The 204,529-nt window shown below is 68.4% G+C and carries 195 protein-coding genes, 1 other RNA gene and 1 pseudogene; 110 read left to right on the forward strand and 87 right to left on the reverse strand.

The features are described from left to right. Positions 1 to 419, forward strand: a pseudogene (locus BMZ25_RS13665) (dihydroxy-acid dehydratase); the annotation flags it as partial. A 52-nt stretch (positions 420 to 471) separates the two neighbouring features. Here the strand turns inward: BMZ25_RS13665 and BMZ25_RS13670 are convergent. The 4 genes from BMZ25_RS13670 to BMZ25_RS13685 are packed head-to-tail and all read right to left on the reverse strand — an operon-like array spanning position 472 to position 5,030. Further along, the gene (locus BMZ25_RS13670; RefSeq protein ID WP_092694540.1) at positions 472 to 2,067 is read right to left on the reverse strand and encodes a gamma-glutamyltransferase family protein; all 1,596 of its coding nucleotides are present in this window, start codon (positions 2,065 to 2,067) and stop codon (positions 472 to 474) included. Then, complete coding sequence (locus tag BMZ25_RS13675) at positions 2,067 to 3,569, reverse strand: tripartite tricarboxylate transporter permease (RefSeq protein ID WP_092694542.1); 1,503 nt, start codon at positions 3,567 to 3,569, stop codon at positions 2,067 to 2,069. The genes BMZ25_RS13670 and BMZ25_RS13675 overlap by 1 nt, the downstream gene beginning before the upstream one ends. A gap of 1 nt (position 3,570) precedes the next feature. Next, positions 3,571 to 4,080, reverse strand: a complete 510-nt coding sequence (locus tag BMZ25_RS13680) for a tripartite tricarboxylate transporter TctB family protein (RefSeq protein ID WP_092694544.1) — start codon at positions 4,078 to 4,080, stop codon at positions 3,571 to 3,573. Further along, positions 4,077 to 5,030 carry a Bug family tripartite tricarboxylate transporter substrate binding protein gene (locus BMZ25_RS13685; protein ID WP_092694546.1) on the reverse strand — a complete coding sequence of 318 codons (954 nt, stop codon included), beginning with the start codon at positions 5,028 to 5,030 and terminating at the stop codon, positions 4,077 to 4,079. The genes BMZ25_RS13680 and BMZ25_RS13685 overlap by 4 nt, the downstream gene beginning before the upstream one ends. A gap of 113 nt (positions 5,031 to 5,143) precedes the next feature. Between BMZ25_RS13685 and BMZ25_RS13690 the strand changes: the two genes are divergently transcribed. Continuing rightward, positions 5,144 to 6,040, forward strand: coding sequence for a LysR substrate-binding domain-containing protein (locus tag BMZ25_RS13690; protein WP_092694548.1), 897 nt, complete (start codon positions 5,144 to 5,146; stop codon positions 6,038 to 6,040). Here the strand turns inward: BMZ25_RS13690 and nadC are convergent. From nadC to BMZ25_RS13740, 10 genes are all read right to left on the reverse strand, one after another. Then, positions 6,037 to 6,888, reverse strand: a complete 852-nt coding sequence (gene nadC, locus BMZ25_RS13695) for a carboxylating nicotinate-nucleotide diphosphorylase (protein WP_092694550.1) — start codon at positions 6,886 to 6,888, stop codon at positions 6,037 to 6,039. The genes BMZ25_RS13690 and nadC overlap by 4 nt on opposite strands. Then, positions 6,885 to 8,450: an L-aspartate oxidase gene (locus tag BMZ25_RS13700; RefSeq protein WP_092694552.1), complete on the reverse strand. Its 1,566-nt coding sequence runs from the start codon at positions 8,448 to 8,450 to the stop codon at positions 6,885 to 6,887. Before BMZ25_RS13700 ends, nadC begins: the two co-directional genes overlap by 4 nt. Before the next feature lie 5 nt (positions 8,451 to 8,455). Continuing rightward, positions 8,456 to 9,508, reverse strand: a complete 1,053-nt coding sequence (gene nadA, locus BMZ25_RS13705; RefSeq protein WP_092694554.1) for a quinolinate synthase NadA — start codon at positions 9,506 to 9,508, stop codon at positions 8,456 to 8,458. A gap of 136 nt (positions 9,509 to 9,644) precedes the next feature. Then, positions 9,645 to 10,643 carry a Gfo/Idh/MocA family protein gene (locus BMZ25_RS13710; RefSeq protein WP_092694556.1) on the reverse strand — a complete coding sequence of 333 codons (999 nt, stop codon included), beginning with the start codon at positions 10,641 to 10,643 and terminating at the stop codon, positions 9,645 to 9,647. After that, on the reverse strand, positions 10,640 to 11,527 hold the full coding sequence (locus tag BMZ25_RS13715; RefSeq protein ID WP_092694558.1) for a sugar phosphate isomerase/epimerase family protein: 888 nt from the start codon (positions 11,525 to 11,527) through the stop codon (positions 10,640 to 10,642). The genes BMZ25_RS13710 and BMZ25_RS13715 overlap by 4 nt, the downstream gene beginning before the upstream one ends. Positions 11,528 to 11,555: 28 nt before the next feature. Then, positions 11,556 to 12,392, reverse strand: a complete 837-nt coding sequence (locus tag BMZ25_RS13720) for a carbohydrate ABC transporter permease (protein ID WP_235859878.1) — start codon at positions 12,390 to 12,392, stop codon at positions 11,556 to 11,558. Then, positions 12,389 to 13,324, reverse strand: coding sequence for a carbohydrate ABC transporter permease (locus BMZ25_RS13725; RefSeq protein WP_092694560.1), 936 nt, complete (start codon positions 13,322 to 13,324; stop codon positions 12,389 to 12,391). The genes BMZ25_RS13720 and BMZ25_RS13725 overlap by 4 nt, the downstream gene beginning before the upstream one ends. A 97-nt stretch (positions 13,325 to 13,421) precedes the next feature. Next, entirely contained in the window at positions 13,422 to 14,636 is a 1,215-nt protein-coding gene (locus BMZ25_RS13730; RefSeq protein ID WP_092694562.1) for an ABC transporter substrate-binding protein, read from the reverse strand. Between the two features lie 35 nt (positions 14,637 to 14,671). Further along, positions 14,672 to 15,580 carry an alpha/beta hydrolase gene (locus tag BMZ25_RS13735; RefSeq protein WP_235859879.1) on the reverse strand — a complete coding sequence of 303 codons (909 nt, stop codon included), beginning with the start codon at positions 15,578 to 15,580 and terminating at the stop codon, positions 14,672 to 14,674. Continuing rightward, a complete protein-coding gene (locus BMZ25_RS13740; protein WP_092694565.1) occupies positions 15,577 to 16,275 on the reverse strand; it encodes a GntR family transcriptional regulator in 699 nt (232 codons plus the stop codon). The genes BMZ25_RS13735 and BMZ25_RS13740 overlap by 4 nt, the downstream gene beginning before the upstream one ends. Positions 16,276 to 16,391: 116 nt before the next feature. Here BMZ25_RS13740 and BMZ25_RS13745 point away from each other — a divergent pair, with 116 nt between their 5' ends. From BMZ25_RS13745 to BMZ25_RS13775, 7 genes are all read left to right on the forward strand, one after another. Beyond that, complete coding sequence (locus BMZ25_RS13745; RefSeq protein ID WP_092694567.1) at positions 16,392 to 17,465, forward strand: ABC transporter ATP-binding protein; 1,074 nt, start codon at positions 16,392 to 16,394, stop codon at positions 17,463 to 17,465. Between the two features lie 70 nt (positions 17,466 to 17,535). Continuing rightward, positions 17,536 to 18,477 (forward strand): aldo/keto reductase, encoded by a 942-nt coding sequence (locus BMZ25_RS13750; RefSeq protein WP_092694569.1) that lies wholly within the window; start codon positions 17,536 to 17,538, stop codon positions 18,475 to 18,477. Between the two features lie 304 nt (positions 18,478 to 18,781). Beyond that, positions 18,782 to 20,392: a peptide ABC transporter substrate-binding protein gene (locus BMZ25_RS13755; RefSeq protein ID WP_092694571.1), complete on the forward strand. Its 1,611-nt coding sequence runs from the start codon at positions 18,782 to 18,784 to the stop codon at positions 20,390 to 20,392. Between the two features lie 56 nt (positions 20,393 to 20,448). Next, positions 20,449 to 21,372, forward strand: coding sequence for an oligopeptide ABC transporter permease OppB (gene oppB / locus BMZ25_RS13760; RefSeq protein WP_092694573.1), 924 nt, complete (start codon positions 20,449 to 20,451; stop codon positions 21,370 to 21,372). Positions 21,373 to 21,381: 9 nt separating this feature from the next. After that, complete coding sequence (locus BMZ25_RS13765; protein WP_092694575.1) at positions 21,382 to 22,305, forward strand: ABC transporter permease subunit; 924 nt, start codon at positions 21,382 to 21,384, stop codon at positions 22,303 to 22,305. Continuing rightward, positions 22,305 to 23,270, forward strand: coding sequence for an oligopeptide/dipeptide ABC transporter ATP-binding protein (locus tag BMZ25_RS13770; RefSeq protein ID WP_092694577.1), 966 nt, complete (start codon positions 22,305 to 22,307; stop codon positions 23,268 to 23,270). Before BMZ25_RS13765 ends, BMZ25_RS13770 begins: the two co-directional genes overlap by 1 nt. Further along, entirely contained in the window at positions 23,267 to 24,271 is a 1,005-nt protein-coding gene (locus BMZ25_RS13775; protein ID WP_092694579.1) for an oligopeptide/dipeptide ABC transporter ATP-binding protein, read from the forward strand. The genes BMZ25_RS13770 and BMZ25_RS13775 overlap by 4 nt, the downstream gene beginning before the upstream one ends. 7 nt (positions 24,272 to 24,278) lie before the next feature. Here the strand turns inward: BMZ25_RS13775 and rhaI are convergent, their stop codons facing one another. Then, positions 24,279 to 25,553, reverse strand: coding sequence for an L-rhamnose catabolism isomerase (gene rhaI, locus BMZ25_RS13780; RefSeq protein WP_092694581.1), 1,275 nt, complete (start codon positions 25,551 to 25,553; stop codon positions 24,279 to 24,281). Between the two features lie 49 nt (positions 25,554 to 25,602). Beyond that, complete coding sequence (locus tag BMZ25_RS13785; protein ID WP_092694583.1) at positions 25,603 to 27,705, reverse strand: bifunctional rhamnulose-1-phosphate aldolase/short-chain dehydrogenase; 2,103 nt, start codon at positions 27,703 to 27,705, stop codon at positions 25,603 to 25,605. 191 nt (positions 27,706 to 27,896) lie between these two features. Here BMZ25_RS13785 and BMZ25_RS13790 point away from each other — a divergent pair, with 191 nt between their 5' ends. The 10 genes from BMZ25_RS13790 (at position 27,897) to BMZ25_RS13835 (ending at position 36,893) form a co-directional block, all read left to right on the forward strand. Then, positions 27,897 to 28,700 carry a DeoR/GlpR family DNA-binding transcription regulator gene (locus BMZ25_RS13790; RefSeq protein ID WP_092694585.1) on the forward strand — a complete coding sequence of 268 codons (804 nt, stop codon included), beginning with the start codon at positions 27,897 to 27,899 and terminating at the stop codon, positions 28,698 to 28,700. A gap of 41 nt (positions 28,701 to 28,741) precedes the next feature. Continuing rightward, positions 28,742 to 29,743 carry a rhamnose ABC transporter substrate-binding protein gene (rhaS, locus tag BMZ25_RS13795; protein ID WP_092694587.1) on the forward strand — a complete coding sequence of 334 codons (1,002 nt, stop codon included), beginning with the start codon at positions 28,742 to 28,744 and terminating at the stop codon, positions 29,741 to 29,743. Positions 29,744 to 29,820: 77 nt separating this feature from the next. Next, positions 29,821 to 31,356, forward strand: coding sequence for a sugar ABC transporter ATP-binding protein (locus BMZ25_RS13800; RefSeq protein WP_092694589.1), 1,536 nt, complete (start codon positions 29,821 to 29,823; stop codon positions 31,354 to 31,356). Continuing rightward, a complete protein-coding gene (locus BMZ25_RS13805; RefSeq protein ID WP_092694591.1) occupies positions 31,353 to 32,336 on the forward strand; it encodes an ABC transporter permease in 984 nt (327 codons plus the stop codon). The genes BMZ25_RS13800 and BMZ25_RS13805 overlap by 4 nt, the downstream gene beginning before the upstream one ends. Further along, the gene (locus BMZ25_RS13810) at positions 32,333 to 33,337 is read left to right on the forward strand and encodes an ABC transporter permease (RefSeq protein WP_092694593.1); all 1,005 of its coding nucleotides are present in this window, start codon (positions 32,333 to 32,335) and stop codon (positions 33,335 to 33,337) included. The genes BMZ25_RS13805 and BMZ25_RS13810 overlap by 4 nt, the downstream gene beginning before the upstream one ends. Beyond that, positions 33,337 to 33,651, forward strand: a complete 315-nt coding sequence (gene rhaM, locus BMZ25_RS13815) for an L-rhamnose mutarotase (RefSeq protein ID WP_177190467.1) — start codon at positions 33,337 to 33,339, stop codon at positions 33,649 to 33,651. The genes BMZ25_RS13810 and rhaM overlap by 1 nt, the downstream gene beginning before the upstream one ends. Continuing rightward, a complete protein-coding gene (locus tag BMZ25_RS13820) occupies positions 33,648 to 35,036 on the forward strand; it encodes an FGGY-family carbohydrate kinase (protein ID WP_092694595.1) in 1,389 nt (462 codons plus the stop codon). The genes rhaM and BMZ25_RS13820 overlap by 4 nt, the downstream gene beginning before the upstream one ends. A gap of 73 nt (positions 35,037 to 35,109) precedes the next feature. After that, a complete protein-coding gene (gene upp, locus BMZ25_RS13825; RefSeq protein WP_092694596.1) occupies positions 35,110 to 35,751 on the forward strand; it encodes a uracil phosphoribosyltransferase in 642 nt (213 codons plus the stop codon). 79 nt (positions 35,752 to 35,830) lie between these two features. Continuing rightward, a complete protein-coding gene (locus BMZ25_RS13830; protein ID WP_092694598.1) occupies positions 35,831 to 36,130 on the forward strand; it encodes a hypothetical protein in 300 nt (99 codons plus the stop codon). A 142-nt stretch (positions 36,131 to 36,272) separates the two neighbouring features. Next, positions 36,273 to 36,893, forward strand: a complete 621-nt coding sequence (locus BMZ25_RS13835; RefSeq protein ID WP_177190468.1) for an SPOR domain-containing protein — start codon at positions 36,273 to 36,275, stop codon at positions 36,891 to 36,893. Positions 36,894 to 36,896: 3 nt separating this feature from the next. Here the strand turns inward: BMZ25_RS13835 and BMZ25_RS13840 are convergent, their stop codons facing one another. Continuing rightward, positions 36,897 to 37,910, reverse strand: coding sequence for a hypothetical protein (locus tag BMZ25_RS13840; protein WP_092694602.1), 1,014 nt, complete (start codon positions 37,908 to 37,910; stop codon positions 36,897 to 36,899). A gap of 134 nt (positions 37,911 to 38,044) precedes the next feature. On the opposite strand from BMZ25_RS13840, the gene BMZ25_RS13845 reads away from it, so the two are divergent. Further along, a complete protein-coding gene (locus BMZ25_RS13845) occupies positions 38,045 to 38,749 on the forward strand; it encodes a Type II secretory pathway, pullulanase PulA (protein WP_328586863.1) in 705 nt (234 codons plus the stop codon). Positions 38,750 to 38,769: 20 nt separating this feature from the next. On the opposite strand, the gene BMZ25_RS13850 is transcribed toward BMZ25_RS13845, so the two are convergent. From BMZ25_RS13850 to BMZ25_RS13885, 8 genes are all read right to left on the reverse strand, one after another. After that, positions 38,770 to 40,977, reverse strand: coding sequence for a 3-hydroxyacyl-CoA dehydrogenase NAD-binding domain-containing protein (locus BMZ25_RS13850; protein WP_092694604.1), 2,208 nt, complete (start codon positions 40,975 to 40,977; stop codon positions 38,770 to 38,772). Between the two features lie 34 nt (positions 40,978 to 41,011). Next, positions 41,012 to 42,223, reverse strand: coding sequence for an acetyl-CoA C-acetyltransferase (locus tag BMZ25_RS13855; protein ID WP_092694606.1), 1,212 nt, complete (start codon positions 42,221 to 42,223; stop codon positions 41,012 to 41,014). Positions 42,224 to 42,232: 9 nt separating this feature from the next. After that, entirely contained in the window at positions 42,233 to 42,868 is a 636-nt protein-coding gene (locus tag BMZ25_RS13860; protein WP_092694608.1) for a glutathione S-transferase family protein, read from the reverse strand. A gap of 263 nt (positions 42,869 to 43,131) precedes the next feature. Beyond that, positions 43,132 to 43,344, reverse strand: coding sequence for a hypothetical protein (locus BMZ25_RS13865; protein ID WP_092694610.1), 213 nt, complete (start codon positions 43,342 to 43,344; stop codon positions 43,132 to 43,134). Positions 43,345 to 43,398: 54 nt separating this feature from the next. Further along, positions 43,399 to 45,177: an acyl-CoA dehydrogenase gene (locus tag BMZ25_RS13870; RefSeq protein ID WP_092694612.1), complete on the reverse strand. Its 1,779-nt coding sequence runs from the start codon at positions 45,175 to 45,177 to the stop codon at positions 43,399 to 43,401. Positions 45,178 to 45,211: 34 nt separating this feature from the next. Beyond that, positions 45,212 to 45,610 (reverse strand): MerR family transcriptional regulator, encoded by a 399-nt coding sequence (locus BMZ25_RS13875; RefSeq protein ID WP_092694614.1) that lies wholly within the window; start codon positions 45,608 to 45,610, stop codon positions 45,212 to 45,214. Between the two features lie 214 nt (positions 45,611 to 45,824). Further along, positions 45,825 to 46,193, reverse strand: coding sequence for a MerR family transcriptional regulator (locus tag BMZ25_RS13880; RefSeq protein WP_092694616.1), 369 nt, complete (start codon positions 46,191 to 46,193; stop codon positions 45,825 to 45,827). A 54-nt stretch (positions 46,194 to 46,247) separates the two neighbouring features. Next, a complete protein-coding gene (locus BMZ25_RS13885) occupies positions 46,248 to 46,949 on the reverse strand; it encodes an NAD(P)H-binding protein (protein WP_235859880.1) in 702 nt (233 codons plus the stop codon). A gap of 153 nt (positions 46,950 to 47,102) precedes the next feature. On the opposite strand from BMZ25_RS13885, the gene BMZ25_RS13890 reads away from it, so the two are divergent. From BMZ25_RS13890 to BMZ25_RS13900, 3 genes are read left to right on the forward strand one after another with little or no spacing between them, the layout of a single operon-like run. Then, positions 47,103 to 47,537: a PaaI family thioesterase gene (locus BMZ25_RS13890; RefSeq protein WP_092694618.1), complete on the forward strand. Its 435-nt coding sequence runs from the start codon at positions 47,103 to 47,105 to the stop codon at positions 47,535 to 47,537. Continuing rightward, positions 47,534 to 48,043 (forward strand): PaaI family thioesterase, encoded by a 510-nt coding sequence (locus BMZ25_RS13895; protein WP_092694620.1) that lies wholly within the window; start codon positions 47,534 to 47,536, stop codon positions 48,041 to 48,043. Before BMZ25_RS13890 ends, BMZ25_RS13895 begins: the two co-directional genes overlap by 4 nt. After that, on the forward strand, positions 48,036 to 49,367 hold the full coding sequence (locus BMZ25_RS13900; protein WP_092694622.1) for an MATE family efflux transporter: 1,332 nt from the start codon (positions 48,036 to 48,038) through the stop codon (positions 49,365 to 49,367). The genes BMZ25_RS13895 and BMZ25_RS13900 overlap by 8 nt, the downstream gene beginning before the upstream one ends. Positions 49,368 to 49,371: 4 nt before the next feature. Here the strand turns inward: BMZ25_RS13900 and BMZ25_RS13905 are convergent, their stop codons facing one another. Both BMZ25_RS13905 and BMZ25_RS13910 read right to left on the reverse strand, forming a co-directional pair. Next, a complete protein-coding gene (locus tag BMZ25_RS13905; protein WP_092694624.1) occupies positions 49,372 to 50,442 on the reverse strand; it encodes a quinone-dependent dihydroorotate dehydrogenase in 1,071 nt (356 codons plus the stop codon). Beyond that, positions 50,439 to 50,777: a DUF952 domain-containing protein gene (locus BMZ25_RS13910; RefSeq protein ID WP_092694626.1), complete on the reverse strand. Its 339-nt coding sequence runs from the start codon at positions 50,775 to 50,777 to the stop codon at positions 50,439 to 50,441. The genes BMZ25_RS13905 and BMZ25_RS13910 overlap by 4 nt, the downstream gene beginning before the upstream one ends. 126 nt (positions 50,778 to 50,903) lie before the next feature. Here BMZ25_RS13910 and BMZ25_RS13915 point away from each other — a divergent pair, with 126 nt between their 5' ends. Then, positions 50,904 to 52,460, forward strand: a complete 1,557-nt coding sequence (locus BMZ25_RS13915) for a bifunctional metallophosphatase/5'-nucleotidase (RefSeq protein WP_092694628.1) — start codon at positions 50,904 to 50,906, stop codon at positions 52,458 to 52,460. Positions 52,461 to 52,473: 13 nt separating this feature from the next. Here BMZ25_RS13915 and BMZ25_RS13920 read toward each other — a convergent pair whose 3' ends face one another. Then, a complete protein-coding gene (locus BMZ25_RS13920; protein WP_092694630.1) occupies positions 52,474 to 53,793 on the reverse strand; it encodes an MFS transporter in 1,320 nt (439 codons plus the stop codon). A 132-nt stretch (positions 53,794 to 53,925) separates the two neighbouring features. Between BMZ25_RS13920 and BMZ25_RS13925 the strand changes: the two genes are divergently transcribed. From BMZ25_RS13925 to BMZ25_RS13960, 8 genes are all read left to right on the forward strand, one after another. After that, positions 53,926 to 54,612, forward strand: a complete 687-nt coding sequence (locus BMZ25_RS13925; protein ID WP_092694632.1) for an SOS response-associated peptidase — start codon at positions 53,926 to 53,928, stop codon at positions 54,610 to 54,612. An 8-nt stretch (positions 54,613 to 54,620) separates the two neighbouring features. Further along, on the forward strand, positions 54,621 to 54,932 hold the full coding sequence (locus BMZ25_RS13930; protein ID WP_092694634.1) for a hypothetical protein: 312 nt from the start codon (positions 54,621 to 54,623) through the stop codon (positions 54,930 to 54,932). Between the two features lie 324 nt (positions 54,933 to 55,256). Then, entirely contained in the window at positions 55,257 to 56,546 is a 1,290-nt protein-coding gene (urtA, locus tag BMZ25_RS13935; RefSeq protein ID WP_092694636.1) for an urea ABC transporter substrate-binding protein, read from the forward strand. 83 nt (positions 56,547 to 56,629) lie between these two features. Then, complete coding sequence (gene urtB, locus BMZ25_RS13940) at positions 56,630 to 58,582, forward strand: urea ABC transporter permease subunit UrtB (RefSeq protein WP_092694638.1); 1,953 nt, start codon at positions 56,630 to 56,632, stop codon at positions 58,580 to 58,582. A gap of 49 nt (positions 58,583 to 58,631) precedes the next feature. Next, complete coding sequence (gene urtC / locus BMZ25_RS13945; RefSeq protein WP_177190475.1) at positions 58,632 to 59,864, forward strand: urea ABC transporter permease subunit UrtC; 1,233 nt, start codon at positions 58,632 to 58,634, stop codon at positions 59,862 to 59,864. After that, positions 59,861 to 60,598, forward strand: a complete 738-nt coding sequence (urtD, locus tag BMZ25_RS13950) for an urea ABC transporter ATP-binding protein UrtD (RefSeq protein ID WP_092694642.1) — start codon at positions 59,861 to 59,863, stop codon at positions 60,596 to 60,598. The genes urtC and urtD overlap by 4 nt, the downstream gene beginning before the upstream one ends. Before the next feature lie 3 nt (positions 60,599 to 60,601). Continuing rightward, positions 60,602 to 61,297, forward strand: coding sequence for an urea ABC transporter ATP-binding subunit UrtE (gene urtE, locus BMZ25_RS13955; RefSeq protein ID WP_092694644.1), 696 nt, complete (start codon positions 60,602 to 60,604; stop codon positions 61,295 to 61,297). A 116-nt stretch (positions 61,298 to 61,413) separates the two neighbouring features. Then, positions 61,414 to 62,163: a sulfite exporter TauE/SafE family protein gene (locus BMZ25_RS13960; protein ID WP_235859881.1), complete on the forward strand. Its 750-nt coding sequence runs from the start codon at positions 61,414 to 61,416 to the stop codon at positions 62,161 to 62,163. 18 nt (positions 62,164 to 62,181) lie between these two features. On the opposite strand, the gene BMZ25_RS13965 is transcribed toward BMZ25_RS13960, so the two are convergent. From BMZ25_RS13965 to BMZ25_RS13975, 3 genes are read right to left on the reverse strand one after another with little or no spacing between them, the layout of a single operon-like run. Beyond that, complete coding sequence (locus BMZ25_RS13965) at positions 62,182 to 65,262, reverse strand: efflux RND transporter permease subunit (protein ID WP_092694648.1); 3,081 nt, start codon at positions 65,260 to 65,262, stop codon at positions 62,182 to 62,184. 3 nt (positions 65,263 to 65,265) lie between these two features. Beyond that, positions 65,266 to 66,342, reverse strand: coding sequence for an efflux RND transporter periplasmic adaptor subunit (locus BMZ25_RS13970; protein ID WP_092694650.1), 1,077 nt, complete (start codon positions 66,340 to 66,342; stop codon positions 65,266 to 65,268). Continuing rightward, positions 66,339 to 66,938: a TetR/AcrR family transcriptional regulator gene (locus tag BMZ25_RS13975; RefSeq protein WP_092694652.1), complete on the reverse strand. Its 600-nt coding sequence runs from the start codon at positions 66,936 to 66,938 to the stop codon at positions 66,339 to 66,341. The genes BMZ25_RS13970 and BMZ25_RS13975 overlap by 4 nt, the downstream gene beginning before the upstream one ends. 169 nt (positions 66,939 to 67,107) lie before the next feature. On the opposite strand from BMZ25_RS13975, the gene BMZ25_RS13980 reads away from it, so the two are divergent. The 9 genes from BMZ25_RS13980 to BMZ25_RS14020 all read left to right on the forward strand — a co-directional run bounded on the left by BMZ25_RS13980 (position 67,108) and on the right by BMZ25_RS14020 (position 80,350). Next, positions 67,108 to 68,430 carry an aspartate aminotransferase family protein gene (locus tag BMZ25_RS13980; RefSeq protein ID WP_092694654.1) on the forward strand — a complete coding sequence of 441 codons (1,323 nt, stop codon included), beginning with the start codon at positions 67,108 to 67,110 and terminating at the stop codon, positions 68,428 to 68,430. A gap of 152 nt (positions 68,431 to 68,582) precedes the next feature. Continuing rightward, positions 68,583 to 69,542: a TAXI family TRAP transporter solute-binding subunit gene (locus tag BMZ25_RS13985; RefSeq protein WP_092694656.1), complete on the forward strand. Its 960-nt coding sequence runs from the start codon at positions 68,583 to 68,585 to the stop codon at positions 69,540 to 69,542. Positions 69,543 to 69,678: 136 nt separating this feature from the next. Beyond that, a complete protein-coding gene (locus BMZ25_RS13990) occupies positions 69,679 to 72,423 on the forward strand; it encodes a TRAP transporter permease (protein WP_092694658.1) in 2,745 nt (914 codons plus the stop codon). An 11-nt stretch (positions 72,424 to 72,434) separates the two neighbouring features. Further along, positions 72,435 to 72,857, forward strand: coding sequence for a universal stress protein (locus tag BMZ25_RS13995; RefSeq protein WP_092694660.1), 423 nt, complete (start codon positions 72,435 to 72,437; stop codon positions 72,855 to 72,857). Positions 72,858 to 72,944: 87 nt separating this feature from the next. Further along, the gene (locus BMZ25_RS14000) at positions 72,945 to 73,811 is read left to right on the forward strand and encodes a putative selenate ABC transporter substrate-binding protein (RefSeq protein ID WP_092694662.1); all 867 of its coding nucleotides are present in this window, start codon (positions 72,945 to 72,947) and stop codon (positions 73,809 to 73,811) included. Between the two features lie 5 nt (positions 73,812 to 73,816). Then, positions 73,817 to 74,494 (forward strand): ATP-binding cassette domain-containing protein, encoded by a 678-nt coding sequence (locus BMZ25_RS14005; protein ID WP_092694664.1) that lies wholly within the window; start codon positions 73,817 to 73,819, stop codon positions 74,492 to 74,494. After that, positions 74,484 to 76,022 (forward strand): PhnE/PtxC family ABC transporter permease, encoded by a 1,539-nt coding sequence (locus BMZ25_RS14010; RefSeq protein ID WP_092694666.1) that lies wholly within the window; start codon positions 74,484 to 74,486, stop codon positions 76,020 to 76,022. Before BMZ25_RS14005 ends, BMZ25_RS14010 begins: the two co-directional genes overlap by 11 nt. A 111-nt stretch (positions 76,023 to 76,133) precedes the next feature. Then, a complete protein-coding gene (locus BMZ25_RS14015) occupies positions 76,134 to 77,264 on the forward strand; it encodes an efflux RND transporter periplasmic adaptor subunit (protein ID WP_092694668.1) in 1,131 nt (376 codons plus the stop codon). Beyond that, on the forward strand, positions 77,261 to 80,350 hold the full coding sequence (locus BMZ25_RS14020) for an efflux RND transporter permease subunit (RefSeq protein WP_092694670.1): 3,090 nt from the start codon (positions 77,261 to 77,263) through the stop codon (positions 80,348 to 80,350). The genes BMZ25_RS14015 and BMZ25_RS14020 overlap by 4 nt, the downstream gene beginning before the upstream one ends. 7 nt (positions 80,351 to 80,357) lie before the next feature. Here the strand turns inward: BMZ25_RS14020 and BMZ25_RS14025 are convergent, their stop codons facing one another. The 10 genes from BMZ25_RS14025 to BMZ25_RS14070 form a co-directional block, all read right to left on the reverse strand. Further along, on the reverse strand, positions 80,358 to 80,645 hold the full coding sequence (locus BMZ25_RS14025) for a hypothetical protein (RefSeq protein WP_092694672.1): 288 nt from the start codon (positions 80,643 to 80,645) through the stop codon (positions 80,358 to 80,360). 84 nt (positions 80,646 to 80,729) lie between these two features. Then, a complete protein-coding gene (locus BMZ25_RS14030) occupies positions 80,730 to 81,116 on the reverse strand; it encodes a response regulator (RefSeq protein WP_092694674.1) in 387 nt (128 codons plus the stop codon). After that, on the reverse strand, positions 81,116 to 82,018 hold the full coding sequence (locus BMZ25_RS14035) for a protein-glutamate O-methyltransferase (protein WP_092694676.1): 903 nt from the start codon (positions 82,016 to 82,018) through the stop codon (positions 81,116 to 81,118). The genes BMZ25_RS14030 and BMZ25_RS14035 overlap by 1 nt, the downstream gene beginning before the upstream one ends. Then, complete coding sequence (locus BMZ25_RS14040) at positions 82,015 to 82,485, reverse strand: chemotaxis protein CheW (protein ID WP_092694678.1); 471 nt, start codon at positions 82,483 to 82,485, stop codon at positions 82,015 to 82,017. Before BMZ25_RS14040 ends, BMZ25_RS14035 begins: the two co-directional genes overlap by 4 nt. A gap of 2 nt (positions 82,486 to 82,487) precedes the next feature. Beyond that, on the reverse strand, positions 82,488 to 84,554 hold the full coding sequence (locus BMZ25_RS14045; RefSeq protein WP_092694680.1) for a chemotaxis protein CheA: 2,067 nt from the start codon (positions 84,552 to 84,554) through the stop codon (positions 82,488 to 82,490). Positions 84,555 to 84,557: 3 nt separating this feature from the next. After that, positions 84,558 to 84,929 (reverse strand): response regulator, encoded by a 372-nt coding sequence (locus BMZ25_RS14050; protein ID WP_092694682.1) that lies wholly within the window; start codon positions 84,927 to 84,929, stop codon positions 84,558 to 84,560. After that, complete coding sequence (locus BMZ25_RS14055; protein ID WP_092694684.1) at positions 84,926 to 85,201, reverse strand: STAS domain-containing protein; 276 nt, start codon at positions 85,199 to 85,201, stop codon at positions 84,926 to 84,928. The genes BMZ25_RS14050 and BMZ25_RS14055 overlap by 4 nt, the downstream gene beginning before the upstream one ends. 107 nt (positions 85,202 to 85,308) lie before the next feature. Beyond that, a complete protein-coding gene (locus tag BMZ25_RS14060) occupies positions 85,309 to 85,860 on the reverse strand; it encodes a hypothetical protein (protein WP_092694686.1) in 552 nt (183 codons plus the stop codon). Positions 85,861 to 85,911: 51 nt separating this feature from the next. Then, positions 85,912 to 88,470: a methyl-accepting chemotaxis protein gene (locus tag BMZ25_RS14065; protein WP_092694688.1), complete on the reverse strand. Its 2,559-nt coding sequence runs from the start codon at positions 88,468 to 88,470 to the stop codon at positions 85,912 to 85,914. Positions 88,471 to 88,504: 34 nt separating this feature from the next. Next, positions 88,505 to 89,071, reverse strand: a complete 567-nt coding sequence (locus tag BMZ25_RS14070; protein ID WP_092694690.1) for a hypothetical protein — start codon at positions 89,069 to 89,071, stop codon at positions 88,505 to 88,507. Between the two features lie 232 nt (positions 89,072 to 89,303). On the opposite strand from BMZ25_RS14070, the gene BMZ25_RS14075 reads away from it, so the two are divergent. Together BMZ25_RS14075 and BMZ25_RS14080 are read left to right on the forward strand one after the other, a co-directional pair. Continuing rightward, entirely contained in the window at positions 89,304 to 90,593 is a 1,290-nt protein-coding gene (locus BMZ25_RS14075; protein WP_177190469.1) for a YihY family inner membrane protein, read from the forward strand. A gap of 75 nt (positions 90,594 to 90,668) precedes the next feature. Then, the gene (locus BMZ25_RS14080; protein ID WP_092694693.1) at positions 90,669 to 93,038 is read left to right on the forward strand and encodes a mechanosensitive ion channel domain-containing protein; all 2,370 of its coding nucleotides are present in this window, start codon (positions 90,669 to 90,671) and stop codon (positions 93,036 to 93,038) included. Positions 93,039 to 93,101: 63 nt separating this feature from the next. On the opposite strand, the gene BMZ25_RS14085 is transcribed toward BMZ25_RS14080, so the two are convergent. After that, positions 93,102 to 94,649, reverse strand: coding sequence for a bifunctional GNAT family N-acetyltransferase/carbon-nitrogen hydrolase family protein (locus BMZ25_RS14085; RefSeq protein WP_092694695.1), 1,548 nt, complete (start codon positions 94,647 to 94,649; stop codon positions 93,102 to 93,104). Between the two features lie 355 nt (positions 94,650 to 95,004). Here BMZ25_RS14085 and BMZ25_RS14090 point away from each other — a divergent pair, with 355 nt between their 5' ends. Further along, entirely contained in the window at positions 95,005 to 95,487 is a 483-nt protein-coding gene (locus BMZ25_RS14090; protein WP_235859882.1) for a response regulator transcription factor, read from the forward strand. Between the two features lie 2 nt (positions 95,488 to 95,489). Here the strand turns inward: BMZ25_RS14090 and BMZ25_RS14095 are convergent, their stop codons facing one another. Together BMZ25_RS14095 and puuE are read right to left on the reverse strand one after the other, a co-directional pair. Continuing rightward, positions 95,490 to 95,972, reverse strand: a complete 483-nt coding sequence (locus tag BMZ25_RS14095; RefSeq protein WP_092694699.1) for an ureidoglycolate lyase — start codon at positions 95,970 to 95,972, stop codon at positions 95,490 to 95,492. Then, the gene (gene puuE / locus BMZ25_RS14100) at positions 95,969 to 97,396 is read right to left on the reverse strand and encodes an allantoinase PuuE (protein ID WP_092694701.1); all 1,428 of its coding nucleotides are present in this window, start codon (positions 97,394 to 97,396) and stop codon (positions 95,969 to 95,971) included. Before puuE ends, BMZ25_RS14095 begins: the two co-directional genes overlap by 4 nt. Before the next feature lie 336 nt (positions 97,397 to 97,732). Between puuE and uraH the strand changes: the two genes are divergently transcribed. Genes uraH through BMZ25_RS14130 form a run of 6 tightly spaced genes read left to right on the forward strand, consistent with a single transcriptional unit; the run spans position 97,733 to position 103,961 of the window. After that, on the forward strand, positions 97,733 to 98,086 hold the full coding sequence (gene uraH, locus BMZ25_RS14105) for a hydroxyisourate hydrolase (RefSeq protein ID WP_092694703.1): 354 nt from the start codon (positions 97,733 to 97,735) through the stop codon (positions 98,084 to 98,086). Between the two features lies 1 nt (position 98,087). After that, positions 98,088 to 99,302 carry a urate hydroxylase PuuD gene (locus tag BMZ25_RS14110; RefSeq protein WP_092694705.1) on the forward strand — a complete coding sequence of 405 codons (1,215 nt, stop codon included), beginning with the start codon at positions 98,088 to 98,090 and terminating at the stop codon, positions 99,300 to 99,302. 22 nt (positions 99,303 to 99,324) lie between these two features. Further along, complete coding sequence (locus BMZ25_RS14115; RefSeq protein WP_092694707.1) at positions 99,325 to 99,969, forward strand: paraquat-inducible protein A; 645 nt, start codon at positions 99,325 to 99,327, stop codon at positions 99,967 to 99,969. Then, positions 99,966 to 100,571, forward strand: coding sequence for a paraquat-inducible protein A (locus BMZ25_RS14120; protein ID WP_235859883.1), 606 nt, complete (start codon positions 99,966 to 99,968; stop codon positions 100,569 to 100,571). The genes BMZ25_RS14115 and BMZ25_RS14120 overlap by 4 nt, the downstream gene beginning before the upstream one ends. Then, positions 100,568 to 103,402 (forward strand): MlaD family protein, encoded by a 2,835-nt coding sequence (locus BMZ25_RS14125; RefSeq protein WP_092694710.1) that lies wholly within the window; start codon positions 100,568 to 100,570, stop codon positions 103,400 to 103,402. Before BMZ25_RS14120 ends, BMZ25_RS14125 begins: the two co-directional genes overlap by 4 nt. Before the next feature lies 1 nt (position 103,403). After that, positions 103,404 to 103,961 carry a PqiC family protein gene (locus tag BMZ25_RS14130; protein WP_092694712.1) on the forward strand — a complete coding sequence of 186 codons (558 nt, stop codon included), beginning with the start codon at positions 103,404 to 103,406 and terminating at the stop codon, positions 103,959 to 103,961. Between the two features lie 7 nt (positions 103,962 to 103,968). On the opposite strand, the gene dtd is transcribed toward BMZ25_RS14130, so the two are convergent. The 9 genes from dtd to BMZ25_RS14175 all read right to left on the reverse strand — a co-directional run bounded on the left by dtd (position 103,969) and on the right by BMZ25_RS14175 (position 111,824). After that, a complete protein-coding gene (gene dtd, locus BMZ25_RS14135; protein ID WP_092694714.1) occupies positions 103,969 to 104,406 on the reverse strand; it encodes a D-aminoacyl-tRNA deacylase in 438 nt (145 codons plus the stop codon). Next, positions 104,403 to 105,323: a carbohydrate kinase family protein gene (locus BMZ25_RS14140; protein ID WP_092694716.1), complete on the reverse strand. Its 921-nt coding sequence runs from the start codon at positions 105,321 to 105,323 to the stop codon at positions 104,403 to 104,405. Before BMZ25_RS14140 ends, dtd begins: the two co-directional genes overlap by 4 nt. Before the next feature lie 60 nt (positions 105,324 to 105,383). Beyond that, a complete protein-coding gene (locus BMZ25_RS14145; RefSeq protein ID WP_092694718.1) occupies positions 105,384 to 106,487 on the reverse strand; it encodes a TFIIB-type zinc ribbon-containing protein in 1,104 nt (367 codons plus the stop codon). Between the two features lie 3 nt (positions 106,488 to 106,490). Then, positions 106,491 to 107,609, reverse strand: coding sequence for an SPFH domain-containing protein (locus BMZ25_RS14150; RefSeq protein ID WP_092694719.1), 1,119 nt, complete (start codon positions 107,607 to 107,609; stop codon positions 106,491 to 106,493). 54 nt (positions 107,610 to 107,663) lie between these two features. Then, on the reverse strand, positions 107,664 to 108,614 hold the full coding sequence (locus tag BMZ25_RS14155; protein WP_092694721.1) for a DUF2927 domain-containing protein: 951 nt from the start codon (positions 108,612 to 108,614) through the stop codon (positions 107,664 to 107,666). A 13-nt stretch (positions 108,615 to 108,627) separates the two neighbouring features. Beyond that, positions 108,628 to 109,818 (reverse strand): toxic anion resistance protein, encoded by a 1,191-nt coding sequence (locus BMZ25_RS14160; RefSeq protein ID WP_092694723.1) that lies wholly within the window; start codon positions 109,816 to 109,818, stop codon positions 108,628 to 108,630. A gap of 33 nt (positions 109,819 to 109,851) precedes the next feature. Next, the gene (locus tag BMZ25_RS14165; protein ID WP_092694899.1) at positions 109,852 to 110,736 is read right to left on the reverse strand and encodes a 5-bromo-4-chloroindolyl phosphate hydrolysis family protein; all 885 of its coding nucleotides are present in this window, start codon (positions 110,734 to 110,736) and stop codon (positions 109,852 to 109,854) included. 2 nt (positions 110,737 to 110,738) lie between these two features. Then, a complete protein-coding gene (locus BMZ25_RS14170; RefSeq protein ID WP_092694725.1) occupies positions 110,739 to 110,939 on the reverse strand; it encodes a hypothetical protein in 201 nt (66 codons plus the stop codon). A gap of 108 nt (positions 110,940 to 111,047) precedes the next feature. Then, positions 111,048 to 111,824 (reverse strand): pseudouridine synthase, encoded by a 777-nt coding sequence (locus BMZ25_RS14175; RefSeq protein WP_092694727.1) that lies wholly within the window; start codon positions 111,822 to 111,824, stop codon positions 111,048 to 111,050. A gap of 93 nt (positions 111,825 to 111,917) precedes the next feature. Here BMZ25_RS14175 and BMZ25_RS14180 point away from each other — a divergent pair, with 93 nt between their 5' ends. Then, positions 111,918 to 112,367: a nucleoside deaminase gene (locus tag BMZ25_RS14180; RefSeq protein ID WP_092694729.1), complete on the forward strand. Its 450-nt coding sequence runs from the start codon at positions 111,918 to 111,920 to the stop codon at positions 112,365 to 112,367. A 10-nt stretch (positions 112,368 to 112,377) separates the two neighbouring features. Here the strand turns inward: BMZ25_RS14180 and BMZ25_RS14185 are convergent, their stop codons facing one another. Beyond that, a complete protein-coding gene (locus tag BMZ25_RS14185; protein WP_092694731.1) occupies positions 112,378 to 113,070 on the reverse strand; it encodes a metal-dependent hydrolase in 693 nt (230 codons plus the stop codon). Between the two features lie 57 nt (positions 113,071 to 113,127). Between BMZ25_RS14185 and BMZ25_RS14190 the strand changes: the two genes are divergently transcribed. The 8 genes from BMZ25_RS14190 (at position 113,128) to BMZ25_RS14225 (ending at position 118,315) form a co-directional block, all read left to right on the forward strand. Then, positions 113,128 to 113,784 (forward strand): ceramidase domain-containing protein, encoded by a 657-nt coding sequence (locus BMZ25_RS14190; RefSeq protein WP_092694733.1) that lies wholly within the window; start codon positions 113,128 to 113,130, stop codon positions 113,782 to 113,784. Between the two features lie 29 nt (positions 113,785 to 113,813). After that, a complete protein-coding gene (gatC, locus tag BMZ25_RS14195) occupies positions 113,814 to 114,101 on the forward strand; it encodes an Asp-tRNA(Asn)/Glu-tRNA(Gln) amidotransferase subunit GatC (protein WP_092694735.1) in 288 nt (95 codons plus the stop codon). Continuing rightward, the gene (gatA, locus tag BMZ25_RS14200; protein WP_092694737.1) at positions 114,101 to 115,588 is read left to right on the forward strand and encodes an Asp-tRNA(Asn)/Glu-tRNA(Gln) amidotransferase subunit GatA; all 1,488 of its coding nucleotides are present in this window, start codon (positions 114,101 to 114,103) and stop codon (positions 115,586 to 115,588) included. Before gatC ends, gatA begins: the two co-directional genes overlap by 1 nt. Before the next feature lie 34 nt (positions 115,589 to 115,622). Further along, entirely contained in the window at positions 115,623 to 116,312 is a 690-nt protein-coding gene (locus tag BMZ25_RS14205) for a hypothetical protein (RefSeq protein WP_235859884.1), read from the forward strand. 4 nt (positions 116,313 to 116,316) lie between these two features. After that, positions 116,317 to 117,003, forward strand: coding sequence for an N-acetylmuramoyl-L-alanine amidase (locus BMZ25_RS14210; RefSeq protein WP_408033441.1), 687 nt, complete (start codon positions 116,317 to 116,319; stop codon positions 117,001 to 117,003). 11 nt (positions 117,004 to 117,014) lie between these two features. Beyond that, positions 117,015 to 117,413, forward strand: an RNA gene (gene rnpB / locus BMZ25_RS14215) — RNase P RNA component class A. Positions 117,414 to 117,575: 162 nt separating this feature from the next. Further along, entirely contained in the window at positions 117,576 to 117,743 is a 168-nt protein-coding gene (gene rpmG / locus BMZ25_RS14220) for a 50S ribosomal protein L33 (RefSeq protein ID WP_092694740.1), read from the forward strand. Positions 117,744 to 117,817: 74 nt separating this feature from the next. Beyond that, positions 117,818 to 118,315: a GNAT family N-acetyltransferase gene (locus BMZ25_RS14225; RefSeq protein ID WP_092694742.1), complete on the forward strand. Its 498-nt coding sequence runs from the start codon at positions 117,818 to 117,820 to the stop codon at positions 118,313 to 118,315. Positions 118,316 to 118,382: 67 nt separating this feature from the next. Here the strand turns inward: BMZ25_RS14225 and BMZ25_RS14230 are convergent, their stop codons facing one another. Both BMZ25_RS14230 and BMZ25_RS14235 read right to left on the reverse strand, forming a co-directional pair. After that, complete coding sequence (locus tag BMZ25_RS14230; protein ID WP_092694744.1) at positions 118,383 to 119,123, reverse strand: Bax inhibitor-1/YccA family protein; 741 nt, start codon at positions 119,121 to 119,123, stop codon at positions 118,383 to 118,385. A gap of 124 nt (positions 119,124 to 119,247) precedes the next feature. After that, a complete protein-coding gene (locus BMZ25_RS14235; RefSeq protein WP_092694746.1) occupies positions 119,248 to 119,466 on the reverse strand; it encodes a DUF1127 domain-containing protein in 219 nt (72 codons plus the stop codon). Between the two features lie 122 nt (positions 119,467 to 119,588). Between BMZ25_RS14235 and BMZ25_RS14240 the strand changes: the two genes are divergently transcribed. Then, a complete protein-coding gene (locus BMZ25_RS14240) occupies positions 119,589 to 120,443 on the forward strand; it encodes a LysR family transcriptional regulator (RefSeq protein WP_092694748.1) in 855 nt (284 codons plus the stop codon). 3 nt (positions 120,444 to 120,446) lie between these two features. Here the strand turns inward: BMZ25_RS14240 and BMZ25_RS14245 are convergent, their stop codons facing one another. Next, entirely contained in the window at positions 120,447 to 121,406 is a 960-nt protein-coding gene (locus tag BMZ25_RS14245) for an NADPH:quinone oxidoreductase family protein (protein ID WP_092694749.1), read from the reverse strand. Between the two features lie 290 nt (positions 121,407 to 121,696). Between BMZ25_RS14245 and BMZ25_RS14250 the strand changes: the two genes are divergently transcribed. The 3 genes from BMZ25_RS14250 (at position 121,697) to BMZ25_RS14260 (ending at position 124,291) form a co-directional block, all read left to right on the forward strand. Then, on the forward strand, positions 121,697 to 122,068 hold the full coding sequence (locus BMZ25_RS14250) for a helix-turn-helix domain-containing protein (protein WP_092694751.1): 372 nt from the start codon (positions 121,697 to 121,699) through the stop codon (positions 122,066 to 122,068). 79 nt (positions 122,069 to 122,147) lie between these two features. Next, on the forward strand, positions 122,148 to 122,954 hold the full coding sequence (locus tag BMZ25_RS14255) for an inositol monophosphatase family protein (RefSeq protein WP_092694753.1): 807 nt from the start codon (positions 122,148 to 122,150) through the stop codon (positions 122,952 to 122,954). Continuing rightward, the gene (locus BMZ25_RS14260) at positions 122,951 to 124,291 is read left to right on the forward strand and encodes an 8-oxoguanine deaminase (RefSeq protein WP_092694754.1); all 1,341 of its coding nucleotides are present in this window, start codon (positions 122,951 to 122,953) and stop codon (positions 124,289 to 124,291) included. The genes BMZ25_RS14255 and BMZ25_RS14260 overlap by 4 nt, the downstream gene beginning before the upstream one ends. 73 nt (positions 124,292 to 124,364) lie before the next feature. On the opposite strand, the gene guaD is transcribed toward BMZ25_RS14260, so the two are convergent. Next, complete coding sequence (guaD, locus tag BMZ25_RS14265; RefSeq protein WP_092694756.1) at positions 124,365 to 125,654, reverse strand: guanine deaminase; 1,290 nt, start codon at positions 125,652 to 125,654, stop codon at positions 124,365 to 124,367. 133 nt (positions 125,655 to 125,787) lie between these two features. On the opposite strand from guaD, the gene mgtE reads away from it, so the two are divergent. From mgtE to BMZ25_RS14300, 7 genes are all read left to right on the forward strand, one after another. Then, a complete protein-coding gene (gene mgtE / locus BMZ25_RS14270; protein WP_092694758.1) occupies positions 125,788 to 127,176 on the forward strand; it encodes a magnesium transporter in 1,389 nt (462 codons plus the stop codon). Beyond that, entirely contained in the window at positions 127,173 to 127,727 is a 555-nt protein-coding gene (locus tag BMZ25_RS14275) for a 5-formyltetrahydrofolate cyclo-ligase (RefSeq protein ID WP_092694759.1), read from the forward strand. Before mgtE ends, BMZ25_RS14275 begins: the two co-directional genes overlap by 4 nt. Positions 127,728 to 127,818: 91 nt before the next feature. Next, entirely contained in the window at positions 127,819 to 128,631 is an 813-nt protein-coding gene (locus BMZ25_RS14280; protein ID WP_092694761.1) for a TIGR00282 family metallophosphoesterase, read from the forward strand. 79 nt (positions 128,632 to 128,710) lie between these two features. After that, positions 128,711 to 130,489 carry an SLC13 family permease gene (locus BMZ25_RS14285; RefSeq protein WP_092694762.1) on the forward strand — a complete coding sequence of 593 codons (1,779 nt, stop codon included), beginning with the start codon at positions 128,711 to 128,713 and terminating at the stop codon, positions 130,487 to 130,489. Then, entirely contained in the window at positions 130,486 to 130,818 is a 333-nt protein-coding gene (locus BMZ25_RS14290) for a hypothetical protein (protein ID WP_092694764.1), read from the forward strand. The genes BMZ25_RS14285 and BMZ25_RS14290 overlap by 4 nt, the downstream gene beginning before the upstream one ends. 102 nt (positions 130,819 to 130,920) lie before the next feature. Beyond that, a complete protein-coding gene (locus tag BMZ25_RS14295) occupies positions 130,921 to 131,670 on the forward strand; it encodes a YebC/PmpR family DNA-binding transcriptional regulator (protein WP_092694766.1) in 750 nt (249 codons plus the stop codon). Between the two features lie 68 nt (positions 131,671 to 131,738). Next, positions 131,739 to 132,341 carry a LysE/ArgO family amino acid transporter gene (locus tag BMZ25_RS14300; RefSeq protein ID WP_092694768.1) on the forward strand — a complete coding sequence of 201 codons (603 nt, stop codon included), beginning with the start codon at positions 131,739 to 131,741 and terminating at the stop codon, positions 132,339 to 132,341. Between the two features lie 96 nt (positions 132,342 to 132,437). Here the strand turns inward: BMZ25_RS14300 and choV are convergent, their stop codons facing one another. Further along, positions 132,438 to 133,463 (reverse strand): choline ABC transporter ATP-binding protein, encoded by a 1,026-nt coding sequence (choV, locus tag BMZ25_RS14305; protein ID WP_092694769.1) that lies wholly within the window; start codon positions 133,461 to 133,463, stop codon positions 132,438 to 132,440. Continuing rightward, positions 133,460 to 134,293 carry a choline ABC transporter permease subunit gene (gene choW / locus BMZ25_RS14310; protein WP_092694771.1) on the reverse strand — a complete coding sequence of 278 codons (834 nt, stop codon included), beginning with the start codon at positions 134,291 to 134,293 and terminating at the stop codon, positions 133,460 to 133,462. Before choW ends, choV begins: the two co-directional genes overlap by 4 nt. A 143-nt stretch (positions 134,294 to 134,436) precedes the next feature. Here choW and BMZ25_RS14315 point away from each other — a divergent pair, with 143 nt between their 5' ends. The 5 genes from BMZ25_RS14315 (at position 134,437) to BMZ25_RS14335 (ending at position 139,212) form a co-directional block, all read left to right on the forward strand. Beyond that, positions 134,437 to 135,201, forward strand: coding sequence for an MBL fold metallo-hydrolase (locus BMZ25_RS14315; RefSeq protein ID WP_092694773.1), 765 nt, complete (start codon positions 134,437 to 134,439; stop codon positions 135,199 to 135,201). 448 nt (positions 135,202 to 135,649) lie between these two features. Further along, positions 135,650 to 136,144, forward strand: coding sequence for a TRAP transporter small permease subunit (locus BMZ25_RS14320; RefSeq protein WP_218142548.1), 495 nt, complete (start codon positions 135,650 to 135,652; stop codon positions 136,142 to 136,144). Continuing rightward, complete coding sequence (locus BMZ25_RS14325) at positions 136,134 to 137,450, forward strand: TRAP transporter large permease (RefSeq protein WP_177190470.1); 1,317 nt, start codon at positions 136,134 to 136,136, stop codon at positions 137,448 to 137,450. Before BMZ25_RS14320 ends, BMZ25_RS14325 begins: the two co-directional genes overlap by 11 nt. Before the next feature lie 36 nt (positions 137,451 to 137,486). Beyond that, positions 137,487 to 138,581, forward strand: coding sequence for a TRAP transporter substrate-binding protein DctP (gene dctP, locus BMZ25_RS14330; RefSeq protein ID WP_092694777.1), 1,095 nt, complete (start codon positions 137,487 to 137,489; stop codon positions 138,579 to 138,581). A gap of 211 nt (positions 138,582 to 138,792) precedes the next feature. Then, entirely contained in the window at positions 138,793 to 139,212 is a 420-nt protein-coding gene (locus tag BMZ25_RS14335) for a universal stress protein (protein ID WP_092694779.1), read from the forward strand. Position 139,213: 1 nt separating this feature from the next. Here BMZ25_RS14335 and BMZ25_RS14340 read toward each other — a convergent pair whose 3' ends face one another. Next, a complete protein-coding gene (locus BMZ25_RS14340; protein ID WP_092694781.1) occupies positions 139,214 to 140,188 on the reverse strand; it encodes a calcium/sodium antiporter in 975 nt (324 codons plus the stop codon). A 155-nt stretch (positions 140,189 to 140,343) separates the two neighbouring features. Then, entirely contained in the window at positions 140,344 to 141,270 is a 927-nt protein-coding gene (locus tag BMZ25_RS14345) for a choline ABC transporter substrate-binding protein (RefSeq protein ID WP_092694783.1), read from the reverse strand. Positions 141,271 to 141,369: 99 nt separating this feature from the next. On the opposite strand from BMZ25_RS14345, the gene betI reads away from it, so the two are divergent. From betI to BMZ25_RS14375, 6 genes are all read left to right on the forward strand, one after another. Further along, positions 141,370 to 141,936, forward strand: a complete 567-nt coding sequence (gene betI / locus BMZ25_RS14350; RefSeq protein ID WP_092694785.1) for a choline-binding transcriptional repressor BetI — start codon at positions 141,370 to 141,372, stop codon at positions 141,934 to 141,936. Continuing rightward, positions 141,933 to 143,438, forward strand: a complete 1,506-nt coding sequence (gene betC, locus BMZ25_RS14355; protein ID WP_092694787.1) for a choline-sulfatase — start codon at positions 141,933 to 141,935, stop codon at positions 143,436 to 143,438. The genes betI and betC overlap by 4 nt, the downstream gene beginning before the upstream one ends. A 28-nt stretch (positions 143,439 to 143,466) precedes the next feature. Then, positions 143,467 to 144,927, forward strand: a complete 1,461-nt coding sequence (gene betB / locus BMZ25_RS14360) for a betaine-aldehyde dehydrogenase (protein ID WP_092694789.1) — start codon at positions 143,467 to 143,469, stop codon at positions 144,925 to 144,927. Positions 144,928 to 144,994: 67 nt separating this feature from the next. Beyond that, a complete protein-coding gene (gene betA / locus BMZ25_RS14365) occupies positions 144,995 to 146,653 on the forward strand; it encodes a choline dehydrogenase (protein ID WP_092694791.1) in 1,659 nt (552 codons plus the stop codon). 76 nt (positions 146,654 to 146,729) lie between these two features. Further along, the gene (locus tag BMZ25_RS14370; RefSeq protein ID WP_235859885.1) at positions 146,730 to 147,281 is read left to right on the forward strand and encodes a hemerythrin domain-containing protein; all 552 of its coding nucleotides are present in this window, start codon (positions 146,730 to 146,732) and stop codon (positions 147,279 to 147,281) included. A 74-nt stretch (positions 147,282 to 147,355) separates the two neighbouring features. Continuing rightward, positions 147,356 to 147,607, forward strand: coding sequence for an HP1242/YdcH family protein (locus tag BMZ25_RS14375; protein WP_092694794.1), 252 nt, complete (start codon positions 147,356 to 147,358; stop codon positions 147,605 to 147,607). On the opposite strand, the gene BMZ25_RS14380 is transcribed toward BMZ25_RS14375, so the two are convergent. Both BMZ25_RS14380 and BMZ25_RS14385 read right to left on the reverse strand, forming a co-directional pair. Then, complete coding sequence (locus BMZ25_RS14380; RefSeq protein ID WP_092694796.1) at positions 147,592 to 148,974, reverse strand: helix-turn-helix domain-containing protein; 1,383 nt, start codon at positions 148,972 to 148,974, stop codon at positions 147,592 to 147,594. The genes BMZ25_RS14375 and BMZ25_RS14380 overlap by 16 nt on opposite strands. A 65-nt stretch (positions 148,975 to 149,039) precedes the next feature. Then, positions 149,040 to 150,257 (reverse strand): multidrug effflux MFS transporter, encoded by a 1,218-nt coding sequence (locus BMZ25_RS14385; RefSeq protein WP_092694798.1) that lies wholly within the window; start codon positions 150,255 to 150,257, stop codon positions 149,040 to 149,042. 192 nt (positions 150,258 to 150,449) lie between these two features. On the opposite strand from BMZ25_RS14385, the gene BMZ25_RS14390 reads away from it, so the two are divergent. The 7 genes from BMZ25_RS14390 (at position 150,450) to BMZ25_RS14410 (ending at position 156,009) form a co-directional block, all read left to right on the forward strand. Beyond that, on the forward strand, positions 150,450 to 151,982 hold the full coding sequence (locus tag BMZ25_RS14390) for an acyl-CoA carboxylase subunit beta (RefSeq protein WP_092694800.1): 1,533 nt from the start codon (positions 150,450 to 150,452) through the stop codon (positions 151,980 to 151,982). Further along, on the forward strand, positions 151,979 to 152,386 hold the full coding sequence (locus tag BMZ25_RS14395; protein ID WP_092694802.1) for a DUF6497 family protein: 408 nt from the start codon (positions 151,979 to 151,981) through the stop codon (positions 152,384 to 152,386). Before BMZ25_RS14390 ends, BMZ25_RS14395 begins: the two co-directional genes overlap by 4 nt. Positions 152,387 to 152,576: 190 nt before the next feature. Then, positions 152,577 to 152,717 (forward strand): hypothetical protein, encoded by a 141-nt coding sequence (locus BMZ25_RS20905; RefSeq protein ID WP_177190471.1) that lies wholly within the window; start codon positions 152,577 to 152,579, stop codon positions 152,715 to 152,717. Positions 152,718 to 152,774: 57 nt separating this feature from the next. Beyond that, a complete protein-coding gene (locus BMZ25_RS14400) occupies positions 152,775 to 153,125 on the forward strand; it encodes a hypothetical protein (protein WP_092694804.1) in 351 nt (116 codons plus the stop codon). Positions 153,126 to 153,471: 346 nt separating this feature from the next. Next, on the forward strand, positions 153,472 to 153,675 hold the full coding sequence (locus BMZ25_RS14405) for a hypothetical protein (RefSeq protein WP_092694806.1): 204 nt from the start codon (positions 153,472 to 153,474) through the stop codon (positions 153,673 to 153,675). 129 nt (positions 153,676 to 153,804) lie between these two features. Then, positions 153,805 to 153,975: a hypothetical protein gene (locus BMZ25_RS20910; protein WP_177190472.1), complete on the forward strand. Its 171-nt coding sequence runs from the start codon at positions 153,805 to 153,807 to the stop codon at positions 153,973 to 153,975. 33 nt (positions 153,976 to 154,008) lie between these two features. After that, a complete protein-coding gene (locus BMZ25_RS14410) occupies positions 154,009 to 156,009 on the forward strand; it encodes an acetyl-CoA carboxylase biotin carboxylase subunit (RefSeq protein WP_092694808.1) in 2,001 nt (666 codons plus the stop codon). A 54-nt stretch (positions 156,010 to 156,063) separates the two neighbouring features. Here BMZ25_RS14410 and BMZ25_RS14415 read toward each other — a convergent pair whose 3' ends face one another. Continuing rightward, entirely contained in the window at positions 156,064 to 156,552 is a 489-nt protein-coding gene (locus BMZ25_RS14415; RefSeq protein ID WP_092694810.1) for a DUF4174 domain-containing protein, read from the reverse strand. Positions 156,553 to 156,648: 96 nt separating this feature from the next. Between BMZ25_RS14415 and scpA the strand changes: the two genes are divergently transcribed. Genes scpA through BMZ25_RS14435 form a run of 4 tightly spaced genes read left to right on the forward strand, consistent with a single transcriptional unit; the run spans position 156,649 to position 160,360 of the window. Next, positions 156,649 to 158,769 (forward strand): methylmalonyl-CoA mutase, encoded by a 2,121-nt coding sequence (gene scpA / locus BMZ25_RS14420; RefSeq protein ID WP_092694812.1) that lies wholly within the window; start codon positions 156,649 to 156,651, stop codon positions 158,767 to 158,769. 4 nt (positions 158,770 to 158,773) lie between these two features. Beyond that, complete coding sequence (locus tag BMZ25_RS14425; RefSeq protein ID WP_092694814.1) at positions 158,774 to 159,271, forward strand: GNAT family N-acetyltransferase; 498 nt, start codon at positions 158,774 to 158,776, stop codon at positions 159,269 to 159,271. Between the two features lie 55 nt (positions 159,272 to 159,326). Continuing rightward, positions 159,327 to 160,007: a J domain-containing protein gene (locus BMZ25_RS14430; RefSeq protein WP_092694816.1), complete on the forward strand. Its 681-nt coding sequence runs from the start codon at positions 159,327 to 159,329 to the stop codon at positions 160,005 to 160,007. A 53-nt stretch (positions 160,008 to 160,060) separates the two neighbouring features. Then, positions 160,061 to 160,360, forward strand: a complete 300-nt coding sequence (locus BMZ25_RS14435; protein WP_235859886.1) for an AAA+ family ATPase — start codon at positions 160,061 to 160,063, stop codon at positions 160,358 to 160,360. Positions 160,361 to 160,363: 3 nt separating this feature from the next. Here BMZ25_RS14435 and BMZ25_RS14440 read toward each other — a convergent pair whose 3' ends face one another. From BMZ25_RS14440 to BMZ25_RS14455, 4 genes are read right to left on the reverse strand one after another with little or no spacing between them, the layout of a single operon-like run. Beyond that, entirely contained in the window at positions 160,364 to 161,902 is a 1,539-nt protein-coding gene (locus BMZ25_RS14440; RefSeq protein ID WP_092694820.1) for a Ppx/GppA family phosphatase, read from the reverse strand. Between the two features lie 51 nt (positions 161,903 to 161,953). Then, positions 161,954 to 164,119 (reverse strand): RNA degradosome polyphosphate kinase, encoded by a 2,166-nt coding sequence (locus BMZ25_RS14445; RefSeq protein WP_092694822.1) that lies wholly within the window; start codon positions 164,117 to 164,119, stop codon positions 161,954 to 161,956. A gap of 47 nt (positions 164,120 to 164,166) precedes the next feature. Next, positions 164,167 to 164,832 (reverse strand): P-loop NTPase family protein, encoded by a 666-nt coding sequence (locus tag BMZ25_RS14450; protein WP_092694824.1) that lies wholly within the window; start codon positions 164,830 to 164,832, stop codon positions 164,167 to 164,169. Between the two features lies 1 nt (position 164,833). Further along, positions 164,834 to 165,901, reverse strand: a complete 1,068-nt coding sequence (locus BMZ25_RS14455) for an AI-2E family transporter (protein ID WP_092694825.1) — start codon at positions 165,899 to 165,901, stop codon at positions 164,834 to 164,836. Positions 165,902 to 166,095: 194 nt separating this feature from the next. On the opposite strand from BMZ25_RS14455, the gene proS reads away from it, so the two are divergent. The 4 genes from proS to BMZ25_RS14475 all read left to right on the forward strand — a co-directional run bounded on the left by proS (position 166,096) and on the right by BMZ25_RS14475 (position 170,735). After that, positions 166,096 to 167,433 (forward strand): proline--tRNA ligase, encoded by a 1,338-nt coding sequence (gene proS, locus BMZ25_RS14460; protein WP_092694827.1) that lies wholly within the window; start codon positions 166,096 to 166,098, stop codon positions 167,431 to 167,433. Between the two features lie 122 nt (positions 167,434 to 167,555). Next, on the forward strand, positions 167,556 to 168,845 hold the full coding sequence (locus tag BMZ25_RS14465) for a lipoprotein-releasing ABC transporter permease subunit (RefSeq protein ID WP_092694829.1): 1,290 nt from the start codon (positions 167,556 to 167,558) through the stop codon (positions 168,843 to 168,845). A 27-nt stretch (positions 168,846 to 168,872) separates the two neighbouring features. Further along, positions 168,873 to 169,550: an ABC transporter ATP-binding protein gene (locus tag BMZ25_RS14470; protein WP_092694831.1), complete on the forward strand. Its 678-nt coding sequence runs from the start codon at positions 168,873 to 168,875 to the stop codon at positions 169,548 to 169,550. Between the two features lie 132 nt (positions 169,551 to 169,682). Further along, a complete protein-coding gene (locus tag BMZ25_RS14475) occupies positions 169,683 to 170,735 on the forward strand; it encodes a calcium-binding protein (RefSeq protein ID WP_143071541.1) in 1,053 nt (350 codons plus the stop codon). 5 nt (positions 170,736 to 170,740) lie between these two features. Here the strand turns inward: BMZ25_RS14475 and BMZ25_RS14480 are convergent, their stop codons facing one another. The 3 genes from BMZ25_RS14480 to parE all read right to left on the reverse strand — a co-directional run bounded on the left by BMZ25_RS14480 (position 170,741) and on the right by parE (position 174,331). Continuing rightward, a complete protein-coding gene (locus BMZ25_RS14480) occupies positions 170,741 to 171,457 on the reverse strand; it encodes a DUF1194 domain-containing protein (protein WP_092694835.1) in 717 nt (238 codons plus the stop codon). A gap of 15 nt (positions 171,458 to 171,472) precedes the next feature. After that, positions 171,473 to 172,159: a hypothetical protein gene (locus tag BMZ25_RS14485; protein WP_235859887.1), complete on the reverse strand. Its 687-nt coding sequence runs from the start codon at positions 172,157 to 172,159 to the stop codon at positions 171,473 to 171,475. A gap of 213 nt (positions 172,160 to 172,372) precedes the next feature. Then, a complete protein-coding gene (gene parE / locus BMZ25_RS14490) occupies positions 172,373 to 174,331 on the reverse strand; it encodes a DNA topoisomerase IV subunit B (protein WP_092694839.1) in 1,959 nt (652 codons plus the stop codon). A gap of 139 nt (positions 174,332 to 174,470) precedes the next feature. Here parE and BMZ25_RS14495 point away from each other — a divergent pair, with 139 nt between their 5' ends. Further along, positions 174,471 to 175,370 carry an NAD-dependent epimerase/dehydratase family protein gene (locus BMZ25_RS14495; RefSeq protein ID WP_092694840.1) on the forward strand — a complete coding sequence of 300 codons (900 nt, stop codon included), beginning with the start codon at positions 174,471 to 174,473 and terminating at the stop codon, positions 175,368 to 175,370. A 45-nt stretch (positions 175,371 to 175,415) separates the two neighbouring features. After that, entirely contained in the window at positions 175,416 to 176,774 is a 1,359-nt protein-coding gene (locus BMZ25_RS14500) for an MATE family efflux transporter (protein ID WP_092694842.1), read from the forward strand. 102 nt (positions 176,775 to 176,876) lie between these two features. Here BMZ25_RS14500 and truA read toward each other — a convergent pair whose 3' ends face one another. Beyond that, positions 176,877 to 177,644 carry a tRNA pseudouridine(38-40) synthase TruA gene (gene truA / locus BMZ25_RS14505; RefSeq protein WP_092694843.1) on the reverse strand — a complete coding sequence of 256 codons (768 nt, stop codon included), beginning with the start codon at positions 177,642 to 177,644 and terminating at the stop codon, positions 176,877 to 176,879. A 110-nt stretch (positions 177,645 to 177,754) separates the two neighbouring features. On the opposite strand from truA, the gene BMZ25_RS14510 reads away from it, so the two are divergent. The 6 genes from BMZ25_RS14510 to BMZ25_RS14535 all read left to right on the forward strand — a co-directional run bounded on the left by BMZ25_RS14510 (position 177,755) and on the right by BMZ25_RS14535 (position 185,585). Next, a complete protein-coding gene (locus BMZ25_RS14510) occupies positions 177,755 to 179,167 on the forward strand; it encodes a YcjX family GTP-binding protein (RefSeq protein WP_092694845.1) in 1,413 nt (470 codons plus the stop codon). Positions 179,168 to 179,201: 34 nt separating this feature from the next. Then, entirely contained in the window at positions 179,202 to 180,203 is a 1,002-nt protein-coding gene (locus BMZ25_RS14515) for a YcjF family protein (protein WP_092694847.1), read from the forward strand. 59 nt (positions 180,204 to 180,262) lie between these two features. Then, on the forward strand, positions 180,263 to 180,925 hold the full coding sequence (locus BMZ25_RS14520; protein ID WP_092694849.1) for a potassium channel family protein: 663 nt from the start codon (positions 180,263 to 180,265) through the stop codon (positions 180,923 to 180,925). Between the two features lie 41 nt (positions 180,926 to 180,966). Beyond that, positions 180,967 to 182,253, forward strand: a complete 1,287-nt coding sequence (locus BMZ25_RS14525) for a TrkH family potassium uptake protein (RefSeq protein WP_235859888.1) — start codon at positions 180,967 to 180,969, stop codon at positions 182,251 to 182,253. Positions 182,254 to 182,430: 177 nt separating this feature from the next. After that, positions 182,431 to 185,340, forward strand: a complete 2,910-nt coding sequence (gene ileS / locus BMZ25_RS14530; protein ID WP_092694850.1) for an isoleucine--tRNA ligase — start codon at positions 182,431 to 182,433, stop codon at positions 185,338 to 185,340. Between the two features lie 2 nt (positions 185,341 to 185,342). Further along, positions 185,343 to 185,585, forward strand: coding sequence for a DUF3253 domain-containing protein (locus BMZ25_RS14535; protein WP_177190473.1), 243 nt, complete (start codon positions 185,343 to 185,345; stop codon positions 185,583 to 185,585). On the opposite strand, the gene BMZ25_RS14540 is transcribed toward BMZ25_RS14535, so the two are convergent. The 4 genes from BMZ25_RS14540 to fsa all read right to left on the reverse strand — a co-directional run bounded on the left by BMZ25_RS14540 (position 185,582) and on the right by fsa (position 188,677). Further along, on the reverse strand, positions 185,582 to 186,274 hold the full coding sequence (locus BMZ25_RS14540) for a CDP-alcohol phosphatidyltransferase family protein (RefSeq protein WP_092694852.1): 693 nt from the start codon (positions 186,272 to 186,274) through the stop codon (positions 185,582 to 185,584). The two genes, BMZ25_RS14535 and BMZ25_RS14540, sit on opposite strands and share 4 nt — an antisense overlap. Before the next feature lie 76 nt (positions 186,275 to 186,350). Continuing rightward, positions 186,351 to 187,265, reverse strand: a complete 915-nt coding sequence (locus tag BMZ25_RS14545; protein WP_092694854.1) for a tyrosine recombinase XerC — start codon at positions 187,263 to 187,265, stop codon at positions 186,351 to 186,353. After that, complete coding sequence (locus tag BMZ25_RS14550; RefSeq protein ID WP_092694856.1) at positions 187,262 to 187,969, reverse strand: DUF484 family protein; 708 nt, start codon at positions 187,967 to 187,969, stop codon at positions 187,262 to 187,264. Before BMZ25_RS14550 ends, BMZ25_RS14545 begins: the two co-directional genes overlap by 4 nt. A gap of 54 nt (positions 187,970 to 188,023) precedes the next feature. Next, positions 188,024 to 188,677: a fructose-6-phosphate aldolase gene (fsa, locus tag BMZ25_RS14555; protein ID WP_092694858.1), complete on the reverse strand. Its 654-nt coding sequence runs from the start codon at positions 188,675 to 188,677 to the stop codon at positions 188,024 to 188,026. A 92-nt stretch (positions 188,678 to 188,769) separates the two neighbouring features. Here fsa and BMZ25_RS14560 point away from each other — a divergent pair, with 92 nt between their 5' ends. Next, complete coding sequence (locus BMZ25_RS14560; protein WP_092694860.1) at positions 188,770 to 190,959, forward strand: primosomal protein N'; 2,190 nt, start codon at positions 188,770 to 188,772, stop codon at positions 190,957 to 190,959. Positions 190,960 to 190,962: 3 nt separating this feature from the next. Here BMZ25_RS14560 and BMZ25_RS14565 read toward each other — a convergent pair whose 3' ends face one another. The 6 genes from BMZ25_RS14565 to BMZ25_RS14590 form a co-directional block, all read right to left on the reverse strand. Then, entirely contained in the window at positions 190,963 to 191,631 is a 669-nt protein-coding gene (locus tag BMZ25_RS14565; protein WP_092694862.1) for a DUF2270 domain-containing protein, read from the reverse strand. A gap of 70 nt (positions 191,632 to 191,701) precedes the next feature. Then, positions 191,702 to 192,730 carry a Holliday junction branch migration DNA helicase RuvB gene (gene ruvB / locus BMZ25_RS14570; protein ID WP_092694864.1) on the reverse strand — a complete coding sequence of 343 codons (1,029 nt, stop codon included), beginning with the start codon at positions 192,728 to 192,730 and terminating at the stop codon, positions 191,702 to 191,704. 1 nt (position 192,731) lies between these two features. Then, positions 192,732 to 193,397: a Holliday junction branch migration protein RuvA gene (gene ruvA, locus BMZ25_RS14575; RefSeq protein WP_092694866.1), complete on the reverse strand. Its 666-nt coding sequence runs from the start codon at positions 193,395 to 193,397 to the stop codon at positions 192,732 to 192,734. After that, positions 193,394 to 193,885, reverse strand: coding sequence for a crossover junction endodeoxyribonuclease RuvC (gene ruvC, locus BMZ25_RS14580; protein WP_092694868.1), 492 nt, complete (start codon positions 193,883 to 193,885; stop codon positions 193,394 to 193,396). Before ruvC ends, ruvA begins: the two co-directional genes overlap by 4 nt. A 462-nt stretch (positions 193,886 to 194,347) precedes the next feature. Beyond that, positions 194,348 to 194,692, reverse strand: coding sequence for a hypothetical protein (locus tag BMZ25_RS14585; RefSeq protein ID WP_092694870.1), 345 nt, complete (start codon positions 194,690 to 194,692; stop codon positions 194,348 to 194,350). 125 nt (positions 194,693 to 194,817) lie between these two features. After that, complete coding sequence (locus BMZ25_RS14590; protein WP_092694872.1) at positions 194,818 to 195,687, reverse strand: 50S ribosomal protein L11 methyltransferase; 870 nt, start codon at positions 195,685 to 195,687, stop codon at positions 194,818 to 194,820. A gap of 103 nt (positions 195,688 to 195,790) precedes the next feature. Here BMZ25_RS14590 and BMZ25_RS14595 point away from each other — a divergent pair, with 103 nt between their 5' ends. Next, positions 195,791 to 197,389, forward strand: coding sequence for a sodium:solute symporter (locus tag BMZ25_RS14595; RefSeq protein ID WP_092694874.1), 1,599 nt, complete (start codon positions 195,791 to 195,793; stop codon positions 197,387 to 197,389). Positions 197,390 to 197,459: 70 nt separating this feature from the next. Here BMZ25_RS14595 and BMZ25_RS14600 read toward each other — a convergent pair whose 3' ends face one another. The 3 genes from BMZ25_RS14600 to BMZ25_RS14610 form a co-directional block, all read right to left on the reverse strand. After that, positions 197,460 to 198,014, reverse strand: a complete 555-nt coding sequence (locus BMZ25_RS14600; protein ID WP_092694876.1) for a hypothetical protein — start codon at positions 198,012 to 198,014, stop codon at positions 197,460 to 197,462. A gap of 66 nt (positions 198,015 to 198,080) precedes the next feature. After that, positions 198,081 to 199,292, reverse strand: a complete 1,212-nt coding sequence (locus BMZ25_RS14605) for an acetate/propionate family kinase (RefSeq protein WP_092694878.1) — start codon at positions 199,290 to 199,292, stop codon at positions 198,081 to 198,083. Then, positions 199,289 to 200,272 carry a bifunctional enoyl-CoA hydratase/phosphate acetyltransferase gene (locus BMZ25_RS14610; RefSeq protein WP_092694880.1) on the reverse strand — a complete coding sequence of 328 codons (984 nt, stop codon included), beginning with the start codon at positions 200,270 to 200,272 and terminating at the stop codon, positions 199,289 to 199,291. Before BMZ25_RS14610 ends, BMZ25_RS14605 begins: the two co-directional genes overlap by 4 nt. Positions 200,273 to 200,499: 227 nt before the next feature. On the opposite strand from BMZ25_RS14610, the gene BMZ25_RS14615 reads away from it, so the two are divergent. Together BMZ25_RS14615 and BMZ25_RS14620 are read left to right on the forward strand one after the other, a co-directional pair. After that, the gene (locus tag BMZ25_RS14615) at positions 200,500 to 201,255 is read left to right on the forward strand and encodes an SDR family NAD(P)-dependent oxidoreductase (protein ID WP_092694882.1); all 756 of its coding nucleotides are present in this window, start codon (positions 200,500 to 200,502) and stop codon (positions 201,253 to 201,255) included. Positions 201,256 to 201,342: 87 nt separating this feature from the next. Further along, a complete protein-coding gene (locus BMZ25_RS14620) occupies positions 201,343 to 202,167 on the forward strand; it encodes an aldo/keto reductase (RefSeq protein ID WP_092694884.1) in 825 nt (274 codons plus the stop codon). Positions 202,168 to 202,186: 19 nt separating this feature from the next. On the opposite strand, the gene BMZ25_RS14625 is transcribed toward BMZ25_RS14620, so the two are convergent. Continuing rightward, positions 202,187 to 202,894, reverse strand: a complete 708-nt coding sequence (locus BMZ25_RS14625; RefSeq protein ID WP_092694885.1) for a GntR family transcriptional regulator — start codon at positions 202,892 to 202,894, stop codon at positions 202,187 to 202,189. Between the two features lie 108 nt (positions 202,895 to 203,002). Here BMZ25_RS14625 and BMZ25_RS14630 point away from each other — a divergent pair, with 108 nt between their 5' ends. Then, positions 203,003 to 203,734 carry a FadR/GntR family transcriptional regulator gene (locus BMZ25_RS14630; protein ID WP_218142549.1) on the forward strand — a complete coding sequence of 244 codons (732 nt, stop codon included), beginning with the start codon at positions 203,003 to 203,005 and terminating at the stop codon, positions 203,732 to 203,734. Positions 203,735 to 203,804: 70 nt separating this feature from the next. Further along, the coding region (locus BMZ25_RS14635) for a beta/alpha barrel domain-containing protein (RefSeq protein ID WP_092694887.1) at positions 203,805 to 204,529 on the forward strand (725 nt) is incomplete at its 3' end.

Below are 204,529 nucleotides of genomic sequence, written 5' to 3' on the forward strand. Positions count from 1 at the left end.
ATGCCGGGCCGCAGGGCGGGCCGGGCTTTCCCGAATGGGGCATGCTGCCGCTTCCGACGGCGCTGGTGAAGCAGGGCTACCGCGACATGCTGCGGATCTCGGACGCGCGGATGTCGGGCACCTCCTACGGCGCCTGCGTGCTGCATGTCGCGCCCGAAAGCTTCGTCGGCGGGCCGCTGGCGCTGCTGCAGACGGGGGACATCGTGCGGCTGGACCTGGCCAACCGCTCACTCGACATGCTGGTCGACGAGGCCGAGCTGGAGCGCCGCCGCGCCGCCTGGACCCCGCCCGAACCCCGCTTCCAGCGCGGCTATGGCTGGATGTTCCAGCGCCATGTCAGCCAGGCCGACCAGGGCTGCGACTTCGACTACCTCATGTCCGCCCACGGCGAGACCGCCGGAGAGCCCGACATCTTCTGATGGTGGCGATCCGGCGGCGTGAGGGGCGGCGGCATCGCGCCCCTCTCTTCCCTCAGAACCCCGTGGCCTGTCCGTCCTTGCGCGGGTCCGAGCCGGCGGCATAGCCGCCGCCGGGCAGGCGGTGGACCAGTTGCGCGCCGCCGAAGCCGAAGGCGGCGTCCGGCGCCTCGACCTCGATCTCGTGGCCCATGTCGGACAGCGCCTGCAGCGTCGCGGGGTCGACCGCCGTCTCGCAGGCGACCTTCAGCCCCTCGACGAACCGCCAGCGGGGCGCGTCGGCGGCGGTCTGCACGTCCTGGCCCCAGAGCTGCGTGCGCAGCACCATCTGAACATGCCCCTGCGCCTGCATCGGGCCACCCATCACACCAAAGCTCATCACCGGCGCGCCGTCGCGCATCAGGAAGCCGGGGATGATCGTGTGGAACGGCCGCTTGCCGGGCGCGACCCGGTTGGGGTGGCCCTCCTTCAGGGTGAAGCCCGCGCCGCGGTTCTGCAGGCTGATGCCGGTGCCCGGCACCACCACGCCCGAACCGAAACCGGCATAGTTCGACTGGATGAACGACACCATCATGCCGTCGCTGTCCGCGACGCTCAGGTACACGGTGCCGCCGTTCTTCGGCGCACCCGCCGCGTGGTGCTGTGCGCGGGCGGCGTCGATCTCGGCGGCGCGCGCCTTGAGGTAGGAGGGCGACAGCAGGTCCTCGGGGGTGATGCCGGTCATGTAGGCGCGGTCGGCGACATAGGCGTCGAGGTCGCGGAAGGCGAGCTTGATCGCCTCGATCTGCAGATGAACCGCGGCGACGTCGTCGGGGCCGTGATTGCGGATGCCGGTATGTTCGAGAATCCCCAGTGCCATCAGCGCCGCGATGCCCTGGCCGTTCGGCGGGATCTCGTGCAGCGCCGCGCCGTCGAAGGCGGTGTCGATCGTGCCGCACCACTCGGGCGCGTGAGCGGCGAGGTCGTCGGCGCTCAGCGCGGCGCCGTGCCGGTCGGCGAAGGCCGCGATCTTTTCGGCCAGGGCGCCCTCGTAGAACGCCTTGCCCTTGGTCTCGGCGATGGCGCGCAGGCTGTTGGCCTGGGCGGGGTTCGAGAACCGCTCGCCGGGGCGTGGTGCGCGGCCGCCGGGCATGAAAGCCTCGGCGAATCCCGGCTGCTCCGACAGGGCCTCGGCCCCCTTCGCCCAGAGCGAACCGATGACCGGCGACACGATGAAGCCCTCGTCGGCGTAGCGAACGGCCGGTTCCAGCAGCGTGGCGAAGTCCAGCCGGCCGAACCGCTCGGACAGGGCGGCCCAGGCGCTGATCGCGCCGGGCACGGTCACGCTGTCCCAGCCGCGGAAGGGCATCTTGTCGCGACCCGCAAAGCGCTCGGGCGTCCACCCGGCGGGTGCGGCGCCCGAGGCGTTGAGACCGTGCAGCTCTTGGCCGTCCCACAGGATCGCGAAGGCGTCGGAGCCCAGGCCGTTGCCCGTCGGCTCGACCACGGTGAGCGCCGCAGCGGTGGCGATGGCCGCGTCCACGGCGTTGCCGCCGCGCGCGAGGATCGACAGCCCCGCCTGCGAGGCCAGCGGCTGCGAGGTCGAGACCACGTTGTCGGCCAGCACCGGCGACCGGCGCGAAGCATAGATGGGATCGTGACGCAGGTACATCAGGCGCTCGTCTCCGTTGTCTTTCTTGATTTCAGATGGCCGCGGACGGCCCAGCCGATCGACAGCACCGCCGCGATCAGCAGCACCAGGCTGACCGGCCGGGTCAGGAACAGCGTCCAGTCGGCATCGGTCATCAGCGCGCGGCGCATGTTCGTCTCGGCGATGGGGCCCAGGATCACGCCCAGCACCAGCGGCGCGAGGGGATAGTCCAGCGCCCGGAGCGTGTAGCCCGCGACGCCGATGAAGCCCAGCAGATAGAGGTCGGTGACCCGGTTGTTCAGCGCGAACGACCCGACCACGCAGCAGACGAGCACGGCGGGCACGATCAGCCATTTCGGCACCTCGGCCACCCGCAGGAACACCCGCATCGACAGCACGCAGACCACCAGCATCATCAGGCTGGCCACCGACATCGCGATGAACATGCCATAGACGAGATCGGCGTTGTCCATGATCAGCCGGGGCCCGACCTGGATGCCGTGGACCATGAGAGAGGCCATCAGGATCGCGTCGACCGCCGAGCCGGGGATCCCCAGCGCGATCAGCGGGATCAGGCCACCTCCTGCGGTGGCGGAGTTGCCGGCCTCGGACGCGACGACGCCGTCGGGGATGCCGGTGCCGAACTTCTCGGGGGTCTTCGAGGCCCGCCGCGCCTGGTCGTAGGCCAAGAGGTTCGCGATGGAGCCGCCGGCGCCGGGCAGGGCGCCCACGCAGACGCCCACCACGGCCGAGCGTACCAGGTTGACCGGCCGCATCAGCACCTCGCGCATCACCGACCAGGTGTGGAACTCGATCTCGCCCTTCACGAGCTTCTTGCCCGAGCGGATCGCGCCCACGTCCTCGACCTCGGAGGCGAGCTGAGAGATGGCGAAGATGCCGATCAGCACGACGAGGAACGGCAGGCCCGCGGCCAGCACCTCGAGCCCGAAGTCGAAGCGCGGGCGGCCCATGATCGGGTCGTCTCCGATCGTCGACAGTGCAAGGCCGATCAGCGCCGCGATCAGCCCCCGCTGGAGCGAATTGCCCACCAGGCTCGCCACGATGGTCAGCGCGAACACGATGAGCGAAAAGTATTCCCACGGCCCCAGCCGCACCGCGAAGATCGCCAGCGGCGGCGCGGCGACGATCAGCACCAGCGTCGAGATGACGGTGCCGAAGAACGACGCCCACACCCCCAGCGACAGCGCGCGCCCCGGCTCGCCGTTGCGGGCCATGGGGAAGGCGTCGAAGGTGGTGGCAACGGCAGAGGGCGTGCCGGGTATGCCCAGCAGCGCAGCCGAGATGAGACCGCCGGTGTAGCCGCCGACATAGACCGACAGCATCACCGAGATGCCGGTCAGCGGCTCCATCGAGAAGGTCAGCGGCAGCGTCAGGACGATCGCCATCGTCACGGTGAAGCCGGGGATCGCGGCGGCGACGATGCCGGCGATCGACCCGATCAGCATGTAAAGCAGCGTCCAGCCCGAGAGAACCTCGGCGGCGCCGGTCAGAAGGGCGTCCATCTCAGAACCTCCCGCGCGGCAGGAAGACGTTGAAGACCTCGGCGAAGAGCCAGTTCAGCCCGAACGAGAACAACAGCGCGATGACAAGCGTGAGGCCGAGGCTGAAGGGCGTGCGCGGCGACAGGATCACCAGCAGCACGACCAGGAAGGCGAAGGTCGCCCAGCTGAAGCCAATCCACGGCAAGGCGGCGAGGTAGACCCCGAGGCAGGCGAAGACGGCAAGCACCAGACGCCGCCGCACGAACCAGTCCGGCACGCTCGGCGCGAAGCGGGACAGCGCGCCCGAGGGCAGGCGGCGCACGGCACCGAAGATCGCGGCGCCCGACAGCAGGACGAGACCGCCGTAGATCAGCTTGGGGAACGAGCCGGCGCCGAGCACCTCGAACCGCGATGTCGGGATCGTCGTCGCCTCGACGAACAATCCCACCGACGCCAGGAAGATCACGACATAGGACAGAAGGCGGGCGACATCGCCCGCCTCCGCCGACTTGGTGGTGTCGTCTTCGCTCACGGCGCCAGCACCGAGGACAGCCGCGAGACGGTCTCGGAGAGGTTGCCCAGGTAGGAGGCGTAGTCATCCTGCCCGCGGAAATCGACCTGGGCGCCGGCGTTGTTCACCTGCTCGATGAAGGTCTCGTCCTGCGACAGTTCCTGAAGCGCGGATTCCAGCGTGTTGCGGGCCTCTTCCGGGGCGCCCTTCGGCATCACGATGCCGCGCGTGACCGCCAGCTCAAGATCCGCGCCGAGCTCGTTGAAGGTCGGCACGTCCGGCGTCTGCTCCATTGGTTCGGCGCTGCCGACGGCCAGGAACTGCAGGTCGCCGTTCTCGACGAATTGCTGCGACGAGGCGATGTCGCCGATCGCAACGTCGAGGTTGCCGCCGACCAGCGCGCGGATGCGCTCGCCCGTGCCCTCGTAGCCGACATACGAGAACTCCAGGTCGAAGGCCTCTTCGATCATCGCCGCGTGCAGGTGGGGCACGCCGCCCAGCGTGACGCCCATCGTCACCTCGCCCGGATTCTCCTGCGCATAGGTGACGAAGCTCTCGAAATTGTCGTAGGGCGCGTCGGCCTGTGCCACGAGGTATTGCGGCGAGGCGGTCATCAGCGCGATCGGATCGAAATCCTGCCAGGTCAGGTCGGTCAGGCCGGTCTCGGACGCGGTCAGCAGACCCTCGTGCACCTGCGAGATGGTGTAGCCGTCGGCATCGCGTCGCGACGCTTCGGTCAGGCCGACGGTGCCGCCGACGCCGGGCATGTTTATGACCGGCATTTCGACGCCGAGATAGGGCTGGACGTTGTTCGACACGATTCGCATCAGCGTGTCGCTGCCGCCGCCCGGCGACCACGGCACGATGAACTCGACCGGGCGCTCCGGATAGTCCTGCGCGGTCGCCGAAACCGGCGCGGCCAGCGCGACGGCGGCGCCGAGTCCGGCGGCGAACTTTTGCATGGCGTGCATTTGGAATCTCCCGTTGGTCTGGTCTTTGTTTCTCCGGAACAGGCTAACCACATGCATCTCTGTTGGAAGCGAATTGTTTTTGTCTAATTCTTAAGAATTGCTAATGATGGCCCATGGACTCCCGCCAGCTTCAGACCCTTCTCGCCGTTGCCGACACCGGCAGCTTCGCCGCCGCCGCCGAGGTCGTGAACCTCACCGCCTCGGCCGTCAGTCAGCAGATGGTCGCGCTCGAGACCGAGCTTGGCACGCAGATCTTCGACCGCTCTCGCCGCCCGCCGACGCTGAACGCGAAGGGGGCCGAGGTCGTCCAGTCCGCCCGCGCCATCCTGCAGATCCTGAGCGAGACGCGCGCCGCGATCAGCGGCGGGCGGGTCAGCGGCACGCTGAACCTGGGCACCCTGCGCACCGCGTCGATGCATCTCGTGCCGCAGGCCCTGGCCGAGATGCGGCGCTCCTATCCCGAGATGGCGTTCAACCTGCGCGTCGGCATCTCCGAGGACCTGATGAACGACGTGGTCGCGGGCCGGCTCGACGCGGCGGTGGTGGCCGAGCATGTCGGCGTCCCGCCCACGCTGCAATGGACGCCGTTCCTGCACGAACCGCTGCTGCTGGTGGCGCCGCCCGATTGCGCGGGCGTGCCGGCCGAGCAACTGATCGCGGCGCGCAGTTTCATCCGCTACCATACGAACGTACCGCTGGCGAAGCAGATCGAGACGGAGATCGCCCGCCTCGGGATCACGCCGACCGAGGTGGCGGTGGTCAATACCATGCCCTCGGTGATCGGCTGCGTTCATGCCGGCCTCGGCGTCGCGGTGGTGCCGCAGATCGCGCTGCACGATCCCGCGGCGTCGGGCCTGGCCTGGCAGGTATTCGGCACCCCTCCGATCCACCGCAGGCTGGGAATCGTCCGGCGGATCACCTCGTCGCGGTCCGAGGTGCTGTCGGGCCTGCACGGCGCGCTGGCGGCGCGCAGCCGCGCGCTCGGCGTTGGGGTGCCCGACGAGAGCTAGAAGTCGAGGCCAAGGTCCAGCGTCCGCGCCGAATGGGTCAGCGCCCCGGCCGAGATGTAGTCGACGCCGACGGCGGCCACCTCTGCCACGCGCTCCGGCGTCATGGTGCCCGAAGCCTCCAGCACGAGGCGCCCGCCGGCCATCGCCACGGCCTCTGTCAGGGTGGCGGTATCCATGTTGTCCAAGAGGACCACGTCCGCGCCGCCCTCGGCCAGCACCTCGGTCAGCTGTTCCAGCGTATCGACCTCGATCTCGACGCGGACCATGTGCGACGCCTGCGCCTTGACCGCGCGCAGCACCGGCACGATGCCTCCGGCGGCGGCGATGTGGTTGTCCTTGATCAGGATCGCGTCCGACAGCGAGAACCGGTGATTGTAGCCGCCGCCATGCAGCACCGCCTGTTTCTCGACCACGCGCAGGCCCGGCGTGGTCTTGCGGGTGCAGGTGATCCGCGCCGCGGTGCCGTGGGTCCGTTCGACGTACTGCGCGGTCAGCGTGGCGATGCCCGACAGCCGCCCGGCAAAGTTCAGCGCCACCCGTTCCGCCGAGAGCACGCCATGCGCCGGGCCCTGCAACTCCATCAGCACGTCGCTCGGACCGCAGCGGGCGCCGTCGGGGATCTTGACGTCGACCTCGACCGCGGGGTCGACCAGCCGGAACGCCAGTTCGGCCACCTGCATCCCCGAGACGACTCCGGCCCCGCGGGCGCGCAGGCTGGCATTGGCCTTGGCGCCGGGTGGCACCGCGCAGCGCGTGGTGATGTCGCCCGACCCGCCGAGATCCTCGGCCAGCGCGGCCCGCACCAGCGGTTCCAGCACGAGATCGGGAAGGGGGGCGTGGGTGGTCATGTCGGCTCCAGCTCGGCGTCGCGGCGGACGGCCAGCGCCGCCACCAGGGTCAGGCGACTGCGCCGCGCCTCGGCGGCGGTGTCGGGGTGATCGCTGCGGTGATGCGCGCCACGGCTCTCGGTCCGGGACAGGGCGGCGGCGGCGATGAGGGTGGCGGTGGCGGTCATGTTGCGCAGCGTGGCGTCCTCGCCCGCCGCTTCGTCGATCCGGGCGATGTCCCGCAGGGCCTGCCGCAATCCCGCGCCGTCGCGGACCACGCCGACCCGGTCGGTCATCGTGCGGCGCAGCGCGGCCACCGACGCCGCGGCGACCGCCGGCTGCGACGGCCCCTCCGGCGCTAGCGCGACCTCGCGCACGGTCGCGACGCGGTCGAGGTCTCGGGCGATGTCCCGCGCCGCGCGGCGAGAATAGACCAGCGCTTCGAGCAGTCCGTTCGACGCCAGCCGGTTCGCCCCATGCAGCCCGGTCGAGGCCGCCTCGCCGCAGGCCCAGAGACCGGACAGGCTGCTGCGGCCCGCCGCGTCGGTGGCGATCCCGCCCATGTGGTAATGCGCCGCCGCAGCCACGGGAATCGTGCCGGTCACCGGGTCGATCCCGGTCGCCCGGCACGCGCCCGCCACTGTTGGATACTGCGTCACGATCCGGTCCCCGAGCGCCGCGCGGGTGTCGAGCGCCGGCACCATCCCGGCCCGCGTCTGGGCGAAGATGGCGCGCGCCACCACGTCGCGTGGGGCAAGCTCGGCATCGGGGTGGGCGTCCGTCATGAAGCGCGCGCCGGTCCGGTTCACCAGGATCGCTCCGTCGCCGCGCAGGGCCTCGGTCGCCAGCGGCGCCGGGTCGCGGCCCACGTCGATCGCGGTGGGGTGGAACTGCACGAACTCGGCATCGGCGATCTCGGCGCCCGCGCGGGCGGCCATGCCGATCACCTGTCCGCGTACCCGCGGCGGGTTCGTCGTGACGGCATAGAGCCCCGCCGACCCGCCGCCCGCCAGCAGCACCGCCGGCCCGCGCACGGCCTGATCGGGGCCGCCCCCGGTCGCCGGTCCCAGCCGGACGCCGGCGACGCGGCCGGCCTCGTGGATCAGGCCCGTCGCCTGCACCCCTTCCAGCACCTGCACCGAGGGCGTGGCGCGGACCCGGTCGATCAGCGTCGCCATGATCGCCGCGCCGGCCCGGTCGCCGCCCACGCGCACGACCCGCGCGACCGCGTGGGCCGCCTCGCGCGACAGGATGTAATCGCCCCCGGTCGTGCGGTCGAAGGGGGCGCCAAGCGCGGTCAGGCCGAGGATGTGCTCGCGCGCCTCGGCCGCGACCGACAGCGCGACGTCGCGGTCCACGGTGCCCGAGCCCGCGCGCACCGTGTCGTCGGCATGGCGCGCGGCGCTGTCGGACGCGGCCATCGCCGCCGCCACGCCGCCCTGCGCCCAGGCCGAGCTCGCCCCGCCGCCCAGCCGGTCGGGGGAGACCACCAGAACGGGGTGGGGCGCCAGCGCCAGCGCGGCATAGAGCGCCGCGATCCCGGCGCCGACGATGACGACGCGGTCGGTCCGGATACCGTCCATCGCGATCAGGCTGCGGCGCGGCGCGAGATCTCGATCATCCGCTCGACCGCGCGGCGGGCACCGTCGGCGACCGCGGGATCGACCTCGACCGGCTCGGCCATGGCGTGCAGCGACCACAGCACCTTGGCCAGCGTGATCTTCTTCATGTAGGGGCACATGTTGCAGGGGCCGACGAAATCGACCTCGGGCAGCGCGTCGGCGATGTTCGACGCCATCGAGCACTCGGTCACCAGCATCGCCTTCTCTGGACGCTCGCGGTCGACATAGTCGATGATCCCGCTGGTCGAGCCGGAATAATCCGCCTCGCCGATCACGTCCGGCGGACATTCGGGATGCGCGATGATCCGGGTGCCGGGGTTCCAGTCGCGAAAGCCGCGCAGGTCGTCCGCGGTGTATTGCTCGTGCACGATGCAGGCCCCGTCCCACCAGACGATGCGCTTCTGCGGCACCTGCTTGGCCACATTCTGCGCCAGGTACTTGTCGGGCGCCATGATCACGGTCTCGCTGTCCATCGCGGCGACGATCTGTGCGGCGTTGGACGAGGTGCAGCAGACATCCGAGGCGGCCTTCACCTCGGCCGTGGTGTTGACGTAGGTGACGACCGGCGCGCCGGGATAGCGCGCGCGCATCTCCTCGATCCCCGCCGCCGTGACGCTTTCCGCCAGCGAGCAGCCGGCGCTGGAATCCGGGATCAGCACGGTCTTGGAGGGGTTCAGGATCTTCGACGTCTCGGCCATGAAGTGCACGCCGCACTGGACGATCACGTCGGCCTCGATCTCGGCCGCGGCGACGGCCAGCTGCAGGCTGTCGCCCACCACGTCAGCGATGCCGTGATAGATGTCCGGCGTCATGTAGTTGTGCGCCAGCACCACGGCGTTGCGCTCTTTCTTGAGACGCTCGATCGCGGCGACATAGGGCGCGTGGATCGCCCAGTCCGGCGGCGCGACAACCCGCGCCATCCGGGCATAGACGTCCTTCATCTCCTCCGCCAACTCGGGCGAGGGGGCCAGGTCGTACCGCTCATCGAGTTCGGCGCTGCGGGCAGGGTGGTCAAGCAATGGGCCGCTCCTCCGTCAGCCGCCGCGCGGGCGACTTCCATCCTCCTTCGGCGACGCGTCCGGTCGCCCCGTACCGGGCGCGTGATAGTCGCCGCGGCGCCTCATGGCAACTGCCGTTACGTCACCGGCGGCGCGGTCACGTCTCGATCAGGGCGATCATCCGCTCCAGCCGCTCCATCGCGCGCACACCGTCCTCGATGTCGGGCACGTCGCGCGTCTCGCCCCGCAGCACGGCGGCGGCGTCGGCGATCAGCGCGTTGTAGCCCTTGTGATCCTCGTTCGCCGCGGCGGTGAAGTTCGGCCGCCACGACAGCGTGTCGGCGGCCGGATCCAGCGTCGCCGCCGGATCGTCGGCCTTGAACGGCGGATCGCGGTAGAGCGCAACGTCGATGATGTTGTCGACCTCCAGCCGCTGATGGTCGCCCATGATGCGCAGCTCTTCCATCGGTGTGCCGCGCGACTGGGTGGTGCCCATGACGATGGTGCCGATGACCCCGTTGGGCGCGGTGAAGCCGAGATGGAACATCATCTTGCCCGGCGCGGGGCTGACCTTGCGCACGCTCATGTCGTCCAGATCGCCGCCCGCGAACCAAGGGATCAGGTCCATGTAGTGCACGCAGTGATGCAGGTAGAACCCGGTATAGTCCGGCTCGCCCTCGAAATAGGTGGGGGCCGTCATGTAGGTGCCCGAGATGCCCAGCACCGGCCCGAACGTCCCGCCGTCCAGCACGTTGCGGGCGATCCGGTTGCCGGTCGAATAGCGCTTCATGAAGCCCACGACGACGGGCTTGCCCGCTTGCCGAGACGCCTCGGCCACCGCGCGGGCGCCGGCGACGTCGGCGGCGGGCGGCTTTTCCATGAAGACCGGCAGCCCGCGCTCCAGCGCGGCGATCGCGGCGGCGCGGTGCAGCTCTGGCCCGACGGCCATCCCCACCGCGTCGAGGCCGGGATGCGCGACGAGATCGGCGGCGTCGGAATACTGGTCGGCAACGCCGTATTCCCGCGCCACCCGGCCCGCGGCCTCGGCGTCGCGGTCGCAGATCGCGGCGATGCGGATGTCGTTTCGCCCCAGCTGCGGCAGCAGCATCTGGCGCGCGTGCCGGCCGCAGCCGATCCAGCCGATGTTCAGCGTCATTGGTCCACCTCCGCCAGCGCCAGGGCCGAGCGCACGACGCCCAGCCCGGCGCGCAGTTTCGCGCTTTCGTCCTCGTGCGGGGCGCGCCAGTGGGCGATCGGCAGGCCCACGCGGTCGTCGTCGCGCCGGAACGGCTCGAGCGAGATCGGCCCGTCATAGCCCGCGTGGTGCAGCGCCCGCATCACCGACGTCCAGTCGATATGCCCGGTGCCCGGATGGCCGCGGTGGTTCTCGTTCGCCTGGAAATGCACCAGCCGGGCGCCCGCCGCGCGGATCGCGTCGGGGATCGAGCGCTCTTCCATGTTCATGTGGAAGGTGTCGAGCATCACGCCCAGACCCGCATCGCCCACCGCGTCGACCACCTCGATCGCCTGCCGGGTGGTGGAGACCACGTCGGTCTCGAACCGGTTCAGCGGCTCCAGCCCGAAGGTCACGCCCGCCGCGCGGGCCACCGGCGCAACCTGCGCCAGCCCCTCGATCGTGCGCGCGGCGCGGGCCGCGATGTCGTCGTCGCCGCGCGGGACCGGGGGGCGCCCGGCGAACACCATCGGCTCGCCGTAGAGCGGCCCCCCGACGAGCGACACGCCCATCGCCTCGGCCACCTCGACGCAGCGTTCCAGGTAGTCCAGCCCGCCTTGCCGCGCCGCCGGATCCTCCGAGGCGATCGAGCGCTGCGGATTGACCCGCGCCGCCAGCACCAGCGACACACCGGCATCCGCCGCGGCCCGCCGCACCTCGGCGGGGGGCAGGTTGTCCTCGGGCTCGGGCACCAGCAGCTCGACGAAGTCGAAGCCCAGCCGCGCGGCGTGGTCGAAGTAGTGCAGCTCGGCGCCGGTGAAGGGCCGCGCGAACTGCATCGAGATGATACCGATCGGGTTGTCCAAGATCGTCTTCCTTTCTCGGGGTCGGGACTCAGCCCTTCACCGCGCCCTGCGTCAGGCCGGAGATCAGGCGTTTCTGCACCAGCAGGAACAGCACCGTCGCGGGCATCGCGCCGACGATCCCTCCGGCGGTCAGCAGGCCCCATTGGACCTCGTACTCGCCGATCAGGGTCTGGACGGCGACGGTGATCGTGCGCACGTCCTGCCCGCCCAGGGTCAGGGCATAGAGGTACTCGTTCCAGGAGGTGATGAAGATGTAGATGCCGGTGGCGATGATGCCGGGCACGCACAGCGGCAGCACGACCCGCCGCAGCGCCCCCAGGCGCGTGCAGCCGTCGGTCATCGCCGCCTCGTCGAGAGAGCGGGGGATGCCGTTCATGTAGCTGACCATCATCCAGACCGAGAACGGGATCGCGATGGTCGAATTGGCGATGATCAGGGCGAAATGGGTGTCGAGCAGCCCCAGGATGCGCATCACCACGAACAGCGGCAGGATCAGCAGCACCAGAGGGAACATGTTGATCAGCAGGAACTGCAGCATCAGCACCCGCTTGCCCCGGAACGAGAAGCGCGAGAACGAATACGCCGCCGTCACGCTCAGCGACAGGCCGACGACGACCGTGCCGGCCGCGACGATGAAGCTGTCCAGAAGGTTGTCGCCGAAGCCCACGGTGCGGAACAGCCGGGTGTAGTTGTCGATCGTCGCCTGCACCAGCGACGGGCCCTCAGTGAACAGCCGCGATTCCGGCGTGACCGAGGTGACGAACATCCACAGGTAGGGGCCCAGCGTGAAGACCAGCACCAGCGCCATCGGCAGGTCGACGGTCAGCAGCCGCCGGCGGAGGGAGCGTTTTCCAAGAGCCATCATTCCACCGCCTTTCCGGTCCGCCTGAGATAGAGAAGCACGATCACCATCAGCAGCATCGTGAACAGCACCGCCAGCGCCGAGCCGTAGCCGAAGTCGAGGTTCGTGCGCGCCTTGACGAAGGCGTAGAGCGGCAGCGTGTAGGTGGCGTAGCCGGGGCCGCCACCGGTCATCACGAAGATCACGTCGAACGAGTTGGCGACCCAGATCGTGCGCAGCAGCACCGACGTCACCAGCACGCCCGAGATGCCGGGCAGGGTGATGTAGCGGAACTGCTGCCAGGTGCTCGCCCCGTCCAGCGACGCGGCCTCGTAATAGCTCTTGGGGATCGACTGTAGCCCCGCCAGGATCATCACCGCGAAGAACGGGAAGCCCTGCCATGTCAGCGTCAGGATGATCGCTCCAAGCGCGGTGTCGGGGTTGGCCAGCCACGGGACCGCCTGCTCGATCAGGCCCAGCCGCAGCAGGAAGTCGTTCAGCACGCCGTAATTGCTGTCATAGATCCACACCCACATCAGCGCGATCACGACCGAGGGCAGCGCCCAGGGAATGATGATCAGCGCGCGGGCCACGGGGCGCCACGGGAACTCCTGGTTCAGCAGCAGCGCCGTCACCAGCCCCAGCAGGACCTGCGCCGGGATGGTGATCCCGATCCAGATGATCGTGTGCCAGAGCGAGATCCAGAAGACCTCGTCGTTGAAGGCAGTCACGAAGTTCTCGAAGCCGATGAAGGTGAAATCGTCCGGCCGGAACAGGACGTACTCGTGCAGGCTCATCCACGCGGTCTGCAGCATCGGAAAGAACACGATGGCCAGCGTGACAATCACGGCGGGCGACAGCATGGCGTAGGGCAGGACGCGGCGGCCCAGCTTGTGCCGCCCGGTGCCGGCTTCGGCGCGGGCCGGTCCGGTGGCTGAATGGTCTTGCGCGGTCATGGCTCACCTGTTCACGGCGGGCGGCCCGCCATGGCGTTTACGTCGGGTGGGGCGAAGGGGCGCGGGGGCGGCGCGGCGTGCGCCGCCCCCTGTCACGTCACTCCGAGTAGAGTTCCGCGATCTCGGCGTTCATCTCCTCGGCCGTGATCTCGCCGGTCAGCGCGCGCTGCATCGCGACGGGCCAGACGGTGTTCACGAAGTCCGAGGTCTCGGGCCGGTTCGGCAGCAGGTTGGCGAAGGGCAGGGACTCCGCCGTCGCCTCGACGAACCGCTTGGGGTGCAGCGACCACTCGTCCCGGTCGGTCTTGGTCACCGGCAGCTGGCCCGTCGCCTCGTTGAACAGCGCGTTGTTGCCCGCCTCGGACAGGAACGAGATCCACTTCCACGCCGCGTCCTTGTCCTCGGCCGAGGACATCACCGCGGTGCTCTCGTCGCCGTAGGCCGTCCACCGGCCGCCGCCGCACTCCGGCACCGGCGCTGCCGAGACCTTGTCGCCGAGCGCCTCGACCATGCCGTTGGCCGACCCGATATGGTGGATCGTCATCGCGGTCTTGCCGGCCTTGAACGCGCCGATCGTCTCCTGGAACCCGTCATTCGGGGCCGAGGGCGGAAACACGCCATCCTCGCGGAACAGGTCGACCACGAACTGCGTGCCCGCGACCGCCGCCTCGCTTTCGATGTTGTCGGTCAGGTCGGCGCCCTCGCGGCCCAGGGTGAAGCTCGCCCAGTGGTCGTGGCCGCCCTTGCCGCCGCGAAAGCCGAAGCCGTAGACGTCGGTCTGCCCGTCGTCGTCGGTGTCGCGGGTCAGCGCGTTGGCGGCCTCGCGGAACTCCTCGCAGGTCTGCGGCACTTCCAGCCCCAGCTCCTCGAACATGTCGGGGCGGTAGTACATGTAGAGCACGACATACTGCACCGGCAGGTAATAGCTGCTGCCGTCCTCGGCGACGGTCAGCTCCAGCAGGTTGTCCTGCAGGTCGTCCTTGCCCTCCCAGCTGTCGATCCGGTCACCGATCGGCTCCAGCGCGCCCATCTCGATCAGGCGCGGCTGGGCGAACATCTTGACCATCGCCGCATCGGGGGCGTTGCCGCCGATGATCGAGGTGTAGAGGTTGTCGTAGTAGCTGTTCCACGGGATGTTTTCGGCCTCGACCGTGATCTCCGGGTTCTGCTCCTCAAAGGTCGAGACCAGCTCGTCCATCGGGTTGTCGGCGTTGTCGAAATGGTACCAGAACCGCACCGTGCTTTCGGCGCTGGCCATCCCTGCGGTCAGCGCCAGCAGGCTGGCGGCAAGGCCGAGTGTCTTCTGTCTCATCGTCTCTCTCCTCCCAGGTTGCGGACCGTTGCTCCTCAGCCGGCCCTTTCGCGGAACACCTCACCCGCCCGCGCGAACGCCTGTCGCGCCTCGGGCAGGGCGGGTCCCATCTGCATGAAGCCGTGCACCACCCCCTCGACCAGGTCGAACGGGTCGGCGCGGCCCAGCTCGCGCAGCCGCGCGACCAGCGCCTCGGAATCCGAGCGCAGCGGGTCCAGCGCGGCGGCGTTGAGATAGAGCGGCGGCAGCGCGGCCAGCGCGGCATCCTCCGCCGCAAGCGGCGCCACCGTGGGCTCGCCGCGCAGGTCCCACGGCGCGTACCAGTCCCAGTAGCGCTGCATCTTGGCACGGGTCAGGCCCGGGCCCTCGGCCTGCGCGAGATACGAGGGCGTGTCGAAATCCGCGCCGTAGACGCCGTAGAACAGCAGCCCCTGCGCCGGCATCGCCGCGCCCTCGGCCCCCAGCCGCAGCATCGCCGCCAGCGCCAGGTTCGCCCCCGCGCTGTCGCCGGCCACGCTCCAGCGGCGGTCGCCGGGCAGCGCGCGCCACGCGGCAAGGCAATCCTCCAGCCCCGCCGGATAGGGATGCTCGGGCGCCAGCCGGTAGTCGATGGTTACCACCGGCGCCGCGCAGGCCAGCGCCAGCCGCCGCGCCGCACCCTCGTGCGTCGCGGCCGAACAGAACGCCCAGCCGCCGCCATGGATATGCAGGATCGCGTCGGTGCCGGTGTCGTTGCCCGGCACGATCCGCCGCGCGGGCAGCCCGGCGATCAGCGTCGTCTCGGCCCGCGCCACCTCGGGCAGCTCGGCGTTCCAGCGCAGGTTCGTCAGCGCCGACAGCGCGCGCCCGGCCTCTGGCCGCAGGGTCGTGGGATCGGCCAGGTCGCGATCCTCGTGCGCCAGCCGCTCCAGCACGGCGCGCATGCTGTCGCTCGGCCCGCTCACGCCCCGGCCTCCTCGGTCAGGTCCGGCCCGAGGTCCACGATGGTCGAGATGTGGTGCCCCAGCACCCCGCGCAGGGTCTCGACATCCCGCGCGCGGACGGCATCGACGATCGGCACGTGCCGGTCGGCGGTCTCGGGCAGGGCGCGGTTCGGCTGCGAGTTCAGGATCTTGAAGCGGTGGTTGTGGATCAGGCACCGGGTCAGCATCGGCGTGACCACGGGCAGGTCGGCGGCCTCGAACAGGCGGCAGTGGAAGCTGCGGTCGTGCACCGACAGGAGGTATTCGTCACCGTCGCGGGCGGCGTTGCGCATGGCGTTCAGATGCACCGACAGGTCGGCGTCCAGCGCCGCGTCGGCTCGCTCGACCACCCGCTCGAGGTAATCGCACTCGATCCCCCGGCGGATCGCGATCAGCGCGCAGGCATCGTCCGAACGGCAGGCGGCGACATGGGTGCCGCGATGGGGCAGGCGGCGGACCAGCCCCTCCTCGTTCAGCTGCATCAGCGCTTCGCGCACGGTGCCCTGGCTGCATTGAAAGCGCTGGGCAAGGTTCAGCTCCAGCACCGTCGCCTCGGGGGCAAGCTGACCCAGCACGATCTCCTTCTGCAGGGCGACGTACACCGCGTGGCTGCGCCGGCTGGACTGGCGCGGCACAAGGTCGGTCACGGACGAGTGCGAAAAGCTTTCGACGGCCATGTCCAGCGGTGTCTCCGATCGGGCTTGCTCCAAATTATCAATATCGATAACATGCAGATTATCGATAATGCAAGTCCCAATCGCCCGACGGCGACACCGACATCCGGGAGGAACAGATGGCGGATATCCAGCTGGAAAAGATCGTTAAGGATTTCGGCGCGGTGCGCGCGATCCACGGCGTCGACCTCGATGTCGAGGATGGCGAATTCGTCGCCTTCGTCGGCCCATCGGGTTGCGGCAAGTCCACGATGCTGCGGATGATCGCCGGGCTCGAGGAAATCTCGGACGGCACCTTGCGGATCGGCGGCCGGGTGGTGAACGACGTCGAGCCGCGCGGTCGCGATGTGGCGATGGTGTTCCAGGATTACGCGCTCTACCCGCACATGACGATCGCCGAGAATATCGGCTTCGGGCTCAAGATGCGCGGCTTCCGCCCCGACGACATCCGCACCAAGGTCGCCGAGGCCGCCCGCATCCTGCAGATCGACGCGCTGCTCGAACGCCGGCCCGGCCAGCTGTCGGGCGGCCAGCGCCAGCGGGTCGCGATGGGGCGGGCGATCACCCGGCAGCCGTCGGTGTTCCTGTTCGACGAGCCGCTGTCGAATCTCGACGCCAAGCTGCGGGTCGAGATGCGCACACAGATCAAGCGGCTGCACGCCATGCTGGGCACCACCACGGTCTACGTCACCCACGACCAGACCGAAGCGATGACCCTGGCCGACCGGGTCGTCGTCCTGCGCGACGGCCACATCGTCCAGGAGGGGCACCCGATCGAGCTGTACGAGCGGCCCAATTCCCGGTTCGTGGGCGAATTCATCGGCTCGCCGCAGATGAACGTGTTCGAGGCGGTGGTCGACCGCGCCGGCGGCGCGCCGCGCCTGCGGATCGGCGATGCCAGCATCGAGGTGGGCGAGGTGCCTCTGGCCGACGGCGCCAACGTCGATGTCGGCATCCGCCCCGAACACCTGCGCTGGTCGCAGGGCAGCGGCATGCTGTCCCCGCGCGTCGAGGTCTACGAACCCCTCGGCTCGGACACGATGGCGATCTGCGATCTCGACGGGCGCGAGCTGACCGCGCGTCTCGACCCCTCGGTGCGGCTCAAGGCGGACCAGAGGATTCCCCTCGATTTCGAGCCCGCCAACCTGCACTTCTTCGACCGCGACAGCGGCGCGCGCATCGCCGCGGCCTGACCGGCGAACCCGCGCCCGCAATGCCGCGTTGGTGGGGCAACACCATCATCGCAAGCCAGGAGACAGCGGCATGGAAAAACGCAGGCTCGGACGCAGCGACATCTCGATCGCGCCCATCGTCTTCGGCGGCAACGTCTTCGGCTGGACGGCCGACAGCCGCACCTCGTGCAACCTGATCGACAGGTTCCTCGACCAGGGCTTCAACGCGATCGACACCGCCGACGTCTATTCCGCCTGGGCGCCCGGCAATGGCGGCGGCGAATCCGAGGAGGTGCTGGGCGATTGGATTGCCTCGCGCAAGCGGCGCGAGGACATCGTGCTGATGTCCAAGGTCGGCATGTGGGAGCAGCGCAAGGGCTTGTCCGAGGCCAACATCATGGCGGCGGTCGACGACTCGCTGCGCCGGCTCGGCACGGATTACCTTGACGTCTACTTCGCCCATGTCGACGACAAGGACACGCCGCTGGACGAGACGCTCGGTGCCTTCGCCAAGCTGGTCGAGGCCGGCAAGGTCCGCACGCTGGGCGCGTCGAACTACGACGCCGCCCGGCTCGACGCCGCGCTCGACGTGGCCCAGCAGAACAACCTGCCGCGCTACGAGGTGCTGCAGCCGAACTACAACCTGCACACCCGCGACGGGTTCGAAGGTGAACTCGAGTCCGTCGCGACGGAACGCGAACTGGGCGTCGTCACATATTTCTCGCTCGCCTCCGGCTTCCTGACGGGCAAGTACACCTCGAAGGACGACATCGCCGGCACCGACCGCGAGGCGATGCTCGAAGGCTATTTCGACGATCGCGGCCAGCGCGTCCTCGACAACCTGCTCGAGGTGGCGAACGACGTGGGCGCGAAACCGGCACAGGTGGCGCTCGCCTGGCTGGTGCAGCGCGACGGCGTCACCGCCCCCATCGCCAGCGCCCGCAGCCTCGATCAGCTGGACGAGACCCTCGGCGCGGCGACGCTGAACCTCTCGGACGAGCACATGCTCAAGCTCGACGCCGCCGGCGGCTGAGCGGGCAGGGCGGCTCAACTGCCGCGTGCACCGGGCCGCCCGCGCCGACGGCGCGGCGGCCCGGAATCGTATGCCGGCTTGTGCACGCACTGTGCACGTCCGGTGCACGCTTTGCAGACGTCCGAAATCCCGCTTTCACAGCACTTTGAACGCTCAACCGGCGGGCTCTTGCCGCTTCGCGCGACGTAACGCCCATGCACGCCTTGCATGTGTGTCCAACAGCCAGAACACTGACGCACACGATACGCCAATAACGAGAACGGGCGCACCCGATCGCGCCTCGGACACGAAATGGGAGTACCCGATGAAACGCCGGACGCTGCTGTCTCTCACCACCGCCACAGCCCTCGCCGCCACCCCGCTCCTCGCCGCCGATCCGCCCGAAGACGCCGATCTGGCCGACACCCAGACCTTCTCGTACCGGATGCTCGACCAGTTCCCCACGCTGGACCCGGCGCTGAACGAAGAGACTGCGGGCTTCCACGCGATTCGTCAGCTTTTTGAAGGGCTTGTGACGCAGGATTCATCCGGAAATCTGCGTCCCGGCGTCGCGACGGACTGGTCCAGCGAGGACAACACGACCTGGACCTTCACCCTGCGCGACGACGCCACGTGGTCCAACGGTGACCCCGTCACAGCCGAGGATTTCGTCTGGGCGTGGAAGCGCGCCGCCGACCCGGCGACGGCCTCTCCCTATGCTTGGTACATCGAACTGAGCTCGATCGAGAACGCCGCCGACATCGTCGCCGGGGACGCCGATCCCGACACGCTGGGCGTCGAGGCGGTCGACGAGCAGACCCTGCGCGTCACCCTCGACCAGCCGCTTCCCTATTTCCCGGCGATGACCAGCTACGCCACCTTCATGCCGGTCCACCAGGAGACCGTTGAAGAGCACGGCAGCGACTGGACGGACCCCAGAAATATGGTCTCGAACGGCGCTTACACACTAGATGAAGTGTCGCTCAATGAGTTCTGGCGCGCCTCGAAGAACCCCGAATACTGGGGCGCCGAGGACGTGGTGATCGAAGAGGTGACGGGCTACGTCATCAACGACGTGAACCAGGCGCTGACCCGTTGGGAATCGGACGAGTACGACATGCTCGAACCGCTCCCCGCCGGCAGCTTCCCCCGCCTGAAGGAGCAATATCCCGAGGCGGCACATTCGGTTCCGCGTCTATGTTCTTATTATTACGCGCTGAATCAGCGCGAGGACGCGATCCCCGAACTCAAGGATCCGCGTGTCCGCAAGGCGCTCAGCTATGCCATCGACCGCGACGTGATCGTCGAGCAGCTGCTCCAGGGCGGCCAGTCCCCGGCCTATTTCTTCACCCACGAGGCGACGGCCGACTTCCAGGAGCCGCAGGTCGAATACGCCGAATGGTCCCAGCAGGAGCGCGACGCGCGTGCCAAGGAGCTGATGGACGAGGCTGGCGTCGACAGCCTGAACCTCAAGCTGATCTACAACACCTCGGAATCGCACAAGCAGATCGCCACGGTGGTCAGCCAGATGTGGAAGCAGAAACTCGGCGTCGAGACCACGCTCGAGAACATGGAATGGTCGACCTATCTCGACGTGCGAAAGGCCGGCAACTTCGACGTCGCGCGCTCGGCCTGGTGCGGCGACTACAACGAGGCGTCGACCTTCCTGCAGATCCTGACCACCGAGAACGAGCAGAACGACGGGCGCTACTCGAACACCGAGGTTGACGAGCTGATGGCCGAGTCCCGCACCTCGGACAACCCGCAGGAGCTCTATACCCAGATCGAGGAGCTTCTGGCCGAGGACATGGCGATCATCCCCGTCTACCACTACGCCAACACGTTCCTGCTGGACACTGCGGTCAAGGGCTTCCCGATGCAGAACGTGGAAAACAATTGGTACGTCAAGGACTTCTACCGCGTCGCGGACGAGTGATCCTGCCCGGCGGGGGCCGTGCGGCCCCCGCCTTTCCGGCCTGACGAGGCACCCCAATGATACCCTTCATCCTGCGCCGCCTGCTGGTGGCGATCCCGACGATCCTGGCGCTGATCGTCTTTTCGTTCCTGTTGATGGACTTCGCCCCCGGCAGCCCCTTCGCGACCGAGCGCGGCGTGCCGCCCGAAGTGCTGGCGAACCTCGAGGCCAAGTACGGGCTCGACAAGTCCCTGATCGAGCGCATGGGCATCTACATCTGGAACGTCGTCACGCAGTTCGACTTCGGGCCCAGCTTCAAGTTCACCGACCGCACCGTGAACGAGCTGATCGCGCAGGGCTTTCCGGTGACGCTGACCTACGGCTTCTGGTCGTTCGTCGTGGCGGTGGCCGTGGGCGTGACGCTCGGCGTGATGGCCGCGGTGTTCCAGAACTCGTGGCTCGACTACTTGGCCGTCGGCGTGACCGTGGGCGCGCAGGTGCTGCCGAACTTCGTCATGGCGCCGATCCTTGTCATCATCTTCACGCTCTGGCTCGGCTGGTTGCCCGGCGGCGGCTGGCAGGGCGGGCAGATCGAGTACCTCGTGATGCCCGTCATCGCGCTGTCGACAAGCTACATGGCCTCGATCGCGCGTATCACGCGCTCATCCATGCTCGAGGTGCTGAACGCGGGCTTCATCCGCACCGCGCGGGCCAAGGGCCTGCCGATGCGCCGGGTGGTGATGCGCCACGCGCTCAAGCCCGCGATGATGCCGGTGATCAGCTATCTCGGCCCCGCCTTCGTGGGGATGATCACCGGCTCGGTCGTGGTTGACGTTTTCTTCTCGACCGGCGGCATCGGCCAGTTCTTCGTGAACTCGGCGCTGGCCCGCGACTATTCGGTGATCATGGGGATCACCATCCTCGTCGGGATGCTGACGGTCTTCTTCAACCTTCTGGTCGATATCCTCTACGCGTGGATCGACCCGAAGATCCGCTACTGAGGAGCCATCATGGCACAAGGCAGCACCGTCGAAGCCGTGGTCGAGGCGGGCGAGATGCGGGCGGCCAAGGGCCGGTCGCTCTGGGCCGACGCCCGCGCGCGCTTCTTCCGCAACAAGGCCGCCGTCGCCAGCCTGGTCGTGCTGGTGCTGGTCGTCCTCTTCGCGACCTTCGGACAGACCGTGGCGCAATGGTCGAATGAGGAGATCGACTGGTCCCTGCTCGGTAACGTGCCCCAGGCCGGCGGTCCGAGCCTGGCCAACGGCCACTACTTCGGCGTCGACGAGACCGGCCGCGACCTTTACGCGCGCACGGTGCAGGGCACGCGCATCAGCCTGGCGGTGGGCATCGTCGGCGCGCTGATCTCGGTCGTCGTCGGCACCTCCTACGGCGCGGTGGCCGGCTATGTCGGCGGGCGCACGGACGGCGCGATGATGCGGTTCGTCGACCTGATGATGTCGATCCCGTACATGTTCGTGCTGATCCTGCTGCTGGTGGTTTTCAACCGCTCCATCGTGATGCTCTTTCTCGGCATCGGCCTGATCTCGTGGCTGGACATGGCGCGGATCGCGCGGGGGCAGACGCTGAGCATCAAGAACAAGGAGTTCGTCGAGGCGGCGATCGCCACGGGTGTCAGCACCCCGGTCATCATCTTCCGCCACATAGTGCCGAACCTGCTGGGCGTGGTAGTGGTCTACGCGACGCTGCTGGTGCCGCAGATGATCATCTTCGAATCCTTCATCAGCTTCCTCGGCCTCGGCGTACAGGAGCCCAACACCTCTTGGGGGGCGCTGATCAACGCGGGCGCCGACAACCTGCGCAACGGCACGCCGTGGATGCTGGCCTTTCCGCTTTCGTTCTTCATCGTCACGCTCTTCGCCCTGTTTTTCCTGGGCGACGGCCTGCGTGACGCGCTCGACCCCAAGGATCGCTGATGCCGCTTCTGGACGTGGACACACTAGGCGTGACCTTCGACACGCCCGACGGCACGGTGAACGCCGTCAACGACCTGTCGTTCTCGGTCGATCCCGGCGAGACGCTGGCGATCGTCGGCGAAAGCGGCTCGGGCAAGTCGCAGACCGTCTTCGGGGTCATGGGTCTTCTGGCGCGGAACGGCCGCGCGACGGGGCGCGTCAGTTTCGAGGGCAAGGCCCTGTCCGAGATGAGCGACGCCGAGTTCAACCGGGTCCGCGGCGACGCGATCTCGATGATCTTCCAGGACCCGATGACCTCGCTGAACCCGTATATCCGGGTGGGCGACCAGATGATCGAGGTCCTGACCCTGCACAAGGGCCTCGGCCGCCGGGCCGCGCGGGACGAATGTGTGCGCATGCTCGACGCGGTGCGCATCCCCGACGCCCGCGCCCGGCTGGACCAGTATCCGCACGAGTTCTCTGGCGGCATGCGGCAGCGTATCATGATTGCCATGGCCCTGTTGTGCCGGCCCAAGCTCTTGATCGCGGACGAACCGACGACGGCGCTGGACGTCACCGTGCAGGCGCAGATCATGAAGCTGCTGGGCGATATCAGGGAAGAGTTCGGGACCGCGATGATCCTGATCACCCACGATCTGGGCATCGTCGCCGACAGCTGCGACCGCACTCTCGTGATGTATGGCGGCCGCGCGATGGAAGAGGGGCCCACGCAGGCGCTGTTCGAAAGCCCGTCGCACCCCTACACGACGGGCCTTCTGAAGGCGGTGCCACGGCTCGACATCGACCAGCCCGAGCTGCAGACGATCCCCGGCGAGCCGCCGGACATGTCCCGCCTCGGCCCCGGCTGCCCCTTCGCCCCGCGGTGCCTGCTGGTGCGCGAGGTGTGCCGTGAAACCATGCCGCCCCTCGTTTCGCATGGCGCCCTGCGCCGCGCCTGTCACGCCGATCCCGCGGAGGTCACATGAGCCTGCTCAGCGTTCGCAATCTCGACGTCACCTTCGACATCCGCCCACGCGGCGCCTGGCCGTGGACGCCTTCGCAGCAGCTGCAGGCGGTGCGCGACATGTCCTTCGACCTCGAGGCGGGGCAGACGCTGGGGATCGTCGGGGAAAGCGGGTCGGGCAAGTCGACCCTGGCCCGGGCCATCATCGGCACCGTCCCGTCAAGCGATGGCCAGATCCTCTGGGGCGACACCGACCTGCGCCGGATGGACCCGCGGGAGCGGCGGCGGCACCGGCGCGAGGTGCAGATGATCTTCCAGGACCCGCTCGCCGCGCTGAACCCGCGGATGACGGTGGGCGAGATCATCGCCGAGCCGCTGACCACCCACGACCGCGATGTCGGCCGGAAAGAGGCCCGCCGCCGCGCCGGCGAGATGATGGAGAAGGTGGGTCTGCTGCCGAACCTCCTGAACCGGTATCCGCACGAGTTCTCGGGCGGCCAGTGCCAGCGCATCGGGATCGCCCGCGCGCTGATCCTGAACCCGCGTCTGGTGATCTGCGACGAGCCGGTGAGCGCCCTCGACGTCAGCGTGCAGGCGCAGGTGGTGAATCTTCTGAAGTCGCTCCAGCGCGAGATGGGGCTGTCGCTGATCTTCATCGCCCACGACCTGAGCGTGGTTAAGCACATCTCGGACCGGACGCTGGTGATGTATCTGGGCCGCAAGATGGAAGAGGCCGAGGCGCGGACCCTCGTCCGGGCGCCGCGTCACCCCTACACCCAGGCGCTGATCGCGTCGGTGCCGATCCCCGATCCGCAGCGCGAGAAGGCGCGCCACCGACCCGTGCTCGAGGGCGAATTGCCGTCGCCGGCCAATCCGCCCTCGGGATGCGTGTTCCGGACCCGGTGCCCCAAGGCCCGGCCCGACTGTGCCAAGGCCGTGCCCGCGATGCAGGTGCCCGAGGACGGGCACCTCGTCGCTTGCCCCTACCAGGAGGTCGTCAGCCCGCTCGCCCGGAGCGCGTGACCACCGATCAGACGATACCGCCGCCGCCCCCGGCGCTGGCAGGGCGCTCTTCCGCGACGCGGGCGCGATAGCCCGAGGCGCGATAGGCCGCGACGGGATCGATCGCCGCGCCTTTTTCAAGCCGGGCCATCGCGAGGATCGGCTCGACATCCGTGCGGAACGCGCGCTTGAGCGTCGTGGTCGCCATCAGCGCGTCGTTGTCCTGCTGGAAGCCTTCCAGTGCGGTCCGGTCGACGATCAGCGCCTGCGCGTAGGCGCGCTGCACCTCCATCGCCGAGGACATCAGCGACTCGATGGGATCGTTGACGTTGTGGCTCTGGTCCAGCATGTGCGCGGGATCGAAGCCCGGCGTGTCGGCCGCGTCCATCAGCTCGTTGAAGACGAGGAACAGGCGGTAGGGATCAATGGCGGCGGTGTCGAGGTCGTCGTCGCCGTACTTGCTGTCGTTGAAGTGGAAGCCGCCCAGCTTGCCGAACTGGATCAGGCGCGCGACGATCATCTCGATGTTCACGTTCGGCGCATGGTGGCCCAGATCGACTAGGCAATGGGCCCGGTCGCCCAGCTCCTTCGCGATCAGGTAGTTCGTGCCCCAGTCCTGCACCACGGTCGAGTAGAAGGCCGGCTCGAACATCTTGTGCTCGGTGAACAGCCGCCAGTCCTCGGGCAGGCCGGAATAGATCGACCGGGCGCTGTCGAGATACCGCTCGAACTGCCGGGTCATGTTGGTCTGACCGGGAAAGTTCGACCCGTCGCCCACCCAGACGGTCAGCGCCTTCGACCCGATCTTCTGGCCGAGCTCGATCACATACAGGTTGTGCTCGACCGCCTGCTGCCGGACGGCGGCGTCGGTGTGGCTGAGCGATCCGTACTTGTAGGACAGCGGATGCGACTCGTGGTCCTGGAACGTGTTCGAGTTCATCGCGTCGAACCGCAGGCCGGTCTCTTCGGCCTTGGCGGTCAGCGCGGCGGGATCGGCGTCGTCCCAAGGCACATGCAGGGAGACCGAGGGCGTCGCGCCCGTCAGCTGGTGGATGATGCCGCAATCGTCGAGCTTGTCGAACACGTCGCGCGGCTCGCCTGTGCCGGGAAAGCGGGCGAAACGCGTGCCGCCGGTGCCCACGCCCCACGAGGGGACGGCGACGCCGTAGGCGGCCACCTTGTCCTTCACCGCGGCGATGTCGATGCCGCGCCGGTCGAGATGTTCGCCAAGCGCGTCGTAATCGGCGCGCAGGGTGGCTTCGGCGGCGGCGTTCGACCGCTCGACGCTGTCTTTCGAGATCATGTGTGTCCTCCCTTGGTGCGGGGCGGCGCATCGGCGCCGCCCGCGTCGCTCAGCGCGTGAACGCCTGCACGTTGCCGGCGTCGACGTTCAGGATGTTGCCCGTGGACTTGGCGCTGGTTTCGGCCGCGAAGAAATAGCAGGCCTCGGCGATGTCCTCGGGCAGGACCGATCGCTTGAGCAGGGATCGCTGGCGGTAATGCTCTTCGAGCCCGGCCTTGTCGGTGCCGTAGGTGGCGGCGCGCTGTTCCAGCCATTCGCCTTCCCAGATGCGTGAGCCGCGCAGCACGGCGTCGGGGTTCACCACGTTGACGCGGATGCCCTCGGGCGCGCCTTCCAGCGCGAGGCAGCGGGCGAGGTGGATTTCACTGGCCTTGGCGGTGCAATAGGCCGAGGCGCCGGGCGAGGCCGCGAGGCCGTTCTTTGACGCCACGAACACCATGGAGCCGCCGATGCCCTGCGCCTTCAGCAGCTTGAAGGCTTCGCGGGCGACCAGGAAGTAGCCGGTCGAGAGGATCGACATGTTCCGGTCCCACAGCTCCAGCGTGGTGTCCTCGATCTTGGCGGACGAGGCGATGCCAGCGTTCGACACGACGATGTCCACGCCCCCGAACTCGACCGCCATCCGGGCATAGGCGGCGGCGACGGCGTCCTCGGAAGTGACGTTCATCTCGACCGAGCGCACGGCGTCGGCGCCGTATCTCTGGCTCAGCGCGTCGCGCGCCTGTTCCAGCGCGCCGGCGTCGATATCGGCGAGCACCACGCAGGACCCCTCGCCAAGATAGCGTTCGGCCGTGGCCATACCGATGCCGCCCGCGCCGCCGGTGACGATGGCGACCCTCCCGGCGAGCGACTTGGGCTTGGGCATGCGTTGCAGCTTGGCCTCTTCGAGCAGCCAGTACTCGATGTCGAAGGCCTCCTGCTCGGGCAGGCCGCGGTATTCGCTGACGGCATGGGCGCCGCGCATCACGTTGATCGCGTTGACGTAGAACTCGCCCGAGATCCGGGCCGTGGCCTTGTCCTTGGCGAAGGTGATCATGCCGACGCCGGGGACGAGGTAGACCACGGCGTTGGGGTCGCGCATCGCCGGGCTGTCGGAGTGTTTGCAGCGCTCGTAATAGGCCGCGTAGTCGGCGCGATACGCCTCGACCATGCCGCGCAGGTTGTCGAGCGTGGTGTCGATGTCCGGGTTGGCGGGATCGAAGTCCACGACCAGCGGGCGGATCTTGGTGCGCAGGAAGTGGTCCGGGCAGGAGGTGCCGAGCGCGGCGAGGTCCGGCATGTCGGTCGCGCCGACGAATTCCAGCACCGCGTCCTGGTCGTCGAAATGCCCGACCTTGTGGCTGTCCTCGGAGATCATGCCGCGGATCGCGGGCATCAGCGCGGCGGCCACGCGGCGGCGCTCGTCCTCGGGCAGGGTGGGGTGCTTCTCGCCCCCGAAGGCGGACACGCCGTCGGTCTTAGTCTCGAACCACTCGATCGCGCGGTTGATGACGTCCAGCGTGGTCTCGTAGCAGGTCCTGGCGTCGTCCGCCCAGGTGAACAGCCCGTGCGATTCCAGCACCACGCCCTTGGCGTCGGGGTTTTTCTTGCAGAAATCCTCCAGCCACAGGCCCAGCTCGTAGCCCGGCCGCTTCCACGGCAGCCACCCGATCTCGTCGCCGAAGATCTCCTGCGTCAGCTCCTTCGAGTTCGCCGACGCCGCGATGGCGATAATCGCGTCCGGGTGGACGTGATCGACATGGGTCCTGGGAACATAGGCGTGCAGCGGCGTGTCGATCGACGCGGCGCGCGGGTTCAGGTTGAACGTGCAGTGGGGGAGGTAGCCCACCATCTCGTCTTCGTGCTCAGGCCCGCGATAGAGGTCCTTCAGCGCGTGCAGCTTCTCCATGTAGAGCGTCGCGAAGCCGTCCATCTTGATCGTGCCGATGTCGCCGCCCGAGCCCTTGACCCACAGCACCTCGACCTCGTCCGAGGTGAGCGGATCGCGCTCGATCACCTTTGCCGAGGTATTGCCGCCGCCGTAGTTCGTGACCCGCATGTCCGAGCCGAGAAGGTTCGACCGGTAGAGCAGTTTCTCGGATTCGCTCATCCCATCGGCCTTCGCATCGTCCCACAGGGACTCGAGCCGGGTGCCCGCAGCCTTCTTCAACATCGCTTTCCTCCCGTTCGGGCCAGTGGGCCCACTTTTGGCGCTCGCGCCGACAATCGACTGAGCGGTAGCTTGTGTCAATCAAAAACGATCATAAGCGATCACTATGCAGGTGCAGAAAGTCATATTCGATCATTTGTGATTGACACTGAGCGAGGCTGACGGCAGTGTCGGTGGTCAGGGAGGATCGTTGAATGCACGAGAGCGAGCGCCACAGAGTCATTCTTTCGGCCGTGCAGGCGCGGCCGATGGTGACGGTGGCCGAGATGGTCGAGCTGACGGAATCGTCCGAGGCGACGATCCGGCGCGACATCGCCACGCTTCACATGCAGAAGAAGCTGCGCCGCGTCCGGGGTGGGGCGGAATCGATCACGCCACCCCAATTCGTGGGCCTCGCCGGCCGCCCGTTCTCGGTCAACCAGACGATCAACAGCGCGCAGAAGCGCGCGGTCGCCAAGGCGGCGGTCGATCTGTGCGAGGATGGCGATCCGATCATCATCAACGGCGGCACCACGACGTTTCAGATGGTGCACTTCCTGGCCAACCGGCGCTGCCAGGTGTTCACCAACTCGTTCCCGATCGCCGAGCATCTGCTGAAGCAGACGAAGAACACCGTCATGCTGTCGGGCGGGACGATCTACCGCGAGCAGAACATCGTGCTCAGCCCGTTCGAGAACGACGTGACCCGCAATTTCTATGCGCGCCGGATGTTCATGGGGTGCCAGGGGCTCGGCGCACTCGGCGTGATGGAGCAGGACCCGCTGATCATACAGGCCGAGACGAAGCTGATCCACCAGGCCGACGAGCTGGTGATCCTGGCGGATTCCACGAAGTTCTCGAAGCGCTCGAGCCTTGTGCTGTGCCCGCTGGAGCGGCTGACGACGGTGATCACCGACGACGGCATCGAGGACCGCCATGCCGAGTTGCTCGACGCGGCGGGTGTGCAGCTGATCGTGGCGCCCACCGGCGCCACCGAAGAGGAAAGCGCCGCCGGCTGACGGCGGCGGAAAACGATCGACTTTTTCAGGGAGGAGAAACGATGAGACTACTTGGGAAGATCACGGCCGGGCTGACGCTCGGCGCAGCGCTTCTGGGCTCGACCGCGGCGATGGCGCAGGACGATGATGTCCGCATCGCGCTGGTGGTGAAGTCGCTGGGCAACGGCTTCTTCGAGGCGGCAAACCGCGGCGCCGAAGAGGCGGCCGAAGAGCTGGGCAATGTCGAGATCATCTATACCGGCCCCACCGACACCACGGCGGAAGGCCAGATCGAGGTCATCAACTCGCTGATCGCCCAGCGGGTCGACGCGATCGCCGTGTCGGCCAACGATCCCGACGCGCTGGTGCCGTCGCTCAAGAAGGCCATGCAGCGCGGCATCACTGTCGTATCGTGGGATTCGGGCGTTGCCCCCGAAGGCCGCGAGATGCATCTCGCCCCGTCCTCGGACGAGCTGATCGGCAAGACGATCATCAAGCTCGCCGCCGATCACCTGCCCGACGGCGGCAAGGTGGCCGTGCTGTCCGCGACCTCGACCTCGACGAACCAGAACGCCTGGATCGAAGAGATGAACAGCGTCATGGACCAGTATCCCGACATCGAGGTGGTCGAGACCGTCTATGGCGACGACCTGGCCGACAAGTCCTACCGCGAGGCGCAGGGCCTGATGCAGACCTATCCCGACCTCGACGCGATCATCGCGCCCACGAGCGTCGGCATCGTCGCGGCGGCGCAGGCCGTGCAGGACGCCGACAAGGTGGGCGAGGTCAACGTCACCGGTCTGGGCCTGCCCTCCGAGATGGCCGGCGCGATCGAAAGCGGCGCGTCCAAGTCCTTTGCGATCTGGAACCCGGTCGATCTGGGCTACGCGATCACGATGATCTCCTACAACCTCGCCACGGACGAGGCCGAGGCCGCGCCGGGCGCCGAGATCGGCATGGGGCGGATGGGCTCCGCCACGCTCGACGACAACACCGAGGCGGCGATGTCCGAGCCGTTCACCTACGACGAGAGCAACATCGACGAGTTCAAGAGCGTCTTCTGATCTCGTGGCCGGGCGGGCTGCTGTCGGCCCGCCCGGCGCCCGTTGTCACCAAATATTCCATGTCTCCCGGGGATTCCATGCAGTTGCAGTCCAATGCAGTCACGTCCGACGCGCAGGCCGTCCCGGTGCTCGAACTGCGGGGCATCTCGAAGGGCTTTCCCGGTGTGAAGGCGCTCGACGACGTGTCGCTGTCGCTCTACCCCGGCCAGGTTACCGCCCTGATCGGCGAGAACGGCGCCGGGAAGTCGACGCTGGTGAAGGTGCTGACCGGCATCTACCGCCCCGACGGCGGCACGATCATGGTCGACGGCGCCGAGACCCGCTTCCAGACCGCGACCGATGCCTCGGACGCCGGCGTCACGGCGATCCACCAGGAGACGGTGCTGTTCGACGAATTGTCGGTTGCCGAGAATATCTTTCTCGGCCATGCGCCGCGCTCCCGGTTCGGCCTGATGGACTGGCCGCGCATGCGCCGGGACTCCCGCCGGATCCTCGACCGGATCGGCGCCCGGATCGACCCGGACGTGATGCTGCGCGACCTCGGGATCGCCAGCAAGCACCTCGTGGCCATCGCCCGCGCCCTGTCCGTCGACGCGCGCGTCGTGGTGATGGACGAGCCGACCGCCTCTCTCAGCCAGACCGAGATCGAGGAGCTCTACGAGCTGGTCGAGCGGCTGAAGGCCGAGGGCAAGGCGATCCTCTTCATCAGCCATAAGTTCGACGAGGTGTTCCGCATCGCCGACCGCTACACCGTCTTTCGCGACGGGCAGATGGTCGGCGCGGGGCTCTTGGCCGACACGAGCGAGGACAAGCTGGTCGAGCTGATGGTCGGCCGCGCGATGGACCAGATCTTTCCCGACCGCACGCCCGAGCTGGGTGACGAGGTGCTGCGCGTCGACGGCTACTGCCACCCCACCGAGTTCGACGATATCGGCTTCGGCCTGCGCAGGGGCGAGATCCTCGGCTTCTACGGACTGGTCGGTGCAGGGCGGTCGGAGTTCATGCAGGCGCTTTTCGGCGTCACCACGCCATCCGCCGGCACGATCACCCTCGACGGTGAGCGCATCGCCGTGGGCTCGCCCGCGGACGCGATCCGCAAGGGCATCGTCTATGTCCCCGAGGACCGCGGCAAGCAGGGCGCGATCACCGCGCTGCCGATCTTCCAGAACGTGACGCTGCCGTCGCTGGGACGGATCTCGTCACGCGGCTTCCTGCAGATGGCCGAGGAGTTCCGGCTGGCCCGGAAATACACCGAGCGGCTGGATCTGAGGGCCGCGGCGCTGGACCAGAACGTCGGCAACCTGTCGGGCGGCAACCAGCAGAAGGTCGTCATCGCCAAGTGGCTGGCGACCATGCCCAAGGTCATCATCCTGGACGAGCCGACCAAGGGCATCGACGTGGGCAGCAAGGCGGCGGTGCACGAATTCATGGCCGAACTGGCCGCAGAGGGGCTGTCGGTCATCATGGTCAGTTCCGAGATTCCCGAGATCCTCGGCATGTCCGACCGCGTGATCGTCATGCGCGAGGGCCGTATCGCCGCGCGGCTCGACCGCGCGGAGTTGAGCCCCGAACGCCTGGTGCGCGCGGCCGCTGGCATCGAGGAGGCCGCATGATCACCGAGTTCCTGAAATCGCGCGAGGCGATCCTTCTCGCCGCGCTCGTCGCCCTGATCCTGTTGGTCGAGACCCGCTTTGCCGGGTTCGCGGCGCCATCGAACATGGTGGACGTGTTCAACGACACGTCGATCTTGATCATCCTGGCGCTGGGGCAGATGGCGGTCATCCTGACCAAGTGCATCGACCTGTCGCTGGCGTCGAACCTGGCGCTGACCGGGATGGTCGTCGCCACCATCAATGCAGCCGCGCCGGGTGTGCCGGTCGCGGCTCTGATCCTGCTGGCCATCGCGCTCGGCATGGTGCTGGGCGCGTTCAACGGCATCCTTGTGTGGAAGCTCGACATTCCGCCCATCGTCGTGACGCTGGGCACGCTGACGATCTACCGCGGGATCATCTTCCTGATCTCCGAGGGCGCCTGGATCAACGCGCACGAGATGAGCGCCGCGTTCAAGGCGTTCCCCCGCGCCGAGTTCCTGACCCTGCCGGTCCTCAGCTGGATCGCCCTGGCCATCATCGCGCTGTTCGTCGTGCTGATCGGGCGCACCGGGCTGGGCCGCGCGTTCTACGCGGTGGGCGGCAACCCGCATGCCGCGGTCTATACCGGCATCTCCGTCGGCTTCACCCGCTTCGCGGCTTTCGTGATCGCCGGCGGGCTGGCCGGGCTGTGCGGCTATCTCTGGGTCAGCCGCTATGCCGTGGCCTATGTCGATGTCGCCGGCGGGTTCGAGCTGGACGTGGTCGCCGCCTGCGTCATCGGCGGGATCTCGATCGCCGGCGGTATCGGCACGGTGGGCGGCGCGGTCCTGGGCGCGCTGTTCCTGGGCGTGATCAAGAACGCGCTGCCGGTCGCCGGCATCTCGCCGTTCTGGCAGCTCGCCATCTCGGGCGCCGCGATCATCATTGCCGTCGCCTTCAACGCCCGGTCCGAGCGGACCAAGGGCCGCGTCATCCTGAAATCCGCGGAGCACGCCACATGAGCCTTGCCGACGGAACCCGCCCGCGCCACGTCCCCGACCACCTGACCAGTCGCGGCCAGCGCGTGATACGCAGCTGGGAGACGCTGCTGGTAGGTGTCGCGGTGCTGATCTTTCTCGCGAACACGTGGGCGAGCCCCTATTTCCTGGACCCCTGGAACCTCTCGGACGCGACGTTCAACTTCACCGAGAAGGCGATGATCGGCTTCGCCATGGCCCTGCTGATCATCTCGGGCGAAATCGACCTGAGCGTCGCGGGCATCATCGCGCTGGCGTCGACGGCGATGGGCTATGCACTGCAATTCGGTGTCGGCACGCCCGGCCTCGTGCTGATCGGGATCTCGGTCGGCGTCGCCTGCGGCGCGTTCAACGGCGTGCTGGTGACGCGGCTGGGCCTGCCCTCGATCGTCGTCACCATCGGCACGATGAGCCTGTTCCGCGGCATCGCCTACATCGTGCTGGGCGACCAGGCCTACAACGGCTATCCCTCGAGCTTCGCGTTCCTCGGGCAGGGCTACGTGTTCTGGGTGATCACGTTCGAGCTGGTCGTGTTCCTTGTCCTCGCGGTGATCTACGGAATCGTGCTGCACGCCACCAATTTCGGGCGGCAGATCTACGTCATCGGCAACAACCCGACCGCCGCCCTGTTCTCGGGGGTTCGGGTGCAGCGGATCAAGATGATCCTGTTCCTGCTGACCGGGCTGATGTCGGGGATCGCCGCCGTCTGCCTGACCGCGCGGCTGGGCTCGACCCGACCGTCGATCGCCTATGCCTGGGAGCTCGAGATCGTCACGATGGTCGTTCTGGGCGGTGTGTCGATCCTCGGCGGAGCGGGCAGCATCCTGGGCGTCGTGCTCGCCGCGCTTGTGATGGGCATGGTGACCTTCGGGCTTGGCCTCCTGAACGTGCCCGGCATCGTGATGTCGATCTTCATCGGCGGCCTGCTGATCGGGGTGATCGCCCTGCCGCGCCTGATCACGCTGATCCGAAAGGGGCAAATCTGATGCAGAAGCACGCGTTCCGCATGAAGCTCTTTCCCGGCCAGGAGGCGGAGTACAAGCGCCGCCATGACGCGATCTGGCCGGAATTGTCCGACCTGCTGCATGAGGCGGGCGTGGAGGACTACTCGATCCACCTGGACCGCGAGACATCGACGCTGTTTGCCGTCATGTGGCGGCGCGACGATCACGGGATGGACGATCTGCCGGATCACCCCGTGATGCAGCACTGGTGGGCCCATATGGCCGACATCATGGAGACACATCCCTCGAACGAGCCGGTCACCATCCCGCTCGAAACCGTGTTCCACATGCCATGATCGTCGCCGTCCTCGATATCGGAAAGACCAACCTCAAGGTCGCGCTGGTGGACCCTGAGACGGGTCGCGAGATCGAAGTGCGCAAGCAGGCGAACATTGTCCTGCCCGGACCGCCCTATCCGCATTTCGACACCGAGGGGCAGTGGACGTTCCTGACCGGGGCGCTGAAGGAGTTGGCGGCCCAGCATGCCGTCGACGCGGTCTCGATCACGACGCACGGCGCGTCGGCGGCGCTGGTGGACGCGGAGGGCGCGCTGGTCCTGCCGGTGCTGGACTACGAGCATGACGGCCCCGACGCCACCGCCGCGGGCTATGACGCGGTGCGGCCCACCTTCGAGGAGTCCGGCACGCCCCGCCTGGGCGCGGGGCTGAACCTCGGGGCGCAGCTCTACTGGATGTGGGAGGCCTTCCCCGAGACCCGGCGCACCCGGCATATCCTGACCCTTCCGCAATACTGGGCGTGGCGGCTGACCGGCGTGGCGGCCTCGGAAGCCAGTTCGCTGGGGTGCCACACCGACCTCTGGACCCCGCGCGAGGCGCGGCCCTCGACGCTCGTGCGGCGCATGGGGTGGGACGAGCTGCTTCCCGACCTGCGCCGCGCCGACGACGTGCTCGGCCCGGTCTCGCCCGACGTCGCACGCCTGACGGGGCTGCCGCCCGAGACGCCGGTGCTATGCGGCATCCACGACAGCAACGCCTCGCTCTATCCGCATCTCCGGGCCCGGAGCGGGGCGTTCTCGGTCGTGTCCACCGGCACTTGGGTCGTGTCGATGGCCGTGGGCGGCGCGGCCGTGGCGCTGAACCCGGCGCGCGACACGCTGATCAATGTCAGCGCCACGGGCGAGGCCGTCCCCTCGGCGCGGTTCATGGGCGGGCGCGAATACGAACGCATCCGGCCCAACACCGACGCGCCCCCGGACCCGGCCGACGTGCGGGCCGTCCTGCGGGACAGGATCCACCTGCTGCCGGCGGTCGAGCCGGGGTCGGGGCCGTTCCAGGGCCGGGCGCATGGGTGGAGGGCGACGCCGGCGACCGACGGGCAGCGTTCGGTGGCGCTGGCGCATTACCTGGCCATGATGACAGAGACCTGCCTGTCGATGATCGGCGCCGCGGGCCCGATCGTGGTCGAGGGTCCGTTCGCCGCCAACGAGGCCTATCTGCGGATGCTGGCCGCTGCCGCCGGACGGCCGGTCGAGGCGCTTACGGGCAGCGTGACGGGCACCTCGGTCGGCGCGGCCATGTTGGCACTCGGGCCCGACGGGCAGGGCCCCGCGGCGCAGCCCGAGCGAGTCCTGCCGGACGAGACGCTGGCGGCCCATGCCCGCGACTGGTGCGCCGCCGTGGCCTCGAGCACTGCGCGGGCCGTGGCCGGTGAGGCGGGCTGACGCGCACAGCCTTTACGGCGTGGCGGCAAGGCTGTAGCGGTCATGCGATGCCCCAAGCCCACGAGCCCCGCCGATGACAGACCAGACCCAGCACCTCACCGTCGTCACGCACCCTCTCGTGCAGCACAAGCTGACGATCATGCGCGAGAAATCGACCTCGACCGCCGTGTTCCGGCAGTTGCTGCGCGAGATCAGCCAGCTTTTGGCCTACGAGGTGACCCACAAGCTCGCCATGACGACCAAGCGCATCGAGACGCCGATCCAGGAGATGGACGCGCCGGCGTTGGACGGGCGCAAGCTCGCGCTCGTGTCGATCCTGCGGGCGGGCAACGGCCTGCTGGACGGCATGCTCGAACTGATCCCCTCGGCACGGGTCGGGTTCATCGGTCTCTACCGGGACGAGGAGACGCTGAAGCCGGTGCAGTATTACTGCAAGCTGCCGACCGAGCTGGGCGAGCGGCTGGTCATTGCGGTTGACCCAATGCTGGCGACAGGGAACTCGTCGGCCGCGGCCATCGACCTGTTGAAAGAGCAGGGCGCCAAGGACATCCGCTTTCTGTGCCTGCTGGCCGCGCCCGAGGGGGTCGCCCGCATGAAAGAGGCGCATCCCGATGTGCCCATCGTCACCGCGGCGCTTGACGACCGACTGGACGAGCAGGGCTACATCGTGCCTGGCCTTGGCGATGCCGGCGACCGGATGTTCGGCACAAAGTGAGCGCGATTGGGCCTTTACGGGCCGAATCGCATTGGGCACTCTGCTCCGACATCTTGTGTGGGGGCACAGAATGAAACCGATGCGTTCCGCTGCCGGCGCGCTCTTCGCCTTGTGCGCCTGCATCGCGGCGCCCGTTCCGGCGCAGGCGCAGGGCAGTTTCGCCGAACCGGCGGAGTTTCCGCCGCAGAGCTACCGCGGCAGCCAGTATGTCGACAGCGAGGGCTGCGTTTTCGTGCGCGCCGGTTCTGCCGGGGCGACGACGTGGGTTCCGCGCGTGAACCGCTCCCGCGAGCAATTGTGCGGCTTTCGCCCCACTGCGGTGCAGGGCGCGACGACGGCCGATGCCTCGCGCCGCGCCGCAGCCATCGGTTCCGGCTGACGCGGCGTCTCGACCCGCACGCGTGGCGCCACCCGTCCGTCCGTCGTCGCAACCCGCAGCCGCGCCCCAGCCGACGCGGCGCGTCGCGGCCAGCCCCGGCCTCGCGCCGACCCGTCGCCCGACGGACGAAGTGGGCGTCGCCGTGCCGCGAAGCGCGCGCCCCGCGCCCGCACTCACGCCGCCGCCGGGCTACGAGGCCGCGTGGACGGATGGCCGGCTGAACCAAGACCGCGGCAAGCAGCTGCTGAGCGGGGCGCTGCAGACCTCGCTCGTCTGGACCCAGACGGTGCCGCGGCGCCTGATCGACCGGCGCACCGGCGCGGACGTGACGAGCGAATATCACCTGCTGGTCTATCCCTACACCGATTACGACAAGCAGATCCGGGACCTGCGCGGTGGCGAGAAGATCGTCGTCCGCACCCGTGGAGGAGAGCGGCAGATCGTCTCGCGCGACCGGCTCGGCACCAACGCGGCGGGTCAGACCGTCCTGTCGACGAAGGCCGCGCCGCAGCGGTCGCATGACGCCTCGGGCACCGAGGCGCGGGCTTATGTCCAGGTCGGCACATATGGACGGGACGCAAACGCGCGGCGGACCGTGACGCGGCTTCGGGAACTGGGGCTGCCGGTCAGTGTGTCACGGACGCGCCTGGGCGGGCAGTCGGTACAGGTCGTGCTGGCGGGGCCGTTCGCGGACCGGCGCAGCACGGGCGCGGCGCTGTCGACCGTGCGCCGGGCCGGGTATTCCGACGCGTTCACCCGCTGAGGCTCAGGCGCCGCAGATGCCCTGAAGCGCGACCCAGGCACGGTCTTCCAACACCGGGCGGGCGTCTTCGGGCGGCACCGGGTCGGCCTCGATCAGGCTCAGGGTCGTCTCGCCCGTCACGTCCCGCGCAAATGCATAGGGCGCGGCGGGCACGTGGGCCTCGGCGAACCGGTCCAACAGCGGCTTGCGGGACACCTGCAGGGGCGGACGCAGCAGCAGCGCCTCGGCGTGGGCGTTCAGCGTATCGGCCTTGACCTCACCCGTCGTCAGCAGCCGCACCGCGCTGAACGGGCCGGCCCATTTGAGCAGCCGCAGCAGCGGGTCGCGGCGGTCGGCCCGCTCCATCTCGGCCAGCAGGTAGCCGGCGAGGGGATCGGGGCTGTCGAAATCCTCGACCAGCGCGCGGTTCACCAGGTAGATGTCGCCGGGCAGGTGCTCGGTCGTCTGCACGCCGTCGCGCAGCACCACGATCCGGCCGGTGCCGTCCATCAGCCGCTGCGACAGCTGCGACAGCGCCCGCCGGCCGGCCCGGCTCTCGCAGGGGGCGCCCGAGACGCGGCGCATCGCCCGCAGCATGTCGGTCCCGATCTCGGTGCGCATTGCCGGCGGCGCGACCCGCGCGGCATGGCCGATCAGCGCACCGGGCAGCCAGAAGACGCCGAGCGCGACGACGGCGGCGAGCGTCGCCAGCACCAGGCCGAGGCGCAGCCGCCCCTGTCGCGGACGCCGGCGGCTGACGGCGGTGCGAACCCGCTCGATCGCCTCGATCATGGTGTCGTCGTCGATCTCCAGCGTCTCGTCCGCCGCGCTGCCCGGCGCGAACAGGGCCGGGGTCTTGCCGGGATTGAGCCGCTCGATCGCGGCCAGCGACCAGTGGCTCAACGCGCGCTCGCGCAGGTCGAAGATCGTCAGCGTTGCATGGCCCACGGAAATGACCACATCGCGGCGCTGTGCGTCGGGGTCCGAACGCCAGAGGCCCGACGCTTCGAGCCGTTGGTATTCCTTCAGTGCGGTCATGAGCCTGCCGGGCGGTCGCGCCGCCAGTTGATTTCTTTCGTTGGCGCCAGACTACGGGGCGCGCGGTCCGGGGGCAATCACCGTGCGGCCGGGCTTTGCGCGGCTTTCCTCGCGTGGCATCAGAGAGTTATGAGTTGCGCTACGTACCTTCCCGGCTTGCGGGGCTTCGCGTGATCCTGTCGCCGGGCCGCGGCTATGTCTTCGTGCATATCCCAAAGACCGGTGGCACCGCGCTGGCTCTGGCGCTCGAGGCGCGTGCGATGAAGGACGACATCCTGATCGGCGATACGCCCAAGGCGCTGCGGCGAAGGCAGCGTCTGGGCCGCCTCACCCCTGCCGGGCGCCTGTGGAAGCACGCGACGCTGCGCGACATCGACGGCGTTCTGCCACCCGAAGAGCTTGCGGCCCTGCGGGTGTTCACCCTGGTGCGCAATCCGTGGGACCGGATGGTGAGCTATTATCACTGGCTTCGCGTGCAGGGTTTCGACCATCCGGCGGTCACGCTCGCCCAGCATCTCGGGTTCGGTGATTTCCTGCGCCATCCGCATCTGGACGCGTCGATCGGGGCGGAAAGCTACGGCGGCTATGTCACCCGTCCGGACGGGCACGAGGCGCCGTGCGACTTCGTGCGGATCGAGGCGTTCGACCGGGACATCGCGCCGGTAGAGCGGTATCTCGGCTTCCCGCTGCACCCGCTGGCGCGCCACAACGCCTCGGCGCGCGACCGGGACTACCGCCGCTACTACACCGACGTCACGGCGGAGAGGGTGGCACAGCTCTGTGCCGGGGATATCGCGCGGTTCGGCTACCGCTTCGATGGGGATCCGGCGCGGTCCTGAGGGCCGCGCCGGAGGGAGCGTCACGCGGCGGCGGCGTCCTGTCCGGTGCCGAAGCGGCCGTAGAACGTCTCGCCCTTCCGCGCCATCTCGCGCAGAAGGTCGGGCGCGGTGAAGCGCGGACCGTGCGCGGCGGCGAGGCCGTCGCACAGGTCGACCGCCCGCTGCGCGCCCAGGATGTCGAGCCAGCCGAACGGCCCGCCGGACCACGGGGCGAAGCCCCAGCCCAGGATCGCGCCGACATCGCCCTCGCGGATATCCTCGAGCACGCCGTCCTCCAGCGCGCGCACCGCCTCCAGCACCTGAGCGAAGAGCAGGCGGTGCTGCACGTCCGTCACGGCGGGCTGGTCGTCCAGCGGGGCGTACCGCTCGGCCAGGCCGGGCCACAGCTCGACCCGCTTGCCGGCCTCGTCATAGGCATAGAACCCCGCGTTGGACTTGCGCCCCAGCCGGCCCTCGTCGGCCATCCAGAACAGCACCTCGTCCACCGCCTCGTCGGGATAGGCGTCGCCCATCGCCGCGCGGGTCGCCTTGGCGATCTTCACGCCAAGTTCGATCGACGTCTCGTCCACCAGTTGCAGTGGCCCCAGCGGCATGCCGACCTGCTTGGCCGCGTTCTCGATCAGGGCAGGGGTGACGCCCTCCTTCACCATCCGCACACCTTCGTTGATGTAGGGAATGATGCAGCGGTTGGCGTAGAAGAACCGCGCGTCGTTGACGACGATCGGCGTCTTGCGGATCTGCCGCACGAAATCAAGTGCCTTGGCCACCGCCCGATCGCCGGTCTGCCGGCCCTTGATGATCTCGACGAGGTTCATCTTGTCGACGGGCGAGAAGAAGTGGATGCCGATGAACTGGTCCGGCGTGTCCGCGGCCTTGGCGAGCTCGGTGATCGGCAGGGTCGAGGTGTTGGTCGCGAAGATGACGTCCGACGGCGCCTTGGCGAGCGCGGCCTTCGTGACCTCGGCCTTCACGCCGGTGTCCTCGAACACCGCCTCGACGATCAGATCGCAGTCCGACAACGCCTCGTACTCGGTCGTGGCGTTGATCCGGCCCAGCACCTCGGCCTTCTTCTCCTCGGTCACCTTCTTGCGCTTGATGCCCTTGTCGAGGATGCCTTCGGCATGCGCCTTGCCGGTGTCGGCGGCCTCCTGCTTCTGGTCGATCAGCACCACGTCGATCCCGGCATTGGCGCTGACATAGGCGATTCCTGCGCCCATCATGCCGGCACCCAGCACGCCCACCTTGCGCACCGTCTGGTCCGGCGCCTCGGGCCGGTTCGCCCCCTTCTCGAGAGCGGTCTTGTTGAGGAACAGCGACCGGATCATCGCGCTGGAGGACGGGTTCATCAGCACGCCGACGAAATACCTCGCCTCGATCCGCAGCGCCGTGTCGAAGGGCACGAGCGCACCTTCGTACACCGCCGAGAGCAGCGCCTTGGCGGCCGGGTAGACGCCCTGGGTCTTGCCGTTCACCATCGCCGAGGCGCCGACGAACGTCATGAAGCCCTGGGGATGGTAGGGTGCGCCGCCGGGCATCTTCCAGCCCTTTTGGTCCCACGGTTTGACGATGTCGGCATCCTTCGCCGACAGGACCCATTCCTTGGCCTTGGCCATCAGCTCGTCCGGGGCGACGACCTCGTCCACCAGGCTCGCCGACCTGGCGGCCTTCGGATCCATCATCTTGCCTTCCAGCAGCACGGGCGAGGCGGCCATCGCGCCGACCATGCGGGAATATCGGGTCGTGCCGCCGGCGCCGGGGAACAGGCCGACCATGATCTCGGGCAGGCCGATCCGGGCCTTCGGTGCGTCGGCCATGAACCGGCGGTGGCAGGCCAGCGCGATCTCGGTGCCGATGCCGGCGCTGGTGCCGGGAATGGCGCAGGCGACCGGCTTGCCGCCCTTGTTCGTCTTCGGGTCCAGCCCCGCGCGCTCGAGCTTGCGCAGCACCCGGTGGCCGTTCATCGTGAAGTCGAACAGCGCCTGGGCCGGCTGGTCGCCGGATTCCTCGCGGATGCGGGCCAGCACGTTGAGGTCCATGCCCCCGGCAAAGTCCTTCTTGCCCGAGGTGATGACGATGCCCTTCACGGCCTCGTCCGCCAGCGCCTTGTCGAGGAAGCCGTCGACCAGCTCCATCGCCTCGCGCGTCAGCGTGTTCATCGACTTGTCGGGCGCGTCCCACGTGATGACGGCAACGCCGTCGGAATCCACGTCGTAGTGAAAATCGCTCATCTCTCTCTCCCTTCCGGAGCCTGTTCCGCCGGGCTCAGACCCGCTCGATGATCGTCGCGGCACCCATGCCGCTGGCGACGCAGAGCGTGGCAAGACCCGTCTCGCGATCGGTGCGCTCCATCTCGTCGAGCAGCGTGCCCAGGATGATCGCCCCAGAGGCGCCCAGCGGGTGGCCCATGGCGATGGCGCCGCCGTTGACGTTGAGCTTGGAGTGGTCGACGCCGAAGGCCTGCATGAAGCGCAGCACCACGGCCGAGAACGCCTCGTTCACTTCGAACAGGTCGATGTCGCCGATCTCCATCCCCGACTCGCGCAGGATCTTCTCGGTGACGGGGACCGGGCCGGTGAGCATGATCGTGGGGTCGGTGCCGATCTTTGCCGTCGACCGGATGCGGGCCCGCGGCGTCAGGCCGTACTTCTCGCCGAACGCCTTCGAGCCGACGAGCACGCCCGCCGCCCCGTCGACGATTCCCGAGGAATTGCCGGCGTGGTGGATGTGGTTGATCCGCTCGAGATGCGGGTACTTCATCAGGGCGATGGTGTCGAAGCCGGGCATCACCTCGCCCTGCTCCTTGAACGAGGGGTTCAGGGCGCCGAGCGCCTGCATGTCGGTCTGCGGCCGCATGTACTCGTCACGGTCGAGGATCGGCAGGCCGTTGCGGTCCTTGATCTCGATGACGGACTTGGCGAACCGCCCCGCGTCCCAGGCCGCGCCCGCGCGCTTCTGGCTCTCGACGGCGAAGGCATCTGCGTCGTCGCGGCTGATGCCGTATTGCGTGGCGATGATGTCGGCGCTGATGCCCTGGGGCACGAAATACGTCTCCATCGCGACCGACGGGTCCACCGCGATCGCGGCGCCGTCCGACCCCATGGCGACCCGGCTCATCATCTCGACGCCGCCGGCGACATAGGCCTCGCCGGCCCCGGCGCGGACCTGGTTCGCGGCAAGGTTCACCGCCTCCATGCCGCTGGCGCAGAAGCGGTTGATGGACAGGCCGGGGACCTGCTCGTCGAACTCGCTCGCCAAGACCGCGGTCCGCGCCAGGCAGCCGCCCTGTTCCATGACCTGCGTGGCATTGCCCCAGATCACGTCCTCGACCGCCTTCGTGTCGAGATCGCTGCGCGCCTTGAGCGCGTTCAGGACATCCGCCGAGAGCTTGACCGAGGTCACCTCGTGCAGGCTGCCGTCCTTGCGGCCCTTGCCACGCGGTGTGCGCACGGCATCGTAGATATAGGCGTCGGTCATTAATCCTCCTCAGGCCCGGTCCGACGGTCTGCCGGGCATCAGATCGTATGGATGTTTCCAGCCCGGCAACGCCGCGATGCGGTCGAGCCAGGCGTCGACATTGGGGTACTCGTTCCGATCGAAACCGAACGGTTCGGTATAGTAGAGATAACCGCAGCAGCTGAGATCCGCACATGTGACGTCGCGGCCAACCAGCCAGTCGCGGTCGGCCAGGACAGTATCGAGCACGCCGAGCGCCGAGGCGAGCCGCCCCTTCAGGAAACCGATGACTGCCTCGTCGCGCTTGTCCTTTGCCAGGAAGTTCATCTGGAAGCGCAACGGTCCGGCAATGCCCGACACCTTCTGGTTGTCGTAGAGCACCCACCGCCACACCTCGCGACGCGCCTCGGGCGACGCGCCGCCCAGCTTGCCCGTCTTCTCGATGACGTAGTCCTGGATCACGCCCGATTGGGTGAGCACCAGGTCGCCATCCTCCATCACGGGAACCTCGCCCATCGCATTCAACGCCCGGAAGGCGGCCGTGCGCGTGGCCCCGTTGAAGAAGTCGACGAAGACCGGCCCCCAGTCGAGCCCCGCGAGTTCAAGGGCCAGCGCCGCCTTGTAGGCGTTGCCGGATTCCCCGAAGCAGTGGAGCTTGATGGTCATGGCGTACCTCCCGGGTGGCTGCCGTGGATTGAGTATTTGTGCGAAGATGAAGCCGGCATCCGGTAAGAGTCCATCAATGTCTCGGCGCTATCCTGAAGGCGCGGTACAGGCTGGAGAGCCGATGACCGCCGAAGGTGAAGTCGTCCTGTCCGGTGAGCCGACGAGGCTCTGGATTAGTTTGCCGCTCCGGGCAGGACGCATCCCTTCATCTTCGCGTAAATACTCCCGCCGGAGGCGGCCCGACACTGGCAGCCCGCGCGGCCTCACCGCTTTCGCGCCTCGAGTTCGGAATTGAACAGGCGCAGGCGCGCGGTGAGGGTCTCGGAATCCGTCACGCTGTCGAAGTTCTCGAACAGGAAGCTCAGCGCCTCCCCTTCGTCGAGCCCGGCTTCGGACGCGAAACGGCGCAGGCGGCGATAGGCGTCCTCGGTCATCGCGACCGGCATCCGGCGCGTCAGGCGGAAGCGTTTCGGCATCGGCATCCTCCCCGAACGAAAGGCGGCGGCCCGATCGGGCCGCCGCGCGGGTCTTCAGAAGTTCGCGGCGTCGAGAGCCATCACCGGCCCGGCTCCGCTTTCGATCCGCGCCAGGTGCATAGCCGTGGCGGGCAGCTGACGGGCCATGTAGTAGCGCCCGGTGGCGAGCTTGGTCTCGTAGAATACGGTGTCCTCGGCGCCGGCGTCGAGCGCCTCGGCGGCGGCCTTGGCCATCTTCGTCCACATCAGGCCGAGGCAGACGTGCCCGAAGAGGTGCATGAAGTCATACGAGCCCGACAGCGCGTTGTTCGGCGCCTTCATGCCGTTCTGCATGAAGTACATGCCCGCGGCCTGCAGGTCCTTGGACGCCTTCTTGAGAGGGTCGAGGAAATCGGCCTTCAGGGCCTCGTTCTCCTCGTTCTCCTTGATGAAGGCCTTCACCATGTCGAAGAACGCCATCACCGTCTTGCCGCCGTTCAGGCCGAGTTTGCGGCCGACGAGGTCGAGCGACTGGATGCCGTTGGTGCCCTCGTAGATCATGGTGATCCGGGCATCGCGGACGAATTGTTCGAGCCCCCATTCGCGGGTGAAGCCGGAGCCGCCGAGCGTCTGCTGGGCCAGAACGCACGTCTCGAAGCCCTTGTCGGTCAGGAACCCTTTCAGCACCGGGGTCAGCAGCGAGATCATCGCCTCGGCCTCGGAATCCTCGTTGCGGTGGGCGCGGTCGATCATCTGGGCGCCCCAGAAGGTGAAGGCGCGGGCACCCTCGACGAAGCTTTTCTGGTCCATCAGGTTCCGGCGCACGTCCGGGTGGACGATGATGGGGTCGGCGGGGCTGTCGGGGCTCTGCGGCCCGGTGACGTCGCGGCCCTGCAGGCGGTCCTGGGCGAACGCCAAGGCGTTCTGATAGGCGACCGCGCCCTGGGCATAGCCCTGCAGGCCGACGCCGAGACGCGCCTCGTTCATCATCGTGAACATCGCCCGCATGCCCTTGTGCAACTCGCCCACGAGGAAGCCCCTGGCCCCGTCGTAGTGCATCACGCAGGTGGCGTTGCCGTGGATGCCCATCTTTTCCTCGAGGCCGCCACAGACGAGGCTGTTGCGCGCGCCGAGGGAGCCGTCCTCGTTCACCAGGAACTTGGGCACGATGAAGAGCGAGATGCCCTTGGTGCCCTCGCCACCGCCGGGCGCCTTGGCCAGCACGAGGTGGATGATGTTGTCCGAGAGGTCGTGCTCGCCGGCGGAGATCCAGATCTTCTGGCCGGTGATGCTGTAGCTGCCGTCGTCCTGGGGTTCGGCCTTGGTCCGGATCAGCCCGAGATCCGTGCCGCACTGGGGTTCGGTCAGGTTCATCGTCCCCGACCAGCTGCCTTCGATCATCTTCGGCAGATAGGTCGCCTTTTGCGCCTCGGAGCCGTGGGCGTGGATCGCGGAATAGGCTCCGTGGGTCAGGCCCTGGTACATGTTGAAGGCCATGTTCGAGGAGACAAACATCTCGCCCACCGCCGAGTTCAGCAGGTAGGGCATGCCCTGGCCGCCGTATTCCGGATCGGCGTCGAGCCCCATCCAGCCGCCTTCGCGCATCTGGTCGTAGGCGGCCTTGAACCCTTCGGGCGTTCGGACCACCCCGTTCTCGAGCGTGCAGCCCTGCCGGTCGCCCACCGGGTTCAGCGGTGCGAGCACGTTCTCGGACAGCTTTCCGGCCTCTTCGAGGACCGCGCCGGTGAAGTCGCGGTCGAGCTCGTCATAGCCCGGAATGTCGCTTTCCGCGATCTTCAGGACGTCATGCAGGACAAACTGCATGTCCTTCGTCGGCGCGTGGTAGATCGGCATGTATCGGGTCCTCCCCCAGAGTGTCGTGTCGGTGTCAGCCGGCGGCCTGCTTGAGGCTCATGCTGTTGAGTGTGCGACCGACCCAATCGAGCTGTCCGCGCAGTTCGTCGATGGCCTCGTTCAGCGCGTCGCGCTGTGCTACCATTTCGTCCAGGCGGGCATGGCCCAGCTCGTGGGCCTTGGCGAGTTGCGCTTCCTGCTGGTCGTCGGCGTCGTAGAGGTCCAGAAGCTGGCGAATTTCCTCGAGGCTGAAGCCGAAGCGCTTGCCGCGGAGGATCAGGGTGAGACGCGCGCGGTCGCGCTTCGTGAACAGCCGCTTCTGGCCCTGGCGCACCGGCGACAGCAATTCCTTCGCCTCGTAGAACCGAAGCGTGCGCGGGGTCACGTCGTAGGCGTCGCACATCTGTCGGATCGTCATCATCGAGTCGGTCATTCTTATGCCTCTGAGTGCGGGGTCAGACGCCTCAGATGCCTTTCGTGAGGACAGCATACAAGAAGGGGTTACGTGCAGGTAAATGGAACGTGGCGTCACACCGTCCCGGACGCAAAAAAGTTAAAACTGGAGCGCCTGAAAAGAAACTTGCGGAAACCGGATGGTTGCGCCGAGAGGGCGAAAAGTGCGGGTTTTCCGCACCTTGCGCTTCGCGTCAGCCCTCGCCTTTGGCCACGTCGTCGCGCAGGTCACGCAGTTCGGCGATGGTGCGGTCGAGTTGCTCGCGCTCCTTGGTCAGGGCGTCGAGCTGGCGGTCGGCGAGCCGGATCCACTCATCCATCTGGGCCTGGGTGCCCTGGTGGTCGTAGATCAGCAGCCACTGCCGGATTTCCTCGAGGCTGAAGCCGAAGCGGCGGCCGCGGAGGATCAGGGTCATCCGCGCGATCTCGCGCGGGCCGTAGAAGCGCGAGCGGCCGTCACGTTCGGGCTGGAGGAGCTCGATATACTCGTAGTATCGCAGCGTGCGCGGTGTCACGTCGAACTTCGCGCACATCTCCTTGAAGCTCAGGCGGGTCTCGCTCATCGTGCGTCCTCCACGCCGCTGCCTTAGCCGCTCGTGCCGGCTCTCGCAATCACGTCACTCGAAAACGTCGCGCAGCACGGCGCCGGGGCCGCTTGCGCTTGCGGGTTCTTCGCGGGCGATCGCCGGTTTCTGACGGATCCAGTTGCCTTCCTCGACGCAGACCAGCGCGAGGTCGGCGAGGTCGGCGTGGCGGGTGCGGATCAGGGTCTCGGGTATGACGTCCTCGGTCACGACATAGTCGCGCGTCGCCGGACCCTCCATCAGCCAGCCGGGCCGCAGGGCGGTCCAGGCGATGTCCTCGGTCGCGCTCAGGATGCGCTCCATCTCGGCCATCTGGCCGAAGATGCGGTCGAGCGCCACGCCGGTGGTGTTGCGGAACCAGACAGGGCCGCGATTGCGGTCCCCGACAAAGCTTGCCGACACGACGACGAGCCGGATGAGGCCGGCCGCGCGCATGCCGCTGATGATCCTCAGCGTGCCTTCGGTATAGAGCGGCGGCGGCGACAGCAGCGTCTTGGCCGAGACGCCGAGCCCGAGCGCCGAGATCACCGCGTCGGCCCCTTGCATCACAGCGCCGAGGTCGTCGCGCAGCACGTCGGCCGACACCTTTCGGACCCCTGCGGGCGGCTCGGGCAGGTCGGTCCAGTCGCGCTCGACGGCAATCACGGTATGGCCCCGGTCGACGGCCTGGGCGACAGCATGACGACCGGTCGCACCGGCTGCGCCGAGGATCACGAGGGTCTTCGGCTCGGGCATCTTTACTCCTTTTGCGTTCATCCGTGGGAACGGTACGGGCGGTGTCAGGGTTCCGTTGCGGCTGGGCGAAGCGGGCGAGTTATCGCTTGCGGTGCGCCGCACAAGCCGAATACCCGTGAGACGAAGGCCGATGTGACAGCAGGTAGGGATCGCATGACCGACCGACAGATGACGATTGCGCGCCAATTCATCGAGGCGATACCCCATGCGCGTGCGCTCGGCATGGAACTGACCGCGGTGGGCGAGGGGCATGCCGCGATCTCGATGCCCTACGACGAAAAGCTGATCGGCGACCCGGCGACACGGGTGATCCATGGTGGCGCCGTCTCGGCGCTGATGGACACCTGCGCGGGCGCGGCGGTGATGAGCCACCCCGAGAACGCGGGCGACACCGCCACCATCGACCTACGCATCGACTACATGCGGGCCGCCGTGCCGGGGCAGACGATCCGGGCGCGGGCCGATTGCTATCACGTCACCCGCACCGTCGCCTTCGTCCGCGCCGTGGCGATGGACGATGACGACGATAACCCGGTGGCCGCCGCGACCGGCGCCTTCACCTTCAGCCGGACCGAGGCCGCGACATGAAGCGCGAAGGTCCCGAACCCGTGCACCAGATCAAGCATCGCCGCGACGGCGCACTGCGCGCGCTGATCGACGCGGTTCCCTATATCCAGACGCTCGGGATCGGCTTCGACCGGCGGGGGGACGAGCTGACCGCGGTGCTGAGCTATTCCGAGATGCTGGTGGGCAACCCGATGCTGCCGGCGATCCACGGCGGCGCGACGGCGGCCTTCCTCGAGGTGACGGCGATCATCGAGCTGGGCTGGTCGATGATCTGGGAGGACGTCGAATCCGGCCGGCTGGAACCCGAGGCGATGACCCGCGGAGAGCTGCCACGGCTGCCGAAGACGATCGACTTCACCGTCGATTACCTGCGCTCGGGCCTGCCGCGCGACGCCTATGCCCGCGCCCGCGTCAACCGCTCGGGCCGCCGGTATGCCTCGGTCCATGTCGAGGCGTGGCAGGACAACCGCAGCCGCCTTTTCGCCCAGGCGACGGGACATTTCCTGATGCCAACCCGCGATGAGTGAGGCGGACGCGGCCGCAGCTCCGCGGGCCATCACAAACCGCCGGCTGCTGGCCGTCGCTTTGCCGATCGTGGTCTCGAACGCCACGGTGCCGATCCTGGGCGCGGTGGATACCGGCGTCGTCGGGCAGCTGGGCGAGGCGGCCCCGATCGGCGCGGTGGGCGTCGGCGCGGTGATCCTCACGGCGATCTACTGGATCTTCGGCTTCCTGCGCATGGGCACCGTCGGCCTGACGAGCCAGGCCTTCGGGCGCGGCGACCGGCCCGAGGCCGACGCGATGCTGTCGCGCGCGCTGATGGTGGCGCTGACCGCCGGGGCAGGGCTGATCCTGCTGCAGGTGCCGATCTTTGCCGGCGCCTTCCTGATCGCGCCTGCCAGTGAGGAGGTCGAGACGCTGGCGCAGGGATACCTCGGGATCCGTGTGTTCTCGGCCCCGGCGGCGATCTCGATCTACGGGATCACCGGGTGGCTCATCGCGGCCGAGCGCACGCGGGCGGTGCTGGTGATCCAGCTGTGGATGAACGGGCTGAACATCGCGCTAGACCTGATCTTCGTCCTGGGGATGGGCTGGGGCGTGTCCGGCGTTGCGACGGCGACCTTCCTGTCGGAGTGGTCCGGGCTGGCGCTGGGGCTGTGGCTCTGCCGGGACGCGTTCCGCGGCGGCCACTGGCGTGACGTGGCGCGGGTGTTCGACCGCGTGCGGCTCAAGCGGATGGCAAGCGTCAACACCGACATCCTGATCCGCTCGGTGCTGCTGCAGGCGGTGTTCGTGTCCTTTCTCTTTCTCGGCTCGGACCTTGGCGACGTGCCGCTGGCGGCGAACCAGATCCTGCTGCAGTTCCTCTATGTGACGTCCTATGCGCTGGACGGGTTCGCCTTTGCCGCCGAGACGCTGGTGGGGCAGGCCTTCGGGCGGGCGCGGCGCGACCTGGTGCGCCGGGCGTCGGTCCTCAGCGGTGCCTGGTCTGCGGGGGCGGCGGCGGTACTGGCGGCGGCGTTCGCGCTGCTCGGCGGGATGGTGATCGACACGATGACCACGTCCGAGGCGGTGCGGGAGGCGGCGCACACCTACCTGCCGTGGATGGTCCTCGCGCCGCTCGTCGGCGCGGCTTCCTGGGCGCTGGACGGCATCTTCATCGGCGCGACCGCGACGCGGGACATGCGCAACATGATGGTGATCTCGGTGGCCGGTTATTTCGCCGCCGTGGCCGTGCTGCTGCCGACGCTGGGCAATCACGGGCTGTGGCTGGCCCTCATGGTGTCGTTCACGCTGCGCGGGCTGACGCTGGGCGTGCGGTACCCTGCGCTCGAGGAGCGCGCGGGCTGAGCGGTCAGAAGTCGGGGCCCAGCCAGTCGCCGCGCCGCGTGCCGACGATCTCCGAGACGTTTCCGATGCCCAGCCCTGCCAGGCGCGAGTCGAGGTCCCACGCGATCCGGGCGGCGAGCGACAGCCCCTCCCAGGCGAGCGCGGTGTAGAGCTGGACGGCGCTTGCGCCGGCGCCGACCTTCGCCAGGACATCCTCGGCCGAGCGTACCCCGCCGACGCCGATCAGGGGCAGGGCGCCCCCGGTCTCGTGCGACAGCCGCGCCAGCACCCGCGTCGAGCGGGCAAAGAGCGGCGGGCCGGACAGGCCGCCCGTCTCGCGGCGCGCGGGGCTCGTCAGCCCGTCGCGCGACAGGGTGGTGTTCGTCGCCACGATCCCGGCAAGGCGCGTGTCCATCGCCACGGCCGCGATGCCCGCGACCTCTTCGGTCGAGAGGTCCGGTGCGATCTTCAGGAAGACGGGACGCGGCACGGGCAAGGCCTCGTTCGCCTCCTGCACGCCCTCGATCAGGCCGCGCAGCGCGTCCGCGCCCTGAAGCTGCCGCAGCTTTTCGGTGTTGGGGGACGAGACGTTGATCGTGACGAAATCCACCACCGGCCCGGCGCGGCGCAGGACCTCGGCGAAATCGGCGGCGCGGTCGGGGCTGTCCTTGTTGGCGCCGAGGTTCAGCCCCACCGGCACAGCGGGCCGCGCGGCATCGAGCCGCGGCACGATGGCCGCGATGCCCTGGTTGTTGAAGCCGAAGCGATTGATCGCCGCGCGCTCGGCCGGCAGGCGGTAGAGGCGGGGGCGGGGGTTGCCCTGCTGCGGGCGGGGCGTCGCGGCGCCGACCTCGACGAAGCCGAAGCCCGCGCGGCTCAGCTGCTCGACCGCCTCGGCGTTCTTGTCGAACCCCGCCGCCAGGCCCAACGGGTTCGGCAGGCTCATCCCCGCCAGCGTCGTGGTGAGCCGCGACGAGGTGACGGGGCCGGGCAGGGGCACGAGGCCCGCGCGCAGCCCGCGCAGCGCCAGAGCGTGCGCCGTCTCGGGGTCGATCCGGCGCAGCGCCAGAAGGCCGAGCCGTTCGGCAAGGCTCACTTCATGTCTCCGGGCAGGATGTGCTTGCCACCTTCCAGCGCGATCGGCGTGTGCCAGGCGACGTCGGACATCCGCAACTTGCGGTAGAGGTGGGGGAACAGTTGCCCGCCGCGGGACTCCTCCCATTCCAGCGCGTCGCCCAGGTCGTCGGTCTCGACGGCGAGCAGGATCAGCCCGTCCTCGCCGGCGAAGTGCTTTTCCAGCGTCTCGGCGGTCTGGGCCGCGGTCGAGAAATGGACGAAGCCGTCGGTCACGTCGATCGGGGCGCCGGCGGTCTCACCGTCGCTTTGCAGGGTCGCCCATTCGGGGGCGCGGAAGATCTTGTATATCAGCATGGCCCGCCAATGCCGCCTGCCGCGCCGTCGGTCAAGCGGCAGATGCTGCACGCGCGAATGGGTTTTGACAGCCCCTGCCGCGCGGGCCAGAGTTCCCGCAGGTCCAACACCTTGAGGGAGCCCCCCATGAAACGAACTACCCTCGGCGCGGCAAGCGTGCTGGCGCTGACCGCCGGCGTCGCCCATGCCGATTACGCTCTGACGATCCTCCACACCAATGACTTCCACGCCCGGTTCGAGCCGATTTCGGGCTACGATTCAACCTGCGCGGAAGAGGACAACGCGGCGGGCGAGTGCTTCGGTGGCTCGGCCCGGCTCGTCACCGCCATCGAAGAGGCGCGCGCGGACAGCGACAATGCGCTGCTCGTCGACGGCGGCGACCAGTTCCAGGGGACGCTGTTCTATACCTATTACAAGGGTGAACTCGCCGCCGAGATGATGAACAAGATGGGCTACGACGCGATGACCGTGGGCAACCACGAATTCGACGACGGCCCCGAGGTCCTGCGCGGCTTCGTCGACGCGGTCGAGTTCCCGATCCTGATGTCGAACGCCGACATCTCGGGAGAGGAGCTGCTGGCGGACGCCATCCAGAAGTCCACCATCATCGAGAAGAACGGCGAGCGGATCGGCCTGATCGGCCTGACGCCGCAGGACACCGACGAACTGGCCAGCCCCGGACCGAACGTCACCTTCACCGACCCGGTCGCGGCGGTGCAGGGCGAGGTCGACAAGCTGACGGGCGAGGGCGTCAACAAGATCGTCGTGCTCAGCCACTCGGGCTACGGCGTGGATCAGCGCGTGGCCGAAGAGACCACGGGCGTCGACGTGATCGTCGGGGGCCACACGAACACGCTGCTGGGCGACATGGAGGATGCCGTCGGGCCCTATCCGACGATGGTGGGCCAGACGGCCATCGTGTCGGCCTATGCCTACGGCAAGTTCCTGGGTGAGCTGAACGTGACCTTCGACGACGAGGGCAACGTGGTGTCGGCCGAGGGCCAGCCGAACCTGCTGGACGCCGCCGTGACCGAGGACCAGGCGACCAAGGACCGTATCGGCGAGGCGGCCGAGCCGCTGGACGAGATCCGCAACGAGGTCGTCGCCGAGTCCGCCGCCGCGATCGAGGGCGACCGGACCGTCTGCCGCTATGGTGAGTGCGAGATGGGCAATCTCGTCGCCGACGCGATGCTGGATCGCGTCCAGGACCAGGGCATCGACGTCGCCATCGCCAATTCCGGCGGTCTTCGCGCGTCGATCGACGCGGGCGAGGTCACGATGGGCGAGGTCCTGACGGTGCTGCCGTTCCAGAACACCCTGTCGACCTTCCAGGTCACGGGCGACACTCTGGTCGCGGCGCTGGAGAACGGCGTGAGCCAGATCGAGGACGAGGCCGGGCGCTTTCCGCAGGTCGCGGGCATGGCCTTCACGTTCGACCCCGAGGCCGAGCCCGGCAACCGGGTGAGCGACGTGATGATCGGCGGCGCCCCGGTCGAGCCCGACACGACCTACGGCGTGGTCTCGAACAACTACGTCCGCAACGGTGGCGACGGCTACGGGATGTTCGTCGATGCCGAGAACGCCTACGATTACGGCCCCGACCTTGCCGACGTGACGGCCGAGTACCTGGCCGAGAACTCGCCCTACGAGCCCTATACCGACGGCCGCATCACCGAGAAGTGACGCGGCCCCGGTTCTAGCCGGCCAGAAGATCCGCTCCTTCGGGGGCGGATCGTTGCGTTTCGGGGGCGTGATCCTCGTTCGCCGGGGCCTCCGGCGTGTCGTCTTCGCCGGGCAGGCCCAGCTCGGCGGTCTGCGGCGTCGAGGCGCGCAGGACCGGTTGCACCATGAACGCCGTCTTGTCCTCGGCGGCGACCTTGGCGCGCTGGCTCAGGCGGAGAAGCGTGAAGGCGATGATCAGGCCGTGCGCGGCGATGGTCGTCGCGAACAGCGCCCGCGTGCCGATCGCGCTCATGCCCCAGCCGGCCAGCAGCGGCCCCACGATCGAGCCCAGGCCAAAGACCAGCAGCAGCCCGCCCGACACCTGGATATGCGTGTTCGGCGCGGCATGGTCGTTGGCATGGGCCACTATCACCGGGTACATCGCGAAGATCGCGGCGCCGAGCAGGGCCGATAGCGCCAGGTTGGCGGCGCGGCCCTCGGGCTGGAACACGAGGAAGGCCAGATCGGCCGAAACCGCCAGCACCGCGACGCCGAGCAGCACCTTGCGCCGGTCCATCCGGTCCGACAGCAGCCCGACCGGGATCTGCGCCAGCGCCCCGGCGAGGATTGGGACCGAGGCGAAGAGCGCGATCGTCGTCAGCACGAGGCCCACCCGCTCGCCATAGACGGGGGCGAGGGTGCCGAAGGCCGCGTTCGAGAGGCCCACCATGAACACCGCGAACACCGCCACCGGCGAGTTGCGCCAGAGCGCGGGAAGGTCCAGCCGGACGGAGACAAGCGGCTTGGGCGTCACGGTCGTGGTCAGCGCCGTGGGCACCAGAGACAGGCAGTAGAACATCGCCGCCAGCACGAAGAACAGGTAGCCGGTCGGGTCGCCCAGCGTCAGCGTCATCTGTCCCGCGGTCGTCGCGACGAGGTTCACCATCGTGTAGAGGCCGAAAATGCGGCCGCGTGTCGACGGTTCGGCGCGCTCGCCCAGCCAACTCTCGACGATCATCGCGGCGCCTGCAAAGCAGAACCCCGCCAGCCCGCGGAAGATTATCCAGCTTGCCGGCGACACCAGGATCAGCGAGGCGAGGATCGAGATCGCGGCGAAGGTCGCCATCACGCTGAAGGCGCGGATATGGCCGACGCGGGCCACGATGCCGGGCGTCGCAAGGCATCCCGACACGTATCCCAGCGCCCAACCGGTGCCGAGCAGGCCGAGCGCGAAGGCGCTGAACCCCTCGGATGAGCCGCGGACGGGCAGGATGAGCGCGTTGATACCGCCCGCGAACAGCAGGAAGGCAGAGCCCAGGAGAAGGGCGCTGATGGGCAGAATCTGGCGGACCATTTGGCGTGTTCCGGAAAGACGGTCCGCAACGGTCCGCGGAGCCGATATATACCCGCCCCCGTCTTCCACAAGTGGGATTTGCCGCACCTCACGCTCTGGTGCAGCATTGGCGCATCGGGCAGGATGCGTATCATGTGCGGACGCTTTGCCATCACCCTGCCGCCCGAGGCGATGTCGCATCTGTTCCAGGCGCAGCCGGGCAATGACCTGCCCGACGTGCCGAACTACAACGTCTGCCCCACGGATTCCGTGCACGCGGTCCTGGCAGCCGACGGCATCCGGCGGCTGACGGCAATACGGTGGGGGTTCCTGCCGCACTGGTACAAGACGACGTCGGACGGGCCGCTGCTGATCAATGCCCGCGCCGAAAGCGTGGCCGAAAAGCCGGCCTTCCGCGAGGCCGTCCGCACCCGGCGCTGCCTGATCCCGGCGAGCGGCTTCTACGAATGGACCAAGGACGCCGACGGCGCGCGCCTGCCGTGGTTCATTCACCCCACCCAGGCCCAGTGCTTCGCCTTCGCCGGTGTCTGGCAGGAGTGGGAGCGGGGCGATCAGGCGCTCACCACCTGCGCGATCGTCACCACCCAGGCCGAGGGGCCGATGGGCGATATTCATCACCGGATGCCGGTGATCGTGGCGCAGGACGACTGGCCGCTCTGGCTGGGAGAGCAGGGCCACGGCGCCGCGCGGCTCATGCGGGCTGCGCCTGCCGGGCATGTCGCGATGCACCGCGTCGATCCCAGGGTGAACTCCAACCGTGCCAGCGGCCCCGACCTGATCGAGCCGATTTCCGGGGCCGAGACGGCCGGATCCGGCTGACTCCGCCCGTGACGCGCCTGAGCCCGCTTGCCCGCGTCACGCTCGCCCTGTTGCTGGCGGGCGCGGTCGTGCTCGGCCTGTCGTCGGGCCGGCGTCACGCGGTGGACGACGGCGATCTCGTGGCGCGCTACGCCGAGGCATACGTCGCGGCTGCCCGAGACGCCGGGATTCGGGGCGTTCCGGCGGATTGCGTGGCACATGCCGGGCAGGGCGCGGTGCGGCTGGTCATCCGGTGCAGCCCCGCAGGCGCGGGGTTCAGAATCGAGTACCGCGTCGACCGCGCGGGGCGCCTATTGCCGCGGCAGGATGAGGCGATTTGAAGCGTCGGGAAATCGGCCGGTCATCGGGCGCTCAGGAATTGATCATCATGCGGCGAGGCTGAGGAAGTATCGGGCAATTCCCGTCGGCGCCCCGTTGCCGGGGCCGCAGGTATTCGGGTGGCCGGCCCGGTCGGGGTAAAACGTCACGGCGGCGGATGATCCGCCGCGATGACGCCGTGCGGACGGGAAGATCCTGGCAGACCGACCGCCCGCACGACAGCAACACATCGGCTGCGGACAGCCACATAGCTCGGCGCGACAGCGGGTCCAAGACCGGCGCGCGCGCATCCTGTGTCCGCCGCCAACTCTGGGGGACGTATTTCCATGACCAAGCTGACTTCCGCCCTGGTGCTGAGCACAGCCGCCATCGCCCTCGGCGGGGCCGCCGCCGCGCAAGAGGCCGAGTGCCCGATACAAGTGGGTGTCCTGCACTCGCTCTCGGGGACGATGGCGATTTCCGAGACCACGCTGAAGGACACGATGCTGATGCTCATAGAGCAGCAGAACGCCGATGGCGGCCTTCTGGGCTGCGATCTCGAGCCCGTGGTCGTCGACCCGGCCTCGGACTGGCCGCTCTTTGCCGAGAAGGCGCGCGAGCTGCTGACCGTGCACGAGGTCGACGTCATCTTCGGCAGCTGGACCTCCGCCAGCCGCAAGGCGGTTCTGCCGGTGCTGGAAGAGCTGAACGGCCTGATGTTCTATCCCGTGCAGTACGAGGGCGAGGAAAGCTCGAAGAACGTCTTCTACACCGGTGCCGCGCCGAACCAGCAGGCGATCCCGGCGACGGACTACTTCCTGAACGAGCTGGGAATCGAGAAGTTTGCGCTGCTCGGCACCGACTATGTCTATCCGCGCACCACGAACAACATCCTGCAATCCTATCTCGAGGAGCAGGGCATCGACGAGGACGACATCTTCGTCAACTATACCCCCTTCGGCCACTCCGACTGGTCGACGATCGTCTCGGACGTGGTCGAACTGGGCGAGGACGGCAGCCGCGTCGGCGTGATCTCGACGATCAACGGCGACGCCAATATCGGCTTCTACAAGGAGCTCGCCGCCTCCGACATCTCGGCCGCAGACATCCCCGTCGTCGCGTTCTCGGTCGGCGAGGAAGAGCTCTCGGGCCTCGATACCTCGAACCTGGTGGGGCACCTGGCGGCCTGGAACTACTTCATGTCCGCCGACACCGCCGAGAACGAGGAGTTCATCGCGAACTGGCACGAGTATATCGGTGACGACAGCCGCGTGACGAACGACCCGATGGAAGCCCACTACATCGGCTTCAACATGTGGGTGAACGCCGTGGAAGAGGCCGGCACGACCGACGTCGATGCCGTCGAGGACGCGATGATTGGCCAGACCCATCCGAACCTGACCGGCGGAACCGCCGAGATGCTGCCGAACCACCACCTGTCGAAGCCGGTGCTGATCGGCGAGATCCAGGACAACGGCCAGTTCGACATCATCTCGCAGACCGAGGAAGTGCCGGGCGACGCCTGGACCGACTTCCTGCCCGAAAGCGCGCCGCTCAAGTCCGACTGGGCCGAGCTGGAATGCGGCATGTACAACACCGAGACCGGGACCTGCGTGCAGCAGAAATCGAACTACTGATCCCGCTCTCCTCCCCGGGATCAGCCCGGACGGGGCGAACTCTCTCGCGCCCCGTCCACCTTCCACTTGCAAAGGCCCGAACAATGCTGCGCGCCCTCTGCCTGACACTCGCGCTTTGCCTGCTGGCCGCTCCGCCCGCCGCGGACGCCCAGGGTGAGTTGCAGTCGCTTCTCCAGACCCATTCCGAGGAAATCCTCGATCCGTCCTTCCGCACGGTCGGGACCGCGGTCGACGATCTGGTCGCCTCCGGCCTGCCGGCGGTCGCGCCCTTCCTGACCCGGTGGCAGGACAAGGAGGTGTGGCAGCGGACGTCGGACGGGCTGTTCTTCTTTGCCGAAGAGACGGGCGACGATCAGCTGACGCTCTATGACATCGCCTCGGGCGACGAGGTCGGCACCGCGCCCGACGACGATTTCGAGCAATCCAAGCCGAACGGCGGCGTCCGTCGCGTGATCGGGCAGGCGCTGGTGCAGTTCCGCCTGAGCTCTCCCGACATCTCCGACCGCAGGCAGGCCGTGCGCAGCATCGAACGGAACCCGGACGCCGACCAGTTGCCAGTCCTGCGCGACACCATCGAGGGCGAGAGCGACCCCTCGTTGAAGGCCCGCAAGGAGCGGCTCGCGACCCTGCTCACCGCCCGCTTCGGCGAGTCGACGGAGGACCGGATCGCGGCCATCGAGACGCTTTCGGACGACCTGTCGATCGACGCGCGCGCCGTGCTGAACCAGATCCTAGACACCGATGCCGAGGTCGCCCAGACCCTGCCCGACGACGTGAACGTGGCCCGTGTGTTGCAGCCGGGCACGGACATGCCCCTGGCCGAGGCCTACGAGACGCTGGTGGACGAGGACCTTGCCCCGGCGCGCACCTCTCCTTCCGAGATCCGCGCCGCGCTAGAGGCCAATATCGAGGATGGCCGCGTCGCAGGCATCCCGACCGGCCAGCTGGGCGACCCCGCCCGCCGCCACGACGCCTATGCCGCCCTGGCCGAGGCCGGGACCGTGCCGCCGCTGGTGACCGAGGCCGACATGGAAGAGGCCGTCGCGGCGCATGTCTTCTACGCCGAATACGACGAGGACGATCCCGCCATCACCGACGCGGCCGAGGCGGCCATGTCCGGCGTGACGACCCGCGTCGGCGTGAACCAGGCCTTCGACCTCGGCCTCGACGCGCTGTCGCTGGCCTCGATCTATTTCCTCGCGGCCATCGGGCTGGCCATCACCTTCGGCGTGATGGGCGTGATCAACATGGCGCATGGCGAGTTCATCATGATGGGCGCCTATACCGGCTTCGTCGTCCAGCAGATCGTGCCGGACTACACGGTGTCTCTGCTGGTCGCGCTGCCGCTCGCCTTCGCGGTGACGTTCGGCGCCGGCGTGCTGATGGAGCGGCTGGTGATCCGCTGGCTTTATCACCGTCCGCTGGAGACGCTGCTCGCGACCTTCGGCATCTCGATCGCGCTGCAGCAGTTGGCGAAGAACATCTTCGGCACGCAGGCGCGGCCGCTGACCTCTCCGGGCTGGCTCGACGGAGCATGGGTGCTGAACGACGTGGTGTCGATCAGCTATATCCGCATCGCCATCTTCGTACTCGCGCTGGTCTTCCTCGCGCTGCTGCTTTTCGTGCTCAAGCGCACCCGCCTCGGGCTCGAGGTGCGGGCGGTCACGCAGAACCCCGGCATGGCGGCGTCGATGGGCATCAATCCCGACAAGATCAACATGCTGACCTTCGGTCTGGGCTCGGGGATCGCTGGGATCGCGGGCGTGGCCATCGGGCTCTACGCCAAGGTGACCTCCGAGATGGGGCAGGACTACATCGTGCAGTCCTTCATGACGGTTGTGGTCGGCGGTGTCGGCAATGTCTGGGGCACGCTGGCCGGGGCGACCCTGATCGGCGGGCTTCAGAAGCAGATCGAGTGGTTCAACCCGTCGAACACGCTCGCCGCGCAGACCTACATGATCCTCTTCATCATCCTGTTCATCCAGTTCCGCCCCAAGGGCATCGTCGCCCTCAAGGGCCGTGCGGCCGGAGACTGACGCGATGGCTTACACCTCCACCTGGCAGAAGTTCTCGACGCGCCCCGCCATGCCGCGGCGCGGCCTGATCGCCCGGAACCCCTCTGTCCTGTACTTCCTTCTGGCGCTCGCGGCCTTCACTTTGGGGGTGACGCTGCTGTCCGAGGCGACCGGCGTGGGCGTGCTGTCGACCTCCTTCGTCAAGACGCTGGGCAAGACGCTGTGCCTGTGTCTCGTCGCCGTGGCGATGGACGTGGTCTGGGGCTATTGCGGCATCCTCTCGCTGGGGCATTTCGCGTTCTTCGGGCTGGGCGGCTACGCCATCGGGATGTGGCTGATGTATGCCCGGACCGAGATCATCGTGGCCGAGTCGCTGGCCGCCTCGCCGATCCCCCCGACAGGGCAGGAGATATCCGAGGCCATCGCGAGCCAGATCTTCGGCGTCGTCGGCTCGTCCGAGTTGCCCGCGATCTGGACCTTCGCCGACAGCCTTTTCCTGCAACTGCTCGCGGTGGTGCTGGTGCCGGGCCTGCTGGCGCTGGTCTTTGGCTGGCTGGCCTTCCGCAGCCGCGTCACCGGCGTCTACCTGTCGATCCTGACCCAGGCGATGACGCTGGCGCTGTCGCTGTATCTGTTCCAGAACGAAAGCGGCCTGCGTGGCAACAACGGCCTGTCGGGCCTGCAGAACATCCCCGGACTGGAGGATGCGAGCCAGGCGTCGATCTCGATCGCGTTCTTCTGGGCCTCGGCGCTGGCGCTTGGCCTGGGCTACGTGTTCTTCGCCTGGATCGTCTCGGGGAAGATGGGCAGCGTGATCCGCGGCGTACGCGACGACGAGGCGCGGGTGCGGTTCCTGGGCTACCACGTCGAGCACTACAAGCTGTTCGTCTTTACGCTGACGGCAGTGGTCGCCGGGATCGCCGGGGCGCTCTATTACCCGCAGGCGGGCATCATCAACCCGGCCGAGATCGCGCCGATCGCCTCGATCTACCTGGCAGTTTGGGTTGCCATCGGCGGGCGCGGACGGCTCTACGGTGCGGTGATCGGCGCGGCGGTCGTGTCGCTTATGTCGAGCTGGTTCACCGGCGGCGGGGCGCCCGACGTGAACCTCGGCGTCTACGTGATCCAGTGGACCGATTGGTGGCTGGTGCTTCTGGGCGTGACCTTCGTGCTCGTGACGCTGTTCGCGCCCAAGGGGATCGGCGGCCTGTTCGACCTGGTCGCAGACTGGCGCGCGCCGCACCGCCACGAGGATTACGGCCCCGACGCCAGCGCCAAGCGGGCCGAGGAGGGCGAGGAATGACACTGCTCGAAGTATCCGGCGTCTCGGTCTCGTTCGACGGGTTCAAGGCGATCAACAACCTGTCCATGCAGATCGGCGAGCCCGAGCTGCGCGCGGTCATCGGGCCGAACGGTGCGGGCAAGACCACCTTCATGGACATCATCACCGGCAAGACCAGGCCCGACGAGGGCAGGGTGATCTGGGGCGAGAGTTCGGTGTCGCTGCTGGGCATGAACGAAAGCCGCATTGCGCAGGAGGGGCTGGGCCGCAAGTTCCAGAAACCCACCGTGTTCGAGGACCAGACCGTGCGCGAGAACCTCGCGATGGCGCTGAAGAACCCGCGCGGGCCGTTCTCCGTGCTGTTCTACCGCAAGACCGCAGAAGGCGCCGAGCGGATCGAGGAGATCGCCCGCGAGATCGGCCTGACCGACCACCTGACGCGAAAGGCGGGCGAACTGAGCCATGGCCAGAAGCAATGGCTCGAGATCGGGATGCTGCTGGCGCAGGACCCGCGTCTGTTGCTGGTGGACGAACCCGCTGCCGGCATGACGCCGGCCGAGCGCGAGCACACGACCGACCTGCTCAAGCGGATCGCCAAGACCCGTGCGGTCGTGGTGGTCGAGCACGACATGGAGTTCGTGCGCCGGCTTGATTGCAAGGTCACCGTGCTGCACGAGGGCTCGGTGCTGGCCGAGGGTACGCTGGATCACGTGACGAAGAACAAGGACGTCATCGACGTCTACCTGGGGCGCTGAGCCATGCTGAACGTATCGAACCTCACTCTCCGCTATGGGCAGAGCCAGATCCTGCACGGGGTCGACCTGGTGGCCGAGGCCGGTCAGGTCACGGCCGTGATGGGCACCAATGGTGTCGGCAAGACCAGCCTGCTCAAGGCGATCGCCGGCCGCCATCCCTATGACGGGGGCACGATCCGGATGGACGGGTCCGAGCTGCGGCACGTCTCGGCCACGCGCGCGGCCAAGGCCGGGATCGCCTACGTGCCGCAGGGCCGTGAGATCTTCGCGCTGCTCTCGGTGATGGAGAACCTCGAAACCGGCTTTGCCTGCCTTCCTGCTGCCGAGCGCACGATCCCCGACCGCATCTTCGAGCTGTTCCCCGTGCTGTGGGAGATGAAGGACCGCCGCGGCGGCGACCTGTCCGGCGGCCAGCAGCAGCAGCTCGCCATCGCGCGGGCGCTGATCGCGCGGCCGCGGGTCCTGCTGCTCGACGAGCCGACCGAGGGCATCCAGCCTAACATCATCCAGCAGATCGGCGACGTGATCGAGACGCTGCGTGCCGAGGGCGAGATCGCGATCGTCCTGGTCGAGCAGTATTTCGACTTTGCCTGGCGGCTTGCGGACCGCTTCGTCGTGCTGACGCGTGGCGAGGTTCGGCTGAACCGGCCGAAGGAGACGACCGACCGGGCCGAATTGCTGTCCCAGGTTTCGATCTAGCCGCCGGCGCCCCCCCCGGCTGGTGCGCTGGGCCGTGATCCCTATGCTGCCGCTCGTCGTGGAACTGTGCAGCGGGGGCGCATGATCGGGGTTGGATGTCGAACGGAGCCGGCGGCGTGAGCCCGCTGGACCTCTTGCCGCCTGACGTGGGCGGGGCCGCCTTTGCGGTGATGCTGATGGTCAGCTTCGCGGGCTCGTTCATCACCATCGCCTTCGGGATCGGAGGCGGCGGGCTGGTGCTGGCGGTGCTCGCCTCGCTCCTGCCGCCCGCGGCGCTGATCCCGGTGCACGGCGCTGTGCAGTTCGGGTCGAACGTGACGCGGGCCGGACTGCTGCTGGGGCAGGTGTCTTGGCGGACGGTGCCTGGCTTCGCGGTGGGCGCGGTCGTCGGCGCGGCCCTGGGCGGTGTCGTCGTGGTGGACCTGCCGCCGGGGCTCGTCCAGGCCGGGGTGGGGGCGTTCCTGATCTGGACCATTGTCGCCCGGCCCCCCGCCTGGCTGACGCGCTGGCCCTGGCTGGCCGGGGGCGTGTCGACCTTCCTCACCATGTTCTTCGGGGCGACGGGGCTGTTCGTGGCGGGGTTCACCCGGTCGCTCGGGCTGCCGCGGCACGGATACGTCGCCACCCATGCGACGCTGATGACCCTTCAGCACGGGCTGAAGATCGCGATGTTCGGCCTGCTCGGCTTTGCCTTCGGCACCTGGGCGGCGCTGGCGCTGGCGCTGATCGCCGCCGGCTTCGCGGGCACGCTCTGCGGGCGGCTGGTGCTGAACCGGATCACCGACACGGCCTTTCGCCGCGTCCTTGACGTGATCCTGGTGCTGATCTCGCTCCGGCTGATCTGGGCGGGCCTCGTCGCCGGATAGCGCGGCCCGCCCTTTGCGTCACGCGGGCTGGGGCGTGCCCTGCTCGGCTGAGGCCGCCTTGTCCGCTTTCCGCGCCTTGGGGAAGAAGCTGTAGTACAGCACCGGCGCGGCGATCAGCGTGAGGACGGTGGCGAAGGCGAGGCCGCCCATGATCGTGACCGCCATCGACGCGAAGAACGCGTCGCCCAGCAGGGGGATCATGCCCAGGATGGTCGTCGCCGCCGCCAGGACCACGGGCCTGAGACGCGAGGTCGACGCCTCGACCACGGCGCGGGTGAAGGGCACACCGTCGGCGCGGGTCAGGTCGATCTCTTCCACGAGGACGATGCCGTTCTTGATCAGCATCCCCGACAGGCTGAGCAGGCCCAGCAGCGCCGTGAACGAGAAGGGCAGGCCGGTGCCCAGCAGGCCGATCGCGACCCCGTTCACCGACATCGGCACCAGCAGCCAAATGATCAGCGGTTGGCGCAGCCGCCCGAACAGGAAGATCGAGATCAGCACCATCACCAGCAGGCTGATGGGCAACTGGCGGCCGAGGCTTTCCTGCGCCTGGCTCGAATCCTCGTATTCGCCGCCCCATTCCATCGCGTAGCCCTCGGGCAACTCCATCGCCTCGATGGTGCCACGAACCTCGCTGAACACGTCCGCCGCGTTGGCGTCGCCGACCAGCCCCGCCTCGACCGTGATGGTGGGCAGCCGATTGCGCCGGCGCAGAAGGGTGTCCTGCACCTCGGTCTCGAAGCCGTCGACGATCTCTTCGAGGATGATAAAGCGCTGTGCCGGCTCGGAATAGACCACCTGGTCGATCAGGCGGGCCTCGCCGCCCTCTTCGCCCGCGTCGGTGCGCACCACGATCGGGATCAGGCGGTCGTCCTCGCGGTAGGTGCCCGCGCGCTCGCCGTCTGTGGCGATGCTGAGCGCCCGTGCGACGTCCTGGCGCGAGACGCCGGCGGTCTGGGCGCGCTCGTCGGCATAGATGGGCTTGAGCACAATCTCGCGCTCGCGCCAGTTGGTCCGCAGGTCCTGCACCCGGTCCGAGGCCTCGCGCAGACGGTCCTCGGCCTCTTCGGCCAGGCGGCGCAGCACGTCGGGATCGTTGCCCGAGAACCGCGCCGCGATGGGCGAGCCGCCGCCGGGCCCGAAGGCCAGCCTTTCGGTCCTGAACTCGCCGGAGACCAGCTCGGAGCGTCCGAACCGTTCGAGATCCGCCCTGAGGCCGGGGATTTCCTCGAGGTTGTGGGTCCGGATGATGAGGTGGCCGTAGGTCGGCAGGCTTTCCTCGGGCGCGTAGGTCAGCATGAAGCGTGTCGCGCCGCCGCCGACGAAGGTCGAGACCGATACGACCTCCTCTCGCTTGGACAGCCAGTCTTCGACCCGCGCCATCTCCGATGCCGTCTGTTTGATGTCGGTGCCCTGGGGCATCCGGTAATGGGCGTAGAACAGCGGCGTGTTGCTGTCGGGGAAGAACTGCTGCTCGACCTTGCCGAAGCCCCAGTAGCAGGCGACCGTCAGGCCGACGAGCGCCACGAGCACCAGCCAGCGCGCCTTCAGCGCGCCGCGCAGGACGGCGGCGTAGGTGCGGAAGATCGGCCCGCCATAGGTTTGCGCGTCGTCGCCGGTGCCGCGCTTGAACACGTAATGCGCCAAGAGCGGCGTTGCTGTGAGCGCCAGCACCCAGGACAGCAGGAGAGAGATGCCGATCACGGCGAAGAGCGAGAACAGGAACTCGCCGGTGGCGTCCGGCGACAGGCCGATCCCGGCAAAGGCCATGATGCCGATGACCGTCGCCCCCAACAGCGGGATTTGCGTCTTGCCGGCGACCTCCTGGGCCGAGTCCCGGGATGACTTGCCCCGGGACATCTCGATCTGCATGCCCTCGGCGACGACGATGGCGTTGTCGACCAGCATCCCCATAGCGATGATCAGCGCCCCGAGCGAGATGCGCTCCATCTCGATCGAGAAGACCGCCATGAAGAACACGGTGCCGACGACCGTGAGCAGCAGTGTTGTCCCTACCGCCACCGCCGAGCGCCAGCCCATGAAGAGCGCCAGCACCAGCACGACGATAGCCACCGACATCGCGAGGTTCTTGAGGAACGAGTTCGAGGCCTCCTCGACCACGAGGTGCTGCTGGTAGATCGGGTGCAGCTCGACACCGATGGGGATCTCGGACTGCAACTGGGCGAGCTTGTCGTCGACGGCGTGACCGATGTCGACGATGTTCAGGTTCGACAGGCCCGACACGCCCAGCGTGAACGCCTCCTCTCCGTCGAAGCGGATGATCTGCTGGGGATCCTCGGCGCGTCCGCGGGATACGGTGGCCAGGTCGGTCAGCTCGACGATCTCGCCGTTGACGCCGATCGTGAGGCTCGCGATCTCGTCCGTGGTGGTCGATCCGTCGGGCGCGTCGATGCGGATGTCCTGTCCGCGTCGGGTGACGCTGCCGGCCGCGACGACCTCGTTCGAGGTCTGGATGGCGTTGATTATGACCTGGGGCGACAGGCCGAGATTGGCGAGGATCGGCAGGTCGGGTTCGACGTAGATGCGCTCGTCTGGGAGCCCGGCGAGCGAGACGTCGGCCACGCCCTCGACCGCCAGCAGTTCACGTCGTAGGAAGCTGGCGATGCGGTGGGTCTCGGCGTCGGTGAAACCGGGTGTCGTGACGGCGAAGAAGATGCCGTAGACGTCGCCGAAGCTGTCGTTAACGATGGGAGCCCGCGCGCCAGACGGCAGTTCGGCCTGTGCCGTATCGTTGATCTGGTTGCGCAGCTTGTCCCAGATCTGCGGCAGTTCAGAGCCGTCGAACGTGTCCTCGATATGCACGTCGAGCCGCGACACGCCGGGCCGGTTGGACGAGGTGACGAAGTCGATCTCGTCCATCTCCTGCACCGCCGATTCCAGCGGCTCGGACACTTCGCGCGCGACCTGCGCGGCGGAGGCGCCGGGATATTGCGTGACGACGACGGCCTGCTTGATGGTAAACGACGGATCCTCAAGCCGGCCGATCACCGAGAACCCCCAGATGCCGCCCAAGAGGCAGCCGATCATCAGGATCCAGGTCAGCAGCGACTTGTCGATCGAGGCGCGCGCGATCTGCATGGTCTAGCCCTCCACGCCGGCATAGCGCCGGACGGTCTGTCCGTCGCGCAGCTGCGAGGCGCCCGCGACGACGATCGGCGTTCCCGCCTGCAGTCCCGAGACGACGCGGAAGCGGCCGTCATGGGTGGCCTCGACCTCGACCGTCTTGCGGCGGACGGTGCCGGTGTCGCCCTCGGCCGGCTCGAACACCATCACCGCCGGATCGCGGTCGGGGGTGAAGATCAGCGCGGTCTCGGGCACGAAGATCGGGCCGTCCATGCCGCTGTCCACGACCGCCTCGACCCGCGCCGAGGCGCCGGGCAGAAGCCAGTCCTCGGGTTCCTCGGTGAAGGCGAGGGTCAGGGTGTAGGTCTGCCCGACATCCGCCGTCTCGGCCTCGAACTCGCGGATTTCCAGCGGATAGGCGCCGGGCCCGCCGGGGAAGGTCGCGCTGAACTGCACGTTCGGTTCGTCCTGCACCCGCTGGAACAGCACCTCGGGCACCTCGATGTCGACCTGAAGCTCGGACATGTCGTGCAGCCGGACGACCGGCGTGCCGGCGCTGACGGTCGAGAACTTGGCTTCGAGCCGCCGCACGACGAGCGCGTCGAACGGGGCGTGCAGCGTCGCGTCCTCCAGCTGGTCGCGGGCCTCCTGAAGCTGTATCTCGGCCAGTTGCTCGGCCGTCCGGGCGTCTTCGATGTTCACCTCGGTCACCGTCTCGCGGCCCAGGTTCTCGAGCCGTTCCCGGTCGCCCCGCGCGTCGGCGAGTTCGACCTCGGCGCGTTCGACCGCAAGCTCGAAGGACTCGAGGTCGAGCTTGCCGACCAGCTCTCCTTCGTCGAGGAACCTGCCCTCGACCACCGGCAGCTCGACGATCTGGCCGCCGACCTGGAAGGCCAGGTTCACCGTCTCCTGGGCCGAGACACGGCCGAAGAACTGCCGGCGGAGCGTGCCGTCGCCGGGCTGGACGGTCTCGATCTTGGCCGGGCGCAGCGGTGCTTGCCCCGTTTCGTCCTGTCCGTCGCCGCTTTCCTGCGCGGAGAGCGGTGCGGCGAGGACGGCGCAGAACGCCAGGGCAGCAAGCAGGGTCTTGGTCATGGCGATGATCCTTCGTCAGGAAAGGCCGCGGGCAGGTTGGAGAATCCGCGCATGGCGAGCAGCGCGAACGAATTGGCGACGTCCTCGGCGTCGAGATCCTCGGCGTGGAACACCCAGAACCGCATCACGCCGAGCAGGGCGCCGGAGAAGAAGTAGACTTTGGTGCGCATCAGGGGCGTGGGCGGAAGATCCTCGCCGCCGCGCTCGAGCCGCATCAGCGTCTCGAAGAGGGTCGCGAACCGCGCCTGCAGGTCCAACCCCGAGCCCCCCGACAGGATCGTGCGAAGGCGCGGGTCGTCCCGGTCGATCCAGCGCAGGATGCTCGCCACATGGGCGGTGAACTTCGCCTCGACGTCGTCGCCGGTGGTGATGCAGCCCGAGGCCCGGCGCATCTCTTCGAGGTTGGCCAGGAAATCGTCGAGATACGCGCTGAGCATGTCCTGAAGCCCGGCGTAATTGGCGTAGAAGGTCTGCCGCGTCACCCCGGCCTGCCGGGACAGCCCCTCGATCGAGAGCTGGCAGAGGGGCTGCTCGCACAGCGCTTCTCTGAGGGCGTGCTGCAGCTTGTTGCGGGAGGTTTCGCGGCGCTTGTGCATGCGCGGCACCTAGAGAGCTGCTTTACGACTGTCAAGAAAATGACCTGTCGCGCGGTGTGCTTCTGCGAAGGGCGGGTCTGCGTTCTTGCGGCGGTGCCCGGATCCGCGGCAACGCCTCTTTCCCAGCCCGGGCGCGGACCATAGTGTTGTCGGGCCAAGAGAGGGTCCCATGAGCCACGTTTTTGCCCGCAACAGCCGCCGCTCACCGCCTCGCGCCGTGGGGGGCGAGGGCTGCTATCTGATCGACGAGAGCGGCAAGCGGTATCTCGACGGCTCCGGCGGGGCCGCCGTCTCGTGCCTCGGCCACGGCGATGCCGAGGTAATCGCGGCGGTGCAGGACCAGCTGTCGACGCTGGCCTTCGCCCATACCGGGTTCTTCACCTCGGAGCCGGCCGAGGCGCTGGCCGACCTGCTGGTGTCCAAGGCGCCCGAGGGGATCGACAAGGTCTATCTCGTCTCCGGCGGGTCCGAGGCGATGGAGGCCGCGCTGAAGCTTGCCCGGCAATACTGGGTCGAGAAGGGCGAGCCGCAGCGGGGCCGCGTAATCGCACGACGGCAGAGCTATCACGGCAACACGCTGGGCGCCCTGTCCACCGGCGGCAACGCGTGGCGCCGCAGGCAGTTCGCGCCGCTCCTTCTGGACGTGAGCCATATCGACCCCTGCTACGAATACCGCCATCGCGCCGACGGCGAGAGCGCCGAGGCGTACGGCGCGCGGGCGGCGCAGAAGCTGGAGGACGAGCTGCTGCGCGTCGGGCCCGAGACGGTCATGGCCTTCGTCGCCGAACCGGTCGTCGGTGCCACATCGGGCGCGGTCCCGCCGGCCCCCGGCTATTTCCGCCGGATCCGCGAGATCTGCGACCGCTACGGGATCCTGCTGATTCTCGACGAGGTCATGTGCGGCATGGGCCGGACCGGCACGCTGTTCGCCTGCGAGCAGGAGGGAATCGCGCCGGACATCTGCGCCGTGGCCAAGGGGCTTGGCGCCGGATACCAACCGATCGGCGCGATGCTGTGCAGCGCCGAGATCCATCAGGCCATCGCGGACGGGTCGGGCTTTTTCCAGCACGGACACACCTACATGGGGCATCCCACGGCCGCGGCTTGCGGGCTGGCGGTGCTGCGGGCCATCCTCGGCCGCGACCTGTTGCCGCGCGTCGTCCGGCAGGGCGAGACGCTGGATGCCGCGCTGCGGGACCGTTTCGGCCAGCATCCGCATGTCGGCGATATCCGGGGCAGGGGCCTGTTCCGCGGGCTCGAGATCGTGGCCGACCGCGATGACAAGGTGCCGTTCGACCCCTCCCGTGGCACGGCGGCGCGGATCAAGACGGCAGCGTTCGAGGCGGGTCTGATCTGCTATCCGATGAGCGGCACGATCGACGGGCGGCAGGGCGATCACGTCCTTCTGGCGCCACCATTCATCATCTCGGACGAGCAGATCGACGAGCTCGTCGAGAAACTCGCACAGGCGGTCGAGGCCGCTGTCACCTGAGACGCGGCGTTTGCCGGGATTTCAATAACTTGCAGGCAGATGCTGCAAGACGGTTGCGGCACTGCTCTTTGTAGGCAACCATACAATAACAAATCCGCGGTCATTCCGCCGGGACCACTCTGGCGCGGCCGCAATAACTAGGGAGATCGCACATGACTCTGCTCAAGACGACGGCACTTGCAGGCCTCATCGCCGTGACCGGCGGCGTTGCAAGCGCGCAGGAAGAGTTCATCACAATCGGCACCGGGGGCCAGACCGGCGTCTACTATGTCGTCGGCCAGTCGATCTGCCGTCTGGTGAACCGCAACCAGGAAGAACACGGCCTGCGCTGCACGGCGCCGTCGACCGGCGGCTCGGTCGCCAACATCAACGCGATCAAGGCCGGCGATCAGACCATGGGCGTCGCCCAGTCCGACCAGCAGTACTATGCCTATAACGGACAGCAGGCGTTCGATGAACCGTTCGAAGATCTGCGCGCGGTGTTCTCGGTCCACCCCGAGCCGTTCACCGTCGTCGCCCGTGCCGACAGCGGAATCGAGACCTTCGCCGACCTCGAAGGCAAGCGCGTCAACATCGGCAACCCCGGCTCCGGCCAGCGGGCGACGATGGACGTCGTGATGGAAGCCACCGGCATGACGACCGACGACTTCTCGCTCGTCTCCGAGCTGCAGGCGACCGAGCAGGCGCAGGCGATGTGCGACAACAAGATCGACGCCTTCGTTTACCAGGTCGGCCATCCGAACGGCTCGATCCAGGAAGCCTTCTCGTCGTGCGACGCGCAGTTCGTCGACGTCGAGGGCGACGCGATCTCCCAGCTGATCTCCGACAACCCGTTCTATGCCGAAGCTACGATCCCCGCGTCGCTGTACGAGGGCGTCGAGGAGGACACCACCACCTTCGGTGTGCGCGCGACCTTCGTGTCGTCCGCCGAGGTGCCGGAAGATACCGTCTACACCGTCGTCAGCGCGGTGTTCGACAACTTCGACCGGTTCAAGGGGCTGCATCCGGCCTTCGGTAACCTCGACCAGGAAGAGATGACCCAGTCGGGCCTCTCCGCGCCGCTGCATGCCGGTGCCGAGAAGTACTACAAGGAACAAGGCTGGATGGAGTGATCCGGCACGCGACCCTGCGCTCGCCGGGTCGCACCGACGACCGGCGGTTCCGCCACGGCGGGGCCGCCCAACTTCCGCGAGATCGACATAACGGACCGGGCCCCGAGGCCCGCGCGGATCAGCAGGGTGGCCAGCGATGAGTGATACGACCAACGGGTCCGATTCGAAGAAGTCCGGTCTCAACCAAGACGACCTCGACGCCCTCGTCGCTTCCAGCGATACCGGCGGCCGCAATCCCACCGGCCCCGCGGGCATGCTGATCCTGGCTGTCGCGCTGGCCTGGTCACTGTTCCAGCTTTGGATTTCCTCGCCGATCCCCTTCATGGTCGGCTTTGGCGTGTTCAACGACACCGAGGCCCGCTCGTTTCACCTGGCCTTCGCGCTGTTCCTGGCCTTCGCGGCCTATCCTTCGCAGCGCACGCCCGTCCAGCTGGTGCTGGGGCTGGGCGTTCCGATCCTGCTGACATTCCTGTTCTGGACGGCCTCGGGGCCGAATGTGCCCGGCTGGTGGATACCGCTCGTCGGCCTGGCCGTCGTCGCGGCGATCCTCGCCGGGTCGCCGCGGGATCACGTGGCGCCCTGGGAATGGGCTCTGGGGATCGTCGGCGCGGCGACGTCGCTGTATATCTTCTTCGCCTACGAGGGGATCGCCAATCGTGTCGGCGCCCCGATCACGCAGGACCTCGTCGTCGGCGTCGCAGGGCTGTTGATCCTGCTCGAGGCGACGCGCCGCGCGCTTGGCCCCGCGCTGATGATCGTCGCGACCGTGTTCCTCGCCTATACGTTCCTCGGCCCCTACATGCCGGGCATAATCAGCCATTCCGGCAAGTCGCTGTCGGTGGTGATGAACCACCAGTGGATCACCACGCAGGGCGTATTCGGCATCGCGCTGGGTGTCTCGACCTCGTTCGTGTTCCTGTTCGTGTTGTTCGGGTCGCTGCTCGATAAGGCGGGCGCGGGCAACTATTTCATCCAGGTGGCCTTCTCGCTGATGGGCCACATGCGCGGCGGCCCGGCCAAGGCGGCGGTCGTCAGTTCGGCGATGACGGGCCTGATCTCGGGCTCGTCCATCGCCAACGTCGTGACCACGGGCACCTTCACCATCCCGCTGATGAAGAAGGTCGGGTTCAACGCCGAAAAGGCCGGTGCGGTCGAGGTCGCCTCGTCGGTCAACGGGCAGATCATGCCGCCCGTCATGGGCGCCGCGGCCTTCCTGATGGTCGAGTATGTGGGCATCCCCTATTTCGACGTGGTCAAGCACGCCTTCCTGCCGGCGGTGATCTCGTACATCGCGCTGGTCTACATCGTGCATCTCGAGGCGATGAAGGCTGGGATGGAGGGCTTGCCGCGCCCGGTGGAGCCGAAGCCGTGGGTCGCGTGGCTTCTGAGCCTGGCCTTCACCATCGCCTGCATCTGCGCCCTGAGCTTTGCTGTCTACTACGGCATGGGCTGGATCCGCCCGACCTTCGGCGCCGCCTCGCCTTGGATCGTGTTCGCGATGCTCATCCTCGCGTATCTCGCCCTTCTCTGGATCGCGTCCAAGGAAGAGGTGCCGCAGCTGGCGGCGGACGAGCCCGTGACCGAGCTGCCCAAGCCGGGGCCGACGGTCCGCTCGGGGCTGCATTTCATCCTGCCGGTGGTGGTGCTGGTCTGGGCGCTGATGATCGACCGTCTGTCGCCGGGCCTGTCGGCGTTCTGGGCGGCGTCGTTCATGATCTTCATACTCGTCACCCAGCGGCCAATCCTGGCCGTGATGCGCGGGCAGGGGCGGCTCGGCGCGGCGGTGCGTCACGGCTTCGTCGACCTGCTCGAGGGCCTCGTGGCCGGGGCGCGGAACATGATCGGCATCGGCATCGCGACGGCGACCGCCGGCATCATCGTCGGCGCCGTCAGCCAGACCGGCGTGGGGTCGGCGCTGGCCGACGTGGTCGAGGTGCTGTCGGGCGGCAACATCTTGGCCATCCTGTTCCTGACGGCGATCCTGTCGCTGATCCTCGGGATGGGGCTGCCGACGACGGCGAACTACATCGTCGTCTCGGCGCTGCTGGCGCCCGTGATCGTCACACTGGGGCAACAGAACGGGCTGATCGTGCCGCTGATCGCGGTGCACCTGTTCGTGTTCTACTTCGGGATCATGGCCGACGTGACCCCGCCCGTGGGACTGGCGAGCTTCGCCGCCGCGGCGGTCTCGGGCGGCGATCCGATCCGCACCGGGGCGGTGGCGTTCTTCTACTCGCTGCGGACCGCGGCTCTGCCGTTCCTGTTCATCTTCAACACCGATCTGCTGCTGATCAACGTCGACTGGATACACGGCATATTCGTGTTCATCACCTCGACGATCGCGATGCTGCTCTTCGCGGCGGCGACGCAGGGGTGGTTCCTGACGCGCAACCGTATCTACGAGGGCGCCGCGCTGCTGCTCATCGCCTTCACTCTGTTCCGGCCGGGGTTCTGGATGGACATGGTCGCACCGCCCTTCGACACCGTGCCGCCCGCCCAGATTCAGGAGGCCGCGATGGAGCTGGCGCCCGGCGACGACCTGCGCCTGTCGATCGACGGCGTGAACGGCATCGGCGAGCCGATCTCCTTCGTCGCCCTCCTGCCCGTGGGCGAGGGCGAGACCGGCGAGGACCGGCTGTTCAATTCCGGCCTCGAACTGATCGAGAACGGCGACGAGGTCGTGATCGACAACGTGACCTTCGGCAGTCCGGCGGCCGAGGCCGGCTTCGACTGGGACCAGACGATCACCCAGGTCGAGGTGCCGGCCAACCCGCCGTCGAAATACTGGATGTTCATTCCCGCCGTGCTGCTGCTCGCGCTCGTCGTGTTCCTGCAACGGGCGCGGGGCGGCGCGGTCAGACCGCGCCAGGCGGCGGTCTGAGGAGAGTGGCGATGTTCAAGACGATCCTGCTGCCCATCGACGTCAACCACCCCGAGTCCTGGGACAAGGCACTGCCCATGGCGCGCCGGCTGCTGGCGCCCGACGGGACGCTGCACCTTCTGGGTATCGTGCACGACATCGGCTCGGCGATGGTCGCGGCGGCGCTGCCGCCGAACTTCGAGGAGATCTCGCTCAAGCACATGAAATCCGCGCTCGAGGATTTCCGGCTGGAGCATTGCGCCGACCTGAGCTGCGAGACGCATGTGGGCCATGGCCATGTGGCCGACACGATCGTGCGGGCCGCCGACAAGGCCGGCGCCGAGGTGATCGTCATGGCGTCGCATCCGCCCAGCGACCTGCGCACGCTTCTGGTCGGTTCGAACGCGGACCGCGTGGTGCGTCACGCGACCCTGCCCGTGATGGTCGTCCGCTAGGGCAGGGGCGGCGCGAACGCAGGCTGGCACTCCCGGCGCGGCTGTTCTATGGGGCGGGGACGCGGAATTCACGAAGGACCCCTCGCCATGCTCCGTCTTGCCCTTGCGTTCAGTATCGCGCTCGGACTGCCCGTCGCCGCCACCGCTCAGGACGCGCCGACGCTCTATTTCTCGGCGATCCCCGACGATGACGAGACCCGGCTGACCGAGCGCTTCGGCAAGATCGCCGACTACCTGTCGGACGAGCTGGGCATCCCGGTCGAATACATCCCGGTCAAGAGCTACGCCGCCGCCGTGACGGCCTTCCGCAACGACCAGATCCAGCTCGCCTGGTTCGGCGGGCTGTCGGGTGTGCAGGCGCGGCTTGCCGTGCCGGATTCGGTCGCCATCGCGCAGGGCGCCGAGGACGAGGAATTCGTCACCTACTTCATCGCCAACGACGAGACCGGCATTGAGCCGTCCGAGACCTTCCCCGAAGAGGCGTTGGCCGGCCTGCGCTTCACCTTCGGGGCGCAGACCTCGACCTCGGGCCGCCTGATGCCGGAATACTTCATCCGCGAAGAGACCGGGCAGGCACCGGACGAGCTGTTCTCGGATGTCGGGTTCTCGGGCGATCACAGCCAGACGCTGCGCCTCGTCGCCTCTGGCTCGTACCAGGTGGGCGCGCTGAACTACGCGATCTACGACAAGGCCACGGCCAACGAGACGTCCGAGAGCGACGCGACCACCGTGATCTGGCAGACTCCGCCCTATCCGGACTACAACTGGACGATCCGCGGCGACGTCGAAGAGCGCTGGGGCGAGGGCTTCGTCGGCGAGGTCCAGGAAGCGCTTGTCGGCATGGAGAACGAGGAGCTTCTGGCGTCGTTCCCCCGCAGCGCGTTCATCCCGGCGGACAACGCGCTCTACACCCCGATCGAGGAGACCGCGCGGGCCCTCGACCTGATCGAGTAACCGGCATGGACGGCGCCGCGCCGCTCGCGCGTTTCGCCGCCGAAGAGATCGGCTGGCCGGGCAGCCCCGTCCTGCGCGACGTCTCGCTGAGCCTGCGGACGGGCGAGCGCATCGTGATCCTCGGGCGCAGCGGCGCGGGCAAGTCGACGCTGCTTGGCGCCATCCGGCAGCGGTTGGAGGAGGCGGGGCAGACCGTGGCGCTGGTCCCACAGGAGCACGGGCTGGTCCCGCAACTGTCGGTGCACCACAACGTCTACATGGGGCGGCTCGACGCGCACGGCACGCTCTACAACCTCGCGAACCTGCTTTGGCCCTTCGCGCGGGAACGCGCCCGCACGGCACCCTGGATCGACACGGTGGGCCTGTCCGGGCTGGAGCGTCGCGCGGTCGAGACCCTGTCGGGCGGGCAACGGCAGCGCACCGCGCTGGCCCGCGCGCTGTTCCGGGGCGGCGAGGTGCTGCTCGCGGACGAGCCGGTCAGCGCCGTCGATCCCGCCCAGGGCGCCGGGCTGCTGGACGCGCTCGGCGCGCGGTTCCCGACACTGGTGCTGGCGCTGCACGACCGGGACGCCGCCCTGCGCGTGGCGACGCGCATCATCGGATTGCGCGAGGGGCGGGTGATGCTGGACGCAGCGCCCGATGCGCTGGGGCCGGACGATCTCGCGATGCTCTATGCGGCCTGAGACGATCGGTGCGCACGTGACGCGCAAGCACGTCCTCGTGGGCTTTGCCGCCCTGACGCTGCTGGCGCTGGCGCTGGCCGACATCCGCCTGCTGGCCACGCAGCCGTGGGAGACGCTGGCACAGATGGGCCGGGGGCTGATCCGCCCGGACTTTGCCGAGCCCGTCGCCATGGCGCGCGCCGCCGGCATCACGGTGGCCTTCGCGCTCTGCGGTGTGTTCCTCGGCGCCGCGACCGGCCTGTTGCTGGCGCCGTTCTATCACCGGCGGCTGGTGCGCCATCTCTGCATCGCCGTCCGCGCCGTGCACGAGCTGTTCTGGGCGCTGCTGCTGTTACAGGTGACCGGCCTGTCGCCGGCGACCGGCGTGCTGGCCATCGCGCTGCCCTATGCGGGCATCTTCGCCAAGGTGTTCGCCGAGACGATGGACGAGGTCGATCCCACGCCGTTGTCTGCGCTGCCGGCGCGAACGGGGACGGTGTCGGCGCTGCTCTTTGGCCGGCTGCCCCAGGCCCGGCGGGACATGCTGTCATACACGCTCTACCGGATCGAGTGCGGGCTGCGCTCGGCGGCCGTTCTGGGCTTCATCGGGCTGCCGACGCTGGGCTTCCTGCTGGAGGGGTATTTCCTGCAGGGCACCTATGGCGCGGCGGCGGCGGTGTTCTTCGTCTATCTCGCCCTGATCCTGCCGCTGCGGATTTGGATGCGCTGGCCGCTCGCGCCGGTCTACCTCGTGGCGTCGCTGTGGATGCTTGGGCAGATCCGGACCCCGCCGATGGGCGACGGTGTGCTCTGGCGCTTCTTCACGCAGGACATCGTGCCCGCGCCGCTGCGCGACGGGGGCTGGCTGGCGCCGGCCGGCTGGACCGAGTTCGCCGGGTGGTTCGCCAGCTTGGGGTGGGAGCAGATCCTGCCCGGCATCGCGGTGACGCTGGTCCTGTCGCAGCTGGCGCTGGCGCTTGCCGCCGGGTCCGCGCTGATCGGCTTCCCGCTGCTTGTCCGCCGGGTCGCGGGGCGCGGTGGGGCGATGCTGGGGCACCTCGCACTGGTGCTGTCGCGGTCGGTGCCGGACTACATGCTGGCCTTCGTGCTGTTGCAGGTGACCGGGCCGTCGATGCTGCCGGCGATCCTGGCGCTGGGGGTGCATAACGGGGCGATCATCGCGCACCTGATGGGGCGGCGCTCGGAACTGCTGAGCCGCAGCCTGCGGGACGATGCGCCGCGGGGCCTGACCCTGTGGGGCTACGAACTCGTTCCCCGGCAATTCGGCGTCTTTCTCGCCCTGTGCCTGTATCGCTGGGAGATCATCGTGCGGGACAGCGCGATCTTCGGGCTGATCGGCGTCGCGACGCTGGGCTTTCACGTGGACGCGGCGATCCAGCAGTTGCGCATCGACCGGGCGCTGGTGCTGCTTCTGGCGATGGGCGGCCTGACCCTGCTGATCGACACCGTGTCCGAGCGTCTGCGCAAGGCGCTGCGACTGGCCGCCGTGCCCGAGACGACGCCGCGCGGCGCCGTGGCCGCCCGGTGACAGCCGATGATGCGACATGACACCCGCGTGACCGCGCGGTGACTTGAGCCCGGCCATGCTATATTCCGTAGCGGTCGGGTCTGTGCCCGGTCAAGCAGGGAGCCGCCCGAGATGTCATTGCTTCGCCAAGCGCTGTTGGGCTTGCTGATCCTCGCGGGCACGCTTGCGCTGTGGGTCGCCTATGTTCCCTCGGCGTCGGCGGTGCTGGAGCGCGCCGGCATCCTCGACCTGATCGGCATCGACCCGGTCGAGGCGCAGGACCAGGCAGGCCGCGGCTATGGCGGTGGCGTCCCCCAGGTGGTCACGGGCGAGGTCGAGACGCGCGCCCTGGGCGACCGCGTCGTGTCGATCGGGGACGCCCGCGCCCTGCGCTCCGTCACCGTCCGGGCCGAGACCGTGGGCCAGATCACCGAGATACCGGTCGAGGCGGGGCGACACGTCGATGAGGGCGCCGTCCTGGCGCGGCTGGACGACGAGGCCGAGGTGATCGCGGTCGAACGCGCGCGACTTGTGCTGGCCGATGCGCGCGACGACCTGGACCGCCTGCAACAGCTGGAACGCACCGGGGCGGTCACCTCGGTCAGCCTGCGCGAGGCCGAACTGGCCGTGCGCACCGCCGAGCTGGAGGTGCGGCAGGCCGAGTTCGACCTCGACCGCCGCGTGTTCGAGGCGCCGATCTCGGGCTGGCTCGGCCTGATCGACGTGGAGGTCGGGGATCGCATTTCGGCGCAGGACGTCTTTGCAACGATCACCGACCGGACATCCATCCTGATCGATTTCCGCGTGCCCGAACGGGTGGTCGACCGCCTGTCGCCGGGCATGGAAGTGACCGCGCAGCCGCTCGGCATCTCAGGCGGCCCGCGCGAGGGACGCATCCATGCCATCGACACGGTCGTCGACCGCGCCAGCCGCACGCTGCGGGTGCAGGCCGAGCTTCCGAACGACGAGGACCGTCTGCGCTCGGGCATGGCCTTCGAGGTGGTGCTGACCTTCCCCGGAGAGCCGATGCCCGCCATCGACCCGCTCGCGCTGCAATGGTCGGCCGACGGCTCCTATGTCTGGCGCGTGGACGAGGGCGCCGTCCAGCAGGTGCCCGTCGTCGTCCGCCAGCGCAACGCCGACGCGGTGCTGGTCGAGGCCGACCTTGCCCCGGGCGACCGTGTCGTCACCGAGGGCGTGCAGACCCTGCGGCCCGGCGCCGAGGTCGAAATCGTCACGCCCGGCGCCGGGGCCGACGCATGAGCGCTGCCGGCCAAGGGGCAGGGACCGCGCTGTTCGTGCGCCGGCCGATCCTGGCATTCGTCCTGTCATCGCTGATCGTCATCGCCGGCATCGCCGGGCTGTTCGGCGTCGAGATCCGCGAACTGCCTGATGTCGACCGGCCGGTCATCACCATCACGACGCAATATCCCGGCGCCGCGCCCGAGACGGTCGACCAGGAGCTTACCGGCCGGATCGAGGGCGCCGTCGGCCGCGTGGCCGGGGTGCGGTCGATCTCGTCAAATTCGCGCTTCGGACGCAGCCGGGTGACGCTCGACTTCAATGAATCGGTCGACCTCGACGTGGCCGCCACCGACACGCGGGACGCCGTCGCCCGGATCGCGGGCCAACTGCCGGACGAGTCCGAGGAGCCCGAGATCGTCAAGGCCGACGCCGACGCGCAGCCGGTCCTGCGGATCGCCGTCACCTCGCAGGGGCGCTCGCCGCAGGAGCTGACGCAGATCGTGCAGGAAAGCGTCGAGGACCGGCTGATCTCGATCCCCGGCGTGGCCGACCTGCAGATCTACGGCGACCGCGAGCCGATCTTCCGCGTCGACATCGACCAGGCCGAGCTTGCGAGCCGCGGCCTGACCCTTGCCGACATGGCCGGGGCGCTGGGGAACGTGGCCTATGACGCGCCTGCCGGCGATCTCAGCGGGTCGCGCCAGACGCTCAGCGTGCGCACCACCGCCGCCGTGTCGACCCCCGAGGCGTTCGAGGCGCTGCGGCTGGCCGACAACGTGATCGTCGGCGACGTCGCGCGCGTCAGCCTTGGCCCCGCGCCGGACGAGACCATTCTGCGGGCCAATGGCGAGACGGGGCTTGGGCTGGGCGTGATCCGGCAGGCGACGTCGAACACGCTGGAAATCTCCTCTGCCGTCCGCGCCGCGGTGGCGCAGCTGGACCGCGTGCTGCCGGACGACGTGAACATCTTCGTCACCTCGGACGACGCGGTGTTCATCCGCGGCTCGATCGAAGAGGTGCTCAAGACGCTGGCGCTCGCCATCGGCATCGTCGTGGTGGTCATCTACCTGTTCCTGCGCGATCTGCGCGCGACGCTGATCCCGGCGCTGACGATGCCCGTGGCGCTGATCGGGACGCTGGCGGCGATCTATCTCGTCGGCTTCTCGGTCAACATCCTCACGCTTCTGGCGCTGGTGCTGGCGACGGGCATGGTGGTCGATGACGCGATCGTCGTGCTCGAGAACATCGTGCGGCGCCGCGCCGACGGGATGGGACCGCGGGCGGCGGCGGTGCTGGGCACCCAGCAGGTGTTCTTTGCCGTCGTCACCACGACTGCGACCCTGGCGGCGGTGTTCGTGCCCCTGTCGTTCCTGCCGGGGCAGGCGGGCGGCCTGTTCCGCGAGTTCGGCTTCACGCTCGCCATCGCCGTGTCGCTGTCGTCTGTGGTGGCGCTGACGCTCTGCCCCGTGCTCGCTTCGCGCCTGCTGCGCGATGCGGGGGGAGAGGGCGGCGGCGGTGCGCTTGGCTGGCTCGGGGACCGGCTGGCCCGGTTCTATGCGGCGACGCTTCGTGGCGCGCTGGCGATGCCCCTGGTCGTGGTGCTCGTCGCGGCGCTTTTCGCGGCCACGGCGGCGCTCGTCGCGGGCAACATCCGGCAAGAGCTGACGCCGTCCGAGGACCGCGCCGTCGCGCTTCTGTCCGTCAGCGCGCCGCAGGGCGTGTCACTGAGCTACACCACCGCGAAGATGCGCCAGATCGAGGCGCTGATCGAGCCCCTGCGGGAGTCGGGCGAGGTGACCAACGTCTTCTCGATCACCGGCTTCGGCTCGGACAATCGTGGCTTCATGGTGTTTTCCCTCGCCGATTGGGCCGACCGCGCCCGGTCCCAGCAGGAGATCGTGGGCGAGATCAACGGGCGGCTGGGACAGATCGTCGGCGTCCGTGCCTTCGCGATCCAGCCGAACTCGCTGGGGATCCGCGGGGCCGGGCGCGGGCTGACCTTCGCGGTGACGGGCAACAGCTATGAGCAGCTCGCCGGGGTCTCCGAGGACCTCGTCGCCCGCATGCAGCAGAACCCCGCCTTCGGACAGGTGCGGCTGGAATACGAGACGACCCAGCCGCAGCTCTTCATCGAGGTCGACCGCACGCGCGCCTCGGATCTCGGCGTCGACATCACCGGGCTCGGTGACGCGCTGCGGGCGGTGCTGGACGGGCGCAGCGTCGGGTCTGTCTTCATTGACGACCAGAGCTATGACATCCAGATGCTTTCGACCTCCGACCCGGTGAACGACCCCGGCGATCTGGAGAACATCTTCGTGCAGAGCGGCGACGGCACGATGGTACCCCTGTCCAGCTTCGTCACGCTGGAAGAACGGGCGGTTGCCCCTGAGCTGGAACGCGAGGGTCAGAACCGCTCGGTCGAAATCTCGGCCGGGCTGACCCCCGACTTCGCGCTCGGCTCGGCGCTGGCCGAGGTGCAGACGCTGGCGGACGGGCTGCTCGCGGAAGAGAACCGGGTCGTGCCCTTGGCCGAAGCGGCGACGCTGGACCAGACGGCCTCGGGGCTGCTCGTCACCTTCGGCTTCGCGATCGTGGTCGTGTTCCTCGTGCTGTCGGCGCAATTCGAAAGCTTCATTTCCGCTGTCGTCGTGATGGCCACGGTGCCGCTGGGCCTCGCTTGCGCGGCGTTCGCGCTGCTGTTCACTGGTTTGTCGCTGAACGTCTACAGCCAGATCGGTCTGGTCATGCTGATCGGCATCATGGCCAAGAACGGAATTCTCATCGTCGAGTTCGCGAACCAGTTGCGCGATCGCGGGGCAGACGTGCACGAGGCGATCCTGGATGCCTCGACCCTGCGTTTGCGGCCCGTGATGATGACCATGACCTCGACCGTCCTCGGGGGCGTGCCGCTGATCCTGTCTCAGGGGGCGGGGGCCGAGGCGCGCGAGGCGCTCGGATGGGTGATCGTCGGTGGCCTGGGGCTGGCCACCGTCTCGACGCTGTATCTGACACCGGTGGCCTACCTCCTTCTTGCGCGGTTCTCGCAGCCCCGCGCCACCAACGAGAGACGCCTCGCGGCCGAGCTCGAGGCCGCGGCGGGATAGAGCCGGCTCAGAACAAGTCCACGTCGCCGCTGCGGACGCGTTCGGCGGGCGTGTGACCGGCAAGCGCGTTCGACAGGTCGCGCAGCCGGATCGCCGCGACGGCATGGTCGATGTCGACGCGCAGCTGCGGCGGCGCGCCTTCGGCAAGCCGGTCGAGATACCCCGCCACCGCGTCCAGCGATTGGACCATGTGGTCCAGCCCTTGCAGGGCGACATGCAGGTCCTGAATGGTCTGGGTGCCCGCCGTCACATGCGCGCCGACGCGGTCCTCCAGAGCGCGACCCTGCGTTTCCATTCGGCGCAGTTCCGTGGCGGCCCGCGAGAGGGCGTCGGATAGGGCAATGGTGCGGGTGCGGATCAAGGGTTCGGTTCCCATCGGTCAGAGCGGCCCCGTTACGGCTTCGATGCAGCCCTTCAGCTGGGCCGTCGTGAATGGCTTGGCGATGCAGTTGTTCATTCCCAGCGCGCGCCCGCGATCCAGTAGTTCCTGATCCATACGGCCGCTGACGAGGATGAAGCCGATCCGTTGTGTCATCCGGTGCTCGCGCAGCCCCTTCAGCAGCGCGAGGCCATCCATCCCGGGCATGTTGTAGTCCGAGATGACGAGATGGACCGGCGACGCGACGAGATGCTGTAGCGCTTCCGCGCCGTCCTTCCGGAAATCGATCTTCTTCACGCCGATCTCCTCGAGCGCCATGATGATGATCCCACGGCTGGTCGACATGTCGTCGACCACCATGATCGAGAGAGACTCTCTCAGCCCCATTAGGTCTTTCCTCTTGTCTCGGCATTGCGGCCGCCCGATTCCGGGGCGGACCCGTCGATCAGGCGGTAGGTGGTCTTGCCACACAGGTCGAAGCGGGGACGGATCTCGGCAGAGATTCGTTCGGAATGGCCGGTGAACAGATAGCCGCCGGGCCGCAGCAGATCGGCAAAGCCGCGCCAGATCCCCGCCTGGGTCGCATCGTCCATGTAGATCGCGACATTGCGGCACAGGATCGCGTCGAACGGCCCCCGGACCGGCCAGGGCTCGACCAGGTTGAGAAACCGGAAGGTGACGAGGGCCCGCGCCTGCGGCGCGATCCCGACGCTCGCCCCGGTCGCGGGCCCGAACCCGATCGCGCGCAGCGCGTCCGGCACCGCGCCGAGCGCCTCCGCGGGATAGAGCCCTCGCTCGGCCTGTGCGAGCACCCGGCGGTCGATGTCGGTGGCGAGGATGCGGAGGTCGAGATCGGGCGCATCGGGAAGCGCCTGAAGAATCGACATGGCCAGCGAATAGGGCTCTTCGCCGCTCGAACAGCCCGCCGACCACAGCCGCACGCGTTCGCCGCGACGCGCACGCTCGGCGAGTTCCGGCAGCAGGTCTGCCACGATCGTGTCGAAATGGTAGTCCTCGCGGAAGAACCGCGTCGTGTTGGTGGTCAGGGCCGAGATCATGGCCTCGCGCTCTTCCGCACCCGAGGGACTGCGGATGATCGCGAGGTAATCCGCGAACGTCGTCAGCTCGAGCGCCCGCACCCGCTTGGCGAGGCGCGAGAAGACCAGCGGCTCGTTCGCCTCGGTCAGGCGGATGCCCGTCGCGATATGCACGAACGAGGCGATCGCGGCGAAGTCCGCCCGGGTGAAGGCGATGTCGCGCTGCAGGGGGGCGATGGCCGGCGTGTTCATGCCAGCGCCTTCGTCGCCGGAGGCGGCAGCACGGGCCCCAGCGCAATCAGGCGCAGCATCCTGCTGTCCACCGAGATCACACCTTCGACGAATTCCTTGGTCGTCTCGGCCATCACGTCGGGGGTGTCCTGGATGCTGGCATCGTTGACGCTGAGGATATCGGAGACGGCATCGACGAGAAGGCCCACCATCTGCTCGCCGACCACGGCGATCACGATGACATGCCGAGGTGTCGGCACGGCCGGCGGCAGCCCCAGCCGGGCGGCCAGGTCGACGATCGGAACGACCGAGCCGCGCAGGTTGATGACGCCCAGGACATAGCCCGGTGAATGGGGCAGGACGGTCGCCGGGGTCCAACCACGGATCTCCCGGATCGCCATGATATCGACGCAATAGTCCTGCTCCCCGACGCGGAACGTCACCAGTTCTCGGTTGTCGGAAGCGGCTGGATCGGCGGATGCGGACATGGTTACACCTCGTCAAGAACAAAGCTTTGGATGGCGGTCGGGCGGGCGCGGACGGCCGTCTCCTCGGGGTCGATGATCAGGGCGATCTTGCCGTCTCCGAGAATGGTCGCGGCGGCGACGCCGGGCACGTGCCCGTAATTCGCCTCGAGCCCCTTGATGACGACTTGCCGTTGGTCGTGGATACTGTCGACGGCAAGCGCCCAGCGATCGTTCTGGTCCGTCTCCACCAGCAGGAGCACGCGGTCGGAGAAGTCCTTGCTTGGGTGCCTGTGCCCGAAGACGGTGCCCAGATCGACGATCGGAACGAACGTGTCGCGGACGGAGACGACCGATCCGTCGCCCGCCAGAGCGTGGATGTCCTCGAGGCGGGGCCGCATGGTTTCCACGATAGCGGTGATGGGGACCACCATGGTTTGACCGGCCACGTCCACGACCATGCCATCGAGCACGGCAAGCGTCAGCGGAAGGCTGATGGAAAAGGTCGTGCCCTTGCCGGGCGCGGATTGGATCCCGACGCGACCGCCGAGTGCCTGGATCGCGCTTTTCACGACGTCCATGCCGACGCCCCGACCCGAGAGGTCGGTCACCACGGCGTTCGTCGAGAACCCCGGCTGGAACAGGAGCTTGTCGGTCTCGGCTTCGGAAAGGACCGCGTCGGGCGGGATCAGCCCCTTCGTGATCGCGATTTCCCGGACCTTGGGACGATTGATTCCCGCGCCGTCGTCCGCGATCTCGATCAGGACGCGGCCGGACCGGTGCGCGGCGGACAGCGTGATCGTGCCCTGCGGCGGCTTGCCGGCAGCTTCGCGCGTCTCTGGCACCTCGAGCCCGTGGTCGACCGCGTTGCGCAGGATATGCGTCAGCGGATCGACCAGGCGTTCGATCACCGTCTTGTCGACTTCGGTCGTCTCGCCAACCGTGACCAGCCGGACCGATTTGCCAGAGATGTCGGACGCCTCCCGGACGATCCGGCCCATGCGCTGGAACAGGGGTTTGACCGGCTGGGCGCGGATCGACATGACGTATTCCTGTACCTCGCGGGAGAGGTTCTTGAATTCGTCCAGACCGGCGCTGATGTCCGTGTGCGTCGACAGTCCGGCCTCGGCCACGCATTGGGCGAGGACGGCTTGGTTGATCACCAGTTCGCCCACGAGATTGATCAACCGGTCGACCAGGTCGAGATCGACACGGACAGTGGCCTTCGGGCTCTGTCCCGCGGGCTTGGCGGCCTCGCGCGGTGACGCCGCGCCGGGATCGCTTGGCGGTACATGCTCGGCCGGTGCCGGCATGTCCGGCACGGTCGGGGCCGGTTCGGCGTCGAGCCAGACGCGTAGGCTGCACAGTCCCTCTACGAATTCAAACACGTCATGTATCGCGTGTTCGCTTTCGCTCGTGACAAGCCGCAGGCTCCAGGCGAGGTACGAATTGTGTGGGTCCAAGGCATCGAGCGTCGGCATCGATACGGTATCGACCGACACCGACAGGTCGCCCATCTCCCGCAATGTGCGAAACAGGTGGACGGGGTCGTTCCCGTTGGTGAAGAGGGCGGCCGTCGGCGTGAACTCGATCCCGAAGGTCGTGTCCTGCGGATCCGCCGTCGGTCCGATTGGGATTGCCAGGGGAACGAAGCCGAAGGTCTCGGGCGTGGGTGTGCCGGCTGTCTCGGGCACGGTTCCCGGCGGTACGGGACCCTCGACAAGAGCCACGAGCCGCTTTGCCAGGTCCTCGCTCGTGTCATGGGCGGGTTCGGTGCCGTCTCGTTCGGCGGCGACGAGATCCGACAGGTGGTCGCTCGCCCGGTAGCACAGTCCGATCACGTCGTCCGTGATCGTCAGACGCTCGGCCCGCATGGCATCGAGCACGGTCTCGAACTGGTGGGCGAACCGCACCAGGGCGTCGAGGCCGAAGGCCGCGCCCCCGCCCTTGATGGAATGGACGGCCCGGAATACGGCATTGACCGTCTCGAGACAATCGCCCTCGCCCTCGATCTGCTCCAGCCCGTCGCGAAGCTGCTCGAGAAGTTCTTCGCATTCCTGGAAGAACGTTGCACGGATATCTGCCATCGACATCGCTCAGACCACCGCGATGCGCCGGATGGCGGAGATGAGTTTGGAATCCTCGAAGGGCTTTACGATCCAGCCGGTGGCCCCGATGCGGCGCGCGCGATCCTTCAGGTCGGGCGCGCTCTCGGTCGTCAATACGAGGATGGGAAGGGCCTGGTGTGGCGGGGGACCGCTGCGGATGGCCTCGATCACGCCGAACCCGTCGAGGCGGGGCATGTTGATGTCGGTGATGACCACATCGGGACCCACGTCACCGATCTTGTCGATGCCGTCCTGGCCGTCCACCGCAAGATGAACATCGAAATCGGCCCGACCGAGAGAGTCGCGGAGCATCTCGCGAATGGTTCGGGAATCGTCGATGGCAAGTATCCGAAGGCTCATCGCGGCGCCTCCCCATCCAGAAGCTCTTCGCCGAGACCAAGACCGTCGACCTGCGCCGCCATGTCTTCGGAGGGCGTTATGTGGAACGCGAGGCCGTCCTGGGCCCATGTCTTTTTTGCCGACACCAGAAGCTGAGCGGCCAGTGTCCCGAGGAACGTCACCTTACGCCCGTCGACTTCCAGCGCGGTCCCTCGCCGTGCCAGGAGGTCGGCGTGCAGGGCGGCGGTCGCGGCGTGGTCTAGACGGTCGGATAGGAGCAAGGCATCGGGCATCTGTGTCGGGCTGTCCCTGTCAGGCGCGGTTGGCTGAGATGTCGGCAAGCTAGACTGCGGCATGTTAAGAAAGCTTTTCTCTCCTGGAGCCTTGCTGCGGCTCGGTCCTAGAAAAAGACGACGTCGGTCTTCGGGTCAGGCTTCGGTGCGGTGCGCGCGGGCAGTTCTTTCAGTGCGGTCGGGTCTGTGATCTGCATCTGCTGCGCACGTCCGGACACCGGGTGGTAGCGCACCCGTCGCGCGGCGGTGCCGCCCAGGCTGGTCGCGACGCAGCGGATGCCCTCGGCCGCCAGAAAATCCTGTGCGAAGCGGCCGTTGGCCGAGCCGATTGCGCCCAGTCCGTCATGCATCTGCGCCCCGCCGAAGAGCTTTGCCTCGAGCCGGTCCTTCCGGGCTCCCTTCTTGAGCAGCGCATTGATCAGGAGCTCCATCGCGTGACTGCCGTAGCGCAGCTGGTGGGTCTGGCCGATGTCGCCGGCGGGAAGCAGAAAGTGGTTCATGCCTCCTATGCGCGCGACGGGGTCGCAGAGACAGGTGGCCACGCATGACCCGAGCAGCGTGCTCAGGATGTCGTCGGCCCGGCTGGACACGCGATGCTCGCCCTGGATTACGTGGACCACGTTCTGTCCAGCACCTGTCTGGAGCTGCTCCTGGGTCATGACGTGACGATCCTTCCCGGCGGGCGGTGCATTTCAGGGACGCGGGCGATCTCAGAAATCCTCCCACGAGCCCGGCTCGGCGTTGGCGAGCGTGTGGCCGGCCGCGGCGGTCTTGCGAGGCTCGGGGCGCGCAGTGTCCTTGGGAGGCTCTGCCGAGGCCTTCTGGCTCGAACGGAAGGCGACGACAGGCGTCGCGCCGTCGCGGGCGATGTTGAAATGCGAGACGGTCTGGACCAGGGAGACGGCGTCCCGCGTCAGCGACTCGCTCGCCGCGGTCGTCTCTTCCAGGCGAGCGGCGTTCTGCTGCGTCGACTGGTCGAGCTGGGTGACGGCGTTGTTGATCTCGGCCAGCCCGTTGGATTGCTGGGTGGCGGATTGCGCGATCTCCGAGACCTGCACGGCGATCTGCGAGACGGAGTCGACGATCTCGCGGAGGGCGTCGCCGGTGCGGCCGACGAGTTCGACACCGCGTTTCACCTGCGTGCCGCTCTGGGCGATCAGGTCGTTGATTTCGCGCGCCGCATCCGACGAGCGTTGCGCCAGCGCGCGCACTTCGGAGGCGACGACGGCAAAGCCCCGGCCCGCGTCGCCGGCTCGAGCAGCCTCGACCCCGGCGTTCAGCGCGAGGAGATTGGTCTGGAAGGCGATGTCGTCTATGACCTTGATGATCGACGTGATCCGGTCCGAGGATTCGGCGATCTGGTCCATTGCCGAGACCGTCTCCACCACGACTTCGCCGCTCGCCTCGGCATTGCTCTTGGCGCCGGCGACGGCGCTGTCGGCCTTCGTCGCCATGTCCGCGGCCGTGCGGACCGAGCTGGTCATGTCGTCCAGTGCGGCGGCCGTCTCTTCCAGCGTGGCGGCCGTCGTCTCGGTCCGGCGGGACAGGCCGTCGGCGGTGCTGGAGATGTCATTCGCTTCGTTGCGGATGTTCTCGGCGTTCTCGATGATCTCGAGCAGCGCCTCCGACAGGCGTTCGACGGTGATGTTGAAGTCGTTTCGCAGCTCTTCGTACGCACCGGCGAAGGGATCGGAGAGGCGGGTGGTGAGGTCGCCGGCGCTCAGCCCCTTCAGGCCGACGCGGAGCTCTTCGACCACGCGGCTCTGCTCGCGCTCGGTGATTTCCTGGGCCTCGCGCGCCTTGCGCAGCCGGGTCTCGGCCTCGGTCACGTCCTTTCCCATCAGTAGGAAGCGCACCGTCTTGCCCTCGTGATCCTTGATGCAGGTGATCGAACCGTCGAGGATGTGCGCCTCGTCGCCTCGGTTCAGGGTGAACTGGCCGACATGGACGCCGTCGCGCGTCACCGTCGCCATGAGATCGGATCCCGTCCCGTCGTTCGTGCCGTCGTAGCGCGTGACGAGCGACTGGAACGGGGTGCCCTTCGCCTGGTCCTCGGACTGGGCGAGAAGCGCGAGAAAGCGGCGATTGGCGGTCAGAAGCTGGCCGGACTTGTCGAAATCGACCTTCAGGAGGTTGGAATCGATGGCGTCGAGCACCGCACCGTTCAGCCAGTCCTGCGTGATGTCCGACCATTCCAGCACGTAGCCGAGCCGCGCCCCGTCAGACCCGGTCACGGGGCGGACGGTCAGGGAGATGCGGGCGTCGCCGAAACGGAGGATCGTCTCGAAGCGGCCGTCGCTCCGGGAGTCGAGCTTGCGGCGGATGTCCTGGCCGTCGTCATGGAAGAAATCGATGCTCTGGCCGATCATGCGGTCACTGTCGGCGCGGTCGCCGAAAAGCGGCTCGAACCGCTTCATCAATGTTCTGAGCCGCGGGTTCACGTGGCGGACGACCAGGTCGGCGTCCAGTAGCATGAGTGCCGCCGACGACCCCATGAAGGCCGCGCTCTTGAAGGCGGCGTCGCGTTCCTGTTCCTGCGCCTCGGCGAGATGGGTGCGCAGGCCGTCGAGTGCGCGGGCGATGTCGCCGATCTCGTCTCCACGCTCGGTGGAGGGGACCTCGCTGCCGTAGTCGCGGTCCTCCATGGCACGGATGACATCACGGATCCGGTTGAGCGGGCGGACGAGAAGCCAGTTCGACGCGATCAGCGCGGCGATGATCGCGGCCATGAACACCCCGCATGCGGCGAGCGCCGAGCGGATCATGCCGTCACGGGCGATTGCCAGCGCGGGGTCCATCGACCAGTCGCTCGCTACCACGCCCACGAGCTCGTTGGAGGCGCCGTAGCGGACCGGCATGGCGACCAGGAACCGGTCTTCGCTGGTGGCCACCTCGCCCGTCGCGATCACCCGCTCCGTGAGCAGCCGAAGTTCGGGAGCGATTTCCGCGCCGACGCGCGTGGCGACGGAGCCGTCGGAAAAGAGGGCCACGAGGCCGTCGATCGCGCCATCGCTGACCTCGAGCGCTTCCTCGAAAAGATGCTCGACCGGTCCCGTCTTCTGGAACTTGAGAGGGCCGCCGACCTGATCGGCGAGCAGGCGGCTTTCCGAGATCGCCCGATCGCCCGTCTGATCCGTGGCGACCGTTTCCAGCGCGCCGGTGTTCAGCAAGCTGAGCGTGGCCGCGACGGCACCGACGGAGAGGGCGAGGATCGCGGTGATCTTGACGAAGATCGTGCGCATGGAAAGCGCGGGGGAGGCAGCACTCATGGGTGTATCCGTTCTTGAATTGGGTGCGGGGCGCTCAGAAGGCTTCCGCGTTCAGACCGATCGTGGCGGCGCCGATGGGCGTCGATGTCGCCGGATCGATGAGGGTAAGCGAGACCTGCGCCTGATAGAGCTGGGTCGATTCGTCGTAGTCGATCTCGCTCACGTGCCAGGCGTCCGGCCCTTTGCCGTAGGTTTCCGTGTATTTCGCCTCGTCGCCCTGCCAGTAGTCGGAGGTCAGTGTGCTGACCGCCACGTTGAGGCCGCGCGAATCCATCACAAGAATTTCGGTGATGACGCCGCCTGCCGCGTCCACCCGCTCTTTCAGGAAATCGGAGGTCGCGGAATTGGCCACTGGATCGATGGTGGGTGCGGAATCCTGGCCGAGTTCGGCCCGCCATTTCAGGTCGAGCGCCGTGATGTCGTCGGCCGACAGCGCGGCATGGGCGCGGTTCGCCCGGCGCACGGCCGACACGATCTGCGGGTCCGAAAGCCAGGCCTTCACATCCTGCGAGACATAGTCGCGCATCGGGGCCTCATACGTGTCGGCGAATGCGGCGGTCGCCACCAACGCAAGAAGGGCAGAAGGGAAAAGGGGGCGCATGTGCAATCCTCCGAGGCATTAGGGACGCCGCCGTGAGGCGGTTACCCGGGCACACTAGTGAGGGGGCCTTAATTCAGCGTGAACTGCGCCACGGTTGCGAACGAAGTCCGGGGCGCGGGTGTGAGACGCGGCGAAAATGCGGTTTAGTCACGACATGACAGAAGATTCGCCCACGCTTGCCGCGCGCCTCCGCGACAAGCTCCCGCCGATCGTGCTCCAGGTTGGGAGTTTCGTGAAATTCGCTGTCCAGCGCTTCTTCAACGACGGTCTGTCGCAGGCGGCCGGGGCGCTGACCTATTCGACGCTGCTGGCGCTGGTGCCGCTTCTGGTCATCACCTTCGCGGTCCTGTCAGGCTTCGCGGCCTTCGACGACGCACGCACGCAGATCGAGGATGTCTTCTTTCGCGCGCTGGTGCCCGAGGCCGGGGCCGAGGTCGAACGCTATCTCACCGATTTCGCGGGCAACGCCACGAACCTGACGGCGGTGGGCACGGTGGCGCTGGCGGTGACCGCGGTGCTGCTGCTGTCGACGATCGAGACGACGCTGAACCAGGTCTGGCACGTCGAGCGGCCGCGTCCCTTCGCGGTTCGGATGCTGATCTTCTGGACGATCCTGACGCTGGGGCCGCTGCTGCTGGGGGCGAGCTTCGCGCAGACATCCACGACGCTGACCACGATCCAGACCTGGGGCGCGGGGGACAAGTCGCTCTACGGGCTGGAGGAATCCTTCGGCTTCCTGTCCTGGCTGTTCGGTCTGCTCCTGCAGATCCTGGCGTTCACGTTGCTCTACATGCTGGTGCCTGCGCGTCCGGTGCGCCTGCGCGAGGCGGCGATCGGCGGCGTCATCAGCGGGCTGTCGTTCGAGGTCCTGTCCTGGGGATTCAACAGCTTCCTCACCTCGGGCTCGACCTACGAGACGATCTACGGGGCGGTCGCGGTCATCCCAATCTTCCTCGTCTGGGTCTACGCCTCGTGGACCGTCATCATCATCGGCGCGGTGTTTGCCGCCTCGTTCCCCGACTGGTGGAAATCGCGGGATTCGGTGCCCGGCTTCGACCTGCGCCCCGCCGAGCGTCTCGAGGTCGCGGTGGCGGTCCTGTCCGTGCTGGCCGAGCGCGCCCGTATCGGCGGCACGATCTCGATGGGCCGCCTGCAGGAGGTGGTGCCGCTGGAGGCGCGCGAAGAGATCATGGAGACGCTGATCCGCAAGGATTGGATCGTGGCCACCGAAACCGAGGGGATCGTGCTGGCCCGCGACCTGCACACCGCCACGCTGACCGATCTGGCGGTGGATCTGGGCCTGTCGCTCGGCAGCCAAGGTCCGCACCGCGAGGCGCAGGAGCGGCTGAACCTGATCGAGGCCTGCACCGGTGCGTTGCCCGACATGCTGACCGAGCTCGACCGCGCCGAGGCGTCCGTGCTGGACCGCGACATCGCGAGCGTCCTGGCGGGAACACGTGGCGCCGGAGAGACCGGGGCGGAGGCCCCCACAGGCGGGCGCCCCCCGGGGACCGCCTCTTGATCGCAACCGCTTGCGATTGGCACTCTGCCTCTGATGGGCTAAGCCGCGAAAAAGCCCTCTAGTCTGGATTGTGTCATGGGTGAGATGTTTTTCCGTCGTGTTCTGGCGGCCCTGGTCCTCGTTACCGCACTGGCGCTCGCGCCGTTCGGAGCCGCCACCGCGCAGACCGCGGAGGGCACGCCGTCCGAGTCCGAGGCCCCTGAGGCCTCACCTGCGCAGGCGCTGATCGACATCCTGCAGGACGACTCCGCCCGGACCGAGCTGATCGACGAACTGCAGCGAATCGCCGAGGACGGCGCGGAAGAGCAACTGGGCTCGGACACGCCGCTGACCGTGCCCACGGAAGAGACCTCCATCGGCCGGCAACTGGCCGAGCTGACGCAGGAGGTGGCCCAGACGGCGGCGGGGCAGGCGGCATCGCTCTGGCAGACGCTGACGCAGGCGCCCGACGCCTTCGACGGGCTTGACGGCAGCGAGCTGGGGGTCCTGCTCGAGGCGTTCGGCGACCTGCTTCTGGCGATCGTCATCACGGTCGTCCTGTTCATCGTGCTGCGGCGGCTGGCGATCCCGTTCTACCGGCGGATGGGCGCGTCGGCGGACCGCTCGGGGCTGGTGCGGACGGTGCTGATCTTCATCGCCTCGGCGGTGATCGAGGTCGTCGTCGTGGTCCTGGCCTGGGCGATCGGCTATGCCGCGATCCTCGCCGTGCTCGGAGAGTTCGGGCAGATCGGCATCCGTCAGTCGCTCTATCTCAACGCCTTCCTCGCGGTCGAGCTGGTGAAGGTCGCGATCCGGCTGGTGCTGTCGCCGGCGACCGGCGGGCTGCGGCTGGTCCCGCTGGGGGACGCGGCGGCGCAGTACCTGTCGCGGCGCGCGAACCTCGTCGTCGGGGTGCTGGGTTATGGCTTCCTGCTGATCGTGCCGATCCTGAACCAGAGCGTCTCCTATTCCGCGGGACGCAGTTTCAGCGCGCTTCTGTCCGTGATCGTCATCCTGTTCGTCGCCGGTCTCGTGATCGCGCGCCGCAAGGCGGTGTCGGGCTGGCTCATGGCCGAGATCGCCTCCGAGCCAGAGCCGGGCGAGGCCGATCCCGAGGCGGACGCCGAAGAGACGCTGAAACCGCCGCGCCGCCGCACCGGCCCCGCCGCAACGTTGGCGCAGGCGTGGCACTGGCTGGCGCTGGGGTATCTGGCAGTGATGATGGTCATCGTGCTGTCGCGGCCGACGCGGGTGGTGTTCGATGCGCTCTGGGGCTCGGCCAAGGTGGTCCTCGTCCTGTTCGTCGGTGTCGCCCTGTCGGGGATGCTGGCGCGGGCGATCGCGCGGGGCATCACATTGCCTGAGGACGTGAACGCCAAGCTGCCGCTGCTGGAGAAGCGCCTGAACCAGTTCGTCCCCAAGACCCTGACGGTGGTGCGGGTGCTGATCCTGATCGTCGGGCTCGCGGTGATCTGCGATGTCGTGGGGCTTCTGGACTTCTCGGCCTGGCTCGACGGCGATGTCGGCGCGCGGGTGCTGCAGGCGCTGTTCAGTGTGGCGGGCATCCTGATCGTGGCCTTCGCGCTGTGGCTCGCGCTGACGAGCTGGGTCGATTACCGGCTGAACGCCGAATACGGGCGCGTGCCGACCCCGCGCGAGCAGACGCTGCTCACGCTGCTGAAGAACGCCGCCACGATCGCGCTGATCATCCTGACGCTGATGTTCGTCCTCGCCGAGATCGGGTTGAACATCGGGCCGCTCCTCGCCTCGGCCGGTGTCTTGGGCCTCGCCATCGGTTTCGGCGCGCAGAAGATGGTGCAGGACATCATCACCGGCGTGTTCATCCAGTTCGAGAACGCGATGAACGTGGGCGATGTCGTCACCGTCGGCGGCGTCACCGGCGCGGTCGAGAAGCTGACGGTGCGGTCGGTGTCGCTGCGGGACCTGCAGGGCGTGTTCCACATCATCCCGTTCTCGTCGGTGGACATGGTGTCGAACTACATGCGGGACTTCTCGTATCACGTCGCGGACATGGGCATCGCCTATCGCGAGGATTACGAAGAGGCGAAGCAGGCGATGTTCGACGCCTTCGACGAGTTGCGGCAGGATCCCGAGCAGTCGGTCAACATCCTGGGCGACCTGGAGTGGTTCGGCCTCAACAGCTTCGGCGACAGCGCTATCGTGCTGCGCGGCCGGATCAAGACGGTGCCGGGGACTCAATGGGGCGTGGGCCGGGCCTACAACGCCGTGCTCAAGCGTGTGTTCGACGAACGCGGCATCGAGATCCCGTTCCCGCACCAGACGATCTACTTCGGCGAGGCCAAGGACGGCACCTCGACCAAGCTGCGCATCGCCGAGACCCACGACGACACGGCCGACCCGGTGGGCCATGCCCCCGCGGGAGAGACACTCGAGGGCGAGATCGACAGCCGCGTCACCGACGCACCGCAGGACGGTGAAGACTGATCCGAAACGACGAACGGCCGCCCCTCGGGGCGGCCGTTTTTCTTGGCGGCGGAAAGGCTGGCGTCAGCCGCCGTCGGACCACCGCGTGCGGTAGAGATCGAAGCGCCGGTCGCGCAGGTTCCGGACGGAGCCCTGCGCGCGGGCCCAGCCCACCGTAGCCAGGTTGAGGTCAGCGACGATGATCATCTCGACATTTTCACTCGCCTCTGCGGCGATGCCGTCGCGGGCGAAGGGAAAGTCGCAGGGCGTCAGGATGGCCGACTGGGCATACTGGATGTCGATGTTGGACACGTTGTCCAGATTGCCGACCATGCCGCTGGTGACGACGTAGCACTGGTTCTCGACCGCCCGCGCGGCGCAGCAATAGCGGACCCGCAGATGCCCGTGCCGGGTGTCGGTGTTGTAGGGCACGAACATGATCCGGGCACCCTGATCGGCGAGGCTGCGCGCGGCCTCGGGGAACTCGGAATCATAGCAGACCAGCACACCGACGGGGCCGCAATCGGTCGGGATCACCTCGATTCCGTCGCCGCCCTTGATGTTCCAGGACGACCGCTCGTCCGGAGTCGGGTGCAGCTTTTCCTGACGGAACACCGCGCCGTCGCGCAGGAAGACATGGGCGACATTCTGGATGTCGCCGTCCTCGGTCACGGTGGCATGGCTGCCGCCTATGATGTTGATCGCCCGGCTCAGCGCCATCTGCTGCATCCGCTCGACGAAGTCCTCGGTATGCTCGCTGGCGCGCTGGATGGCGCGTTCGGGCGGCAGCTCCTCGTCCTCGCAGGACAGCAATTGCAGCGTGAAATGCTCGGGGAACACGACGAAGTCGGCGCCGTATTCGCTGGCGATGTTCACGAAGTAGTCGACGTTCTGATAGAACTCCTCGGGCGTCTTCAGCGTCCGCGCAAGGAGCTGGACCGAGGCGACGCGCACCACCTCGGTGTTGCGCCGGGTGACCGGCTGGGCGTCGGCGTATTCGTCGAGCTGGTGGTTGCGCCACACCATCAGCACCGCATGCCCGCCCGACGCCTTGTCCTCGGGGGCGTAGTTGCGCAGCACGCGGATCGGCTCGAAGCCGGACTTCATCTGGAAATTGATGACCGGGTCGCGGACCTCGCCCTCGGTCACCGCCTCGAGATAGCGCTCGGGCGAGGGCCACGGATTGCGCACCCTGCGATAGCCGGGCATCCGGCCGCCGAAGGCGATGCCCTTCAGCTCGTGGTCGGTGCACAGCCGCTCCCGCGCCTGGTAGAGCCGCTTGCCGATCCGCAGACGCCGGCGCGACGGCTCGACCATGACCTCCATGCCGTAAAGCCAGTCGCCGTCTCCGGTGTACTGGCTGCCATAGCCGCCGCCCGTCACCTCGGACCAGGTGTGCTGGTTCATCACCCGGTGCTCCTTGAGCACGGTCGACGCCGCATAGCCCACGACCTCGCCATCGTAGAGCGCGACGAAGACCCCTTCGGGAAAGGTATTGATGTGTCCCGAGATCTGGCCCCGCGTATAGGGCGGCTCTTCGGGATACACCCGGCGCGACAGGGCGATGATCCCGTCGATGTGTTTCAGCTCGGCCAGCTGAACCGTCAGGTTCGGGCGCTTGGAGTCGGTCATGGCGGTTCCTTCGTCTCGCACGGCGGCGGCGCAGCGGTGAAACCAGACATGGCCGGAACCGCGATTGGGTGCAACCACGCGGGTCCTCGCCGACGTGGATGTCATTTCATTGGGGGAATGTGGCGAATTGCGCTACCGTTCGGGGGATGGCGAGTCCCGTTGGCGGCTTCTTCGGCCAGCCGGGATCGCCGCGAGGAGACGAAAGGCAGATGCGCGAAAGATGACCACAACGCCCACGCGAATGCTCATCGCGCGTGCCGCGAGCTCCGCCGCCGGAACGTCCAAAGGCGCCGTCGTACTGGGCGGGCCGGAGGTGGCGTGCGTCGCGAAAGCCTCGGAAGTCAAGGACTTGGCGGTGGCGGGCGGCTTCGACGTGGCCCTCGTCTACAGCGACCTGCCGGGGCTCGATCCCGAGCATCCGGTCGAGGCCGCGCTGGCGGTCTCCGGGGGGCGGCCAGTGGTGCTGGTCCACGTGCCGATGACCCGCGCCTTCGCGGTTTTCGCGCTGTCCGCGGGGATCGCCGCGGTGATGTCGCCTGACATGCCGGAAGAGGCGATGTTCCACGTTTTGCAGCTTGTCGCGGCGGGACAGCGCTTTGCACCGGCCGAACTTCTTCTGCCCGACATGGCGGTACCGCAGGCGGTGCCGGTCCTGTCGCTGCGCGAGACCCAGGTGCTCGAGGGGTTGATGGCGGGCAGCACGAACAAGACGATCGCTCGGGCGATGGGTCTCAGCGAGCCCACGGTCAAGCTGCACCTAAAGACGCTCTGCGACAAGCTCGGGGCGGCGAACCGCACGCAGGCGGCGCTGCTGGCGCGCGACCTCGGGCTGACCTGAGATCAGGCGACCTCGTAGGGGGTCTCGAACCAGTGCTCCTCGAGATTGTCGCCCGCGCCGATCCGGTCGACCACGGCGAAGAGCCCCGGCGCGTGCAGCGGCGTCAGGACCCCGTGCCACGTCCCGCGGTGAAGGTTGATCGCCTGGCCCGGCTCGGTGACATAGGCGCGCGGCGTTCCCGGCCGACCGCCCACATCGGGCGCGACGATCACCAGGAACGGAACCAGGCTCATCGGGATGAAGGCCTGGCTGCCCAGCGGGTGCCGCTCGACCATCTCCAGCCGGTAGGGCAGGGTGCGCGGCTCCGCCCGGAACAGGCTGATCCCGGCGCGGCCGTCGCCGAAATCCAGCGCCGCGCGGTCGTGCCAGCGGCCGCAGAAGCCCTGGTTGATGATCTTGTCCGGGGCGCCCTCGGTCTCGATCACGTCGCCGAAGCCGGCAAAGGCGTCACGGTCGATCGGCGTTGCCGCGAGGGTCCGGGTCACGCCAGCTTTTCCCTCAGCCGCAGTTCTGCGATCCTCTCGACCTGGCGGCAGGCCTCGGCGATCTCGGTGTCGCGGTCGTTTTCGAGCCGCCGCTCGAAGGCCGCGAGGATGCCCGGCTTGTCGTGGTCGCGCACCGCGATGATGAAGGGGATGCCGAACCGCTCGGTATAGGCGGTGTTAAGCCGCTCGAACCGCGCCCGCTCGTCGTCGGTCAGCGCGTCGAGCCCGGCCGAGGCCTGCTCGGCGGCACTGTCGTCGGTCAGCCGCGCCGCGGCGGCGAGCTTGCCGGCGAGGTCGGGATGCGCGGTCAGCACGCCGATGCGTTCTTGCTCGGACGCCGAACGGAACACCCGCGCCAACGCGTTGTGAAGGCCCGTCGCCGTGTCGTGGGCGGGCCCGAGCTCGAGCGCATGGGCGCGCTCGGCGATCCAGGGGGAGTGCTCGAAGACGCCGCCATAGGCCGCGACGAAGGCGTCGCGGTCCATCTCGCTGGGGCGCGGACCGTCGACGGCAGGCGGGTGCGTCTCGGCCCAGTGGCGGGCGATGTCGATCCGGCGGGCGAACCAGACACCGTCATGGGAAGCGGCGTGGTCGAGAAAGCGCTTCAGTCCCATGATCCGGCCCGGCCGCCCGGTCAGGCGGCAATGCAGGCCGATCGACAGCATCTTGGGCGTCCCGGCCTCGCCCTCGGCATAGAGCGCGTCGAAGCTGTCCTTGAGATAGGTCGCGAACTGCTCGCCCGAGTTGAAGCCCTGGGGGGTGGCGAACCGCATGTCGTTGGCGTCGAGCGTGTAGGGCACCATCAGCTGATCGCGCCCGCCCACCCGCAGCCAGTAGGGCAGGTCGTCGGCATAGCTGTCGGCGAGATACGCGAACCCGCCCTCGGCCGCCGCCATCGGGACCGTGTTCATCGAGGTCCGGCCCAGGTAGTAGCCGTGCGGCCGCTCGCCCGTCACCTCGGTGTGCAGGCGGATCGCCTCGTGCATCTGTGCCCGCTCCTCGGCTTCGGGCATGTCCTTGAACTCGATCCACTTCAGGCCGTGGCTGGCGATCTCCCAGCCCGCATCCTGCATCGCGGCCACCTGCTCGGGGCCGCGCGCGAGCGCACTGGCGACGCCGTAGACGGTGACCGGTATGCCGTAGCCGGCGAACAACCGGTGCAGGCGCCAGAAGCCCGCCCGCGTGCCGTATTCGTAGATCGATTCCATGTTCCAGTGCCGCTGGCCCGGCCAGGCGGCGGCGCCGACGATCTCGGAGAGGAAGGCCTCGGAGCCGGCATCGCCGTGCAGCAGGTTGTTCTCACCGCCCTCCTCGTAATTGATGACGATCTGCACGGCGATCTTTGCGCCGCCCGGCCAGGCGGCGTCGGGCGGAGTGGCCCCGTAACCTTGCATGTCGCGGGGATAGCGCGGCGCGTCCGTCATCTGGGTCTCCTGTGCGGTTGCGGGGAGAGTTAGACCCAAGCGGGGCCGGCGGGCAAGCCGCCGCCGGGGGGGGGCTGGGCGGAGCGCCTGCGGCGCGTGCGATGTCTGCGCCGCCTTTGGCGGCGCGGTCGGGGGCTCTGCCCCCGTCGCCTGCGGCGACTCCCCCGGGATATTTGGGAGAACCGAAGAGGTGGGAGGTGCTTGGGATTTGGGCGCTTGTGGCGGTGAATTGGGCGTGTGGGGCGCGGGCACGCGGCGTTCGCGGCGGGGGGAGGTTGCGCAGACCGGGCGGGGCGGTGCACACAATGCGGGCACGATGACCGCAGGGAGGGCGCCTTGCCCGGATTTCTCACCACACATGTTCTCGACACCTCGCGCGGCGCACCCGCCGCGGGCCTGGCCCTCGAGCTGTTCCGCCTGGAGGGCGGGACGCGCGCGCGGATCGCGACCGCGGTGACCAATGCCGACGGCCGGACCGACGGGCCGATCCTGCCCGAGGCGGAGTTCGCCACCGGGACCTACGAGCTGGTGTTTCATGCCGGCGACTGGCTGCGCGCCGCGGGCCTCGCGGGGGCTGAACCGCTGTTCCTCGACATCGTGCCGATCCGGTTCGGCATGGCGGAGGCGGATCACTATCACGTGCCGCTGCTGCTGTCGCCCTTCGGCTATTCGACCTACCGGGGCAGCTGAGATGCACGACGCCGCAATCCTGTGGGAGTGGATCGGTTTCGCCGTCCGCTGGACCCATGTCATCACCGCGATCGCCTGGATCGGATCGTCGTTCTACTTCATCGCCCTGGATCTCGGCCTGAACCGGTCGGTTCCCGGGCCGGCGGACGGCGAGGAATGGCAGGTCCACGGCGGCGGCTTCTACCACATCCAGAAGTACCTCGTCGCGCCAGAGCGGCTGCCCGAGCACCTGACCTGGTTCAAGTGGGAGAGCTACGCGACCTGGCTGTCCGGGGCGGCGCTTCTGATGGTGGTCTACTGGGTCGGGGCGGAATTGTACCTGATCGACCCGTCGAAGGCGGACCTGGCCGTGTGGCAGGGGGTGGCGATCTCGGCCGCGTCCCTGGCCGTGGGGTGGCTGGTCTACGACCGGCTCTGCAAGTCGCCCCTGGGAGACCGGCCGACGGCGCTGATGGTGCTGCTGTTCGGCGTGCTCGTGGCGATGTCCTGGGGCTATCACCAGGTCTTCACCGGGCGGGCGGCGATGCTGCATCTCGGCGCCTTCACCGCCACGATCATGACGGCGAACGTGTTCCTGATCATCATCCCGAACCAGAAGGTCGTGGTGGCCGACCTGAAGGCCGGGCGCACGCCCGATCCGAAATACGGCAAGATCGCCAAGCTGCGCTCGACGCACAACAACTACCTCACCCTGCCGGTGCTGTTCCTGATGCTGTCGAACCATTACCCGCTGGCCTTCGCGACGCCGAACGCATGGATCATCGGGGCGCTGGTGTTCCTGATGGGGGTGACGATCCGGCATTATTTCAACAGCCTGCACGCCCGCACCGGCAATCCGACCTGGACCTGGGCGGTGACCGCGCTGTTGTTCATCGTGATCGCGTGGCTGTCCACCGCGCCGCCGCCGGGTGAGGCGCAGGCGGCGCCCGAGGGCGCCTACGAGAGCCGTTTCGCCGAGGCCGAGGGGTTCGACATGGCGGCGCAGGTGGTGCGCGGGCGCTGTTCGATGTGCCACGCGGCCGAGCCGAACTGGCCGGGCGTGCGCTGGGCGCCGAAAGGTGTCATGCTGGAGACCGACGCGCAGATCGCGCGGCACGCACGGGCAATTTACCTGCAGGCCGGGGTCAGCCATGCCATGCCGCCGGCGAATCTGACATACATCGCCGAGGACGAACGCGCGGCCCTGGTCGACTGGTACCGGGCCGCTTCACGCTGATTGCTGCGGAGCGCATCGCGAGATGACGATCGCCGAAGACCTGCCGCCGGGCGAGACGGGCGAGCTCATCGCCTGTCCGCAGTGCGACGCGTTGTACCACGCCGAGATGCCGGCCGCGGGCGAGCGCGCGGTGTGCCATCGCTGCCACACGGTGCTGATCTCGCCCAGGCGCGGCGCCTATGCCCGCGTGATCGCCATGGCGGTGGCGGTGGTGATCCTGATGGTCGGGGCGACGTTCTTTCCGTTCCTGCAGATCCGGGTGGCGGGATTGACCAATGCCAGCTCGGTCTTCGATGCCGCGCTGGCCTTCGTCGACGGGCCGATGGTGGCGCTGTCGGCGGCGGTGGCGGCGCTGATCGTGCTGATCCCCGTGGCCCGCGCGGTGATGGTGATCTACGTGCTGGGCCCGCTCGCGCTGGACCGCCGGCCATTCCCGCGGGCGGTGGACGTGTTCCGCTGGTCCGAGGAGCTGCGGCCCTGGTCGATGGCGGAAATCTTCGTCATCGGGGTTGCGGTCGCCCTGGTAAAGGTGTCCGATCTGGCGCGTGTCGAGTACGGGCCGGCCTTCTGGATGTTCGCGGCGCTGGTGCTGGTGACCGTCTTCCAGGACGGCTTCATGTGTAGGTGGACGATATGGAAAGCGCTGGAGCGCAAGACGGAGTCATGACCGCCCGCGAGGCGGGGCTGATCGCCTGTACACGCTGCACCCGCGTCTGGCCCGAGGGGCAGGCGCGCTGTGCGCGTTGCGGCACGCCGCTGGTGTCGCGCGATCCGCGCAGCCTGCAGCGGGTCTGGGCGTGGCTGGCCGTCGGCGTGATCTGCTACATTCCGGCCAACCTCTACCCGATGCTCAAGACGCGGACGCTGTTCCAGAGCTCGGACGACACGATCATCGAGGGCGCGATCGAGCTGGCCAGTCACGGTGCCGTGGGCATCGCCCTGGTCATCCTCATCGCAAGCGTCCTGATCCCGATCGGCAAGTTCCTGGCGATCGGCTTCCTGGCGGTCAGCCTGGGCTCCGACAGCCGGATGTCGCCCGGCGCGCGGCACAAGCTGTATGAACTGGTCGAGTTCATCGGCCGCTGGTCGATGATCGACGTGTTCGTCGTGGCGATCCTGTCGTCGCTGGTGCAGCTCAGCGTGGTGGCCAACATCAATCCCGGCCCGGCGGCGATCACCTTCGCCATGTCGGTGATCTTCACCATGCTCGCGGCGCAGAGCTTCGATCCCCGCATGATCTGGGACGCCGAAAAGAGATCGGCCCTGTGAGCCAAGTTCAGCGCCCCGAGATCAAGCCCGCCCGTCGAAGCCTGCGCGAACGCGCGTCGATCGTCTGGATCGTGCCGCTGGCCGCGCTGCTGATCTCTCTCGGCGTGGTCTGGCAGCAATACCAGGACCGCGGTCCGCTGATCGAGATCGCCTTCCAGGACGCCAGCGGCATCTCGGCCGACGAGACCGAGCTGCGCTATCGCGACGTGACCGTGGGGCTGGTCGAGACGGTGAGCTTCTCGGAGGGGCTCGGTTCGGTGGTGGTCGAGGTGCGGCTCGACAAGGAGGTCGCGCCCTATGTCGACGAGGCGGCGCAGTTCTGGGTGGTGGAGCCCGAGGTCTCGGCCCGCGGCGTGCGCGGCCTGAACACCGTGCTGTCGGGCAACTACATCGAGGGCAACTGGGACACCGAGATCGGGACCGAGGCCGACAGCTTCGACGGGCTGCCCAGCCGGCCGGTGGCGCTGGCCAGCCAGGACGGCCTGCGGATCACCCTGCGCGCGGCGGATGTCGAGGGGCTGTCCGAGGACACGCCGATCCTCTACCGCGGGATCGAGGTCGGCAGCATCGCCAACCTGCGGCTGTCGGATGACGGCGTGTCGGTCATCGCCGACGGGTTCATCCGCGCGCCCGAGGACCGGCTGGTGACCTCGGCGACGCGGTTCTGGGACACGTCGGGCTTCTCGTTCTCGTTCGGGGCCCAGGGGGCGCAGCTCAACGTGTCCTCCATCGCCTCGCTGCTGGGCGGCGGCGTCAGCTTCGATACCGTCGTCTCGGGCGGGCAGGAGGTGCAGGACGGCGCCATCTACGAGCTTTATCCCGGCGAGGAGGCCGCGCGGTCCAGCGCGTTCTCGGCCAGCGACATCGGTCCGACGGTGAACGTCGCCGCGGTCTTCGACGAGGCCGTCAGCGGGTTGTCGGCCGGAGCGCCGGTGGAGTACCGCGGCATCCGTGTGGGCGAGGTGGCCGCGATCACCGGCATCGTCGACCAGGAACGCTTCGGGGACGAGCGCACGCGCCTGCTGGCAACGCTGGCGCTGCGGCCGGGCAAGCTGGGCCTGGGCGACGACGCCGACCCCGAGGAGGTCGTCGATTTCATCGGCGACACGGTCGAGCGGGGCATGCGGGCGCAGCTCCAGAACAATTCGCTGCTGTCGAACGAGCTGAAGGTCGTGCTGGTGACGATCCCCGACGCGCCGCGGGAATCGCTGGACGAGGGGCCGAACGGCAACCCGATCGTGCCGACGCTCCCGTCGGACCTGTCCGACATCACCGATACCGCCGAGGGCGTGTTCCAGCGCATCAACGACCTGCCGGTCGAGGAACTGCTCGCCTCGGCCATCGGCGTGCTCGACAGCGTGAACCGGATCCTCAACGACGAGGACCTGACGCGCACCCCGGCCGAGGTCGTGGGCCTGATCTCGGACGTGCGCGGCATCGTCGGCTCGGACGAGGTACAGCAATTGCCCGACGACGCGGCGCAGCTGATGGGCTCTCTCCGCCTCGCCGCCGAGGACATCGAGTCGCTGCTCGAGACGGCCGAGGCCGCCGGCGCCGCCGAGGCGCTGGTCTCGGCGCTGAACTCGGCCGAGGAGGCCGCCGACGCCGTGACCGTCGCGGTCGAGGACCTGCCGTCCGCCATCGAAGAGATCGAACAGGTCGCCGCGGACGCGGATGCGCTGCTGCTGTCGGTGCAGGAACTGCCGCTCGACCAGGTGGTCGCCCGCGCGCAGGGTATCCTGACCGAGACCGAGACGTTGTTGCAGAGCGAGGGCGTGCAGGCGCTGCCGGGGCAGGTGAACGCCGCCGTGGCCGAGGCCGAAGGGCTGCTGGCCGACGTGCGCAGCTCGGGCGTGCTGCAGACGGCGAACGAGACGATGGTGTCGGTGCAGACGGCGGTGAACGACCTGTCCGCCGCGATCGATCCGGTCGTCGCCTCTGCCGAAGAGACGCTGAACAGCATCGACACCGCCGTGGACGACGTGCAGCCGGTGCTCGAGGAATTCGCCGCGGTCGCCCGCAGCGCCGACCAGCTGGTGCAGAATGCCAACGAGGTGCCGCTGGACACGCTGGCCGCCCGTGCCGACGCGTTGCTCGCGACGGTGGAGCGTCTGCTGGCCTCGGACGGGGTGCAGGCGTTGCCCGACCGGCTGAACGGCGCGATCTCCGAGGCGTCGGCGGTGCTGGCGCAGATCCGTGAGGGCGGCGTGATCGAGAACGCCAACCAGACGATCCTGGCCGCCGAGGGCGCCGTGCGCGACGTCTCCGAGGCGCTGATGCCGGTGCTCGACTCGGCCCGCTCGGCCGCCGCCAGCGTCGACCGTGCCGCGCAGGGGGTGCCCGACATCGTGGACCAGGCCGACGCCATCGCCGCCGATCTGCGCGCGCTGACCGCCCGGGCCAACGAACTGCCGCTGGAACAGCTCGTGACCGAGGCGACCTCCCTCGTGGAACAGGCCCGCACCCTTGTCGCGCAGGACGAGACGCAGGCGTTGCCCGGCACGCTGAACGCCGCGCTGTCCGAGGCCGAGGGCGTGCTGTCCGACCTGCGCGAGGGCGGGGTGGTCGAGAACACCAACGCCACGCTCGCCTCGGCCGAACGCGCCGCCGATGCCATCGCACAGGCCAGCAACGAGCTGCCCGCGCTGGTGACCCGGATGAATACGCTCCTGTCGCAGGCCGAGACGACGCTCTCGGGCTACAACGCCGAGGGGCGACTGGGGTCCGAGGCGCAGGCCACCCTGCGCGACATCCGCGAGGCGGCGCAGGCCGTGGACTCGCTGGCCCGCACGATCGAGCGCAAGCCGAACTCACTGCTTCTGGGACGCTGACATGAAATACCTGATCCTCGCCCTCGCAGCCGTGGCTCCCGCCGCCTGCACCGACAGCACGCTGCGCTACGACGTGCCCGCCCCCGCGCCGATGGAGCGGCAGGCGGTCAATGTCCGCTCGGTCGAGGTGCGCGAGGTCAGCCTGCCGCTCTATGCCGGGCTCGAGGCGATCACCGTGGCGGACGAGACCGGCGCGCTGGTCAGCAACCCCGACGTGCTCTGGGCCGACGATCCGGTGCGGACCTTCACGCAAGGGCTCGCCAGCGCGCTCGACCAGCAGACGACGGCCACCGTCGCGGCCGAGCCCTGGCCGCTGTCCGAGGATCCCGACCTGCGGCTCGACGTGCGCGTCGCCTCGGCGCTGGCGGGGGCCGACGGCCAGTACCGCCTGGCCGGGCAGTACTTCGCCGCCGCGCCGTTCGGCGACGGGGCGCCCGACCGCTCGGGGCGGTTCGACATCTCGGTGCCGTTCACGCCGGGCGACACCGGCTCGATCGCCCGCGCTCAGGGGCAGGCGATCGAAGAACTGGCGCGCACCGTCGCGCGGCAGTCGTTCTAGCGCCCGCTCACTGGTCCAGCCAGATCGTCACCGGCCCGTCGTTCACCAGGTGCACCGCCATGTCGGCGCCGAACCGTCCCGTGGCGATCGGCACGCCCTCGGCCTGCAACGCAGCGGCAAAGCGGGTGTAGGCGGCCTCGCCCTCCTCGGGCGGGGCGGCCTCGGAAAAGCCGGGACGGTTCCCGCGCGAGGTGTCGGCGGCCAGGGTGAACTGGCTCACCACCAACGCCGCGCCGCCCGCGTCCAGGACCGAGCGGTTCATCCGGTCGCGGTCGTCGCGGAACACCCGCAGCTTGGCGATCTTCGCGGCCATCTTCTCGGGCGCGTCGGCGGAATCGCCCTTCATCGCGCAGACCAGCACAAGCAGCCCGGCGCCGATCTCCCCCACCACGGCGCCGCCGATCTCGACGCGGGCGCCGGTGACGCGCTGGACTAGGGCCCTCACAGCTCACCCCGCGTCGGCGGATTGGCCCCGGCGCGCGACACGGTGACCGCGGCCGCCCGGCTGCCCAGCGACAGCGCCGCCTCGATCGTCTCGGGGGGCAGGGCGGCCACGGCATCGCGCCCCAGCGCGCCCGCCTCGGCCAGCGCCGCCAGCACGCCCGCGTTGAACGTGTCGCCCGCGCCGACGGTGTCGACCACCTCGACCCGTGCGGCTTGCACCGACACGGTGTGGTCCGCGGTATAGCCCGTGGCCCCCTTTGCCCCCTCGGTGATGCAGACCAGGCGCGGGCCCCGTTCCAGCAGACCGCGCGCCAGCGGCGCCACGTCGCCGTCGCCCTCAAGCCAGTGCAGGTCGTCGTCCGACAGCTTGACGATGTCCGCCGCCGCGATCATCCGCCCGATCCGGGCGCGATAGGCCGCCTCGTCGCGGATGAAGCCGGGGCGGATGTTGGGGTCCAGCATGATCGTGCGCCGCCCCGCCTCGCGCAGGGCCAGCGCCTCGTAGGCGCCGCCGCAGGGCTCGACCATCAGCGAGATGCCGCCCAGGAACAGCGCCTCGACCTCGTCGCCGGGCTGGGGCAGGTCGTCCGGCGTCAGCATCCGCGCGGCGGTGTTCTCGTCGTAGAAGGCATAGCTCGCCTGGCCGTCCACCAGCTGCACGAAGGCCAGGGTGGTGGGCCGGTCGGAGCGCTTGGCGGGCGAGGCATCGACGTGGCTGCGGGCCAGCGCGCCGGCCAGGATGTCGCCGAAGAAATCCGTCGAGAGGCCGCTGAAGAACGCGGTCGGCATCCCCAGCCGTCCCGCGGCGATCGCGGTGTTGAACACGGCGCCGCCGGCATGGGGGGCAAAGGCGGCCTCGCCCCCGTCGGTCTGCCTCGGCAGCATGTCGATCAGCGCCTCGCCGCAGCACATCAGCATGGTCGGATGTCCCTCTCCCTGTGGTCTTGCAGGCTTAGCGGTGCGCGGGCCGGCAGGCAATCAGCCCTTGGCGACATAGCCGGCGATCCCGGCGACGATCAGCCCCGCGACGACGGCCAGCGCGATCTTCCACGCAGACCACGGCCGCTCGCCCTGGACCCGCGCGGTCTGGCCGTTGACGACGAAGCGATAGGTCTCGCCCCGGAACTTGTAGGCGGCCAGCCATACCGGCAGCAGCACATGCTTGAAGGTCACGTCGCTGACGCTGGTGTCGATGGAATGGATGCGCTGCCGGTCGCCGCCGATGTCGAAGCGCACGTCGCGCTCGATCACCCGGTCCATCTTGCCCCGCGCCTCGGTAAAGCCCTCCTCGAGCCCGACGGCATAGCCCTCGGCCCGGAAGCCGGACAGGAAATCGGGGCGGTAGGGGACCAGCGCCGACAGGTCCCACGGTTCCAGCGCGTCGGTATGGTCCCGCGGCAGCGAGCGCGAGGCGACCACCAGTACGTCGTCGAAGAACCGCGCGACCTGTCCGGCGGCGGGACGCCAGCGGATCTTCTGCACCCGCCGCGTCTCGCGCTTGCCGTCGCGCATGACAGTCCGGTTCTCGTAATAGACCGTGCCGCGCTGCCCGCTATAGCGCGAGCGGGTGTCGGCATCGAAGGTCCAGTAGGGCACGTAGATGCCCTGCATCCGCCGTCCCTTGCGGGCATAGGCCTTGAGTCCGTTGGGCGCGAACCACAGCGATCCCAGCCAGCGCGACATCGCCTCCTGCGCCGCCGCCTCGTCGACCGAGAAGGGCAGGACGCCGCGCGGCTTGATGTGGCGGTGGGTACCCGTGCCGGCGACGACCGGCGTGGCGCAGAACGGGCACTCCTTGGCGTGGGTCTCGGTGTCGAGCGCCACGTCCGCGCCGCAGTTCGGGCATTGCGAGACGCGGGTCTCCTCCATCTCGGCCTCGGGCAGCCGGGCGGCGAGGGCGGTGTCGAAATCCAGCTCGCGCAGCGGCGCGGTGGGCGATGGCGCGTCCTCCATCGGCGCGTCGGCGCCGCAATGGGCGCAATGCATCATCCCGCGTGCCGGGTCGAACCGCATGTCCGCGCCGCACGACTCACAGGGGAACCGGTGTTCGGCCGGGGGCGGCGGCGGCGTGGTGTCGGGCATCGCTCAGGCGCCGGGCGGCGGGGGCGGCATGACGGTGAACAGCTGGGCCAGCTCGGTCACGTCCTCGGCCCGCTTCCAGCCGTCCTGGCCCTGGGTCCAGACATAGCTTTCGCGGGTCAGCGCGCCGTCGGTCACCATCCGCCCCATCCGCGCCTTCGAATAGGGGCCGTGGGTCTGCCCGTTCTCGGCGACGTGCCAGACATGCTCGACCGGCGGCGGCGGTGGCGGCGGCGCGGCGGCCTGCGGACGGGGCCCCCACGGGCCGGCCGGCTGCGCCTCGCCCGTCATCCGGCCAGCCATCGACAGGCCCAGCCCCGCGCCCAGCCCCTGCGCCATCGCGCCGCCCGCGCCGCTCTCGGCGCGGCCCAGGGCCTCGGCGGCCTGGAACTGCGTGTACTTGCCGATATCGCCCACCACGCCCATCGAGGTGCGCCGGTCCATCGCCTTCTCGACCTCGGCGGGCAGCGAGATGTTCTCGATATACAACTCGGGCATGGTCAGCCCGTATTCCGCGATCGTCTCGGAGATGCCCTGCGCCAGCAGCTTGCCCAGCTCGGCGGTGTTGGCCGCCATGTCCAGCACCGGGATCCCCGAGCCCGCGACGATGCGCGAGAACTCCTGCACGATCACGTTGCGGATCTGGAAGGACACCTCGTCGCGGGTGAACTCGCCGTCAGTGCCCACGATCTCGGTCAGGAAGCGGCCGGGATCGGTGACCTTGACGGTGTAGGTGCCGTAGGCGCGCAGACGCGTGGGCCCGAACTCGGGGTCACGCAGCATCACCGGGTTCTTGGTGCCCCACTTGAGATCGGTGAAGCGCGCGGTCGAGACGAAGTAGATCTCGGACTTGAACGGCGAGCGAAAGCCGTGGTCCCAGTGCTGGAGCGAGGTCAGCACCGGCATGTTGTTGGTCTCGAGCATGTAGAGCCCCGGCGTGAACACGTCGGCCAGCTGCCCCTCGTGGACGAAGACGGCGGCCTGTCCCTCGCGCACGGTCAGCTTGGCGCCGTACTTGATCTCGTGGCCCTCGCGCTCGAACCGCCAGACCATCGTGTCGCGGGTGTCGTCCGTCCAGTGGATGACGTCGATCAGCTGGCCGCTGAGGAAATCCAGTATGCCCATTCGTGTATGCCCATTTGTGCATGCTCTGTGCACGCCCGGTGCACGTCCTGTGACTCACGTCTCGGTGCCGAGAATCTCCCGTGCGATCTCGGTCGCGACCTCGCGCGCTTCCTCGACACCCATACCCGGACGCATGCGCGGGTCATACAGCATCTTCAGCAATTGCTCGTCATGCGTCGTCAGAAGACCGAACTCCTCGTCGTCGTTGAACACCGAAGGCCGCGCCGAAGGCGAGTCGTTCGACAGCCCCATCCCCTGCGCCAGCTCCTCGTGGATGCACGACAGCCGCAACAGGTCCGGATGCTCGGCCCGGATGATCGCCACGGCCCGTGTATAGGCACCGGTATTGGCGGGATCCAAAGCGAAAACAAGGCAGTAGTTGGTGCGGGGCAGCTCCGTCACCGTCCTGATGGCGGCGTCCGAGATGCCCGGCAGGATTGTCCGCAGCTGCGGTCCGAGAGCGCGGCGTTCCTCTTCGGTGACGACGAAGACGTGGTAGTTGCCGTCCGCCTCGACCTGCCGGATCGGGTGCCCGCTGACCCGCGACAGCCGGTTGGCGTACGAGATGATCGCGTTGCGGTCGCGCGTCTGCTTCGCCGGCGGCACCGCCTCGCCAATCTCGATCTGCATGTCGATCGGCATCTCCCAGCGATGCAGTTGACTCGCCGTCTGCCGCGCCACGATCTGCCCGCTCACCGTCGCGTATTCCTCGTAGAGCGCGATCCGGACGAAGTTCTCGACCAGCTGCCGCACGTCGTAGGGCGTGTCCGGCCCGCCCCCGTCCGTTCGCAGAAGTCCTTGCGCCACAAGGGATCTTTGCACGCCGTCGTAATACGAGACCAGCTCGGGGTCCTGCGTGCGCGAGCGCTCCGGCTCCGGTGCCGGCGGCTCCGGGGCGGGCGGGCGTTCGGGGCGCGCCGCAGGCCGCGGCACGGGGTCGACCGGCGCCGTCTGGGCGCAGGCCGCCAGCGTCGCGAGCAGCGCGAATCGAGTCGCGAGGGCCATTCTTACGTGCCTTTCAACGCTCCGGCACGGCGCCGCCCGTGGCCGCCCCGGTCTTGTCCTGCCGCGTCCGCGCGGCGGAGAGCGCGGACTTCAGCTCGGTTTCCATCTTGTGCAGCTCGTCCTCCGCCGCCGCGCGCCGCTCCTTGCCTTCGTCGGCGATCTGCAGGCTTTCCTCGATCGTGGCGATCAGATCCGCGTTGGCGGCCTTCACCGCCTCGATATCGAAGACGCCGCGCTCCATCTCCTGCCGCACGGTCTGGTTGGCTTCGCGCAGGTTCTTGGCGTTCGCGGTCAGAAGGTCGTTGGTCAGGTCGTTCGCGCCCTTCACGGCGTCGGCGGCCTGTTTCGAGCGCTGGATCGTCACGGCCTGCGCCAGCTGCGTCTCCCACAGGGGCACGGTGTTGACGAGGGTCGAGTTGATCTTGGTGAGCAGCGACTTGTCGTTCTCCTGCACCAGCCGGATCGAGGGCAGCGACTGCATCGTCACCTGCCGCGTCAGCTTGAGGTCATGCACCCGCCGTTCCAGATCGTCGCGGGCGGCGCGCAGGTCGCGCAGTTCCTGCGCGCGCATCACAGCCTCGCCCTCGGGGGCGCCGTCGGCCTCGGCCTGCTTGGCGGGGATGTCAGTCTGGTCCAGCCGCCGCAGCTTTTCCTCGCCCGCCGCGATGTAGAGCGCGAGCTCGTCGTAGAAGGCCAGCGTCTTGTCGTAGAGGATGTCGAGCGACTTGATGTCCTTCATCAGCCGGTGCTCGTGTTCCAAGAGTTCGCCGGTGATCCGGTCGATCTGCGTCTGGACCTCCTCGTAGCGGGCTACGAACTTGGACATCGGAGCGGCGCGGCCGAGCATCTTTTCCCACCACGAGCGGTCGCGGCGCACGTCCAGCTCGCTGACCGAGAATCCGCGCAGGGTGCTGACCATGTCGCGCAGGGACTGTCCGGCGGGGCCGATGTCCTTGTTCTGCACGTCGGCCAGCATCGACTGGCTGATCTGCTGCAACTCGCTCTGCGAGGCCGAACCGAACGAGACGATGGAATTGGCATCGCCGATATCCAGCTCGGCCAGGCGCCGCTCGATCTCGGCGGTCTGGTTTGGGGCGGCGTCGGCGTAGTTGACCGAGTCGGCGGCCGGCTCGGCGAGCGGCTGAGTCGCATCGCGAAGCGCGGCCTCGTCGGCCTCGGCCCTCTTGCGCACGGTGTCGGACATCTGCGGGTTCCTCGTGGACAAAGCGTTCGGGGTCTATTCCAGCGCCACGCCCTCGCGGGCGAGCCGGTCGCGCAGCACGCCGATCTCGACGTCCAGGTCCGACCGGTCCTCGAGCAGCAGCTTGCGGTTCTTGGCGGCGAAATTCTCTTCCAGGTCGTCGAGCAGGGCGAGGTAATCCTTGCGGGCGCCGGGCGTGCCGCCGCGCTCGGCGAGGTCGGCATACTTCACCGTCGCGTCCCGCGCGCCCAGTAGGTAGACGCCCAGGTAGCGGCGTGCCGCGGTCAGGTCTCGGGGATCCTCCTCGACCGCGCGGCAGGTCTCGCGCGCGGTGGCGGCAAAGCGGTCGACCCGCGCCTCCAAAGCCCGGTCGCCGGCCCGCTCGATCGCCGTGCGCATGGAGGTGAGGTATCCCTCGGCCTCGTCGACGACGCGGGCCACACGGTCGCTCTGGAAGCTGTCGACGCCGTGGGAGCCCTTGTCGCGCAGCGGGTCCGGCCCGAACGAGAACAGATGCAGCCCGCCGCCCAGCACCGCGAAGATCGCCGGCGCCACGGCGCTGCCGCCGTCGAGCGCGGCGACGGCAAGGCCCAGACCGGTCAGCACGCTGCCGAAGATCTTGCGCGGGATGGCGGGCCGTTTGGCGACCTTGCGCGCCTCATAGGCCTCCTGCGCGAGGATGCCCTCGCGCGTCATCCACGCTCCGCCGAACAGCAGACCGGCCCCGCCCAGGTTCAGGGCAAGGCCTGTCGGGTCCTGCCCGAAGGCGAAGAGGATCAGCGGAATCGGCGCGACGAACAGCAGGTTGACCCGGCCGCCCGCACGGCTGCGGCGCTTGCCGCGATAGGGGCGGGGCGCGTCGGACGGACGCGGCCGGTCGCCGTCGGTGGGGCTGAAGCGTCCGCCAAACCGTTCGGCCAAGATCAGGCGCCTCCCCATACGGAGACGTAGAGAATCAGTGCCATCAGGACTGCAAAGGCCAGTTTCTGCATCGTCTCGCCCCCGAATTCGGCCGAACGCACCCGTCCGGCTGCCTGCACCGCATGGCCAAGAGCGCGTCCCGCCGCGATGACGATAAACGCCACCAGTGCGACCGTCACGATTGCGATTGCAAGCCTGGCCATTCGCGCCCCCAGCCGTCCACTGCGCCGCAGCATAAAGCAAGCGGAATATCGCTTCCAGCCAAGCCGACGGCGTTGTGTTCGAACGTTCCGCGACGGGGGCCTGTTCCCTCAGCGCCGGCGGCGTCGCGGGGGCGCGCGCTTGGGCTTTTCGCCGCCGCCTTCGCCAAGCTGATCGCGCAGCACGCGCGGCTTGACCTCCTCGACGGTGTCCTCGGCCAGGTTGCCCAACTGGAACGGTCCGTAACTGATACGGATGAGACGATTAACGCTCAGCCCCACGGCTTCGGCGGCGCGGCGAATCTCGCGGTTGCGGCCCTCGCGCAGCGCGATGGTCAGCCATGCGTTCGCGCCCTGCTGCCGGTCGAGCGAGGCGGTCATCGGCTGGAACCGCTCGCCCTCGATCACCAGGCCCTTGCGCATCGGCTCGAGGTCCGAGTCGGTTGGCGCGCCCTTCACGCGGACGCGGTACTTGCGCAGCCAGCCGGTCGAGGGCAGCTCCAGCTTCCGCTTCAGGCCGCCGTCGTTGGTCAGCAGCAACAGTCCCTCGGAGTTCAGGTCCAGCCGCCCGATGCTCATCACGCGCGGCAGGTGGTCGGGCAGCGCGTCGAAGATCGTCTTGCGGCCCTTCTCGTCCCGTGCCGTGGTCACCAGACCCGCCGGCTTGTGATAGAGCCACAGCCGCGCGTCATCGGGCGCCTCGACCGGCTTGCCGTCCACCGTGACGCGGTCGGAGGCGGTGACGTTCAGCGCCGGGCTGTCGATGCGCTTGCCGTTCACCGCCACGCGGCCGTCGGCGATCATGCGCTCTGCATCGCGGCGGCTCGCGATGCCGGCGCGGGAGAGGACCTTGGCGATCCGGTCGCCGGGGGGAGGTGTCTGGCTCATGCCTCTCCCATAGCGGGCCGCGGCGGACATGACAAAGCCCCTCTGAGCCTCCGGGCGCTTGCGGCGGCGGGGCCTGGGCTGCATGACGGGGCCATGACCTTCACCAGCCACATGCCCCTGGCCCTGGACGAGGCACGCGCCGCGGCGGCGCGGGGCGAAGTGCCGGTGGGCGCCGTGGTCGTGGCGCCGGACGGGAGGGTGCTGGCCCACGCGGGCAACGAGACCCGCGGGCGCAACGATCCGACCGCGCATGCCGAACTGCTGGCGATCCGCGCGGCCTGCGCCGCGCTGGGGCAGGAGCGGCTGACGGGCTGCGCGCTGTACGTCACGCTCGAGCCTTGCGCGATGTGCGCCGCCGCCATCGCCGCGTCGCGGATCGCGCGGCTGTACTATGGCGCGGCCGATCCGAAATCGGGCGGTGTGGCCCATGGCGCGCGGGTGTTCGCGCATCCGCAGGCTCATCACGCGCCCGAGGTCTATGACGGCATCGCCGCCGAGGCGGCCGCGGCGCTGCTGACGGAGTTCTTCGCCGCGCGCCGCTGATCCGTCCGGATCAGAGCTCGATCGTCTCCATCACCTCGGGCGTCTTCACGTCGACGCCGGGCAGGCCCTCGACCAGCGCGTCGGCGGATTGCTCCAGCGCGTCGAAGGTCGCGTAGTGGCAGGGGATCACCGTCTTGAAGTCGAAGTACTTCTTCGCGGCGAAGGCCGCCCGCTTCATGTCCATGGTGAAGTGGCCGCCGGCGCACAGGATGCCGATCTCGGGCCTGTGGTACTCTGCCATCCACTCCATGTCGGCCATGATGTCGGTGTCGCCCGAGACGTAGATCGTCTTGCCCTCGCCCGAGATCATGAAGCCGGCCTCGGCCCCGGCATACATCGGCCCGTGATCGGTGGAGATCGACGATGAGTGAACCGCGTTCACCATTGTCACCGACACGTTGCCGAGCGCCACGGTGCCGCCCTTGTTGAAGCCCAGCGTCTTGAGGCCGTGCGCGCCTTCGAGGTGGCCCATCAGGTCGAAGATGCCCACAACCGGCACGTCAAGCTCCTTGGCAATGTCGACGACCTCGGAGGCGTGGTCGAAATGCCCGTGCGTCAGGAGGATCTGCGTCGCCCACTCCGTCGCCTCGGACTTGCGGTCGTCGGGGAAGCTCGGGTTTCCGCCGAGCCAGGGGTCGATCAGCAGCACCTGGTCGCCGATCTCGATGCGGAAGCTCGAATGGCCAAGCCATGTGATTTTCATCGCGTCCTCCTATAGCTGTTCACGCTACGAGGTAGAGTCAGCACAGAGAACGGCCAGATGGACTGGACCACCTATATCGACGGATACTGCGAGCGGACCGATCCGGGCTACTGGGCGGAACCGGTGAACGCCGTCACCAACGCCGCCTTCCTGCTGGCCGCCGCGTTCACGTGGCGGCGCAGCAGCGGGCTGATCCTGGCGCGGCTCCTGTGCGTGCTGCTTTTCGCCATCGGGATCGGGTCGTACCTTTTCCACACGCACGCGACGGTCTGGGCCTCGACCGCGGACACCACGCCGATCGGGCTTTTCATCCTGCTCTACCTGTTCGCCGCCAACCTGCACTTCTGGACCTTGCCAGGCTGGGCGGCGGCGCTGGGGACAGCGGCGTTCGTGCCGTGGACGATGGTACTGACGCCCTTGTTCGCGGCCATGCCGTTCTTCACGATTTCGTCGTTCTACTGGCCGGTGCCGCTGCTGATAGCGCTCTACGCGGTGGCGTTGCACCGGCGGGCGCCGCAGACGGCGCGTGGGCTGGCGATCGGGGCGGCGATCCTTGTGGTCTCGCTCACCTTCCGCTCGCTCGACGAACCGCTTTGCGGCGCGGTACCGGTCGGAACACATTTCCTGTGGCACGTCCTGAACGCGACGATGCTGGGCTGGATGATCGAGGTCTACCGCAGGCACATGCTTGAAGCCGGACGGGCAGGGCGCTAAAGCCGCGGGCGAACCAGAGGGATCAAGCGATGTCGATCGACACCAAGACGGCCGCCCACGTGGCCAAGCTCGCGCGGATCCGCGTGGACGAGGACGACCTGCCGGCGCTGGCGGACGAATTCAACACCATCCTCGGCTTCATCGAGCAATTGCAGGAAGTCGATGTCGAGGGCGTGGAACCGATGACCGGCGTCACGCCGATGCGGCTGAAACGCCGCGACGACGTGGTGACCGACGGCAACCAGACCGACAAGGTCCTGTCGAACGCGCCCGACGCCCGCGAGGGCTTCTTTGCCGTGCCGAAGGTGGTTGAGTGATGAGCGAGCCGAATTCCCTGACCATTGCCGCCGCCCGCGATGCGCTGCGCAAGGGCGAGACCACCAGTGTCGCGCTGACCGAGGCCTGCCTCGCGGCGGGCGAGGCGGGCGGCAAGCTGAACGCCTTCGTGCATCCCACGCCCGATCTCGCGCTCGAGCAGGCGAAGGCCGCCGATGCGCGGATCGCGTCGGGCGAGGCGCCCTCGATGTGCGGCATCCCGCTGGGCATCAAGGACCTGTTCTGCACCAAGGGCGTGCCGAGCCAGGCGGCGAGCCGCATCCTCACCGGGTTCCGCCCGGAATACGAATCGACCGTCACGCGCCAGCTGTTCGAATCCGGCGCGGTGATGCTGGGCAAGCTGAACATGGACGAATTCGCCATGGGCAGCTCGAACGAGACCAGTGTCTACGGCGACGCGATCAACCCCTGGCGGCGCGGGAACGACGAGACGGCGCTGACGCCCGGCGGCTCGTCCGGCGGTTCGGCGGCGGCCGTGTCGGCCGATCTGTGCCTTGCCGCGACCGGCACCGATACCGGCGGCTCGATCCGTCAGCCCGCGGCGTTCACCGGCATCACCGGGCTCAAGCCGACCTATGGCCGCTGCTCGCGCTGGGGCATCGTCGCCTTCGCCTCGTCGCTGGACCAGGCGGGTCCGATGACGAAGGACGTGCGCGACGCGGCGATTATGCTGCAGGCGATGGCGGGCCACGATCCGCTGGACTCGACCTCGGCCGACATGCCGGTGCCGGATTTCGAGGCGATGCTGACCGGCGACATCCGCGGCAAGGTCATCGGCATCCCCGACGAGTACCGCATCGACGGCATGCCCGACGAGATCGCAAAGCTCTGGGCCGAGGGGCGTGCGATGCTCGAGGATGCGGGCGCCGAGATCCGCGACATCAGCCTGCCGCACACGAAGTACGCGCTGCCGGCCTACTACGTCATCGCACCGGCCGAAGCGTCGTCGAACCTCGCCCGCTATGACGGCGTGCGCTTCGGGCACCGTGCCTCGCTGGCGCAGGGCGACGGCGTGACCGAGATGTACGAGAAGACCCGCGCCGAGGGCTTCGGCGACGAGGTAAAGCGCCGGGTGATGGTGGGGACCTACGTGCTGTCGGCCGGGTTCTACGACGCCTACTACAATCGCGCGCGCAAGGTCCGCACGCTGATCAAGCGCGACTTCGACGAGGCGTTCGCCTCGGGCGTGGACGCTATCCTGACGCCGGCCACGCCGTCCGCCGCGTTCCCGCTCGGGCAGATGGAAGACGCCGATCCGGTGGCGATGTATCTCAACGACGTGTTCACGGTGACGGTGAACCTCGCCGGGCTGCCGGGCGTGTCGGTGCCCACCGGACTCGACCGCAGCGGGCTGCCGCTGGGGCTGCAACTGATCGGGCGTCCGTTCGAGGAAGGCGATCTGCTGAACGTCGCGCACACACTGGAACGTGCGGCCGGCTTCGTTTCCAAGCCCGAGAAATGGTGGTAGACGCAGCGTCCGGGGACAATCGCGGGGGCGAACCATGATGCGTATTTCTGGCGGAGTGCTGGCGGCGGCGATCCTGTTGCAGGCCTGTGCGCCGATGGTGCCGGACAGCGGACCCGGTGCCGGTTTCTCCGAGTACGACAGTTCGCAGGGTGGCCAGTCGGGGGCAGGGACCGCGGGTTCGTCCCCTGCCGAGGGGCCGCCGACGCCGCGCCCGGCGATCTCGAGCGAAGAGCTGCGGCAGGCCGGGCTTCCCTCCGCCGAGCCCGTCGACACCGCGCCGCTGGACAACGGCGCCACAGCGCCCGCTGCGGCGCAGAACGTCGACACCAACAATCCCGGCATCTCGGACGAGCAGGATTTCAGCGCCGTTTCGGACCGCGAGACCATCGAATCGGACCGCGAGCGCCTTGAGGCGCAGCGCGAAGCCTATCGCGTGATCCAGCCCACGGCGCTGCCCACCCGCAACGGGGCGCAGGGGCCGAACATCGTCGCCTACGCGCTGCAGACGTCGAACGCGGTGGGGGAGCGGGTCTACCGCCGCTCGGGCTTCCGCGCGGAGGCTAAGTTCAACAATTCCTGCGCGCAGTACGCCTCGTCCGATCTGGCGCAAGAGGCGTTCCTGGCCAATGGCGGCCCAGAGCGCGACCGCGCGGGCATGGACCCGGACGGCGACGGCTTTGCCTGCTACTGGGATCCGACGCCGTTCCGCGAGTCCCTGCGCTGACCGGGTGGAGATCCTCCGGCATCCCTCACCGAACTTCACCGCCCGGCGCGGCGGCGCGCGACCTGATCTGATCGTCCTGCACTACACCGCGATGCCCTCGGCTGAGGCGGCGCGGGACCGGCTGTGCGATCCGGCCGCGGAGGTTTCGGCGCATTACCTCATCGCCCGCGATGGAAGGTGCCTGCAGCTGGTGGACGAAGAGATGCGGGCCTGGCACGCCGGGGCGGGGTATTGGCAGGGCTCCCGCGACGTGAACTCGCGCTCCATCGGGATCGAGCTGGACAATGACGGCGTGTCCCCGTTCTCCGAGGTGCAGATGTCCGTGCTCGAGACGCTGCTGGCGGGCCTGATGGAACGGTGGGGCATCGCCGCGGAGGGCGTGATCGCCCATTCCGACAGCGCGCCCGGCCGCAAGACCGATCCAGGCCCGCGCTTCGACTGGCGGCGGCTCGCGCAGCAGGGGCTGGCGACCTGGCCCGACCGTTTGCCGCAAAGGGATGGCGCCGTGGACCCGGCCGCTTTCGCCGTGGCGGCCCATAGCGCCGGCTATGATCCCGAGCTTGCGCCCGAGACGATCCTCGCGGCGCTCCGTCTGCGATTCCGCCCCTGGGCGTGGGGGCCGCTCGACGCCGAGGATATGGCGCTTGCCGAGGCTCTGGCCGGGATTGACCGCGGCGCGGTGCGGGCCTAAGCCCGTCGCGCGCGGATGGCCGGATGGTCGCGGCGCCCGCGTTCCGCGGGGGTCGAGGAAAGTCCGGACTCCACGAAGCAACGGTGCCGGGTAACGCCCGGGCGGGGCAACCCGACGGAAAGCGCCACAGAAAACAGACCGCCCGCGTGCGGCCGTCCCACGGTCCGCAGCGGGTAAGGGTGAAACGGTGGAGTAAGAGACCACCGCGGGCCCGGTAACGGGTCCGGCACGGCAAGCCCCACCGGGAGCAATGCCGAATAGGGATCCCGCGGGCCTTCGCGCCCAGGGCAGCTTCGGCCCAGGGATCCGGGTTGGCAGCTCGAGCCGCGCGGGCAACCGCGTGGCCAGATGAATGACCATCGCCGTCCTTCGGGGCGGTACAGGATCCGGCTTACAGGCCGTCCGCGCACCCCTGACCGCCCGTTTACCCTCGGCCGACGGGCAGACGATCACGAAGATCGACCGACGGCGGGGAAAGCGGTTGACATACGCGCGCCCAGGCGTAAAAGCCGGGGTTCAGATTTCGAGGCGGGTGCCGTTTGCGCCCGGCCCGCTCTATTGGGAGACGCGCCATGGCGAAACCGACTACGATCAAGATCCGCCTCAACTCCACGGCGGATACCGGGCACTTCTACGTGACCAAGAAGAACGCGCGCACGATGACCGAGAAGATGGTCGTCAAGAAGTACGACCCCATCGCGCGCAAGCACGTCGACTACAAGGAAGGCAAGATCAAGTAAGCTGATCTTACCGGACGACCTGCGGGGCCGCGCGGCATATGCCGACGCGGCTCTTTTCGTTTCGGGAGTGACGAATGGACGAGACACACGCCGTTACGATTCGCCTCGCGCGGCCCGATGACCTGGCGGTGCTGGATGCGCTGTTCGGCCGGTCGTACCCGGCGCTCCTGAAGAACGACTATCCGCCGTCGGTGCGGGTGACGGCGATTCCCCTGATCTCTCGCGCGCAGCCCGCCTTGCTGGCTTCGGGCACCTACTGGGTGGCCGAGCGGGAGGATGGGCAAGTGGTCGGCGCCGGGGGATGGACGCGCGCGGAGCGCTCGGGCGCGGTGGGGGATGTGCGCCACGTCGTCACCGAGGCCCGCTGCGTGCGGCAGGGCATCGGCGGGCGGCTGATGCGGCACGCCATCGCTGCCGCGCGGACGGCCGGGCTGATCCGGCTGGACTGTCTCAGCACTCGCACGGCGGTGCCGTTCTACGCCTCTCTCGGCTTCGCGGCGGGCGAGGCGGTGGATGTGGCCCTTGCCCGCGGCGTCGTCTTTCCGGCGGTGCGGATGCGGCTGGGACTGTAGGGGGCCACAAAAAAAGGGCCGGCGAGAGGCCGGCCCTTGATCTGTCGGTGTTACCTGAAGGTGCCGCTCACTCGCGCTGGCCGAGGAACTGCAGCAGGAACATGAACAGGTTGATGAAGTCGAGGTAGAGGTTCAGCGCCCCCATGATGGCCGACTTGTGCAGCCACTCCTGATCCATCGCCTGCGCATGCTGGATGTAGTCGTTCTTGATCTTCTGCGTGTCGTACGCCGTCAGGCCCGCGAAGATCAGCACGCCGAGCGTCGAGATCGCGAACGCGATGGCCGGCGAGCCGAGGAAGATGTTCACGATCGAGGCGACGATCAGGCCGATCACGCCCATGATGAGGAACGACCCCCAGCCCGAGATGTCCTTCTTGGTGGTATATCCCCAGAGAGACAGGCCGGCGAAGGAGATCGCGGTGATCAGGAACGTCTGCGCGATGCTCACGCCGGTGAAGACCAGGAAGATCGAGCTGATCGACAGGCCCATCAGCGTGGCGAAGACGTAGAAGAAGAGCTGCGCGCCCGCCGCCGAGATGCGGTTGATTGCCGCACTGAAGGCAAACACCATGATCAGCGGCGCGAACATGATCAGCCACTTCAGCGGCGAAGCATAGATCGCGGTTCCGAACTGCGTGAGCTGCCCGTTGTCCACCGCCAGCCCGGAGATGGCCCAACCGGCGAGCGCGGTGATCAGCATGCCTACGGACATCGTGCCGTAGACCTTGTTCATATGGGCCTTAAGGCCCTCGTCGATCTGCGCCGTCTGGGCTCCGGCCCCGGCGCGGACCGTTTGGTAGTTGGCCATTGATCGCCTCCATAAAGGGTCAGTTACGAAGGCGGTCACGAGAATACCGCCCTTGCCTACGAATATCGGGAAGAGCGGCGCGATTTTCAAGATATAGTGGGTCCGAGTGGCGCGGCGAACCGTCCTATCCAATGCCTCGGTGGCCGGGCAGTTCCCAGATCGGGCGCGCGGCCTCGTCGCGGGCGGCGCCGCGGCTCACGCCGATGTCGCGGAGCGCGCGGTCATCGAGGTCCGCTAGGGCGCGGCGCTCGCGCCAGACAGCATGCACGGCAAGGAGGCGCGAGAGCAGGCCGGGGCGGCGGCCGCGGACCGGGGCGCCGGCGGAGGCGAGCGAGGCGGACATCTTTTTCTCTTTCGGTTCTGTGACGGTGCTGGGGCCGTCCATCAATTTGCTTGATCGATATGGCGCGCCGTGATCCATATGAAAAACGAATACTTGTGACGTCCAGCATCAAGGACCGTGATATGCCGCGAAATCTCGACCTGACCTCGCTGCGCTCCTTCGTGGCCGTGGCCGAGACCGGTGGGGTGACCCGCGCCTCGGGCGTTCTGAACCTGACGCAATCGGCGGTGTCGATGCAGCTCAAGCGGCTCGAGGACAGCGTCGGGCTGGCGCTGCTGGACCGGTCGGGCCGCTCGGTCGCCCTGACCAGCGCGGGTGAGCAGCTGCTGAGCTACGCGCGGCGGATGCTGGACCTGAACGACGAGGCGATCGGCAAGATGACCGACACCGCCTTCGAGGGCGATCTCGTGCTGGGTGTGCCGCACGACATCGTCTATCCCGCCATCCCGCAGGTCCTGCGCCGTTTCGCGGCCGAGTTCCCGCGCATCAGGGTGCAGCTCGTCTCGTCCTTCACGCGGAACCTGAAGGAGCTCTTCGCGCGGGGCGAGGCGCATTTCATCCTGACCACCGAGGACGGGTGCGACCAGGGCGGCGAGACCCTGGTGCGCAAGCCGCTGGTCTGGATCGGGGCGCCCGGCGGCTCGGCCTGGCGCGAACGGCCGCTGCGGCTGGCTTTCGGCAACCATTGCATCTTCCGCGCCGGCGCGCAGGCGGCGCTGGACCGGGCGGGCGTTCCCTGGGAAATGGCGGTCGACACCATGTCCGACCGCACGATCGAGGCCACCGTCAGCGCCGACCTCGCCGTGCATGCGGTGATCGCGGGCACCGAGGGCCCCCATGTCGAGGTCATCAACCACGGGGGGGCGCTGCCCGAGCTGACGTCGCAGCGGATCAACCTCTATGCCCGGCCGATGGTCCGCAGCGAGGTCAGCGACGGCATGGCCGGGCTGATCCGCCAGCACTTTCGCATGATGTGACGCTCAGGGCGTGACCACGACCTTGCCCGTGGACTTGCGGCTGCGCAGCAACTCCATCCCCTCGTCCGCGCGGTCCAGGGGCAGGGTCTGGCTCACATGGGGATGCAGCCGGCCTTCGGCGTACCATGCGAAGAGCGTGGCGAGGCTGTCGGTCAGCACGGCGGGACGGAACGCCATGTAACCGCCCCAGTAGAACCCCATGACCGTCAGGTTCTTCACCAGCAGGTGATTGGCGGCGATCTTGGGCACGTCGCCAGCGGCGAAGCCCACGGTCAGGATGCGTCCCTCGGGTCGGGTGGCCCGCAGCGCCTCGGTGAAAAGCGGATCGCCGACCGGGTCATAGACGACATCGGCGCCGCCAAGCGCCTTCACCGCGGCCCGCAGATCGTCCTTCTCGCTGTCGATCAGGTGCTCGGCGCCGGCCCGTTCCGCAACGGCCAGCTTGTCCGCCCCGCGGGCGCAGGCGATCACGCGGGCGCCCATCAGCTTGCCGATCTCGACCGCCGTCAGGCCGACCCCACCGGCCGCGCCGAGAACCAGCAGCGTCTCGCCCGCCTGCAGCCCGGCCCGGTGGGACAGGGCGACATGCGACGTGCCATAGGCGATCTGGAAGGCGGCGGCATGCTCGAACGGCATCGCGTCGGGAATCGCCACGCACCGCTCGGCGGCGAAGGCGCCCCGCTCGGCCAGTCCGCCACGCCCGCCGAACACGGCGACCCGCTGCCCGAGGTCGGGGCCGAAGGTGCCCGGCCCGTGTCCCGCGACGGTGCCCGCGACCTCCATCCCGAGGGTGAAGGGCGGTTCGGCCTTTTCCTGGTACTGCCCGCGCGACATCAGCAGGTCGGCGAAGTTCAGACCGCAGGCGGCAATGTCGAGCAGGATCTCGCCCTCGGCGGGAGCGGGATCCGGGACTTCGCGCACAGCTGGCACTGTTTCGAAGGATGTAACTTGGAAAGCGCGCATGGGCATCCTCTGACGAAGCGAGTCGGTGATGCGTGTCTATCTTCCGGACACGCAGGAGGCGATAGGCGGTCGAGACCGGAGCATGCGGGCGCTACATCCTTGAGGCGAGCCGGCCGCGACGATGACGAACCTGTATTTTTGTCTAGGTTGCGCGGCGAAAGCTTAAGAATGTGCCCTTGCTTCATTGGTTTCATTGCGTGTTCTGCCCAGACCTGACCAAAAGGTCAGGTTGTCCGACAGCACAATCAGAAGTGATATCGATAGTGGAAACGAGTTCAGGAGCGATAACAATGAAACATCCAGTGGATGTGCACGTCGGGAAGAGGGTCCGCCATCGCCGGTGGATGACGGGGATGACCCAGCAGCAGCTGGCCGAACGTGTCGGAATTAAGTTTCAGCAAATTCAGAAGTACGAAACGGGCATGAACCGCATCAGCGCCTCGCGGCTCTGGGACATCGCGGATGCCCTCGATGCGCCCGTCTCCTTCTTTTTCGAAGGCCTCGACGAGCGTGAGCCGGCCGGCCAGTCCCGCTCGGGGATGCCGGGCGATATCATGTCGGACCGTGAAGCGCTGGAACTCGTGCGGTCCTATTACGCGATCCCCGAGAATCAGCGCCGCCGCCTGTTCGAGCTGGCCCGCGTGCTGAGCGACGCCGGCTGAGGTCGGGCCGTGCGGGGCTTGACCCTGCCGACGAACCACCGCAAGCCGGGGCCGTTCTTCCAGGATAGGACGCCCCGGCATGCCAGACCTCGATCCCGCTCTCACCGATGAGCTGACCGAAACTGCTCTCGCCCTGGCGGATGCCGCCCGGCCCGAGACGCTGCGTTGGTTCCGGTCCGACGCGCTCTCCGCCGACAACAAGGAAGAGGCCGGTTTCGACCCGGTCACGCAGGCCGATCGCGACGCCGAGGCCGCGATGCGTCGCGTCCTGGCCGAACGGCGCCCGTCGGATGCGATCCTGGGCGAGGAATATGGCCACAGCTCTGGTAGCACGTGCCTCACTTGGGTGCTGGACCCGGTCGACGGCACCCGCGCCTTCCTGGCCGGGGCGCCGACCTGGGGCGTGCTGATCGCGGTGGGGGACGCCGCAGGCCCCAGTATCGGGGTCATCGACCAGCCCTATATCGGCGAACGTTTCGTCGGTGCCGGGGGCCGGGCGTGGAGCGTCGGGCCGCAGGGGCAGCGTGCCCTGGCCACGCGGGCGCCGCGGCCCCTGGCGCAGGCGACGCTGCTGACGACCTTCCCCGAAGTGGGCGAGCCGGACGAGCGCGCCGCGTTCCAGGCCGTCGCGCGGCAGGCGCGGCTGACGCGCTATGGCCTCGACTGCTATGCCTATGCTCTGGTCGCGGCGGGGCAGGTGGACCTGGTGATCGAGGCGGGGCTGCAGGCCTATGACATCCAGGGACCGATGGCGGTGGTCCAGGCTGCGGGCGGGATCGTGAGCGACTGGCGCGGCAACCCCGCGCACGAGGGCGGGCGCGTCATCGCCGCCGCAAACGCCCGGATACACGCCGAGGCGCTCGCGCTGCTGCGGGACGTGCAGTGACCCACACGCTGATCCGCGGGGCGCAGGCCATCGTCACGATGGACGCGCAACGGCGCGAGTTGGCCGATGCGGACCTGCGCCTGCGGCACGGAATGGTCGCCGAGATCGGCCACGGTCTGACGCCGAGCGACGCCGAGATCGTCAGCGCCCGTGGCTGCGTGGTCACGCCGGGTCTGGTCAACACGCACCACCACCTGTTCCAGACGCTGACGCGCGCGGTGCCCGAGGCGCAGGACGCGTTGCTGTTCGGCTGGTTACAGACGCTCTACCCGATCTGGGCGCGCATGGGGCCCGAGGAGATCTTCGTGTCGGCGCAGGTGGGGCTGGCCGAACTGGCGCTGTCCGGCTGCACGATGTCCTCCGACCACCTTTACCTGTTCCCGAACGGCGCGCGGCTGGACGACACGATCGCGGCGGCCGCGACGGTGGGGCTGCGGTTCCACCCGACCCGCGGCGCGATGTCCATCGGGCAGACCGCCGGCGGCCTTCCTCCCGATGCGCTGGTCGAGCGCGAGGCGGACATCCTCGACGACTGCGACCGCGTGATCGCGGCGTTCCACGAACCGGCCGAGGGCGCGGTGGTCCGGGTCGGCGTCGCGCCCTGCTCGCCGTTTTCCGTCAGCCGCGAACTGATGCGAGATGCGGCCCTGCTGGCGCGGGACAAGGGCGTGCGACTGCACACGCACCTGGCCGAGAACGACGAGGACGTCGCTTTCTCGATCGAGACCTTCGGTTGCCGGCCGGGGCAATACGCCGAGGATCTCGGCTGGACCGGCGAGGACGTCTGGCATGCCCATTGCGTCAAGCTGGACGCCGCCGAGATCGACCTGTTCGCCCGCACGGGAACGGGCGTTGCGCATTGTCCGTGTTCGAATTGCCGGTTGGGTTCGGGCATCGCGCCGGTGGTCGCGATGCTGGACCGCGGCGTGCCGGTGGGGCTGGGCGTCGACGGCTCGGCCAGCAACGATTCGAGCCGCCTGTCGGACGAGGCGCGGCAGGCGATGCTGCTGCAGCGTGTTGCGATGGGGGCGGACGCGATGTCGGCGCGGACCGCCCTCGAGCTTGCCACGCGCGGCGGCGCGCGGCTGCTCGGCCGCGAGGATTGCGGCGCGCTGGAGGTCGGCAAGCGCGCGGATGTGGCAATCTGGGACGTCTCGGGCATCGAGTCCGCGGGCAGCTGGGACGCCGCGGCGCTGTGCCTGGCGGGGCCGCGCCTTGTGCGGGACCTGTTCGTCGAGGGACGGCGGATCGTGCGCGACGGGGTACTGACGACCATGGACCTCGGGACCGTGCTCGAGCGGCAGCGGCGGCTGGCGTGCGGGCTGATCGACGGGTGAGCGCTGCGATCCGGCCCGCGGGGACGCGGGCCGGGCCTCCGGCGGGGATATTTGGGGACCAAAGAGGGTGGGGTCAGCGCGCTGTCGGCGCCCCGTCGATCCAGGTGGCGGCGACGGCGCGGTCGTCGCCCATCATGATCGTGGGGAAGACCTGTTCCCATACGCTGTCCGCCCGCGCGGCGGCCTGTTCGATCGCCGGGGTTGAGGCGAGGTCGAGGATGCAGAGATCGGCCTCCATCCCCGGCGCCAGCGTGCCGATCCGGTCGTCGAGCCGCAGGGCGCGGGCCGAGCCGGCGGTGGCCAGCCAGAGAAGCTGGGCGGGGTGCAGGGCGGTGCCGGTGAGCTGTCCGATCTCGTAGGCGGCCGCCATGGTGCGCAGCATCGAGAACGACGAGCCGCCGCCGGTATCCGTGGCGAGACCGATCCGGTGCCCCTCGGCGGCGCGGCGCGCGGTGTCGAACAGCCCCGAGCCGATGAAGGTGTTCGAGGTCGGACAGTGCACCAGCGCGCCGCCGGTCTCGGCGATGCGGGCGGTCTCGCGCGGGGTGAGGTGGATGGCGTGGCCGAAGAGAGCGCCCGGCCCTACGAGGCCGGCGGCCTCGTAGGTGTCGAGGTAGTCCCGCGCCTGCGGGAACAGGTCGGCCACCCAGGCGACCTCGTCGCGCTGTTCGCTGAGATGGGTCTGCATCGGGCAGCCGGGATGCTCGGCCCAGAGCGCGCCCATCGCGGCGAGCTGTTCGGGCGTGGAGGTGGGCGAGAAGCGCGGCGTCACCGCGTAGGACAGCCGGCCCCGCCCGTGCCAGCGTTGCAACAGCGCCTTGCTGTCGTCGTAGGCGGATTGCGCGGTGTCGCGCAGGAATTCGGGCGCGTTCCGGTCCATCGCCGTCTTGCCGGCGACGAGGCGCATGCCGCGCCGCTCGGCCGCGGCGAAGATCGCCGTCACGCTTTCGGGGTGGATCGTGCAGAAGGTGCAGACGGTGGTGGTGCCATGCGCCGTGACGAGGTCGAGATAGGTTTCGGCCATCTGCGCGGCGTAGGCCGCATCGTGAAAGCGGCTCTCTTCGGGGAAGGTGTAGGTTTCGAGCCAGTCGATCAGCCGCTTGCCCCAGCTCGCGATGATCGCGGTCTGCGGATAATGCGCGTGGGCGTCGACGAATCCCGGCAGAATCAGCGCCTCGCCGTAATCGGTCACGTTGGCGTCGGGATGTGCGGCGCGCAGCGCGTCCGCGGCGCCGACCGCCGCGATCCGCCCGTCGTCGACCAGGACGCCGCCATGGCGCTCGTGCCGGACGGCGTCGTCGGGCGGCCCGGCGAAGGGATCGGCGGTGAAGGCCAGGGTCTGGCCGAGGAGGAGGCGGGACATGGACGGTGAACCTTGAAACGGACGCGACCGGCGCACCCTATGGCGGCCGTCCGGAGAGGTAAATCGCATGGCGCCCACTGGCCGGTGCGGGGCTCGCGTCCTATGGTCCGCGCGGGCAGGCCAGGAGACGAGCATGAGCGACGCGGACCAGGTGATCGAGACCGATGAGCAGGACGAGGACGCCTACGCCCTGACCGGCAAGACGGTGGCCGCCATCCTCGATGCCGTGGAGGCCGAGGACGCCGCTCTGCTGACCGAGCTGATGGAGCCGCTGCACGCGGCTGACATCGCCGACCTTCTCGAGCAGATCGACAGTGACAAGCGGCACCGGCTGATCGCGCTCTACGGCAAGGCGTTCGACGGCGAGATCCTGTCGGAGCTGGACGAGAGCGTGCGCGAGGACGTGATCGCGGCGCTGTCGCCCGAAGTCCTGACCGAGGCGGTCCGTGAACTGGAATCGGACGACGTCGTCGACCTGATCGAGGACCTCGAGAAGATCCACCAGCAGGTGATCCTTGAGGCGCTTGAGGCCAGCGACAGGGTCGCCGTCGAACGCGCGCTGACCTTCCCGGAATACTCCGCCGGCCGCCTGATGCAGCGCGAGGTCGTGATGGCGCCCGAGCACTGGTCGGTGGGCGAGGCGATCGACTTCATGCGGGCGGCGGAGGATCTGCCCGAGCAGTTCTATCACATCATCCTCGTGGACCCGCGGCTGCGGCCGGTGGGCCACGTGACGCTGGGCAAGGTGATGTCGTCGCGGCGGCAGGAAAAGCTGGCCGACCTGGCCGAGCCGTCATTCCGCACCTTCTCGGTCACGCAGGACGAAGAGGACGTCGCCTATGCCTTCAACCAGTATCACCTGATCTCGGCGCCGGTGGTGGACGACGAGGGTCGGCTCGTCGGCGTCATCACCATCGACGACGCGATGATCGTGCTGAGCGAGGAGAACGAGGAGGACATCCTGCGTCTGGCCGGTGTGGGGCCGGAATCGCTGTCGGACACCACGGTGCAGATCGTGAAGCAGCGCTTTCCGTGGCTGTTCGTGAACCTGATGACGGCGATCCTCGCCTCATTGGTAATCGCCCAGTTCGAGGCGACTCTGGCCGCCGTGGTGGCGCTGGCCGTGCTGATGCCGATCGTCGCCTCTATGGGCGGTAACGCTGGCACCCAGTCGCTGACGGTGGCGGTGCGGGCGCTGGCGACGCGCGACCTGACGGGGTCGAACGCGCTACGGGTGATCCGGCGCGAGCTGGTCGCGGGCTTTCTCAACGGCTGCGTCTTCGCGGTGCTGATGGGGGCGATCGGCATCTTGTGGTTCGGGACGCCAATGCTGGGGGTGGTGATCGGCCTGGCGATGATCGCCAACCTGGTCATCGCGGGGCTGGCCGGCATCCTGGTGCCGCTGACGCTGGACAAGGTGGGCGTCGACCCGGCGCTCGCTTCGGGTGTGTTCGTCACCACGGTGACGGACGTGATGGGCTTCTTCGCCTTCCTCGGCCTGGCCGCGGTGCTGATGCTATGAGTGGGTGCGACGACCCGAAGGCCGCGGCGCGGAAGGCCGCCCTGGCGCGGCGGGCCGAGGCGCATCGCGCGGCGAGGGGCCGGGCGGGGGCGTTGTCATCTTTCCTGGCGGGGCATCGGGGCGTGCCGGTGGCGGGCTACCTCCCGATCCGGTCCGAGATCGACCCGGTCCCGGCGATGGCCGAGGCTGCGGCCCACGGGCCCGTGGCCGTGCCGGTGGTCGAGGCCGAGGCGACGCCGCTGCGGTTCCGTGCCTGGACGCCGGACGTCCGTCTGACCGAGGGGCCGTTCGGCGTGCAGGTTCCAGTGGAGGGCGAGTGGGTGACGCCCGAGATCGTCATCGTGCCGATGCTGGCCTTCGACCGGCGCGGCGGGCGGCTGGGTTATGGCGGCGGCTTCTACGACCGGACGCTGGCGGCGCTCAGGGCGCAGGGGCCGGTGCTGGCCGTTGGATTTGCCTATGCCGGGCAGGAGATGGACGATCTGCCGCTGGAAGAAACCGATGCGCCGCTGGACATGATCGTCACGGAGAGCGGCGTGATCGACATTTGAGCAGACCGCGCTCCGGCTCCGGGGTCGTGCGATGCGAAGAAACGTGCCGCGCATCTTGCTCCGGCCCGTCCCAGCGCCTAGCAGGGACTTCATGAGACTTCTTTTCCTGGGCGACGTGATGGGCCGGTCCGGACGGACCGCGGTGCACGAGGGGCTTGCCGCGCTGCGTACCGCGTGGCGTGCCGACTTCTGCATCGTCAACGGCGAGAATGCCACGAACGGCGCGGGCCTGTCGCCGGATCACGCCAAGCTTCTGTTCGACGCGGGCGCGGACGTGGTGACTCTGGGCGATCATGCCTTCGACCAGAAGGACATGCTGCAGTTCTGCGAGAGCGAGCGGCGCATCATTCGGCCGCTGAACTATTCCAAGGCGGCGCCGGGGCGCGGCGCGCGGGTCTTCGACGCGCCGGGGGGGCGACGGGTGCTTGTGGCGCAGGTGCTGGGCCAGGTGTTCATGAAACGACCCTTCGACGATCCGTTCTCGGCGATCGAGCCGGTGCTGAAGGCCGCGCCGCTCGGGGCGCAGGTGCAGGCGAGCCTCGTCGACATGCACTGCGAGGCCACGAGCGAGAAGATGGGCATGGGCCATTTCTGCGACGGCAAGGCGAGCGTCGTCGTCGGCACCCACACCCACGTGCCCACGGCGGACGCGATGATCCTGCCGGGCGGGACGGCCTATCTGACCGATGCGGGGATGTGCGGCGACTATCACTCGGTCATCGGGATGGACCCCGAAGAACCGCTGCGCCGGTTCGTGACGGGCATGTCGAAGGGGCGGTTCACGCCGGCCTCCGGAGCAGGAACCCTGTCGGGCATCTTCGTCGAGACCGACGACGCGACGGGCAAGGCGGTGCGCGTGGCGATGGTGCGCGAAGGCGGCGTGCTGGAGCCGGCCCGTCCGTGATCCGCGATCGCCCGCTTGCCAGCCGCGTGCGGACCGTTAAGGTCTGCGCGATGCGCCCGAGCCGCGAGAAGACCGCAGGATGATCGCCCAGTATCTCGACCCCACCGCGCAGGCGATCCTCACCTTCGGTGTGGTGTTCGGCATGTTCATCGCCTTCGCGCGGGAAAGCTACCCGACGGAGGTCGTGGCGATCTCGGGGGCGTCGCTGATGTTCGCGCTGGGGCTGTTGCCCTACGAGGCGGCGCTCGAGGTGCTCTCGAACCCTGCACCGTGGACGATCGCCGCGATGTTCCTGGTGATGGGTGGGCTGGTGCGCACCGGGGCGGTGCAATGGCTGACCGAGCAGGCGGATCGCCGGTCGGATTCGCGGCCGATCATGACGCTGATCACGGCGCTTCTGGTCGTGGCCATCGGATCGGCCTTCATGAACAACACGCCCGTCGTCGTCGTGATGATCCCGGTCTTCGTGCAGCTGGCCAAGCGGATCGGCGTGCCTCCGTCGAAGATCCTGATCCCGCTGAGCTATGCCGCGATCCTCGGCGGGACGCTGACGCTGCTGGGGACATCGACGAACCTGCTGGTGGACGGCGTGGCGCGTTCGCGCGGGATGGAGCCGTTCACGATCTTCGAGATCCTGCCCCTGGGGCTGGTGCAAGTGGTCGTCGGCGGCGCCTATCTGATGCTGATCGGGCGCCACCTGCTGCCGGACCGCTCGTCGATGAGCGTCCTGCTGAGCGACCGGCGCAAGCTGAAATACTTCACCGAGGTCGCGGTGCCCGAGGGGTCGGGCCTGATCGGGGAACCGGTGCTCGAGGCGGAGCTGTTCAAGCGCGAGGGCGTCCGCGTGGTCGACGTGCTGCGCGGCGACGCCTCGCTGCGGCGCAATCTGGAAGAGGTGACGCTCGAGACCGGCGACCGGGTCGTGCTGCGCACCGAGATGGCCGAGCTTCTGGGGCTGCAGCAGAACAGGGACCTGCGCGCCGTCGACAAGCTGTCGAGCGTGGCCACCGACACCGTTGAGGTGCTGATTTCTCCCGGGTGCCGGATGATCGGCCGGTCGCTGGGCGCCATGCGCCTGCGCCGCCGCTACGGCGTCTATACCCTGGCCGTGCACCGGCGGAACCAGAACATCGGGCGGCAGCTCGACGACGTGGTGGTGCGCGTCGGGGACACGCTGCTGCTCGAGGGTGCGCCCGAGGACATCCAGCGGCTCGCGCAGGACATGGACCTGGTGGATATCGCCAAGCCGGCCGCGCAGGCGTTCCGCCGCGACAAGCAGCCGATCGCGATCGGCTCTCTCGGCGCGGTTGTGGTGCTCGCCGCCGCCGGCGTCGCGCCGATCCTGGCGCTGGCGGTGCTGGCGGTGGCGGTGATCCTGCTGGCGCGCTGCGTCGACGCGGACGAGGCGTTCTCCTATGTCGAGGGGCGCCTGCTGGCGCTGATCTTCGCCATGCTGGCCGTCGGGGCCGGGCTCGAGGAGACGGGCTCGGTCGAGATGCTGGTGGGGCTGATCGAGCCGGTGCTGCGGGGCCTGCCGCCCGCGCTGGTGATCTTCTGCGTCTATGCCATCTCGTCCACCCTGACCGAGATCGTGTCGAACAACGCGGTCGGCGTGATCCTGACACCGATCGCGATCGAGCTTGGCTCGGCCCTGGGGCTGGATCCGCGGCCGCTGGTCGTCGCCGTCATGTTCGCCGCGTCGGCGGCGTTCTCGACCCCGATCGGGTACCAGACCAACATGCTGGTCTACGGTCCCGGCGGGTACCGTTTCACCGACTACATGCGCGTGGGGGTTCCGATGAACATTCTGCTCGGCATCACGGCCAGTCTCGTGATCCCGCTGATCTGGCCGCTATGAGACGGGGCCTGCTGTTTCTGCTTCTGGCCGGCTGCGCGGCCGCACCGCGCGGGGATGCGCCGCGGCCCGGCGCGCAGCCTGAGCAGGTCGTGCTGTACCGCGACACGGTGACGGTGCGCTTCGACGACGGGCAACTCTGCGCCGTCCCGCGCGAGGCGCGCTCGGGCGGGTGGAGCGGGCGCACCGTCGGCTGCGCCCATGCCTGGACGGCCCGCATCGCCGTCCCGTCCGAGCGGCCGCGGCAGTCGCTGGCCCGCGGCGGCGAGCGCGTGCGTCTGACCGGTCCGGACGGCACGGCCATAGGCTACGGCCCGGCGCCGGGCGTCTGAGAGTGGACCGGGCCGGGGCGCCGGATCACGCGCGGAGGCTTGAAGCGGGGCGGGACCCTGCGATATACGACGCCATCCCGAGACATACGGAGCGACAGGACCATGGCAGGCCATTCTAAGTGGGCGAACATCCAGCACCGCAAGGGCCGGCAGGACGCCGCACGGTCCAAGCTGTTCTCGAAGCTGTCCAAGGAGATCACCGTCGCCGCCAAGATGGGCGATGCCGATCCAGACAAGAACCCGCGCCTGCGCCTCGCGATCAAGGAGGCGAAGTCGAACTCGGTCCCCAAGGACGTGATCGACCGGGCCATCAAGAAGTCGCAGGGCGGCGACGCCGACAATTACGAAGAGATCCGCTACGAGGGCTACGGCCCGCAGGGAGTCGCGGTGATCGTCGAGGCGATGACCGACAATCGCAACCGGACCGCCTCGACCGTGCGGTCGACCTTCGGCAAGCACGGCGGCAACATGGGTGAGACCGGGTCGGTCAGCTTCATGTTCGACCGCAAGGGGCAGGTGGTCTATCCCGCCGACGCCGGTGACGCGGACGACGTGATGATGGCCGCGATCGAGGCCGGCGCCGAGGATGTCGAGAGCGGCGAGGACGGGCACGTCATCTGGTGCGCCGACACCGATCTCAACGACGTGTCGACCGCGCTGGAGGAACAGCTGGGCGAATCCGAGTCGACCAAGCTTGTGTGGCGGCCGCAGACCACGACCGAACTGGACCTTGAGACGTTCCAGAAGCTGATGAGGCTGATCGAAGCGCTCGAGGACGACGACGACGTTCAGCGAGTGACGACCAATTTCGAGGTCTCCGACGAGGTCATGGCCGAGCTCGAGAACGCCTGACGCCCCGCGACACCGATTTTCCGAGCGGGACCGGTGACATGCGGGGCACCGCGCGCTAGGGACGCCGCATGGGTGCCGCATATCTCGCCGGCTTCGCGCTCGGCCTGTCACTGATCCTCGCCATCGGCGCGCAGAACGCCTTTGTCCTGCGCCAGGGGCTGCGGCGGGCGCATGTCCTGCCGGTCTGCCTGACCTGCGCGGTCTCCGACGCGGTGCTGATCGCGGTCGGGGTCGGCGGGTTCGGTTGGCTGGCCACGTCTGTGCCGTGGCTCGCGCCGGCGATGCGCTGGGGCGGGGCGGCGTTCCTGGCCGTTTACGGCGCCATGAGCCTGCGGGCCGCCTTCGGCCCGGCCGAGCACCTCGACCCGGCGGAGGGCGATGGCGGCGGGCTGTGGCGGGTGCTGGGCACCTGCCTGGCGCTGACTTGGCTGAACCCGCATGTCTATCTCGACACGGTCGTGCTCCTGGGCTCGGTCTCGGCCGGGTGGGAGGGTGCGCGTCCGGCCTTCGGCGGCGGGGCGGTGACGGCGTCCTTCGTGTTCTTCCTGGCCCTCGGATACGGCGCGCGCCTGCTGTCGCCGCTCTTTGCGCGGCCGCTGGCGTGGCGAGCGCTCGACGCCCTGGTCGGGGTGACCATGTGGGCGATCGCGGTAGGGCTGGTGACGGGCTAGTTCGGCCCGTGGTGGTGAGGGGGCTGTCCGCCCCCTCTTGCGCCTGCGGCGCAATTCACCCCCGAGGATATTTCCGGAACCAAAGAGGACGCGCGGTCAGGCTCCGGGCCGGGAGAGGGCGGCGAGGAGCGAGGACGGGGTGACGGTGCCGATGGGGCGCCCGTTCTCGGTGACCGTCAGAGCGACGGTGCCGTCGTCGAGCCGCGAGATCGCCTCGCCGATCGGGGCGGCGGCGTCGATCTCGGGGCCCTGGGCGGGTGTGCCGGCCATGGCGTCGCGCGCCGTCAGCACGCCGAGGGGGTTCATGTGGGCCACGAAGTCGGCGACGTAGTCGTCGGCCGGGGCGCGGAAGATGTCGCGCGGCGTGCCGTGCTGGACGATCCGGCCGCCCTCCATGATCGCGATGCTGTCGCCCAGCTTGAACGCCTCGTCGAGGTCGTGGCTGACGAAGATGATGGTGCGCCCGAGATTGCGCTGGATCTCGATGAGCTCGTCCTGCAGCCGGTTCCGGATCAGCGGGTCGAGCGCCGAGAAGGGTTCGTCCATCAGCAGCACCGGCGCGTCGGTGGCGAAGGCGCGCGCGAGGCCCACGCGCTGCTGCATGCCGCCCGAGAGCTCGGACACCTTGGCGTCGGCGCGGTCCGAGAGACCCACGAGGTCGAGCTGCTTGCGCACGCGGTCCTCGCGGTGGGAACGGGAGGCGCCGCCGAGTTCCAGGCCGAGGCCGACATTCTCGGCCACGGTGCGCCAGGGCAGGAGGCCGAATTGCTGGAACACCATGGCGATGTGGTTCAGTCGCAGGCGACGCAGGGTGGCGGCGTCGGCATGGGTCACCGAGGTCTCGGCGCCGTCGACGGACACCTGTACCTCGCCCCGCGTCACCGGGTTCAGCCCGTTGACCGCGCGTAGCAGCGTGGACTTGCCCGATCCGGAGAGGCCCATGAGCACGAGCAGCTCGCCCTCGGGCACTTCGAGGCTGCAATCGTGGACCCCGAGGACCTGGTCGGTCTCGTCCTGCACCTGGGCGCGGGTCTTGCCCGCGTCCATCGCGGGCAGGGCGCTTTCGGGCGCGTCTCCGAAGACGATGGAGACGCGGTCGAAGGTCACGGCGGGAGCGGTCATTTCTGGGGCATCCTCAGCATGCGGTCGAGAAGGATCGCGACGACGACGATGACGAAGCCGGATTCGAAGCCGAGCGCGGTGTTCACGGAGTTCAGCGCGCGGATCACCGGCACGCCCAGCCCGTCGGCGCCGACGAGCGCGGCGATCACCACCATCGACAGCGACAGCATGATGGTCTGGTTCAGCCCGGCCATGATCTGCGGCACCGCCGACGGCAGTTCGACCCGCCACAGGAGCTGGCGCGGGGTGGCGCCGAAGGCGGTTGCGGCCTCGACCAGCGCGGTGGGCGTCGACGAGATGCCCAGATGGGTCAGACGGATCGGGGCGGGCAGCACGAAGATCACCGTGGCCAGCAGGCCGGGCACCATGCCGATGCCGAAGAACACGATGGCCGGGATCAGGTAGACGAAGGGCGGCAGCGTCTGCATCAGGTCGAGGATCGGCCGCATCCAGGCATAGAGCCGGGGCCGGTGGGCCGCGCCGATGCCGATGGGAACGCCGATCCCCATGCAGACGACGCAGGCGGCGATCACCAGCGTCAGGCTTTCGGTCGTTTCCTCCCAGTAGCCTTGGTTCAGCACGAAGAGAAAGCCCAGCACCACCAAAAGGGCGGTCTGCCACCGACGCTGAAGTGCGTAGGTCAGCCCCGCCAGTACGGCGACGACGATCAGCGGGTGCGGGGTCTGCAGCACGGCGAGCAGCGACTCGATCAGCCATTCCATCGCGATGGCGAAGCTGTCGAACACGACGGCACCGTGGGTCTGCAGCCAGTCGAAGGTCGTCCCGGCGGCATCACCGATCGGGATCTTGTGTTCTGCGAGCCAGTCCATGACGGTTCCTTAATTGATTACTCAATCAAAATAAACCGGAACGCTCCGAGATGTGAAGCCCCGGACCGCAATCCGCGGTGGACGCCGGGCAGCGGAAACTATGTTGCAGGACATAGCACGAAAACAGATCGGAGTTTCGCCCAATGACGACCAGACGCACATTCATTAGAGGCGCCGCCGCAGGCATTGCCGCGACGACGATTCTTCCCTATGCGGCGCGGGCGCAATCGCAGGATGGCGACACGTTCGCCACCGACGGTGGCGAGATCACCGTGCACCCGGTCAGCCACGCCTCGTTCGTGATGGAGACGCCGGCGGGGGTCATCTACAACGATCCGGTGGGCGAGGCGTCGGCCTACGAGTCGTTCCCCGCGCCCGACCTGATCCTGATCACCCACGAGCATGGCGACCACTACAACGCCGAGACGCTCGCGGCGCTGGTGGGCGAGGACACGCAACTGCTGACCAACCCGGCTGTCTACGACATGCTGCCCGAAGATCTGAAGGCGCAGGCAACCGCGATCGCCAACGGCGAGACGGCCGAGATGATGGGCGTTCCAATCGAGGCGGTGCCGGCCTACAACACCACCGAGGACCGCCTGCAGTATCATCCCGAGGGGCGCGACAACGGCTATATCCTCGAGATCGACGGGATGCGCGTCTACATTGCCGGCGATACCGAGGGCACCGACGAGATGCGCGCGCTCGAGAACATCGACCTCGCCTTCGTGCCGATGAACCTGCCCTATACGATGGCCGTCGATCAGGCGGCGGACGCGGTGGCCGATTTCGCGCCGACCTATGTCTACCCCTACCATTATCGCGACAGTGACCCCGAGGAGTTCGCCGCGCTTCTGTCCGAGTCGGACGCGGAGACCGAGGTGAAGATGGGACCGTGGTACTCCTAGAGTTTTAGACGGCGCTTCCGGCGCCGTCTGTCCCGTGATGCTTGTCCGGCTGACCCGGCGCCGCCGTTCTCAGATATGCCGCCATGTCAGCGCGGCATGCGACCGACGGGTGCAGTCGGATGATCATCAGCCATCCCGACGTGAGCGAACGGGCCGGGCCGCGGTCCGGATCGCGCGTCCCGAGGAGCCGGCGCCCTGTGTGCCCAAGGCAACCGCCCGCTTTCGCCGTGAACGTCGCGGCACGTGGTCCGTAGCGGACGCCGCACCGGTGTTGTCCTGACGTAGGAAGGGTGACCGGCAAGGGCGATTTTCCCTTGCGTAAAGGTATTTTGCAGGTGGCCCTTAATGCGCAACAAAATTAGCCTCGGCATGCTGATCAATTTGACACGGTCCGATCCGGCGGGCATCAAAGCGCTGTGGTTCGCAAAGGGGAGGAGCGCCAGTGCTCATGCGAGCGATCGATACGGTGAACGAGGTCGTGGGGCGCGTCATCTGCGTTCTGGCGATCGTCTTTGCCGGGATCATCATCTTCGACGTCATCATGCGGTACGCGTTCAACGCGCCGACACGGTGGGCGTTCGACGTGTCCAAGCAGATCTACGGGTTCTACTTCATCCTGCTCGGTGGCTATGCCCTGCGCCACAAGGCGCATGTGCGGGTCGACCTCGTCACCGAGGCCCTGCGGCCGGGCCTGCGCCGCATCGTCGAGGCGGCGGGATACGTGATCTTCTTCTTTCCGTTCGCCTACGTCTTCGTGACGCGCTCCTACTCCTTCGCGTCGACCTCCTGGGCACAGAAAGAGCTGACCTACGGCGCCGTCCAGCTGCCGGTCTATCCGCTGAAGGCGGCGCTCTGCGTCGCGGCGGTGCTGCTGCTGATTCAGGGTGTCTCGGAATTCCTGAAACTCGTCCTCGGTACGGAGGAGACCGCCGATGGGCGCTGAAACGATCGCATTGTGCATGTTCGGCATGCTGCTGCTGGGGCTGTTCATGGGCCACCCGCTGGCCTTTGTCCTGGGCGGCTCGGCGGTGCTCGGCGCGGTCCTCGCGGGCAAGACGATGGTCCTCGGGATCGTCATCAACCGCATCTTCGGCGACGTGCTGGATAACTACACCCTGATCGCGATCCCCCTGTTCGTGCTGATGGCGCAGTTCCTGTCGAACAGCGGCGTCACCGACAAGATGTTCGAGACCCTGCGCCTGCTGATGGCCAATGTCCGCGGCGGTCTCGCGCTGGCGGTGGTGTTCATCTCGATCCTTCTGGCGGCGACGACCGGCATCATTGGCGCCTCGATTACCGTGATGGGCGTGATGGCGCTGCGGCCGATGCTGCAATACGGCTACGCGCCGACGCTGACGACCGGCGTGATCGCGGCGTCGGGCTGTCTCGGCATCCTGATCCCGCCGTCGATCATGCTGATCCTGATGGCCAGCTACTCGCCACTGTCGGTGGGCGAGCTGTTCGCTGGCGCGATGATCCCCGGCGTCGTGCTGGGCCTGCTCTATGCGGCGTGGGTGGCGATCCTGTCGGTGATGCGTCCCGACATGGCACCGTCGGTCGAGCCCGACGAGCACCTGCCGCGCGGACAGCTCTACCGCATGCTCGCGGTCGAGGCGCTGCCTCCGCTGTTGCTGATCTTCGGCATCCTGGGCTCGCTCCTGGCCGGCATCGCCACGGCGACCGAGGCGTCGGCCATCGGCGCGGCGCTCGCGCTGGTCATCGTCATCGCGCGGGGCCGGTTCACCTGGCCGTCCTTCTATAACGCGCTGCAGGAGACGGGGAAGACGTCGGCGATGATCCTGTTCATCGTGGTCGGCGCCACGGCCTTTACCGGCGTGTTCAACATCACCGGCGGCCTGCGGGCGACACAGGACATCATCCGCTCGCTCGACATGCAGCCGTGGATGTTGCTCACGGTGATGCTGTTCATCGTGTTCCTGCTGGGCGCGTTCCTGGACTGGACGGGCATCGTGCTGCTGTCCTTCCCGATCTTCCTGCCGATCGTGCAGGAAATGGATGTCAGCCTGCTGTGGTTCGTGGTGCTGATGGCGGTCGTGCTGCAGACCTCGTTCCTGACGCCGCCCTTCGGCTACGCGCTGTTCTACCTCAGGGCCATCGCGCCACCCGAGGTCAAGACGACGCATATCATCGTCGGCGTGCTGCCGTTCATTGCTCTGATCGTGCTGATCTGTCTGCTGGTCGCGGCGGTGCCGGGCATGGTGACCTGGCTGCCCGACGTGATCTACTGATAACCAGAAAACCAAGGTTCAACGGAGGAGAAAGACATGACGAAACTGACTCTCGCCGGTGTGGCGCTTGCCACCAGCACGGCACTTACCGGGGCGGCCCAGGCCCAGGACTCGTGGCAGATGACCACGACGTGGCCCAGCTCGCTCGAGCTGATCGAGTTCGACCGGCACTTCGTCGACCTTGCCAACAAGCTGACCGGCGACGCTCTGACGATCGAGTTCTTCGAGGGCGGCGCGCTCGTCCCGTCGGGTGAGGTCTTCGGCGCAGTGCAGTCGGGCACCGTGCAGGCCGGCGCCGACTGGCCGGGCTACTGGGCCGGGCGCGATGCCGCGTTCTCGCCGCTGGCCACCACGCCGGCGCTGTTCAACGCCGTCGACTACGTCAACTGGATCAACCAGTGGGGCGGTGACGAGCTGTACGACGAGGTCTATGGCCGCTTCGGCATGGTCTATCTGCCCTATGGCGTGACCAACAACGAATCCGGCTTCCACACCAACGAGCCGCTCAGCACGATGGAAGACCTGCAGGGCATGCGCCTGCGCGTCTCCGGCCTCGAGCAGGGCCGCATCCTCGAGCAGCTCGGCGGCAGCCAGGTCTCGATGGCCGGTGGCGAAGTCTACCAGGCGCTCGAGCGCGGCGTCATCGACGGCGGCGAGTTCTCGACGCCGAACGTCGACTGGTCGGCCGGTTTCCAGCAGGTCACCAGCCACTGGGCGACGCCGGGCTGGCACCAGTCGGCCTCGGTCTTTGGCGTGATGATCAACAAGCAGGCCTGGGACGCGCTCGACGACGAGACGCGCGAGGCGCTCGAGGTCGCCGCCGACGCCACGATGCTGTGGTCGCTGGCCTTCACCGAGAAGCGCGCCACCGAAGCCTACGAGAAGTGGGACGAGGCGGTCGAGATCACCCGGTACGACGACAACGCGCTGGAAGAGATCCAGCAGGTCGCCAACCAGGTCATCATCGACGTCTCGTGCGAGAACCCGACCTCGGCCGAAGTCTACCTGAGCATGCTCGAGTATCTCGAGAACTATGCCCAGTGGCGCGAGGCCTCGGCGCCGTACAACCTCGGCCGCACGCCGAACGGCCCGGCCATCGACGAGGTGCGGGCCTGCGCCGAAGAGCAGTGACGCGCAGCCTGAACCTGTGCTGATTTGCGACGCCGCCGGCCCCGCGCCGGCGGCGTTTCTCGTTGTCCGGGCGCCCGTACGGGATTGATCTGGAACAACGACCCCCCCAATCTCCGTTGGTACGGGGTGGTCATGGGATCGCCGATGACCGGCAACTCCATCCACGCGCGCCGTATCGATCCGGCCGAGCGAAGAGAAGGGGAGACACGACATGTTCAATCACATCATGAGCCCGGTGGACCTGACGCACATCGACCAGCTGAGCCGCGCACTCGACGTCACGGCCGACATGGCCAAGCGGTACGACGCCAAGGTGACCTTCGTCTCGGCGACGAACGTGACGCCGGGCGAGGTGGCGCACTCCCCCGAGGAGTTCAGACAGAAGCTCGCGGACTTCGCCAAGCAGCAGGGCGAGAAATACGGCTTCGACGCGGAGTCGAAGGCCATGATCCTCCATGACAAGACCGCGGATCTCGACGATGCGCTGGTGGACGCCGTGGACGATCTGGGCGCCGATCTCGTCGTGATGGCGTCGCACACGCCCAACATGGCCGACCACTTCTGGTCTTCGAACGGCGGCAGCGTCGCCCGTCACAGCAAGGTGTCGGTGATGATCGTGCGCGGTCAGTAGATCAGACAAGCCCCAACGCGCCGCGCAGGGGCGGATAGAGCTGCACGGCCAAGTATGCGGCGTAGAGCGCGAGGAAGATCGCGCCCTCGCGCCGCGACACCCGCCATCCCGTCACCGCGAAGAGAACCAGCAGCAGCGTCGCGCCCAGCATCGCCCAGATGTCGAGCCGGATGATCTCGTCGGGGATGCTCAGCGGTGAGACGACCGCCGTGATCCCCCCGATCCCGAGGATGTTGAACACGTTTGAGCCGACGACATTGCCGAAGGCCACGTCGGCCTGCCGCCGCAGTGCCGCCATTACAGAGGTTACGAGTTCCGGCAGCGACGTGCCCACCGCCACCAGCGTCAGGCCGATCACCGCTTCGCTGATCCCGGCGAGCCGCGCCAGTTCGACCGCCGCACCGACCAGCAGGCTCGCGCCGAACACGACGCCCGCGATCCCGCCCGCCGTGAGCGCAAGCGCGGCGGGGATGGCCATGTCGCTGCTGCTGGCGTCGGCCTCGGCCGTGTGCAGGTGGCCCGCCGCCGACATGCGCCGTCGCTCGGCCAAGTAGGTGCCGATCGTGTAGCCGGCCAGCAGCACCAGCAGCCCAAGCCCGGCAACGCGTCCCAGGCTTCCGGTCAGAGCAATCGCCACGAGGATCAGCGTCACCGCCACCAGCACCGCCCCGTCACGCTGGAACGCCGCCCGCGTCGTGGCGATCGGCAGGATCACCGCCGCGGTGCCGAGGATCAGCAGGATGTTCGCGATGTTCGATCCGACGACGTTGCCCACCGCCAGCCCTGGCGCCCCGGCCAGCGCGCCCTGAAGGCTGGCGACAAGCTCGGGCATCGAGGTGCCGAACCCCACGAGCGTCAACCCGATCAACAGCTTCGAGACGCCCAGTCGCGTCGCCACGGCCACGCTGCCCCGCACCAGCGCCTCTCCTCCGGCCAGAAGCAGGACAAGGCCGGCGAAAAGGGTCAGAAGGGTCATCGTGACGGAAACCTCGTTACGCGCACGCCAGGAGATCGGGCGCCGATTGCGGATAGATCGTTGGTTTCGCCACCCTATTCAAGCTAAGGGCATGGAAAAACCGGCAGGACGCGCCTGCCGGTTCCTCGTCGTCGCGTCAATGCGTCCCAGGGGGCTCAGAGGCCGAGCTCGGCCTTCACCGCGGGCAGGCCCTCTTCGCCGTCGAGCGTCGTGACGCCCGCGAGCCAATCCTCGAGAACCTCGGGATTTTCCTCGATCCATGCGGTCGCCGCCTCGGTCGGCTCGGCACCGTCGTTCAGGATCGCGCCCATGATCTCGTTCTCCATCTCCAGCGTGAACGAGAGGTTGTCGAGGAAGGTGCCGATGTTGGGGCACGCCTCGGTGAAGCCCTCGGTCACGTTCGTGTAGACGGTGGCGCCGCCAAGATCGGGACCGAAATAGTCGTCGCCACCCGTCAGGTAGGTCAGATCGTAGTTCGCGTTCATCGGATGCGGCTCCCAGCCCAGGAACACGACCGGTTCGTCGCGGCGGCTCGCCCGGCTGACCTGCGCCAGCATGCCCTGTTCCGAGCTCTCCACGACCTCGAACTCGTCCAGCCCGAAGGCGCCTTCCTCGATCATGTCCATGATCAGGCGGTTACCGTCGTTGCCCGGCTCGATCCCGTAGATCTCGCCGTCCAGTTCCTCCTGGTGTGCCGCGATGTCGTCGAAGCTCTCGATCCCCAGCTCGGCGCCCGCGGCGTTGGTGGCGAGCGTGTACTTCGCGCCCTCGAGGTTGGCGCGAACGGTCTCGACGCTGCCGTCCTCGCGATAGGGGGCGATGTCGTTCTCCATCGTGGGCATCCAGTTGCCCAGGAACACCTCGACATCGCCGTCGGCCATCGACGTGTAGGTGACCGGCACGCTCAGCACCTTGGTCTCGGTCTCATAGCCGAGCGCCTCGAGCACGGTGGTGGTGGCGGCAGTCGTCGCGGTGATGTCGGTCCAGCCGACGTCCGAGAAAACGATCGTCTCGCAATCGGCGAACGCCGGCGCGGCGGCCGCGCTCAGGGCAAGGGCGGAAAGTCCCGTCTTGAGGGTCATGGCTGGTGTCTCCCGATTTGCATTCAGTTTCTTGATTGACGCGTCAATTAAAACGCACCAGATTGGCCTTGTCACCCCTTGATTGCGGATTGCGCCAAGATGCCGAAGCTCGGAATGGAGCCCATTCGCCGCGCCGCTCTCGTCGAAGCCGCCATCGACGAGATCGGCGATGCCGGCACGCTCGACGTCACCGTCGGGCGCATCGCTCGGCGTGCCGGCGTGTCCTCGGCGCTGGCGCACCACTATTTCGGCAACAAGGAGTCGCTGTTTCTGGCCGCGATGCGCAAGATCCTGTCTGATTACGGCCGGACGGTCCGCGCCGCGCTGACGGGGCGCGACGATCCGCGCGACCGGATCGAGGCGATCATCCGCGCCAGTTTCGACGAGACGAACTTCCGCGACGAGGTGATCGGCGCCTGGCTCAACTTCTACGTTCACGCGCAGAAGGTCCCGGCCGCCGAGCGGTTGCTCAAGATCTACCAGCGCCGGCTGATGTCCAATCTTTGCCACGACCTGCGCCCCCTCGCCGGAGAGCGGGCGGAACTCGTGGCCGAGGTCCTGGCCGCGCTGATCGACGGTATCTACATCCGCGCCGCCCTGGGGGACACGACCGGCGGCGCGACCAAGGTGCTCGACGTCCTCGACCACATGCTGGAGGCGACATGACCAAGCCGAACATCCTGATCTTCATGGTGGATCAGCTGAACGGGACCCTGTTCCCCGACGGTCCCGAAGACTGGCTCCACACGCCCAACCTGAAACGGCTGGCGGAACGCTCGGTGCGCTTCCGCAACGCCTACACCGCCTCGCCGCTCTGCGCGCCGGGCCGGGCGTCGTTCATGTCGGGCCAGCTGCCGTCGCGCTCGGGCGTCTACGACAACGCCGCCGAGTTCTCGTCGGACATCCCGACCTACGCTCACCACCTGCGCCGCGCGGGCTATCAGACCTGCCTGTCGGGCAAGATGCACTTCGTCGGCCCCGACCAGCTGCACGGCTTCGAAGAGCGGCTGACCACCGACATCTACCCCGCCGATTTCGGCTGGACCCCCGACTACCGCAAGCCGGGCGAACGGATCGACTGGTGGTATCACAACCTGGGCTCCGTCACCGGCGCGGGCGTGGCCGAGATCTCCAACCAGATGGAATACGACGACGAGGTGGCCTACCACGCCGAGCGCAAGCTCTACGACCTGTCGCGCGGCCACGATCCGCGGCCCTGGCTGATGACGGTCAGCTTCACCCACCCGCACGACCCCTACGTCGCCCGGCGCCGCTTCTGGGACCTCTACGAGGATTGCGAGCATCTTCACCCCGAGGTGCCCGCGATGGCCTACGAGGATCACGATCCCCACTCGCAGCGCATCTTCGACGCGAACGACTGGCGGAAGTTCGAGATCACCGACGAAGACATCGAGCGTTCGCGCCGGGCCTACTTCGCCAACGTGTCCTACCTCGACGAGAAGATCGGGCGCCTGATGGACATCCTCGACGATACCCGGCAGGAGGCGATCATCCTGTTCGTCTCCGACCACGGCGACATGCTGGGCGAGCGTGGCCTGTGGTTCAAGATGAGCTTCTACGAAGGCTCCGCGCGCGTGCCGCTGATGGTTTCGGCTCCGGATCTCGAGCCCGGCCTCGTCACCGAGCCGGTCTCGACGATCGACGTCTGCCCCACGCTCGGCGATCTCGCCGGCGTCGACATGGGCGACGTTATGCCCTGGACAGATGGCGAAAGCCTGGTCCCGGTCGCCAAGGGCAACGCGCGCACCAAGCCGGTCGCGATGGAATACGCCGCCGAGGCCTCCTACGCGCCGGTTGTCGCCCTCCGGTCGGGGCGCTGGAAATACACCAACTGCGCGCTCGACCCCGAACAGCTCTTCGATCTCGAGGACGACCCCCACGAATTGCGCAACCTCGCCCAGGCCGAGGGCCATGCCGGCACGCTGGCCGAGTTCCGCCGCGAGGCCGAGCGCTGGGATCTCGAGCGGTTCGACTCCGAGATCCGCGCCAGCCAGGCCCGCCGCTGGGTCGTCTACGAGGCCCTGCGCCAGGGCGGCTACTACCCGTGGGACTACCAGCCGCTGCAGAAGGCCTCCGAGCGCTACATGCGCAACCACATGGATCTCAACACGGTCGAGGACTCCCAGCGCTTCCCGCGTGGCGAGTGACCCTGACTTCATCTTCGGAAAAGTACTCATGACCCGACCCGACATTCAGCCGAAGGCCAGCCATTTCATCGATGGCGCCGCAATCGAGGACACCGACGGCACGCCCATCGTGTGCACCTACGCCGCGACGGGCGAGGAACTGGCCCGTCTCCACGCCGCGACGCCGGCCATCGTCGACCGGGCGCTCGCCGCCGCGGACCGGGCACAGGCGGAGTGGGCCGCGCTCCAGCCGGTCGAGCGCGGCCGCGTCCTGCGCCGCGCCGCCGACATCCTGCGCGAGCGCAACCACGGCCTGTCGGTGATCGAGACGCTCGATACCGGCAAGCCCCTGCAGGAGACGCTGGTGGCCGACGCGACCTCGGGTGCCGACGCGCTCGAGTATTTCGGCGGCCTCGCCGCCAGCCTCGGGGGCGAGCATATCCCGCTGGGCGGCGACTGGGCCTATACCGTGCGCGAGCCGCTGGGGGTCTGCACCGGGATCGGCGCGTGGAACTACCCGATGCAGATCGCCTGCTGGAAGGCGGCACCGGCGCTGGCCTGCGGCAACACGATGGTGTTCAAGCCGTCCGAGGCGACGCCGCTCTCCGCGCTGAAGCTGGCGGAAATCCTGGTCGAGGCGGGGGCGCCCGCCGGTGTGTTCAACGTCGTGCAGGGCTACGGCGAGGTCGGCGCGCAATTGATCGGCGACGACCGCGTGGCCAAGGTGTCGCTCACCGGCTCGGTTCCCACCGGCCGCAAGGTCTATACCGCGGCGGCCGAGGGGATGAAGCACGTCACGATGGAGCTCGGCGGCAAGTCCCCGATGCTGGTGTTCGACGATGCCGACATCGACAAGGCCGTCTCGGGCGCGATCCTCGGCAACTTCTATTCCTCGGGCCAAATCTGCTCGAACGGAACGCGGGTCTTCGTGCAGCGAAAGGCGCTCGAACCGTTCCTCGACCGGCTGCGCGAGCGTCTGTCGGGCGTGGTCATGGGCGACCCGCTGGACGAGGAGACGAATTTCGGCCCGCTGGTCAACGAGTCGCAGATGGAGAAGGTGCTGGGCTTCATCCAGGCCGGCCGCGACGAGGGGGCGCGCCTGGTCGCGGGCGGCGCGCGGGTCGACCGGCCCGGCTACTATGTCGAACCCACGGTGTTCGCCGACGTGACCGACGACATGACCATCGCCAGGGAAGAGATCTTCGGCCCCGTCCTGTCGGTCCTGTCCTTCGACACCGAGGAGGAGGCGATCCGGCGCGCCAACGCAACGCCCTACGGCCTTGCCGCCGGGGTGTTCACCAACGACCTGGCCCGTGGCCATCGCGTCGCCGCGGCGTTCCGGGCCGGGACGACCTTCATCAACCACTACAACGTCACGCCGGTCGAGATGCCGTTCGGCGCGGTGAAGATGTCCGGCTTCGGGCGCGAGAACGGCAAGGCCGCGATCGAGCACTACAGCCAGGTGAAGAGCGTCTATGTCGGCATGGGCGATGTCGAGGCGCCGTTCTGAGGCGCGACCGGAGCGGGGCGCGCGCCCGTCGGGCGCCGGCGCCCGCTCCGCCAAGCAGGAGGCAGAGATGCAAGCCGATTACGTGATCGTTGGCGCCGGCTCGGCCGGATGCGCCATGGCCGACAGATTGTCCGAGGCAGGGCGGTCGGTGATCGTGGTGGAACACGGCGGCTCGGATGCCGGGCCGTTCATCAACATGCCCGGCGCGCTGTCGTACCCGATGAACATGAAGCGCTACGACTGGGGCTACGAGACCGAGCCCGAGCCGCATCTGGGCGGGCGCCGTCTGGCCTGTCCGCGCGGCAAGGTGATCGGCGGGTCGTCCTCGATCAACGGCATGGTCTATGTGCGCGGCCACGCCCGCGACTTCGACACCTGGAACGAGATGGGCGCGACCGGCTGGGCCTGGCCCGACGTCGCGCCGTATTACAAGCGGCTCGAGACGTGGCACGACGGCGGTCACGGCGGCGATCCGTCCAGGCGCGGCACCGACGGGCCGCTGCATGTCTCTCGCGGCAAGCGGGATAACCCTCTGACGAAGGCCTTCGTCGAGGCCGGGCGCCAGGCCGGCTACGAGACGACGGACGACTACAACGGCGAAAAGCAGGAGGGCTTCGGCCCGATGGAGGCGACGATCCACAAGGGTCGCCGCTGGTCTGCCGCCTCGGCCTATCTCCGGCCGGCGTTGAAGCGGGACACCTGCACGCTGGTCCGGGGGCTGGTGCGCCGGCTCCGTATCGAGGACGGCCGCGTCACCGGTGTGGAGGTGGCGCGTGGCGGCAAGACCGAGGTGATCTCGGCGGCGGCCGAAGTGATCGTGGCCGCCTCGTCGATCAACTCGCCGAAGCTCCTGATGCTGTCGGGCATCGGCCCGGCGCAGGAACTGCAGGGCCACGGCATCGATGTCGTCGCGGATCGTCCCGGCGTCGGGCGCAACCTGCAGGACCACCTCGAGGTCTATGTCCAGCAGGCGTCGACGCAGCCCGTGTCGCTGTTCAATCACTGGTCGCTCCGGGGCAAGGCGATGGTCGGGCTCGAATGGTTGCTCCGCGGTACCGGGCCCGGCGCCTCTAACCAGTTTGAAAGTGCGGCCTTCATCCGAAGCAAGGCGGGCGTCGAGTATCCCGACATCCAGTACCACTTCCTGCCGCTGGCGGTGCGCTATGACGGTTCGGTCGCGGCCGAGGGGCATGGCTTCCAGGCGCATGTCGGGCCGATGCGCTCGGCCTCGCGGGGGAGCGTCACGCTGCGGTCGTCCGATCCCGACGATGATCCGGTGATCCGTTTCAACTACATGAGCCACGAGAGCGACTGGCAGGATTTTCGCACGGCGATCCGCCTGACCCGCGAGATCTTCGCCCAGCCCGCCTTCGATCCCTATCGTGGCAAGGAGATCCAGCCGGGCGAGGACGCGCAGAGCGACGCCGCGCTGGACGCCTTCATCCGCGAAAACGTCGAGAGCGCCTATCACCCCTGCGGCACATGCCGGATGGGCGCCGCCGATGATCCCGACGCTGTGGTCGATCCCGAGGGCAGGGTGATCGGCGTCGACGGCCTGCGCGTCGCCGACAGCTCGATCTTTCCCAGGATCACGAACGGCAACCTCAACGCGCCGTCCATCCTCGTTGGGGAAAAGGTCTCGGATCACGTGCTGGGCCGGACGCCGCTGCCGCGCGACAATGCACAGCCGTGGATTCACCCGGACTGGCAGACCGCGCAACGCTGATCCGCGCGCCGTCTGTGCGCTGCCGCGCATGGACGGCGCCGGATGCCGTGCCTAGCTTCGGGGCATGGATACGACGTTGAAACTCGAGAACCGCGAGGGGCTGCCAGAGCGCCTGCGCGTGCTGGTGGAAGAACTGCCGCGATCGGGCTGGGACGCGCATCCCAACTTCGACGGCCTGACGAAGTTCTGGCTCGACCGGCACTTGATGTTCCGCGACGTGCTGGGCCGGCTGCGGACCGGCAGCGAGGGTTTTCTCGACAACCAGCGCGAGCTGATGGCCCATGCGCGCGAGACGCAGCGCTATGCCGGCTTTCTTCTGAATGAGCTGCACGGCCACCATCACATCGAGGACGTGCACTATTTTCCCGCGCTGCAGGGGCTCGACCCGCGGCTCGAGGACGGGTTCGAACTGTTGGACGGCGACCACCACGCGCTCGACGGTCACATTCACGCGCTGGCGGAAAAGACGAACGCGTTCCTGCAATCGGTCTCGGAAGGCGGCTCGCGCGATGCCGCGGGGCGGCTGCACGAGTCGCTGGCGGGGTTCGAGACGTTCCTCGATCGCCACCTCGATGACGAGGAGGACCTTGTCGTGCCGGTGATCCTGAAATTCGCGCCCAAGCTCTGACGGCTTGATCCAGCGCAATGTGCCGCGCCATCCGGCGTGGGAGGCTTCCGTCGTCACAGACGGGAGCAGATCACATGGGCCACACACCCCACATCCTTGCCGAAGCGTTTCCCCGCGATGCCGAGAAGATCGCGCATCTGGCGGAGACGGACCCGCATTTCGCGCGGCTGGTCGATCAGTATCGCGAGGTCAACCGCGCCGTCCATCGGGCCGAGACGCTGGTCGAGCCGACCGACGACCTGCACGAGAACGAGCTTCGCAAAGAGCGGATGCGGCTGAAGGACGTGATCGCGCGGGCGCTGGCCGAGCGTCAGCCGACCTCGTAGGGCAGGGTGCCGCGCCGGTCGGGGTCGATGAGCAGGCTCCGCTCCAAGGGCGGGACGGCGCGCTGGTGGCAGTCGCGCCGTTCGCAGATCCGGCACGAGATGCCGATCGGCTCGAACGCCGCCGGGTTCGTCAGGTCGAGGTCGTCGGTATAGATCAGCTGGTCGGCGTGGCGCAGCTCGCAGCCCAGCCCGATGGCATAGCGCCGGGTCGGTGCACCCCATGCGCCACCGGTCTTCGAGACGTCGCGCGCCAGCAGGAAGTAGCGCTCTCCGTCCGGTGTCTGCGCCAGCTGGCGCAGGAAGCGGCCCGGCGTCTCGAACGCCGCGTGCACGTTCCAGAGCGGGCAGGCGCCGCCGAACCGCGCGAATTGCAGGCGTGTGGCGCTGTGGCGCTTGGTGATGGTGCCCGCCTGATCGACGCGGACGAAGAAGAACGGCAGGCCCTTCGCCCCCGGCCGCTGCAACGTGGACAGGCGGTGTGCCACCTGCTCGATCGAGGCGCCGAACCGGTCGGCAAGCCGTTCGACGTCGTGGCGGGTCTCCTGCGCGGCCTCGAGGAAGGCGCGGTAGGGCAGCAGCGCCGCCCCGGCGAAGTAGTTGGCCATCCCGATCTTCGCGATCGCGCGGGCCGTGTCCGTCCTGAACCGCGCGAGGTCCAGCGTTGCCTCCAGCAGGTCATCGTGGGTCAGCAGGGCAATCTGGTGCAGCAGCTGGAACCGCCGGCTTTCGGACGTGGCGCGGGAGGACAGGAGCAGGGTGTCCCCGTCGAACCGGCGCAGCGCGTCGTCCTCGGCCTGCCGCACGGTGATCCCGCGCTCGGCCAGCAGTGCCTCGGCATGGGCGACCGGATCGCCGTTCTGTGCAAACTTTTCCGCCGCATGATCCACGGCGTCGACGTAATTGTCGCAATAGTGAAAGAAATCGCGCACCTCTTCCCACGGGGACGGCTCGGCGCGGGCGCTGTCGCGGCCAAGCGCCTCGTCCAGCGAGGCGAGGCGTTCGTGGGTCTGGCGGTAGGCGCGGTGCAGCTCCAGGAACGCCCGCGCAAAGACGGGCGCGTTCGAGGCGGCGAGCCGGAGATCGGCCAAGGGCGGGGCGGTGTCGCCGAAGACCGGGTCGGCCAGCGCCTCGCGCATGTCTGTCACCATCCGCTCGGCATCGCCCGCCGACAGCTCGGTCACGTCGAAGCCGAACTCGGACGCCAGCGCGAGCACCACGCCCGTCGAGACGGGGCGATGGTTGTTCTCCATCTGGTTGAGATAGGGCAGCGAGACGCCGAGCCGCTGCGCGAACGCCTTCTGCGTCAGGCCCAGCCGGGTGCGTGTCTCGCGCAGCTTGACGCCGGCATAGAGCTTTTGCTGGGCCATTTGGCCGGCTCCTTCGGGTTTGCTGTCGCAAACCTGCCTTTGCAAAGCCGCTCGGGCAAGGGCCGTCAGGGCGCGTTCACCTGCCGGTCGCGATAGATCGTGTAGAGGATCGAGGCCACGCCAAGCACACCGGTGACCAGCATCATCACCAAGAGCGGCGTCGCGCCCGTGCCGGGCGTCAGCAGCGCCCCGGCCAGCGCAGACAGCGCCGCGCCGCCGCCGATCATGATCGCCCCGCCAAGGCCGCTGGCCGTTCCCGCAAGGTGCGGCCGCACCGACAGCAGGCCCGAGGTGGCGTTGGGCAGCACCATTCCGTTGCCGAGGCCGACGAAGGTCATGAAGCCGAAGAAGCTCAGCGCGGTGCCATGGCCCGCCAGGAAGATCAGCAGGGAGACCGCGATCCCGCCCGCCGACAGCAGTGCGCCGACCAGCACCATCGTGTTGATCCCGAAGCGGACCGAGTAGCGCCCCGACGCGAAGTTGCCGCCGATATAGCCGACCGCCGGCGCCCCGAACAGCACGCCGAGCATGGTGGGCGTCAGTCCGAACACCTCGGAGCCCACGAAGGGCGCGCCGCCAAGATAGGCGAAGAACGCCCCGGATGCGAAGGCGGCGGCCAGCGAATAGCCCCAGAACCGGCGGGCGGTCAGCAGTTCGGGGTATTCGCGGAACTGGGCGGCAAAGCTGGCCGAACGCGACAGCGCCGTCTCGCCCATGTCGCGGTGCGCGATCCACATCACGAGGGCGCCCAGCAGGAACAGCAGCCAGAAGCTCGCCTGCCAGCCGAACGCGCCGTCCAGCGCGCCGCCGATCGCCGGGGCGACCATCGGGGCCACCGCCATTCCCATCGTGACATAGCCGATCATCGACGCCGCCTGGGCCTGCGGAACCATGTCGCGCACCACCGCCCGGCTCAGGACCAGCCCTGTCACCATGACCGCCTGCAACATGCGGAAGGCCAGGAAGCTCTCGACGTTGGGGGCGTAGATGCAGCCCAGCGTCGCGGCCATGAACAGGACGATCGAAATCAGCATCACCGGCCGCCGGCCGTAGCGGTCCGAGACCGGCCCGATGATGACCTGCAGGATCGCGTTCATCGCCAAGTACAGCGCCACCGACAGCTGCATCACCCGGTACTGGGTGTCGAACCACTCGGTCATGCTGGGCAGGGAGGGCAGAAAGATGTTCTGCGCCAGCGCCTGCAGCGCGGCGAGGAAGATCAGGGTCGAGATATGGGGCGGGGTCGTCCGGTCGAGGAACCGGACCGTCGGAGCGTCTGTCATCCCGCATGGAGCTAGCGGCGCGGCGCGGCAAGGTCCAGACTGCGCGGGATCACCGCGATGGCGCTGTGGCTGATTTTGCACATTCGCAATATTCCGGAAGGTGGCGCCGAACGATTTGCAAATATTCCGGATGAGGCTTTTGCCGTGGCCGGGCTTCGCCTATCACGGGGAGGAATAAGGGAGGCCGAGCCGATGAAAGACATCCTCGAACAACTCGAAGCGCGGCGTGACACTGCGCGGCTCGGCGGCGGGCAGAAGCGCATCGACGCGCAGCACGCCAAGGGCAAGCTGACGGCGCGCGAGCGGGTCGAGCTTCTCCTCGACGAGGACAGCTTCGAGGAGTTCGACATGTTCGTCGCCCATCGCGCGACGGATTTCGGCATGGCCGAGCAGAAGGTTCCGGGCGACGGCGTCATCACCGGCTGGGGCACGATCAACGGCCGGCAGGTCTATGTGTTCAGCCAGGACTTCACCGTGTTCGGCGGCTCCCTGTCCGAAACGCATGCCCAGAAGATCTGCAAGATCATGGACATGGCGGTGCAGAACGGGGCCCCCGTGATCGGCATCAACGATTCCGGCGGCGCGCGCATCCAGGAGGGCGTGTCGAGCCTCGCGGGGTATGCCGAGGTGTTCCAGCGCAACATCATGGCGTCGGGCGTCGTGCCGCAGATCAGCGTCATCATGGGGCCCTGCGCAGGCGGGGCGGTCTACAGCCCGGCGATGACGGATTTCATCTTCATGGTGAAGGACAGCAGCTACATGTTCGTCACCGGCCCCGACGTGGTGAAGACCGTCACCAACGAGGTCGTCACCGCCGAGGAACTTGGCGGTGCCGTAACCCATACCCGCAAGTCCAGCGTCGCCGACGGGGCGTTCGATAACGACGTCGAGGCGCTGGTCGAGGTGCGCCGGCTGGTGGATTTCCTTCCCCTCAGCAACCGCGAGAAGGCGCCCGTGCGCCCCTTCTTCGACGACCCGCGCCGTCACGAGGACAGCCTCGACACGCTGGTCCCCGAGAACGCGAACACGCCCTACGACATGAAGGAGCTGATCACCAAGATCGCGGACGAGGGCGATTTCTACGAGATCCAGGAGGAGTTCGCGAAGAACATCGTCACGGGCTTCGTGCGGATGGAAGGGCAGACGGTCGGCGTCGTCGCGAACCAGCCGATGGTGCTGGCCGGGTGCCTCGACATCGACTCAAGCCGAAAGGCGGCGCGCTTCGTCCGGTTCTGCGACGCGTTCGAGATCCCGATCCTCACCTTCGTCGACGTTCCCGGCTTCCTGCCCGGCACGGGGCAGGAATTCAACGGCGTCATCAAGCACGGCGCCAAGCTGCTGTTCGCCTATGGCGAGGCGACGGTGCCGAAGGTCACGGTCATCACCCGCAAGGCCTATGGCGGCGCCTACGACGTGATGAGTTCCAAGCACCTGCGCGGCGATTTCAACTATGCCTGGCCGACGGCCGAAATCGCGGTGATGGGTGCCAAGGGGGCGACCGAGATCCTTTATCGCTCCGAGCTGGGCGATGCCGAGAAGATCGCCGCGCGCACCGAGGAATACGAGACGAACTTCGCCAACCCGTTCAAGGCGGCGGAGCGGGGCTTCATCGACGAGGTCATCATGCCCCATTCCACCCGGCGCCGGGTGTGCCGTGCCTTTGCCGCGCTGCGCGGCAAGAAGCTGCAGAACCCCTGGAAGAAGCACGACAACATCCCGCTGTGAGACACGCGATTCCGAACCGTACCGCCGCGATCCTGGTCGCCGGCCTTGTCTGCGCCGGCACACCGGCCGCGGCGCAGCAGGACATCCACCTGCCGTCGGGCCGCGACGTGTCGCTGATCGAGATGCGGACGGACTCGCCGGGGGCGGATCGGATCTATCGCTTCCGATTCCTCGCGCCGGGGCTAGAGGGGCCGTCGGATTTCGATACCGCCGAGGACGACATGGCCTATCTGTGCGAGCACTACGCGATTCCGCATCTGCCCGAGGACGGCCCGGCGGCGGACAGGATCGTCGTGTCCCTGTCCGATCGGGAGATCCCGTTCGGCCAGTCGGTGCCCGAGGCCGTCCAGTTCTTCGAAGCCTACCGGCCCGAGGGCGGAACCTGCATCTGGGAGGGGCTGTGATGGCGGCAAGCATGGGGGCGCATGATGCGCGCCAAACACAAGATGACGCCCACGTGAACACCGCAATTGTTTCCGGCTACGCTTCGGTTATCGTTGCAAAATGGCCTCAGTCGGGGCCTCGCCGCGCCGGGCCGGAACACGGGGACGTGTCGCGCCGTTGGCCGGCGGCAATTGATACGAGGAGTGACCAATGCCCAAGAGCGTCAAGTTCGCCGTCGTTCTCGGCCTCACGGCTTTCGCCGCGGCCTGCGCGCAGGAAGAACCCACCGAGGTCGTCTACACCGACCCGGCCCCCACGGTTCAGCCCGAGCCGAGCTACAACAAGTACTGAGGCCGCGCTGCGGCGGGTCGCCCCGTCGCAGCGGTACGAGAACGGGGAGGGCGCGAGGTGATCAAGCATCGCGGCTTCCCCGGCCGGCTTCCCGGCACCGACTACCAGTTCACCATCCGCCGTCCCAACCCGAAGGGCGCGACGCGGATCATCCGGCGCGAGCGGCACGCCGACCGCCGCCCGGCGGACCGGCGCGCCGACGAGGGTTTCATCCTCGCCCTGTGGGAGCAGTTCGGCGAAGAACCGTTCGAACGCGGCAATCTCGACGCCGGACGCATCTCGTGGCTCTTCGGGCGCGAGGTCGTCCCCGCCGAGGAGCCATTCGATCCCGAAAGCTACGACGCGCTGCTCCGGCTCGATGCGGAACAGGTGCTCGTCAGCTTCCCCGACCTGTTCGACCGCGCGTGATCGGCATGATCCGGCGCATCGTCTTTTCCGACCGGCATGTTTCGGCTGAACACGGCCCGGTTGCGGAAATTGCCTTTGGCGTTGCCGGGTCAACGCGCAATCTCGTTCACGGCGGCACGCCATCCCTCGAGCGGCGCGTCGTCTGGTTTCTGAACCGTTACCCTTCCCCTTCGCTTCGGCCTGGTCCTTCGTGGATCAGGCCGCCTTTTTCGCCGACGGCGGAAAACTGGCGCGCGCGGCGGGGAATTGCCTACAGGTACGCAGAAGAATACTCTGTCATTGTAGACATTTGTGTGTCGGCACTAGGTTGCCTTTCGCAAACATCGACAAACGGAGACGATAGCTCATGTCGCACAAGATCTGGATCCTCGGCGTGGGTGCCGCCATCGCCCTTTCGGCGTGCACCTACAACCCCGACCTCAACCGTGCCGCGGTCGGCGCGGGCGCCGGCGGTCTTGCCGCTGCTGCGACCGACAACGATCCGGCCATCGGTGCGGCGCTCGGCGCCGGCGCCGGTGCGCTGTGCGACGACGTGGGTGCCTGCCGCTAACGGTCGGTATTCCGGCGGTGGCCATACGGCCGCCCGCCACCTGTTTTCAGGAAATGGCGCGTCCCGCACGGGGCGCGCCATTTTTCGTGTATCCTGCCGCCCTGCGGTACCCCTGACGGAGAGAATTGCATGTTCGCCCGCCCCCTTGCCCTATTGCTGACACTGGCCGCGCTGACGGCCTGCGCGCCGAGCACCGCCCTGGAAGAGCCGCCGACCGGCGGTCTCGACGCCGCCGACAGTGCCGAGCGTCCCTGCGACGGAGTCGTTCCGCAGATGTGTCCCTACGATTACGAGCCGTGATGACGAGCGACGATGCGGGACGGGGGAGCTGAGATGTTCAAGAAGATACTGATCGCGAACCGGGGCGAGATCGCCTGCCGGGTCATCAGGACGGCGCGGGCCATGGGGATCGGCACCGTCGCCATCTATTCCGACGCGGACCGGAACGCGCTGCACGTCGAGATGGCCGACGAGGCGGTGCATGTCGGGCCGGCGCCCGCCAACCAGTCCTACATCGTCATCGACAACGTCCTGCGCGCGATCCGCGACAGCGGCGCGGAGGCGGTCCATCCCGGCTATGGCTTCCTGTCGGAGAACCCGAAATTCGCCGCCGCGCTGGAGGAGGAGGGCGTCGCCTTCATCGGGCCGCCCAAGGGCGCGATCGAGGCGATGGGCGACAAGATCACGTCCAAGAAGCTCGCCAAGGAGGCGGGCGTGAACACCGTGCCGGGCGTCATGGGGCTGATCGAGGACGCCGAGGAGGCGGTGCGCATCGCCTCCGAGATCGGCTATCCGGTGATGCTCAAGGCGAGCGCCGGCGGTGGCGGCAAGGGGATGCGCATCGCGTGGGACGACGAGGAGGCGCGCGAAGGCTTCCAGTCGTCCAAGAACGAGGCCGCGTCGAGCTTTGGCGACGACCGAATCTTCATCGAGAAGTTCGTCACCCAGCCGCGCCACATCGAGATCCAGGTGCTCTGCGACCAGCACGGCAACGGCATCTACCTGGGCGAGCGGGAATGTTCGATCCAGCGCCGCAACCAGAAGGTTATCGAAGAGGCGCCGTCGCCGTTCCTCGACGCCGAGACGCGCGAGCGGATGGGCGAGCAGGCGGTCGTGCTGGCCAAGGCCGTGGGCTATACCAGCGCGGGGACGGTCGAGTTCATCGTGGACGGCGACAAGAACTTCTACTTCCTCGAGATGAACACCCGCCTGCAGGTGGAACACCCGGTGACCGAACTGATCACCGGCGTCGACTTGGTCGAGCAAATGATCCGCGTCGCGAACGGCGAGCCGCTGACGCTGCACCAGGAGGACGTCGAGCTGAACGGCTGGGCGATCGAGAGCCGGCTCTATGCCGAGGATCCGTATCGCAACTTCCTGCCCTCGATCGGGCGGCTGACGCGCTACCGTCCGCCGCAAGAGGCGGTGACCGAGACCGCCATCGTCCGCAACGACACCGGCGTGTTCGAGGGCGGCGAGATCTCGATGTACTACGACCCGATGATCGCCAAGCTGTGCACCTGGGCGCCGTCCCGGTCCGAGGCGATCGAGGGGATGCGCGTGGCGCTCGACGCGTTCGAGCTCGAGGGGATCGGACACAACCTGCCGTTCCTGTCGGCGGTCATGGATCACCCCCGGTTCGTCAGCGGCGACATCACCACCGCCTTCATCGGCGAAGAATACCCCGAGGGTTTCGCGGGCGCCGAGCTGGAACACACGCGCCTGCGCAAGGTCGCCGCGGCTGTGGCCGCGATGAACCGTGTCGCCGAGATCCGCCGTACACGCATTTCGGGACGGATGGACAATCACGAGCGCAAGGTCGGCACCGACTGGGTCGTGACCGCCCAGGGCGCGCGCTTCGACGTCACCATCGACGCCGACCGCGAGGGCGCGACGGTGCATTTCGCCGATGGCAGCATCCACCGCGTCGCGTCGGACTGGCTGCCGGGGCAGCCGCTGGCCCGGCTCGACGTGGACGGCGAGCCGCTGGTGCTCAAGGTCGGGCGGATCACCGGCGGCTACCGTATCCGCACCCGCGGCGCCGACCTGCGCGTCCACGTGCACGCGCCGCGCCAGGCCGAGCTGGCCGCCCTGATGCCCGAGAAACAGGCGGCGGACACGTCGAAGATGCTGCTGTGCCCGATGCCCGGCCTGATCGTGAAGATCGACGTCGAGCCGGGACAGGAGGTGCAGGAAGGTCAGCCGCTCTGCACGGTCGAGGCCATGAAGATGGAGAACATCCTGCGGGCCGAGCGCCGGGCCGTCGTGTCCAAGATCAACGCCGGGCCGGGCGACAGCCTGGCGGTGGACGACGTCATCATGGAGTTCGAGTGAGGCGATGATGCGCGGGTCAGGGCAACGCCGGGAGGGTCGCGCGCCGTGGGCGTGTCAGCCGCCGGGCTTGTTCGCGTCGCGGAGCTCCTGCCGGCGCAGAGGCGACTTGTCGATCGATCGGGTGATCTCGCGCACGTTCCAGGGGAAGGGCTTGCGGAGTTTGACGCCGCCATCCTTGCCGACCATCGCGAACATGAACCCGCGCGGCCGCAGCGCCTGCCGCGCGTCGCTCTCGCCGGCTGGATCGGTGTCGGTGATGACGACCACGTCCCGGTCGGCGAGGGACTGCGGATCCTCGCGCAGGAGGTTCAGCTGCTCGCGGAAGTTGGGGTTGTTCGGGCTGTCGGAAAACACGACCAGCGGCCGCGCGATCCAGCGGAACGCCTCCAGATCGACCTCGGCGGCATCGAAGAACTGGGTCGGGTCGGCCTGCCAGGCCTCGACCGGATCGAAGGAGTCGGTGCTCTCGATCGTGCCGGCGTCCTGCGCGGCCGCCGGCGAGATGAGGCTCAGGCCCAGTAGAAGCGTGAGAAGCGTGCGCATGATCCCTCCTGTTCAACGGGATATAAGACGGATCGCAATGAAAACGAAGGGTGGTGCGGGCTTCGGCCGCGCCTCGGGTCGAATGGAGGAGACGGCATGAGCGAGTGGGAACGCCTGGCCGAAAAGGAGCTGAAGGGGCGGTCGCCGGACGAGCTGACCTGGCACACGGCCGAGGGCATCTCGGTCAAGCCGGTGCACGGCCCCGAGGATGCCGAGGGGCTGGACCACACCGGCGCGATGCCGGGCCTGCCGCCCTATACGCGCGGACCGCGCGCGACGATGTACGCGGGCCGGCCCTGGACGATCCGGCAATATGCCGGGTTCTCGACCGCCGAGGAATCGAACGCCTTCTACCGGCGCGCGCTGGCGGCCGGGCAGCAGGGGGTGTCGGTGGCCTTCGACCTGGCGACGCACCGGGGCTATGACAGCGACCATCCGCGCGTCGAGGGTGACGTGGGCAAGGCCGGCGTCGCCATCGACTCGGTCGAGGACATGAAGATCCTGTTCGACGGCATACCGCTGGGCGAGGTCTCGGTGTCGATGACGATGAACGGCGCGGTGATCCCGGTGCTCGCCTCGTTCATCGTCGCCGGCGAAGAGCAGGGCGTCGACCGGGCGCAGCTGTCGGGGACCATCCAGAACGACATTCTCAAGGAGTTCATGGTCCGCAACACCTATATCTATCCGCCCGAGCCATCGATGCGGATCGTGAGCGACATCATTCAGTACACCTCCGAAGAGATGCCGCGATTCAACTCGATCTCGATCAGCGGCTACCACATGCAGGAGGCCGGCGCGAACCTCGTGCAGGAGCTGGCCTTCACCCTGGCGGACGGCAAGGAATACGTGAAGGCCGCCGTGGGGCGGGGCCTGAACGTGGATTCCTTCGCGCCGCGGCTGTCGTTCTTCTTCGCCATCGGCATGAACTTCTTCATGGAGGCGGCCAAGCTGCGTGCAGCACGCTTCCTGTGGCACGAGATCATGCAGGAGTTCGGCCCCGAGAAACCGCAGAGCTCGATGTTGCGGACCCATTGCCAGACCTCCGGCGTGTCGCTGGCCGAGCAGGACCCCTACAACAACGTCGTGCGCACCGCCTACGAGGCGATGAGCGCGGTGCTGGGCGGGACGCAATCGCTGCACACCAACTCGTTCGACGAGGCCATCGGCCTGCCGACCGACTTCTCGTCCCGGATCGCGCGGAACACCCAGCTTATCCTGCAGAACGAGACCGGCGTGACCAACGTCGTCGATCCGCTCGCCGGCTCGTACTATGTCGAAAGGCTGACAGCGGACCTGATCGACAAGGCCCGCGACCTGATGCGCGAGGTCGACGAACTGGGCGGCATGACCAAGGCCGTCGCCAGCGGCATGCCCAAGCTGCGGATCGAAGAGGCCGCCGCGCGCAAGCAGGCTGCGATTGACCGCGGCGACGAGGTGATCGTCGGCGTCAACAAGTGGCGGCTCGAGACCGAGCAGGATATCGACATCCTCGATATCGACACGGCAAAGATCCAGGACGGCCAGACGGCCAAGCTGAACGCGATGCGGGCGTCACGGGACCAGGCCGCCTGCGACGCCGCGCTGGCGGCGCTGGAAGAGGGCGCGCGCTCGGGCGAGGGCAACCTGCTCGCCCTTGCGGTCGAGGCGGCGCGCGCGCGTGCCAGCGTGGGAGAGATCAGCATGGCGATGGAAAATGCGTTCGGGCGGCACCGGGCCGAGGTCAAGACGCTCGCCGGTGTCTACGGCGCCGCCTACGAGGGCGACGAGGGCTTCGCCGCGATCCAGAAGGACGTCGAAGCCTTCGCCGAGGAAGAGGGCCGTCGCCCTCGGATGCTGGTGGTGAAGATGGGCCAGGATGGTCACGACCGCGGCGCCAAGGTGATCGCCACGGCCTTTGCCGATATCGGCTTCGATGTGGATGTCGGACCGCTGTTCCAGACCCCTGCCGAGGCGGCGCAGAACGCCGTCGACAACGATGTGCACGTCATCGGCATCTCGTCGCAGGCGGCGGGCCACAAGACGCTGGCGCCCAAGCTGATCGCCGCCCTGAAGGAGGCCGACGCCGAGGACATCATCGTGATCTGCGGCGGTGTCATCCCGCAGCAGGATTACGACTTTCTGCGCAAGGCCGGGGTCAAGGCGATCTTCGGGCCGGGCACCAACATCCCGGCGGCGGCGCAGGACATCCTGCGCCTGATCCGCGAGGCGCGGGGCTAGGCCCATGCCGGCATCTCCGATCCGGTCGGCGCGTCCCGCGGACGTGCCGGCGATCCTGTCGATCTGGAACCCGATCATCCGCGACACCGCGATCACCTTCAACGCGACCGAGAAGTCCGAGGCCGAGGTCGCCGCGCTGATCTCCGAGCGGGCGGCGGCTGGACATGCGCTGCTTGTGGCCGAAGGGGCAGGGCGGGTCATCGGCTTTGGCGGCTATGGTCAGTTCCGCGGCGGCGTCGGCTATGGGCGCACGATGGAGCACACGCTGCTCTTCGCGCCCGAGGCGCGCGGGGCAGGCCTGGGACGCGCGATGATCCAGGCGCTGTGCGCCCATGCGCGTGAGACCGGCGCACACAGCCTGATCGCGGGCGTCAGCGCCGAGAATCCCGGCGGCCGCGCCTTTCACCGGGCGACCGGCTTTGCCGAGATCGCCACGCTGCCCGAAGTGGGGTTCAAGTTCGGGCGCTACATGGACCTGCACCTGATGCAGAGAATGCTGTGAAACGATCTTGTCGGCGGTGACTGACAATCCCGATCGGCCACGCTAGAAGGCCCCCATGTCGATCTGGACCCGCATCGCCGACGCCATCTCCGCCCTTACGTCAGGTGAGGGGCTGTCGTCCGTCTTCGAACGCCTGCGCACGCCGCCCGAACGCAGTGTCGGCTTCGCCATCGCGGTGATCGCGCTTGGTGCCAAGATGGCCAAGGCGGACGGGCAGGTCACGCGGAACGAGGTGACCGCCTTCCGCGAGGTCTTCGACATCCCCCGGCGCGAAGAGCGCAACGCGGCGCGGCTCTTCAACCTTGCACGGCAGGACGTGGCGGGGTTCGAGGAATATGCCGGCCGCATCAGGCGCATGTATACCGCGGGCGATCCGGTGCTGGCCGACCTGATGGAGGGGCTTTTCCACATCGCCGTGGCCGACGGCCGCTATCATCCCGACGAGGACGACTTCCTGCACCGGGTGGCGCAGATATTCGAGCTGGACGAGGCGCAGTTCAAGCGCCTGCGGGCCCGGTTCGTGCCCGGTGGCGATCCCGACCCCTACGAGGTGCTCGGCGTCTCGCCGGACGCCCCGATGGACGAGATCCGCAAGGTGTGGCGGCGGGCGGTGCGCGACAGTCATCCCGACACGATGATCGCCCGCGGCGTGCCCGAAGAGGCCGTGCGCATGGCCGAGAACCGGATGATCGCCATCAACCGCGCCTGGGAAGATATTTCCGCCGCCCGGCACTAGCGCGGGCTCTGTGCACCGGACGCGCGCATCCTATATTCCCTAGCATGAGACGCATGCTGTTCGCCGCCATGATCGCTACCGCGTCGCTGACCCCGGCGACCGCGCAGGAGGGCGACATAGAAGAGGGCGCCTCGCTGCTCGAACGCGGGGCGCTGATGCTGCTGCGCGGGCTTATGGACGAATTGCAGCCCGCGATGCGCGACATGGTCGATGCGCTGCAGGGCCTCGATATCGACGACCTCAGCCTCTATCACGCGCCCGAGGTGATGCCGAACGGCGACATCATCATCCGGCGGCGCGAGGATGCTCCGCCGCCCGAGAGCGCGCCCGAAAACAACGAGATCGAGCTCTAGACGCTAGTCGCGGGTGACGACCGGCTCTGCCTGCAAGGCGGTGGCGAGCGCCTTGAACCGCGCCTCTGCGACCTCTCCGAACAGGTCCGACGCGGCCGGTGTCAGGGTCAGCTGAAGGCGGCTCTTCTTCGGCGTCCAAGTGAGGCGGCCCAGCGAATCCGGCGTCTCGGCCGAGAACATCGCGCCAAACCGCATCGCCCGGCCCAGGATCTCGGCCCGCTTGACTTCGTTCTCGCTCAGGATGCCGAGGAAATCGTCGAACCGCTTGGACCGCCCGTTTTTGTAGCGGTGCATCAGCGCCAGCCCGAGGAAGATGCGCTCGGGGTGGGTCAGGCCGCCGAGATTGGCCCGCGTCGCGTTGTCGAAGCACGCTTCGTGGCGATAGTCGGGGTGCGCACGCCAGCTGACATCGTGCAGCAGGCAGGCCGCGCGGACGATACGCAACCGCTCGTGCGGCTCGCCCGCGAAGATCGGCAACACGAAATTGTAGAGCGCCCGTCCGAAGCCCGGCAGGCGCGAATCCTTGCGCTCCTGGAACCGGCACGCCTCGATCAGCGGGTCGCGGTCGCGCAGTTCGGGGCTCATCTGCTCGTACAGCATGCCCTCGCGGATGCCGTAGGACGAGACCGCGATCTCCTTGGGCTTGAACACGCGCACCAGTTCCGAAAGCACCTGGCTGGCCAGCGGCACCAGCGCCATCCGCGCCTCGCCGATGCCGGTGCCCGAGCGGAGCGCGGCGGTGTCCTGGCCGGCGATCCACTTGACCGTCTCGCGAACGTCCGCCGGCGTCATCCGGTATTCGTGCAGCACGTGAAGCGGATAGCCCCGCCGCTCCATGTCGAGCCGGGCAATGGCCCGCCACGACCCCCCGACTAGGAACAGGCGCTTGTGCGTCGTGCCCATCTTTTCGGCCAGCGCCTTGATCCGGGACTTGATTTCCTTCGTGACGGCCCTCTGGCCACCCTTGATCCCCTGCAGGCGGAAGGGGCCAAGCTCGGAGGTCACGCGCTTGCCAACGCCGCCGGCGCCGATCTGAGCCAGCTCCATCGACGAGCCGCCGATATCGCAGACCAGCCCCTCGGCCCCAGGCCAGCCCAGCAGCACGCCCTGCGCCGAAAGCCGCGCCTCCTCGGCGCCGTCGATCACCCACACCGGCACGCCGGTCTCGGTCTCGATGCGCTGGCGGAACTCGGGGCCGTCCTCGGCCTCGCGCATGGCGGCGGTGGCCACGGCGCTGAGCGGCTTGACCCCCATGCCCTCGGCGAGCTTGGCGAACCGCCGCATCGCGGCGAGCGCCCGCACCCGGCCCTCGGGGTTCAGGCGGCCGCTTTCGGCAAAGCCGGCGCCGAGCCCGCACATGACCTTCTCGTTGAAGAAGTACGCCGGGCTGCGGGCCGCGCCGTCGAACACCACCATCCGGACCGAGTTCGATCCGATGTCGATGACGCCGACGCGGCTTAGGGCGCGCGCCTTGGGATCATCGAAGAGGGGCCGGCCGAACGGGCCCCAATCCTCGGGGCCGCTCTGCGCGTGGTCGTCCATTGCCTCACTCCCCTGGGGCGTTGCCTGAACCTACGCGGCGGCGCGGGCAGGTCAATCCTTCGCATGCGCGAGATGTGGCACATCCGCCGCACCCGCCGATCCCCGCCCCGACAGCGAGGGGTTCTCCATGAAGAAGCGGTGGCAGCTGAAGGCATAGCCATCCTCGTCGGGCGGATAGCGGGTAAAGGTGCCATCGGGCTGCAACACCCAGCTCTGTGCGGTGTCGGCCATGTTCGCGGCCATGATCTGACTGACGATCTGCGCCTTGACCGTCGGATTGTGACACTCGATCAGCGTCTCGACCCGGCGCTTCAGGTTGCGGCCCATCCAGTCGGCCGAGGAAAAGAACACGCGCGCCCGTTCCGAGGGCAGGTCGGCCCCGTTGCCGAAACAAGCGATGCGCGAGTGTTCGAGGAACCGCCCGACGATGGATTTCACGCGGATGTTCTCGCTCAGTCCGGCGATGCCGGGCTTGAGCCCGCAAATCCCGCGGATCACCAGCGACACCTTCACCCCGGCCTGGCTGGCGGCATAGAGCGCGTCGATCACGTCGTATTCGATCAGCGCGTTCATCTTCGCCCAGATCGCCGCGGGCCGTCCGGCGCGGGCGTTCTCGGCCTCGGCCTCGATCAGCTCGATCAGCTGTTCCTTCATGCCCGAGGGCGAGATCGACAGGTTCTCGAGCACCTCGGGATGGGCGTAGCCCGAGAGATAGTTGAACACCCGCGTCGCGTCGCGCCCCAGCGCCTTGCTACAGGTGAACATCGACAGGTCGGTATAGATCCGCGCCGTGATCGGGTGATAGTTGCCGGTGCCCCAATGGGTGTAGGTGACAAGCCGGGTGCCCTCGCGCCGGACGACCGAGCTGATCTTGGCGTGGGTCTTGTAGGCGACGAACCCGTAGACGACATGCGCGCCCGCCCGCTCTAGCTTGCGCGACTGGCGGATGTTGGCGGCCTCGTCGAACCGCGCCTTCAGCTCGACCAGGGCGGTGACCGACTTGCCGTCCTCGGCCGCCTCGCACAGCGCGTCGACGATGGGGGACTGCGTCGAGGTGCGGTAGAGCGTCTGCTTGATCGCCACCACGTCCGGATCCCGCGCCGCCTGCTGGAGGAAGCGGACCACCATGTCGAACGTCTCGTAAGGGTGATGCAGCAGCATGTCCTTCTGGCGGATCGCGGCGAACATGTCGCCCTCGTGATCCTGCACGCGCTCGGGCACGCGGGGTGTGAACGAGGGCCACAGCAGGTCGGGCCGTTCGTCCAGCACCAGTTCCTTGAGGTCGGCGACCCCGATCAGGCCGTCGATCTCGATGATCTCTTCCTCGCCGACGCCGAGCTCGCGCTTGATGATCGCGCGCAGCGGAGCGGGGGCGCCGGCCGAGATTTTCAGCCGAACGACCTCGCCGCGGCGGCGCCGCTTCAGCGCGATCTCGAACTCGCGCACCAGGTCTTCGGCCTCGTCCTCGACCTCGAGGTCGCTGTCCCGCAGGACCCGGAAGGTGCAGGAGCCCGTCAGTGCATAGCCGGGGAACAGCCGCTGCAGGTGCAGCAGCAGCAGCTCTTCGAGCGGCAGGAACCGCGCGACGCCGTCATCGGCCGGAAGCCGCACGAAGCGGTCGGTCTGCGCGGGCACCGGCAACAATGCCTGCAGCCGCCGCTTGTCGCTGCGCCGTTCCAGCTGCAGCGCCAGGCTGAACCCGGTGTTCGGGATGAACGGGAACGGGTGCGCCGGGTCGATCGCCAGGGGCGTCAGGATCGGGAATACCTGCTCGAGGAAGACGTCCTCGAGATAGGCGCGGTCGGCCTCGGTCAGCATCGACCGGTCGAGCACGTGGATTTCGGTGTCGCGCATCGCGTCGATGAGTGCCTGGTAGACCTTCTGCTGGCGCTCCATCAGGCGGCGCGCATCCGCGTTGATCAGCTTGAGCTGCTCCGCAGGCGTCAGGCCGTCGGCCGCGGCCGTCGTGTTGCCGGCCTGGGCCAGTTCCCGCAGGCCGGCGACCCGCACGGTATAGAACTCGTCCAGGTTGGTGGCGCTGATCGACAGAAAGCGCAGCCGTTCCAGCAGGGGGACGCGGGTGTTCTCGGCCTCTTGCAGGACGCGCCAGTTGAACGCCAGCCAGCTCAGCTCGCGGTTGAAGAACCGGTTCGGCCCGTCGACGTTCATCTCGACGGGACGGGGGAACGGGGCGGTCAGAAAATCTGACGGGATCATCTGGGCTCCTGCCAATCCTTCAGCGTCGGCGCCGGGCCGCAACCTGGTCAGTGTTCCAGAAAACGCGCGGCGAGAACACGGGTTACCGGGCGTTTTTCGGCCAGGGACAGCCGGTCCAGCGCGGCGACGATGTCGCGCGCCGCGCCGGCGGACCGTTCCATGCGTCGGGCGATGTACTTTATCGTCTCGGGGCGGACCTGCAACTGGTGGTCCGCGAAGTTCTTTTCCAGCAGCCGATGCAGCAGCGCATCGTCCGGCGCGTCGATCTGCACCGTCGTCGTCGCTTCGAGCCGGCTGGCGAGGTCCGGCAGCGTCAGGCCCCACCGGCTGGGCGGGGTGCGGGCCGTCAGCAAGAGCGGCGTCGCCTGCGCCTGGGCGAGGTTGTGCAGGTGGAAGGCCGCGTGCTCGGCCGACGCGTGTCCGGCGATCGTGTCGGCGGCTTCGACGGCCAGGGGGCCGCGCAGCAGGGTGGGGATGTCGGCGTCGGGCAGCTCCGCCGCCGAGACGATGCGCGCGCCGCTCGCCTGCGCCCAGACATGGGCGAGGTGGGTCTTGCCACCGCCCGCCGGCGCCGTCAGCACCAGCTTGGACTGCGGCCACGCCTGCCAGGCGTCCAGCATCGCCACCGCGCTGACATTCGACGGCGCGACGTAGAAATCCTCGCGCCCCAGCGCGGGCCGCGCCGGCAGGGGAAAGGCCAGTTGGCGTGCCATGTCAGCCCTCGCCGTCCTGGCTTGCGCCCCGATAGAGCGCGCTGCTCTGGTACTGCTGCAGCGCGAAGCGGGTCAGCACCCCCATCGCCGCGGCGACCGGCACCGCGACCAGCAGGCCGACGAAGCCGAACAGCGCCCCGAAAGCCGACAGCGCGAACAACAGCCAGACGGGATGCAGCCCGACCGAGTCGCCCACCAGCTTGGGCGTGAGGAAGTTGCCCTCGACGAACTGGCCCGACTGGAAGATCGCCCAGACCGCGACGATCCATATCCAGTCGCCCCAGAACTGGAACAGCGCCAGCCCGATGGCGAGCCCGCCGCCGACCACCGCGCCGACATAGGGAATGAAGGTCAGGAAACCGGCGATTGCGCCCACGACCAGACCGAACTGAAGCCCGACCAGCCCCAGGGCGACCGAGTAGTAGACACCGAGGATCACGCAGACGAGACCCTGGCCACGGATGAACGAGGCGAGCGTCGAATCGATCTGCGACGCCAGCCCGCGGATCGTCGGCGCATGGTCGCGCGGCAGGAGCGAGTCGATCCTGGCGACCATGCGGTCCCAGTCCATCAGAAGGTAGAACGCCACGACCGGCACGATGACGAAAAGTACCACCACGTTGACGATGCCGCTGACCGAGGACAGCACAGTGTTCAGCAGCTCGACCCCGCGGGACTGCACCGTCTCGCCCAGGGAATTGAGCGAGCGCCGCACCGCCGACCCCTCGTCGACGATGCCGGGGAAGCGCTCGGTCAGGAAGCTCTGCAGATTCTGCGCGATCTCGGGGGCCGCGGCGACCAGTTGGTTCGCCTGGGTGACGAGCGTCGGGATCACGGCAATGGCGAGGATGACGAACAGCAGCACCGCGACCACGCCGATTATCGCGGCGGCGAAGGCCCGGCGCATCCCCAGCGCCTCCAGCCGGTCGGCGATCGGATCGAGGCAATAGGCGATCGCGCCGCCCAGCAGGAACGGCATGATCACGTCGCCGAGCCACCACAGCAGCAGCAGGAACACCGCCGCGGCGATGCCCCAGTATTTCGCTTGTTGGCGGACGGGGAGGACCATGGCGCTCGCTTTCCTTATGGCGCGCGAGACTGCCCGCAGAGGGGAGGGGTTGCAAGGCGCTTCGAGCGGCCGTCCACAGGCATCTGCGGCGGCGTCGCGGCGGGTGTTCGTCCTGCGACGGGCGGCTTGCCTGCCCCGGCAGGGGCGACTACACCCCCCGGAGCACCGATTTCGATCCCCGGGGGAGCCTTGCCATGCGCCTGAGCCGTTATTTCCTGCCCGTCCTGAAGGAGACCCCTTCCGAGGCGCAGATCGCCAGCCACCGGCTCATGCTGCGGGCCGGGATGATCAAGCAGGCGAGCGCGGGGATCTATTCCTGGCTACCGCTGGGCTACAAAGTGCTGCGCAACGTCGAGCGCATCGTCCACGAAGAGCAGCAGCGTGCCGGCCACATCCCGATGCTGATGCCGACGCTGCAATCGGCGGATCTCTGGCGCGAGAGCGGCCGCTACGATGCCTACGGCCCCGAGATGCTGCGCATCCGCGACCGGCACGAGCGTGACCTGCTGTTCGGCCCCACGAACGAGGAGATGATCACCGACATCTTCCGCAGCCATGTCAGCAGCTACAAGTCGCTGCCGATGACACTCTACCACATCCAGTGGAAGTTCCGTGACGAGGTGCGTCCGCGCTTCGGCGTGATGCGGGGTCGCGAGTTCCTGATGAAGGACGGCTACAACTTCGACGTCGACTACGACAGCGCCATCCACGCCTACAACCGTCACATGGTCAGCTACCTGCGCACCTACGAGCGCATGGGGCTCAAGGCGATTCCGATGCGCGCCGAGAGCGGCCCGATCGGTGGCGACGACACGCACGAGTTCCTCGTGCTGGCCGAGACCGGCGAATCCGAGGTGTTCTACGATTCCGCGATCACGGACCTGACCTTCGGAGACCGGGATGTCGACTACGACAACCGCGAGGAATGTGCGGCGATCGTCAAGGAATGGACGACACCCTATGCCCGCACCGACGACACCCACGACGAAAGCGTGTTCGCCGAGGTCCCCGAGGACCGGCAGCGCCGCAGCCGCGGTATCGAGGTCGGTCAGATCTTCTACTTCGGCACCAAGTATTCCGAGCCGATGGGCGCCACCGTGGTCAACGACCAGGGCGAACACGTGCCAGTGCACATGGGCTCTCACGGGATCGGCGTGAGCCGTCTGCTCGGCGCGATCATCGAGGCCAGCCACGACGACAACGGCATCATCTGGCCCGAGGGCGTGACGCCGTTCGACTGCGGCATCGTCAATCTCAAGCAGGGCGACGCCGAGGCCGATTCCGCCTGCGAGGGTCTGTATCACGCGCTGCGCAAGAAGGGGCTCGAGCCGCTCTACGACGACCGGGAAGAACGGGCGGGCGCCAAGTTCGCGACGATGGACCTGATCGGTCTGCCCTGGCGCATCACCGTCGGGCCGCGCGGGCTGAAGAACGGCGTCGTCGAACTGACCTCGCGACGGACCGGCGAGAGCGAGGAAATGTCGCCCGAGGCCGCCGTGGACCGGGTCGCGCAGATCTATTCCGGCACCTGAGGGGCGGCTCGGGACGCCCGGCAGCGGAAATGCCCCGATCGTGAAAGACCGGCGGGCGCGGCGCATGGACCGTCGCGCCCCGCTGCGCTAAGGCCGGACCGGAACCCAGCGAGGAATTGCACTTGGCCGGCCGAACCGCACCCTTCTCCCGTTTCGAATGGATGATCGCCTGGCGCTACCTGCGTGCGCGCCGCGCCGAGGGCGGGGTCAGCGTGATGACGTGGATCAGCCTCGTCGGGATCACCCTGGCGGTCTTTGCTCTGATCGCGACGCTTGCCGTGCGGTCCGGCTTCCGGGACGAATTCGTCGACACGATCCTGGGCGCCAACGCCCATGTCACCATCTACTCGCAACTCTACGAGACCGAGGACGGCCAGCGCTCGCGCATGATCGAGGACTATGCCGAGATGGCCGACCGCGTGCGCCAGGTCGAGGGCGTGACCCGTGTGGCTCCGCTGGTGAAGGGGCAGGTCATGGCGACCGCCAACGGCGAGAACGCCGGCGTGGAGATCTTCGGGATCTCACCCGATGACCTCGCCACGATCCCGCGCATCGCCGACCCCGAAACCTCGCGCGGCGACATCGGGGCTTTCGGCGGCGAAACGGTCGCCATCGGCTCGGGCGTGGCGCAGATCCTCGGCGTCGGGGTGGGCGACCGCGTGCGCGTCATCTCGCCCGACGGGGCCAAGACGGCGTTCGGCACGTCGCCGCGCGTGTCGGCCTTCGAGGTCGGCTATATCTTCACCGCGGGGCGCTATGACATCGACCGGACGCGCGTCTACATGCCGTTTGGCGCGGCGCAAACCTTCTTCAATTCCGAGGGTGTGGCCGACGAACTTGAGGTGATGGTGGAAGACCCCGAAGAGGTCGGGGCGATGGGCACGGCCCTGTTGCAGGCCGCCGGAGAGCGTGCCTTGCTCTGGACCTGGCGCGACGCGAGCGGGTCGTTCCTGAGGGCGCTCGAGGTCGAGGACAACGTGATGTTCATCATCCTGTCGATCCTCGTGCTGATCGCGGCGATGAACATCGTCTCGGGGCTCATCATGCTGGTGAAGAACAAGGGGCGCGATATCGGCATCCTGCGCACCATCGGCCTGACCGAGGGCGCGGTGCTGCGCGTGTTCTTCATCTGCGGCGCCCTGACGGGCACGATCGGGACGCTTCTGGGCGTGATCCTGGGCTGCCTCTTCGCGCTCTATATCGATCCCATCTTCGCCGCCGTGAACTACGTCATGGGCGGCGGCGTCTGGGATCCGTCGATCCGTGGCATCTATGCCCTGCCGGCAAAGCTGGAGCTACGCGACGTTCTGTCGGCGGTGCTCCTGTCGTTGGGGCTGAGCTTCGTGGTGACCATTTTTCCGGCCCGCCGCGCGGCGCGGCTCGATCCGGTGGAGGCCCTGCGCTATGAGTGATCCGTTGCAACTCTGCCCGGAGGCCGCATGACGGCGGCCCTGGAACTCGACGGGATCGAGCGCATCTACAACCGCGGACTGCCAAGCGAGGTCGCCGTCCTGCGCGGCGTTACGATGTCGTTGGCGCCGGGTGAGGTCGCGGCACTGGTCGCGCCCTCGGGGGCGGGCAAGTCCACCCTGCTGCACATCGCGGGCCTCCTCGACACCGCCGACACGGGCGCGGTGCGGCTGTCGGGGCGGGACATGACCCGTCTGAGCGACCGCCAGCGCACGCGGGCGCGGCGGGACGAGATCGGGTTCATCTACCAGTTCCACCACCTTTTGCCCGAGTTCAGCGCCGCCGAGAACGTGATCCTGCCGCAGCTGGCGGCCGGCGTGTCCCGCCAAGACGCCGACGCGCGGGCCCAGAGCCTTCTCGATGCAGTCGGTGTCGCGCCGCGTGCGGGCCACCGTCCCTCGGCGCTGTCCGGCGGTGAGCAACAGCGCGTCGCCTTCTGCCGCGCCCTGGCCAACCGGCCCTCGTTGCTGCTGGCCGACGAGCCGACCGGCAACCTCGATCCCGAGACGTCGGACGTCGTCTTCGGCGCGCTGATGGCGCTGGTCCGGGACACCGGGCTGTCGGCGCTGATCGCCACCCACAACCTCGACCTGGCCAAGCGGATGGACCGCGTCCTGACGCTGGATAGCGGCCGGATCTCCGGCTGAACACGCCGCCCCGACACTGTTTCCGGATCCGGCAATACGCGTTTCCGCGGCGGCAGGCGCTTGTGCGGACGCGCCCGCTCGGTCCAGATCAGCCCCGGTGGGGTAGGCCTTTGGCACGAAGGGGTGTGAGTGATGTTGGGTATGATGGTGCTCGGGAGTGCGCTCCTGGCATTCGGGCTGTTCGAGGTCTTTAGCGACGATGACGACGCGGCCGAGGATGAGCCCCGCGCGCCCGAGACCGACGAGACGTTGCAGGGGACGGGATCGGCCGACCTGATCTTCGGACGCGGTGGCGACGACGTGATTTCCGGCTTCGGGGGCGAGGATACGCTCCTGGGCAATCTGGGCGACGACAGCCTTTCGGGCAACGCGGATGCGGATATGATTGTCGGCGGGCTTGGCGACGACGTGCTGGCGGGCAATGCCGGCGCGGACGAACTGATCGGCGGGCCGGGGCAGGACAGCCTGTCGGGCGGTCCCGACGACGACACGCTGGTCGGCGGGCTGGGGGACGACACGCTGGAGGGCAATCCGGGCGACGATCTGCTGGTCGGCAACGGCGGCCCGGACCAGATGTCGGGCGGTGCGGGCAATGACATCCTCGACGGCGGAGCGCGGGCCGACACGTTGTCCGGCGGCCCCGGCGACGACATTCTGATCGGCGGGTCGGGCGACGATGACCTCGAGGGCGGCAAGGGTCGCGACGAGCTCAACGGGGGATCGGGCGACGACCTGATGCGCGGCGGGCGCGGTGCGGACACGCTGTTCGGCGGGAACGGGCAGGACACGCTTCTGGGCGGGGCCGGCGACGACCTGCTGATCGCGCGTGAGCCGAACGGTGCGCAACAGGCCGACATCGTGCAGGGCGGCGCCGGCAATGACGAGCTGGTGCTGGGCGCCGGAGACAGCGGTACGGGCGGCGCCGGCGAGGACGGTTTCATCGTCCAAGACGGGGACGAGCCGGCGACGGGCCGCACGATCCGCGTCGAGGACTTCGACACCGCCGAGGACATGCTGCTGGTCGTCTACGAGTCCGACGGCGCCCCGGACGGGACCGCTTATGCCGACCGCCAGGTCATCACGCCCGAGGGTGTGGAGGTGACGCTGTCCAACGGCGAGACGGTGCTTCTGGCCGGCCTGACCGCGCCGATCGACCCCGGCCTGATCCAGGTGGCGCAGGCCTGAGCGCTCTACCTGGCGGCGGTCCGGCGGGGGCCGGGCCGCGTGCCGCCGATTTCGAGGATCAGCTTGCGGCGGACCGCGTCGGCAAAGCTCTGCGAGCCGTCGGCCGTGACGACGAAGCTGCCCGGACCGCCGATGATGCGCTGGCGGTAGATCTCTTCGAGGTCGCCCGATTGTGGGCGTCCGCTGCAGGTCAGGCACAGGATCGGCAGGCCGTTGATGACGATGCCCGCGTCCAGCGCCGCCTGTCGGCCCTCGGCGATGCTGGGGCCGTTCCAGTTGTTCGCGCTGTCGCCGGAAAAGTCGATCACCTTGCGCCAGCCCTCGAAGTCGTTCTCTTCGATCAGGCGGGTGCCGAACATCAGGGCCGAGCCGATGGAATTGCGGCCGAAGGCCCGCCGTGGCGGGCCCGAGAGGGCGTCGGCGAAGGCTGCGGCGGTGTCGGGGCCGTCGACGATCGTCCAGGGCACCACCACGTCCTCGGTCCCGGCGCTGGCCCATTCGACATAGGTGACGGCGATGCGGCCATAGGCGGTGAGGGTGATCGCCTCGACCACGCGGGGATCGGTGATCGCGTCGGCGTAGCCGGAGCGCTGGAAGGCGATCTCGTCGGGGTCGATGGAGCCGGAGGCGTCGGCGAGAAGCACCAGCTCGACCTCGACGTCCTGCGCCGGGGCGGCGGTGGCGGTGGCGAGGCAGAACAGGGCGGTCAGGATCGGTCGCATCGGCGTGGGCCTTTCTCAGCTGCAGATGCCGCGTGTCTCGGCTCCGTCCCATGGCAGGACGACACCCGCACGGGCCACGGTTTCCTGTCGGGCGATGTCGGGGAAGTGGGGGCGCAGCAGGTCGTAGAGCCGCTGCGTGCGCTCGCCCTCGGGGTCGAGCGCGCGGCAGCAGACATATTCCTCGACCACCGCGCCCTGCTGTTCGTAGCCGAAATCGAGAAAGCCGCGGCCGTCCAACTCGAACAGGTAGGGATCGGCGCCGGGGTCGTGCTCTCCGGCGGCCTTGAACGGCGAATAGCCTGTTTTCTCACGGTTTTGCCACTGCCACACATGGGTCAGCTCGTGCGCCAGCAGCATCGCGTGCCAGAGCGACATCTGCTCGGGGTAGCTTTGGAGGAAGTCGCGGCGGTAGAGCGAGCGGTCGTAATAGACCCGGTCGAACAGCACCAGCGCGCCCGGTGACACGCTCACGACGGGGCCGTCGGGCGGGGGCAGGATGCGGTCCTGGCAGGCGGTGCGAGGACGAGCCGGGCGTTCCATCGAGAAGGCCGAGAGCAGCGCCGTGTCGGTCACGCGGACACGGTCGACGGCCAGCGCGTCGCCCTGCACGGTGGCGGCGAAGCGGCGCTCGGTCCCGGTCAGCGGGCGGCCGCAGGCGGCGAGGGCCAGGCAGACCGCGAACATCACAAGCCGTCTCGTCACCCGCCGGACCCCTCCGTTTTCACGATACACAGGGCGTGCACCAGGCGTGCACAGAGCGTGCACCATCCGTATGCACACTTGCCCCACAGGATTACCGGCCGGCCGGGGGCCGGTCAAAGGTCCGACGGGCCCCCATGGCGCGGCTATCGGTCGCTCACCCAGAGGGGCATCGTTCGCGAAATGGAAACGACCGGCGCCGGCCGGACGGCCGGCTCACACGTCCAGCTCTTCCACGAAGCGGGCGTTCTCGCTGATGTACTGGAAGCGCAGCTCGGGCTTCTTGCCCATCAGGCGCTCGACCAGGTCGCCGGTCTCGCCCGGCTCGTCCTCGTCGATGGAGACGCGGATCAGCTTGCGCGAGGCGGGGTCCATCGTCGTCTCCTTGAGGTCCTTGGCGTCCATCTCGCCCAGGCCCTTGAAGCGCGACACCTCGATGCGGCCCTTGCCGCCGAGACCCGTCTGCATCAGCCGCTCCTTTTCGTCCTCGTCCTGGGCATAGACGCGCCGGGCGCCCTGGGTCAGCCGGTAGAGCGGCGGGCAGGCGAGGTAGAGGTGGCCGGTGTCGATCATCGGGCGCGTCTGGGTGAAGAAGAACGTCATCAGGAGCGATGCGATGTGGGCGCCGTCCACGTCCGCGTCCGTCATGATGATGATCCGGTCATAGCGCAGATCCTCGACGTTGAACTTGGTGCCGAGGCCGACGCCGAGCGCCTGGGTCAGGTCGTTGATCTCGGCGTTCGAGCCGAGCTTGGAGGACGCCGCCCCCAGCACGTTCAGGATCTTGCCCCGGAGCGGCAGCAGCGCCTGCGTCTTGCGGTCCCGCGCCATCTTGGCCGAGCCGCCGGCCGAGTCGCCCTCGACGATGAACAGCTCGGTGCCTTCCTTGGCCTGCGAGGTGCAGTCCACCAGCTTGCCGGGCAGCCGCAGGCGCTTGGTGGCGGACTTGCGCTGTGTCTCCTTCTCGGCGCGGCGGCGCTGGCGTTCCTCGGCGCGCAGCACGAGGTAGTCGAGGATCGCGCCCGCAGCCTTGGTGTCGGCGGCCAGCCAGTTGTCGAAATGGTCGCGCACCGCGCCCTCGATCAGCTTCTGCGCCTCGCTCGTCGCCAGCCGGTCCTTCGTCTGGCCGACGAATTCGGGCTCTCGGATGAAGCACGACACAAGCGCGCAGCCGCCGGCCATGAGATCTTCGCGGGTGATGTCCTTGGCCTTGCGGTTGTTCACCAGCTCGCCATAGGCGCGGATGCCCTTGAGGATGGCGTTCCAGAAGCCCTGTTCGTGGGTGCCGCCCTCGGGCGTGGGGACCGTGTTGCAGTAGGACTGGATGAAGCCGTCGCGCGAGGGGGTCCAGTTGATCGCCCATTCGACGTTGCCGGGGGCGTTGAACTTTTCCTTGAAGGAAACCTTACCGGCAAAGGGCTTTTCGGCATAGGTGACCGAGTTGCCCAGCGTCTCCTTGAGATAGTCGGCGAGGCCGCCGGGGAAGTGGAAGGTCGCCTCCTGCGGGGTCTCGCCGTCGTCGATCGCGGACTTCCAGCGGATCTCGACGCCCGAGAACAGGTACGCCTTGGAGCGCACCATCTTCAACAGGCGCGCGGGCTTGAGCTTGAGCGAGCCGAAGATCTCGGCGTCGGGGTGGAAGGTGACCGTGGTGCCGCGGCGGTTCGGCGCCGCGCCGGCCGGGCCGACCGGGCCCTGCGGCAGGCCGCGGGCAAAGTCCTGGGCGAACAGCTCCTTGTTGCGGGCGACCTCGACGCGGACGCGGTCGGACAGGGCGTTGACCACCGAGATGCCCACGCCGTGCAGGCCGCCGCTCGTCTCGTAGGACTTGCCCGAGAACTTGCCGCCCGCGTGCAGCGTGCACAGGATCACCTCGAGCGCGGATTTGCCGGGAAACTTGGGGTGCGGGTCGATCGGGATGCCGCGGCCGTTGTCGCGCACCGAGCAGGAATGGTCGGCGTGCAGCTCGACCTCGATCCGGTTGGCGTGGCCTGCGACGGCCTCGTCCATGGAGTTGTCGAGCACCTCGGCCACAAGGTGATGCAGCGCCCTCTCGTCCGTGCCGCCGATATACATGCCGGGGCGCTTGCGCACCGGTTCGAGCCCTTCGAGCACCTCGATCGAGGCGGCATCGTAATCGGCCGGCTCGCCGCCGGAGAGAAGGTCGTCTGCCATGGGAGCTGCTCTTTTGTGTTTGGTGGTGTGATTGCCGGGCAGTCTAGGGCACACAGGGCGGGTAAGGGAAGGCCGGTCGCCGCCGCGTCGCACCGCCCTAGGTGCCCGCCGGGACCGGATCGCACGGAGGAGTTTGATCATGCGCGTTTTCTTCACGGGTGGCAGCGGCAAGGCGGGGCGGCATGTCGCGCCCTACCTGGCCGAGGCCGGGCATCACGTCGTCAACGCGGACCTGACGCCGCTGGGCCACGAGGCCGTGGACGACCTGGAGGTGGACATCACCGACCAGGGGCAGGTCTTCGAGGCGATGACCTCTTATGGCAGCCTGGCCGAGCTGGGCACCGGGCGGGGGCCTCAGCCCTTCGACGCGGTGGTGCATTTCGCCGCGATCCCGCGGATCCTGATCCGGCCCGACGGCGAGACCTTCCGCGTCAACACGATGGGCACCTACGCGGTGATCGAGGCGGCGGTGAAGCTGGGCATCCGCAAGATCATCATCGCCTCGTCCGAGACCACCTATGGCATCTGCTTCGCCGACGGGCACCGGGTACCCGACTACCTGCCGGTGGACGAGGAGCATCCGACGGTGCCCGAGGACAGCTATGCGATGTCGAAGGTCTGCAACGAGGCGACGGCGCGCAGCTTCCAGGCGCGGTCGGGGGCCGACATCTACGCGCTTCGGATCAACAACGTGATGGAGCCGCATGAATACACGGAAAAATTCCCGGATTTCTTCGCGGCGCCCGAAACCCGCGAGCGCAACATCTTCGCCTATATCGACGCCCGCGACCTGGGCCAGATCGTCGATCTTTGCCTTCGGAAGGACGGCCTGGGCTACCAGGTGTTCAATGCCGCGAACGACCACCATTCGGTGCACCTGCCCACCGACGAGCTGATCCGGCGGTTCTATCCCGAGGTGCCGCTCCGCCGCGAGATGGGGCCGCGCGAGACGTTCTATTCAAACGCGAAGATCCGCGAGATGCTGGGTTTCGAGGAGGCGCATGACTGGCAGCGCTACGTCTCTCCGCCCGAGGGGTGACGCTGGCGCTTGCCGCCACGGCGGGCGGATTGTATCGCCCGCCGCATGACCCGCGCCCTGCGATCCTCCGTCTTCCGCGCCGACCTGCGCCGCGTGCTGGCCCTCGGGCTGCCGCTGATCGGCAGCCACGTGGCGCAATACGCCCTGACGCTGACCGACGCGGTGATGCTGGGGCGCTACGACGTCACCGCGCTGGCCGGCGAGACGGTGGGCGGCGCGCTGTTCTTCGTGCTGTTCATCATGGGGTCGGGCATCGCCTGGGCGGTGATGCCGATGGTGGCGCGGGCCGACGGGGCGGGCGACCCGACGCAGATGCGCCGCGCCACCCGGATGGGGATGTGGCTGTCGGCGCTGTTCACCCTGTTCTGCGTGCCGATCTTCGTGTTCGCCACGCCGCTGATGAATGCCATCGGGCAGGAACCCGACGTGGCGGCGCTGGCGGGTGCGTATCTGGGCGTGCTGGGGGCGGGGCTGCTGCCGGCGCTTTGGGTGATGGTGCTGAAGAGCGCGCTGGCCGCACTGGAGCGCACCCGTGTCGTGTTCTGGGTCACGCTGGCGGCGCTGCCGGTGAACGTGCTGCTGAACTGGCTGTTCATCTTCGGACCCGGCCCGCTGCCCGAGATGGGGATCCGCGGTGCGGCGCTGGGATCGCTGCTGGTGCACCTGGCCTCGTTCGCGGTGCTTGTCGTCTACGTGCGCGCCACGCTGCCCGAGCGGGCGGTCTTCGCGCGGTTCTGGCGGTTCGATGGCGAGGCCTTCGCCGCGGTGTTGCGGCTGGGCTGGCCGATCGGGCTGACGAACCTGGCGGAGGTTGGGCTGTTCTCGGCCTCTTCGGTGATGATGGGCTGGGTGGGGACGATCCCGCTGGCAGCGCACGGTATCGCGCTGCAGATCACCTCGACCGCCTTCATGGTGCATGTGGGCCTGTCGAACGTAGCCACGATCCGCGCCGGCAACGCCCTGGGCCGCGGCGACGCGGCGGGGCTGCGGCGCGGCGCGGTGGTGGTGATCGGCGTGTCGGGTGCTGCGGCGCTGGCCACGATCACGGTGTTCCTGACGCTGCCGGAGACGCTGATCTCGCTGTTCCTCGACCCCGACGAGCCGGCGCGGGCCGAGGTGCTGGCCATCGGGCGGGTGCTGCTGGCGGCGGCGGCGCTGTTCCAGCTGGTCGATGCCGCGCAGGTGCTGGCGCTGGGGCTGCTGCGGGGGGTGCAGGACACACGCGTGCCCATGGTGATCGCGGCGATCGCCTATTGGGGCGTCGGCGCGCCCCTGGCCTGGGCGCTGGCCTTTCCGCTGGGCGTGGGCGGTGTCGGCATCTGGCTGGGCCTGGCCGGGGGGCTGGGCGTGGCCGGGGTGTTCATGATGCTGCGGTTCTGGCGCGGGCGGGCCGCGACCGGGTAGGGGGCGGCGCCGACCTCGGGCCCCGGCGGGCCCTCGGCCGGCGCCCCGCGCCCCTGGCGCGGTGCCTCCGGCGGGGATATTTCACGGCAGAAGAAGGGGGCGTCAGGCGAAGGGGTCCTGCGGGTAGCCGACGCCGGTGAGGTAGAGGCCGTGCGGCGGGGCGACCGGACCGCAGGCGGCGCGGTCGCGGGCGGCCAGGGCGGTGGCGACGGCGTCGGGCGGCCAGGCGCCGGTGCCGACGCGTTCCAGCGTGCCGACGAAGCTGCGGACCTGGTTGTGCAGGAAGGAGCGGGCGCGGAAGGTGAGCCGGATCTCTGTGCCGTGGTCGGTTTCGGAGGCCGTGACCGCGGCAGCGTCGAGGGTCTTGAGCGGCGATTTCGCCTGGCACATCGACGAGCGGAACGTGGTGAAGTCGTGGTGGCCCACGAGATGCGCCGCCGCCTGCTGCATCGCGGCCGCGTCGAGCGGCTGGCGCAGCTGCCAGACCAGGCCCGCGAGATGGGTCTGGGGCGCGCGCCGCACGACGATCCGGTAGAGGTAGCGCCGCTCGACCGCGGAGAACCGGGCATGCCACTCGTCTGCGACGCGGGCGGCGGCGGTGATCGCCACCGGTGCGGGCTTGAGATGGTAGTTCAGCGCCTCGGACAGGCGGAACGGGTCCCAGTCGCGGGCGAGGTCGCACTGGGCCACCTGTCCCAGCGCGTGGACGCCCGCATCGGTGCGGCCGGCCGCGGCGACGGAGGGCACGTCGGCTTCGAGCCGGGCGAGCGCGGCCTCGAGCGCGCCCTGCACCGAGGGGCGGTCGGCCTGGCGCTGCCAGCCGGAGAACGGGGCGCCGTCGTATTCGACCCTGAGAGCGTAGCGGGGCATGGCGCGAGGGCTTAGCGCCGGGCGGCGCGATGCGCAATCGGCACCGGGGCACTGGAAGGCGGGCGGGCTGGGCTTTATGTGCGACACACGAGGTGACGGAGAGGACCGGCGTGATCCTGGGAGATATCGCAGACGGACTGACCCGCGGCGTGGGCCGGATCGGCGGCACCGTGTCGGAGGCGTTCTTCGAGCCGGTGGTGCGGCTGGGCGTGACCGGCCTGAGCCGTGCGGGGAAGACGGTGTTCATCACCTCGCTCGTGGCCAACCTGCTGAACCGGCAGCGGATGCCGGGGCTGTCCGCCGCCGCCGAGGGGCGGATCCGGGCGGCCTATCTGCAGCCGCAGCCCGACGACACGCTGCCGCGCTTTCCGTTCGAGGATCACCTGGCCGCCCTGACCGGGCCGGCGCCCTACTGGCCGGACGGCACGCGGGGGATCAGCGAACTGCGGCTGTCGCTGCGGTTGCAGGCGGGCGGCTTCTTCGGCGGGATGCAGGGGCCGCGGACGCTGCATCTCGACATCGTGGATTATCCCGGCGAGTGGCTGCTGGATCTCGGGCTGATCGAGAAGAGCTATGATCAATGGTCCGAGGAGATGCTGCGCCGGATCGAGAACCGGCCCCAGGCGCAGGATTTCCTGGCCCGCGCCCATGCCACCGACGGCGACGCCGCGCTCGACGAAGGCACGGCGCGGGGGCTGGCCGAGAGCTTTACCGCCTATCTGCGCGCGGCGCGGGCGGCGGGGTTTTCCGACTGCACGCCGGGGCGGTTCCTGCTGCCGGGGGACATGGCGGGCTCTCCCGTGCTGACCTTTGCGCCGCTGCCGGGGACGGGGCGCCGGCGCGGCTCGCTCCGGCGCGAGTTCGAGCGCCGCTACGACGCCTACCGGCGCGAGGTGGTGGGGCCGTTCTTCCGGGACCATTTCGCGCGGATCGACCGGCAGGTCGTGCTGGTGGACGCGCTGGGTGCGATCCATTCGGGGCCGCAGGCGGTCGAGGACCTGCGGGTGGCGATGGCCGACATCCTGGGCGCCTTCCGTCCCGGGCGGAACGCGTTTCTCAGCCGCATCCTGCAGGGCAAGCGGGTCGAGCGTATCCTCTTTGCCGCGACCAAGGCCGACCACCTGCACCATGTCCAGCATCCGCGCCTGACGTCGATCATGGAGGCGCTGGTCGCCGACGCGCGGGCGCGGGCCGATTTCGCCGGAGCGCGCACCGAGGCCATGGCGATCGCCGCGCTCCGGGCCACGACCGAGGACAGCGTCACCCACGAGGGGCGCGAGCTGGCGGTGGTGCGGGGGCTTCTGAACGGGTCCAAGCGGTCGGCGGCGTTTCATCCCGGCGACCTGCCGGAGGATCCCGCGCGGCTGCTGACGCCGGCGCGGCAGGGCGAGCAGGCCTGGCTCGACGGCGATTATGCCGCGATGGATTTCGCCCCGCAGCCCGCCGTTCTTAAGCCGGGCGAGGGGCCGCCGCATATCCGGCTGGATCGGGCGGCGCAGTTCCTGTTCGGGGACCGGCTGTGAGCCGGCGCCCCCACGCCACGGGGAGGGCGGCCCGATGAGCGAGCGGCGGTCCGGTCCGGTCCTGATCGAGGACGAGACCCGCGAGGGTCTGAGCCCGGCCGAGGCCCCGCCCGTGCCCGACGCCGAGCAGGAGACCCCGCGCGGGCAGGCGATGCAGACCGTCGCGGTGCTGGCCGGGCGGCGGCGCTCGGCTCTGTCGCAGTGGTTCTGGCGCATCCTCGGGGCGCTGGTGGCGTTCGCCGTCTCGGTGCTGGGCTGGCAGGCGGTGACGGCGCTTCTGGCCGCGCATCCGGTCCTTGGCTGGACGGCGGCGGTGCTGACCGGGGCGCTGCTGCTGGTGCTGCTGCTGATCGCGCTCAAGGAGATCGCGGCGCTGGCGCGGCTGTCGAAGCTGGACCACCTGCGGCGCGGGGCCGAGGCGGCGCAGACGGCGAACGACCTGGGCGCGGCGCGCAAGGCCGTGGCCGAGTTGTCGCGGGTCTATTCCGACCGGGATGCCCTGAAATGGGGCCGGCAGCGCCTGGCGGACCGCACGGGCGACATGTTCGACGCCGACGCGATGCTGGCGCTGGCCGAGGGCGAGCTGCTGGCGCCCCTGGACGCCGCCGCCCGCGCCGAGATCGAGACCGCAGCGCGGCAGGTGGCCACCGTGACGGCGGTGGTGCCACTGGCGCTGGCGGATGTCGCGATGGCGCTGACCGCCAACCTGCGCATGATTCGCCGCATCGCCGAGATCTATGGCGGTCGCGGCGGCACCCTGGGCAGCTGGCGGCTGACACGTGCGGTGATGACGCATCTGGTGGCGACCGGCGCCGTGGCGGTGGGCGACGACCTGATCCAATCGGTCGCGGGCGGCAGCCTGCTGAGCCGCGTGTCGCGGCGTTTCGGCGAGGGAATCGTCAACGGAGCGCTGACCGCGCGGGTGGGCGTCGCCGCGATGGAGGTGTGCCGGCCGCTGCCCTTTGCGGCGCGGACCCGCCCCTCGGTCAGCGCCATCGTGCGGCGGGCGTTGACGGGGCTCTTCGGACAGGACTAGGCCGGAGGGGTCCGGAACCCCGCGCCGCGGGGCGGCATTGGGCGAGCGGGGGACGCAGCATGGCGGAAAAACGGCGCTCTTTCGCGGTGATCGGACTGGGCAGCTTCGGCGCCACGATCGCGCGCGACCTGGTGAAGTTCGGGGATTACGTGATCGGCGTCGACATCGACGAGCGCCGGGTCAACGCGGTGGCGGATGACATCTCGGAAGCGGTGATCCTGGACGCGCGCGATGAGACCGCGCTGCGCGAGGCGGGCATCGCCGAATGCGAGGTGGCGATGATCGCCATCGGCGACGACCTCGAGGCCAACGTCATGGCCGCGATCAACGCCCGGATGATGGGCATCAAGACCGTCTGGGCTAAGGCCGCGAACCGCAACCACCACCGCATCCTGACCAAGATCGGCGCCGACCGGGTGATCCAGCCCGAGACCGAGGTGGGGGCGACCACGGCGGAGATGCTGCACAATCCGGCCGTGCGGGACTTCGTCGCGATCGGCAACGGGCTGCATGTCGTGAACATCATCATCCCCGAGCGGCGGGACGGCACCGCGGTGTCCGAGTTCGACCTGATGAACCGGTTCGACATCCGCCTGCTCGGGGTGATGCGCGGCACCAAGTTCCTGGGCGACGGAAGCGAGGACGTGGATCTGGAGGAGGGCGACAGGATGCTGCTGCTCGGCCGTCGCGCGGCGCTGCGCGACTTCGGCGCGACGCTGTGAGCCCTTCGCTCGACCGATCTCCGTGGGACATACCGCCGCCGTTGCTGCTTGCGCTGGTCTATCTCGCGATGATCGTCGTGGGCTCGCTGGTGCTGTGGCTGCCCTGGGCCCATGGCGGCGACGTGGGGCTGGGCGACGCGGCCTTCACCGCGACCTCGGCGATCACGGTGACGGGGTTGACCGTGGTGACGACGGGCGACGATTTCACCGTCTTCGGGCAGGTGGTCATCGCGCTGTTGATCCAGCTCGGCGGGCTGGGGATCATGACCTTCGCGGCGCTGCTCCTGAGCGCCATCGGCGTGCCGATCTCGCTGCCGCAGCAGATGGTGCTGCGCGCGGACCTCAACCAGACCTCGATCCGCAACCTCGCGCTGCTGGCCCGTCGGGTGCTGTATGTCGCGCTGGCTTGCGAGATCGTGGGGGCGGCGGTGCTGGCGACCGTCTTCGTCCCCGAGGCGGGGTGGGCGCACGGCCTGTGGCAGGCGGTGTTCCACGCGGTGTCGGGGTTCAACAACGCGGGGTTCTCTCTCTTTCCCGACAGCCTGATGGGGTTCGCGGGCGATCCGCGGATCGGGCTGACGCTGCTGGTGCTGTTCGTGATCGGCGGGCTCGGCTTCGTCGTCATGTCCGAGCTGATCGAGTTTCGCCGCTGGTCGCTGCTGTCGCTGCACGCCAAGCTGATGCTGGCGGGCACGGTGTCGCTGGCGCTGCTGGGCTGGATCGGCTTCGGCGTGCTGGAATGGAGCAATCCCGACACGCTGGGCCCGCTGAGCCTGTGGTCCAAGGTACAGACCAGCCTGTTCCAGGGGCTGACGCCGCGCACGGCGGGGTTCAACAGCATCGACATGGCGGCGATCAACGACGCGACGGCGCTGCTCTTGATGGGGCTGATGTTCATCGGCGGCGGCAGCGCCTCGACTGCGGGCGGGATCAAGGTGACGACGTTCATCGTGGCGGTGCTGGCCACCATCGCGTTCTTCCGCCAGAGCCGGAACCTGCGCGCCTTCGGGCGGTCGATCGGGATCGAGACCGTGCTGAAGGTGCTGGCGGTGTTCACCATCAGCCTGTCGCTGATCTTCGTGTCGACCTTCGCGCTGTCGCTCGACAGCGGCTCGCCCTTCCTGCACGTCGCATTCGAGGCGGTCTCGGCCTTCGGCACGGTCGGGCTGTCTATGGGGGCCACGCCCGAGCTGGACGCGTTCGGCCGGATCGTCCTGTGCGTGACGATGTTCCTGGGCCGCATCGGTCCGCTGACGCTGGGCTTCTTCCTGGCCAGCCGGACCTCGGCGCTGATCCGGTATCCCGAGGGGCGGATCTATATCGGCTGAGGGCGCACCTTTACCCTGCCGGACGGCGGGCCTATAAGCGCCGGCAAGATGGCCTTTCATGCGATACACCGGCGAATTAGCGGCCCGGCGCTCTGACTGCGGAGCGGCCGGGACAATGGCGTCGATTGCCGCGCCGACCTTCACGCCCTTTCCATCTCCAGCCTGAGGATTCCCCTCATGTGCGCCGACACGACCGACACGACCGAAGACTACCGCGACACGCTGAACCTGCCGCAGACCGACTTTCCCATGCGGGCCGGCCTGCCCAAGCGCGAGCCCCAGTGGCTCGAGCGCTGGGAGCGGATCGGCGTCTATGACCGGCTGCGCGAGAAGGAGGGGCGCGAGGCGTTCATCCTGCACGACGGTCCGCCCTATGCGAACGGGCACCTGCATATCGGCCACGCGCTGAACAAGGTGCTCAAGGACATGGTGGTGCGCAGCCAGCAGATGATGGGCAAGGACGCCCGCTATGTCCCCGGGTGGGATTGCCACGGTCTGCCGATCGAGTGGAAGATCGAGGAACGGTACCGCGCCAAGGGCATGGACAAGGACACCGTCCCGGTCGTGGATTTCCGCCAGGAATGCCGCCGCTTCGCCGAGGGCTGGATCGACGTGCAGCGCGACGAGTTCAAGCGGCTCGGCGTCACCGGCAAGTGGGAAAAGCCCTACCTGACGATGGACTTCCACGCCGAACGCGTGATCGCGGAAGAGTTCCAGACCTTCCTGATGAACGGCACGCTCTACCAGGGGTCCAAGCCGGTGATGTGGTCGCCGGTGGAAAAGACCGCGCTGGCCGAGGCCGAGGTCGAGTATCACGACCGCCAGACCGAGGCGATCTGGGTGCGGTTCCCGGTGGTTCGGGCCGGCTCGGACGACCTGTCGGCCTCGACGGTGCTGATCTGGACCACGACCCCCTGGACCATCCCGCAGAACCGGGCGATCTGCTTTGGCCCCGAGATCGCGTACGGTCTCTACGAGGTCACCGGCACGCCCGAGGAATGCTGGGCCAGACAGGGCGAGACGCTGCTGATGGCCGATGCGCTGGCCGAGGGCGTGATGGCGCAGTCGCGCCTGGACGACGCGATGTATCGCCGTCTCCGCGACGTGAGCGCGGACGAACTGGCCGGCCTCGTCTGCGCGCATCCGCTGCGCGGGGCCGAGGGCGCGGCGGCCGAGTGGGACTATGACGTGCCGCTCTTTACCGGCGACCACGTCACCGACGACGCCGGCACCGGCTTTGTCCACACCGCCCCCAGCCACGGCGACGACGACTACCAGATCGGCCGGGCGCACGGGCTGGAGATGACCTACAACATTGGCGACGACAGCGCCTTCCGCGCCGATCTGCCGTTCTTCGGCGGCGAGCGCGTCATCAAGGAAAACGGCAAGCCGGGCGGCGCGAACAAGTCCGTCATCGAAAAGCTCAAGCAGGTCGAGGCGCTGATCGCGCTCAAGCGGATCACTATCTCTGACGCCCATTCCTGGCGCTCGAAGGCGCCGGTCATCCGTCTGAACCGCCCGCAATGGTTCGCCGCCATCGATCGCGCGGTGGGCGACGGCAAGGACACCTATGGCACCACCATCCGCGAGCGGGCGCTGACCTCGATCGACGAGCTGGTGACATGGACGCCCCGGACGGGGCGCAACCGCCTGTACTCGATGATCGAGAACCGGCCCGACTGGGTGCTCAGCCGCCAGCGCGCCTGGGGCGTGCCGCTAACCTGCTTCACCAAGCGGGGCGCCAAGCCCGATGACGCGGACTTCCTGCTGCGCGATCCGGCGGTCAACGCCCGCATCGTCGAGGCGTTCGAGGCGGAAGGCGCCGATGCCTGGTATGCCGAGGGCGCCAAGGCGCGGTTCCTGGGCAACGAGTACGACCCCGAGGAGTACGACCAGGTCTTCGACATCCTCGACGTGTGGTTCGACAGCGGCTCGACCCATGCTTTCGTGCTGCGCGACCGCGAGGACGGGACCGAGGACGGCATCGCGGATCTGTATCTCGAAGGCACGGACCAGCACCGCGGCTGGTTCCATTCCTCGATGCTGCAGGCCTGCGGAACGACGGGCAGGGCGCCCTATCGCGGCGTGCTGACCCACGGCTTCACGCTGGACGCCAAGGGCAACAAGATGTCCAAGTCGCTGGGCAACACGGTGGCGCCCGACGACGTGACCAAGCAGTTCGGCGCCGACATCCTGCGGCTCTGGGTGGCGCAGTCGGATTATACCGGCGACCTGCGGATCGGTGACGAGATCCTCAAGGGCGTGGCCGACAGCTATCGCCGCCTGCGCAACACGATGCGGTTCCTGCTGGGGAACCTGCCCAAGGAGGTGCCGCAGGTCGATCCCGCCGAGATGCCCGAGCTGGAGCGCTGGGTGCTGCACCGCCTGGCCGAGCTGGATGAAACGGTGCGCAAGGGCTACGCCGCCTACGATTTCCAGGGGGTGTTCCAGTCGGTCTTCACCTTTGCCACGGTGGACCTGTCGGCGGTCTATTTCGACATCCGCAAGGACGCGCTATATTGCGATGCCGACGACAGCCCGCGGCGCCGGGCGGCGCTGGCGGTGCTGGACATGCTGTTCCACCGGCTGACGACCTGGCTGGCGCCGATCCTGACCTTCACCATGGAAGAGGTCTGGCTGGAGCGGTTCCCCGGCGATGACAGTTCGGTCCACCTGCAGGACATCCCCGAGACCCCGCAGGACTGGCGCAATCCGGCGCTGGCGGCCAAGTGGGACAAGATCCGCCGCGCCCGCCGCGTCGTGACCGCCGCGCTGGAGATCCAGCGGCGCGAGAAGGTGATTGGCGCCTCGCTCGAGGCGGCGCCGATCGTCCATGTCGAAGAGCCCGAGACGCTCGAGGCGCTGAGATCGGTGGATTTCGCCGACATCTGCATCACCTCCGCGATCGAGGTGACCGGGGCGCCCGCGCCCGAGGACGCCTTCCGCCTGCCGGAAGTGCCGGGCATCGCCGTGGTCTTTGCCACGGCCTCGGGCGAGAAGTGCCAGCGCTGCTGGAAGATCCTGCCCGATGTCGGCAGCCACAGCCATCCCGGCGTGTGCGGCCGCTGCGACGAGGCGCTGGACTGACCATGCCCGACGAGGCCGAGATCCGCGACGCGATCCTCGGCCTCGTCCGCAGCCGCGCGGCGGGTAAGACCGTCTGCCCATCGGAGGTGGCGCGTGGGCTTGCCGACGACTGGCGGCCGCTGATGGACGACGTGTGGCGCGTGGCGGCGGACCTGCACGACGAGGGGCGCCTGGCGGTCACGCAGAAGGGCGAGGCGGTCGATCCCCGCGCCGCGACGGGGCCGGTGCGGCTGGGCCGGGTCTAGCCGCGCTCGGGCACGAGCTGCTGCACGATCCCCACCAGTGCGAGGTAGACCGACGTTGCCACCAGGCCCCATTGCGCCCAGCTGGCGGGGTGGAAGTCGACCCAGGCCGCCCACGCGGCAAACACCGTCCAGGCGATCGCCACCGGCAGCGACACTGCGCGCCACCGCTTTGTCCGCACGGGATGGATGAACTTCAGCGGCAGGAACTGCGCCACAGTGATCACCGCGACCAGCGCCAGGATCAGCCAGAAGCCCGGTTGCAGGCCGAACATCACGACCACGAACATGTTGAACGCGCCGGGAAAGCCCCAGAACGAGTTGTCCGCGGTCTTCATCCGCGTGTCGGCGAAATAGACCACGCCGGTGAACACGATCACGATCATCGCCAGCCAGCCCATCCAGCCGGGCAGCAGGCCAGAGGCGAACAGCGCGTAGGCGGGGATGAACACGTAGGTCAGGTAGTCGATGATCAGATCCATCAACACGCCGTCGATCATCGGCGCGTTGGTCTTGACCTCGTACTTTCGTGCGAGCGGACCGTCGATGCCGTCGACGGCGAACGCGACGACCAGCCAGAGATACATCAGGTCCCACCGCTCTTCGAACGCGGCGAGCATGGCGAGCATCGCGAAGACCGCGCCGGTGGCAGTGAGGAGGTGGACCGCGACGGCGCGGAATTGGGCTGTCATTTTCTTGTCATGCCGGAAGCGGATGCGCCGCGCAATCGGGCGCGATCCGGGTGGGGTTATGTGATGCAGCGGCGCGTCAGGCGCGCGGATGCGCCTTGGAATAGACCTCGAGCAGCCGCGCGGTGTCGACGGCGGTGTAGGCCTGCGTCGTCGACAGCGACGCGTGGCCGAGAAGTTCCTGTATGGCGCGCAGGTCGCCCCCGGCCTCGAGCAGGTGGGTCGCGAAAGAGTGGCGCATCGCGTGGGGCGTCGCGGTCGAGGGCAGGCCAAGCTGCAGCCGCGCCCGCTCCATCACCTTGGCGACGAGGCGCGGGTTGAGCGCGCCGCCCTTGGCCCCGCGGAACAGCGGGCCGTCGGCCGGCAGGTCGTAGGGGCACAGCGCGAAATAGGCCGAGACGGCGGCGCGGGCGGCGTCCAGCACCGGCACCTGCCGCTCCTTGCCGCCCTTGCCGTGGATCAGCAGGGCGTCGGGCAGCGGGTGGTCGGCGCCGGTCAGCCGCAGCGCCTCTGAGATGCGCAGCCCGCAGCCATAGAGCAGCGTGACCACGGCCATGTCGCGGGAGGCGATCCAGGCCTCGTCGGACTGCAGCTCGACCGTGTCGATCATCGCGCGGGCCGCGTCTGGATCGAGCGGGCGGGGGAGCTTCTTCTGGAACTTCGGCGCGCGGGTGGACAGGATCGCCGTGGGATCGAAGCCCTCGCGCTCGGCCAGGTAGCGGGTGAAGCCCTTGACCGACGACAGCGCGCGGGCGAGCGATCTCGCGCCCAGCCCGCGGCCGCGTTCATGCGCCATCCAGGCGCGCATGTCGGACAGGCCCACGGCGGCGATCATGTTCGTGCCGCCGCCCTCGTCTAGGTGGCCCTGCAGGAAGGCAAGCCACGACAGCACGTCCGCGCGATAGGCGGTGCGGGTGTTCTCGGCCGCGCCGCCCATCGCCGCCAGCCCGTCGAGCCAGCGACCCAGGGCGTCGGTGAGACCCGGCGAGATCACGACAGCCAGCGCCGCATCTGGCGCTCGAACACGCCGCCGAAGAACGCCAGAAGGTCGGTGCCCTGCGCGGCGGTGAACAGCTCGGGATCGGTCGCGCCCATCGCCAGCATGCCGGGCAGACGGCCCTCGCCGAAGTCCAACTTGATGCAGGCCTCGGATTGCAGCTTGCGCGCCGTGTCGCCATAGACCGAAGCGTCGGACGGATTGGAGGGCCGCAGCGTGACCTGCCGCACGGGGACGTTGCGCCCCTCGGTGATGTAGGCGTCGACGAAGCCGGGCTCGACCACGTTCAGCACGTCGCCCAGCCGGCGCAGCGCAGGATCGTCGGCGGCGTCCTGCGCCTCGAGCACGAATTTCAGCGCGTCGATCCGAAGGATGTCGGCGACGTCGCCGCCGAGATTGGCGAGGAAGTCGTCGAACGTCACCGGGTCGAGCATGCGCAGCACGGCCCGGTGCACCTGGTTGGTCCCTGCGAGGTTCTCATAGGCGGCGGCGATGACGCTGCGATGGGTGTCCTCGAGCCGGTCGAGCCGGGCCTCGAGGCGTTCCATCGCGATGCCGCGCAGGTCGACCACGTTGCCGCCGAGCGACTTCTCGTTGGCCATGACAAGCGCGCGCATCAGGTCCTGATCCTCGAGGATCGCCTCGGGTTCCGAGAGGATCCGCTCGCGCAGATCCTCGGCGATCGCATCGCTGCCGCCCATGTCTGCCCCTCGTTCTTGTTCTGCCTGCTCGTTGGGGGACATGCTACATCGGCCTCAGAGGATTTTCTGCCCGGTTTTTTCCCAGTCCTTCAGGAACGCATCGATGCCCTTGTCGGTCATCACGTGGTTCGCCATGGACTTGATCACCGCCGGCGGCGCGGTGGCCACGTCGGCGCCGATCAGGGCGGCTTCCTTCATGTGGTTGGCGGTGCGGATCGAGGCGGCGAGGATCTGCGTCTCGAAGCCGTAATTGTCGTAGATCGTGCGGATGTCCTGGATCAGGTCCATGCCGTCGATGTTCAGGTCGTCCAGCCGGCCGATGAAGGGCGAGATGAAGGTTGCGCCGGCCTTGGCCGCCAGCAGTGCCTGGTTGGCCGAGAAGCAGAGCGTCACGTTGACCATGTGCCCCTCGTCGGTGAGGTGCTTGCACGCCTTCAGGCCGTCCAGCGTCAGCGGAACCTTGATCGCGATGTTGTCGGCGATCTTCTTGAGCTCGTGGCCCTCGTTGATCATGCCCTCGGCATCCAGCGCCACCGTCTCGGCCGAGACGGGGCCGTCTACCATGTCGCAGATTTCTTTAGTGACTTCCTTGATGTCGCGGCCGGCCTTCATGATCAGCGACGGGTTGGTCGTCACCCCGTCGATCAGGTTCAGCTCGTTGAGGTCGCGGATGGCGTCCGTGTCGGCGGTATCGACGAAGAATTTCATGGGATCGGTCCTGTCGTGGGTTGCCCGTGGTGTTGCCTGCTAGATAGACCATGGGACGCCGTGCTGAAACCCCGTTTGCCGGACCGTGGCCCATGCAGCAACATTTCGACGAGGGTGCGCTGGTTGCCGTGATGACCACGCAACCGCTTGACCGTGCACTGGATTACCGGGCGCCAGAGGGGGGCTGCCTGACAGGGGCGTTCGTCGAGGTTCCGCTGGGCCCGCGCAAGGTCGTGGGCGTCGTCTGGGGGGCAGGCGAGGGCGGCTACGACCTGTCGAAGGTGCGCAGCGTGATCCGCGTGCTCGACGCGGTGCCGATGCGCGACGAGATGCGCGAGTTCCTGGTGCGCGCGGCGGACTATACCCTGACGCCGCTGCCGGCGATGCTGCGGCTGGCGACGCGGGCGCCCGGGCTGGGCGACCCGCCCTCGATGCGCAAGGTCTATCGTCCGGGCGACCGCCACCCCGACCGCATGACCGAGCCGCGCCAGCGCGTGCTCGACACGCTGGCGGAATACGGCGGGCTGTCCTTCACGCTGAAGGAACTGGCCGAGCAGGCGGGCGTCTCGACCGGGGTGATCAAGGGCCTCGTGACCCAGGGGGCCGCCGCCGAAGAGGACAGCCCCCGCGACACGCCCTATCCCCGGCTCGACCCCGAGCGGCCCGGAATGACGCTGGCCGACGATCAGGCCACCGCCGCCGCGAGCCTGCGCGAGCGGCTGGCGACGGGCCGCTACGGCACGACCCTGCTGCGCGGGGTGACTGGGTCGGGCAAGACCGAGGTGTATCTCGAGGCGGTGGCCGAGTGCCTGGCGCAGGGGCGGCAGGCGCTGGTCCTGCTGCCCGAGATCGCGCTGACGTCTGAGTTCCTGACGCGGGTACAGGCGCGGTTCGGCGCGATGCCGGCCGAGTGGCATTCCGGCGTCACCGCGACCGAGCGGCGGCGCTGCTGGAAGATGGTGGGCGAGGGCGGCGCGCAGCTGGTCGTCGGCGCGCGCTCGGCGCTGTTCCTGCCGTATCGCGACCTCGGGCTGGTAATCGTCGACGAGGAACACGACACCTCCTACAAGCAGGAGGACGGCGTGCTTTACAACGCCCGCGACATGGCGGTGCTTCGCGCGTCGATCTGCGGCGCGCAGGTGATCCTCGCCTCGGCCACGCCCAGTCTGGAAAGCTGGGCGAATGTCGAGGCGGGCAAGTACCAGAAGCTCGAACTGACCTCGCGCTTCGGCGACGCGGTGATGCCCGAGATGCGGGCGATCGACATGCGGTCCGAGGATCTGCCCGGCGCGCAATGGGTGTCCCCGACGCTGCGCGAGGCGGTGCAGCAGCGGATTGACCGGGGGGAACAGGCGCTCTTGTTCCTCAATCGCCGCGGCTATGCGCCGATCACGCTTTGCCGGGCCTGCGGCCACCAGATCGGCTGCGACCAGTGCGACGCGCGGATGGTCGAACACCGCTTCCAGAAGCGGCTGGTGTGTCACCAGTGCGGCGAGACGAAACCGATCCCGACGGTCTGTCCCAACTGCGAGGCCGAGGATCGGCTCGCGCCCGTGGGGCCGGGGGTCGAGCGCCTGGCCGAAGAGACGACGGCGCTGTTTCCCGATGCGCGGGTGGCGGTGCTGTCGTCGGACCTGTTCGGCTCGGCCCGCGCGATGAAGGCCCAGATCGAGGAGATCGCGCAGGGCGGCGCCGACATCATCATCGGCACGCAGCTGGTGGCGAAGGGGCACAACTTTCCGCTGCTGACGCTGGTGGGGGTGATCGACGCCGATCTCGGGCTGCAGGGGTCCGACCTGCGGGCGGCCGAGCGGACCTTTCAGCTGATGCGGCAGGTGGCCGGACGGGCCGGGCGGTCCGAGAAGCCTGGGCTGGCGCTGTTGCAGACGTTCCAGCCCGAACACCCGGTGATCCGCGCGATCCTGGCCGGCGACGAAGACGGGTTCTGGCAGGCCGAAGCGGCCGAGCGCAAGGCGGCGGGCGTGCCGCCCTATGGCCGGATGGCCGGGATCGTCCTGTCCTCGACCGACGTGCAGGAGGTGTTCGACCTGGGCACGGCGATGGCCCATCAGGACGACCCGCTGCGGCGGATCGGGGCGCAGGTGTTCGGCCCCGCGCCGGCGCCCATCGCTCGGATCCGCGGGCGGCACCGGGTGCGGCTTCTGGTCAAGGCGGACAAGGCCGCGCCGCTGCAATCGGCGCTCGCGGCCTGGGTGGGGCAGTTCAAGCTGGCCGGTCAGCTGCGCCTGAGCGTCGACATCGACCCGCAGAGCTTCTTCTAGAGGTCAGCCCATCCCGCTGCGGCTGGGGCGGTTCGCCGCCCGGCGCTGATCGTCGCGCCAGCTCCACAGCGCGATGGTGCCCCAGCTGAGGCAATAGAGCGCGCCGAGCGACAGCACCACGATGCCGGGCAGGGGGCCAATATCCGCGCGGGCGATCAGTTGCTCCGGAGAGGTCATCGGTTCGGGGTGCACCGCCAGCTTTCCGAGATAGGCGATGGTCTGGATCAGCAGGATCCAGAAATAGTTCCGGCGGATGCGGCGCCCCAGCGCGACCCACCGCGTGACATGGTAGCGCGGATGCAGGTAATCCTGCGCCAGCGTACTCTGCCAGCCGTCGTCGACGATCTCGCCGTCGTCCAGCATCGGCGCGAAGAAATGCGTCTCCATCCAGCGGCACCGGGCCCGCCAGACGTTGAAGTAGCGATAGCGCCGGGCCTCGAGCATCAGGAAGAAGATGATCAGGATGCCCACCAGCACCAGCGGCAGCACGGACGCCGCCGGGGACGAGAAGGTGATCGACAGCGCGATCCCCAGCGTGACAACGGCCCAGTTCGTCGTGGTGTCCAGCCGCGTGCGCCAGAGGGTCGAGCGATAGACCTCGCCGCGGTAGAGATGGGCGAGCGCGCCGATCTCGGCCGATGTCAGCGCCTTGCGCTGGGTCTCCTCGCCCATGCCGAACTCCTCCTCCGCTCGGGGCGAGGGTTGCATGCGCGGTGCGGCCGGGCAAGACGGCGGCGGGGGGCTAGCCTTCGAAGAGGTCGCTCTGTCCGGGGCGCTTGGGCGCGTCGAGGCCAAGATGCGTCCACGCGGCCTGGGCCAGCATGCGTCCGCGCGGGGTGCGCTGGATCAGACCCTGTTGCAGCAGGTAGGGCTCGATCACCTCTTCCAGCGCGTCGCGGCTTTCCGAGAGCGCGGCCGACATCGTCTCGATCCCCACCGGCCCGCCGCCATAGCTTTCCGCGATCAGCCGCAAATAGCGGCGGTCGGCCCCGTCGAGGCCACGTGCGTCGACGCCCATCCGCGTCAGCGCGTCATCGGCGAGCGCGCGGGTCAGGTGCCCGCCGCCCTCGACCACGGCAAAGTCCACGACCCGCCGCAGGAGCCGCCCCGCGATGCGCGGCGTGCCGCGGGCCCGACGGGCGATCTCGCGCGCGCCGTCGTCCTCGGCGGTGACGCCGAGCAGCCGGGCGTTGCGGCTGACGATCTCGAACAGCTCGGCCTCGGTATAGAATTGCAGGCGGGTGGGGATGCCGAAGCGGTCGCGCAGCGGCGTCGTCAGCAGGCCGAGCCGCGTCGTGGCGCCGACCAGCGTGAACGGCTGCAACTCGATCCGGACGGTGCGGGCGGCCGGGCCCTCACCGATGACGAGGTCCAGTTCGAAATCCTCCATCGCCGGATACAGCACTTCCTCGACCACCGGGTTCAGGCGGTGGATCTCGTCGATGAAGAGGACGTCGCGCGCCTCGAGATTGGTGAGGATCGCGGCGAGGTCGCCGGCCTTGGCCAGCACCGGCCCCGAGGTCATGCGGAAGTTCACCCCGAGCTCGCGCGCCATGATCTGCGCCAGCGTCGTCTTGCCCAGGCCCGGCGGGCCGTGGAACAGCGCGTGGTCCATCGCCTGCTCGCGGCGGCGGGCGCTCTCGATGAACACGGCGAGGTTCGCGCGCGCCTCGGCCTGCCCGATGAACTCGCCCAGCTGTTGCGGGCGCAGGGCGCGGTCGTCCTCGGGCAGACGATCGGGGCGAAGCGTGGGATCGGGCGACTGGGTCATCTCATCCCTTCGGCGCAAGGAGACGCAGGGCCGCGCGGATCAGCCCCGTCGTGTCGGCCTCGGGCTCGGCATTGGCGGCTTCGGCCACGGCCGAGGCGGCCTCGGACGGACCGTAGCCCAGATTGGCGAGCGCCGACATCGCCTCGGACTGGTGCGAGCGGGCGGGCGCCGCGGGGGCCGGGCGCGGCGTCTCGACCACGGCGTCGTCGCCGCCATCGGACGGGGGCGGCGGCGACGCGGCGGGACCCGCGGCCATCGCCATGACGCCCGGTGCCTTGTCCTTCAGCTCGTTCACCACGCGCTGCGCGATCTTCGGCCCGACGCCGGGTGCCGCCTTAACCGCGCCCCAATCGCCGAGCGCGATGGCGCGGCTGACGCCATCGGGGCCGAGCGTGCCGACAATCGCCATCGCCGCTTTCGCGCCCACCCCCTGCACCCCGGTCAGCAGCCGGTGCCATTCCTTCTCGGCCAGGGTCGGGAAGCCCACCAGTTGCAGAAGGTCCTCGCGCACGATCAGCTCGGTATAGAGCGCCGCGGCCTCGCCCGGACCGGGCAGCGCGGCCAGCGTGCGCTCGGAGCAGTGGACGACGTAGCCCACGCCGCGCACGTCGATCAGGACATGGTCGCTGCCCCGATACTCGATCCGTCCGGCAATGCGCCCGATCATGCCACCGCACGCGCGTTCGAGCCGCGCATGTGCACGGCGTGGCAGATGGCGATGGCCAGCGCGTCGGCCGCGTCCGGTCCTTCGGGATCGGCACCGGGCAGTTGCATGCGCACCATGTGGTCGATCTGCTTCTTGTCGGCGTGGCCGACGCCCACGACGCATTTCTTGACCGCGTTGGGCGAATACTCCCCCACGGTGAGGCCCGCCTGCGCCGGGACGAGCAGGGCGATCCCGCGGGCCTGTCCCAGCTTGAGCGTGCCCGCCCCGTCGCGGTTGACGAAGGTCTTCTCTACCGCCGCCGCGTCGGGCGCGTATCGCAGGATGATGTCGGTGAGCTGCGCGTGCAGATCCATCAGGCGGGCGGCGAGGCTGTCTTTCGTCCCGGTCCGGCACGCGCCGTTCGCGATATGCGCCATCCGGCTGCCCGACGCCTCAATGATTCCCCAGCCCATCGTGCCGAGACCGGGGTCGATCCCCATAACCCTCATGCCTGTCCTGCCCGTTCTCTTGCGTTGTTGCCAGAGCGTTAGCACGAAAGGCGAACATTCGCCAGAACCGATGGCGCCTGCCACCCGCTGCGGCGCGCCCGTGTGGCGTGAGGGCAAAGAAATTTCCGGCGATGTCGGAATTGATCTCCGCTGTGTCGCAGCGGGATTTCGGGTTTTCGGAGCACGCCCCCAAATCCCCCTCAGAACGCAGCCAAACCCTTAGAGAGAAAGGATAACTGCCATGAAGCGCAACACCGACCCCCAACCCTTCCCCAGCGGCCACCTGCCCGACGGCCGCGTCTTCCGCGCGGTCAAGCGCGCCATCGTGAGCCTGTTCAACAGCCGCTCCGCCCGCGCTTGAGTTGCCGACGGCTGTGGCCCCGTGAGATGCCACCGAATGTTTAAAGGCGCAGCCGGTCCACACCTCTGCGCCTTTTTTCATGTCCGTCCGAAAGTGGGGGTCTACGCCGTCAGCGCGCGCAGCCACTCGGCCAGTTTGAGCGTCACGGTGTCCGCCTGCATCACCCAGCCGCCGACCTGTTCGACCATCGTGCCATTCGCCAGCCGCGCCGTCTGTTCGGCATAGACCGTCTCTCCCAGCGCGACGAACAGCGCCGCCTTGCCGACGAGCACGACGGTCAGGATGAAGAACACGCCCTGCCAGGGAAAGTTCAGCCCCTGCGGCCGGGGGCGGGCGATGATGAGCCCGTCGTGATTGACGCTCAGGACCGCGCCGCGCGACAGCTTCTTGCGCTTGGCAAGGAAACGTCTGCGCCGCTGGTCGAACATGTCCGCGTTGGAAGCCATGATCTCGAAATCCGTACTCTGCCCTCGGCCGAAACCGAATGGCAGGACTGTATCACGAAATGTGGCGGAAAGGGGGCAGGATTGCCGGCGTGCGTCGAAAGCCCCTGTTTTTGCGGTATTTCGGGCTATTCTTTGGTTAACGTGAGGGTGCTCCAGTCGCCAATATCCTCACGATGCGTCAGACTGTATCCCAAGCCGCAATAAACCCCCGAGACCTCGTCGGCCTGGTCGGTGAGAATCCCCGACAGGATCGCCACCCCGCCCGAGGCCGTGTCTTCCGCCAGCGACGGCGCGAGCGCGATCAGCGGGCCCTTCAGGATGTTCGCGAAGACCACGTCGAATGGGGCCTCGGCCCGAAGCGTCTCATGCTCCAGCCCCGGCGCCTCGACGCAGACCACCCGGTCCTCGAGGTCGTTGGCGCGGGCGTTGGCGCGGGCGACCTCGACGGCGACGGGGTCGTTGTCGCCGGCCCAGACGGTGCCGGGCCAGACCCGCGCCGCCGCCATCGCCAGCACCGCTGTGCCGCAGCCCACGTCGACAACCTTGCCCGCCGCCCGGCCCTGGTCCAGCAGGCGGTCGAACGCGCGAAGGCAGCCCAGCGTCGTGCCGTGGTGGCCGGTGCCGAACGCCATCGACGCCTCGATCAGCAGGGCGATGCGATCCTCCGGCACCTTGTCGGCGTCGTGGCTGCCGTAGACGAAGAAGCGACCCGCCTCCACGGGGCTGAGCTCGCGCCGTACCTTCGCGACCCAGTCGATGTCGGGCAGTTCCGAGACGGCGAAGTCCTCGGCGCCGTGGGCCCGCGCAAGCAGGGACAGCGCGATCTCCTCGGGCGGCGCCTCGAAATAGGCGCCCACTTCCCACAGCCCCGAGCCGTCCTCCATCTCAAACACGCCCACGCCGGTCGGAGCCGGTTCCAGAGCCTCCAGCGCTTCGCCGAGCGCTTCGGCGGAGTCCTTGCCGGGCAGGGTGGTCAGGGCGGAATAGGTGGGCATCGGAACTCTTTCGGAAGTTGTGCGCCGCACCTGCCGCTCCTCCCTGTGGGGAACCGGCGGCGACGTGTCACGGTTGCGCTGCAGGACAGGGGAGGCCAATGGCATGGAAGAGACGACGGTTCAAGATGTCAGCCAGGCGATCACGACCCTCGATCTGGTGGTGCTGGCGTTATATTTCCTGGTCGTCATCGCCATCGGCGTCTGGGTCGCCCGCCGCACGAAATCGGGCGAGGACCTGTTCCTCGCGGGCCGTGCCCTGACCTGGGGCGTCGTCGGCTTCTCGCTCTTCGCCTCCAACATCTCGTCGACGACGCTGATCGGCCTGACCGGCGCGGCCTATGCCACCGGAATCGCGACCTCGGCCTACGAATGGATGTCGGGCCTGCCGCTGATCGTGCTGGCCTTCGTCTTCGTGCCGCTGTTCTTCCGCTCGCGGATCACCACGATTCCGGAATATCTCGAGCGGCGCTTCGACCGGGCGACGCGGCTCTACTTTTCCGGCGTGACGATCCTCTTGACGATCATCGTCGACACCGCGGGCGGGCTCTATGCCGGGGCGGTGGTGACCCAGTCGTTCTTCCCCGACATCCCGATCTGGGTGACCTGCGTGGGCATCGGGCTCTTCGCCGGCCTCTACACCGCCGGCGGCGGCCTGCGCGCGGTGGTCTATACCGACGTGATGCAGGCCGTCGTGCTGATCGTCGGAACCACGGCGATGACGCTGATCCTGTTCGCCGAGCTCGGCTGGTCCTGGTCGAACGTGGTCGAGCAGATGCCCGACCCCGAACAGCTGTCGATCGTGCAGCCGATGTCGGACGAGATTCTGCCCTGGCCGGGCCTGATCCTGGGCGTGCCGGTGCTGGGCTTCTGGTACTGGGTGACGAACCAGTACATCGTCCAGCGGGTGCTGGGCGCCCGCTCGCTTAAGGATGCGCAGCAGGGCGCGATCCTGGGCGGCTTCCTTAAGATCCTGCCGATGTTCATCATGGTCCTGCCCGGCGCGATGGCGATCTCGATCGTGCCCGACCTGCCGAACCAGGACATGGTGTTCCCGACGCTGACCTCGACGGTGCTGCCCGCCGGCCTGACCGGCGTCGTCCTCGCCGGCCTCATCGCCGCGATCATGTCGAGCGTCGATTCGACTCTGAACTCCTCCTCGACGCTTGTCGTGCACGACTTCATCAAGAAGGACCGCGAGGAGATGGACCCGACGCGGGCCCGCAACTACGGCCGTGTCACCACGCTGATCCTGATGGGGGTCGCGATCCTGTGGGCGCCCTTCATCACCAATTTCGGCGGCCTCTGGCAGTACCTGCAGCAGGCCTTCTCGATCCTGGTGCCGCCCGTCATGGCGATCTTCATCCTCGGGGCGCTGTGGTCCCGCGTCACCGCCAAGGGCGCGATGGCCGCGTTCATCGGCGGCCACGCGATCGGTCTCGTCCTCTTCGTGCTGACGCAGATGGGGGTCTGGCCGCTCCACTTCACGATCAATATCGGCCTGATGGTGTTCGTCAGCGTCGCCATCCTCGTCGGCGTCTCGCTGATGGACACCGCGCCGCGGCGCGAGGATCTCTCCGGCGTCATCTGGCGCCCGTCGATGGCGATCGACCGCGAGGCATCGGGCGGCGGGCTGACCGACGTCCGCGTCCTCGCGGCCATCCTCGGCGCGGCGATGTTGGCGATCCTCGTGATCTTCTGGTGAGGCTTCTTCTGCCGGGAAATATCCCGGGGGAGTCGCCGCAGGCGACGGGGGCAGCGCCCCCGAACCGGCCTCACCACAGTGCCCAGTGCTCTCCCGCGAAGGCGTGGCCGACGAAATGGACGAAGGCCGCGCCATAGACCAGTGCAAACCCGGCGCAGGCCATCCGCTGGACGGCCCCGTCCAGCCGGCGCCAGATCACCACGAGGCATGCGACGAACAGCAGCCCCTCCAGCGTTCCCGCGATCCGACCGAAATGCGCCGCGTCCCAGAACGACACCGGGCTGACGAAGACCGCGTCGGTCAGCGGCCAGAAATGCACGTGCGCGTCGCCGGCATGGAGCGGCAGGTCGAAGCCGACATGCAAAAGCGCCGACCCCGCAAGCAGCGCCGGCCCGCGTGCCCCAAGGACAAGGGAGGCGGCCAGCCCCGCCAGATAGACCGGCACCGAATTGAAGACGTCGATCAGCAGCGCCATCGTGTCGCCGTCGCGTCCGGGCAGGCCATAGGCTGCGAACAGGAACAGGTCCGGCAGGATCGCGCCCGCCGACAGCAGCCACCAGTCGCCCGGCCGCCGGTGGTGGCCGAGCGTGGCCAGGCTCAGAGCCATGTGCGCGGGCGTGTTCATCGGGATGCGTCCTCCGCCGGGCACAGTGCCACGGACGGACGGGCCGCGACACCGGGAACCGTGGGTCTAGCGGGCGGAGGCCGTCTGAGCCGTCGCACCGCAGACGACGGCGCGGGTGCCCTCGGCGATCACCGCCTCCTCGTCTGTCGGCAGGGCGAAGATGGCGATGTCGCTGTCATCCGCATCGAGCCGCGCCGCATCGCCTGCCGCGTTTGCCGCCGGGTCGATGCGGCAGCCCAGCCACGCCAACCGCGCGCAGATCGCCGCCCGGATCGGCGCGGCGTTGGTGCCGATCCCGCCGGTGAAGACGAGCGCGTCGAGTCCGCCGAGGCTCGCGGTCAGCGCGCCGCACTCGCGGGCCGCGCGGTGGACGAACAGCGCCACCGCCTCGGCCGCCTCTGGGGCGTCGCTGTCCAGCAGCGTGCGCATGTCCGAGGCAAGGCCCGAGACGCCCAGCAGGCCGGACTTTCGGTTCAGCAGCGTGTCCACGGCGTCCGGTGTCATGCCGCGCTCGCGGATCAGATGCAGCACGACGCCGGGGTCCAGCGCGCCGCACCGCGTGCCCATCAGCAGCCCGTCCATCGCGGTGAAGCCCATCGTCGTGTCGACGCTCAGCCCGTCGCGCATGGCGCACAGGCTGGCGCCGTTGCCGAGATGCGCGGCGATCACCCGCCCCCGCGCGATCTCCGGCGCCATGCGCCGCAGGCGGCCGGCGACATGGGCATAGGACAGACCGTGAAAGCCGTAGCGCCGGATGCCCTCGTCGTGCAGCGCGCGGGGCAGGCCGAAGCGCGAGGCCATCTCGGGCATCGTGGCGTGGAACGCTGTGTCGAAACAGGCGACCTGGGGCAGGTCGGGCCGCAGCCGGACGAGCGCGCGGATCGGGGCGAGGCTGCGCGGCTGGTGCAGCGGCGCCAGCGGCGTCAGCGCCTCGAGATCGGCAAGCAGCGCCGGCGTCACGCGCGCGGGCTGGCGATGGGTCACGCCGCCATGGACGACGCGGTGCCCCGCCGCCAGCAGCGTGGCGTCGCCCAGATGCTTCCGGCACCAGTCCAGCGCCGCCGACAAAAGCGCGTCGAAGCCCGGCGGCGCGGGCCATTCGCGGACATGGACCGGGCCGCTCTTGGGCCGCGCCACCAGGCGGGGGCGGTCGGCGATGCGCTCGATCTGCCCGCGCGCCAGTTCAGCGGGCGTACCCTCGGGGCCGGGCGTGGCGGCGTGCAGGGCGAATTTCAGGCTCGATGAGCCGGCGTTGAGCGACAGCAGCGCGTCACTCATGGCCCGGTCACCGCCGCATCCGCGCGCTCAAGCCGGGTCTGCGCCATCAGCGCGGCGACGGCGCAGGAGGCGAGATGCGTCTCTTCGGTGTCGGCCCGGCTGGTCAGCACGATGGGCACCCGCGCGCCCAGCACCACGCCCGCGGCCCGCGCCCCGGCGAGGAAGGTCAGCTGCTTGGCCAGCATGTTCCCCGCCTCGAGGTCCGGCACCACGAGGATGTCGGCGTCGCCGGCCACCTCCGAGACGATGCCCTTCTCTTCGGCCGCGGCGGGGTTGATCGCGTTGTCGAAGGCGAGCGGGCCGTCCACGCGGGCGCCGGTGATCTGGCCGCGGTCGGCCATCTTGCACAGCGCCGCCGCCTCGACGGTCGAGGCGATCCGGGGCGTCACGGTTTCGACCGCCGACAGCACGGCGACCTTCGGCGTCGCGATGCCGAGGCAATGCGCCAGGCCGATCGCATTCTGCACGATGTCGCGCTTTTCCATAAGCGTGGGCGCGATGTTGATGGCCGCGTCGGTGATCAGCAACAGCTTGGGATAAAGTGCTACATCCATCAGGTAGACATGGCTGAACCGCCGCCCGGTGCGCAGACCCAACGCGGGGTCCAGCGCTGCGCGGATCACCTCGTCGGTGTGCAGCGAACCCTTCATCAGGAGGGTCGCCTCGCCGCTGCGGACAAGCGCGACCGCCGCCGCGGCCGCCGCGACAGAGTGCGGCGCGTCGATCCGGCGGAGGGTCGAGATGTCGCGTCCCGCCGCCTCGGCAGCGGCGTCGATCTTGGCGAGCGGGCCGATCAGCACCGGGTCGATCAGCCGTGCCGCCGCCGCATCCACCGCCGTCGCGATGGATGTCGCGTCGCAGGGATGGGCGATGGCCGTGACCGGGGTGCTGGCCCCGGCGGCGCGGGAGAGGATCGGCTCGAAGCGGGAGGTTCGGCCGCCGCTTAGGGACGACCGTCGCATCGAAGAGCTGTCGCGCATGGGGTCACGTTCCTTGGTCGGGTCGCGGCGCGGAGTGGGTGGCGTGCCCGGCCTGGTCGTACAGGTGCGACCGGACCACCCGGCGAGTGATGGCGGAGCGATACGGTCCGAGGCCGGCGCGGGCATTGATCCACGTCAACGGTGCCGACCGTGGCCCGGTTGATCCCGATCAACGCGGCGGCGTCCGGCAGGGCGTAGCCGGGACGCGGTTCTGAACGGAGGCAGAGATGGAACGCGATTTCGAAGGCAAGAGGGCACTGGTCACGGGCGGCGGATCGGGGATCGGCACCGCCATCGCGCGGGAGCTGTCCGAACGTGGTGCGCGGGTGCTCGTCGCCGATCTCGACATGGAGGCCGCCGAAACGGTGGTGGACGGTCTGCGTGCGGCCGGCGGCGAGGCCGAGGCGGTTCGCGTCGACGTGGCCGACGCCGCATCGGTCGAGGCAATGGTGGCCAGGGCCGTGGAGGCGTTCGGCGGTCTCGACATGGCGGTGAACAACGCCGGCATCGGCGGTCCGAGCGAACTGCTCGGGGACTACCCTCTCGACGGCTGGCGCAAGGTGATCGACGTCAACCTCAACGGCGTGTTCTACGGCTGCCGGTACGAGATCGCGGCGATGCTGGACTCGGGCGGCGGGGCGATCGTCAACATGGCGTCGATCCTGGGATCGGTCGGGTTCTCGACCGCCAGCGCCTATGTCACGGCCAAGCATGCGCTGCTGGGCCTGACGCGGACGGCAGCGATGGAATACGCGCAGAAGGGCATCCGTGTGAACACCGTCGGGCCGGCCTTCATCGACACGCCGCTGCTGTCCGCGAACCTCGATCAGGCGACATTGGATTCGCTTGCCGGCCTGCATCCGATGGGTCGCATCGGCCGGCCCGAGGAGGTCTCGGCGCTGACCTGTTTCCTGCTGTCCGACCGGGCGAGCTTCGTGACCGGCAGCTATCACTTGGCCGACGGTGGCTATACCGCCCAGTGAACGTGACGGCGCGTGCGTATGGATCGGACGCGCCGCGCCTGCGTTGCCCCCGCAAGAGGAGACACCGCAACCGCAAGGACGCACGACATGAGTATCAAGAGTATCGGTCCCGCCGGCATCCCGAGCCTCGGGCTGGGCACCTTCAAGATGGAAGCGGACAAGACCCGCGGCCTGGTTGATGCCGCGCTGGCCGAGGGGTATCGCCATATCGACACCGCGCAGGCCTACGAGAACGAGAAAGAGGTCGGGCAGGGGATGCGCGACTCGGACGTACCGCGCGACCAGGTGTTCCTGACAACGAAGATCCTGCCGCAGGACTTCGCCGCCGACGATTTCCGCGCCGCCGCCGAGCGGTCGCTGAAGGCGCTCGACACCGATTATATCGACCTGCTGCTGCTGCACTGGCCGTCGAAAGAGGTGCCGCTGTCCGAGACGCTGCCGGTAATGGATGCGCTCATCGCCGAGGGCAAGATCCGGCACGCGGGCATCTCGAACTTCACCATCGCGCTGACGAAGGAGGCGCAGGGCATCCTCGAGGCGCCGATCGCGGCGAACCAGGTCGAGGTGCATCCATTCCTCGACCAGACCAAGCTGTTGGGCTTCCTAGAACAGCAGGGCATCCCGTTCGAGGCCTACGCCCCGCTCGCACGTGGCAAGGTCATCGGCGACCCGACGCTCACCCAGATCGCCGGTGCGCATGGCGTCAGCGAGGCCGAGATCGCCGTGGCATGGGTGCTGACCAAGCCGAACGCCATCGCGATTCCCAAGACCTCGAAGAAAGAGCGCCTGGCCTCGAACCTCCACGCTGCCGAGGTGACGCTGACCGAGGACGAGGTTCGTCGGATCGACGGTCTGGCCAGCAAGGACGGCCGCCTGATCTCGCCGGACAGCATGGCGCCCGACTGGGACTGATCGGGGCAGGGGCGGCCTGTCAGGGCAGGTCGCCCTCGTTCTCGACGTAGTCGGGATAGTCCCTGGCGACCATCTCGGCCATTTTCGGCGTGCGGGACATGTGCTCGCGCATCGCGGCGGCGGCGGCTTCGCCGTCGCCGGCCGCGATCCCGTCGATGATCTGTTCGTGCAGTTGCACGACCCGGCCCATCCCCAGGCTCGGCAGCGCCAGCAGGCGCACGCGGTCGAGATGGCCGCTCTTGCGCTGGAGGATCTGCCACAGGTCCCGGATGCGGGCGTGGTCGAAGATGATCCGGTGGAACGCCTTGTCGGCCTTCTGGAACCCCGGCGCGTCGTCCCGGTCGCGCATCGCGGCGAGGTCGGCATTGGCATGGCGCAGGGCGCGGATCGTCTCTGGCGCCGCGGTCTCGGACAGAAGACGCACGGCGTCGGATTCGATGGCGCGGCGCATGAAATGGATCTGCCGTGACAGGCTCATGTCGATTTTCGACACGAGCGTCGCGTGCTGGGGGTAGACCGTGATCAGCCCCTCTTCCTCGAGCTTCTGCAGCGCGTCGCGCACCGGCGTCTGGCTCAGCCCGAACTGCTGCTGCAGCCCGTTTCGCGAGACGGGCGTTCCGGGCGCGAGCGTGATCGAGATGATCTGGTCGCGCAGGTAGTCGGCGATCTGCGGTGCGATCTGCCGTGTCCTGTCCAGGCTCAGGCGGCCGCCCGTGGCAAGGTCCATATCGTGTCGACTCTCATTGCGGCGCGTTCCACTAATGCATTAGATCTTGTTGGCGAGCATTTCCAGTCCGCCATCTGCGCCGTGCCGCATGACGAAGGGAGAACCGCCGTGCCCCCCCACGACAGCCCGCCGGGCCAGATGCGCAAGCCGCGGGTCGCGACCTTCGCCGATCAGATCTATGGCCGGATCCTGGCGCAGATCTCGGCCGGTCTGTTCCCGAGCGGCTCCAAGCTGCCGTCCGAGACGCGGATGGCCGCGGATTTCGGTGTCTCGCGCCCGGTGGTGCGGGATGCGCTGGCGAGGCTTCAGCGCGACGGGCTGGTCGAGTCCCGCCGGGGCAGCGGCAGCTTCGTCCTGAGCGCCCCGCCGGCGGACCTGTCGCACGTCACCGACATGAACGACGTCGCCCGGTTCCAGCGGTTCCAGGAGTTCCGGCTGGCGATCGAGGGGCCCGCGGCGGGGCTGGCCGCCGCGCGGCGCGGCGAGGACGAGCTTCGCCGCATCGTCGAGGCGCACGAGCATTTCCTGGGCGAGGTGCAGGCCGGCAGGTTCGTGTGGGAGACCGACCGTGCGCTGCACCTCGCGATTATCGAGGCCTCCGGCAACGAGTTCTTCCTGCAGAGCATCGACGGGCCGGACATGGCGCTCTCCGATTTCATGAGGGTGTCACTCTCCCTGACAAGTTCGCGGTCCGAGAGGCGCGGTCGCCTCGTGGCGCGCGAACATACGAATATCGTCGATGCGATCCGCATGGGGGACAGCAAGGCGGCGCAGATATCCATGGAAAATCATATCATTCAGGCGCGGCGGCGCATGCTGGACGGGTCCCTCGAGCCGTAGCCTGTAAAATATGTTGACAAGTTGCGGGCCAGCGGCAAGTCTCCGGCAACACTTTGCAGGAGGATGACCCGTGACCGAGACCCCCCGCCTTTCGCCAGAGGATTACGCCAGGTCGGTGGTCGCCGTGCCGCCGCTCGCGCTTGATGACGACGGCCATTTCGCCGCCGACGCCAACCGTCGCGTGCTGTCGCATATCGCCGACGGCGGCATCTCGACGGTGCTCTACGGCGGCAATGCGAACATCTACCATTTCGGCGCCGGGCTGTTTCGCGAGGCGCTCGAGGGCGTCTTCGCGGTGTGCCCCGAAAACCTGGACATCCTGTTCTCCATCGGCCCCGATTTCGGCAAGGCGATGGATCAGGCGGAGGACCTGAAAGACGTCGGGATCAAGAATGCGCTGCTGCTGCCGATGGCCTTTCCGTCGGATTCGGCGGGCATCGTGGCGGGCGCGCGGCAACTGGCCGAAAAGCTGGGCTTCGGGCTGGTGCTGTATATCAAGCGCGACGCCTATCTCGCCCCCGAGGCTCTGCAGACGCTGATCGGCGAGGGCACGGTCAGCTACGTCAAGTACGCGGTCGAGCGCGGTGATCCGGCGCAGGATCCGTATCTCGACGTGATCCTCGACGCGGTCGGCGTCGACAAGGTCGCGAGCGGCATGGGCGAGACGCCGATTGCCGACCATATCGGCGGGCGCGGCATGTCGACCTTCACCTCGGGCGCCGTCTGCATCGCGCCGGCCGCGTCGAACGCGCTTCTGTCGCTGTACCGCGCGGGGCGGACGGACGAGGCGGCCGA

The sequence above is a fragment of the Tranquillimonas rosea genome, from assembly GCF_900111315.1.
GTDB classification, from domain to species: domain Bacteria; phylum Pseudomonadota; class Alphaproteobacteria; order Rhodobacterales; family Rhodobacteraceae; genus Tranquillimonas; species Tranquillimonas rosea.

Bases quoted from the DNA above. Each gene is read 5' to 3' on its own strand.
- BMZ25_RS13850 (WP_092694604.1), bottom strand. From the start codon at position 40,977: ATGAGCGATTTTCACTACGACGTGGATTCCGACGGCGTTGCCGTCATC.
- BMZ25_RS14620 (WP_092694884.1), top strand. From the start codon at position 201,343: ATGAGTATCAAGAGTATCGGTCCCGCCGGCATCCCGAGCCTCGGGCTG.
- scpA (WP_092694812.1), top strand. From the start codon at position 156,649: ATGAGCGAGTGGGAACGCCTGGCCGAAAAGGAGCTGAAGGGGCGGTCG.
- BMZ25_RS13775 (WP_092694579.1), top strand. From the start codon at position 23,267: ATGAGCCTGCTCAGCGTTCGCAATCTCGACGTCACCTTCGACATCCGC.
- urtC (WP_177190475.1), top strand. From the start codon at position 58,632: ATGCCGCGGCGCGGCCTGATCGCCCGGAACCCCTCTGTCCTGTACTTC.
- BMZ25_RS14240 (WP_092694748.1), top strand. From the start codon at position 119,589: ATGCCGCGAAATCTCGACCTGACCTCGCTGCGCTCCTTCGTGGCCGTG.
- BMZ25_RS13820 (WP_092694595.1), top strand. From the start codon at position 33,648: ATGATCGTCGCCGTCCTCGATATCGGAAAGACCAACCTCAAGGTCGCG.
- BMZ25_RS14390 (WP_092694800.1), top strand. From the start codon at position 150,450: ATGAAAGACATCCTCGAACAACTCGAAGCGCGGCGTGACACTGCGCGG.
- BMZ25_RS13730 (WP_092694562.1), bottom strand. From the start codon at position 14,636: ATGAGACAGAAGACACTCGGCCTTGCCGCCAGCCTGCTGGCGCTGACC.
- BMZ25_RS13965 (WP_092694648.1), bottom strand. From the start codon at position 65,262: ATGCAGATCGCGCGCGCCTCGATCGACAAGTCGCTGCTGACCTGGATC.
- BMZ25_RS14250 (WP_092694751.1), top strand. From the start codon at position 121,697: ATGAAACATCCAGTGGATGTGCACGTCGGGAAGAGGGTCCGCCATCGC.
- BMZ25_RS14255 (WP_092694753.1), top strand. From the start codon at position 122,148: ATGCCAGACCTCGATCCCGCTCTCACCGATGAGCTGACCGAAACTGCT.
- BMZ25_RS14155 (WP_092694721.1), bottom strand. From the start codon at position 108,614: ATGGCCCTCGCGACTCGATTCGCGCTGCTCGCGACGCTGGCGGCCTGC.
- BMZ25_RS14160 (WP_092694723.1), bottom strand. From the start codon at position 109,818: ATGTCCGACACCGTGCGCAAGAGGGCCGAGGCCGACGAGGCCGCGCTT.
- urtD (WP_092694642.1), top strand. From the start codon at position 59,861: ATGACACTGCTCGAAGTATCCGGCGTCTCGGTCTCGTTCGACGGGTTC.
- BMZ25_RS13800 (WP_092694589.1), top strand. From the start codon at position 29,821: ATGCAGTTGCAGTCCAATGCAGTCACGTCCGACGCGCAGGCCGTCCCG.
- urtB (WP_092694638.1), top strand. From the start codon at position 56,630: ATGCTGCGCGCCCTCTGCCTGACACTCGCGCTTTGCCTGCTGGCCGCT.
- BMZ25_RS13765 (WP_092694575.1), top strand. From the start codon at position 21,382: ATGGCACAAGGCAGCACCGTCGAAGCCGTGGTCGAGGCGGGCGAGATG.
- BMZ25_RS14170 (WP_092694725.1), bottom strand. From the start codon at position 110,939: ATGGCCAGGCTTGCAATCGCAATCGTGACGGTCGCACTGGTGGCGTTT.
- mgtE (WP_092694758.1), top strand. From the start codon at position 125,788: ATGAGCGACGCGGACCAGGTGATCGAGACCGATGAGCAGGACGAGGAC.
- BMZ25_RS13770 (WP_092694577.1), top strand. From the start codon at position 22,305: ATGCCGCTTCTGGACGTGGACACACTAGGCGTGACCTTCGACACGCCC.
- rhaI (WP_092694581.1), bottom strand. From the start codon at position 25,553: ATGATCTCGAAAGACAGCGTCGAGCGGTCGAACGCCGCCGCCGAAGCC.
- BMZ25_RS14380 (WP_092694796.1), bottom strand. From the start codon at position 148,974: ATGGCCCAGCAAAAGCTCTATGCCGGCGTCAAGCTGCGCGAGACACGC.
- BMZ25_RS13685 (WP_092694546.1), bottom strand. From the start codon at position 5,030: ATGCACGCCATGCAAAAGTTCGCCGCCGGACTCGGCGCCGCCGTCGCG.
- BMZ25_RS14605 (WP_092694878.1), bottom strand. From the start codon at position 199,292: ATGAGTGACGCGCTGCTGTCGCTCAACGCCGGCTCATCGAGCCTGAAA.
- BMZ25_RS13880 (WP_092694616.1), bottom strand. From the start codon at position 46,193: ATGAGCGAGACCCGCCTGAGCTTCAAGGAGATGTGCGCGAAGTTCGAC.
- BMZ25_RS20905 (WP_177190471.1), top strand. From the start codon at position 152,577: ATGCCCAAGAGCGTCAAGTTCGCCGTCGTTCTCGGCCTCACGGCTTTC.
- BMZ25_RS14600 (WP_092694876.1), bottom strand. From the start codon at position 198,014: ATGAACACGCCCGCGCACATGGCTCTGAGCCTGGCCACGCTCGGCCAC.
- BMZ25_RS14625 (WP_092694885.1), bottom strand. From the start codon at position 202,894: ATGGACCTTGCCACGGGCGGCCGCCTGAGCCTGGACAGGACACGGCAG.
- BMZ25_RS13860 (WP_092694608.1), bottom strand. From the start codon at position 42,868: ATGACCATCAAGCTCCACTGCTTCGGGGAATCCGGCAACGCCTACAAG.
- BMZ25_RS13700 (WP_092694552.1), bottom strand. From the start codon at position 8,450: ATGGACGGTATCCGGACCGACCGCGTCGTCATCGTCGGCGCCGGGATC.
- betC (WP_092694787.1), top strand. From the start codon at position 141,933: ATGACCAAGCCGAACATCCTGATCTTCATGGTGGATCAGCTGAACGGG.
- BMZ25_RS14295 (WP_092694766.1), top strand. From the start codon at position 130,921: ATGGCAGGCCATTCTAAGTGGGCGAACATCCAGCACCGCAAGGGCCGG.
- upp (WP_092694596.1), top strand. From the start codon at position 35,110: ATGACAGACCAGACCCAGCACCTCACCGTCGTCACGCACCCTCTCGTG.
- BMZ25_RS14275 (WP_092694759.1), top strand. From the start codon at position 127,173: ATGAGTGGGTGCGACGACCCGAAGGCCGCGGCGCGGAAGGCCGCCCTG.
- BMZ25_RS14435 (WP_235859886.1), top strand. From the start codon at position 160,061: ATGCTGTTCGCCGCCATGATCGCTACCGCGTCGCTGACCCCGGCGACC.
- BMZ25_RS13970 (WP_092694650.1), bottom strand. From the start codon at position 66,342: ATGACCAAGACCCTGCTTGCTGCCCTGGCGTTCTGCGCCGTCCTCGCC.
- BMZ25_RS14000 (WP_092694662.1), top strand. From the start codon at position 72,945: ATGCTCCGTCTTGCCCTTGCGTTCAGTATCGCGCTCGGACTGCCCGTC.
- BMZ25_RS14025 (WP_092694672.1), bottom strand. From the start codon at position 80,645: ATGGAAACGCAGGGTCGCGCTCTGGAGGACCGCGTCGGCGCGCATGTG.
- BMZ25_RS13980 (WP_092694654.1), top strand. From the start codon at position 67,108: ATGAGCCACGTTTTTGCCCGCAACAGCCGCCGCTCACCGCCTCGCGCC.
- urtA (WP_092694636.1), top strand. From the start codon at position 55,257: ATGACCAAGCTGACTTCCGCCCTGGTGCTGAGCACAGCCGCCATCGCC.
- BMZ25_RS14020 (WP_092694670.1), top strand. From the start codon at position 77,261: ATGAGCGCTGCCGGCCAAGGGGCAGGGACCGCGCTGTTCGTGCGCCGG.
- guaD (WP_092694756.1), bottom strand. From the start codon at position 125,654: ATGTCCCGCCTCCTCCTCGGCCAGACCCTGGCCTTCACCGCCGATCCC.
- BMZ25_RS13975 (WP_092694652.1), bottom strand. From the start codon at position 66,938: ATGCACAAGCGCCGCGAAACCTCCCGCAACAAGCTGCAGCACGCCCTC.
- BMZ25_RS14595 (WP_092694874.1), top strand. From the start codon at position 195,791: ATGGAAGAGACGACGGTTCAAGATGTCAGCCAGGCGATCACGACCCTC.
- BMZ25_RS20910 (WP_177190472.1), top strand. From the start codon at position 153,805: ATGTTCGCCCGCCCCCTTGCCCTATTGCTGACACTGGCCGCGCTGACG.
- BMZ25_RS13900 (WP_092694622.1), top strand. From the start codon at position 48,036: ATGAGTGAGGCGGACGCGGCCGCAGCTCCGCGGGCCATCACAAACCGC.
- BMZ25_RS13995 (WP_092694660.1), top strand. From the start codon at position 72,435: ATGTTCAAGACGATCCTGCTGCCCATCGACGTCAACCACCCCGAGTCC.
- urtE (WP_092694644.1), top strand. From the start codon at position 60,602: ATGCTGAACGTATCGAACCTCACTCTCCGCTATGGGCAGAGCCAGATC.
- BMZ25_RS13915 (WP_092694628.1), top strand. From the start codon at position 50,904: ATGAAACGAACTACCCTCGGCGCGGCAAGCGTGCTGGCGCTGACCGCC.
- BMZ25_RS14520 (WP_092694849.1), top strand. From the start codon at position 180,263: ATGGCGGAAAAACGGCGCTCTTTCGCGGTGATCGGACTGGGCAGCTTC.
- BMZ25_RS14280 (WP_092694761.1), top strand. From the start codon at position 127,819: ATGAGACTTCTTTTCCTGGGCGACGTGATGGGCCGGTCCGGACGGACC.
- BMZ25_RS14325 (WP_177190470.1), top strand. From the start codon at position 136,134: ATGGGCGCTGAAACGATCGCATTGTGCATGTTCGGCATGCTGCTGCTG.
- BMZ25_RS14495 (WP_092694840.1), top strand. From the start codon at position 174,471: ATGCGCGTTTTCTTCACGGGTGGCAGCGGCAAGGCGGGGCGGCATGTC.
- BMZ25_RS13840 (WP_092694602.1), bottom strand. From the start codon at position 37,910: ATGACCGCACTGAAGGAATACCAACGGCTCGAAGCGTCGGGCCTCTGG.
- BMZ25_RS13745 (WP_092694567.1), top strand. From the start codon at position 16,392: ATGGCGGATATCCAGCTGGAAAAGATCGTTAAGGATTTCGGCGCGGTG.
- BMZ25_RS13855 (WP_092694606.1), bottom strand. From the start codon at position 42,223: ATGACCGACGCCTATATCTACGATGCCGTGCGCACACCGCGTGGCAAG.
- BMZ25_RS14535 (WP_177190473.1), top strand. From the start codon at position 185,343: ATGCCCGACGAGGCCGAGATCCGCGACGCGATCCTCGGCCTCGTCCGC.
- BMZ25_RS13670 (WP_092694540.1), bottom strand. From the start codon at position 2,067: ATGTACCTGCGTCACGATCCCATCTATGCTTCGCGCCGGTCGCCGGTG.
- BMZ25_RS14585 (WP_092694870.1), bottom strand. From the start codon at position 194,692: ATGGCTTCCAACGCGGACATGTTCGACCAGCGGCGCAGACGTTTCCTT.
- BMZ25_RS13725 (WP_092694560.1), bottom strand. From the start codon at position 13,324: ATGACCGCGCAAGACCATTCAGCCACCGGACCGGCCCGCGCCGAAGCC.
- BMZ25_RS13895 (WP_092694620.1), top strand. From the start codon at position 47,534: ATGAAGCGCGAAGGTCCCGAACCCGTGCACCAGATCAAGCATCGCCGC.
- BMZ25_RS13910 (WP_092694626.1), bottom strand. From the start codon at position 50,777: ATGCTGATATACAAGATCTTCCGCGCCCCCGAATGGGCGACCCTGCAA.
- BMZ25_RS14180 (WP_092694729.1), top strand. From the start codon at position 111,918: ATGACCTTCACCAGCCACATGCCCCTGGCCCTGGACGAGGCACGCGCC.
- BMZ25_RS14285 (WP_092694762.1), top strand. From the start codon at position 128,711: ATGATCGCCCAGTATCTCGACCCCACCGCGCAGGCGATCCTCACCTTC.
- BMZ25_RS14470 (WP_092694831.1), top strand. From the start codon at position 168,873: ATGACGGCGGCCCTGGAACTCGACGGGATCGAGCGCATCTACAACCGC.
- BMZ25_RS14010 (WP_092694666.1), top strand. From the start codon at position 74,484: ATGCGGCCTGAGACGATCGGTGCGCACGTGACGCGCAAGCACGTCCTC.
- gatA (WP_092694737.1), top strand. From the start codon at position 114,101: ATGAGCGAGCCGAATTCCCTGACCATTGCCGCCGCCCGCGATGCGCTG.
- oppB (WP_092694573.1), top strand. From the start codon at position 20,449: ATGATACCCTTCATCCTGCGCCGCCTGCTGGTGGCGATCCCGACGATC.
- BMZ25_RS14615 (WP_092694882.1), top strand. From the start codon at position 200,500: ATGGAACGCGATTTCGAAGGCAAGAGGGCACTGGTCACGGGCGGCGGA.
- BMZ25_RS14475 (WP_143071541.1), top strand. From the start codon at position 169,683: ATGTTGGGTATGATGGTGCTCGGGAGTGCGCTCCTGGCATTCGGGCTG.
- BMZ25_RS14115 (WP_092694707.1), top strand. From the start codon at position 99,325: ATGACGATCGCCGAAGACCTGCCGCCGGGCGAGACGGGCGAGCTCATC.
- betA (WP_092694791.1), top strand. From the start codon at position 144,995: ATGCAAGCCGATTACGTGATCGTTGGCGCCGGCTCGGCCGGATGCGCC.
- fsa (WP_092694858.1), bottom strand. From the start codon at position 188,677: ATGAAATTCTTCGTCGATACCGCCGACACGGACGCCATCCGCGACCTC.
- rpmG (WP_092694740.1), top strand. From the start codon at position 117,576: ATGGCGAAACCGACTACGATCAAGATCCGCCTCAACTCCACGGCGGAT.
- BMZ25_RS13875 (WP_092694614.1), bottom strand. From the start codon at position 45,610: ATGACCGACTCGATGATGACGATCCGACAGATGTGCGACGCCTACGAC.
- ruvA (WP_092694866.1), bottom strand. From the start codon at position 193,397: ATGATCGGGCGCATTGCCGGACGGATCGAGTATCGGGGCAGCGACCAT.
- BMZ25_RS14040 (WP_092694678.1), bottom strand. From the start codon at position 82,485: ATGTCCGCATCCGCCGATCCAGCCGCTTCCGACAACCGAGAACTGGTG.
- BMZ25_RS13985 (WP_092694656.1), top strand. From the start codon at position 68,583: ATGACTCTGCTCAAGACGACGGCACTTGCAGGCCTCATCGCCGTGACC.
- BMZ25_RS14500 (WP_092694842.1), top strand. From the start codon at position 175,416: ATGACCCGCGCCCTGCGATCCTCCGTCTTCCGCGCCGACCTGCGCCGC.
- rhaM (WP_177190467.1), top strand. From the start codon at position 33,337: ATGCAGAAGCACGCGTTCCGCATGAAGCTCTTTCCCGGCCAGGAGGCG.
- BMZ25_RS14315 (WP_092694773.1), top strand. From the start codon at position 134,437: ATGACGACCAGACGCACATTCATTAGAGGCGCCGCCGCAGGCATTGCC.
- BMZ25_RS14140 (WP_092694716.1), bottom strand. From the start codon at position 105,323: ATGCTGATGTGCTGCGGCGAGGCGCTGATCGACATGCTGCCGAGGCAG.
- BMZ25_RS14385 (WP_092694798.1), bottom strand. From the start codon at position 150,257: ATGACAGACGCTCCGACGGTCCGGTTCCTCGACCGGACGACCCCGCCC.
- BMZ25_RS14320 (WP_218142548.1), top strand. From the start codon at position 135,650: ATGCGAGCGATCGATACGGTGAACGAGGTCGTGGGGCGCGTCATCTGC.
- BMZ25_RS14445 (WP_092694822.1), bottom strand. From the start codon at position 164,119: ATGATCCCGTCAGATTTTCTGACCGCCCCGTTCCCCCGTCCCGTCGAG.
- BMZ25_RS13740 (WP_092694565.1), bottom strand. From the start codon at position 16,275: ATGGCCGTCGAAAGCTTTTCGCACTCGTCCGTGACCGACCTTGTGCCG.
- BMZ25_RS14035 (WP_092694676.1), bottom strand. From the start codon at position 82,018: ATGAACACGCCGGCCATCGCCCCCCTGCAGCGCGACATCGCCTTCACC.
- BMZ25_RS14055 (WP_092694684.1), bottom strand. From the start codon at position 85,201: ATGCCCGATGCCTTGCTCCTATCCGACCGTCTAGACCACGCCGCGACC.
- BMZ25_RS14345 (WP_092694783.1), bottom strand. From the start codon at position 141,270: ATGACCCTCAAGACGGGACTTTCCGCCCTTGCCCTGAGCGCGGCCGCC.
- BMZ25_RS14225 (WP_092694742.1), top strand. From the start codon at position 117,818: ATGGACGAGACACACGCCGTTACGATTCGCCTCGCGCGGCCCGATGAC.
- BMZ25_RS14015 (WP_092694668.1), top strand. From the start codon at position 76,134: ATGTCATTGCTTCGCCAAGCGCTGTTGGGCTTGCTGATCCTCGCGGGC.
- BMZ25_RS14405 (WP_092694806.1), top strand. From the start codon at position 153,472: ATGTCGCACAAGATCTGGATCCTCGGCGTGGGTGCCGCCATCGCCCTT.
- BMZ25_RS14245 (WP_092694749.1), bottom strand. From the start codon at position 121,406: ATGCGCGCTTTCCAAGTTACATCCTTCGAAACAGTGCCAGCTGTGCGC.
- BMZ25_RS14185 (WP_092694731.1), bottom strand. From the start codon at position 113,070: ATGAAAATCACATGGCTTGGCCATTCGAGCTTCCGCATCGAGATCGGC.
- BMZ25_RS14070 (WP_092694690.1), bottom strand. From the start codon at position 89,071: ATGCGCCCCCTTTTCCCTTCTGCCCTTCTTGCGTTGGTGGCGACCGCC.
- BMZ25_RS14175 (WP_092694727.1), bottom strand. From the start codon at position 111,824: ATGAGCCAGACACCTCCCCCCGGCGACCGGATCGCCAAGGTCCTCTCC.
- BMZ25_RS14540 (WP_092694852.1), bottom strand. From the start codon at position 186,274: ATGACAGCCCAATTCCGCGCCGTCGCGGTCCACCTCCTCACTGCCACC.
- BMZ25_RS14120 (WP_235859883.1), top strand. From the start codon at position 99,966: ATGACCGCCCGCGAGGCGGGGCTGATCGCCTGTACACGCTGCACCCGC.
- BMZ25_RS14205 (WP_235859884.1), top strand. From the start codon at position 115,623: ATGATGCGTATTTCTGGCGGAGTGCTGGCGGCGGCGATCCTGTTGCAG.
- BMZ25_RS14145 (WP_092694718.1), bottom strand. From the start codon at position 106,487: ATGCCCGACACCACGCCGCCGCCGCCCCCGGCCGAACACCGGTTCCCC.
- BMZ25_RS14080 (WP_092694693.1), top strand. From the start codon at position 90,669: ATGGGTGAGATGTTTTTCCGTCGTGTTCTGGCGGCCCTGGTCCTCGTT.
- BMZ25_RS14150 (WP_092694719.1), bottom strand. From the start codon at position 107,609: ATGGGCATACTGGATTTCCTCAGCGGCCAGCTGATCGACGTCATCCAC.
- BMZ25_RS14230 (WP_092694744.1), bottom strand. From the start codon at position 119,123: ATGGCCAACTACCAAACGGTCCGCGCCGGGGCCGGAGCCCAGACGGCG.
- BMZ25_RS14190 (WP_092694733.1), top strand. From the start codon at position 113,128: ATGGACTGGACCACCTATATCGACGGATACTGCGAGCGGACCGATCCG.
- BMZ25_RS14235 (WP_092694746.1), bottom strand. From the start codon at position 119,466: ATGTCCGCCTCGCTCGCCTCCGCCGGCGCCCCGGTCCGCGGCCGCCGC.
- BMZ25_RS13675 (WP_092694542.1), bottom strand. From the start codon at position 3,569: ATGGACGCCCTTCTGACCGGCGCCGCCGAGGTTCTCTCGGGCTGGACG.
- dctP (WP_092694777.1), top strand. From the start codon at position 137,487: ATGACGAAACTGACTCTCGCCGGTGTGGCGCTTGCCACCAGCACGGCA.
- BMZ25_RS14065 (WP_092694688.1), bottom strand. From the start codon at position 88,470: ATGAGTGCTGCCTCCCCCGCGCTTTCCATGCGCACGATCTTCGTCAAG.
- BMZ25_RS13885 (WP_235859880.1), bottom strand. From the start codon at position 46,949: ATGCCCGAGCCGAAGACCCTCGTGATCCTCGGCGCAGCCGGTGCGACC.
- BMZ25_RS13710 (WP_092694556.1), bottom strand. From the start codon at position 10,643: ATGACGCTGAACATCGGCTGGATCGGCTGCGGCCGGCACGCGCGCCAG.
- BMZ25_RS13805 (WP_092694591.1), top strand. From the start codon at position 31,353: ATGATCACCGAGTTCCTGAAATCGCGCGAGGCGATCCTTCTCGCCGCG.
- BMZ25_RS13810 (WP_092694593.1), top strand. From the start codon at position 32,333: ATGAGCCTTGCCGACGGAACCCGCCCGCGCCACGTCCCCGACCACCTG.
- BMZ25_RS13925 (WP_092694632.1), top strand. From the start codon at position 53,926: ATGTGCGGACGCTTTGCCATCACCCTGCCGCCCGAGGCGATGTCGCAT.
- BMZ25_RS14030 (WP_092694674.1), bottom strand. From the start codon at position 81,116: ATGGGGCTGAGAGAGTCTCTCTCGATCATGGTGGTCGACGACATGTCG.
- BMZ25_RS14085 (WP_092694695.1), bottom strand. From the start codon at position 94,649: ATGACCGACTCCAAGCGCCCGAACCTGACGGTTCAGCTGGCCGAGCTG.
- ruvC (WP_092694868.1), bottom strand. From the start codon at position 193,885: ATGAGGGTTATGGGGATCGACCCCGGTCTCGGCACGATGGGCTGGGGA.
- BMZ25_RS13755 (WP_092694571.1), top strand. From the start codon at position 18,782: ATGAAACGCCGGACGCTGCTGTCTCTCACCACCGCCACAGCCCTCGCC.
- BMZ25_RS14560 (WP_092694860.1), top strand. From the start codon at position 188,770: ATGCAGCAACATTTCGACGAGGGTGCGCTGGTTGCCGTGATGACCACG.
- puuE (WP_092694701.1), bottom strand. From the start codon at position 97,396: ATGACGGACGCGCCGCGCTATCCCCGCGACATGCAAGGTTACGGGGCC.
- nadC (WP_092694550.1), bottom strand. From the start codon at position 6,888: ATGACCACCCACGCCCCCCTTCCCGATCTCGTGCTGGAACCGCTGGTG.
- BMZ25_RS14375 (WP_092694794.1), top strand. From the start codon at position 147,356: ATGGGCCACACACCCCACATCCTTGCCGAAGCGTTTCCCCGCGATGCC.
- BMZ25_RS14565 (WP_092694862.1), bottom strand. From the start codon at position 191,631: ATGGGCGAGGAGACCCAGCGCAAGGCGCTGACATCGGCCGAGATCGGC.
- BMZ25_RS14110 (WP_092694705.1), top strand. From the start codon at position 98,088: ATGCACGACGCCGCAATCCTGTGGGAGTGGATCGGTTTCGCCGTCCGC.
- BMZ25_RS13920 (WP_092694630.1), bottom strand. From the start codon at position 53,793: ATGGTCCGCCAGATTCTGCCCATCAGCGCCCTTCTCCTGGGCTCTGCC.
- BMZ25_RS14410 (WP_092694808.1), top strand. From the start codon at position 154,009: ATGTTCAAGAAGATACTGATCGCGAACCGGGGCGAGATCGCCTGCCGG.
- betI (WP_092694785.1), top strand. From the start codon at position 141,370: ATGCCGAAGCTCGGAATGGAGCCCATTCGCCGCGCCGCTCTCGTCGAA.
- BMZ25_RS14050 (WP_092694682.1), bottom strand. From the start codon at position 84,929: ATGAGCCTTCGGATACTTGCCATCGACGATTCCCGAACCATTCGCGAG.
- BMZ25_RS14335 (WP_092694779.1), top strand. From the start codon at position 138,793: ATGTTCAATCACATCATGAGCCCGGTGGACCTGACGCACATCGACCAG.
- BMZ25_RS14480 (WP_092694835.1), bottom strand. From the start codon at position 171,457: ATGCGACCGATCCTGACCGCCCTGTTCTGCCTCGCCACCGCCACCGCC.
- BMZ25_RS14340 (WP_092694781.1), bottom strand. From the start codon at position 140,188: ATGACCCTTCTGACCCTTTTCGCCGGCCTTGTCCTGCTTCTGGCCGGA.
- BMZ25_RS13750 (WP_092694569.1), top strand. From the start codon at position 17,536: ATGGAAAAACGCAGGCTCGGACGCAGCGACATCTCGATCGCGCCCATC.
- BMZ25_RS14300 (WP_092694768.1), top strand. From the start codon at position 131,739: ATGGGTGCCGCATATCTCGCCGGCTTCGCGCTCGGCCTGTCACTGATC.
- BMZ25_RS14045 (WP_092694680.1), bottom strand. From the start codon at position 84,554: ATGTCGATGGCAGATATCCGTGCAACGTTCTTCCAGGAATGCGAAGAA.
- betB (WP_092694789.1), top strand. From the start codon at position 143,467: ATGACCCGACCCGACATTCAGCCGAAGGCCAGCCATTTCATCGATGGC.
- BMZ25_RS13720 (WP_235859878.1), bottom strand. From the start codon at position 12,392: ATGATGGCTCTTGGAAAACGCTCCCTCCGCCGGCGGCTGCTGACCGTC.
- BMZ25_RS14440 (WP_092694820.1), bottom strand. From the start codon at position 161,902: ATGGACGACCACGCGCAGAGCGGCCCCGAGGATTGGGGCCCGTTCGGC.
- choV (WP_092694769.1), bottom strand. From the start codon at position 133,463: ATGACCGCTCCCGCCGTGACCTTCGACCGCGTCTCCATCGTCTTCGGA.
- ileS (WP_092694850.1), top strand. From the start codon at position 182,431: ATGTGCGCCGACACGACCGACACGACCGAAGACTACCGCGACACGCTG.
- rhaS (WP_092694587.1), top strand. From the start codon at position 28,742: ATGAGACTACTTGGGAAGATCACGGCCGGGCTGACGCTCGGCGCAGCG.
- BMZ25_RS14590 (WP_092694872.1), bottom strand. From the start codon at position 195,687: ATGCCCACCTATTCCGCCCTGACCACCCTGCCCGGCAAGGACTCCGCC.
- BMZ25_RS13830 (WP_092694598.1), top strand. From the start codon at position 35,831: ATGCGTTCCGCTGCCGGCGCGCTCTTCGCCTTGTGCGCCTGCATCGCG.
- proS (WP_092694827.1), top strand. From the start codon at position 166,096: ATGCGCCTGAGCCGTTATTTCCTGCCCGTCCTGAAGGAGACCCCTTCC.
- BMZ25_RS14515 (WP_092694847.1), top strand. From the start codon at position 179,202: ATGAGCGAGCGGCGGTCCGGTCCGGTCCTGATCGAGGACGAGACCCGC.
- BMZ25_RS13690 (WP_092694548.1), top strand. From the start codon at position 5,144: ATGGACTCCCGCCAGCTTCAGACCCTTCTCGCCGTTGCCGACACCGGC.
- truA (WP_092694843.1), bottom strand. From the start codon at position 177,644: ATGCCCCGCTACGCTCTCAGGGTCGAATACGACGGCGCCCCGTTCTCC.
- BMZ25_RS14290 (WP_092694764.1), top strand. From the start codon at position 130,486: ATGAGACGGGGCCTGCTGTTTCTGCTTCTGGCCGGCTGCGCGGCCGCA.
- gatC (WP_092694735.1), top strand. From the start codon at position 113,814: ATGTCGATCGACACCAAGACGGCCGCCCACGTGGCCAAGCTCGCGCGG.
- BMZ25_RS14610 (WP_092694880.1), bottom strand. From the start codon at position 200,272: ATGCGCGACAGCTCTTCGATGCGACGGTCGTCCCTAAGCGGCGGCCGA.
- BMZ25_RS14425 (WP_092694814.1), top strand. From the start codon at position 158,774: ATGCCGGCATCTCCGATCCGGTCGGCGCGTCCCGCGGACGTGCCGGCG.
- parE (WP_092694839.1), bottom strand. From the start codon at position 174,331: ATGGCAGACGACCTTCTCTCCGGCGGCGAGCCGGCCGATTACGATGCC.
- BMZ25_RS13865 (WP_092694610.1), bottom strand. From the start codon at position 43,344: ATGCCGAAACGCTTCCGCCTGACGCGCCGGATGCCGGTCGCGATGACC.
- ruvB (WP_092694864.1), bottom strand. From the start codon at position 192,730: ATGACCCAGTCGCCCGATCCCACGCTTCGCCCCGATCGTCTGCCCGAG.
- BMZ25_RS13890 (WP_092694618.1), top strand. From the start codon at position 47,103: ATGACCGACCGACAGATGACGATTGCGCGCCAATTCATCGAGGCGATA.
- BMZ25_RS13990 (WP_092694658.1), top strand. From the start codon at position 69,679: ATGAGTGATACGACCAACGGGTCCGATTCGAAGAAGTCCGGTCTCAAC.
- BMZ25_RS14550 (WP_092694856.1), bottom strand. From the start codon at position 187,969: ATGGGCGGCAGCGATGCGATCGCCGAGGATCTGCGCGAGCGGATCCTC.
- BMZ25_RS14430 (WP_092694816.1), top strand. From the start codon at position 159,327: ATGTCGATCTGGACCCGCATCGCCGACGCCATCTCCGCCCTTACGTCA.
- BMZ25_RS13790 (WP_092694585.1), top strand. From the start codon at position 27,897: ATGCACGAGAGCGAGCGCCACAGAGTCATTCTTTCGGCCGTGCAGGCG.
- BMZ25_RS13870 (WP_092694612.1), bottom strand. From the start codon at position 45,177: ATGCCGATCTACCACGCGCCGACGAAGGACATGCAGTTTGTCCTGCAT.
- BMZ25_RS14415 (WP_092694810.1), bottom strand. From the start codon at position 156,552: ATGCGCACGCTTCTCACGCTTCTACTGGGCCTGAGCCTCATCTCGCCG.
- BMZ25_RS14005 (WP_092694664.1), top strand. From the start codon at position 73,817: ATGGACGGCGCCGCGCCGCTCGCGCGTTTCGCCGCCGAAGAGATCGGC.
- BMZ25_RS14450 (WP_092694824.1), bottom strand. From the start codon at position 164,832: ATGGCACGCCAACTGGCCTTTCCCCTGCCGGCGCGGCCCGCGCTGGGG.
- BMZ25_RS14130 (WP_092694712.1), top strand. From the start codon at position 103,404: ATGAAATACCTGATCCTCGCCCTCGCAGCCGTGGCTCCCGCCGCCTGC.
- BMZ25_RS13785 (WP_092694583.1), bottom strand. From the start codon at position 27,705: ATGTTGAAGAAGGCTGCGGGCACCCGGCTCGAGTCCCTGTGGGACGAT.
- BMZ25_RS14455 (WP_092694825.1), bottom strand. From the start codon at position 165,901: ATGGTCCTCCCCGTCCGCCAACAAGCGAAATACTGGGGCATCGCCGCG.
- BMZ25_RS14060 (WP_092694686.1), bottom strand. From the start codon at position 85,860: ATGACCCAGGAGCAGCTCCAGACAGGTGCTGGACAGAACGTGGTCCAC.
- choW (WP_092694771.1), bottom strand. From the start codon at position 134,293: ATGGACTGGCTCGCAGAACACAAGATCCCGATCGGTGATGCCGCCGGG.